This window comes from Pseudomonas sp. S1_E05 (assembly GCF_056337105.1).
This window is the reverse complement of sequence record NZ_JBFRHM010000001.1, coordinates 5761454-5992139: the sequence shown is the minus strand read 5'-3', so window position 1 is coordinate 5992139 and position 230686 is coordinate 5761454. Positions and strand designations below refer to the sequence as shown.

Here is a 230686-nt window from a genome sequence, read left to right as displayed (position 1 = left end):
ACCAGCGCGACCGAAGCCACCTCCAGGCGGGTGATCGAGGGGCTGTCGATAAAGTCGATGTTGGTGATGACCCTGGCGTCCTTGCTGGCGTAAGTGGCCACCAGGATCGCGTCGCTGATGGGCGCCATACTGGTGACGAGGGTGCTGGCAATGCCGTTTTCATCGGTTGTCGTGCTGGGCGGTTTGGCGGTGAGCCCATCGCCGGTGAAGATCACGGTGCGTCCGATACCAGGGTTCTCGTAGTGGTCCATCAGAATCACATGGACCGGGAAGCTATCCTTGCCGCCGGCGAGGAATTGTTCGTCAGGGCGAGGGTTCGGCGTGCCTCCGGGGGTGAAGCCCACGGTCAGTTCATCGCTTGCGACAAAGATCGTCGGACCAACAGCTTTCATATCCAGACCATAGCGGGCCGTGACCAGCACCTCGCCCTGCCATTTGGAAACCTCGGGCTGGAAATGCACCACGGCACGCCCGTCGTTGTCGGTGGTGGACCGTTGTTGCAGCAAGCCGGGACGGTTCGCTTCCCAAGTGATGGTGATGTTCGACATGGGGTTGCCCGCCAGGTCGCGTATCCACACCTCGATCAGGGCCACCTGGCCTTTAACGTTGGCGATCAGGGTGTCGTTGATGCACCTGATTTCGTGGGTCACGCTCTGGCCGACCTCGCCGACCTCCTGGATTTGCCCCTCGAACGCGGCGCCGGACAGCACTTCCATGACACGCTCCGCGGCGGTGCGGTAAGCATCCTTGTCACTGTTGTGGGTAAGCAGGCCCAGTTGAATCAGGGCCTTGGCATCCAGCTTGGTCCGGGTGGCCAACTCGCGGATGCGCAGCAGCGTGTCGATATCGTCGGTATCGCGGATCACCAACTTGCCCAGGTAGAGAATGCACTCGATGACCTCCCGCACACCCCAGTTCAGCACTTGCGCCAGTTGCGTCGCGGCGGCGTCGCGAATCAGTCGCTCGTCCTCTGGCGTGAGGATCGGCGGCAGACTGTTGGCCATTCTCAGGTAGTTGAAGAGTTTTTCCGCCGGCTGCCCGGTGTGCTTCACTGCCCGCTGAACCTGGGTCAGTTTGTACAGCGTCGCCAGATTGAGGTTCTGCGCGTCCTGCAGGCCGAACCATTCGAAGTTCCTCGCGGTGGTCAGGGTCGCCAGCATGGCCGACGTCAACGCCAGTTTGCTCGCCACCTCGGCGCGCCGGGTCAGGTGCCCGAGCAGGTTGAGCACTCGGTCTCCGAGGTTGATCCTGTCGGTGGGCAGCTTCACTTCCTCGAGGGCGCGCACGGTTTCCTTGAGCAGCACATAGACGCCGCCGGTGTCGACCCATTTGAGCAGCGGCAGCACCTGGTCCTGGGCGCACTTCAACATCGTCGCCAGGCTTTCCACGACCACGGCGATTTGCGCATCACGCGCCTGCAACACCGCCGCGACCAGGACTGTACGTACCCGCTCCTCATCGCTGGGGGAAATACCGGCCTGCTCCATCGCCGCTTCAACTTCGGCGACCACCCGTGTGTAATCGCTCTCGTCGTTGGTCAGGCTCGAGATCAGGCCCTTTTCATCGACCAATTGACCGAGCAAGGCCATCCATTCGGTCATTTCGGCGTCATCGCTCAGCCCGATGCCCGCTGCGCGGAAAACGCTTTCCGACAACAGGGTCGGCTGCACTCGGGTGTACATCTCCTGGATCAGGGTGATTTCTTCGTCCGTCGCGATGGGCGGCGTCACCACCTCCTTCACCTGCGCGACCAGCCAGGGCACGCTCAGGTTATTGTCCTTGAGCCACTGGGCACAGGACTGCGCCGCGTGCATCACGCTCAACACATCGCCCACCCCGCTGGTACCGCTGACCAACAGGCGCGACTCGCCAAGAATACGTTGCAGCACCTCGCTGGCCCCTCGCTCACTCAAGAGTTCGAGCAAGGCTGCCAGTTCGATCGGATTGAGCCGGAAAAAGGAAGCGAGCAGGGCCAGGCGGTAAAACGACGACAGCACTGGCAGACTGCACGGCAGTTCGTCGGTGAAGTTGTAGCTCTTGGCGACGAAACGCGAGAGGTAGCGCCAGACCTCCAGGTTGAAGCCCAGAGGCCGGCAAATCTGATCGACTATGCGTATATCGTCGCGGGTTTTCGGTTCGATGAAGAAAAAACGCCCATCGGCCTTCAGCGGGGTATCGAACAGGCCTTCCTGGTTGAAGATCAGGTCGAACTGCGGTGGTGCGTCACCTATGCCGAAGGGAAGAATTTCGTCGATCAGCACGACGAACTGATCAATCGTGCAACGGAACAGCAACTGAAACTCGCGGAACAGGCCGAGCGCACGAAGGGCGTTGTTGGTAATTTTGATCGGCTTTTCCGCCATTGCCTTGGCCCGGGCTGCGGGGTCGACCGTTTCGCCGCGGATCTCGGCATGGTGACAGGCCCAAAGAAAGCGATCGACTTCGTAGGGCGGCAAGTCCAGCCAACGGCTCAAGCGCAGCATCCGGTTGATCCGGTCCATGCCAGTGAGCGTAATGTTGAGGAACTGACGGGTCGAACCCTCGACAGGCGCGGACAAGTCGATCGACTTGGTGTTGCCGGAGTTGATGTAGGTCGAGCCAAACTCACTGGGGGTCGGTGCTGCGACCGGAACGTTGGGGGATCGGGTCGGCGCGAAAGTTTCAATCGACAGCAACTGGGTCAACCTCAGCGCGTCGATATCGGCCTTGGCGCAGAAATACACCGAGTCGAGCAGTTTGGCCGCCGTGGAATTGAAGTTATCCAGGTAGAATTTCGCTTCGTTACCGGCGACCACGAAGCGCTCGGTCAACAATTGCTGCTGTTGCGGCCCGAGTTTGCACGACAACTGCAGCGCATTATCCGACAGCGCCCCGCGCACGCCAGGCTGCTTGAAGTACGGTGCGGGAGGGTCGATGGCGCGAACGACATGGCCCAGCAATATCCGGTTCTGGTCCAGCACCCTGGTATATTGCTCCTTGTACCACTCGAACGGCATCGACCGGGGGGGAAAGCGCGTCACCCGGAGCACGTCATCGACCACCTGATTGTTGTCTTCAAGCGCGGGCGCCAGGTAGGCCTCGATGATGTTTTCCAGTATTTCGTTGAACAGCTTGACCGTCGGTTTTACCTGGAAAGTGGCCTTGGCGTCGATGACCATGTTGGCCAGATCGGGGCGTCGCGTGTCCAGCGTGACCAGTCCGGCGCCACCCGCCGCCCGCGCCTCCAGGTCCCGTGCCAGCGTGATCAGATGCACGAAATAGGCAACCGCGAAGTTGTTCGCACTCATGGTGTTCGGCGGGCTGGCCCCCTCCCACTTCGGTCCGAACAGATCATTGAAATTGGGCATTTCCATCACCGCCCTGGCGCCGGAGCGGTGCAGCGGGTTTTCCGGCCCCTGCCTCACCAGCCGCTGTTCACGAAACTGCCGGGCGGCGTACAGCGCCAGGCTCGCGGCTTTGTCGCGCAGGGCCTGCACGTCATCACCGGCCACCCCGAAGGTCTCTTCCAGGCTCTGGTGATCCATCCTCAGGATGCCGAACACCGAGCCGCCCTTCTCGATGTATTCGCTGCATTTCGCGCGAGTCCTGGCGCCTCGTTTCGTGGGCACGGAGTCGAGCAGTTGCTGCAGCGATGGGTTGGTGATCGCCTTTCTCACTGTCGTTCTCCTGCCAGGGGCGGCGCCGGTAAAGGCGAAGGGTTTTGGTACGCACGACCTTTGTACGCCGGGCATTGAAAACGCCACACCTGTGAGAACTGACAGTGCCGACGGGCGGTAGGTGTTACCGGGGACAGAAAACAGGCATGAGAACGAGGGGGAAGCCCCGTGGCGCAGGGCCGGGGAACGCGTTCGATACGCGGGGGACGGAGGGCAAGAAAAAACTGTTCAGCCAGGAATTCGTCGCGTCGAACGATGAACGCGACGTCAGTCACTGCGAGAACGTCTGGGGCGGAATCAGGTCACGCAGAAGCCGACAGCGGCTGAAAACTGAAATAGCGCCTCAACGCCTGCACCAGATCCGCGAACTCCGGCGCGGCCCACTGCAAGCGGAACCCGGCGTCGTAATGCAGGGGGGTGGCGTCTTCATGGCACCATAGGCAACAGGCGCCAAGGTCAACCACCTGCAAACGACCATCGGGCAAGGGGATCTTCAAGCGCAACTCAAAATCGGCGCCAATCATCATCGGCAACTGGCTGATGAGCATCAGCCCGTCTTCAGAGACGTTGCCCAGAAATCCGATCGGCTTGTCGGTAACGCTGTTGAACACTCTGAGAAAATACGGCAGTTGATGCCGCTCGATCCGGCGGTCAGACGACATGTTGGGTTCGCCATGCAAGGCCCCCGAGAGAGGCCGCACTATCACTTCGGAACGGGCCTGCCTTTGAGGGCATTGGCGCGCTCTCCCCGGTCACGGTGCGACAGTCGATACGGCGCTGTCGCTTATTCCTGCCGATCACAGGTGTTGCCTCGGTCCGCAAGCCACGCTTGAGAGCCGGATAATTGGACTATAGCTCACCCTTGCCGGTGAGCCAGCTTTGAATGACAAGCCCAATCAGAACCGCGTCGGACGCACCACGGCGGCACTTCGCAACGGGAAATGTCCCAGCGATTGCAAGGTATCCAGCCGCGCCTGGGCACGGTAGGCGTATTCGCTCTGAGGGTACGAAGCGATGATGAACTGGTAAGTCTGCCCCGCGTCCACGAACAGTTTTTGTCGCTCCAGACACAAACCGCGCAGCATCGACACTTCCGGCCACACGTATGACCGCGCGCGGCTGGCACGATCAACTTTGGACAATTCGAGTGTCACCTGTTCGCAATTGCCACGCTCGTAGGCGCTGTAGGCGTTATTCAAATGATGGTTCATCGACCAACGGGTGCAGCCCGTAACGCTGACTACGGCGAGGGCAAGGGCGGCTATGGGCATGAATCGCATGGGGGTTCTCCTGTCTTGAGCTCTGTATCGACCCGTCGACGGAAATCTTCAGGCTGCCGGTCATCTAATGTACCCGGTTCAATCAACAAACGAATAAGTAGTGCACATGAACAATGACTACACCCCAAGAGCATAGTAGCCTCACTCAGCGCTTGAACTCAGGAGTCTTTGCATGTCCGTCCGTCGTACCAAAATCGTCGCTACCCTTGGCCCGGCCAGTAACTCGCCGGAAGTACTGGAACAGCTGATCCTGGCTGGCCTGGACGTCGCCCGCCTGAACTTTTCCCACGGCACGCCCGACGAGCACAAGGCTCGCGCGAAGCTGGTGCGGGACCTGGCGGCCAAACACGGTCGTTTCGTCGCCCTGCTGGGTGACCTGCAAGGTCCGAAAATCCGTATCGCCAAATTCGCCAACAAGAAGATCGAGCTGAAGATCGGTGACAAGTTCACCTTCTCCACCAGCCATCCTCTGACTGAAGGCAACCAGCAGGTCGTCGGCATCGACTATCCGGACCTCGTCAAGGATTGCGGCGTGGGCGACGAGCTGCTGCTCGACGACGGCCGCGTAGTGATGCGCGTCGAAACCGCCACCGCCACCGAACTCCATTGCGTCGTGACCATTGGCGGTCCGCTGTCGGACCACAAGGGCATCAACCGTCGTGGTGGCGGCCTGACTGCCCCTGCCCTGACCGAGAAGGACAAGGCGGACATCAAGCTCGCCGCCGAGATGGAAGTCGACTACCTCGCCGTGTCCTTCCCGCGTGACGCAGCCGACATGGAATACGCCCGCCAACTGCGCGACGAAGCCGGTGGCACTGCCTGGCTGGTCGCGAAGATCGAACGCGCCGAAGCCGTGGCCGACGACGAAACCCTCGACGGCCTGATCAAGGCTTCCGACGCCGTGATGGTGGCCCGTGGTGACCTGGGCGTGGAAATCGGCGACGCCGAGCTGGTGGGCATCCAGAAAAAGATCATCCTGCACGCCCGTCGTCACAACAAGGCCGTGATCGTGGCGACCCAGATGATGGAGTCGATGATCCAGAACCCGATGCCGACGCGCGCCGAAGTGTCCGACGTAGCCAACGCCGTGCTCGACTACACCGACGCCGTGATGCTCTCGGCCGAGAGTGCCGCTGGCCAGTACCCGCTGGAAGCCGTGCAGGCCATGGCGCGCATCTGCGTCGGTGCCGAAAAGCACCCAACCGGCAAGACCTCCAGCCACCGCATCGGCAAGGAGTTCCAGCGCTGCGACGAGAGCATCGCACTGGCGACCATGTACACCGCCAACCACTTCCCTGGCGTGAAAGCGATCATCGCCTTGACCGAAAGCGGCTACACCCCGCTGATCATGTCGCGCATCCGTTCGTCGGTGCCGATCTATGCGTTCACACCGCACCGCGAAGCCCAGGCCCGCGCGGCGATGTTCCGGGGCGTATATACCATTCCGTTCGATCCGGCTTCGCTGCCGCCGAGCCAGGTCAGCCAGGCGGCCATTGATGAGCTGCTCAAACGCGGCATCGTGCAACAGGGCGACTGGGTCATCCTGACCAAGGGCGACAGCTACCACACCACCGGCGGCACCAACGGCATGAAAATCCTGCACGTTGGCGACCCGATGGTCTGAGTGACCGGTTGCTGAAAAAACAAAGCCCCGCCATGTGAATGGCGGGGCTTTTTGTTTTATGGTTCTGATGATGTGTTGGCCTCATCGCGAGCAGGCTCCCACATGAGATTTGTGAACGACGCGACTCCTGTAGGAGCGAATATGTCGAGGCGTCGAACCGTCGCGATGGAGGCACAGGCACCGAGTGGTGTCAGGCGGCCAGCGTTATCGTTGACGACCATCGCGAGTGAACTCGCTCCTACAGGAACAGGGGCCCCAGCCGACGAGGATTCAGCGCTTGTTAATAAACCCCGACAACGCCGCCACCGCCTCCGGCGAGCGCAACCGTTGAATAAAGAGCGCGCCCTCCTCTTCTATTGCCTTGCGCAGAGGCTCGCGGTCCGGCGCCTTCATCAGTTGTTTGCTGATGCGCACCGCGTCCGGCGGCAAGGACTCGAATCGCAGGGCCATCTCCCGCGCCCGGGCCAATGCTTCTTCGCCACTGCCCAGGGCTTCGGACGCAATGCCCCAAGCCGCCGCCTGCTCACCATTAAAACCTTCACCGAGCAACAACAGCTCAGCGGCCTTGGCGTGACCGAGCAACCTTGGGAGGATCAGGCTGGAAGCGAATTCCGGGCACAGGCCCAGGTTGACGAACGGCATGCGCAGCCGCGCATCGCGGCTGACATACACCAGGTCGCAATGCAGCAACAGCGTCGTGCCGATGCCCACGGCGGCACCGGCCACCGCCGCGACCACCGGTTTGCGGCATTCGAGCAGCGCCAGCATGAAGCGGAACACCGGGCTGTCGAGGCTGCTTGGCGGTTCCTGGAGGAAGTCGGCGATGTCGTTGCCGGCGGTGAAGCATTCGCTGGAGCCGGTGAGCAGGATCGCGTTGACCTCGGGGTCGGCGTCGGCCTGGCGCAATGCGTCGCCCAGTTGGCTGTACATGGCGCGGGTCAGGGCGTTCTTTTTATCGGGCCGGTTCAGGCGCAGGGTCAGCAGGCCGCGTTCGCGTTCGATCTGGATGGCATCGGTCATGGAAGGTCTCGCGTCTGGAAAGTCAGCACTCAACCGCGAGGCAGGAAGACGTCGGCCAGCAGTTGGTTGCGCGGCAGTCCCGCCAGATACAGGCGCCGGGCGAAGGCGTCGACGCTGTCGGGGGACCCGCAGAGTAAGGCCAGGGTTTGCCGGGAAACAAGCCGCAGTTGCGCCAAAGCCGCCGGCAACTCGGTCGACGTCCACAGCTCGACACTGAGGTTCGGGCGACTGGCGGCCATGGCCTGCAAGGGTTTGGCCAGATAATGCCCTTGCGCATCATGGGCCAGGTGAATCACGCGGATGTCGCCCTGGTGATCCTGGCGCAAGGCTTCGCGCAACACGCCGAACAACGGCCCAAGGCCGGTGCCGGCCGCCAACAACCAAAGCGGCCGAGTGTCCCAGTCGGGGTCGTAATGCAAGGCGCCACCGCGCAGCTCGCCCAGGCGCAGGCTGTCGCCGACACTGAACTGACGTGCGGCGTCACTGAATTGGCCGCTCTGGCGGCAATCGAGGTGGAACTCCAGAAAGCGATCTTCTTGCGGCAGGCTGGCCAGCGAATAAGGGCGCGCCACCTGTCCCGCCCACAGCACCAGATGCTGGCCGGCGCTATAGCGCAAGGGCTGTTGTGGGTTCAGACGCAGGCGCAATACGTCGCGGCTCAGCCAATCGACGGCAGCGACTTCGGCCGGACGTCCGTCCTGCAGCGGATCGAAGGCGTGCACCTGCAAATCCTCGATCACCTGACATTGACACGCCAGGCGCCAGCCTTGCTGGCGTTGCTCGACGCTCAATGCATCGGGCCGGTTGTCGCTGGGCAACCCTTGGCTGCATTGCACCAGGCACGCATGGCAACTGCCGGCGCGGCAGCTGTAGGGCACGGCCACGCCGTTTTGATTCAAGGCATCGAGCAGGTTGCTGCCCGGTGCCACCGACCAACTGCGATCGCCGACCCGCAACTCAGGCATCGACATTCTCCCAGGCCGCGGCACAACGATTGCGCCCGTCGCGTTTGGCCCGATAGAGCGCCTGGTCGGCGCGCTGCAAGGCGTCATCGAGGTCGTCCCCCGGCTCCAGCAGGGTCATGCCGCCCGACAGGCTGAGGTTACCCACCTTCAAGCCGATCAACTGGACATCGGTAAACGCGATACGCAGTCGCTCGCAACAGGCCGTCAGGCGTTCCGGGCTGCAATCGGGCAGCAGCACCACGAACTCCTCGCCACCATAACGGGCCAGCACATCGCCATCGCGCAAGCAGGCACTGGCCACACCGGCAAAGGCTTGCAGCACCTGATCGCCCGCAGCGTGACCGTGCACGTCGTTGATGCGCTTGAAATGGTCAAGGTCAATCAGCGCCAGGCCATGGGCGACACCCGGCTCCATGGTGTCGAGCTCCCGCGAAGCCAGGCGCAGGAAGTGCCGGCGGTTGAACAATCCGGTCAGTTCGTCGGTGGCGACCAGGTCTTCGAGCTGACGCATCATCCCCCGCAGGGTGTCCTGATGCGCTTGCAAGGCGAACCGGCGCTGGCGCATCCGTTGCCGCGACGCCTGGACGTACCGCGCATAGAGTTCCAGCCAGACCAGCACGATCAACAGCACGCATGCCTGCAAGGCCGCCAATGCCGGATCCGCCAGCTGGAAGTTGTAGCCTTCCCACAAGGTGATCGCGCTGAAACTGAAAAACACCAGCAGCGCACACCGGGCAAAGGCCCGGCGAGACAGGTGGAACAGGCCGAACAGCAGAATCAGCACGTAGAACACCAGGAACGCGCCACGGGCTTCATCCAGATTGGCGATCAGCCAGGATTGCCAGCCCAGCCCCAGCAATACCTGGGCTTCGGTCAGGCTGGGATCGCTGAAGCGCAGGTTCCAGCCGCTGTAGAACACCGCGAACAAGGCCGCCTGGCTGATGAACGCCAGCGCACTGCCGACAGCGACGTTCGTCAGGGACTGATGGTAATGCCCGGTAAAAAACGCCAGCCACAGCAACATCAGGGCCAGGGCATAGGTGCCGGCTGCGAGGGCAAATCGTTTGAGCAACAGGCGCTGGATGGCGTTATGGGTCAATCGTTGACTCACCGTGCTAAAGGAGGCTGATCGAGTGTCCTGCTCTACAGACCGATCGCCACTTTAGTGGCGAGGCGGATAAATGACCATTCAATTTTTGGTCCACCGGCCGTCCAGCCCCACGCGCCCGTTATGCGACCAACGAATAACCCTTGGCACGTGTGCCGGCTACCTGGGCGCGGTATACTGCCGCGCCGTTTTAGCCAGAAGAGCGGCTGCAAGCTTTCAGCTTCAAGCAGCAAGCTCAGAGCAGTATGCCGACAGCTTCATCGTGCCGCTTGATGCTGAAAGCTCATAGCTGCCTTAAGAATCGAGGAACGCGACTCATGACCGTGATCAAGCAAGACGACCTGATTCAGAGCGTTGCCGACGCCCTGCAGTTCATTTCTTATTACCATCCCGTGGACTTCATCCAGGCGATGCACGAGGCCTACCTGCGCGAAGAGTCGCCGGCAGCCCGTGATTCGATGGCACAAATCCTGATCAACTCGCGCATGTGTGCCACTGGCCACCGCCCGATCTGCCAGGACACCGGCATCGTCACCGTATTCGTGCGCGTGGGCATGGATGTGCGCTGGGATGGCGCCACCATGGGCCTGGACGACATGATCAACGAAGGCGTGCGTCGCGCCTACAACCTGCCGGAAAACGTCCTGCGTGCTTCGATCCTCGCCGACCCGGCGGGCGCTCGCAAGAACACCAAGGACAACACCCCGGCGGTGATCCACTACTCCATCGTTCCGGGTAATACCGTGGAAGTGGACGTGGCGGCCAAGGGCGGCGGTTCCGAGAACAAGTCGAAGATGGCCATGCTCAACCCGTCCGACTCGATCGTCGACTGGGTACTCAAGACCGTTCCGACCATGGGCGCCGGCTGGTGCCCACCGGGCATGCTCGGCATCGGCATCGGCGGCACCGCCGAAAAAGCCGCGGTCATGGCCAAGGAAGTGTTGATGGAGTCCATCGACATTCATGAGCTCAAGGCCCGTGGCCCGCAGAACCGTATCGAAGAAATGCGCCTGGAGCTGTTCGAGAAGGTCAACCAACTGGGCATCGGCGCCCAGGGCCTGGGCGGCCTGACCACCGTGCTCGACGTGAAGATCATGGATTACCCGACCCATGCCGCGTCCCTGCCGGTGTGCATGATCCCCAACTGCGCCGCCACCCGTCACGCGCACTTCGTACTCGACGGTTCCGGCCCGGCTTCGCTGGAAGCGCCACCGCTGGACGCCTACCCGGAAATCGTCTGGGAAGCCGGCCCGTCAGCTCGTCGTGTCAATCTCGACACCCTGACCCCGGAAGAAGTGCAGAGCTGGAAGCCGGGCGAAACCGTCCTGCTCAACGGCAAGATGCTCACCGGTCGCGACGCCGCGCACAAGCGCATGGTCGAGATGCTGAACCGAGGCGAAAGCCTGCCGGTGGACCTCAAGGGTCGTTTCATTTATTACGTCGGCCCGGTCGATCCGGTGCGCGAAGAAGTGGTTGGCCCGGCGGGCCCGACCACCGCAACGCGGATGGACAAGTTCACTCGCCAGATCCTCGAGCAGACGGGTCTGTTGGGCATGATCGGCAAATCCGAGCGCGGCCCGACCGCCATCGAGGCGATCAAGGACCACAAGGCCGTTTACCTGATGGCAGTGGGCGGTGCGGCTTACCTGGTGGCGCAAGCCATCAAGAAATCCCACGTGGTGGCCTTCGCCGAGCTGGGCATGGAAGCGATCTACGAGTTTGAGGTCAAGGACATGCCGGTCACCGTTGCTGTGGACAGCAAGGGTGAGTCGGTGCATATCACCGGTCCTGCCATCTGGCAGAAAAAGATCAGTGAGAGCCTGGCGGTGGAAGTGCAGTAAGTTGCACTGAAACGCTCGAAAACCGGCCCGCCAGCGATGACGGGCCGGTTTTTTTTCGCCTGCGCAACGGCGATTTTCCTCCTTTATGGGGCCGACCTGTCAGATGTGACAGGTCACAGCCCGCGAATCCGCTGATAAGTTGAGTGCACAAGTGCGTCCTTGTCAGGTGGAAATGCAAATGGCCACAGAAGACCCTAAAGGCACGATCAACATTGCCGTCCCCGCACAGCCGAAAATGGGCGGCGCCATTGCCAGTTTTGGCAGCTGGTCGCCGGCGGGGCCCAACGGTTCTGCCGAGATGTCCTTGCCGCTGCCGATTTCCGCCGCCCCCAATCGAAGCCTGGTGCCGCGAATCGGCTTGAGCTATAGCAGCCAGGTGGGCAGTGGTCATTTCGGTACGGGCTGGCACGCAGACGTCAATGCCCTCACTGTGCGCACCAGCAAAGGCGTGCCGGTGTACGAAAAAAACAAGGACGTGATCGTCGGCCCCGGCGGTGAAGTGCTGATGCCGGAGCTGGGGGCGGACGGCGAGATCGTCGTCAGCACCGACAAGATCGGTACCACCGCTTACCAGGTGCTGCGCTATCAAGCGCGCGATGAAGGTGCCTTCGCCAAGGTCGAGCGCTGGTTCAATGACGCGGATGTTGGCGGGTTCTTCAAGATCCAGAGTGCCGATGGCAGCACACGTATCTATGGCAAGTCACTGAACGCGCGCCGGGCCGAGCCCCGGGACGATGGCCAGCCAACGGCAGTCGATCGCACCGGAGTGTGGATGTTCGAGGAGCAGAGCGACGTATACGGTCAGCACATCGTCTGCGAGTACAAAGCGGACACCGGTGACCCCGAAGACAACCAGGGACGTGACTACCGCTCCCAGCGCTACCTGCATCGGGTGCTGTACGGCAACGCCAAAGCCGAAACGGAACTGTATTCGTTGAAGGCCGAGGGCTGGGCCGATGTGCATTTCCTGTTTCACCTGCTGTTCGACTACGGCGAACGCGAACACGACCTGACGAAAAAACCGGTTTATGGCCCTCCCTACTCGCAGCCGGGGGATCAATATGGCGAGTGGACAGTTCGCTCCGATCCGTTCACAAACTATGACTATGGTTTTGAGTTGCACACCCGCCGTCTTTGCCGTCAGGTATTGATGTTCCACCATTTTCCCGAGGTACAGGCTCATCCGTTTCTGGTGAGACGGCTATTCCTGTCGCACAAGGAGACCGACCTCGACTACAGCCAACTTGTGGCCGCCCATTTCCAGGCGTACGACAGCTTCGGCAACGTGGAAAGCCGGCCGCCCATGGAATTTCGTTACGCCCCCTTCGAGGCCAACCCGGATCGCCAGCCCGGTTGGCAGGCTTTTCCGGAGATGCCGGGGCTCAACGACGGTCAGCGCTATCAGTTGGTCGATTTGTACAACAAGGGCATACCGGGTGTTCTGTACCGCGACGACAAGGCCTGGTATTTCAGCGAGCCATTACGCGCGCAAAGTGGTGGAGACGATGTGTGCTACAGCGGCTTCAAGGAACTGCCTTCGATCCCGGTGAGCGACAGCCGTAAACCGATCAGTCAGACACTGAGCGACTTGAACGGTGACGGCAAACTGGAATTCGGCTATCACTCGCGAAGCCTTAACGGTTTTATCTCCATGACCCCGGAGCGGGAATGGTCCCAGTTCGTGCCCTATAAATCCTTCCCTGCCGAGTTCTTCGATCCCAAGGCACAGATGGTCGATCTGGTCGGTGATGGCCGCACGCACGTGGCAATGATCGGCAACAACAGCGTGCGCCTGTACACCAACCTGGGCCAGGACAAAGGGTTTACCAGCGCCCGGGATGTGCCGCACCAGGGCGACCTTGCACTGCCGCAACCTGGCGATAACTGGGAAACGGAGGTGGTGGGGTTTGGTGATCTATTGGGCAGCGGCAAACAGCACCTGTTTCGCCTGCGGTGCAACTCGCTGCAATGCTGGCCCAACCTCGGGCATGGGCGCTTCGGCCAACCTGTCGTGCTCCAATCACCCACATTTGATTACAACGCGTTCAATGCCTCGCGTGTGCTGATGGCCGACGTGGATGGCTCAGGGGCCGGTGACCTGATCTACCTGGACTCCGACTGCATGCGCGTGTTCATGAACCACGCCGGCAAGGGCTTTGCCACCGAGTCCGTTGATATCCCCTGGCCGGAAGGCGTCCGTTATGACCGCTTCTGCCAGGTGACTACCGCTGATTTGCTGGGATTGGGGTGCACCAGCATTGTCCTGACCGTCCCGCACATGTCGCCACGCCACTGGCGTTATGACTTTGTCCGCGCCAAGCCGTACCTGATCAATCGCAGCAATAACAACATGGGGGCTGCCAGCACGATCCGCTATCGCAGTTCAGCGCAGGAACAACTGGACGATGAATTCGAGCAGCATCAGGTCGACCCGAAAAAAATCGTCGTCTCCAAATTGCCCTTCGCCCTGCACCTGGTCAAACAACAGACCCAACTCGATGAAATCACCGGCACTCAATTGTCGCAGGTCTTGAGCTATCGCCACGGTTACTACGACCCCATCGAGCGCGAATTCCGTGGCTTTGGCCTGGTGCTACAGACCGACACCGAAGGGACCCCGGCGCAACGGGCAGCCGAAGGCTTCACCGCGCCGGTCCTGAGCAAGACCTGGTATCACACGGGCGAGTTCATCGACCCACCACGGGACGGCTATTACTGCGGCGACGGCAAAGCCGTGGACCTCAAACCCACTCGGTTGGAGCGCTACCACACCCGCGACCGGGCGGCGGAACCCTTCGAGCCGGACGAGGAAACGGCTCGCGAAATTGCCCGCACGCTCAGCGGCTCGGTCCGGCGCACGGAAGTGTTCGCGGCTGACGATCCACGGGTGCCCTATGGGGTCACGGAAAACCGTATGCAAGTGCGCCTGCTGCGCGCAAAAGGTGAACACAATCCTTATTCAGTGCTGCAAGCGATGGGACTGGAGTCGATCAGCTACCAGTACGAACCCCAACTGCCGAATGACCCCCGCTGTGAGCATCAACTGAACCTGGGATGGGACCCGTACGGCAACGTACTGCACGCTTGCGTGGTGTATTACGCGCGCCGCACAACCCCGGAAAATCCGCCTTTCGCCGACGAGCATGAAAACCGCTATTGGCGCGACGCTCACGATGAAGCTCAGCAGTGCCACTACCTCACCGAAACCAAAGCCGAACTCATCCACGTGTATGACGAGGCGAACTGGAAATCGGGCATGCCTTATCGACTGGCGATCCCTTTTCTGGACCGTGCCAACGCTTTGGTACTGGAAAAGGCTGAGCTGATCCCCGAAAACATCAATCATGAGTACTTCGTCGAACACACCAACGAAGACGGTGACTGGGCACAGCGATCAGAACTTGCCGGCATGTCCAGGCAGTTCTACGTCGACCCGGCGACCAATGAGACGCTGCCCAAGGGCGTGGCGACTGTCGAGGCGCTGCCCGGGTACGTGGAGATTGCCGAGCTGGACAGAAAAGCCCTCGGCGCCTACGACAAACTCAAGGATGAAAACGGCAACATGCCGTTCAACCTCAAGGAGAAGCTCGAATCCCGCGAAGTGGGCTACCACATCATGGACCCGTTCCTGCCCGAGGTTGACCAACCGCCGCCGGAGGACCCGAGCGACGCGAAGAACTACCTGTGGTCAATCCACCGGGGGTTCATGCATTACCTCGACAAGGGGCGTTTCCACAACGTCGACTATTTCCAGCAGACCCGGAGCCACGGCATTACCAAGGTCACGCAAGACGCTTACGACTGCGTGCACGAGTCGGTCGAGTTGCCCGACGGTTGCATCACCCGGATCAAAGACGTCGACTACTACACCTTTCTGCCCAAAACCATCATCGATCCCAATCAGAACGCCCAGCAAGCAAGCTACAACGCCTTTGGTGATGTAAAGGTCACCAGTTTTTTCGGCACCGAACTGGGTCAACCCGTGGGCTTCGATCCACTGGAAGACTATGTACCGCCAGAAGATCAAAGCCCGGCGCACGCCATCGAAAACCCCGACGAGGCCATCGGCAACTATGCCTCGGCGCTGTTCACCGATCTGTTCGCCTGGATGGGCCGTGTTCCGGAGACCCAGCCGCTGCAAGGACCATGGTTCGACTGGGCGTTGGCCGCCGGCTTCATTCTGCCCAGCGGGCACCTGTGTGATCGGGCCCGTCAGCATGTGTTGGAGCTGGAAACGCCGAGCGCCCACGAACAGTTGCTCAAGCAGTATGTCGACACTGCCCCGCGCCAACCCAGGCACGGGGCGGTGTTCCTGGCCGATCGTTACCCAAAGGATCCTGACAAGCAGGTGCGCATAACGATCACCCATCACGACGGTTTTGATCGCGAACTGCAGACCAAGCAGGAAGTAGAACCCGGCAAAGCCTGGGTGGTGCTCCCCGACGGCACCTTGAAACTCAAGGCCGACGGTACGCCAGAAGAGGCCGAAGCGGCCCGGCGCTTTCGGGTCAGCGCGCGCCAGGAGTTCAACAACAAGGGTTTGCCGGTGCGGATCTACCGCCCCTATTTCGCCGACAGTTCCCGCTGGGTCAAGGACGTATCGTTACGCGAGGTCCAGTATCACGACAGACAGTTCTACGACCCCCTCGGACGGCCAACGGAGACCATCCTGGCAAAAAAAATGCCCCAGGGGCCCAATGCCGAACTCAAAAACCTGCGGGAAGAAATCAGGTATTACGTCTGGTATGAAGCCAGGTTTGATGCGAACGACAACTATGACCCACCCCCCGCAAAAAAAAGAAAAAACCCCTGGACGTTGCATTGATCCAGACGGGAGCGGTCTGAACCCTCGAACCGGACGATGATCAATGGCGCCCGATAGCCCGCATGCTATCTTGCGCCTCCCATCAACCGGCTCGACTCGCGTCCCATGATCCCGATTAACCGTGCCCTGCGTTTGACGCTCTATACCCTGCTGATCATCGCCGGCACCGTCCTCGCCGCCACCCTCGCCATGCGTCACGCCGAACGTGTGGCGCTGGTCGAGGACGCCGCGCGCGCCAATCAGCAGCTGGGCCTGTACGCCAACTCCCTGCACACCCTGATCGAGCGCTATCGCACCCTGCCCGCAGTTTTGGCGCTGGACCCGGAACTGCGCTCGGCGCTCAAGGGGCCGGTGACGCCTCAATTGCAGGACGCGCTGAACCGTAAACTGGAGCAGATCAACGGCGCGGCGCAATCCTCGACCCTGGAACTGCTCGACCACACCGGGCTGGCCGTGGCGGCGAGCAACTGGCGCCTGCCGAGCAGTTACGTCGGCCACAACTACGGCTTTCGCCCCTATTTCATGCAGACCCGCACCCAGGGCACCGGGCGGTTTTATGCAGTGGGGGTGACCAGTGGCATTCCCGGTTATTTCCTGTCCAGTGCCGTCACCGATGACGATGGCCGTTTTCTCGGGGCGATGGTGGTCAAGCTGGAGTTTCCCGAACTGGAGCGTGAATGGCGCCAGGGCACCGACACGCTGCTGGTCAGCGACGCGCGCGGGATCGTATTCATCGCCAACCAGCCGGGCTGGCGCTATCGTCTGTTGAAGCCGCTGAGCGACAGCGACCAGGCCGAACTCAAGAGCACTCGCCAATACGACAAGCAGCCGCTGACCCAGTTGGACTATCACACCCTGCGCCACTTCGACGACAACAGTGTGCTGGCGCAGGTGCAGGGTCCGAACGGCAAGGCCGACTACTTGTGGGAGTCCCTGCCGTTGAGCGCGGAGGGCTGGACCCTGCACCTGCTGCGGCGCCCGCAGGTGGCCTTCGAAGACACGCGCAACGCCGCGCTGGCCGCTGCCGGCCTGTGGCTGACGCTGGTATTTCTGCTGTTGTTCCTCTATCAACGCTGGCGCCTGGCCAAAATGCGCCAGCGCAGTCGCGAGGAACTCGAGCGCCTGGTGGAAGAACGCACTCGCGACCTGCGTACCGCTCAGGACGGCCTGGTGCAATCGGCCAAGCTGGCGGCGCTGGGGCAGATGTCGGCGGCGCTGGCCCATGAAATCAATCAGCCGCTGACCGCGCAACGCATGCAATTGGCGACCTTGCGCCTGCTGCTCGACCATGGCCGCGTCGATGATGCCTACAAGGCGTTAAAACCCGTGGATGACATGCTCACGCGCATGGCCGCCCTCACGGGTCATTTGAAAACCTTCGCCCGCAAAAGCCCCAGCGGCTTGCGCGAACGTCTGGACCTCGCGGCAGTGGTCGACCAGTCCCTGCACCTGCTCGACACCCGCCTGCGCGATGAACAGGTCAGCACCGTGCTGCACCTGACCCGGCCGGCATGGGTGCGCGGCGATGCGATCCGCCTGGAACAGGTGTTGATCAACCTGCTGCGCAATGCCCTGGACGCGATGCACGATACCCCCTGCAAACGCCTGGAAATCCGCCTCGAAGCCGACGAGCAGTTATGGTGCCTGAGCGTCATCGACAACGGCAGCGGCATCGCCGGGGAAAACCTGGTCAAGGTCTTCGACCCCTTCTTCACCACCAAGCCGGTGGGCGATGGCCTGGGCATCGGTCTGGCCGTATCCTTCGCTATCGTTCATGAATCGGGCGGACGCCTGAGTGCGGCCAATCACGCCAACGGCGCGGTTTTCACCGTCACCCTGCCCATCGATCCGGAGGCCCCAGGCGCATGTTGAACTCAGTGATGGTGGTCGACGACGAAGGCAGCATTCGCAGCGCCGTCGAACAATGGCTGAGCCTGTCCGGCTTCGAGGTGCAACTGTTCAGCCGCGCCGAAGATTGCCTGGCACAACTGCCGCGGCATTTTCCCGGAGTGATCCTCAGCGACGTGCGCATGCCCGGCATGAGCGGTCTTGCACTGCTGGCCGAACTCCAGCGTCGCGATGCCGACCTGCCGGTGATCCTGCTGACTGGCCACGGCGACGTGCCGATGGCGGTCGATGCCATGCGCGATGGCGCCTACGACTTCCTGGAAAAACCCTTCAGCCCCGAAACCCTGCTCGGCAGCCTGCGCCGCGCCCTGGACAAGCGCAGGCTGGTCCTGGAAAACCGTGCCTTGCACGAGCAGGCGGACAACCGGGCCAAACTCGATGCAACGTTGCTGGGCGTGTCCCGTGGTTTGCAGACCCTGCGCCAGCAAGTGCTGGACCTGGCGACGCTGCCGGTGAACGTGTTGATCCGGGGTGAGACCGGTAGCGGCAAGGAACTGGTCGCCCGTTGCCTGCATGACTTCGGGCCTCGCGCCGAGCGGCCATTCGTGGCGCTCAATTGTGCGGCGATCCCCGAGCAATTGTTCGAGGCCGAGTTGTTCGGCCATGAAAGCGGCGCCTTTACCGGCGCCCAGGGCAAGCGCATCGGCAAGCTCGAATATGCCGATGGAGGCACCTTGTTCCTCGACGAAATCGAAAGCATGCCGCTGGCCCAGCAGGTGAAATTGTTGCGGGTGTTGCAGGAGCAGAAGCTCGAACGCCTGGGCTCGAACCAGAGCATTCGCGTGGACCTGCGCATCATCGCCGCCACCAAACCCGATCTGCTGGAGGAGGCGCGAGCCGGGCGATTCCGCGAAGACCTGGCCTATCGACTGAACGTTGCCGAGTTGCGCCTGCCCCCCTTGCGTGATCGCCGCGAGGACATTCCCCTGCTGTACGAGTCCTTCGCGCGCCATGCCGCCGAGCGGCTCGGGCGCAGCGTTGCGCCCTTGAGCGGGCCGCAACTGAGCCGCCTGCTGAGCCACGACTGGCCAGGTAACGTACGCGAACTGGCGAATGTCGCCGAGCGTCAGGTGCTGGGGTTGGGCGAACCGGAGCCGGTGGGTATCGAGGCCGGCCAATCGCTGGCGGCGCAGCAGGAGGCGTTCGAGGCGCAATGCCTGCGTGCCGCGCTGACCCGGCACAAGGGCGATGTGAAAGCAGTACTGGAAGAACTGCAACTGCCGCGTCGGACCTTCAATGAAAAGATGCAGCGGCATGGATTGAGCCGGGAGATGTTTTTGTAGCGACTATAACGGCCTCATCGCGGGCAAGCCCGCGAAGAGGCCAGTACAAACAACGGCAAACCTCCAGGCATAAGCAATATTCCGCTCACCTCATCTCTCCCATAAGCGGATTTCCGCTCACTCCATTCCCGCGCCCCTTCTAAACCGGGCCTCCACCCCTTGGCACACCTCCTGCTATAGCCCTCCCAGGCTGCGTTTAAACACGCCTCTCTAAAAACAATTAAACGAAGGATCCTTCAATGGATAACTCCAACACCCTGCCCCTTGGGTCGGCTGCCGTGGCCGCTCCCAAAACGACTGCCAGCCGGATCAAATCGATCTTCAGCGGCTCGGTCGGCAACATGGTCGAGTGGTACGACTGGTACGTCTATGCCGCCTTCTCGCTGTACTTCGCCAAGACCTTCTTCCCCAAGGGCGACACCACCGCACAACTGCTCAACACCGCCGCGATCTTCGCCGTGGGCTTTTTGATGCGTCCAATCGGTGGCTGGCTGATGGGCCTCTACGCCGACCGCGCCGGACGTAAACGCGCACTGATGGCCTCGGTTTACCTGATGTGCTTCGGTTCTCTGCTGATCGCCCTGAGCCCGGGTTATGAAACCATCGGCATCGGCGCGCCGATCCTGCTGGTCTTCGCCCGTCTGTTGCAGGGCCTGTCGGTCGGTGGCGAGTACGGCACCTCTGCAACGTACCTGAGCGAAATGGCGACCAAGGAGCGTCGCGGATTCTTCTCCAGCTTCCAGTACGTGACGCTGATCTCCGGCCAGCTCATCGCTTTGGCCGTACTGATCGTGCTGCAGAATTTCCTGACCACCGAAGAGCTGTACGCCTGGGGCTGGCGTATCCCGTTCGCCATCGGCGCGCTGTGTGCCGTGGTTGCGCTGTACCTGCGTCGTGGCATGGAAGAGACCGAGTCCTTCGTCAAGAAAGACAAGGCCAAGGAAAGCGCGATGCGCACCTTGATGCGTCACCCCAAGGAACTGCTGACCGTGGTCGGCCTGACCATGGGCGGTACGCTGGCGTTCTACACCTACACCACCTACATGCAGAAATACCTGGTGAACACCGTCGGCATGAGCATCTCCGACTCCACCACCATTTCTGCCGCGACCCTGTTTCTGTTCATGTGCCTGCAACCGATCATCGGCGGCCTGTCGGACAAGATCGGTCGTCGCCCGATCCTGATCGCCTTCGGCGTACTGGGCACGATCTTCACCGTACCGATCCTGATGACCCTGCACACCATCCAGACCTGGTGGGGCGCATTCTTCCTGATCATGGCGGCGCTGATCATCGTCAGCGGCTACACCTCGATCAACGCCGTGGTGAAGGCCGAACTGTTCCCGACCGAAATCCGCGCCCTGGGCGTCGGCCTGCCGTACGCACTGACCGTATCGATCTTCGGCGGCACCGCTGAATACGTCGCGCTGTGGTTCAAGAGCATCGGCATGGAAACCGGCTACTACTGGTACGTGACCGCGTGTATTGCCGTGTCGTTGTTGGTGTACATCACCATGAAAGACACCCGCAAGCATTCGCGGATTGTGACGGACTGATAGACCCTCCTCGCGAGCAAGCTCGCTCCTACAGTTTGATCGGCGTACCTGTAGGAGCGAGCTTGCTCGCGATAAATGGTCAGGACAACTCGGCAACCTGCTGCCGGCCATAGCGCTTTTGCGCCATCGAAGCACCCGCAATCATCACCACCAAAATCCCCGCCAGTACCAGCGACGAACCGATGGTGCCAAAATCCAGGCCACCCTTTTCATGGGGTTTGGTCAGGAAATCGCCCAAGGTCGCACCAAACGGTCGGGTCAGCACGAACGCCACCCAGAACAACAGCACCGACGAAATCTTCGTGAAGTATTTGAGCAGCACCACCAGCGCAATGGTGGAGCCGATCAACAGTGCGCCACCGGCAAAACCCAGGCCCGAATCGTCAGCCAGGTAATCACCGAGCGCCGTGCCCAAGGTGTTGGAAAACAGAATCGCCATCCAGTAGAACATTTCCCCGCGAAAGGTCTGGACCTTGCTGACGTTCAGCGAATCGCCGCTCAAACGCCACGCCGCAAAAATCCCGATCAGGATCGCGATGAGAATCATCGACCCCGTGGCATAGCCCAGGCCGAGGGTGCGGTCCATGAAGTCGGACATCGTGGTGCCCGCCGTGCTGGTCGACAGAATCACCATCCAGTACAGCACTGGCTTGTAGGTCTTCGACAGCAGTTGCGTGACCAGCGTGAGCACGAACACGCTGATGAGGATGAGCGAACTCATGGCATAGCCGACGTCGAGGGTCATCGACAGCAAGTCACCTGCCGTTTCACCCAGGGTAGTCGCGCAGATCTTCATCACCCAGAACGCCAGGGTGATTTGCGGAAGTTTATTCATCGGGACGGGAGGCTCCATGGGTCAGATCAGCCGCTGCTTGGGCTTGGTGGTGCGCAGAGTGGAGGCCACAGGGTGAAAAACCGGTGAGGAGTTTATGAAAAAACTGTCACACAGGCCGATATGGCGAATAAGTCGCCACACTGGAAATTGCCGCCCGGCCCTTGCACTATGGCCCTCCCCACCCGCAACAGCATTCAGGAACCCTCGCCATGGCTGACGACGTCCACTTCTATGAACCCGCCAACGGCCACGGCCTGCCCCACGATCCGTTCAACGCCATCGTCGGTCCACGCCCCATTGGCTGGATCTCCTCGCAAGATGCCCAAGGTCGCCTGAACCTGGCGCCCTATAGTTTTTTCAACGCCTTCAACTACATCCCGCCGATCATTGGATTCTCCAGTGTCGGACGCAAAGACAGCCTGAACAACATCGAGCAGACCGGCGAGTTTGCCTGGAACCTGGCCACGCGGCCGCTGGCCGAGCAGATGAACCAGAGCTGCGCCATGGTCGGACCCGAGGTCGATGAGTTCACGTTGTCCGGGCTGACACCCGTGGCATCGAAAGTCATCCAGGTGCCACGGGTAGCCGAAAGCCCGGTGTCGTTTGAGTGCAAGGTCACGCAGATCATCCAGCTGCAACGGGCTGACGGCAACGTCGTGCCGAGCTGGCTGATCCTGGGCGAAGTGGTGGCCGTGCACATTGCCAAGTGGCTGTTGAAGGAGGGGGTGTACGATACCGCCGCCGCAGAGCCGATTCTGCGCGGGGGTGGGCCGGCGGATTACTTCCAGTTGGGGCCTGAGGCTTTGTTCAAGATGTATCGCCCAGGCGCGGCCAGGTAACTACCAGATCAATTCGCCTTCTTCACCTACGCCTTTAAGGCGCATCAACTCCAGGGCCGCTGCTTCGTCGGCTTCCATGGCGGTCTTGAAGCTCTGATCTTCCAGCAGTTTGTTGAAGCGCGGTGCTCCGGCGCCACCGATCTGTTTGGTGGCGATCGCCGCGTAGTAACCACCGCCTTCACGGGGGACTACGGCAGATACCGCTTCAAAGGTTTCAAAGGCTTTACGTGCCATGTCGGGGTCCTGACGGGTGGGAAGTTGCGCCATTAAACCTTCAACCCGCCATTTTGTGTACCCAGGACCGAGTTTGCCCCGATGCCTGAATGGCGGTCACGTCCTTGAAGGTATGAAAGTCCAGATTATCGACCACCAACTCCTGGACCAGTTCGGCAAAAATTTGCATGCCCGGCGTATTGAAGTAGGTCGTCATGGCTGACTGATGCGTCCAGAAACCGCAGACCAGCCACAAATCCGGATCGCACTGCGAATGCTGCAATGAAAAACTCAGGCAACCCGGCGCGCTGCGGGTCGGATCGATCAGGGCGCTGAGCCGCGCACCCAGCTCTGCCGAGCGTCCGGCGCGAGCGCGCGCCAGAACCATATGACTGACGGGATTCTGTGTGGACATGTTCAACCCTCCCAGGTACTCGGGTGGCAGCCGTGGGACGGGCTGCGACAGGATCAAAGGTTAATCGCGCACGGGCCGTCGCGTTAGTCGATTCCTGCCGGCTTTTTGCACATTCCTGCGAAGGTGTATCCGGCACCTGTAACACTGTGTAAAAGCGTGTAGCCGGAGTGCCGCACTGTTTTCTGTAGGAGCGAGCATGCTCGCGAGGGTGGTCAACGACGACGCTGGACACCTGACACCCCGCGATGTCCGGGCCTCCATCGCGAGCATGCTCGCTCCTACAGGGGCTTCGTGTATGCCGTGACGTTGCAGGATCAGGCAAGCATTTCGCAGAATGTATCTACCGCTTCGCCTTGCACGAATCTATTCTCAGCTGACTTTCAACGCGCTGCGAGGATGCCCGGCATGACATCGTTCGATCACCTTCAAGCCCCGCTGGACGCCGACATGGAAAAACAGCGCGCGGAATTGGCCGATATCATCCGTCGCATCACCACCGATGATGGCAACTACGCGACTGCGGTCGATTCGCTGTTCATGTCCCGGTACAGCAAGTCCCACGACTTCGCCTCGGTGCTGGCGCAACCGGCGCTGTGCATCATGGCCCAAGGGCGCAAGGAGGTGCGGCTGTCGGATGAGATTTTCAACTACGACCCGCTGAATTACCTGGTGGTGTCGGTTTCGATGCCGTTGAGCGGACGGGTGGTAAACGTCACCTCGGAGGAACCGATCCTGGCCATTCGCCTGGACATCGACCCCGCCGAGATCACCGCGCTGATCGCCGACGCCGGCCCCATGGGTGTACCCACCCGGCCTACCGGGCGTGGCCTGTATGTCGAGCGGATCGACACAGCGATGCTCGACGCCGTGCTGCGCCTGGCGCGGTTGCTGGAAACGCCCAAGGACATCGCCATGCTCGCGCCGCTCATCCGCCGGGAGATCCTCTATCGTCTGCTGCGCAGCCCACAGGGCCATCGGCTGTACGAAATCGCCATCGCGAACAGTCAGAGCCACCGCATCAGCCAGGCGATCAAATGGCTCAACGGCAACTACGAACAGCCTCTGCGCATCGATGACCTGGCCAGGGAAGTGAACCTGAGCGTGTCGACGCTGCATCACCGCTTCAAGGCGATGACGGCAATGAGTCCGCTGCAATACCAGAAGCAACTGCGCTTGCAGGAAGCGCGACGGTTGATGCTGGCCGAAGGGCTGGAGGCTTCGGCGGCAGGGTATCGCGTGGGATATGAAAGCCCCTCGCAGTTCAGCCGCGAGTACAGCCGGTTGTTCGGGGCGCCGCCATTACGGGATTTGGCGCGGTTGCGGTTGTCGGTTTGATCCGGCTTTTGCATTAGGGCTGATGGCCTCATCGCGGGCAAGCCCGCTCCCACATTGGGTCGGTGTAAACCTTACCCCTGTGGGAGCGGGCTTGCCCGCGATGAGGCCAGCAAGACCTACATCAAATCCAGTTCAAGCCCCAAGCACCCGACACGCCTCAACCGGCAACGTCACCGACACCGGATGCCCGACGCTCAAGCCAATGCCCTGGCATGGAGTGCTCAACGCCGTGAACGACACCCCGGAGCACTCCACCGTGGTCTCGATGGTCGCACCGATATCCCGCACGAACGTCACCTTGCCGAGCAAGCGGTTACCTGCCGTTGCCTGGGGCGCGGACAGTTGCAAGTCTTCAGGGCGAATCAGCATCTTGACCTTCTGCCCCACCACGATGCTGCTGCAGATCGGCACGTGCAGTGCATCGCCTCCCGGCAGGCTCACTTTGCCGTCACCCAGCGCCGTGGCCGCAAAAATGTTGCCCGAGCCAATGAAGTCTGCGACGAACTCGTTGGCCGGATGGCGATAGATCTCGATGGGCGTCCCCACCTGCTGCACCCGATGCTCGCCCAGCACGACGACAATATCGGCCATGGTCATGGCCTCGCGCTGGTCGTGGGTCACCATGATGGTGGTGATGTTCAGGCGTTGTTGCAGTTGGCGGATTTCCACCTGCATGGATTCGCGCAGCTTGGCGTCCAGTGCCGACAATGGCTCATCGAGCAGGAGGATTTTGGGATGTGAGGCAATTGCCCGGGCAATCGCCACGCGCTGGCGTTGTCCGCCGGACAGTTTGGCCACCGGACGGTTGATCATCGGTTGCAGCTGGATCAGTTCCAGCAACTCCACCACCCGTGCCTGCTGTTCAGCCTTGGCGACGCCGCGCAGCTTGAGCGGGTAAGCGATGTTCTCGCCCACGGTCATGTGCGGGAACAGCGCCAGGGACTGAAAGACCATGCCGAAGTTGCGCAAGTGGGCCGGGGTATGGCCGATGTCTTCGCCATCCAGGCGAATCTCGCCACCAGTCAGGGTTTCCAACCCGGCGATCATGCGCAGCAAGGTGGTCTTGCCGCAGCCAGAAGGGCCCAGGAAGCACACCAACTTGCCCTCGGGCAGATGCAGGTTCACATCGGTGACCGCACAGGCCGAACCGTAGTGTTTCTCGACGTTTTGCAGAATCAGACCAGACATAAGCACTCCCTCAGCAATCAAAACGAAACGCCACCTTCACCGACCAGTTTTTCGAGCGCCCAAATCAGGACGAAGTCGATCAACACGATCAGCACGGCAAACGAGAACACGGTGGGGTCCAGCGAAGACACGGTGCGGCTGTACATCCAGATGGGCACGGTCATCACGTCGATGGTGTAGAGGAAATAGGTGACGGTGAACTCGTTGAACGAGACGATGAACGCCAGCAGCATGCCCGCCAGGATCCCCGACTTCATCAGCGGCACCACCACGTCGATAATTGCCCGCAGCGGTGAGGCACCGAGCATTTGCGCCGCCTCCTCGACTTCGCTGCCGATGGACAACATGGCGGCGGTGCAGTTTTTCACCACGAATGGCAGCGCGAGGATCACGTGGGCAATCACCAGCCGCGAGGTGGTCATGTGAAACGGCAGACTGTCGAATACCAGCAGCAACGCCAGCCCCAGCACCACCATGGGAAACACCAGCGGCAATGACATCAATTGCAGCGCCACGGCCTTGCCGCGAAATTCACAACGGGTTAGCGCGTACGCCGCCGGCACCGCGATCAGCGTGGCGAAGATCATGGTCAGGCACGAAACCAACAGGCTGGTGACCATGGCCTGACCAAGGCTCAGCACATCGCTGGCGTCCGGCGAGACGAAGGTGTGCCAGGCTGCCTTGTACCATTGCAGGCTGTAGCTGCTGGGCGGAAAGTCGAGGTTCGACGCACCGCTGAAAGACATGACGATCATGGTCAGGATCGGCAGCACTGCCAGCAGCAGGATGAAGCCCGAGAGGATCCCGGCGAACTTGCCGGTATCGCCCGGCAACAACGATTGACGCTTTTTGATCAGGGCACTCATTGCGATGCCTCCAGCAGGCGGCGGCGACGGCCAGTGATGAACTCGGACAGGGTCATGATCGCCAGGGTCGTGACGATCAGCACCACGCCAGCGGCGGACGCGGCAGGCCAGTTCATCAGCGGGGCGATCTGGTCATGCACCATCACTGCCAGCATCGGAACGCGCCGGCCACCGAGCAGCAACGGCACCACGAAGCTGCTCGCGTTGTAAGCGAACACCAGGGTCGCACCCGTAATGATCCCCGGCAGACTCATCGGCAACACCACCTGGCGGAACACTTGCCAGCGACTGGCGCCGAGGGTGGCGGCGGCTTCTTCGTAACTGCGGGCGACACCCCGCATGGCACTGGCAATCGGCAACACCGCCAGCGGGAACGCGGTCTGCACCAGGCCCATCAACACGCCATTCTGGTTGTACAGCAGCATGATCGGCCGCTTGATCAGGCCCAGGCCCATCAGCGTCTGGTTGAGCATCCCGCCCGGCCCCAGGATCACCAGCCAGCCATAGCTTTGCAGCAGCAGATTGACCAATAACGGCAACAGCACCGCCGCGAGGAAGATGCGCCGCACAAACGGCGAAGTCAGGCGCGACATGGTGTAGGCCACCGGGATCGCCAGCACCACGGCGATCACTGCACTGATCATCGCCAGGCGCAGGGTCAGCAGCAGGGACTTGAGGTAATACGGCTCCAGCAATTGCGCGTAACTGGCCAGGCTGAACCCGGACCATTCGGCGCCCTTGGTGCCGACGCTCATGCGCAGCACCAAAAGGCTCGCGGCAATCAGCACACCCAGAAACAGCATCGACGGCGACAGGAAAAACCAGGCACGGGCCGTCGGCGAAACTCCACGCCGGGCACGTTCAGGGACGGCGCTCACCGGGTGGGTCAGAGGTTGATGTTCCATAGCTAGGGTCTCGTCAATGGAAAGCAGCGACGAACACAGGACTTGAAACCACAACGGCCTCCTGTGGGAGCGGGCTTGCTCGCGAGTGCGGTATGACATTCAACATGGATGTCGACTGACACGGCCTCTTCGCGAGCAAGCCCGCTCCCACAGGGGTTCATCCGTGGTTGAAAAACCTGCGTTCACCACCCGATCAGGAAGAAAAGATTTCCGTGTAACGACGAATCCATTGGTCATGCACGGAGGCCAGGAAGGCGTTGTCATGCATGATCGCCTTCTCGGCGATCTGCTCCGGCGTGAGGATGTACGGGCTCTTGCGCGCCTCGGCGGAGATGATCGCCTTGGCATTGACCGGGCCGTTGTAGATGTCTTCGGCCATCTTGCCCTGCACCAAAGGGTCGAGGGAGTGGTTGATGAAGGCGTAGGCCACGTCGGTATCGCCCGGACGATTTTTCGGCATGACCGAAAGCATCAGGTCGGTGTAGAAACCTTCCTTCATGCCGAAGGTGGCGCCCAGCCCATAGTTCGGGTCGCGGATCTGTTTGGGGAAGAACGCCGGAGCGTAGAGCCCCCCCATGTCCAGGGAGCCGGTACGGAACAGTTCGGCGATCTGGTTGGGGTTTTCGCCCAGGGTCACCACGCGGTCCTTGAGCTCGGCGAGTTTCTTGAAGCCCGGCTCAATGTTGTGCTCGTCACCACCGGCCAATTTGGCGGCGATGATGATCAGGTCCATGGCTTCGGTCCAGTTCGGCGGCGGCAGGAAAATGTTGGGCGACAACTCGGCGTCCCACAGGGCAGCGTAACTGTCCGGCGCGTCCTTGATGGTGCGAGTGCTGTAGACCAGGCTGTTGCACCACAACAGGTAGCCGATGCCGTGGCCGTTGGCGCCGGTGCGGTATTTCTCCGGCACGTCGACCAGGTTGGGAATGCGGTTGAGGTCGGGTTTTTCCAGGAGGTCGGCAGCGGCCAGTCCCTCGGCGCCGACGCCGGCCAGGGTGATGATGTCGTATTGCGGACGATCACCGCCGGCCTTGAGTTTGGCGACCATTTCCGAGGTGCTGCCGGTGCGGTCGGCGATCACTTTGCAGCCGTACTTGTCTTCGAAGGTCGCGGCGATGTTGCGCAGCGCGGCCAGGCCAGTGTCATCGGACCAGGTCAGCAGACGCAGGGTCTTGCCCTGGAAACGGGTGTCGCTGGCGCTGGCCTTGATGAAGGGCATACTCATGGCCGCCGCCGCGACGGAGGCCACACCCACGGTTTTGATGAATTGACGTCTGTTCAGATCGTGCTCGCCCATTACGGACTCCCATTTATTGTTGTTGGAATGAGATTGGTAGCAACCGTTGCATCTGCGCGCCTGGCCCGCCTGAGTCCCTGTATTGGGGGCGATGACTGAGCCGACGGGTTCATCCTGAGGTTGTGCAAAACACCTGACTATCGATAAAAACTCATTGAAGCCATGACGCCATTGCATGCCTGAGTTCCTGTGGGAGCGGGCTTGCCCGCGATGGTCGCAAGGTCGACGCGGACTGCCTGATGCCCCGCGTGATCGTTGACGTCCATCGCTGTAGGAGCGGGCTTGCCCGCGAAGGGGCCAGGGAGCCCACCACGAAACCATGCCACTTACACAGCGCGAATCACGTGCTTGATCTCCTGGAACGCCTGCAACCCCCACGGCCCCAGTTCGCGGCCGATACTGCTCTGCTTGTAGCCACCCCAGGCGGTCTGCGGGAAGATCACCTGAGGCGCGTTGATCCACACCAGGCCGGCCTGCAAGGCATTGGCGACACGATCCGCCGCCTCGGCATCACGGGTGACGACACTGGCGACCAAGCCGAATTGGCTGTCATTGGCAAGGGCAATCGCCTCGGCCTCGGCACTGAAGCGACGCACGCAGATCACCGGGCCAAAAATCTCCTCAGACCACAACGCACTGTCCAGCGGCACGTCAGTGAACACCGTCGGTTGCAGGAAATAACCCCGCGACAGGTGCGCCGGTCGATTACCGCCGCAGACCAACCGCGCTCCGGCGTTCAAGCCGCGATCAATGTGCCCGAGCACCCGCTGGTACTGCGCCTGATTGACCAACGCGCCCATTTCCACGTTGGGGTCGAACGGGTCAGCCACGCGAATGGCTTCGGCACGAGCCCTCAGGCGCGCGAGGAACTCATCGAATAATGGGTCTGCGACCAGCACGCGACTGGTGGCGGAACACATTTGCCCAGCATTGAAGAAACCGCCGCCGCAGGCCACTTCCACAGCCAGTTCAAGATCGGCATCGGCCAGCACCAGCAACGAAGATTTACCACCCAGTTCCAGGCTCACGCCTTTGACGGTTTCGGCGGCGCGCTGCATGACCTGCACGCCCACCGCATTGCTGCCCGTGAAAGAGACCTTGGCGATGCGCGGGTCCGCTGTCAGCGGCGCGCCCACGGCCAGGCCGGTGCCGCAGACCACGTTGAGCACGCCCTTGGGCAGCCCGGCCTCGGCGATGATCGCAGCCAGTTCCAGTTCCGGCAGCGGCGTGACTTCGGAGGGCTTGAGTACCACACAGCAGCCGGCCGCCAAGGCGGGGGCAAGCTTCCAGGCGGTGGTGACCATCGGGAAATTCCACGGCACGATCAGCCCCACCACACCGCAGGGCTCGCGACGCAGGCGTGCGCTGAACTCGTCGCTCGGCAGTTCAACAGCGGTGTCCTGCCGGGCGTCCAGCCCTTCGGCCAAACCTGCGTAGTACTCGAAGGTGGCGATCACGTCATCGACGTCGATGGCCGCTTCGAACTGCGGCTTGCCGTTGTTGCTCGACTGCAAGTGCATCAATTGCTCACGACCGCCCGCCACGCCAGCCGCGATCCGGCGCAGGATGGTGCCGCGCTCGGCACCGGTGGTCTGCGACCAGGTTTTGAAGGCTTCGGTGGCGGCTCTCACCGCGTGGTCGACCGACTGGGCATCACCGCCATTGACCGTGGTCAGCAGCGCCTCGGTGGCCGGGTTGATCACCCGCAGGTGTTCGTTGCCGGCGAACCATTGGCCATCGATGTACAGGCCATCGAGTGTGGTCGGGAAGCTCATTTCGACACCGCCTTCATCCACTGCGCCTGATCGATTTCAATCAGGGTCGGCCCCTGGCGATCGGCGGCGGCACGCAGCGCGCTGCGCAGTTTCTCGACATCGTTGACGGCCTCGGCTGAGCACCCCAGCGCCCTGGCCACGCCGATGAAATCCGGGGTGTAGATGTCCACGCCTACCGGTTCAATGGCACGGTTGACCATGTATTTCTTGATCTCTTCGTAGCCCTGGTTATTCCACAGCAGCACGATCACCGGGGTGCGTGCTTCCACGGCGCTGGCCAGTTCAGGCAGGGTGAATTGCAGGCCGCCGTCGCCAATCAGGCACACCACCGGTGGCCGTACACCGCCCTCAATACGGCCACCGAGCCAGGCGCCAATCGCTGCCGGCAACGCATAACCAAGGGTGCCGTAACCGGTGGACGAGTTAAACCAGCGGCGCGGTCGCTCGGGGTTGAAGGTCAGGTTGCCGGTGTACACCGGCTGCGTGGAATCGCCGACGAACACGGCCTGCGGCAACTCATGCATCACGGTTTCCAGGAAGCGCGTCTGGGCCAGGGTCGGCGCGTCCCAGTTGGCCGCCAGCTCTTCGCGCAAACGGGCGGCGCGCACTTGACCCCAATCGTTGCGGCGCTCGGCCAGGGATTTGTGCGACAGCGCACTGAGCAAGGCCCGCGCTGCGTTCCGCGAATCGGCAACCAGGGCCAGGTGCGGCGGGTAATTGCGCACGGTCTGGTCGGGGTCAATATCGACACGCAGCAGCTTGCCGGGAATTTCGAAGCCACCGGCGAACGTCACGTCGTAATCGGTCTCGGCCAGCTCGGTGCCGATGGCCAGCACCACATCGGCTTCGGCCACCAGGGCGCGGGTCGCCACCAGACTCTGGGTCGAACCGATCAGCAACGGATGCGCGGATTCGAGCATGCCCTTGGCGTTGATCGTCAGCGCAACCGGCGCGTCCAGCAGCTCAGCCAGTTCGGTCAACTCGGCAGCGGCCTCGATGGCCCCACCACCGGCCAGGATCAACGGGCGTTTGGCACCGGCCAGCAGGTCGGTCATGCGGCTGATCGCGCAGGGCGACGCGCCGGCACGGTCGATGTGCACCGGCAAACTGGCGAGCAGTTCATCGGCGTCCTCGACCAGCACGTCCAGCGGGATTTCAATGTGCACCGGACGTGGCCGGCCGGCCTGGAACAGGGCGAAGGCACGGGCCAGCACCCCGGGCAATTCCGACGCCGACATCAGGGTTTGGGAGAACGCGGCGACACCGCCACACAACGCGCTTTGGTTCGGCAACTCGTGAAGCTTGCCGCGACCGCCGCCCAACTGGTTGCGCGTCTGCACGCTGGAGATCACCAGCATCGGGATCGAATCGGCGTACGCCTGGCCCATCGCAGTGGTGATGTTGGTCATGCCGGGGCCGGTGATGATGAAGCACACACCCGGCTTGCCACTGGTGCGGGCGTAGCCGTCGGCCATGAACCCGGCGCCCTGCTCATGACGCGGCGTGACATGATGGATGCTCGAACGGGCCAGCCCGCGATACAACTCGACGGTGTGCACACCAGGGATGCCGAATACCTGCTCGACCCCGTAGCCCTCGAGTAACTTGACCAATACTTCGCCGCACGTCGCCATGTCTTTGCCCTTGTTGTTCGTTTGAGACGCCGGGCCTGCGCTGTGTTTATGATGAGTGGGCAGGTCCAGGGATGGCCTCATTGGAACGGTCGACACGTTGCCGCAACAATGGATAAAAAATCATGCCAGCCATGTCCTTACGTCATACCTTGGATCCCGATGAAACGATTGCCTCCCCTGCCGGCGCTGTACACTTTTCTGATTACCGCGCAGTGCTGCAACTTCACCCGCGCCGCCGAACAGCTGTTCATCACCCAGGGCGCGGTGAGTCGGCAAATTGCCGGGCTGGAAGCGCATTTGGGTTATGAGTTGTTTATCCGCCAGGCGAGGGGCCTGGAGCTGACGAGCGAAGGCCGGGAGTGGCTGCCACGGGTACAACAGATTTTCGGCCTGATCGATGAGGCCGTGGAGCAGATCGGCGAGAAGCGTGAAACCCTGCAACTCAAGGCGCCGACCTGTGTCATGCGCTGGCTGTTGCCGCGATTGTTGCAGTGGCAAAAGGAGCGTCCGGATGTGCCCGTGGCGCTGACCACGACGGTCAAGCACGGCGTGGACTTCCAGCGCGAGCAGTTCGATGCCGCGGTGATGTATGGGGCCCGACCGGACAGCATGCTGAACGCCTGCCTGCTGTTCGACGAGCAACTGACGCCGGTCTGTTCGCCACAGACGGCACTGCAGGCGCCAGCGGATTTGCATCAGCACCTGCTGCTGCACCCGACCCGCGATGAACGCGACTGGAATGCCTGGTTACAGGCCGCCAACCTCAAGTTGAGCCATGCTCGTGGCCAGCATTTCGAAACCTTGGATCTGGCAATGTCGACGGCGTCCCAGGGCATGGGCGTGGCGATCGGCGACTGGTCGCTGATCGGGGATGACCTGAGCGCAGGGCGGCTGGTCATGCCGTTTGACTTGAAGGTGAAGACCGGATTGGCGTACTACCTGGTGTTCCCGGAGAAGACCGCGCCGTCGGCGCCTTTGCGCGAGTTGATGGCGTGGTTGGTGGAGCAGGCGCGCAGCCGCTGAAAATGCGGCCCCTGTGGGAGCGGGCTTGCCCGCGATGGTGGTCCAGACGACAAAGGGCAACCTGATTCCCCGCGTCATCGTTAACGACCATCGCGGGCAAGCCCGCTCCCACAGGGGGGAGTGTGATCACCTGCTCGCGAGCCTCTCAGCTTCTATCAATACCCGACGGTGAAACGCTGACGAGCGTGTTTCGGCGCCTCCACCTCATCGATCATCGCAATCGCATAATCGGCAAAGGTAATCCAGCTTCGACCGGCACTGCTGACCAGCAAATCATCCTTGCCGATGCGAAACGCGCCAGTGCGCTCACCCTCGACGAACTCCGCCGAAGGCGACACGAACGTCCAGTCCAGTTGCTGCTCACGGCGCAGGTCATCGAGGAACGCCGCACCGGCACTCGCCTCGGCCTTGTACTCTGCAGGAAAGCCTTCGCTGTCGATCACCCGGGTGCCACCGGGCAGCAACAGCGAACCGGCACCACCCACCACCAGCAGGCGTTTAACTCCGGCTTTTTTCACCGGTTCGATCACGGCGGCGCTGGGAACCGTGGCGAAATGTGCAGCGCTGATCACCACGTCATGCCCTGCCACTGCCGCTTGCAGTGCCTGGGTATCCAGTACGTCGACATTCTTGCTGACCACCCCGTCTCGCTCGCCGATCTTGGCGGTATTACGGGCGATGGCCGTCACGTGATGACCACGACGCAGGGCTTCTTCCAAAAGTTGGCTGCCGGCACGGCCGGTGGCACCGATGATTGCGATTTTGCTCATGACGTACTCCAGTTGGCTTGAATAGGCTCTTTGTGATCAAGGGTGGCGGGTTACCACTGCATCTCGCCCATGGCGACTTTGGCGCTCAGTTCCAGCGAGCTGTCTTCGCCCAGGTTCGGAAAGCGTTTTTTCATGGCGGCGACCAGTGCAGGGCTGTCCTTGGCCTTCACGGTCTCTTCGTCGAAAGCCCGAATGTAATCGGCCGTGAAGTGCACCGCCGCCAGGGAGCGGGCACTTTTGCCCAGGTAATGGCCCGGCACGACGGTGTTCGGCTTGAGGCTTTCGATAGCGTGCAGCGTAGCCAACCAATCAGCATGGGACTGTGCGGTTTGGGTATCGGCCATCCACACGTGGATGTTTTCGGCGACTACCACGCCACCAACCACTGCCTTGATCGAAGGGATCCAGACGAAGCTACGATCCGGCTGCGGGCCTTCAAGGCCCACCACCTGCAACTTCTGCCCTTCGAGCATCAGACTGTCGCCCTTCAGTACGCCCGGCACCAGGGTTTTGGCAGGGGCATCGGCGCCCATCTTCGGCCCCCAATAGGCCATCTTGCCCCTGACGGTCTGCTTGATGTGATCCACGGTTGGCTGCGAGGCGAGCACCCGGGCTTCGGGGAATGCGGCCGTCAGGGTGTCCAGGCCGAAGTAGTAATCAGGGTCACCGTGGCTGATGTAGATGGTGGTCAGGCGCTTGCCGCTGGCGCGGATTTTCTCCACTACCTGGGCGGCCTGCTCGCGACCGAATTGTGCGTCCACCAGGATCGCATCCTTCTCGCCGCTGACCAGCACCGAGGTCACGGGGAAGATCGCCTTCTCGCCGGGGTTGTAGACGTCCAGGGTCAAGCTGGCAGCGCTGGCGTGGGCGGCGAAGGCGAAAGCGGCGGTTGCCAGGAGGATGCGTTTGAACAACATGTGAAGCTCCGTCTGTGTGAAGGCCCACGCCCCCCTGTAGGAGCGAGCTTGCTCGCGATGGCGGTGTATCAGCCCCCATCATTGTCGACTGACACAGCGCTATCGCGAGCAAGCTCGCTCCTACAGGGGGCAGTGTCGCCAGGAATGGAACAGAGCATAGTTGTCAAACTCAGTACAAAAAATGCGATGCTGGAACATAGTTTGTTTCTAAAATCGGGCAAATCATGGATCGTCTACAAGCAATACGGGTGTTCGTCACAGTGGTCGACCTCGGCAGCCAGTCAGCCGCCGCCGATCATCTGGAGCTGTCACGGCCAGTGGTCTCGCGCTATCTGGCAGAGTTGGAAGATTGGGTGGGCGCCCGTTTGATGCACCGCACCACGCGCAAACTGAGCCTGACCGCCGCCGGTAGCGAAATCCTGCCCCGGTGCCGGCAGATGCTTGAACTGTCCACAGACATGCAGACCATCCTCAGCGAACCCGACGAGACACCTCGAGGTCTTTTGCGCATCAGCGTCAGTACATCATTTGGCCAGGCACAACTGGCCGATGCGATGGCGGCTTACGTCAAGCGTTACCCCGGTGTGCGCATCGAATTGCAGATGCTCGACCGAACGGTGAACCTGGTGGACGAGCGTATCGACCTGGCGATTCGCACCAGCAATGACCTGGATCCGAACCTTATCGCCCGGCGACTGACGGTCTGTCGCTCGGTGATCTGCGCGGCACCTGCTTACCTGCAAACACATCCCGCGCCACGGCGGGTCGAAGACCTCAGCCAGCACAACTGCCTGACCCATTCCTATTTCGGCAAGAACCTGTGGCATTTTGAGCAGGACGGCGAACCAGTGTCGATGCCGGTGCAGGGCAATATCAGCGCCAACGAGGCCAGCACCCTGTTGCGCGCGACCATTGCGGGTGCGGGGGTGGCGATGCTCCCTACTTATCAGGCCTACGTACATATCCACAGCGGCGAACTGGTGCGCCTGCTGCCCCACGCCGAACCCCGGCAGATGAACATCTACGCGGTGTACGCCTCGCGCAAGCACATGCCGGCGGCGCTGCGCAGCCTGCTGGATTTTCTGGTGGAGAGGTTTCCACAAGAGCCTGAGTGGGACAAAGGCCTGTAGTCACCACAAATCTACTGTGGGAGCGGCGGTGCCCTGAATACCGCATCACATACAAACCCGCATCACTGGCAACCCACCACCACTGACCTATGCTCAAGTTAGTACCCATGGGTATTCGTTCAGAGGTCAACGCCATGAACATCAAAACAAGAAGATACCTCGCGATTTTCCTGACCTGCGCCGCCACACTGGCGCTGTATGGCACGGCGGCCTGGCGCGTCGAGCAATTGCGGCAACTGCCCCGCGATTACGCCAGCTGCAATTTCGAGCGCTGCATACCTCACAATGCAACGCTCAACGCCCTGCGGTAAAGACGGCTCAGGACCCGTTACCCCGTTCGGCCTTCAAACGGTCGCGGAACGCCTTGGGTGAGATCCCCACCCGGCGGCGGAACAGGCGCGTGAAGTTGGTGGGATCGGAAAATCCCAACACCTCGGACATCTCATAGATGGTCATGCTGGTGTAGGTCAGCAAGCGCTTGGCCTCCAGCAACTGCCGCTCGTGCATGATCTGCAGGGCGGGTTGCCCCGCCAGTTCCCGACAGGTGCCGTTGAGGTGGGACACGGATATACCCAGGCGATGCGCCAGGTCCTCCACCTTGACGTGCTGGCGATAGGTCTCTTCCACCAGTTGGATGAACCCGTTCAGGTACTCCCGCGCACGTTGCGGACGCTGGCTGGCGTTGCGACGCTGCAACGCCTGGCGGCCGACCCACACCAGGATCACGCTGACCAGCGAATGCATGAGCATTTCCCGGGCGGGTTGATGACCGGTGTATTCGGTTTGCAAGGCAAGGAACAGGCTATTGAGGTAGTCGCTGTCCACGCCCGACGGGTAACTGTCCGCCTGGCCCAGGGCATTGACCGAGTGCCCCAGCTGCGCCTGCAAGTGGGCGACCAACGGCGCCGCCAGGGTCACGACAAACCCTTCGACATCCTCGGAAAAACGATAACCATGAACGGACAGGGGCGGCAGGACCAGCACGGCCGGCTCACTCAACTGTGTTCGATTGCCTTCGATTTCGAGCTCGGCCTGACCTTTGAACACGAAGAGCAACTGGCATAAATCAGCGTGACGATGGGGTTTGATCTCCCATTGGTGTTCGCGACTGCGTTTGGAAATGGTTTCGCAATGCAGCAAGTCCGGCGTCGGCCAATCCAGGCTTTCACCGTAAAGCTTGAACACCGGTATCGAAGGCAGGTCAGGCTTGTTCATCACTTCAATCCAGGCCTCGGAGGTGGCGGGTAGTTTTACACCCATGGACGGAATGTACAGATGGCGGCCCAGTTTTCACCCTCAATCGGCAGACCCGCAAGTGAAAATTGCGTCGGCCATTCGTACGCGGCTATCGAATAGCTTGCTACCGACTTACACTGAAGGGCATTACCGACTGCCTTGCGTCTACCCCAAGCCCACTCCCCCCGCAGGTTACCCGTGACCCACCTGAATCACCCCGACACGCCCAGGCCAGCCATTCGCAATGTGCTGATTGCGTTGATGCTGGCGATCTTTCTCGGTGCGCTGGACCAGACCATCGTTGCCGTGTCGATGCCGGCCATTTCCGCACAGTTCAAGGACGTCAGCCTGCTGGCCTGGGTGATTTCCGGCTACATGGTGGCGATGACCGTGGCCGTCCCGATCTACGGCAAATTGGGCGACTTGTACGGGCGGCGTCGGTTGATGCTGTTCGGCATGGGCTTATTCACCCTCGCTTCGCTGTTCTGTGGCATGGCCCAGAGCATGGAGCAACTGGTGCTTGCACGGATCTTCCAGGGCATCGGCGCCGGCGGGATGATTTCGGTCAGCCAGGCGATCATCGGCGACATCGTGCCGCCCCGTGAACGCGGCCGCTACCAAGGCTATTTCAGCAGCATGTACGCCGTGGCCAGCGTCGCCGGCCCGGTACTCGGCGGCTACATGACCGAATACCTGTCGTGGCGCTGGGTGTTCCTGATCAATCTGCCGCTGGGGCTCGGGGCATACTGGGTCGCCCACCGCAACCTGATGGGCCTGCCAATTCCCCAGCGCAAACCGGTCATCGACTACCTCGGCACACTGTTGATGATCATCGGCCTGACCGCCCTGCTCCTTGGCATCACCCAGATCGGGCAAGGCCACTCCTGGCGCAGCAACGAAGTGCTCGGGCTGTTCACGGCGGCGGTATTGATACTGGCCGTGTTCGTCTGGCATGAGGGCCGTGCGCGGGAGCCGCTTCTGCCCATGCACCTGTTCGCCAACCGCAATGCCCTGCTGTGCTGGTGCACGATTTTCTTCACCAGTTTCCAGGCGATTTCGTTGATCGTGCTAATGCCTTTGCGCTTCCAGAGCGTCACAGGTGCCGGGGCCGACAGCGCCGCCTTGCATTTGCTGCCACTGGCAATGGGGTTGCCGATTGGCGCCTATTTCGCAGGTCGTCGAACCTCGGTCACCGGTCGCTACAAACCGCAGATCCTGGCCGGAGCGATCCTGATGCCGATCTCGATCCTGGGCATGGCGCTCAGTGCGCCCCAGGCCTTTGTGCTCAGTAGCCTGTTCATGTTGCTCAGCGGGATCGCCGGCGGCATGCAATTTCCCACTTCGCTGGTGGGCACGCAAAACGCCGTCGACCAGCGCGACATCGGCGTCGCCACGAGCACCACCAACCTGTTCCGCTCACTGGGCGGCGCGGTGGGCGTAGCGCTGATGTCGGCCTTGCTCCTGGCGTTGTTGCAGGATTCGAGCTTTTCGCAACTGGCGGGTTCGACACTGCTGGCAGAGGGGCATTCCGGTAACGTCCTGCTGGACGGACTGAATGCCGCACCGGGCGATACGCAGGATGCCTTGCGTGCAGAATTGCTGTTGACGTTCAGGCACTTGTTGATGGTCAGCGCCGCGGTGTCGCTGCTGGGTCTGGCAGCAGCGGTTGCCATGCCAAACCGGTTGTTGCGCGGGCGTGAGGATAAGGTCAGGTAGACCGCGGTTGCTGTTGTGGGAGCGGGCTTGCTCGCGAAGAGGTCAGCAACATCATCGGCGACTGACACTCCGCCTTCGCGAGCAAGCCCGCAGGCCTCGGTTTCAAGGGCTGTAATACCCCACCGCCACCAGAAAATGCCCGACCTTCTTCAGGTAGGCATGCTTGTCTTCGACCTTGCCGGTGACCGGGTTTTTCCACTTATAGGCGTATTCACCGTGGTCCTGCTGGGCGATCAACGCCAGGATCGGCTCACCCACGGGCTTGCCGTCCGGGTCCTTGATCTTGCTGAAGTCGGTATTGAGCAGGCGCAGGTTGGTGCCATGGGCGACGTACCGCTGGGTGTCCAGGTCGACGACAAACACGTACAGGTCATCCTGCAAATAACCTCCCTTGAGGGAGTTGATGGCCTTGAGCGTGCCCTTTTCGTCCTTGGCCAGATCGACCGCCGCCTTGTTCAGCAGCGCCATGGCCTGTTCCGCCGACGCCCTGGGCAGGTAGTAACCCACCGCGAGGATGCGCTGGCCAATTCGCTGGTAGTACACGTGTTTACGTTCGATCTTGCCGTCGGCCCAGTTCTGCCAGCGATATTCGGCCTCCTGAATGCCATTGCCCTCCGGCACATTCAGAGCGTTCTTGAACGCTTTCTGCAAATCAGGCCCGAGCACCTCGGACACGTCACGCCCAATCAACGCCGAAGAGGGCCCACCGCTGGCCAGCATCACGCCCTTGGTGTCGACCACGAACACGTAGCGGTCCTTGTCGACGAACTCACCCTGGCGACTGAACGCCGCAAACGCCTTGTCACCATGATCGTGGTAATAGGCCAGGGCCTTTTCCAGCAGGGCAATGGCCGCCTTGCTGTCATCCTTTTGCGTCGCAGCCGCCTGCGCCTGCCCCAACAACAGCAGCAATATGCCGCCCACCAACGCCAACCTGTGCAAAAACCCCATTGCCCATCCCTCGCTCTGTCAGTCTTTCAAGAGCGTAGACGGCAATGGGGCATGTATGGATATTCAGCAAACCGCAGTAACAGCTTGATGCTTAGGGCTTGGCGCGCAACTGCTGTTGCAGGTTCTGGATCTGCGCCTGAAGGGTGTTGATGTTGCGGGTGACCTGGCCACGGAACGCGTCGAACTCGGCAGTGCTGGATGCGCCGGGCGCGGCGGCCGGGCGATTGTCCTGCTCGCTTTTGAGCACGATCATGTCCTGTTCCAGGCGCTCGATGGCGGCGCTTGGGTTGCCCTGTTTTTTCAGCGCGGCGATATCGGCGCCGAGGCTCTTGAGTTGGGCATCGATCTTGTCGGTGTCCGCTGGCGTGCTTTTCAGCGTGGCCAGCTCGCTGCCGAGGGCTTTGACCTGGGCCTGCAATTGCGAATTGGCAGCCTGTTGCTCGGTGTTCTGGGCAGTGGCTTGAGCCAGGCGCTTGTCCAGCTCGGCGGTTTGCGCGGTCATTTGCGCCAGCCGCTTGTCCAGGTCGGAGGCCTGGCCGGCAACGCCCTGTTGTTGCTTGCCCTGATCCTGAAGGCGGCTTTCCAACTGCTTGATCTGCAGCTTCAGCGCTTCGCTGTCCGAGGTCACGTTGGTCTGGCTGGCGACCACCTTGCCGGAAATGTCCTGCAAGCGCCCCGCCGCATCCTCACTGATGCGTGCGAAACTTTCCTGGGTCGCCACCAGTTGCTGCTCCATCAGCGAGATCTGCTGGAAACTCCACCAGGCCAGGCCCGCGAAAGCGAAGAACAGCGCGCCGACCAGGGCCCACAACGGGCCGGTGCTCGCCGCCCTGACCTTGACCACCGGCGGCGTGCGCGAGTGCACCGTGGTGCGCGCAGGCGTTGGAAAATCATCGTCGTCGAGGACATCGGCCCGCAGGCTCGGCACATCGTCGAAGTCGTCGTTGGCATCGTTACGCATGGACATTGAGTCAACCTTTGTGAAACGCGGTGATGGCATTATGGGCGTGAGTATAAACCCGTGAGCCGCATGGATTGACCCTCAATGCCCCGGCTCGGTTCACTATCGGCAACGTCTGTGTTTCAGCGAATGTCCTGGGCTTTCCACCAGTTGCAGAATTCATCCAGGGCAGTCCAGAGACTGACCTTCGGATCGTAATCCAGATAATGACGCGCGCGACTGATGTCCAGGGTGAAACTTTTGTTCATCACCTGCATGCCCAGCCGCGACAGGGTCGGCTCGGGGCGCCCTGGCCAGAGCTTGCACGCGCCTTCGTTGAGCGCCGCCACCGCGTAGGCAAGGCCGTAGGAACGGTAGCGAGTCACCTGTGGGACATCCATCTGGCGCATCACGTAATTGACCACGTCCCACAAGGGAATTGGCGCTCCGTTACTGATGTTGTAGGCCTTGCCCAGCGCCGAACCGGCGGCCAGCAAGCTGCTGAGCATTGCTTCGTTGAGGTTTTGCACGCTGGTGAAGTCGACCTTGTTCAAGCCGTTGCCGACGGTGGCCAGGCGACCTTTGCGCTGCATCTTCAACAAACGCGGAAAAATGCTCATGTCTCCGGCACCGGTGACGAAACGCGGGCGAAGCGCCAGGGTTTCGAGACCGAATTCCTGTGCCCCGAACACCTTTTGCTCGGCCAGGTATTTGGTCGCGGCATAGGGATGTTTGAAGCGTTTTGGCACCTGTTCTTCGGTCAGTCCAAGGTGATCACGACCATCGAAATAGATCGAGGGCGACGACAGATGCACCAGGCGCCGCACGCGCTGCTTGAGGCAGGCTTCGACCACGTTTTCGGTAACCTGCACGTTGCCTTGATGGAAATCCTGATAACGCCCCCACACGCCGACTGCGCCCGCGCAATGCACCACGGCCTCGACATCACGACACAGCGCTCGCGCCAGTTCCGGGTCGCTCAAGTCTCCCGGGACGAACTCGGCACCACGGCGCACCAGGTGTTCGACGCTTTCGGCCCGGCGACCGTTGACCCGTACATCCAGGCCCTGCTCCAGGGCGAAACGCGCAAAGCGTCCGCCAATGAAGCCGCTTGCGCCGGTGACCAGAATCTTCATGAGGTTTCCTTCGGAAACAGCTCCAAGCTGCAAGCTTCAAGCTGATAGTTAAAACAGTTCGCAAGCGCTTCACTTGCCGCTTGCAGCTTGACGCTCATGGCTGGCCCAGAGGCACCAACCAATGCTTCGACGCACGCACCAATTGCTCCGTCAGCAACCCGAGCAACTGCCCACCATTGCGCCAATGATGCCAGTACAACGGCACATCGATGGGCTTATCTGGCAGCAGTTCGCGTAAAACTCCGCGCGCCAGCTGGTCACGAACCTGTAGTTCGGGCACCAGTCCCCAGCCGAGACCGGCCTCGGCCAGGCGCAGGAACCCCTCGGATGACGGGCATAGATGATGTTCGAATCCGCCATCGACACCCAGGGACGCGAGGTAGCGATGCTGGAGGAAATCGTCCGGGCCGAACACCAGCGCCGGCGTTTTCGCCAACCGCTCGGCACGCACGCCGTCCGGAAAATGCCGGACAATGAACTCAGGGCTGGCCATCGCCCGGTAACGCATGGCCCCCAGCAGCACGCTACGCCCGCCGGCTACCGGACGTTCACTGGCGCACAGACATGCGGCCACTTCGCCGGCCTTCATGCGTTTGAGGCCGACGGTCTGGTCTTCCACTACCAGGTCGAGCAGCAGATGCTGCTCCGCGCAAAAATCACCGACCGCTCCCGCCCACCAGGTGGCGAGGCTGTCGGCATTGAGGGCGATGCGCAGGCGCTCCGGCAGGCCTTCTTCATCCAGCGCCGGGACCAGGCTTTGCAGGTCGCGCTCGAGCAGGCGCACCTGCTGCACATGGTTGAGCAGGCGCCGGCCGATGTCAGTGGGCGCCGGTGGCGTGGCGCGCACCAGCACCGGCTGGCCGACCCGCGCCTCGAGCAACTTGATGCGCTGCGAAATGGCCGATTGCGACAGGCCGAGCACCTGGGCGGCGCGTTCGAAACCGGCCTGTTCGATCACCGCCGCCAGGGCCGAAAGCAGTTTGTAGTCGAACATCAGTTTTCCTAATGAGCGATCAGTAAGATTGGTTTTTCTTATACAGCCTTGGGAAGGACAATAGCCAGCAAGAACTCTTGGAGAAGGATCACCCCGATGGCTGGCGAAACCTCCCTGGCAACCCTGCTGCGCAGCATGAGCCCGCAGTTCAATGACGGCGAATACGTGTTCTGCACGTTGCCCGATGGTCAGTTGCCCCACGGCCTGGACATCGTCGGCAGCTTTCGCGAACAGGAAGGCCTGACCGTGATCCTGCCACGCGCCCACGCGCAGCAGGCCGGCTTGAGCTTCGACTATGTCGCCGCCTGGATCACCCTCAACGTGCACTCGGCATTGCAAGCCGTTGGCCTGACCGCCGCCTTCGCCACGGCACTGGGCCAGGCCGGCATCAGCTGCAATGTGATCGCCGGCTACTACCACGACCATTTGTTCGTCGGCCAGGCCGACGCCGAACGCGCCATGCAAGTGCTGCGCGACCTGGCAGCGAACGCGGAGTAACGATCCATGTGGCAAAGTTATGTGAACGGCCTGTTGGTGGCCGCGGGGCTGATCATGGCGATCGGCACCCAGAACGCTTTCGTCCTGGCCCAGAGCCTGCGGCGCGAACATCACCTGCCGGTAGCGGCACTGTGTGTGACCTGCGATGCGTTACTGGTGGCCGCCGGCGTCTTCGGCCTGGCGACTGTGCTGGCGCAAAACCCGACCTTGCTGGCCATCGCCCGCTGGGGTGGTGCGGCGTTCCTGCTGTGGTACGGCAGCCTCGCGCTGCGTCGTGCCTGCTCCCGGCAGAGCCTGCAACAAGGGGAAAACCAGACGGTACGATCACTGCGTGCGGTCATGCTCAGTGCCCTGGCGGTGACGTTGCTCAACCCGCACGTCTACCTGGACACGGTGCTGCTGATCGGCTCGCTGGGCGCCCAACAGACCGAGCCCGGTGCCTATGTCGTCGGCGCGGCCAGTGCGTCGCTGCTGTGGTTCTTTACCCTGGCGTTGGGCGCCGCCTGGCTGGCCCCCTGGCTGGCACGCCCCAGCACCTGGCGAATCCTCGACTTGCTGGTGGCGGTGATGATGTTCACCGTGGCAGCGCAGTTGATCACCAGCGCCTGATTTATTCCAAAAGGCTCTGGAACCTCTATTCCACACAGTTGTTGCGTGGTTATGCCGCCACCCCGGTGCTATGATCCGGTTCGATGCGCCGCAAAGAGTACAAACTCCCCGGCGCTTTGTCTGGCCGCCCGTGATCGGCCTTGCGCCCACCGCAAACTGACCTGATTAGGAGAATGATCATGGCTTTCGAATTGCCGCCGCTGCCTTACGCCCACGATGCCCTGCAGCCGCACATTTCCAAGGAAACCCTGGAATACCACCACGACAAGCACCACAACACCTACGTCGTGAACCTGAACAATCTGGTGCCTGGCACCGAGTTCGAAGGCAAGACCCTGGAAGAAATCGTCAAGTCTTCCTCGGGCGGCATCTTCAACAACGCCGCTCAAGTCTGGAACCACACTTTCTACTGGAACTGCCTGGCGCCAAACGCCGGTGGTCAACCAACCGGCGCACTGGCTGAAGCCATCAACGCGGCCTTCGGTTCGTTCGACAAGTTCAAGGAAGAGTTCAGCAAAACCTCCATCGGCACCTTCGGTTCCGGCTGGGGCTGGCTGGTGAAAAAAGCTGACGGTTCCCTGGCCCTGGCCAGCACCATCGGCGCCGGCAACCCGCTGACCAACGGCGACACCCCGCTGCTGACCTGCGACGTCTGGGAACACGCCTACTACATCGACTACCGCAACGTTCGTCCGAAATACGTCGAAGCGTTCTGGAACTTGGTCAACTGGAAATTCGTGGCTGAGCAATTCGAAGGCAAGACCTTCAAAGCTTAAGCTCGATGCCAGACAAAAAACCCGGCCTTGGCCGGGTTTTTTTATGCCCTGGCCATCCCCCATCCCTGTAGGAGCGAGCTTGTCGAGGCGTCGAACCGTCGCGATGGTAGCCCAGGCACCTCGGGCATCCAGACACCCCGCGTCATCGTTGACGACCATCGCGAGCAAGCTCGCTCTTACAGGGATGATGTACACCGGTAGGAATGGGTTGGCTGCATGAACACCATCGCGGGCAAGCCCGCTCCCACACGGGCAAGCATCCAGCCGCAAAAATGAAACCCACCTCACTCCCCTTGTCCCCGCGCCAGACCCGTCTACCATCAACCTGAAGGTATTTTCTCCCCGCCCCCTCAAGTTGAAGGACTCGACTACCGAAACAGTACAAATAAGCGCGAATACTCCAGATAGCAGCATTTCGGCCAACCCACAGGTAAATCTTCCTGTGTTCGATTGTCCCTTTGACTGCCATCACGGGATTGCCAATACTCATGGCTACTTGATGCTACCCGCACGGAACAAGGAATGACTCTTTGAAGCTGGAACTCAAGAACAGCTTGTCGGTAAAGTTGCTCCGGGTCGTGCTGTTGTCGGCATTGATCGTTGGCGTGGTCTTGAGCTGCGCGCAGATCGTTTTCGATGCCTATAAGACGAACCAGGCCGTGGCCAGCGATGCGCAGCGCATCCTCGACATGTTTCGCGACCCCTCGACCCAGGCCGTTTACAGCCTGGACCGGGAAATGGGCATGCAGGTCATCGAAGGCCTGTTCCAGGACGATGCCGTGCGCCAGGCGTCCATCGGTCACCCCAATGAAGCGATGCTCGCGCAGAAGTCCCGCGATCTGCAGGCGTCCAACAGCCGCTGGCTGACCGACCTTATTCTCGGCAAGGAACGCACATTCACCACACAATTGGTCGGCCGTGGCCCTTACAGCGAGTATTACGGCGACCTCAGCATCACCCTCGACACGGCCACTTATGGCCAGGGTTTTATCGTCAGTTCGGTGATCATCTTCATTTCGGGGGTCCTGCGTGCCCTGGCCATGGGGCTGGTCTTGTATCTGGTCTATCACTGGCTGCTGACCAAACCACTGTCCCGCATTATCGAGCACCTGACCGAAATCAACCCGGACCGACCCAGCGAACACAAGATCCCGCAGCTCAAGGGGCACGAAAAAAACGAATTGGGGATCTGGATCAGCACCGCCAATCAGTTGCTCGAATCCATCGAGCGCAACACCCATCTACGCCATGAAGCGGAAAACAGCCTGCTGCGCATGGCCCAGTACGACTTTCTCACCGGCCTGCCGAACCGCCAGCAACTGCAGACGCAACTGGACAAAATCCTGGTTGACGCCGGCAAGTTGCAGCGTCGGGTCGCGGTGTTGTGTGTCGGCCTCGACGACTTCAAAGGCATCAACGAACAGTTCAGCTACCAGACCGGCGACCAGTTGCTGCTGGCCCTGGCCGACCGCCTGCGTGCCCACAGTGGTCGCCTGGGGGCTCTGGCCCGCCTGGGCGGCGACCAATTCGCCCTGGTGCAGGCCGACATCGAACAACCCTACGAGGCGGCGGAACTGGCACAGAACATTCTCGATGACCTGGAGGCGCCCTTCGCCCTCGATCACCAGGAAATTCGCCTGCGCGCCACGATCGGTATCACCCTGTTTCCCGAAGATGGCGACAGCACCGAGAAGCTGCTGCAAAAGGCCGAGCAGACCATGACGCTGGCCAAGACCCGTTCACGCAACCGTTATCAGTTCTACATCGCCAGCGTCGATACCGAGATGCGCCGTCGTCGCGAGCTGGAAAAAGACCTGCGCGATGCCCTGACCCGAGATCAGTTCTACCTGGTTTATCAACCCCAGATCAGCTACCGCGATCAGCGCGTGGTGGGCGTTGAGGCGTTGATTCGCTGGCAGCACCCCGAGCACGGGCTGGTGCCGCCGGATCTGTTCATCCCTCTGGCGGAGCAGAACGGCACCATCATCGCCATCGGCGAGTGGGTGCTGGACCATGCGTGCAAGCAACTGCGCGATTGGCATGACCAGGGTTTCACCGAACTGCGCATGGCGGTGAACCTGTCGACCGTGCAACTGCACCACGCCGAACTGCCGCGAGTGGTCAACAACCTGCTGCAGATGTACCGCCTGCCGCCGCGCAGCCTGGAGCTGGAAGTCACCGAAACCGGCCTGATGGAAGACATCAGCACCGCAGCCCAGCACTTGCTTAGCCTGCGCCGCTCCGGCGCGCTGATCGCCATCGACGACTTCGGCACCGGATATTCATCGCTGAGCTACTTGAAGAGCTTGCCGCTGGACAAGATCAAGATCGACAAGAGCTTCGTGCAGGACCTGCTCGATGACGATGACGACGCCACCATCGTTCGCGCCATCATCCAACTGGGCAAGAGCCTGGGCATGCAGGTCATCGCCGAAGGTGTGGAAACTGCCGAGCAAGAGGCCTACATCATTTCCGAAGGCTGCCATGAAGGTCAGGGCTACTTCTACAGCAAACCCCTGCCGGCGCGAGAGCTGGGCGCCTACATGAAGCAGGCTCAGCGCACCAACGCGGCAATCCTCTGATGTTGAAATCCTGTAGGAGCGAGCATGCTCGCGATGGAGGTCAACGATAACGCGGGAAGTCTGACACCCCGCGGCGTTCATCAGTCCATCGCGAGCATGCTCGCTCCTACAGGGGGGTAGCGCCCCTCCCGAATAAGAAATATTTCCAACAACAACCCTTTACACATAATGCGAAAGATTTGCATTATGTGGCAGTTTTGCGCGCCGGGCGCGTCTCCACCCCCTCTCGAAGCAGGATGTTCGCCATGATTCGTATGCCTCTGGCTACCGCCAGTCTGTTGGCCATCGCTATTTCCCTCGCCGGTTGCGGCGAAGGCAAAGACAAAGAAAAAGCCGCCGCACCTGCGCCGGCCGCCAGCACCGCTGCGGCCCCGGCTGCTCCAGCCGCCGCGCCTGCCGCTGCCGGTAAAGTCGATGAAGCCGCCGCCAAGGCCGTTGTCGCTCACTACGCCGACATCGTTTACGCCGTTTACAGCGATGCCGAATCCACTGCAAAAACCCTGCAGACTGCCGTCGACGCCTTCCTCGCCAAGCCGAACGCCGAGACCCTCAAAGCTGCCAAGGCCGCCTGGGTTGCGTCCCGCGTACCTTACCTGCAGAGCGAAGCGTTCCGCTTCGGCAACACCATCATCGACGACTGGGAAGGTCAGGTGAACGCCTGGCCATTGGACGAAGGCCTGATCGACTACGTCGACAAATCCTACGAGCACGCTTTGGGTAACCCGGGCGCTACGGCCAACATCATCGCCAACACCGAGATCCAGGTTGGCGAAGACAAGATCGACGTCAAGGAAATCACTCCGGAAAAACTCGCCAGCCTCAACGAGCTGGGCGGTTCCGAAGCCAACGTCGCGACCGGCTACCACGCCATCGAATTCCTGCTCTGGGGCCAGGACCTGAACGGCACCGGCCCTGGTGCCGGCAACCGTCCGGCTTCGGACTACCTGGAAGGCGCCGGCGCCACCGGCGGCCACAACGACCGTCGTCGTGCTTACCTGAAAGCGGTGACCGAGTTGCTGGTCAGCGACCTGGAAGAAATGGTCGGCAACTGGAAACCAAACGTAGCCGACAACTATCGCGCCACCCTGGAAGCGGAACCGGGCGACGTCGGCCTGCGCAAAATGCTGTTCGGCATGGGCAGCCTGTCCCTGGGCGAACTGGCTGGCGAGCGCATGAAGGTTTCGCTGGAAGCCAACTCCCCTGAAGACGAACACGATTGCTTCAGCGACAACACCCACTACTCGCAGTTCTACGATGCCAAGGGCATTCGTAACGTGTATCTGGGCGAATACACTCGCGTCGACGGCACCAAGATGACCGGGGCCAGCCTGTCGTCCCTGGTGGCCAAGGCCGACGCCGCCGCGGATACCGCGCTTAAAGCTGACCTTGCCGCCACCGAAGCGAAAATGCAGGTCATCGTCGATCACGCCCTCAAGGGTGAGCACTACGACCAACTGATCGCGGCGGGCAACACCGCCGGCAACCAGATCGTGCGCGACGCCATCGCCGCGCTGGTCAAGCAGACCGGTTCGATCGAAGCCGCCGCTGGCAAGCTGGGCATCACCGACCTCAACCCGGACAACGCTGATCACGAGTTCTGATCGACGCTCGTTGCCTGAAGAAAGCCCCGACTCGTCGGGGCTTTTTTATGCTTCCGCACTCCTGTAGGAGCGAGCTTGCTCGCGATGGACGCAAGAACACCGCGGGGTATCAGGTAACCAGCGTCATCGTTAACGACCATCGCGAGCATGCTCGCTCCTACAGGTGAAGGGGTAGACGGGCAATCAAACGATAATTCCTCTTATTCAAACTCCCCTGCCCTGTTAGACTTTGCGCCCTTGTTTTGCTCGTCTCGCAGGATGTCTGATGCCCTCGCTGCTTCTTCGCTTGTCCGCACTGGTTCTGGCCCTGGGCCTGAGTGCCTGCGATGACGCCCCGCGTTTTACCAAAGCCGAGCCCGGCGAAGCCCGTTCCGGTGGCCAGGCAACCGTGCGCAAGACCGACCAGAACGCCTTTTCCCTGCCGTCTGCCAACCTGCCGCCGTCCAGGCGCGTGGATTTCAGCGTTGGCAACAGCTTCTTCCGCAACCCCTGGGTGATCGCCCCCTCGACCACAACCGCCCGCGATGGCCTCGGCCCGTTGTTCAACACCAACGCTTGCCAGAACTGCCACATCAAGGACGGGCGCGGCCATCCGCCGGCGCCCGATGCCTCGAACGCCGTGTCGATGCTGGTGCGCCTGTCGATTCCCGATACGCCAGCCTATGCCAAACTCATCGAGCAGAACGGCGTGGTTCCGGAACCCGTCTACGGCGGACAATTCCAGGACATGTCCATTCCAGGCGTAGTCCCGGAAGGCAAGGTGCGGGTCGACTACACGCCCGTGTCGGTGCGTTTCAAGGACGGCACCGAGGTCGAGCTGCGTAAGCCGAGCCTGAAAATCACCCAGTTGGGCTATGGCCCGATGCACCCCGACACGCGGTTTTCTGCGCGGGTGGCGCCGCCGATGATTGGGCTGGGTTTGCTCGAAGCCATTCCCGACGAGGCGATCCTGGCCAACGCCAAGGCTCAAGAAAAAGAAAACAACGGCATCGCCGGGCGTCCGAACCAGGTGTGGGATGACGCCCAGCAGAAAACAGTCCTCGGCCGCTTTGGCTGGAAGGCCGGGCAACCGAACCTCAATCAACAAAATGTTCATGCGTTTTCGGGTGACATGGGCCTCACCACCCGCCTGAGACCGTTTGATGACTGCACCGACACGCAAACCGCGTGCAAACAGGCACCCAACGGTAATGGCGCGGATGGCGAGCCGGAAGTCAGCGACAACATCCTGCGCCTGGTGCTGTTTTACAGTCGCAACCTCGCCGTACCGGCGCGCCGCGATGTGGGCTCGCCGCAAGTGCTCGCGGGCAAGAACCTGTTTTTCCAGGCCGGTTGCCAGTCCTGCCACACGCCGAAATACACCACTGGCGCCAACGCCGCTGAACCTGAACTGGCCAATCAAGTGATTCGCCCTTATAGCGACCTGCTGTTGCACGACATGGGCGACGGCCTGGCCGACAATCGCACTGAATTCAAGGCCGGTGGCCGCGACTGGCGCACTCCGCCGTTGTGGGGCATCGGCCTGACCGAGGCCGTCAGCGGCCACACCCAATTCCTGCATGACGGCCGCGCCCGCAACCTGCTCGAAGCCGTGCTCTGGCATGGCGGCGAAGCGAAAGCGGCGCAGCAACAGGTGTTGTCTTTTAATGCCGAGCAGCGCGCCGCGTTGCTGGCCTTTTTGAACTCTCTATAAATCCAGAATCGGGAGCCCGACATGTTCCGCCCCAAACTGTTGTTCACCAGCCTAGCGGCTATCGCCCTCGGCGCCTGCTCGCCGCAGGACCCACAGGCTGTGACCTCGGCCGCCATCGCCAAGTCGGTGATCCTGCCGACCTACACCCGTTGGGTCGAGGCTGACCGCCAGTTGGCCGTGAGCGCGCTCGCCTACTGCGAAGGCAAGGAAACCCTGGACACCGCCCGGGCCGACTTCCTGCACGCGCAGAAGGCGTGGGCCGAGCTGCAACCGTTGCTGATCGGCCCGTTGGCTGAGGGCAACCGCGCCTGGCAGGTGCAATTCTGGCCGGACAAAAAGAACCTCGTCGGCCGTCAGGTCGAGCAACTGATCGTTGCCCAGCCGCAGATCGATGCCGCTGCGTTGGCCAAGTCCAGCGTAGTGGTCCAGGGCCTCTCCGCCTACGAGTACATCCTGTTCGACAGCAAGCCCGATGTGGCCAACGCCGAGCAGAAAGCCAAGTACTGCCCGCTGTTGATCGCCATCGGCGAGCGCCAGAAGCAATTGGCCGAGGACATCCTCAAAGGCTGGAACAATACCGACGGTATGCTCGCGCAGATGAGCAAGTTTCCGAACCAGCGCTATGCCGATTCCCACGAAGCCATCGCTGATCTCTTGCGTGTGCAGGTCACTGCGCTCGACAGCCTGAAGAAAAAACTCGGCACCCCGATGGGCCGTCAGACCAAGGGCGTTCCGCAACCGTTCCAAGCCGATGCCTGGCGCAGCCAATCGTCGCTGACGGGGCTGGAAGCCAGCCTCGCGGCCGCCAAAACCGTGTGGGAAGGCGTTGATAACAAAGGTCTGCGCGGCCTGCTGCCGAGCGAGCAGAAACCCTTGGCCGACAAGATCGATGCCGCCTATGCAGCGTCCTTGAAGCTGTTCGCCAGCAATCAGCGCTCGCTGACCGAAATGCTCGGCGACGATGCCGGTCGCCAACAGCTCAACGATCTTTACGACAGCCTCAACGTTGTCCATCGCCTGCACGAAGGCGAGCTGGCCAAGGCGCTGGGCATCCAACTGGGCTTCAACGCCAACGACGGTGACTGATGAGGGCAAGTGCCATGCTGCGACGACAGGCTCTGACGTTAGGTAGTTTGCTGCTGGGAGCAGTGACGCTGGGCGGCTGGAAGCTGTTCAAGCAAAAGGACCAGAGCCCGTTGCTGCTGTCGGCGCGGGACGATGGCGACGGCAAGCATTATGCCGTCGGTTATCGACTGGACGGCACCCAGGTGTTCGCCACCCAGGTCGGCCAGCGCTGCCACGACATCATCAATCACCCGACGCTGCCGATCGCCCTGTTCGTCGCACGGCGCCCGGGGACAGAAAGCTATCTGGTCGACCTGCGCGACGGCACGTTATTGCAGACCGTGGTATCGCAGCCGAACCGGCATTTTTATGGGCACGCGGTGATCCACAAGGGTGGCGACTGGCTCTACGCCACCGAGAATGACACGTCCGACCCGGGCCGCGGCCTGCTGGGTGTGTACCGGTTCGAAGGTGAACGCCTGGTGCACAGCGGCGAGATCTCGACCCACGGCATCGGCCCGCATCAGGTGTCGTGGCTGCCCGATGGCGAAACCCTGGTCGTGGCCAACGGCGGCATTCGCACCGAGGCCGAAAGCCGGGTCGAGATGAACCTCGACGCCATGGAGCCGAGCCTGGTGCTGATGCAGCGCGACGGCACCCTGCTGAGCAAGGAAACCCTCGCGCAGCAGATGAACAGCGTGCGCCACCTTGGCATTGCCAGCGACGGCACCATCGTCGCAGGCCAGCAATTCATGGGGCCGTCCCACGAGTCCTCGGAGTTGCTGGCGATCAAGCGTCCCGGCCAGCCGTTCGTGGCGTTCCCGGTGCCCGAGCACCAATTGCAGGCCATGGGGCACTACACCGCCAGCGTCGCCGTGCACAGCGACTTGCGCCTGGTGGCGTTGACTGCACCGAGGGGCAATCGCTTTTTCATCTGGGACCTGGACAGCGGTGAAGTGCGCCTGGATGCGCCGCTGCCCGATTGCGCCGGGGTCGGTGCCGTGGCCGACGGTTTTGTCGTGACGTCGGGACAAGGTCGCTGCCGTTATTACGATTGCCGCCAGACAAACCTTGTAGCAAAACCGCTGGAGCTGCCGGCGGGGCTCTGGGACAACCATCTGCACTTGATGGCGTAACACACCTGTAGCCACCGGCGTGCCTGTGCCGGTGGCTACGGTGACCCCTGTGATTTCTATCAGTTGGAATCCCCTTCCCAGTCGCGGTAATGTGCCGGTCTGTCTCGCCTGATTTCTCCAAGGAACTGGAAATATGCTGCGTCGCCGCATGCTGATCATGTTGGGTGTTGTTCTGTTGATCGTGCTGATCCTGGCCGGTTACAAGGCCTGGTCCATCTACACGATGATTCAGACCTTCTCCGCGCCAAAACCACCGATCAGTGTCGCCGTGGCCACGGCCAGCGAGCAGCCATGGCAGGCGCGTCTGCCCAGTGTTGGCACGCTGAAGGCCTTGCAGGGTGTGGACCTGAGCCTGGAGACCGACGGCACCGTGATCGACCTGCAGTTCGAATCCGGGCAGAAGGTCAAGGTCGGCCAGCCGCTGCTGCGCCTCGACAGCAAGGTCGAATCAGCCTTGCTCGAAACCGCCGAGGCCGACCTTGGGCTGGCCCAGCTCGATTATGGTCGCGGTAGCCAACTGGTTGGCAGCCAGGCCATTTCCAAAGGTGAATTCGACCGACTGTCGGCCGTGCTGAAAAAGAGCAAAGCCACGGTCAATCAGCTCAAGGCGGCCCTTGGCAAGAAGAGCATCGCCGCACCGTTCACCGGCACCATCGGTATTCGCCAGGTGGACGTTGGCGATTACCTGGCGAGCGGCGCCGTGATCGCTACGCTTCAAGACCTCAGCAGTCTCTATGTCGACTTCTTCGTGCCCGAGCAGTCGGTGCCGAAGATTGCCCTCGGCCAGCCCGTCGATATCCTGGTCGCGGCGTACCCCTCCCAGACCTTCCCCGGCAGGATCAGCGCGATCAATCCGAAACTCGAGAACAGCACGCGCAACATGCAGGTGCGTGCGACCCTGGCTAACCCGGACGGCAAGTTGTTGCCGGGCATGTTTGCCAACCTGCAGGTGATGCTGCCCGATCCGAAACCAAGCATCGTCGTGCCGGAAAGCGCCATCACCTACACGCTGTACGGCAACTCGCTGTATATCGTCGCGCAGAAAAAGACCGAGAGCGGCGAGGTGGAAAAAAACGACAAGGGTGAGCCGATCCTGATCGCCGAACGTCGTTTCATTGAAACCGGCGAACGCCGCGAAGGTGTGGTGGTGATTACCAAAGGCGTGCAAAACGGCGAGAAAGTGGTCACGGCCGGCCAGATCAAACTGGACAATGGTGCACGCATTGCCATCAGCGACGACAAAACCCTAGGCGAGAAGAACAGCCCGCCGCGTGCGGACTGATCAAGGAATTCCCATGGCTTTTACCGACCCGTTCATCCGCCGCCCGGTGCTCGCCTGCGTGGTCAGCCTGTTGATTGTGCTGCTGGGTTTCCAGGCCTGGAGCAAGCTGCCGCTGCGCCAGTATCCGCAAATGGAAAACGCCCTGATCACGGTCACCACCGCGTACCCCGGTGCCAATGCCGAAACCATCCAGGGCTACATCACCCAGCCGATGCAACAGAGCCTGGCGAGCGCCGAGGGGATTGATTACATGACCTCGGTCAGTCGTCAGAACTTCTCGATCATTTCCATCTACGCACGCATCGGCTCCAACAGCGACCGTTTGTTCACGGAGTTGCTGGCCAAGGCCAACGAGGTGAAAAACCAACTGCCCCAGGACGCCGAAGACCCGGTGCTGAGCAAGGAAGCGGCGGACGCCTCGGCGCTGATGTACATCAGTTTCTTCAGCAAGGAACTGAGCAACCCGCAGATCACCGATTACCTGTCGCGAGTCATCCAGCCCAAACTGGCGACGCTGCCGGGCATGGCCGAAGCCGAGATTCTCGGTAACCAGGTGTTCGCCATGCGCCTGTGGCTGGACCCGGTCAAGCTCGCAGGTTTTGGCCTGAGCGCCAGCGACGTGACCAACGCGGTGCGCCAGTACAACTTCCTCTCCGCCGCTGGCGAAGTGAAAGGCGAGTACGTGGTCACCAGCATCAATGCCAACACCGAACTGAAATCCGCCGAGGCCTTCGCGGCGATCCCGCTCAAGGTCGAAGGCGACAGCCGAGTGCTGCTGCGCGATGTCGCACGGGTGGAAATGGGCGCGGAAAACTACGACAGCATCAGTTCCTTCGGTGGCACGCCGTCGGTGTACATCGGCATCAAGGCCACGCCCGGCGCCAACCCACTGGACGTGATCAAGGAAGTGCGCAAGATCATGCCGGACCTTGAGGCCCAGTTGCCGCCCAACCTCAAGGGCGAGATTGCCTACGACGCCACGCTGTTTATCCAGGCCTCCATCGATGAGGTGGTGAAGACCCTGTTCGAAGCCGTGCTGATCGTGATTGTCGTGGTGTTTCTGTTCCTCGGCGCCCTGCGTTCGGTCGTGATCCCGGTGGTCACCATTCCGCTGTCGATGATCGGCGTGATGTTCTTCATGCAAATGATGGGCTATTCGATCAACTTGCTGACCTTGCTGGCCATGGTGCTGGCTATCGGCCTGGTGGTGGACGACGCCATCGTGGTAGTGGAAAACATCCACCGGCATATCGAGGAAGGCAAGACGCCGTTGGACGCCGCCATCGAAGGTGCCCGGGAAATCGCCATGCCGGTGGTCTCGATGACCATCACCCTGGCGGCGGTGTATGCGCCCATCGGCTTCCTCACCGGCCTCACCGGCGCGTTGTTCAAGGAGTTCGCCCTGACGCTGGCCGGCGCCGTGGTTATCTCCGGCATCGTCGCCCTGACCCTGTCACCGATGATGTGCGCCGTATTGTTGCGCCACGACGAAAACCCGACGGGCCTGGAACATCGTCTGGACTTGATCTTCGAAAGTCTCAAGCGCCGCTACCAGCGCCTGCTCCACGGCACGCTGAATACACGTCCGGTGGTATTGGTGTTTGCCGTCATCGTGCTGTGCCTGATCCCGGCCCTGCTGATGTTCACCAAATCGGAACTGGCACCTGACGAGGACCAGGGCATCGTCTTCATGATCTCGAATGCGCCGCAGCCAACCAACCTCGACTACCTGAACACCTACACCAACGAATTCATCGATATCTTCAAGGCGTTTCCGGAGTACTACTCGTCATTCCAGATCAACGGCTTCAACGGTGTGCAGTCGGGTGTCGGCGGCTTTCTGCTCAAGCCGTGGAACGAACGTGACCGCACACAGATGCAAATTCTGCCCGAGGTCCAGAGCAAGCTCGACAGCATCGCCGGCTTGCAGGTATTCGGTTTCAACCTGCCTTCCCTCCCGGGCACCGGCGAGGGTCTGCCGTTTCAGTTCGTGATCAACACCGCCAGCGATTACGACTCGTTGCTGCAGGTGATGGACCGAGTGAAAAAGCGCGCGATGGAGTCCGGCAAGTTCGCTTTCGTCGACGTCGACCTGGCGTTCGACAAGCCCGAAGTCGTGGTCGATATCGATCGCGCCAAGGCTGCGCAGATGGGAGTGTCCATGCAGGACCTGGGTGGCACGCTGGCGACATTGCTGGGCGAAGCGGAAATCAACCGCTTCACCATTGAAGGCCGCAGCTACAAGGTCATCGCTCAGGTCGAACGACCGTTCCGCGACAACCCCGACTGGCTGAACAACTATTACGTGAAGAACACCAAGGGCGAACTGCTGGCCCTTTCGACCCTGATCACCGTCACCGACCGCGCACGACCACGCCAGTTGAACCAGTTCCAACAGCTCAATTCGGCCATCCTCTCTGGCGTGCCGCTGGTGAGCATGGGCGAGGCCCTCGACGTGGTGCGCCAGATCGCTCGGGAAGAAGCACCAGCCGGCTTTGCCATCGACTATGCCGGGGCCTCGCGACAATACATTCAGGAAGGCACTGCGCTGTGGGTGACGTTTGCCCTGGCGCTGGCAATCATTTTCCTGGTGCTGGCGGCTCAGTTCGAGAGCTTCCGCGACCCGCTGGTGATTCTGGTGACGGTGCCGCTGTCGATCTGCGGGGCGTTGCTGCCTTTGTTCCTGGGCTGGTCCAGCATGAACATCTACACCCAGGTCGGATTGGTGACGCTGATCGGATTGATCAGCAAACACGGGATCCTGATCGTCGAATTCGCCAACCAGTTACGCAAGGACAAGGGGCTGACACCCCGGGAAGCCGTCGAGGAAGCCGCCTCCATCCGCCTGCGTCCGGTGTTGATGACCACTGCAGCCATGGTCTTCGGCATGGTCCCGCTGATCATCGCCACGGGAGCAGGTGCCGTCAGCCGCTTCGACATCGGGACGGTCATTGCCACGGGGATGTCGATCGGCACGCTGTTCACCCTGTTCGTCTTGCCGTGCGTGTACACCGTGCTGGCGAAGCCCGACCGCTCCCTGTAGGAGCGAGCTTGCTCCGGGCGGCGATCCGACGATGACGGTGCATCCGTCAGCGAACATGGCGCCTGACACACTGCCATCGCAAGCAAGCTCGCTCCTACAGGGACAGGGGCAAAAAAAAGGCCTCGCATCTGGCGAGGCCTTTTCCGGGGGGCTTGAATGGGTCAACTTTGCGGCCTCAGTCCTTGAGAAAGACCGAACATGAACAGTAACAAGTCATGATCGGGTTGTGTTGTGGCCGACACCTTGGCAACCCGCGGCATGGGGCAACGAGCGTCTCCGTTCGCTGAACCGAGAACCTGTGTGCGCGGCTGCTCCCAAGCCGCTACCGCCAATGAAGCAACTGCCAAGGCTCCTACCAGGAACAAACCTCGTGCAATTTCTAGTTTCATCGCTATAAACCCTTGATAGCGCTGCCAAACGCTGTCTCATAAAAATAGACGAGTTTTTTCCACTCCGTGTCGCTGAACGACGAATGGCGGCGCAGTTGTTTCAGGTCATGGGAAGCGGCGCGATAGGCGGTCAAGCGCTGCCGGCATTTCTCCAGATCGATCACGGCGGATTCCACCTTGGCGGACTCGCCTTCGCCGGTGACCCGGACAAAGACGTGCTTCATGTAGAGGCAACTGTGCTGCCAACGCCCCAAGTGCATCAACGCCAGGTTCTCGGCGACACTCTTCAATACACGGTCCTGCACGACCTCGCTGTAGTGCTCGCGCCCACCGCCGGCGTACCAATGGGCGATTTCCTCAAACCCATCCAGTGACTTGGTCACCAGCAAGGCGCGCCATTGGTGGGCGGGGTCGCGTTGCGCGCCGCAGAAGACGATCTCAGGCGCTCGCACACCTAAACGCTGTACACCGATCAGCGCATCACGTTCACGCAACACCGTCGGGCGACCGAACGGGTGCAGCCAACTGCGGTAAATGTGCCCGGTCTGACGCTTGGCGTAGAGCAACTGACCATCGTCACCCTTGACGCGCTGGACGCCACTTTCGCCCCCGCGACGAACGTTTGGTTCTTCGACCCATTCGCCGCGTTGATTCCAGTAGAAGTCGAAACGATCTTCCAGAGTATTGTTCGTTCCCGCCGCACACTGCGCTGCCATTGAGTTACCTCTTGCGTAATACATAAACTCGCCACATGGCGAAGAACGGTAGAAAGTCCAGTCGTTCCTGAATTCGAAAACCCGCTTGTTCAAATTCCTTTTCGACCGTAGCTACCGGTAACACAAATCGGTTTTGGTAACCTTCCTGCCCACGTTTAAGCTCTGAACGCTGACGCTTCCACGCCTTGAAATTGCCGTCGACCCAAAGAGAAAGGACGACGCTGTCGCGGGTGACGCGTTCGAATTCACGTAGAATCGCCAGTCGATGCTCGGCTTCACCAATGTGGTGCAGCAGGCGCATGCAAAAAATGCTGTCGACGGCGTTATCAGGCAAGGCGATGTCGAACGCAGAAGTGTGCAAAGGTTGTACCCGTTTCACGACTTCGGCAGGTTGCGCAGCCATTGCGACCTTGATCATTGACTCGGAGTTGTCCGCGCCAATGATCACGCGATTGTGTTTTTCCGCCAGCAATGGCCAAAAACGCCCGGCACCACAAGGCAAATCAAGTACCAGTCCGGGTTCACCGGCCAGGGTCAATGCTTTGCGCGCCAACTGCTCGTCACGCCAGTGAGACAATCGGCGCGAAAAACCGTTCTTGTGTTTGCGCAAATATTTTTCGGCGTGTGTGTCGTCGTACTTTTCGGAAAAATCGAGTTTAATCGGGCCGGCCATCACCAAGCACTCCTGATCGTCTGATGACAATCACGTTAAGGAGCGACGTGTCAGCGGCAGGTCATGCGTTTGTGAAAAAAATGTCATGTAAAACCTCAAAGCATTACAAGGTTTTACATGATTCGACTGGACGGGCGATGGCGAACACGGATTCAACCGGCGGGACGAGCGCCCAGTTCAACTTCAAAACGGCAGCCATTGGGCTCCATGTGCGTCAGGTTCACGCTCCATCCCTGGTTTTCGCAGATGCGTTGCACCAGCGAGAGCCCCAGACCCAACCCGTCTCCACGCTTTTCGTCACCTCGCACGAAAGGTTCGAACATCGCCTGGCGTTTCTCCTCGGGAATTCCCACGCCACTGTCCTCAACCCGGAACCCGGTCGCCGTCAAGGTCAAGCGGATGAAACCTCGTTCGGTGTAATGCAACGCATTGCGCAACAAGTTGCCCATTACCGCGTGCAGCAACGTGGAGTTGTAGCGGGTGCTGGTGGGATTCCCAGGCTCGACGATCAACGATAATCCCTTGTTCTCGATCGGCTCGCGCCAGAGGCCGAGCAGGTCGTCGGCAACCTGGTCAACCGTCTGTTGCGGCGACATGCTGGCATCTTCACGCTGGGCCCTGGCCAGCATCAGGAAGGTTTGCACCAGTTCGCGCATCTCCTCACTGGCACGGGCGATACGCTCGACCTGCGCCCGACCACGCTGGTCGATGCCGGGGTTTTCCAACAGCAATTCACAGGACGTGGCCAGCACCATCAGTGGCGTGCGCAATTCATGGCTGACATCACTGGTAAACAAGCGCTCGCGGGTCAATGCCTGGCGCAAGCGACCCAGCGTGACGTCGAACGCCACGGCAAGCTCCCCCACTTCGTCGGCGGCGTAGTCCGGCGCCAGCGGAGGCGCCAGGCCCAACAACTGATCACGGTGGCGTACCTGGCGCGCCAGGCGTACCACGGGGGCCATCACCTTGCGCGCCAGTATCCAGCCAAGGAACACGGCCAGCGCCAGACTCAATACAAAACCGACCAACACGACCGCGAACAGCACGCGCTCGCGTTCCTCGAAATCACTCTGATCCTGGAGCAAAACGTAACGCCGGCCATCGACCACCTCGACCATGGCGTGATACGACAATTGCTCGCGAAACACCTCATGAAACCCTGGATCGAGATGGCGCAGGTCCTTGGGCAGCTCGAAGTCTCCCGGTCCGCCGCTGAAATAGAACAACTGGTCCGGTTCCGGGCGATGGCTCCAGTCCGAAACGCTGTCCATCAACAACAGACGTTGCAAGTCACCGCCCAGTCCTGCCGAAATCAGTTTTTCTTCCACCAGGTGCACGGTCGCGACAATGCCCATGGCGAAGGCCCCGGCGACCAGCGCGCTCATCAGCGCAAAGGCAATGATGATCCGCTGGGCAAGGCTTTGCTTAAACTCCATCACGGCCCTCGGCCAAGCGATATCCCACACCATGCACGGTGTGCAGAAGCGGTTTGGCAAATGGCTTGTCAATCACCTGACGCAATTGGTGGACGTGACTGCGCAGGCTGTCACTGTCCGGGCAATCATCCCCCCACAGGGCCTCTTCGAGAATTTCCCGACGCAGCACATGGGGGCTTTTCTGCATCAACACGGCCAGCAACTTGAGGCCAACCGGGTTCAGCTTCAGCAAGCGACCTTCGCGGGTGACCTCCAGCGTGTCGAGGTCATAGCTGAGGTCACCAACCTCCAGGGCGCGACGGCCGCCGCCCTGCGTGCGACGCATGACGGCTTCGATCCGCGCGGCCAGCTCAGACAGGGCGAAAGGCTTGATCAGATAGTCATCGGCGCCGGACTTGAAGCCCTGCAGACGGTCGTCCAACTGATCACGGGCGGTGAGCATGATCACTGGCGTATCGCGGCGGGCATCCTCCCGCAGGCGTTTGCACAGGGTGTAGCCGTCGATCCCGGGCAGCATGATGTCGAGCACGATCAGGTCGTAATGCTCGGTGGCTGCCAGGTGAAGGCCCGACAAACCGTCCTGAGCGCAATCGACGGTATAGCCTTTGAGCCCCAGGTAATCGGCCAGATTGGCCAGGATATCGCGGTTGTCTTCAACCAATAGAATTCGCATGGGCACCTCCTGCGTACACGGTAACGGCCGTCTTGGCTCGCGCAGCTTAAGGCCAAGTGTGGCTCAGGACCAGAATCTCTTGCAGTTGTATTTGCGGCTTTTCAAGCCTGCAAGTGCTTAACGACTTTTTCACCCTCGATTCACAAACAGACGACACCCCTCTGCCCACACTCCGCGCGGCTGCACTTTCAAGTATTTTTAACCGATCAAGGAACTGCCATGGTTTCCACCACCGTCCGCCCGGCATCGCGCGCGCTCAATTGGCGTTTGTACCTGGGTGTTCCCGCCATTGCGGCAATTGTTTTGATGCTGCTCGAACTGACGTCGCTGGACATGGACTTGGCCACGCTGTTCTATGACCCGGTGGCGCAAGATTTCATCGGGCGCCACAGCTACTTCCTTGAAGACATCCTGCATGACCGCGCCAAGCAAATGGTTATCGCGTTTTCAGTGTTCGCCATACTCGGCTTCATCGGGGCGTTTTTCATCCACCGGCTTAAACCGTTCAAACGCGAACTCGGTTGCCTGGTGCTGTCCCTGGGGCTGGCAACCTCCTTCGTCACGCCGGTCAAGGCGGTGACGGCAGTGCAGTGTCCATGGAGCCTGGAGCAATTCGGCGGCCACGAGACCTACAGCAAACTGCTCAGCCCTCGCCCGCCCACCAACAAACCCGGCCGCTGCTGGCCCGGGGGACACGCCGCGACCGGTTTCACCCTGTTCGCACTGTTTTTTGTGCTGCGTGATCGGCGGCCACGACTGGCGCGCGCCGCGTTTGTCTTTGCCTTCGCCCTGGGCACGGTGTTTTCCGTGGGACGGATGATGCAGGGGGCGCACTTTTTCTCGCACAACGTATGGACGGCCATTTTCTGCTGGCTGATTTGTTTGGGATCGTATTACTGGATCCTGTATCGGCCGGCCGGAAAAGATGAGCGCGTGAGCAAGGCACAACCGGCCAGCGCCTGACACTACCCCTGCCCCCTGTAGGAGCGAGCATGTCGAGGCGTCGAACCGTCGCGATGGAAGTCCGGACACCGCGGGCTGTCAGATTGCCCGCGTTATCGTTGACGTCCATCGCGAGCATGCTCGCTCCTACAGGGTTTGGTGTAGGTCGAAAATGACAGGCAATAAAAAACCCCGCCGGCTTTCGCCGGCGGGGTTTTTCGTTACAGGGGTAAGGCTGGCTTACATCATGCCGCCCATGCCGCCCATACCGCCCATGTCTGGCATGCCGCCGCCAGCTGGAGCGTCTTTCTTCGGTGCATCAGCGATCGCCACTTCGGTGGTCAGCAGCAGACCGGCAATGGAGCTGGCCGATTGCAGAGCCGAACGGGTCACCTTGGTTGGGTCCAGGATGCCCATTTCGATCATGTCGCCGTATTCGCCACTCGCAGCGTTGTAACCGTAGTTACCTTTGCCGTTCTTGACTTCGTTGACCACAACGCTTGGCTCGTCACCGCTGTTGGCGGCGATCTGACGCAGCGGAGCTTCGATGGCACGCTTGAGAACCGAGATACCCACGTCCTGATCAGCGTTGTCGCCTTTCAGTTCGGAAATGGCTTGCAGCGAACGGATCAGCGCTACACCACCGCCAGGTACCACGCCTTCTTCAACGGCTGCACGGGTAGCGTGCAGGGCGTCTTCAACGCGGGCTTTCTTCTCTTTCATTTCAACTTCGGAACCAGCGCCAACCTTGATCACTGCAACGCCGCCGGACAGCTTGGCCAGACGCTCTTGCAGTTTTTCACGGTCGTAGTCCGAGGAAGTTTCGGCAACCTGGGCACGGATCTGAGCGATACGGCCTTCGATGTCGCCCTGAACGCCAGCACCGTCAACGATGATGGTGTTTTCCTTGGACAGGGTTACGCGCTTGGCGTTGCCCAGATGCTCCAGGGTGGTGCTTTCCAGGCTCAGGCCGATCTCTTCGGAGATCACGGTGCCGCCGGTCAGGACGGCGATGTCCTGCAGCATGGCCTTGCGACGGTCGCCGAAGCCTGGTGCCTTGACGGCAGCAACTTTGACGATGCCACGCATGTTGTTCACAACCAGAGTCGCCAAGGCTTCGCCTTCAACGTCTTCGGCAATGATCAGCAGTGGACGACCGGCTTTGGCAACGGCTTCCAGCACTGGCAGCATTTCGCGGATGTTCGAGATCTTTTTGTCGACCAGCAGGATCAGCGGGCCGTCGAGCTCGGCAACCATGGTGTCCGGCTTGTTGACGAAGTACGGGGACAGGTAGCCACGGTCGAACTGCATGCCTTCTACAACCGACAGTTCGTTTTCCAGGCCCGAGCCTTCTTCAACGGTGATCACGCCTTCTTTACCGACTTTTTCCATGGCTTCGGCAATGATGTCGCCGATGGAGTTGTCGGAGTTGGCGGAGATGGTGCCCACCTGAGCGATAGCCTTGGTGTCAGCGCATGGCTTGGACAGAGCCTTGAGCTCTTTGACGACCGCGATGGCCGCTTTGTCGATACCGCGCTTGAGGTCCATCGGGTTCATGCCGGCAGCGACGGCTTTCAGGCCTTCGTTGACGATGGCTTGAGCCAGAACGGTAGCGGTGGTGGTGCCGTCGCCGGCGTCATCGTTGGCACGGGAGGCAACGTCTTTGACCAGCTGCGCGCCCATGTTTTCAAAACGGTCGTCCAGCTCGATTTCCTTGGCTACGGAAACGCCGTCCTTGGTGATGGTCGGAGCGCCGAAGCTCTTCTCGATGATTACGTTACGGCCTTTCGGGCCCAGGGTCGCTTTTACCGCGTCAGCCAGGACGTTGACACCGGTAAGCATTTTCTTGCGGGCGGAATCGCCGAATTTAACGTCTTTAGCAGCCATGATCGATATTCCTTAAATACTTTGTAGTAACGGGAAAATGAGCGGGGAATCAGCCTTCGATAACAGCGAGAATCTCGTTCTCAGCCATTACCAGCAGGTCTTCGCCGTCGACTTTCACAGTGTTGCTGCCGGAGTAAGGACCGAACACAACCTTGTCGCCCACTTTTACGGACAGTGCACGCACTTCACCGTTGTCCAGTACGCGGCCGGTGCCTACAGCGAGGATTTCGCCGTTGTTGGCTTTTTCGGAAGCCGAACCTGGCAGGACGATACCGCCAGCGGTGGTTTTCAGCTCTTCGCTGCGACGAATAACGACGCGGTCATGCAGAGGACGAAGCTTCATTGTCGATCTCTCCTAATTGTGGTTTTCATCGGCCGGTGTAATCCCGGCGGGTTTAACAAAGTCCGGCGGTGCCGGGTGCGGCTCGACAAGCGAACCGCTGAAGTCTGTCTGGCGTGATCGCCAGAAACCTTGCGGTGACCGTTACATAGGGGCGCATAAGCTTATTACAAGGGCGGAGCACGAAATTTTTTAATCGATCTGCCGAAAACGAACACGGCACCCGAGGGTGCCGTGCAGGTGAAACGACTTTACTTGTTGTCGCGGTGTTCGAACTCGCCTTCGATCACGTCGGGCTCACGGCCCAATGGTTCGCGCGGCGCGGGACCGCCACGTGGCTGAAGGTCGTCGGCGAAAGCTCGCTGACGCATCGCGGCCTCTTCGGCACGCTGGCGCATTTTATTGGCCAGCAGTCGACGGGAGAACGGCAGCAGCAGTATCAGGCCAAGCACATCCGTGACGAAGCCCGGCAGGATCAACAGACCACCCGCCAGAGCCAGCATCAGGCCTTCGAGCATGGTCTGCGCTGGCATTTCGCCACGATTCAGGCTTTCACGCGCACGCAGCGCAGTGGCCAGCCCGGCGATGCGCAACACGAACACGCCGAACATCGAGCCGAGAATGACCAGCAGCAGGGCGGGGAAGAAGCCTATCGCTCCGCTGACCTTGACGAATACGAACAGCTCCAACACCGGAAACAGTACAAAGAGCAGCAAAAAAGGGCGCATCAAATGGTTCCTCAACGCAAGAATGCCTTGCCAGTGTTCCTTAGATGACGTCGCGGGTTCGTGAATTCAAGCACTGGCCTCTGTATTTTTCGGCCATCGCTCGGCGTGAGCCAGGAAAACCAAGGCCTCGCGCACTTGTGTCGGCGTGTTACATGGCGATTGAAACGGCAACCAGAAGAGCCCCTGCCCGATGCGCAAGTGCATGCCTTCGGTGTCGATCCCGGCCAGTTGTGCCGGCTCGCTCTTCGGCAAGCCGGCGAGTTCGACGTAATGGGCGATGGCCTTGGCGTGATCGGCGTTCATGTGCTCGACCATGCTGATTTCCGCCTTGCCGGCGAAGGGGTTGGCCAGGGTCAACTGGTCGACCCAGTGAATCGCGCCGAAACCGCCGATGTAGCGATGGCGTACAGGCTTGAGCACCCAGAAATCGAAGTCATGGGCCTTGTGGTAGTTCTGTGAATCCGGGAAATAGCGGTAGTAACGCTCGGCAGCGGCGTCGATCTGCGCGACCTCGTGCAACTGCTGCGCCTCGGCGAGATAGGTAAGGCGCCCGACCGCCTGCACATCTTCGGCACCGCGCTCGCCGACGAATAGCGAGCATTTCGGGTCTTTCTGCAGGTTATGCGTGTGCTGGGCGATGCGGCTGATCAGAATCAGCGGACGGCCCTGCTCGTCCAGGCAATAAGGCACCACGGAGCCAAACGGGAACCCAGGCATGGCCTTGGAGTGGGTGGAAAGCACCCCACGGTATTCCTTGAGAAGTAATTCTCGGGCATTCTTGGCCGCTTCAACGCTCAATTTATGACTCCTAACTAAGAATCCGTCGAAAAAACGGACAGGCGACTGAAGAAAGTTTCAGCCCGCCATCGGGGCAATTCTCATGTGCAGCCAGGCGATGTCGGGCGCAGAGAGAGGAGGCTCACGAACAGTAAGACCACTCCATCTGCTACCGGGGCATACTCATGCAACTTAAAGACAAAGTAATCATTATCACTGGCGGTTGCCAGGGTTTGGGCCGCTCCATGGCCGAGTATTTCGCCGACAAGGGCGCCCGGCTGGCGCTGGTCGACCTGAACCAGGAAAAGCTCGACGATGCGGTGGCTGTGTGCAAGGCCAAGGGCGTCGAGGCCCGCGCCTACCTGTGCAATGTCGCCAACGAAGAGCAGGTGACGCACATGGTCGCCCAGGTGGCCGAGGACTTCGGCGCGATCCACGGCCTGATCAACAACGCCGGGATCCTGCGCGACGGCCTCCTGCTCAAGGTCAAGGATGGCGAGATGACCAAAATGAGCCTTGCCCAATGGCAGGCCGTCATCGACGTCAACCTGACCGGCGTGTTCCTTTGCACCCGTGAAGTCGCGGCGAAAATGGTCGAGCTGAACAACAGCGGCGCGATCATCAACATTTCGTCGATTTCCCGCGCGGGCAACATCGGCCAGACCAACTACTCCGCCGCCAAGGCAGGTGTCGCCGCGGCGACCGTGACCTGGGCCAAGGAACTGGCGCGCTACGACATTCGTGTGGCCGGCATTGCACCGGGCTTCATCGAAACCGAGATGACCTTGGGCATGCGCCCCGAAGCGCTGGAGAAGATGACCGCCGGGATTCCCCTCAAGCGCATGGGCAAGCCGGAAGAAATCGCCCATTCGGCGGCGTACATCTTCGAGAACGACTACTACACCGGGCGGATTCTGGAGATGGATGGCGGGTTGCGTATTTAAGCCCACCACAAACAAGTGTGGGAGCGAGCTTGCTCGCGAAGGCGGTGTGTCAGTCAAAATTTCTGCTTATGACACACCGCTTTCGCGAGCAAGTCGAATCGTCGCACCGCCGCTCCCACTTTTGGACCGCGTTCGAATCAATCGTCGCTGATGCTGATGTTCGGCATCGCCGGCGTCGCCGCCTCCTGCAACACAATCCGCGCGCCAACGTGACGGGCCAGTTCCTGATAGACCATGGCAATCTGGCTGTCCGGCTCGGCGATCACGGTCGGCTTGCCGCCGTCGGCCTGCTCGCGGATGACCATCGACAGCGGCAACGACGCCAGCAGTTCGACCCCGTATTGTTCGGCCAGCTTCACCCCGCCGCCTTCACCGAACAGGTGCTCGGCATGCCCGCAGTTGGAGCAGATGTGCACGGCCATGTTTTCCACCACGCCCAGCACCGGAATGTTGACCTTGCGGAACATCTCCACGCCCTTGCGGGCGTCCAGCAACGCCAGGTCCTGCGGGGTGGTGACAATCACAGCACCAGCCACCGGGACTTTTTGCGCCAGGGTCAACTGAATGTCACCGGTGCCTGGCGGCATGTCGATGACCAGATAATCCAGATCGCCCCAGGCGGTCTGCGTCACCAATTGCAACAGCGCGCCGGAGACCATGGGACCGCGCCAGACCATGGGCGTGTTGTCATCGGTCAGGAAGGCCATGGACATCACTTCAACGCCATGGGACTCGATGGGCACGAACCATTTCTGGTCCTTGACCTTGGGGCGCGTGCCTTCGGCAATGCCGAACATGATGCCCTGGCTTGGACCGTAGATGTCCGCATCCAGAATCCCCACCTTGGCCCCTTCACGGGCCAGGGCCAGCGCGAGGTTGGCGGCCGTGGTGGACTTGCCGACGCCGCCCTTGCCGGACGCCACGGCGACCACATTCTTGACGTTGGCCAGGCCAGGAATCTGCGCCTGGGCCTTGTGCGCGGCGATCTGGCTGGTGATCTCTACACGGGCACTGGCCACGCCGTCCAGGCCTTCGATTGCCATTTGCAGCATCTGCGACCAGCCGCTCTTGAACAGGCCAGCGGCGTAGCCCAACACCAGTTGCACGCTGACGCGGTCGCCCTGAATGTCGATGTTTCGCACGCACCCGGCGCTGACCGGGTCCTGGTTCAGATAAGGGTCGGTGTATTGACGAAGGACGGCTTCCACCGCTGCGCGATTGACGGCGCTCATGGGCAACTCCAATAGCAAGACTGGAAAATCAGGCGGCTATCCTACCTGTTCTGACGGCCTGGCGGCACGCTTTCAGAATGTGACAACCACCGGCTACCAGTCCCCGGAGTCCGGCGCCGGGGGTGAAAAATATGCGCCGGCGCTTTATAGTGGCCGACCTCCGTTTCATCAAGTAGCCGAGCCCCATGTCCGAGCCACGCCAGATCCTCGTCACCAGCGCCCTGCCCTACGCCAATGGTTCGATCCATCTTGGCCATATGCTGGAATACATCCAGACAGATATGTGGGTGCGCTTCCAGAAGCACCGCGGCAATCAATGCATTTATGTCTGCGCCGACGACGCCCACGGTTCGGCGATCATGCTGCGCGCAGAGAAGGAAGGCATCACCCCCGAACAACTGATCGCCAACGTCCAGGCCGAACACAGCGCCGACTTTGCCGACTTCCTGGTGGACTTCGATAATTTCCACTCCACTCACGCCGAAGAAAACCGTGAGCTGTCGAGCCAGATCTACCTGAAACTGCGTGACGCCGGGCACATTGCCACGCGCTCGATCACCCAGTATTTCGACCCGGAAAAGAAAATGTTCCTGGCCGACCGCTTCATCAAGGGCACCTGTCCGAAGTGTGGCACCGAAGACCAGTACGGCGACAATTGTGAAAAATGCGGAGCGACCTATGCGCCGACCGACCTGAAGGATCCGAAGTCGGCCATCTCCGGTGCCACTCCGGTGCTCAAGGATTCCCAGCACTTCTTCTTCAAGTTGCCGGACTTCCAGGCCATGCTCCAAACCTGGACCCGCAGCGGCACCCTGCAGGACGCCGTGGCCAACAAGATCGCCGAGTGGCTGGATGCCGGCCTGCAACAGTGGGACATTTCCCGGGATGCGCCGTACTTCGGTTTCGAGATCCCGGACGAGCCAGGCAAGTACTTCTATGTCTGGCTGGACGCGCCGATCGGCTACATGGCCAGCTTCAAGAACCTGTGCAACCGCACACCGGAGCTGGACTTCGACGCGTTCTGGGGCAAGGACTCCACCGCCGAGCTTTACCACTTCATCGGCAAGGACATCGTCAACTTCCACGCCCTGTTCTGGCCGGCGATGCTCGAAGGCGCGGGCTACCGCAAGCCGACCGGCATCAACGTGCACGGCTACCTGACCGTCAACGGCCAGAAAATGTCCAAGTCCCGTGGCACCTTCATCAAGGCCCGGACCTATCTCGACCATCTGTCGCCGGAGTACCTGCGTTACTACTACGCCGCCAAGCTCAGCCGTGGCGTCGATGACCTGGACCTGAACCTCGAAGACTTCGTGCAGAAGGTCAACTCCGACCTGGTCGGCAAAGTCGTCAACATCGCCAGCCGTTGCGCCGGTTTCATCCACAAAGGCAATGCCGGCCTGATGGTCGACAACAACGCCGCACCGGAGCTGACCGAAGCGTTCCTGGCCGCCGCGCCGAGCATCGCCGACGCCTACGAGGCGCGTGACTTTGCCCGTGCCATGCGCGAAATCATGGCCCTGGCCGACCGCGCCAACGCCTGGATCGCCGACAAGGCTCCGTGGTCGTTGAACAAACAGGAAGGCAAGCAGGATGAAGTCCAGGCCATCTGCGCCACTGGCGTCAACCTGTTCCGCCAACTGGTGATCTTCCTCAAGCCAGTGCTGCCTTTGCTGGCCGCCGATGCCGAGGCATTCCTGAATGTCGCGCCGCTGACCTGGAACGACCACGCGACCCTGCTCGGCAACCATCAGTTGAACGAGTTCAAGCCGTTGATGACCCGAATCGATCCAGTGAAAGTGCAAGCCATGACCGACGCCTCGAAAGAAGACCTGACAGCCAGCCAGACCGACACGGGCGAAGCGGCACCGGCCGGCAATGGCGAACTGGCCAAGGACCCGCTGTCGCCGGAAATCGACTTCGACACCTTTGCCGCGGTTGACCTGCGCGTTGCCCTGATCGTCAAGGCCGAAGCCGTGGAAGGTGCCGACAAACTGTTGCGCCTGACTCTCGACATCGGCGATGAGCAGCGCAACGTATTCTCGGGCATCAAGAGCGCTTACCCGGACCCGTCCAAGCTCGACGGCCGCCTGACCATGATGATCGCCAACCTCAAGCCTCGTAAAATGAAGTTCGGCGTGTCTGAAGGCATGGTGATGGCGGCGGGCCCTGGCGGTGAAGAAATTTATCTGCTCAGCCCCGACAGCGGCGCCAAGCCTGGCCAGCGCATCAAGTAAATCATTGCGCTGGACCGATCCCACAGTCGTGCCGGGCGCGCCTGTGGGATTTTCATATCTGGTGTCCCTTGCCGGATAATGCCTAAGCTCAATAAGAGCCAGCGTTGAAAGCCCTATTTTTCCGGCACGACCATGACCGAGCTTGTTCTTGTTCTCATCAGCACCGCCCTGATCAACAACTTCGTGTTGCATTGGCCGTTGGGCGTCGATCCGCTGTTGGCGACCGCGCGTCATCAGGTTCACGCGCTGGGTATCGCGACAACGTGCCTGATGCTGATCGTCGGCGTGCTCGGTCATGTGCTCTATTACTGGCTGCTGGTGCCACTGGGATTGAGTTCGCTGCGACTGTTCGTGTTTCTCCCTCTGAGCGTGTTGTTGATCGCCCCCCTGCTTAAGCGGCTGGCGAAAGTGTTTTCAACCCTGGCGTTCGAGGGCTTGTGGCCACTGTTGCTCGGCAATGCCGGCGTGTTGGGAATGCTCCTGGCCGATACCGCACACGACCACGGTCTTTTATACGCCACGGCATTGAGCATCGGCGCCGGGCTCGGTTTCTGGCTGGTACTGAGCCTTTTCTGCGACTTGCGCCAGCGCACCCTCGATAATGATGTTCCCCTGCCCTTTCGAGGCCTGCCGATCGACCTGATCGGCGCCGGATTGATCGCAGTGGCCTTTCTCGGATTCACCGGACTGATCAAAACATGAGTCTGATTCAACGCATCGACGCCCTGCTGCCGCAGACCCAGTGCGGCAAGTGTGGCCACGCAGGATGCAAACCCTACGCCGAGGGCATTGCCGCAGGCGAGCCGATCAACCAGTGCCCGCCCGGTGGCAACGAAACCATCTCGGCACTGGCACACCTGCTGAACGTCCCGGTGCTGGAACTGGATATGAGTCGCGGCGCCGCTCCGGCGCAGATCGCCTATATCCGCGAAGCCGAATGCATCGGCTGCACCAAATGCATCCAGGCGTGCCCGGTCGACGCTATCGTCGGCGCGGCAAAATGGATGCACACGGTCATCGTCGACGAATGCACCGGTTGCGACCTGTGCGTGGCGCCCTGCCCGGTGGATTGCATTGAAATGCGCCCCCTGCCGGCGACCACGACACCGATCATCGGTGGTCTGGCTTCCAGCCTGCTGGCCCAACAGGCACGTGCCGTTAAACGCAATCACGCGCGCCAGCGCTTCGAACGGCGCAACGCCCGGTTGCACCGCGAGGAAGAGCAAAAGCTGGCCGAGCGTCAGGCCCGGGCCAATCGTGCTGCCCTGCAACAGAGCGACGCGCCGGCGCTCGATCCGATTCAGGCCGCGCTGGAAAGGGTTCGCGCGCAGAAAGCGGCGAGCGCCGATGCGGCGTTGAAGAAAGCCAAAGTCGACCTGGCCATGAGCCGTGCGCAGCTCAACAAATCGCTCAAGGCGTTCGGCCATCCACCGACATTCGAGCAGCAGTCGCAACTGATCATCCTGCAACAGCAATTCGAGGCGGCTGAGCACATCTTGCTGCAGTTGGAAGACACCCTGCCAACCGCGCCAGCATCCGTATCCACACCCAAGGACGCCGATCTTAAACGGGCGAAAATCCAACTGGCCACTCGCCGCGCCGAACTGAAGAAAGCGCAAGCCAGTGAGGCACCGTCCGAACAGATCAAAGCCCTCGAGCGCGCGCTTGCCGATGCCGAAAAAAACCTGCATGCGACGGAAGACGCCAGCGAGCAACCCTTGCCTGACCTGGTGCGCGTCGAAAAGCGCCCCATCGACAGCCAGCTTCGGCAACTGAAAACCGAATTGGCCTACGCCCGCGCGGACGTCAGCAAACTTGAGCGACGCAGCGACACTTCCACCGAGCAGCTGGACAAGGCACGAGCTCGCCTGCAGGAAGCCGAACGCCAGGTACAAGCCCATGCAGCCCCTTGAGCCGGTCGACGATCGCCTTCAGCAGGCAATGAAGCTGGTATTGGTGGCCACCGTGCCGGGAATACTGGCGTCGTTCTGGTGGTATGGCTGGGGTGTCTTGATCAATCTGGTACTGGCAGGCTCGACTGCACTGGCCGTTGAAGCGGCGATAGTGAAACTGCGCGACTGGGAACTACGGCCTGTCTTGAGCGATGGCAGTGCCCTCGTCACCGCGACGCTGCTGGGCCTGGCCTTGCCGCCGTATTGTCCGTGGTGGCTGAACGTCTGCGCCGTTTCATTCGCGCTGCTCGGCAAGCAATTGTATGGCGGCGTCGGCAAAAACCCTTTCAATCCGGCCATGCTCGGTTTGGCTCTGGTGCTGGTGACATTTCCACTGCAAATGAGCCATTGGCCGGCGTTCCATGGCATCAACCTGCTCGATGGCTTACAGCGAGTCTTTGGCGTCAGCCTTGGCCCAACGCCGGATGCCTGGGTTCAGGCCACGGCGCTGGACGCTCTGCGCATCAACAAAAGCCTGACCATCGACGAGCTTTACGCCAGCAGCCCGGCATTCGGTCACTGGGGTGCACGCGGCGTGGGGTGGATCAACCTGGCGTTTCTGGCCGGTGGCCTGTTTCTTCTACAACGACGGGTGTTCAGTTGGCAGGCACCGGTCGGCATGCTGGCTAGTCTGTTTGTGATCAGCCTGTTGTGCTGGAACGGTTCGGGCTCCGACTCCCATGGCTCGCCACTGTTTCACCTGCTCAGCGGTGCAAGCATGCTGGGCGCATTCTTTATCGTCACGGAGCCGGTGTCCGGCGCTAAAAGTCCGGGCGCCCGCCTGTTGTTCGGCGCCGGTGTGGGGTTACTGACGTATCTGATCAGAACCTGGGGTGGATACCCGGACGGCGTGGCATTCGCGGTGCTGTTGATGAACCTCTGCGTGCCCGCGCTGGAACGGTTTGCTGTGTCACGGCGGGTTGCGCCATGAATCGAGTGTCGAGCGTGGTGATTGTCACACTGCTGGCAGGCCTGGGTGTTGGTGCGACCTACCTCGTCCAACAGGGCAGCGCATCACGCATTGCCGAGCAACAACGCGAGAACGACAGCCGCCACTTCCTGGACCTGCTGCCCGCCAACAGCTACGACAATCACCCGCTTGAACACACTCTGCCCCTGGCCGTTGCCACCCTTGGCGACAGCACATTGCAGGGTGGTTTCCTGGCGACCAGGAGTGGCCAACCCAGCGCAGTGTTGCTGCGCAGCCAGGCAGTCGGCTACGTGGGCAGTATCGATTTGTTGATCGCCATCGACGTAAACGGCAAGTTGCTCGGGGTCAAGACACTGAGGCAATCAGAGACCCCAGGACTGGGCGCCCGGATTGCCGATTGGCCCAATGCGTGGCTCAAGATCTTTGTCGGCAAATCGATGAACGACCCCGACGATAAGGGTTGGGCGCTGAAAAAGGACCAAGGCCAGTTCGATCAGGTCGCAGGCGCGACCATCACTTCCAGAGCTGTGCTCAACGCCATCCACGATGCCTTGCGTTACTTCGATGAACACCGGCAACAGCTGCTCGGGGAGAACCTGCATGAGTAAATCGTCGGCACTCCAGAACTCGCTGGTGCTCGCGCCGTTGATCGGGGCGACCCAGTCATGGATGACCGCGCTGGGCGTATGGCTGATGGTTATCGTGGTGGCGAGTGCTTATGGTTTCGCCATGGCGCTCTTGCGACCGCGGCTCATACCGAGGGCCCACTTGATCGCCAGCCTGGTGCTGGCCGTCCCCCTGACCAGTTGTGCAGAAACGATGGCGCAGGCCTGGTCACTTCAGTGGCATCAACACGCCGGCATCTACGCCGGGTTGATCGCCCTGCAATGCGTCGTTCTGGACCATACAGGTTTCTTCCAACAAGCATGGCGTGATCGCCTGTTCCTGGGCGGCCTGTTCGGTGCGTTGATGCTGGGCCTGAGCGTGTTGCGCGAGATGCTCGACTACAGCGGCCTGCACCTGGCAGCGCTAGTGCCCGGTGGCTTCATTCTGCTGGGATTGCTGATCGCTGCCTGGCAGGCGTGGTCCCGTCCCGCCCCCAAACACTAAGCATTTTCGAGGAAACTCACTGCCCATGAATGCTGCAAAACGTCTGGAAATTTTCCGCAGGCTGCATGAAGACAACCCCGAACCCAAGACCGAACTGGCCTACTCCACGCCGTTCGAATTGCTGATCTCGGTCATTCTCTCGGCGCAATCGACGGATGTCGGTGTGAACAAGGCAACGGCCAAGCTGTATCCGGTGGCCAATACCCCGGCGGCCATTCATGCGCTGGGGGTGGAGGGACTGTCGGAATACATCAAGACTATCGGCCTGTTCAACAGCAAGGCAAAAAATGTCATCGAGACCTGCCGACTGCTGATGGAACGCCATGGCGGCGAAGTCCCGCAGACTCGCGAAGAACTGGAAGCACTGCCCGGCGTCGGCCGAAAGACCGCCAACGTTGTACTCAATACGGCGTTCCGCCAACTGACCATGGCCGTGGATACACACATTTTTCGCGTCAGCAACCGTACCGGCATTGCGCCCGGCAAGAATGTCGTCGAGGTGGAAAACAAGCTGATGAAGTTTGTGCCAAAAGAATATCTGCTCGATTCCCATCACTGGCTGATCCTTCACGGGCGTTACGTCTGCCTGGCCCGCAAACCCCGCTGTGGCAGCTGCCGCATCGAGGACCTGTGCGAATACAAGCACAAGACGTCGGACGATTGAGTTGCTATTAGGTTTGCTTATTGATCGATTGAAAAAATCTTTTTTACCCGGAATGAGTTTGTCGATATAAGGAGCGCCAAAGGCAGTCTTAGCCTGGAGCTAACCTAATGAGCACTGGTAAAGAGCAATTGGACGTAGAAGAGGACTTCACAGCCGTTGAAGCCGATGACGCAGAGCCGGTGGTGGAAGTGGCGAAGACCAACCTGAGCAAACGCCGCACGATCGACAACTTGCTGGAGGAGCGCCGACTGCAAAAGCAATTGGCAGATTATGATTTTGATCTATAACACCTGAAAGCCTCCCTGAACGGAGGCTTTTCTTTGTGTGTGACACAGTGGAGTCGCTCGCCCCGCCACGAGCGCAATCACACCAGTCCATTGCGTTGCGCCAGCTCAATCAAGTCCACCAGGGACCGCGCGTTGAGTTTCAATAACAGGCGAGTTTTATAAGTGCTGACGGTTTTATTGCTGAGAAACATTCCGTCAGCAATTTCCTTATTGGTCTTGCCGCGAGCCAATTGTTGCAACACCATCATTTCTCGACCAGACAAACGATCGACCATATCGGCTTCACTGGCGTTCCCCAGACTGGAGCGCACAGTGTGCAACGCCTGGTTGGGAAAATAACTGTAGCCCGACAGTACCGCTTTTATTGCACTGAGCAACTCAGTAAGGTCCTGTTGTTTGCAAACATATCCGGCTGCCCCAGACTGCATGCAACGCATCGAAAAATGCCCCGGGGCCTGGGAAGTCAATATCAACACTTTCATTGGCATGGCCGCCGAAACCAGGCGCGCGATGACTTCCAGTCCATCGAGTTTCGGTATTCCTATATCCAGAATAACAATGTCCGGCATATGTTCACGCGCCAGTTGCAATGCATCCACGCCATTGTCTGTTTCGGCAACGACTTCATAGCCATGACGCTCCATTAGCATACGTACCGCAAGCCGAATGACGGGGTGATCATCCACGATCAGCACTTTATTCATGGGCAGGTCCAATTTTCGCTGTTCGAATTTTTAGAGCCCGCACAATAGCCTAGTCGTTTCGCCCATGGCATGCCGCCCCCCCAGCCACGGGCAGCGAGAGACATTCCCTACAAACAACACGGATTTTTCTTACAGGAAATCTGCAAAAACTGAGTGATGCAAACTTTACTTGCCTTACGCCGATCCACCTTAAGAAAAATATGTATCAATCTAATAAAAAACATAATTCCGTCACAATCCCCTTCGTGCTGCAACACCCGCTGACGGTGAGCTAAGCTGGATGATCACCGGGCGAGCGAAAATTGAAGTGAACCGCATCGCTTTTCATCCACACGAATGCTTACCAAATGATTTTCAATAACACGGACGAATTAAAATAGGGTTATAGGACAATCTAAACTTCACCGCTAATATGAAGACCGGCAAAACATAATTAACCAACCCAACGAGCAAAGATAAACTTCCATGAGTACAATACATGATGAATCTAAAACAAAAAATCACCAACCCCATGACAGTAATCGCCATATTCGCAACACTGTCTGAAACATCGGCAGCCTCTCTCTCCCTTTCCTCGACCATAAGGAACGAGAAGTCTATATCTGGTTTCTGATCAGCTTTCCGTTTTACTTGTTAATGCTGTTTTTCGCCACCTTGAACTTCAACTATCGATCGTTATATGCGCCGTCCGATTACGAGAAGGGAGAACACTTCATCGATGCCCTGGACACGACCGAACGTCCGGATACAGCAAAGGGGGCCGCCAGACCTTACGCTGACAAAATCTTCAACGTCGCATCACATCGAGTTGCCTGCCCGGGTGAAGGGTTTGCACATCGTCGATGCTCGGTGCATAAACGGGAGGACACAGTGGCGCGAGCTTCTGGGCAGGATCGCCAAATCAGATTCGGCACACATCGTCGTGTTCCTCATCACGGCCGAATCGCAGAGCCTGTTTAAAGAAAGCGCTGTCGATTTTTTCAGGCAGGTGAAGAAACGCAGCAGCTCGCCATTTTGCGTCGTTTACAACTTGAGTTCCCACACCGTAACGCTCATTGATCAAACTGGCACATCGGGCGCACAACGGCCAGTCGCTTTCTAGCGACAGGGAGGAGGAAGAAGGAGGGAGTTGTTCTTAAAAACGATACGTCGCAATGTCCGAAAGAAAAATCCTATTCTCAAATTTGTGGCCTTGTCGAACACAAGGCCACAAATTCCAGGTCACGCGCCTCAGAACAACTTGCGACCCTTATTGGCTGCGATCCGCATGCGCAAGGCGTTGAGCTTGATGAAGCCCGCCGCGTCAGCCTGGTTGTAGGCGCCGCCATCTTCCTCGAAGGTCGCGATATTGGCGTCGAACAACGAGTCGTCGGACTTGCGGCCAGTGACGATCACATTGCCCTTGTAGAGCTTCAGGCGCACGACGCCGTTCACGTTGACCTGGGACGCGTCGATCATCTGTTGCAGCATCAGACGCTCAGGGCTCCACCAGTAGCCGGTGTAGATCAGGCTGGCGTATTTAGGCATCAGCTCATCCTTGAGGTGAGCCACTTCGCGGTCCAGGGTGATCGATTCGATCGCACGGTGGGCGCGCAGCATGATGGTGCCGCCAGGGGTTTCGTAGCAGCCACGGGACTTCATGCCCACGTAACGGTTTTCGACGATGTCGAGACGACCGATGCCGTGTTCACCACCGATACGGTTCAGGGTCGCCAGCACGGTGGCCGGGGTCATTTCGACGCCGTCCAATGCCACGATGTCGCCATTGCGGTAGGTCAGTTCCAGGTATTGCGCCTTGTCGGGGGCCTTCTCTGGCGACACGGTCCAACGCCACATGTCTTCTTCGTGCTCGGTCCAGGTGTCTTCCAGCACGCCGCCTTCATAGGAGATGTGCAGCAGGTTGGCATCCATCGAGTACGGGGATTTTTTCTTGCCGTGGCGCTCGATCGGGATCGCGTGCTTTTCCGCGTAATCCATCAGCTTTTCACGGGACAGCAGGTCCCATTCACGCCAAGGTGCAATCACTTTCACACCGGGCTTCAGGGCGTAGGCGCCGAGCTCGAAACGAACCTGGTCGTTACCCTTGCCGGTGGCGCCGTGGGAAATGGCGTCAGCGCCGGTTTCGTTGGCGATTTCGATCAGGCGTTTGGCGATCAACGGACGAGCGATGGAAGTACCCAGCAGGTACTCGCCTTCGTAAACAGTGTTGGCGCGGAACATCGGGAACACGAAATCTCGCACGAACTCTTCGCGCAGATCGTCGATGTAGATTTCTTTTACGCCCATGGCCTGCGCCTTGGCGCGAGCAGGTTCGACCTCTTCACCCTGACCCAGGTCAGCGGTAAAGGTCACCACTTCACAGTTATAAGTATCCTGCAGCCACTTGAGGATCACCGAAGTGTCCAGGCCGCCGGAATACGCCAGAACGACCTTGTTTACGTCCGCCATGCCATCACTCCACGGGGTTTACGGAAAGCCGTCAAGTCTACCGGTCATGCAGAATAATTTACAGTGGCGCGACAGCTTATGACGACGAAGCGACAGATTATGTCGAGCGCGCGACGAACAGTCGCGGCTCAGGAAGTCTTCGCTGCGCTCGCCGATGCCGTGGTCTGGGGCGTCGGCGTCTCGACGGGGGCGACGCGAGCGAGGTGGACATTCACCCGGCGGTTCTTCGCCCGGTTGGCGGACGAGGTGTTGGGGACCAGCGGATAACGCTCGCCATGGAAACGCACGGTTATCTGCGATTCCTGCACCCCGTTGGCCTTGAAATACTCCATGACCGCCAGCGCCCGGCGACGCGACAGCTCACGATTGGCCAGGCGATTGCCGCTGTTGTCCGAGTGACCGTCGAGCTCGATGTGGTTAACCGTAGGATCGGCCTTCATGAAGTCCAGCATCACCTGCAACTGCGCCTTGGCCTGCGTATCGAGTTCCATACCCTCGCCCGGGAAGCCGATTTGCGATTGTTTGACCTGTTCGAAGTTTTTGGGCAGCAGCTTCGCCACGCAACCCTGATAATCGTTGAACGCCTTGCTGAACTTGACGGGCAGCAGGCGAACTTCCGAGACGCGGCCATCGCCGGAGAAATGCCGGACGACCGGGCTGCGTCCGTCCATCAAACCACTGATCAGACGGCCGGCCTGAACTTGGGAGCTGTTGAACAGAACGTTGCCACTGCCAATCCTGACCGAGCCGAGATTGATGTCGCCCCGCCCCGGCTGCCACGGTGCGGCCGCCGCCAACAAGGTCGCCGAACCGCCACCGACCATCGAGTTGTAGGCTTTCAGACGAAACGTCGCCTGCTCCCCAGCGCGGCGCACGAACTCACCCGAACCGAAATCGGTAATCGGTTGAGTCAGGCGACACTCGAATTTGTCCCCTTCGACCGTCCACTCGATGCTCTCCAGACGGGTCTGGAAAGTGAGCGCCATCGCGGGAAGGCTGGCAAACACACTGAGCAAGGCTAAATAACGCTGGCGCACGGGAGGCTCCATTGGCTTCTACAACAAAAGACCGATACATATTTACGGCATACCTGTTGGATATCGGTAGCTTGTCGCAAAACTTGATAGCGGGTGCCTGAGAGAGTCTTTTCCGGTAGCATTCCCCAGAGTTTGCCCCGCCTGGAATCCCCTCATGTCCGACCGCCTGACCCTGCTGCGTCCCGACGACTGGCATATACATCTTCGCGATGGTGCCGTGTTGACCAATACTGTTGCGGATGTCGCGCGCACCTTTGGTCGCGCCATCATCATGCCCAACCTGGTACCGCCGGTGCGCAACGCCGCTGAAGCCGATGGTTATCGCCAGCGCATTCTCGCTGCACGTCCGGCCGGTAGCCGTTTTGAACCGCTGATGGTGCTGTACCTCACCGACCGCACCCAGCCCGAAGAAATTCGTCAGGCCAAGGCCAGCGGTTTCGTGCATGCCGCCAAATTGTACCCGGCCGGTGCGACCACCAACTCGGACTCTGGCGTCACCAGCATCGACAAAATCTTCCCTGCGCTCGAGGCCATGGCCGAAGTCGGTATGCCTTTGCTGATTCACGGTGAAGTCACCCGTGGCGATGTCGACGTGTTCGACCGCGAGAAAATCTTCATCGACGAGCACATGCGTCGTGTGGTGGAGCGTTTCCCGACACTCAAGGTGGTGTTCGAGCACATCACGACTGGCGATGCCGTGCAGTTCGTCAACGAGGCCTCGGCCAACGTCGGCGCGACCATTACCGCTCATCACTTGTTGTACAACCGCAACCACATGCTGGTTGGCGGGATTCGGCCGCACTTTTATTGCCTGCCGATCCTCAAGCGCAATACCCACCAGGAAGCCCTGCTCGACGCCGCCACCAGCGGCAGCGAAAAGTTCTTCCTCGGCACTGACTCGGCACCGCATGCCCAGCATGCCAAGGAAGCCGCCTGCGGTTGCGCCGGTTGCTACACCGCTTATGCCGCGATCGAGTTGTATGCCGAAGCGTTCGAACAGCGCAACGCGCTGGCCAGGCTCGAAGCTTTCGCCAGCCTCAATGGCCCGCGCTTCTATGGCCTGCCCGTGAATACTGATCGCATCACCCTGGTTCGCGACGAGTGGACCGCACCAACCAGCCTGCCATTTGGCGAGCTGACCGTTATCCCGCTGCGCGCCGGTGAAAAACTGCGCTGGCGCCTGCTGGAGGAACACGCGTGAGTGAAGACCATTTCGACGACGAACAGGACGGTTCGAGCGCAGGTGGTTCACGCCATCCGATGGCTGCCAGGTTCCGTGGTTACCTGCCCGTGGTCGTCGACGTAGAAACCGGTGGTTTCAACTCGGCCACCGACGCCCTGCTGGAAATCGCGGCGACCACCATCGCCATGGATGAAAAGGGCTTCGTTTACCCTGATCACACGTACTTCTTCCGCGTCGAGCCTTTCGAAGGCGCGAACATCGAAGCAGCGGCCCTGGAGTTCACCGGGATCAAGCTCGATCACCCGTTGCGCATGGCTGTGAGTGAAGAGACAGCCCTGAACGACATCTTCCGTGGGATACGCAAGGCGCTGAAGGCCAACGGCTGCAAGCGGGCGATTCTGGTCGGCCACAACAGCAGCTTCGACCTGGGCTTCCTGAATGCCGCCGTCGCACGCCTGGACATGAAGCGCAACCCGTTTCACCCCTTCTCCAGCTTCGACACTGCTACCCTGGCTGGCTTGGCCTACGGGCAAACGGTACTGGCGAAGGCCTGTCAGGCAGCCGATATCGACTTCGATGGTCGCGAGGCCCACTCGGCTCGCTACGACACCGAGAAGACGGCCGAACTGTTCTGCGGCATCGTCAATCGCTGGAAACAGATGGGCGGGTGGGAAGATTTCGACGACTGATGAGTCGCGACCCTGCCCATAAAAAAACCGGCCATGATGGCCGGTTTTTTTGTGCCTCGAACGCGCCTTACAGGGCAGCTGCGTGCTCGGTCAGGTAAGCCGCAACGCCTTCTGGCGAAGCGTTCATGCCTTTGTCGCCTTTCTTCCAGTTCGCAGGGCAGACTTCACCGTGCTCTTCGTGGAATTGCAGAGCGTCGACCAGACGAATCAGCTCTTCCATGTTACGGCCCAGCGGCAGGTCGTTGATGATCTGCGAACGAACGACACCCTTGTCGTCGATCAGGAACGCGCCACGGAAAGCCACGCCGCCTTCGGACTCAACGTCGTAGGCCTTGGCGATTTCGTGCTTCATGTCGGCAGCCATGGTGTAACGGACTTCGCCGATACCGCCGTTGTTGACCGGGGTGTTGCGCCAGGCGTTATGGGTGAAGTGCGAGTCGATCGAAACGGCGATCACTTCAACGTTGCGCGCCTTGAAATCAGCCATGCGATTGTCCAGAGCGATCAGCTCGGACGGGCATACGAAGGTGAAGTCCAGCGGATAGAAGAACACCAGGCCGTATTTGCCTTTGATGGCCGACGACAGGGTGAAGCTGTCGACGATTTCGCCATTGCCCAGAACGGCCGGTACGGTGAAGTCAGGGGCTTGCTTGCCTACGAGTACGCTCATTGAATATCTCCTGGTGTAAAAACGTGAAGTTCCCGGGTTTGCGCCAGCCTGTCACCCTCAGGCGACAGCCCTGTGACACCCACCCCTTCATAAGGACCGGTCATCATACACTGCGTTTTTATGCTGTCCTCAACGGATTTTCACCAGAGCGCCGAATGGCCGCCCAAAAGGGCTAATGGCAGATGGCTGCAAAAAACCGTTCGTCAGTCTTGTTGCTATATCGGGCAAAGCTGTCAGAAACCACTTTGACAATCATTCTCGTTAACATTAAGATCCATCGCAATTGAGCCACAACCAGCGACGGTTTTTACTTATGTATGTCTGCCTCTGCACTGGCGTTACCGACGGTCAAATCCGCGATGCAATCTATGAAGGATGCTGCAGCTATAAGGAAGTCCGTCAGGCTACCGGCGTAGCCAGCCAATGCGGTAAGTGCGCCTGCCTCGCCAAGGAAGTGGTGCGCGATACCCTGACCCAAGTACAAACTGCCCAGGCCGCGATTCCTTTCCCGGTAGAATTTAATGCTGCGTGAATACCCCTTTTAAAGAACCGGACTTAATGTCCGGTTTTTTTATGCCTGAAAATCAACTGGTTACGCGCTAGACGCGGAACACAAACATTCTTATTCCGATTAATTTTCATTTATTATTCAATAACTTAGGTTTGACACCCCTAAGTATGCGGCTCAAACTCTGCCTCATAGACAGCTAACATAGGGCAGGACCCCATCATGAAAGGCGACATTACAGTCATCCAGCATCTCAACAAGATCCTTGCCAATGAGCTGGTCGCGATCAATCAATATTTCCTGCATGCCCGCATGTATGAAGATTGGGGCCTGAACAAGCTGGGCAAGCATGAATACCACGAGTCCATCGATGAGATGAAACACGCGGACAAGCTGATCAAGCGCATCCTGTTTCTGGAAGGCCTGCCAAACGTGCAGGATCTGGGCAAGCTGCACATCGGCGAGCACACCAAGGAAATGCTTGAGTGCGACCTGCGCATCGAGAAGACCGGTCATGCGGACCTGAAAGTCGCGATCGCCCATTGCGAAACCGTTGGCGATTTCGGCAGCCGTGAACTGCTCGAGGACATTCTTGAGTCCGAAGAAGAACACATCGATTGGCTGGAAACCCAACTGGGCCTGATCGACAAGATCGGTCTTGAGAACTACCTGCAATCGCAGATGGGCGACGACGAGTAATATTTCCGACGCCAAAAAAGCCCCGCGCTCTCTCAGACGCGGGGCATTTTTGTATGTGCGATACCCCACCCTGTAGGAGCGAGCATGCTCGCGATGGTGGACCAGACAACGCGGATAGTCTGATGACCCGTGTTTTAGTTGATCTCCATCGCGAGCAAGCTCGCTCCTACAGGGGATCTGCGCATAAAAAAGCCCCGCTCTCTCAAGAGGCAGGGCTTTTTGTGCCTGCGCTAGCGGCAATCACGCCTTCGCAGCAGCCGCTTCAACAGCCGACTTGATGGTGGTTTGCAGCGAACCGTCTGCAGCCATCTCGGTCATGATATCGCTACCGCCGACCAGCTCACCCGCCACCCACAGTTGCGGGAAAGTCGGCCAGTTGGCGTATTTTGGCAGGTTGGCACGGATCTCCGGGTTCTGCAGGATATCCACGTACGCAAACTTCTCACCACACGCCATTACGGCCTGCGCAGCTTTTGCGGAGAAGCCGCACTGCGGGGCATTCGGCGAGCCTTTCATGTAAAGCAGAACGGTGTTGTTCGCAATCTGCTCTTTAATCGTTTCGATGATATCCATGAAGCACCTCGACTGAACTTTCCGACTCAGGGGTCGGCACGGTGGCGCATTGTAACGGAAACCCCGTCGTGATGCTCGGTCTCCCCGACAGACCCGCTCAAGCCGCTGCCACCGTGACCGGCACGCCATTCAACGCCGCATTACCCGACAGTTCGTCGAGCTGACATTCATCCGTCAGGTCATTGGCACTGGAACCTGGCTGGCTGCTGGCAATGGTCATCTGCACGCCGGGCCGCGCATGCCCCCAACCATGAGGCAGGCTGACCACGCCTTTCATCATTTCCAGGCTGCCCAGTACTTCCACTTCAATCACACCCACACGGGAGCTGACTCGCACCCGCTGCCCATCACTGAGCCCGCGGCTGGCCAGATCATCCGGATGCATGAGCAACTGATGACGGGGTTTGCCTTTCACCAGCCGGTGGTAATTGTGCATCCAGGAATTATTGCTGCGCACATGACGACGCCCGATCATCAACAACTGATCGACTGCCGGCGCCTGCAACGTGGCGAAGCGAGCCAGGTCGGCAAGCATCACTTCGGGAGCCGCCTGGATGCGTTGTCCGGCCGTTTTCAACCGCTTCGCCAGGTTGGACTTCAGGGCGCCCAGGTCGATGCCGTGCGGATGATCCAAAAGCGTAGCCAGTGACAACTTGTGCTCCGAGGCATCGCCGTAGGCGCCCATCCGCAACCCCATGTCGATCATTTTCGCCGGCGGCATTGTCGGTTTGAGTTCCTTGCCGGTCTTCTCGGCGAAGGCCTTGGCCAGCCCGACGAAAATCTCCCAGTCGTGCAACGCACCTTCCGGCTTGGCCAGGATGGCGCGGTTGAAGCGCGTAACGTTACGCACCGCAAACAGGTTGAACGTAGTGTCGTAGTGATCGTTTTCCAGGGCCGATGTCGACGGCAGGATCAGGTCGGCGTAACGCGTGGTTTCGTTAATGTACAAGTCAACACTGACCATGAACTCCAGCCCGTCCAGCGCCTGCTCTAGTTTCCGGCCATTGGGCGTCGACAATACCGGGTTGCCGGCCACGGTGATTAATGCCCGCACCTGCCCCTCCCCACCCGTGAGCATCTCTTCGGCCATGGCCGACACCGGCAACTCGCCCGCGTATTCCGGGCGCCCGGAAACGCGACTCTGCCACAGGTTGAAATGTCCGCCCGAGGTGGTGGCCACCAGATCCACAGCGGGCTCGGTGCACAACGCGCCGCCCACGCGATCGAGGTTGCCCGTCACCAGGTTGATCAGTTGGACCAGCCAATGGCAGAGGGTGCCGAACGCCTGGGTCGAAACGCCCATACGGCCATAACAGACCGCGGTCGGTGCCGCGGCGAAGTCTCGTGCCAGTTGCCGGATCTGCTCGGCAGGGACCGCACACAGCGGGCTCATGGCCTCGGCATTGAAACCTGCGATGGCTTCACGAACTTGATCCAGGCCGTCCACCGGCAAATGGCTTTCACGGGTCAGACCTTCGGTAAAAAGGGTATTGAGCAAGCCGAACAACAGTGCCGCATCGCCCCCCGGACGTACAAACAAATGCTGATCGGCAATCGCCGCCGTTTCACTGCGACGCGGATCGACAACCACCACTTTGCCACCCCGGGCCTGGATCGCCTTCAGACGCTTTTCCACATCCGGTACAGTCATGATGCTGCCGTTGGAGGCCAGCGGATTGCCGCCCAGGATCAACATGAAATCGGTGTGGTCGATGTCCGGGATCGGCAACAGCAAGCCATGGCCGTACATCAGGTGGCTGGTCAGGTGGTGTGGCAACTGGTCAACGGAGGTGGCGGAAAACCGGTTGCGGGTTTTCAGCAAGCCCAGGAAGTAATTACTGTGGGTCATCAGCCCGTAGTTGTGAACGCTCGGGTTGCCCTGATACACCGCCACCGCATTCTGCCCGTGGCGTGCCTGGATCCCGACCAGACGTTCGGCAACCAGCTTGAAGGCGTCCTCCCACTCGATGGGTTGCCAATCGTTGCCAACCCGCAGCATCGGCTGATGCAGGCGATCCGGATCGTTCTGGATGTCCTGGAGCGCCACAGCCTTGGGGCAAATGTGCCCACGACTGAAGGTATCCTGGGCATCGCCCTTGATCGAGGTGATTTGCACGTTGCCGTCGGCTTCGGTGGTCTCGATGGTCAGGCCGCAGATGGCTTCACACAGGTGGCAGGCACGGTGATGGAGAGTCTTGGTCATGGCCAGTCTCTTTTTTGTACGGGGGCCGGCACTTTCGGCCGCGGGATCAAAACTATGCCCCCCGCACAAGCGCGGCGCCAGCGACGTCTGTCTTGTGAATCGCCCCCCATCAGCCCAGCCGATTGCCACCAGCCATCAGTTGGAAGGCAACCTCGACGGCGCCTGCATCTGGATTTCCTGAATGGTTTCGATCTGCTCGTGGGCGAGGTGGACGCCGGTAAGCTCGCCAATGATGCGCCAGTGCTCATCGAGCCCTGTGCTGATGGTAGCCATGCGATCGATCATGCGTCGACCGGCAGCCTTGGTCACCTCGTCCTGGCTGCGCATCAGCTCGAAGGACATCGATGTCACCGAGGCTGTGAGGTGTGTCAATGCGCGGGCGGTCAAGCCAAGCAATTCCATGAGTTGCTGTTCTTTCGAATCCATTCAAGAAGCTTCCTGCATCAATTGTGACTTAGTTATAACCCAGCCCATTCCATTAGCAAGTGTTTCAGACGCAGCACATTGCCATTAACGACGACTGGCACCGGCTCGGAAACCGACCGCCATCGCTCCATCCCCGCCCCGCTTGATTGCCAAGCCCCGCGAGCCCGGTGTACAAATGACGGGCTGCTGTCAGGAATAAAACTTCAAACGCGCTATCGCGGTCTCCCCGTAGCCCCTCTGAAATCCGCCAACACCGTAGCCTATTGGAAAAACGCGACATTTAATGTCAAGATCGCGCCTTCCCTATTTCGTCGCCCCGTGCGGCTTACGCCGCAGGTCTCGCCCGTTGTTCCGAAAAACAAGGCTTTGAGTATCTGCGGTCTGTTGCAAAAAGGTAGTTAATGATGAGCGCTAGGCACTTTCTCTCCCTGATGGACTGCACGCCCGACGAACTGGTCAGCGTGATCCGTCGAGGCGTGGAGCTCAAAGACCTGCGTAACCGCGGCGTACTGTTCGAGCCACTGAAAAACCGCGTGCTCGGGATGATTTTCGAGAAGTCCTCGACCCGCACCCGTATTTCGTTCGAAGCCGGCATGATCCAGCTCGGCGGCCAGGCGATCTTCCTGTCGCCGCGCGATACCCAACTGGGTCGTGGCGAGCCGATCGGCGACGCCGCCATCGTCATGTCGAGCATGCTCGACGCGGTGATGATCCGTACTTTCGCTCACAGCACCCTGACCGAGTTTGCCGCCAACTCGCGCGTACCGGTCATCAACGGCCTGTCCGACGATCTGCACCCCTGCCAATTGCTGGCCGACATGCAAACCTTCCTGGAGCATCGCGGCCCGATCCAGGGCAAGACCGTCGCCTGGATCGGTGACGGCAACAATATGTGCAACAGCTATATAGAAGCGGCGATCCAGTTCGACTTCCAGTTGCGCGTTGCCTGCCCGGAAGGCTACGAACCCAACCCTGTATTCGTTGCCAAGGCCGGCAATCGCGTGACCATCGTCCGCGACCCGCAGGAGGCCGTGCGCGGTGCCCACCTGGTGAGCACCGACGTCTGGACCTCCATGGGTCAGGAAGAAGAAACCGCCAAACGCCTGAAGCTGTTCGCGCCATTCCAGGTCAATCGTGCGTTGCTGGACCTGGCCGCCGAGGACGTGCTGTTCATGCATTGCCTGCCCGCCCACCGTGGCGAGGAAATCAGCCTCGACCTGCTCGATGACCCGCGCTCCGTGGCCTGGGATCAGGCAGAAAACCGTCTCCACGCACAAAAGGCCCTGCTCGAGTTTCTCGTCGAGCCGGCGTACCACCACGCATGAGCCAGCCACTACTGCTAAACCTGCGCAACCTCGCCTGCGGCTATCAAGACCAGCGTGTGGTGCAGAACCTCAACCTGCATTTGAATGCCGGTGACATCGGTTGCCTGCTCGGCTCCTCGGGCTGCGGCAAAACCACGACGCTTCGGGCAATTGCCGGCTTCGAACCGGTTCACGAGGGTGAAATCAGCCTGGCCGGCGAGACGATCTCCAGCGCTGGGTTCACCCTGGCTCCGGAGAAACGCCGGATCGGCATGGTGTTCCAGGACTACGCCCTGTTTCCGCATTTGAGCGTGGCCGAGAACATCGCCTTCGGTATTCGCAAGCATCCGCATAAAGACCGGGTCACTGAAGAGCTGCTGGAACTGGTCAACCTGAAGAACCTCGGCAAACGCTTCCCCCACGAACTGTCCGGAGGCCAGCAACAACGTGTGGCCCTGGCCCGTGCCCTAGCGCCGGAACCGCAGTTGCTGTTGCTCGACGAGCCCTTTTCCAACCTCGACGGCGAATTGCGACGCAAGCTCAGTCACGAAGTGCGCGACATCCTGAAGGCCCGTGGCACCAGTGCAATCCTGGTGACCCACGACCAGGAGGAAGCCTTCGCGGTCAGCGATCACATCGGCGTGTTCAAGGAGGGCCGTCTGGAACAGTGGGATACGCCCTACAACCTCTATCACGAACCGCAGACGCCTTACGTCGCGAGCTTCATCGGCCAGGGTTATTTCATTCGTGGCCAGCTCAGCAGCCCGGACTCGGTGCAGACCGAGCTTGGAGAACTGCGCGGCAACCGCGCCTACACCTGGCCCACCGGTGGTGCCGTGGACGTGTTGCTGCGTCCGGACGACATCATTTATGCACCGGACAGCGCATTGAAGGGGCGGATTGTCGGCAAGTCGTTCCAGGGTGCCTCCACCCTGTACCGCCTGCAATTGCCGACCGGCGCCCAGCTGGAATCGATTTTCCCTAGCCATGTCGATCATCAGGTCGGCGCGGATGTCGGGATCCGGGTCGCCGCTGATCATCTGGTGCTGTTCCAGGCGTCCGGCAGCACGGCCGCGCAGATTCCGATGGTTGAATCAGGTGTGCGGCGGTACAGCACTGCGGGCTGAAACACACCCCCGACTGTACAAAATCCATAGTGGGAGCGAGCCTTCTCGCGATAGCGGTGTGTCAGCCAAGAGGTAATGACTGACACACCGCTATCGCGAGCAAGCTCGCTCCCACAGGTTCTTTGAGGGGCTAACCCAGCATCAGGGTGCCGCTGGCCACCAGCGCCGCATTCCCGCCGATCTTCACCCGGTCCCCTTCCAGCCGGCAGAACAATTCACCGCCGCGTTTCGAGCATTGATAGGCGCTCAGGCTCGATTTGCCCAGGCGCTTGGACCAGTAGGGGATCAGGCTGCAATGAGTCGAGCCGGTCACCGGGTCTTCATTGATGCCAATGGCCGGGGCAAAGTAGCGCGAGACGAAATCGTGCTTGCCACCCCTGGCAGTGACAATGGCGCCCAGCCACGGCAACTTGGCCAATGCGACCATGTCAGGCTGGCAATCGAGCACGGCCTGTTCGGACTCCAGCACCACGAACAGCTCATTGGAACCTCGCACATCAACCGCCTCGACACCCAGTGCGCGCTCGACATCCACGGTCACGCCCACTTCCGACGTCTCGATGGCCGGGAAGTCCAGCCACAGGCGTTCACCTTCGCGACTCACGCTCAGCGGGCCGGACTTGCAGATGAAATCCAGGCGTTCTGCGGTTTCCTTGTAGATGTCAAACAAGACAAAGGCGCTGGCCAGCGTGGCATGTCCGCATAACGGCACCTCGGTGGTCGGGGTGAACCAGCGAATGCGCCAGCTTTGCCCTTCACGCACCACAAAAGCGGTTTCGGCGAGGTTGTGCTCGCCCGCGATCTTCTGCATCAGCTCGTCGGCGAGCCAGGCATCGAGCCGGTAGACCATCGCCGGGTTGCCACCGAAGGGACGGTCACTGAACGCATCGACCTGGTAAAACTCAAGCTGCATATATCTTCTCCCTGATTCAGGCGCGGCCGATATCGGCGAACGTGGCCTGAGTATGTTCGGCCAGCACCGTTGGTGCCAATTCAACTTCCAGACCACGCCGCCCCGCACTGACAAAAATGCTGGCGAAAGGCAGGGCCGAATTATCGATGAATGTGCGCAATCGTTTTTTCTGCCCCAGAGGGCTGATGCCACCCAGCAAATATCCGGTGGAGCGTTGCGCAGCCGCCGGGTCAGCCATTTCCACCTTCTTGACCTTGGCCGCGTGTGCCAGGCCCTTCAAGTCCAGACTGCCGGCCACCGGCACCACGGCCACCAGTAACTCCCCTTTCTCGCTCGCCGCCAGCAAGGTTTTGAACACCTGAGCCGGGGCCAGACCGAGCTTTTCCGCCGCCTCGAGTCCGTAGGACGCTGCCTTCGGATCATGTTCGTAACTGTGTATCTGATGTTCGGCACGAACCTTTTTCAACAAATCCAATGCGGGGGTCATGACAGCTCCAGACTGGGCAGCGGAGAAAAATAGTGCGTCCGATTCTAGGTCATTGTTTGGCAAAAGGCTCTATCACGGCAGCGCTTACAGGACCCAACACATAAACCCACCGTTCGTCAGTGCATATCAAGGATGACAAACAAAATGATCATTCACCTGACTAATAGTTCGGATGTGACCAATGGTTCACTTTCGATCTTTGACAGACATGATCCTTGTCTATATTTTTTCGTTTACGAATACCGTATAACGCGACAGCGCAGGACCCAGCAGTAAACCGGGGCTCAGGGTGGGGACCCTCCCGGTGAAAATCGCGCTTTGATCAAGATCAAAAAAGAGCGCCAGAGAAAAAAAACAAAGAGGTTTTCAATGACAACTGCTTTACGACAACCGTCACTCTACAGCCAATGCCTGGCGGAATTTCTGGGCACTGCACTGCTGATCTTTTTTGGTACCGGTTGCGTTGCCGCGCTCAAGGTCGCGGGTGCCAGCTTCGGCTTGTGGGAAATCAGCATCATCTGGGGCGTGGGCGTCAGCATGGCGATCTATTTGACGGCCGGTGTGTCAGGGGCTCACCTCAACCCCGCCGTCAGCATCGCGCTGTGTATTTTTACCGACTTCGAAAAGCGCAAACTGCCGCCCTATATTCTGGCCCAATTGGCCGGCGCCTTCTGCGGCGCCTTGTTGGTTTACACGCTGTACAGCAATCTATTCTTCGATTACGAACAAACCCACCATATGGTTCGCGGCACCCAGGCCAGCCTCGAACTGGCGTCGGTGTTCTCCACTTTCCCCAACCCGGCGCTCTCCACCGCACAGGCGTTCCTGGTCGAAGTGGTCATCACCGCGATCCTCATGGGTGTGATCATGTCCCTGACCGACGACAACAACGGTTTACCGAACGGCCCCATGGCACCGCTGCTGATCGGCCTGCTGATTGCGGTGATCGGCAGCTCGATGGGCCCGCTGACCGGCTTCGCGATGAACCCGGCGCGGGATTTCGGCCCCAAGCTGATGACTTTTTTCGCAGGCTGGGGTGAAATTTCCCTTACCGGCGCACGTGAGATCCCGTACTTCCTGATCCCGATTTTTGCACCGATTGTCGGTGCCTGCCTCGGTGCCGCGGCTTATCGCGGGCTGATCGCCCGCCATCTGCCAGCCACCGAACCTGCTCCTGCAACACCGGCCATTGACGGCAAACCAAGAACTTCCTGATACCGTTGGCGCGATGCGCCTGACCTCACCCCTTTATCTCGTCCAAGGCAATCGACATGACCGACATTCAGAATAAGAACTACATCATTGCCCTCGATCAGGGTACGACCAGTTCTCGCGCCATCATTTTCGACCGTGACGCGAACGTGGTCTGCACCGCCCAGCGTGAATTCGCCCAGCATTACCCGCAAGCGGGCTGGGTCGAGCACGACCCGATGGAAATCTTCGCCACCCAAAGCGCCGTGATGGTCGAAGCCCTGGCTCAAGCCGGCCTGCATCACGACCAGGTCGCCGCCATCGGCATCACCAATCAGCGTGAAACCACGGTGGTCTGGGACAAGACCACCGGCCGCCCGATCTACAACGCGATCGTCTGGCAATGCCGTCGCAGCACCGAGATCTGCCAGCAGCTCAAGCGTGACGGTCACGAGCAGTACATCAGCGAAACGACTGGCCTGGTGACCGACCCGTATTTCTCCGGCACCAAACTGAAGTGGATCCTCGACAACGTCGAAGGCAGCCGTGAACGCGCGCGCAACGGCGAGCTGCTGTTCGGCACCGTCGACAGCTGGCTGATCTGGAAATTTACTGGTGGCAAGGTGCACGTCACCGATTACACCAATGCCTCGCGCACCCTGCTGTTCAACATCCACACCCTTGAGTGGGATGCGAAGATGCTCGAGCTGCTGGACATCCCGCGTGAGATGCTGCCGCCGGTGAAGTCCTCCTCGGAAATCTACGGCCACACCAAAAGCGGTATCGCCATCGGCGGCATCGCCGGCGACCAGCAGGCCGCTCTGTTCGGCCAGATGTGCGTCGAGCCTGGCCAGGCGAAAAACACCTACGGCACCGGCTGTTTCCTGTTGATGAACACGGGTAATAAGGCCGTGAAATCCCAACACGGCATGCTGACGACCATCGCCTGCGGCCCGCGGGGCGAAGTCGCCTATGCACTGGAAGGTGCGGTGTTCAACGGCGGCTCGACCGTGCAGTGGCTGCGCGATGAGCTGAAGATCATCAACGATGCCCACGACACCGAATACTTCGCCAGCAAGGTCAAGGACAGCAACGGTGTGTACCTGGTCCCGGCCTTCACCGGACTTGGTGCCCCCTACTGGGACCCATACGCCCGTGGCGCTCTGTTCGGCCTGACACGCGGTGTACGCGTAGACCACATCATCCGTGCCGCCCTGGAGTCGATTGCCTACCAGACCCGCGACGTACTCGACGCCATGCAACAGGATTCCGGCGAGCGCCTCAAAGCGCTGCGCGTGGACGGCGGCGCGGTGGCGAACAATTTCCTCATGCAGTTCCAGGCCGACATCCTCGGCACTCAGGTTGAGCGTCCGAAAATGCGCGAGACCACAGCATTGGGCGCGGCTTACCTGGCCGGGTTGGCGTGCGGTTTCTGGGGCAGCCTTGAGGAATTGCGCGACAAGGCGGTGATCGAGCGCGAATTCGAACCGACGCTGGACGAAGTCGCCAAGGAAAAACTCTACGCCGGCTGGAAAAAAGCGGTCAGTCGCACGCGCGACTGGGAGCCACAGGAAGGCGCTGAATAAGCCAAGCTGTCTCCTGCTTCAGCATGTAACTGGCAGGGAGCAGATTCCTGCGGCATCATGGGCAAATTTTGCACGGCAGCCCAAAGGACGCCCCATGAATCTGCCTCCCCGCCAGCAGCAAATCCTCGAACTGGTTCGCGAACGCGGCTACGTCAGCATCGAGGAAATGGCCTCGCTGTTCGTCGTGACGCCCCAGACCATCCGCCGCGATATCAACCAGCTCGCGGAAGCCAATCTGCTGCGTCGCTACCACGGCGGCGCTGCCTATGACTCCAGCGTCGAAAACACCGCCTACGCCATGCGCGCCGATCAGATGCGCGATGAAAAGCAGCGCATCGGCGAAGCCGTTGCCGCGCAGATCCCCGACCACGCTTCGTTGTTCATCAATATTGGCACCACCACCGAATCGATTGCACGGGCGTTGCTCAACCACAACCACCTGAAGATCATCACCAACAATCTGCACGTAGCTTCCATGCTCAGCGCCAAGGACGATTTTGACGTTCTGCTGACCGGCGGCAATGTGCGGCGCGATGGTGGGGTGGTCGGTCAGGCCAGCGTCGATTTCATCAACCAGTTCAAGGTCGATTTCGCGCTGGTGGGCATCAGTGGTATCGATGAAGACGGCAGCCTGCTGGACTTCGACTACCAGGAAGTGCGCGTTTCACAGGCGATCATTGCCAATGCCCGTCAGGTGATCCTGGCCGCAGACTCCAGCAAATTCGGGCGCAACGCCATGATTCGCCTGGGGCCGATCAGTCTGGTCGATTGCCTGGTGACCGACCAGCAGCCGGTGCCAGCGCTGGCGCAGTTGCTGAGTCAGCACAAGGTTCGGTTGGAAGTGGTTTAGGTATTTTGTAGCCTGTTCCGGCCCCATCGCGAGCCAGCTCGCTCCTACAGGGGATTGGAGGTGTACACAAAATCTGTGTACGAATCGTTCCCTGTAGGAGCGAGCTTGCTCGCGATGATGCCGGCACCGGCAACACATCTTTCGCGCTAAAACGCGCGCCAACATGTTCGAAAATTTTCCTTTCCCCGCCTTTCGATCAGTTTTTTCAATCGAAGTTAACTGGCTGCGCGCTTCTTTATGGGCTACCATTTTCGCAAATGAACATTTATGTTCGAATATCGAAAATCAAAAAATGCCCGAGGCCATGCGATGCCCACTTCTACCTTGCCCACGCCCCCTATCGCTGAGGTCTACGACATTGCCGTCATCGGTGGCGGGATCAATGGCGTGGGGATCGCAGCAGATGCTGCCGGTCGCGGCCTTTCGGTGTTCCTTTGCGAAAAGGATGACCTGGCCAGCCACACCTCGTCGGCCAGCAGCAAGCTGATCCACGGCGGCCTGCGCTACCTCGAACATTATGAATTCCGCCTGGTGCGAGAAGCCCTCGCCGAACGCGAAGTGTTGCTGGCCAAGGCGCCGCACATCGTCAAACAGATGCGTTTCGTGCTGCCGCACCGTCCGCACCTGCGTCCGGCGTGGATGATCCGCGCCGGCCTTTTCCTTTATGACAACCTCGGCAAACGGGAAAAACTGCAAGGCTCGAACAGCCTCAAGTTTGGCCCCGACAGTCCGTTGAAAAGCGAAATCACAAAGGGTTTCGAGTACTCCGATTGCTGGGTGGACGACGCCCGCCTCGTGGTACTGAACGCCATGGCAGCTCGCGAAAAAGGCGCACATATTCACACGCAAACACGCTGCGTCAGCGCCCGTCGCACCAAGGGCCTGTGGCATCTGCATCTGGAGCGTGCCGACGGCAGCCTGTTCTCGATTCGTAGCAAGGCTTTGGTAAACGCTGCCGGCCCATGGGTCGCCAAATTCATTCGTGATGACCTGAAGATGGAATCGCCCTACGGCATCCGCCTGATTCAGGGCAGCCACCTGATCGTGCCAAAGCTGTACGAGGGCGATCATGCACACATTCTGCAGAACGAAGATCAGCGCATCGTCTTTACCATTCCCTACTTGAATGAGTTCACCCTGATCGGCACGACTGACCGCGAGTACACCGGTGACCCGGCCAAGGTGGCGATCACCGACGGTGAGACCGATTATCTGCTGCAAGTGGTCAACGCTCACTTCAAGAAGCAGATCAGCCGCGACGACATCCTGCACAGCTATTCCGGGGTGCGCCCGCTGTGCAACGACGAATCCGACAACCCGTCAGCCGTTACCCGCGACTACACCCTGGCGCTGTCGGGCTCGGGCGAAGAGGCACCGTTGCTGTCAGTGTTCGGCGGCAAGCTGACCACCTACCGCAAACTGGCCGAATCGGCCCTGGCCCAACTGGCGCCGTATTTCTCGCACATCAAGCCCAGCTGGACGGCCGCCGAAACCCTGCCGGGCGGCGAAGACATGACCACCCCGCAAGCCCTCGCCTCACGGATTCGCGACCAGTACGACTGGGTGCCGACCGAAATCGCCCGTCGCTGGTCCACTGCCTACGGCAGTCGTACCTGGCGCATGCTGGAAGGCGTGCAGGATCTCGCGGACCTCGGCGAGCACATCGGTGGCGGTCTTTACACACGCGAAGTCGATTACCTGTGCAGCGAAGAGTGGGTGACCACCGCGCAGGACATCCTGTGGCGGCGCAGCAAGCTGGGCTTGTTCACCACGGCGGCTGAACAGCAGACGCTGGTGGATTACCTGAGCAAGGTGGAGCAGAGCCGTCGCAAGATCGAAGCGGCCTGATTGGCGGCCGGCTGGCCCAGAAGCCCTGGATCGATGATTCAGGGGCTTTTTGCATTTTGTCGCACAATTCCTCCCCCGCTCCCACAGGGGCGCCCAAAGGCCTGAAATCGCATTCGGTTTTCCGAACGCAACCTGCCCGCCCATTCGGATTCCCGGATAATCTGATATCAAAAAAACATCAGAAATATTTAATAATCCTTATAAATCAACAAACTACTACATGAGACCTGGCCTGGCACGACTCATGCTCTACACTTTTCGACGAATGCTTTGCTGCGCGCAACCGTGGAAGCCAGCAAACGCTCGAAGCTCAAAAGGGCCGACTGATCGGCTCCATAAAAAAAACAATGTCGAGGACAATTTGATGCGTATCGTTCCCCATATCCTGGGCGCAGCCATCGCTGCCGCTCTGATCAGCACTCCAGTTTTCGCCGCCGAGCTCACCGGCACCCTGAAGAAGATCAAAGAATCCGGCACGATTACCCTCGGCCACCGTGACGCTTCCATTCCTTTTTCCTACATCGTGGATGCTTCCGGCAAACCGGTCGGCTATTCCCACGACCTGCAGCTGAAAGTCGTTGATGCACTGAAAAAAGAGCTGGACCTGCCCAACCTGCAAGTCAAATACAACCTGGTGACCTCGCAAACCCGTATCCCGCTGGTGCAGAACGGCACCGTGGACCTGGAATGCGGCTCCACCACCAACAACGTCGAACGTCAGCAACAGGTTGATTTCTCCGTAGGCATCTTCGAAGTCGGCACCCGCCTGCTGTCCAAGAAAGATTCGGCCTACAAGGATTTCGACGACCTCAAAGGCAAGAACGTCGTCACCACCGCTGGCACCACGTCCGAGCGCATCCTCAAGGCCATGAACGCCGACAAGCAGATGGGTATGAACGTCATCTCCGCCAAAGACCACGGCGAGTCCTTCCAGATGCTGGAAAGCGGCCGCGCCGTCGCCTTCATGATGGACGACGTGCTGCTGGCCGGCGAAATGGCCAAGGCCAAAAAGCCTGCTGACTGGGCTGTAACCGGCACGCCGCAATCCTACGAAATCTACGGTTGCATGGTGCGCAAGGGCGACGAGCCATTCAAGAAGGTCGTGGATGACGCCATCAAGGCTACCTACGCATCGGGCGAGATCAACAAGATCTACGACAAGTGGTTCCTACAGCCGGTCCCGCCAAAAGGCGTGAACCTGCAATTCCCGATGAGCAACGAGCTCAAGGCTTTGATCGCCACCCCAACCGATAAAGCGGCTGACGACAAGAAATCCTGATTTCTGTCTAACCTTAACTCCTGAGAGGGCCATTGTCCTTTCAGGAGCTACTCCCTGCTGGCGTCAATCTGGAAACACTCGAACCGGTGGTTTGTCGAGCCGCTCGTGTGTGCCCGACCTTCAAGGTCGGGGTGGGAACGGAGCGTCCCCAAGCGGGCATTAGTACATCGATAAAATCCGAGGGGAGACCCTGATGAATTACAACTGGGACTGGGGCGTGTTCTTCAAGTCCACCGGCGTGGGCAGCGAGACGTATCTCGACTGGTTCATTTCCGGTCTGGGCTGGACCATCGCCATTGCCGTCGTGGCCTGGATCATCGCCCTGATACTGGGTTCGATCCTGGGCGTCATGCGCACCGTACCGAATCGCATCGTATCGGGCATCGCCACCTGCTACGTCGAAGTTTTCCGTAACGTGCCTTTGCTGGTACAGCTGTTCATCTGGTACTTCCTGGTGCCTGATTTGCTGCCGGCTGACCTGCAGGAATGGTACAAACAGGACCTGAACCCGACGACCTCGGCGTTCCTCAGCGTCATCGTGTGCCTGGGTCTGTTCACCGCCGCGCGGGTTTGCGAACAGGTGCGCACCGGTATCCAGGCGCTGCCCAAGGGCCAGGAAGCTGCCGCTCGCGCCATGGGTTTCAAGCTGCCGCAGATCTACTGGAACGTGCTGCTGCCCCAGGCCTACCGGATCATCATTCCGCCGCTCACGTCGGAATTTCTCAACGTCTTCAAGAACTCGTCCGTGGCATCCTTGATCGGCCTGATGGAGCTGCTCGCGCAGACCAAGCAGACCGCCGAGTTCTCGGCCAACCTGTTCGAAGCGTTCACCCTGGCCACGCTGATCTACTTCACCCTGAACATGAGCCTGATGCTGCTGATGCGCATGGTCGAGAAGAAAGTCGCCGTACCAGGCCTGATTTCCGCAGGGGGTAAATGATGGAATTCGACTTCTCGGGCATCGTCCCGGCAATTCCAGGCCTGTGGAACGGCATGGTCATGACCCTCAAACTGATGATCATGGGTGTCATCGGCGGGCTCATCCTGGGCACCGTTCTCGCGCTGATGCGCCTGTCCCACAGCAAACTGCTGTCCAACCTGGCTGGCGCCTACGTTAACTACTTCCGTTCGATCCCGCTGCTGCTGGTCATCACCTGGTTCTACCTGGCGGTGCCATTCGTACTGCGCTGGATCACCGGCGAAGACACCCCGATCGGCGCATTCGCCTCGTGCATCGTGGCTTTCATGATGTTCGAAGCCGCCTACTTCTGTGAAATCGTGCGCGCCGGCGTGCAGTCGATTCCCAAGGGGCAGATGGGTGCCGCGCAGGCGCTGGGCATGACTTACGGCCAGATGATGCGGTTGATCATCCTGCCGCAGGCGTTCCGCAAGATGACCCCGCTGTTGCTGCAGCAAAGCATCATCCTGTTCCAGGACACCTCGTTGGTCTACGCCGTCGGCCTGGTGGATTTCCTCAATGCTTCGCGCGCCAGTGGCGACATCATCGGTCGCTCCAATGAGTTCCTGATCTTCGCAGGTCTCGTTTACTTCATCATCAGCTTTGCCGCCTCGCAGCTGGTCAAGCGTCTGCAAAAAAGGTTCGCCGTATGATCTCTATCAAGAACATCAACAAGTGGTATGGGGACTTCCAGGTGCTGACCGATTGCAGCACCGAGGTCAAGAAAGGCGAAGTGATCGTGGTGTGCGGGCCGTCAGGTTCCGGCAAGTCGACCCTGATCAAGTGCGTCAACGCCCTGGAGCCGTTCCAGAAAGGTGACATCGTGGTCGATGGGACCTCCATCGCCAACCCGAAAACCGACCTGCCAAAGTTGCGTTCGCGCGTCGGCATGGTGTTCCAGCATTTCGAGCTTTTCCCGCACCTGACCATCACCGAAAACCTGACCATCGCGCAGATCAAGGTGCTGGGCCGCAGCAAGGAAGAGGCCACCAAGAAAGGCCTGCAACTGCTGGAGCGCGTCGGTCTCTCGGCGCACGCCCACAAGCATCCTGGGCAACTGTCCGGTGGCCAGCAACAGCGTGTGGCGATTGCCCGTGCGCTGGCGATGGACCCTATCGTCATGCTCTTCGACGAACCGACCTCGGCACTCGACCCGGAGATGGTCAACGAAGTGCTCGACGTGATGGTGCAATTGGCCCACGAAGGCATGACCATGATGTGTGTGACCCACGAAATGGGCTTCGCCCGCAAAGTGGCCGACCGCGTGATCTTCATGGACGCCGGCAAGATCATCGAGGACTGCCCGAAAGAGGAGTTCTTCGGTGACATCAGCCACCGTGCCGAACGCACCCAGCACTTCCTCAACAAGATCTTGCAGCACTAAAAGCACGCTCCCTCCCTCTCTGTAGGAGCGAGCACGCTCGCGATGGTCGTCAACGATAACGTTGGCTGCCTGATACCCCGTGGTGTCTGGTCCACCATCGCGAGCATGCTCGCTCCTACAGAGAGGAAGGGCGTGCAAGCGCTGGTTGACCCAAGGCATCTGTGATGAAATGCGACCCCACTCTTTATCGCGCCGCGCCGCCATCACTCGCCGTGAAACCCCGTCAGATCCGCCATTTGCTCCTGCCGCCGCTGATCATCGCGCTGATGATCGGACTGGGCTACCTCGGCTTCTGGCTCAGCGAACATTACGGCATCCGCAGCCTCAGCGAGAACGGCCAGCGCCAGCTTGAACTGCACGCCCGCGCCGTCGAGAGCGAGATCAGCAAATACACCTACCTGCCCAGTCTGCTGGAGCTCGAATCGAGCGTTTCCCGACTGCTGGCCGAGCCAACGCCGGAACACCGGCAAGTCGTCAACGATTACCTCGAAGGCCTGAACCGCCGCAGCCGCAGTCGGGCCATCTATGTGATGGACACCACCGGTCGCGTCATGGCCACCAGCAACTGGCGTGACGTCGACAGTTACCTGGGTGAAGACCTCTCCTTCCGCGCCTACTTCCAGAATGCCGTTCGTGGCCAGCCTGGCCGGTTCTATGGCATCGGCAGCACCAACGGCGAGCCGGGTTACTACCTGGCCCACGGCCTGGAAGAACACGGCAAGATCATCGGCGTAGCGGTGGTCAAGGTTCGTCTCGAAGCCATGGAAGAACGCTGGCAACGGGCGCGACTGGAGGCCTTTGTCAGCGACGAGAACGGCATCATCATTCTCTCGAGCGACCCCTCGCGGCGCCTGAAATCAGTGGTGCCACTGAGCGAAGACACCAAGGAAAAACTCGCCCGAAGCCTTCAGTACTACTGGTTCCCGCTGAACGAGCTGCAACCGCTGGCCCGGGAAAAACTGGCCGAGGGCGAGGAAAAGCTGACCTTCCCCGCCAACAGCGAAGTGGAGTCCGACGACGAGGACATCAGCTACCTTTCGCAAACCCGCCAATTGAGCGACACGCCGTGGAATTTCACCTTGCTCACGCCGTTGCAGGATCTGCGTCGCCAGGCCATTAACCAGGGTATTCTGGTGGCCGTGGCGTTTGCCCTCGTGGCGTTTCTGCTAATCGCCTGGAACGAGCGGCGCAAGGTCATTGCCACCCGTCTCGCCGCCCGCGAAGCCCTGCAGGAAGCCAACAATCAGCTCGAGCGTCGGATTACCGAACGCACCTCCGATCTACGCGCCAGCAACGAACGGCTCAAGGGCCAGATCCGCGAACGCCGCCATGCCGAAGAAACGCTGCGCCGCGCCCAGGATGAACTGGTGCAGGCCGGTAAACTCGCAGCCATCGGCCAGATGTCCACCAGCATCGCCCACGAACTGAACCAGCCACTGGCGGCGCTGCGGACCTTGTCCGGCAATACCGTGCGCTTCATGGAGCGTGGCCAACTGGACGTCGCCAGCACCAACCTCAAGACCATCAACGACCTTATCGACCGCATGGGGCGCATCACCGCCAGCCTGCGCTCGTTCGCCCGGCGCGGTGACGACCAAGGCCAGGCCTGCCTCGGCAAAGGCGTGGATGCGGCGTTGCAGTTGCTGGGTACCCGCGTCGAAAGCGCTCACCTGCAAGTGCATCGGCACTTTGAAGACGTACAGGTGCAGATCGACCAGACCCGCCTGGAGCAGATCCTGGTCAACCTGATCGGCAACGCCCTCGACGCCATGCTGGCCCAGCCGCTGCCGGAGCTGTGGCTGGAAGGTGAAGCGCTGGAAGGCAAATATCGCCTGCGTGTGCGCGACAACGGTCACGGCATCGACATCGATGCACGCAAGCACCTGTTCGAACCTTTTTTCACCACCAAACCCGGCGAACAGGGCCTCGGGCTTGGCCTGACCCTGTCCGCCAGCCTGGCAGCTGCCACCGGCGGGCACCTGGATGTCGAGCATCCGGCCAGTGGTGGCACCAGTTTCGTCCTCAGTTTACCGTTGGTAAGCCCTACTCCTGCCGAGCCAATATGAACAACGACCTTAGTGTGCTGATCGTCGAAGACGACCCCCATGTGCTGCTCGGCTGCCAGCAGGCGCTGAGCCTGGAGGACATTCCCTGCATCGGCGTGACCTGCGCCGAGGACGCCCTGGAGCGGGTCGGCGAAAACTTTGCCGGCATCGTCATCAGTGACATTCGCCTGCCGGGCATCGATGGCCTCGAACTGCTGACCCGCCTCAAGGCGCGTGACCGAAGCTTGCCCGTGGTACTGATTACCGGCCACGGCGACATCTCCATGGCCGTCGGCGCGATGCAAAAAGGCGCCTACGATTTCATGGAGAAGCCCTTTTCCCCGGAACGCCTGGTGGACGTGGCCCGCCGCGCCCTGGAGCAACGCAGCCTGGCACGGGAGGTGTCGTCACTGCGTCGGCAATTGGCGGAGCGCGACTCGCTCGAAGGTCGGATCATCGGTCGCTCGCCCGCCATGCAGAACCTGCGGGAGCTGATCGCCAACGTCGCCGACACCTCGGCCAACGTGCTCATCGAAGGCGAGACCGGCACCGGCAAGGAACTGGTCGCCCGTTGCCTGCATGACTTCAGTCGCCGACACACCCGGCAATTCGTCGCCTTGAACTGTGGCGGGCTGCCGGAGAACCTGTTCGAAAGCGAAATTTTCGGCCACGAAGCCAATGCCTTCACCGGCGCCGGCAAACGACGCATCGGCAAGATCGAACACGCCGATGGCGGCACGCTGTTCCTCGACGAAGTGGAAAGCATGCCGCTGCCCTTGCAGATCAAACTGCTGCGAGTATTGCAGGAGCGCACACTGGAACGCCTCGGCTCGAACCAGAGCGTAGCGGTGGATTGCCGGGTGATTGCGGCCACCAAGTGCGATCTCGACGACTTGAGCCGCGCTGGCGATTTTCGTAGCGACCTGTATTACCGCCTCAACGTGGTCACACTGGAACTGCCACCGCTGCGCGAGCGCCGCGAAGACATCCTGCAACTGTTCGAGCATTTCCTGCAGCAGTCCTCCCTGCGCTTCGATCGCGCCGCACCGGAACTGGACAACCAGACCCTGTCGCACCTGATGAGCCACGACTGGCCAGGCAACGTGCGTGAGCTGCGCAACGTCGCCGAACGGTTCGCCCTCGGCCTGCCCGCCTTCAAGAAGGCCGGCCCCAGCGGCAGCACCCAGGGCCTGGCCTTCGCCGAGGCGGTGGAAGCCTTCGAGCGCAATCTGTTGGGCGAGGCCCTGCAACGCAGTGGCGGCAACCTGACCCAGGCCAGCCTGGAACTGGGCATGGCCAAGACCACTTTGTTCGACAAAGTGAAAAAGTACGGACTGAGCCACTGATGGACCTGATTCTCAAAGCGACCCTGGGCGCAGCGGTGGTGGTGATCCTCGCCACCCTGGCCAAGACCCGAAACTACTACATCGCGGGCCTGGTACCGCTGTTCCCGACCTTCGCGCTGATCGCCCACTACATCGTCGGCAAGGGCCGTTCGGTGGACGACCTGAAGACCACCATCGTGTTTGGCATGTGGTCGATCATTCCGTACTTCATCTACCTGGCGACGTTGTACGTGATGGTCGACCGCATGCGCCTGGAAGCGTCGCTGGCGGTGGCAGCTGTGGCGTGGTTGATGGCGGCGACGGTGCTGGTCAGCGTGTGGGTTCGGGTGCACGCCTGACACAAACGCTGGCCCGCCCCTTGCATTTACCCCGAAAAACCCGCCCGGCCGGCCCTCATGATGGATGAGGCCGGTGTCTGGATGGGTCTGCCAGGGTAATCACAACCTTGAACATTCTAGATCTCGACCATAGCCTGACCACCCAGGCGCCGATCGCGCGACTGCTCGAAAGCGGTCGCGCCAGGCGTCTGGACCTGCTCGACCTCGGCCCGAAACTGCGGCTCTGGTCCAGCGAACGCACTTGGCGCCGCTTCGCCGAACGCTTGCAACAACGGCCCCGGCACATCGGCCCGGCCCCGGAAATTTTCTTCATCGGCTCCGGTGACTATCACCACTTGACCCCGGCGTTCCTGAGCGACCTGCCCGAGCCAATCAGCCTTATTCATTTCGACAATCACCCCGACTGGGTGAGGTTTGCGCCGCGCCGCCATTGCGGCTCGTGGGTCAATCAGGCCCTCAAGCTGCCGAACGTCCGCCGGATCGTCACCCTGGGCCCATGCAGCGATGACCTGCAAAACCCGCAATGCAAGGGAGGCAACCTCGGCGCGCTCAAGCGCGGTACCCTGCAATTGTTCCCCTGGCAGCATCCGCCTTCGAAGGTCTGGGGACGGATCGGCGACGGTGCCGGGCACCGGCAGCAGGAAAACATGCTGCACTGGCGCAACCTGTCGACACTGGATTGGTCACGATTCCTCGACGCCCTGATCGCCGACCTGCCGACCGCAGCGGTGTGGATCACCATCGACAAGGACGTGCTCGCCAGCGAAGACGCCGCCACCAACTGGGATCAGGGCAGCATGCGCCTGTACCATATGCTGCAGGCCCTGCGCGCGCTGGCGGCGAGCAAACGCATCCTGGGCATCGACATCTGCGGGGAATATGCCCGCCCCGCTTTCAGCAACATGTTCAAACGCTGGGAAGCCAAGACCGATCAACCTCCGGCCGAGCGCTGGAGCGAGTCCGATATCCTGCGCAACTCGAGCACCAACCAGGCTTTGATCGAACTGTTCGAGGAGCTGTTTTCATGACCTTGACGGTGATTGCACTGGTGGCCCTGTCCATTGTTCTGGACGTCATTGGCCAGCTCTTTTTCAAACTCGGCCTGGACCGGATGCCGCAGCTGGAAGGCGGTTTTCGCCTGCGGCTGTTCTGGGGCCAGGTACTCAGCGCACCGATGCTATGGGGCGGGATCGGCGCCTACTTCATCGAATTTTTCGTCTGGCTGGCCGCCCTGTCGCGAGCGCCCCTGAGCCTGCTGTTCCCCGCTGCGGCATTGGCCTATTGCGGCGTGGTGCTGGCGGGCAAGCTGGTATTGGGCGAAACCGTCAGCCGCCGGCGTTGGCTGGGGACGCTGGTGATAACGGCGGGCGTCATGCTCGTGTGTGCCGGCCATGTCTGAGGCGCGCATGATGCAACAACCCTCCAATGCCCTGCACTGGCTGCATGGGCGCCTGGGCACCCTGGTGTTGTGGGCATTGCTGATCTTGCTCGAAAGCGGCGGGCAGATCGCCTCCAAGGTCGGCGGCGACCAACTGGGACAAATGGATTTCACCCTGCAATGGCTGCAGGACATCCTCCTGACCCCCGGCGTATGGGTCGCGGTCGGCTGCTACGTCGGCGCGTTTTTCGTCTGGATGCTGATATTGCGCCGAAGCAGCCTGTCGCTGGCCTTTCCCTTGAGTTCGCTGGTATTCATCGGCGTCTTGCTGGGGTCGTGGCTGGGATTGGGTGAACAGATCAGCGCGCTGCACTGGATGGGCGTGGCGGTGATCATGGGAGGCATCGCCCTGCTGGCCGAGGGGGAGGATAACTGAGACCTGACCGCCCCCCTGCGTAGGACGAGCTTGCTCGCGATGCAGCCCCCGATACCGCGGGCGTCCATCGCGAGCAAGCTCGCTCGTACAATTGCAATCAGGCGTCGTGATGGTTGATGAGGAAACCCAGCCCATGGGCCAGCGGGATGTCTTTAACGCCCGCCTCGCGTTGTTCCCGGGCAATTTGCCGGTGGAAGGCCTTGACCTTCGTCCAGTGCATTTTCGGCCGGTAATGGTGTTCTGCGTGATAACCGTTGTTCATCCACAATAGGTTGTAGAGCGGGCTATAGGCGCTGACACCCCAGGCGATGGGCAAATCGGGGTTGCCGCCAAAATGCTCGTAGTACCCATTGAGCGATGACAGCGCCTGCCCCAGATACCAGAACGGCAGCAACACCAGCACCGCCTGCCAGTCGTACGCCGCCAGCAGCAGGTAGAACAACACCGTCACGTAGATTTCCACCTTCACCCAACGGGCATTCTGCGGGTGTTTGCGGCGCATCTCGGTGAAAATGGGTTTGGGGTCGTCACGGAAAAAACTGAGGAAGGTGTACGCCCAGGGATTCTCGGGTTGCCCGTGCTTGCCGCGCTGGTAAATCGACAGCGGGTCCACGGTTTTACCCGAGGCATCAGGCCGGTCGGAGTTGCCTCGGTGATGCCGGTTGTGGATATCGCGATAAAGCGTCTGGGAAAAGCCGATGGTCACCGACAACAGCAGGTCAAAGGCACGGTTCATCCAGGCGCGAGTGAAGTAGGCATTGTGGATCTGGTTGTGCGAAATGCTGTTGATGCTCCACGACAGGCTGACGGCATAACCCAGTGCCAGCGGCACCAAGGCCCACCACGCCAGTGCAGGAAAGGCGGCAACCAGCCACAGGACGAAGGCGAAATGGGCAAGGCCCAAGGCTATGGGAATCAGATCCCACAGCGAATGGGCCAGCAGGCGATAAGCGGGACGAGCCATGAAGAACATCCTGGAGAAGTAAGGTCGACAGGGATGTTTGCAAACGCCAGACCAATTCACCGCCCCACACAATCAGTCGAATTTGTAGGCAATCGCAGCCTGTACCTGACCCTGGTTGGCATCGCCCACAGTCTTGACGATGGTGCTGTCTGCCGCCGAGCGGGTCAGGTGTATCCAGCTGGCACTGGTCAATAGCGACCAATGGGCGGCCAGCGGGAATTCGAAGCTCTGGGTCAGGGCCACATTCTGCAAGCCGCCCGAGGCGTTGTAAGCGCGAATGCCCGAGGCCTGTGCCTCGCCGTCACTGACTCCGAAGAACGTCTGGGTGCCCTGAGCGTCGGCAAAATGCGCAGTCAGGTTGGTGCTGCCAATCACGCCAGCGCCCAGCGGGTAACCGATCTCGCCGCCCACCCGGCCGAACACTCCGCCCTGGCCGCTGCCACCGCCGACGGCCTGGCCGAGCGATGCGAACACCCGCCAGAAGTCGGCCGGGGCGTATTGCACGAACCCGCCTGCTTCGGCCATGTCCGGCACATCGCGCAGACCGCGCAACTCATGGTTCGCGGTACGCCCCGGCAGGTAATTGAGGTATGGCCCGGCGCTGAGTCCGCTGCTGTTCACGGCGTTCCAGGTCAGGCCATCGTCGGTGCTCAGGCTGACATCGCCGAAGCCCAGATCGAGGTAAGGCACAGGCCGCGTTTCGTAGCGGCTACCGGTCGGGTCATGGGGCTGATACCCCAGGCCCAGGCCCGCCTCACCGGTGATGCCGCCTGCGCGGGCGCCCCCGGCCAGGCAACTGAGCGCGATCAACAATGCTCGCATTTTGTTCGACATCACGTCATTCCTCTTCCGAACCTGCGCGCATCAATCCCCCGACAGCCCCGTTCGCGCAAGCACTCATGTTGTTTGTAGCAAGCTACAAAATTTGTAGCTGCGCCTCACCCAAACACAGCTCAGCCTCCGCCATTACTGGGTCTGGTGCACTTGGCACAGTCCCTGCTCCCTCCCCTGCCAAGCGCAGACAGCGCATCCCACAACTGCCATGACCAACAGGTAAATGCAGATGATTGACTGGCATATCGTGTGTGACTTCGACGGCACCATCACCCCCACCGACGTGATCGACAGCATCCTGGGGCGCTTCGCCGACCCCAGCTGGGAAACGATCGAAAACGAATGGCTGCAAGGCACTATCGGTTCACGGGAATGCCTCAGCCGCCAGCTTGCGCTGATCAAGGCCACGCCGGCGCAATTGCTCGAGTTCTTTGACAGCGTCGAGATCGACCCGGATTTTCCCGACTTCGTCGACCACGTGATCGGCCTGGGCGCCACCGTGGAAGTGGTAAGCGACGGCATCGAGCAGGGCATCGCGCGGATCCTGTCGCGCAACTACGTCACGCTCCTGCCGATACTCGCCAACCGCCTGCGCCAGGTAGAGCACAACCAGTGGCGCATCGATTTCCCTTATGCCAGCGATGCCTGCCGCGCCGCCTCCGGCAACTGCAAATGCAAATCCACGCCCCGGAGCAAACGCGTGTTGGTGATCGGCGATGGCCAGTCCGACATGTGCGTAGCAGCCACCGCCGACTTCGTCTTCGCCAAGGGCCGCTTGGTCGAGTACTGCGAGCGCAACGGCATCGCCCACGCACGTTTCGACCGCTTTGCCGAGCTGCCGCAATTGCTTGCCCGGTTGCCAGTGGCGCGCTCGGCCAACGCCCTTTCGTTCAACACCGACACCCTTTCTGAAACACAGGAAACCCTACACCATGTCTGATACCCGCATCGCCACCGCCGAAGACCAGATCCTCCTGGAAAAGGAAGCCAGGTACTGCTCCTATGGCGACACCGTCCACTATATCGAGCCGCCGCGCATTTTCAGTCGCTGCGAAGGCTCCTATGTCTGGGACACCGAAGACCAGGCCTACCTGGACCTGCAAATGTGGTATTCGGCGGTCAACTTCGGTTACGCCAACCCACGCCTGAACAACGCGTTGAAACAGCAGATCGACACCCTTCCGCAAATCGCCAGCCAGTACCTGCACAAGGGCAAGATCGAGCTGTCGGAAATGATCGCGGTGGACGCCAAAAAGAAATTCGGCCTGGACGGTCGCGTGCACTTCAACGTCGGAGGTTCGCAGTCAATCGAGGATTCGCTCAAGGTGGTACGCAACGCCAGCAATGGCAAAAGCCTGATGTTCGCCTTCGAAGGCGGCTACCACGGGCGTACGCTCGGTGCCTCGTCGATCACCTCCAGCTACCGCTACCGTCGCCGCTACGGCCATTTTGGCGAGCGCGCACAATTCATCCCGTTTCCCTATCACTTCCGTGGACCCAAGGGCATGACCAAGGAAGAGTACGGCAGCCACTGCGTGCAGCAATTCGCTCGCCTGTTCGAGACCGAATACAACGGTGTCTGGGACCCGAAGGTCGGCGCCAGCGAATACGCGGCGTTCTATGTCGAACCGATCCAGGGCACCGGTGGCTACGTGATCCCGCCGATGAACTTCTACAGCGAACTCAAGCACGTGCTCGACCAGCACGGCATCCTGCTGGTGGTCGATGAAATCCAGATGGGCTTCTACCGCACCGGCAAGCTGTGGTCGATCGAGCACTTCGACGTCAAGCCCGACGTGATCGTCTTCGGCAAGGCGCTGACCAACGGCCTCAACCCCCTGGGCGGCATCTGGGCCAAGGAAGAGTTGATCAACCCGAAAGTCTTCCCGCCTGGCTCGACCCACTCGACCTTCGCCTCCAACCCCCTGGGCACCGCCGTGGGCCTGGAAATGTTCAAGATGACCAGCGAAGTGGACTACGGTGCGATGGTCATGAACAAGGGCCGGTATTTCCTCGAAGGCCTGCAGGACCTGAAGAAGCGCTACCCGATCATCGGTGATGTCGATGGCCTGGGCCTCGCGCTGCGTTGCGAGATCTGCGCGCCGGATGGCTTTACACCGGACAAGGCCACCCTGGACTTCATGGTCGAGGAAGGCATGAAGGGCGACATCGAGATCGACGGCCGGCGCCTGGGTCTGATTCTCGACGTGGGTGGCTACTACAAGAACGTCATCACCCTGGCCCCATCCCTGGAAATCAGCTACCCGGAAATCGACCTGGGCATCGCCCTGCTCGACCGCCTGCTGGCACGAGCGATGAAACGATGAACGAACACGGGATCGACATGGGCGAAGGCAACGCCGGTTTCGTTCTCGGCTCGGGTGAGGTCGCGGTGCTGTTGATCCACGGCCTCACCGGCACCCCGACGGAGTTGCGTCGGGTGGCCGCGGGCCTGGCCAAGGCCGGGTGCACAGTCTACGTGCCGACCCTGGCCGGGCACTGTGGGAACAATGCCGATTTGCAGGCCACCGGCTGGCGCGACTGGTATGAGGGCGTGCGCCGCACCTTCGTCGGCATCCGCGCGCGGCACCGCAAAGTGTTCGTCGGCGGCCTGTCAATGGGGGCGGTGATGTCCATGTACGTGGCCGCCGAGCATCCCGGACAAGTCGCCGGGCTGCTGATGTATTCCACGACACTCAAGTACGACGGCTGGAGCATTCACAAGCTGGCGTTCCTGACGCCCCTGCTGATGAAAATTCCGTTCGGTGTGCACATCTGCCGCTTCGAGGAGAAACCGCCTTACGGCATCAAGAATGAACGCTTGCGCGCCATCGTCGAACGGCAGATGAAAGAGGGTGAAAGCAGCCAGGCCGGCCTGTTGACCATGGAGGGTGTGACCGTGCGCGAATTGCACCGCATGAACGCCGTAGTGAAAAAACGCATGCCGTCCATCAACACCCCGGCGCTGGTCCTGCATTCAATCGAAGACGACATCACCAGCCGCTGGAATGCCGACTACGTGGAACGCAAGCTGGGTGGCGAAGTGGTAAAGATCCTCCTGGACGATTGCTACCACATGATCACCGTTGACCTGCAATACCGCCGCGTCGTAGAGCTGAGTGTCGACTTCATCGACCACCATCGCGCCCTTCAGCCCTCCCTACCCCAATGCATGCCAGCCCAGCCATTGCGGCAACTGGCGTGATCCAACGGCAAAACGGCAAGCCTGGCCTACTAAGGAAGCGACGTGACCACCGCGCAAATTCTGTCATCCATCGAGGCGATTGATCGCGCCGCCTGGAATGCCTGCTTTCCCGATGAGCTCGAAGACTGGGCTTATTATCGAGCCGTGGAGCAAGCCGGCATTGAAGGCTTTCAATGGCGTTACCTGGCACTGTTCGAAGAGGGTCGGCTGATTGCGGCGGCGGTGGCGTTCACGACGGCCTACTCCCTGGACACCACGGTGCAGGGCCCGGCCAAGCGTTTGACTGAACGGCTGCAGCGATGGTGGCCCGGATTGTTCGACGTGCATCTGTATGCGCTGGGCTCCCCGGTGGCCGAGCGATGCCATGTCGGTATCGCCCCAGACATTGTTGCGGGGCGATGGCCTTCCCTGTTCGCTCGCCTGCTGGACCTCGCTCGTGAAGATGCCAACCGCGCCGGGATCGGCCTGCTCGCGGTCAAGGATGCCTCCCAGCTCCACCCACAGTGGCTCGCGGCATGCCGTGCGGCCGGCCTGCAAGGCATGTCCGGTTTACCCGGTGCCGAGCTGCCGATCACATTTGGCTCGGTAGACGCGTACCTGGGCAGCCTCGGCAAATCCACCCGCAAGGACCTGCGCCGCATCTTGCGCAAACAGGGCCCGCGCATCGAATGGCGCCGCTCTGTACATGACCTGCTTCCGCGCATGATGCCGCTGTACGAAGCGACCCTGGCCCGCAGCGACCTGAGCTTCGAGCGCCTGCCCGACGGCTATTTCCAGCAGGTGCTGGAACACTTGGGTGAGCGGGCTGCGTGCGCGCTTTACTGGGTCGACGATGAGCTGGTGGCGTTCAACCTTGTCCTGCTGGATCAACAGCGCATGATCGACAAGTTCTTCGCCCATGACCTGGATCGCACCCGCGATCACCAGCTTTACATGCGTAGCTGGTTGACCAATGTCAGCTACTGTATTGAGCACGGTATGACGCTCTACGCGTGCGGTCAGGCAGGCTATGCCAGTAAGCTGCGTCTGGGTTGTTCGTTCGTCGGCAACACCCTGTTCTTCCGTCATCGCAACCCGGTGCTCGATCACTTTCTGCGCCTGGTCAAACCCTTCATCCGCCCGGACCGTACCGACCCGGCCATGGCGGCTGCGATAAGTGAGCTGCAATAAGTCAACATGACCATTAAAGACCGCCGCGCCACCACCCGACCCTTCGCCCTTTCCGGTTGGAGCCTGCAACGCAAACTGGTGTTGGCATTCTGGCTGGTCAGCGTCATTCCGACCATGATCGCTGCCGAACTCGCGGCGACGACGCTGTCGCAAATATTCGAGAGCAACGTGCGCATATGGTTGCAGGAGTCGACCAAGATCGTCGAGGACGAGATCAGCGAAATCCTGCGGGACAACGCCAGGGTCGCGCAGTTGTTCCTGCGCTACACCCGCCCGTCCACGGATCGGGTGTCGGTGCGCCACGACAAGCTCAGTACCGACATTGCCGGGGCAATGGGCATCGACGTGGTGGCACTGATACGCAACAGCGATCGCAAAGTGATGTTCAGCAACGCCGCGGACGACATCGTGCGGCAGATCAGCACGGCACCCAAGGCCGTGCTGCAGACACTGCAAGTGGGGGGCGTGGCCACCGGCACCGTGATCTCGACCTTCGAAACGGAACAGGACAACGTCGACTACAAGCTGATCATCGGCACCTACCTGGACGACAGTTTCCTGACCAGCGTTGCCGATGTGCATTCCCTGGACCTGCGCCTGTACCTGGCCAGGGGTGATGAGCTGTCGGAAATTTTTTCCACCCAGCGCTTCGAGGATCACCCGGCCAGCGTGCCCAAGGGTATCGAACAATTGCTGCGTAGCAGCAAGCAACCCATTGAACAATCCACCAGCCGCTACAGCGGCATCTACCGGCCGATTCTCAATGAAAACGGTGAGCTGCAGGGCGTGGTCTTCAGCGGCCTGCTGCGCCACTCCACCCTGGTCGGGCTGGTGAACCAAAGCAACCTGTTCATCCTGATTTTCCTGCTCAGCACAGCGGCCTCGCTGGCGGTGGGCTGGCTGGTCTCGCAGCGCCTGACCAAGCCGTTGCGTGGGCTATCCAAGGGCGTACAGGCGGTCATTGCCGGGGACTATCGCCAGCGCCTGCCCGTCAGCGGTGGCGATGAACTGGCGGAATTGAGCAGTACCTTCAACCACATGAGCGAACGCCTCGGCGAGTTGCAGCACCTGGAATCGCAGTTACGGCGACGCGACCGCCTGCACGCGCTGGGCGAAGTCGCGATGGGCCTGGCCCATGAAATCCGTAACCCGCTGGGCATCATCAAGACCGCGACGCAACTGCTGCACCGGCGGGCCGACCTGCCGCAGACCGACAAACGACACCTGGAATACGTGGTCAGCGAAGTCAGTCGTATCAACGACCTGATCACCGACTTTCTCGACTTCGCCAAACCCAGCGCACCCATGCGCTCCACGCAACTGGCACGGCCACTGATGGATGAGCTGGCCGGGTTCTGCGCCCCGGAACTGGCCAGCCACAACATCGCCGTGCAGATCGACGACAGGGCCCCTGGCGCGACCCTGTATGCCGACCTTCGGCAAATCAAGCAGGCCGGCCTGAACCTGATCGTCAACGCCATCGACGCCATGCCCGAGGGCGGCCGCCTGACCCTGGGTATCAGTAGCGACCAGCACTACACTGTCATCAGCATCAGCGACACCGGCCAGGGCATCGAGGCCGACATGCTCGAACGGATGTTCACCCCGTTCGTTACGACCAAGGCCTCCGGCACCGGACTCGGACTGGCCAAGGTGTATTCGATCATGGAAAACCATGACGGGCACATCGAATGCGTCAGCGAAAAAGATGCCGGCGCCACCTTCAGCCTGTACATTCCGGCCAATAGTGAAGCATTCGACGAGGGTCGTGATGACGCATAACGTACTGGTGGTCGACGACGAGCCCAAGCTGTGCGACCTGCTGGCCTCGGCCCTGGGCCAGGGTGAGATCACAGTATTCACCGCGGGCAACGGTCTGCACGCCCTCAAGGTACTGGAGAGCGAGGACATCGACCTCGTAATCAGCGACTGGCGCATGCCCGGCATGGATGGCCCGCAACTGCTGGCGGAAATCAAGACTCGCTACCCGCAATTACCGGTGATCGTCATGACCGCCTACAGCACGGTGAAGAATGCTGTGCAGTCAATGCGCAACGGCGCCTTCGACTACATCGCCAAACCGTTCGACATCGATGAACTGGACATCACGGTCAGCAAGGCCCTGCAATTCCGAGACATACTCAAAGACAACCAGCGCATGCGCGCCGAACTCGACGAACATCAGCAGATCGACAGCCTGGTGGGCGACAGCCCGAGTTTTCGCCGGGTGCGCCAAGCGATCGACTCGGTGCGCGAAAGCAGCGCGACCATCCTGCTGACCGGCGAAAGCGGGACCGGCAAGGAAATGGTCGCCCGGGCCATCCACAAACACGGGAGTCGCGCCGACAAACCCTTCGTCGCAGTAAACTGTGCGGCGATCCCCGATGGGCTACTGGAAAGCGAAATGTTCGGCCACCGCAAAGGCGCCTTCACCGGCGCCGTGGCGGACCGCGTCGGGCGCTTCCAGCAAGCCGACAAGGGGACCCTGTTTCTCGATGAAATCGGCGAAATGCCACTAGCTCTGCAAGCGAAAATCCTGCGTGCCTTGCAAGAGCGGATCATCGAACCGGTGGGCGACCCCCGCGAACGCAAGGTGGATGTGCGGGTTATTGCTGCCACCAACAAAAACCTGCTGGACGCCGTGGCCAACAAGGAGTTTCGCGAGGACCTGTATTACCGTCTCAACGTCTTCCCCATCCCGTTGCCAGCCCTGCGTGAAAGGGTCGAGGACATTGCCTCGCTGGCCCGGCACTTTGCCAATACCCTGGGCGCCGCCGCGGGCAAACGTTTCACTGGCTTCAGCGCAGAGGCGTTGCAGGCCATGGCCAATTATTCGTGGCCGGGCAATATCCGCGAGCTGCAAAACTGCGTGGAGCGCGCCACCATCGTTGCGTCCGGTGCGGTAATCGAAGAACACGACCTGCCGGCCTATCTGTTCGGCACACAAACGCTGGGCAACAGCGCGCCGCTTGCCGACGCCAACGGCGTGCCAGCCGACCTCGACACGGCCCTGGCGGAAGTGGAAAAGGCCTATATTCTTGCGGCGTTGCAACAGAGCAACGGCGTGCAGGCTGCCGCTGCGCAATTGATCGGGATCACCGAGCGCAGTTTCTGGTATCGCTTGAAAAAACTTGGCATTCATGTGGACAAGATCGTGCGCTGACAGCGAGGGCCGTTTCCAGGCTCGACCCGGAAACGGCCCGGATTACCGCCCGTACACCTTCTGCAACTGCGCCTGGGTCAGTGCATCTTCAAAGGGCACCGGCACCGACTTCACCGCGCCATACAGGTTGCGGTAGCGCCAATAACTGCCCTGGTTGGCCAATTGATAACCGCGCTCGACCACCCGCTGACCATCCAGCACATAGCGCAGGGTTTCCTGGGCGGCCTCCGGCGGCGCCGGCAGCATCAGGTCGGCGGCCAGCACGCGCATGGACTCGTCGATGCACTCATCGAGCACCGCCGTGACCTTGGCCAGTTCCAGGCTGCCGTCGTCGATGCATTGCTTGCCGCAACGACGGATCGGCTGGCTGGCCACTTCGATGCGCATGCGGTACAGCGCGGAACCTGCGATGTCCTGGACCTGCACCTGATTGACCAATATGAAACTGCCACGGTCCGGGGTCAGCATCAGCTTGGGCTCGATCAGCAGCCGCGCGGTGACGGCGCCCTCGCCCTGCTTCAACCCGGCCACTTGCGACGCCTGTTGATAACGCTGTTGCAAGCGTTCCTGCAATGGCACGCCGGCCAGCAGATCGGCCATCGGCCGCGCTTCCTTCAACGCCACATTTTCTGCATCGCGCTGCAAGCTGCCGCTGCCCATCTGGGTGTTGATCAGGCTCGCCACAAGCAGCCCGGCCAACCCGGCAGTGTTGCCGGAGTTGGCGATCAGGTTGTGGCTCGAAGACGCGGCATCCTGTGCCACCTTGGCATCGATCACCGTGCTGGCCCCGACAAATGCCTGTGGCAGTTGCAGGTCCACTTTCAGCCCGTGGGCCTGGACATAGGGTGCTGCACCCTGGGAGCGGAAACCGGCTTCAGGGGCCGGTTTCTGCGCACACCGGCCAGCATCAACAGCAGCGATGCCGCCACTACGCGCAACGAACCGTTCATTGTTCGAACGGCGTGATCATTTGCTGACGGCTGGTATCCAAGGCCTGGTAGAAGGCGTTGGACAGGTTGGTATAGGTCGGCTCGTCCCACTCGCCCTGGGCGGCTTGCACCACGGCAAAAGGTTTGAACCACAGCAGCTTGTTGTCCGCCAGATCGACCACCATGCCCTGCCCGGTCACTTGGGCCATCGGTACGCTGGTCGGCACAAAGCCGTAATAGCTGCGGGTGGCGCCAGTGGCAAAGACGTTTACCAGCAACAACCGATCAACGCCGTAGGTGGCCTTGAGCGGGGTCAGGTCGCGCACGGTATAACCTTCACGGAAACTGATTTTCTTGTAGGACTCCAGGTTGACCGGCTCGTTGATGCGTTTGACCTTGTAGCCCTTGGCCTCGAGCTTGGCGACGATGACATCGGGCAACGTGTTGAGGTCGCGCACCTGCCATTTTTCGACGTTGTCACTGAGCTTGCTGTTCACGCCCTTGTTGATGGCGTAATCGAGAATCCCCTGGTTGCCGGTCAGGGCCAGCACTGGCGGTGGCACTACCGTGATGGCCACACCGACGGTCGGCTCCTTGGCATCCCAGAATTGTTGATCCAGCGGCACTGGGGGTTGAATGTTGGCGCAGCCGGTGAGGGTCAGGCAGGCGAGCAAAGTGAGCGCCGCCCACGTACGAAAAGCTTGAAAGGTCATGAATCAAATCCCTATGAATTGAAAACGTCGCTGTCTGTATCGGCAGCGACGGCATCCCTCAATAGTGGCACATTGACATATTTCCTTTCAACCTCTCGGGATCAGCGGTCAGCGTTCGTCTGCGCTTCACTGATGATCTGACGAATCGCCCCGACGAACGTCTCCACTGGCTGCCCACCCGTAACCGCGTATTGGCCGTTGAACACCACCGTCGGCACCGAACTCACCCCTCGGGACAACCACAGTTGTTCTTCTTCGCGGACCTCGCCCGCGTACTCATCCGAAGCCAGGATAGCTTCGGCCCGTTGCGCGTCGAGGCCGACACTTTGCGCGATCAGAGCCAACTGGCCGTGGTCGGACGGATTGCCGCCGTCGCTGAAATACGCCTTGAACAACGCTTCCTTCAAATTGAACTGCAACCCTTCCAGCCCGGCCCAGTAGAGCAAGCGGTGCGCGTCAAAGGTGTTGTAGATGCGGCTGTTGCCATCCGTGCGAAAGGCAAACCCGACCTCGGCGCCACGGGCACGGATCATTTCGCGATTCTTCTGCGATTGTTCGGGCGTGGAGCCATATTTTTCACTGATGTGTTCGGTAATGTTCTGCCCTTCGGCGCCCATCTTCGGATTGAGTTCGAACGGCTGGAAGCGGATCTCGGCCTGCACTTCATCACCCAGCTCTTCCAGGGCCCGGGTCAGGCCGTACAGGCCGACGACGCACCAGGGGCAGGACACGTCGCTGACGAAATCGATTTTCAGGGGAGTGCTCATCACGGACCTCGCAGGGGGCAAAGTCCAAACATACACCCGGCTCCCCTGTAGGAGCGAGCTTGCTCGCTCCTACAGGGGCAGTGGCTGCGTTGCGGTAATCTGCGCCCAATGCGAGGTGTCCTCGCGATGCGCCTGCAAGTACGGCAACACTGCCGCCAGCAGCGGCGCCTTGAAGGCTTCCTGGAAGCGATGGGCCAGACCGGGGATCAGGCGCAACTGGCTGCCCTGGATATGCGCGGCCAGATGCACGCCGTGCATGACCGGCAGCAACGGATCGGCCGTGCCATGCACCACCAGCGTCGGCACGCGCAACTGATTGAGCAGCGCCACCCGACTCGGTTCGGCGAGAATCGCCATGATCTGGCGTTTCACGCCTTCGGGGTTGAAGGCACGGTCATAGGCCACGGCCGCCTGCTGCAACAAGGCCTGGCGATCATCGCTCACCGTCGGGCTGCCCAGTGCCGCAAGCAAATCGGCCTGTTGCTCCAGCGCGACCTGGCGATTCGGTGCGCCACGACGCGACAGCAATTGCACCAGCGCTGCACTCGGTGCCGGCAGGCCTTCGGCGCCGGAGGTGGTCATGATCAAGGTCAGGCTTTCCACCCGCTGCGGCGCCATGGCCGCCATGTGCTGGGCGATCATCCCACCCATGCTCGCACCCAACACGTGGAACTGTTCGATGTGCAGGGCATCCATAAGGCCCAGCGCATCGTCGGCCATGTTCGTCAGCGAATACGGTGCCGCCACCGGCAGGCCCAGTTTGTAGCGAAGCACTTCAAAGGTCAGGTTGGCGTCGATGGGCGCCTGACGCCAGGGTCGAGAGCCCGACATCGCGATTGTCGTATCGAATCACCCGAAACCCCTGCTGGCACAGCGCAACCACCACCTCATCCGGCCAGTGAATCAACTGTCCACCCAGGCCCATCACCAGCAGCAACGCGGGGTCCGAGGCACGACCGATGCTCTGGTACGCCAGGCTCACCTGCGCCAGATCGACCCGTTCGGTCGCAACGTTGACATCGCATCGAGACGCCGCCAGAGATGGCAGGCCGAACAACAACGCGGCCACAAAAACCGCGGTGGAAAAAAATCGTGCACACATGAAAAAACACCGAAACGCAGAACCCCAGTAGAGCGCGAGTCTGATGAAGTTCGTTCAAGCGCGCTACCACAGTTGCGTGACAGTTTGATGAAGATTGCCCAGCGGTCGTCTGCGCGTCTGCGCCTGCCGTCATAACTATGTAGTGCCAACGCCCGCCAGAGGTTTTCTTAAATGGCTCGCTCACGGCGGATATCCCGCCCCCACCGAGCCAAGCCCCATGATTGATAGACGCCCGCCCAATCTACCCACTCCCGAACTGCTCGCCCTCCCGACGCCCTCACCCCTGCCCCGGCATCATGACGAACGCTTGATGTTCAGCGCTCTAAGGCGCTGGCGTGACAGCGCCGAGGGCCTGGGAGAACTGGCCGCCAGCGTACCGACCAGCCACGACATAAACGCCCGCGTGCTCACACAACCAAAGACCGACCCACAGCAGGTGCTCAACGAATGCTGGCGCGACTTCTGGAGTGCTCGCGCTGCGGGCACAGCGGTCTCGCGGCAATCACGGGCGATCGAGCTCTACCGTCAGCATGTCGAGGCGGCTGCCGATTGGTCCTTCGCCCACAGAACCATCAGCGCGCAGCAGCACCAGACGCTGCTGTCGATCATCGATTCCGGCGAATCCACACCCAACCCCCAACCCATTCGGGCTGAACAACTGGCACTGGTGCTCAGCAATCAAAGCCGCATCAAACTCACCGGCGCCTGGGTCATCAGCCTCGAGCAATCGACGGATGGCGGCCTGTTGCTGTATCTGCCCAGCCGGCCCATTGCGATTGCGAGCTTCGAACAGCGCAGCGCCCTGGAGCAATGGCTGGCTCGCCAGGCACTGGTGCCGCAGGGCCTGCCCAGCGGTAACCTGCGCATCGAATACACCGCACACCTCGACCCGATGAGCGTTGGCGCCAGCGACCTGTTCGCCCACTATCAACAGGCGCAGGTCAACGCATTGCGCAACGGCACCCTGGCCCTGTCTGACGAGGCAAACCCCAAGCGCCGCAACAGCCTCGTCATCGCCTCACCGCCCCGGCTCGAAACCTCGCAATCGCAGGGCGACGAACAGCCGCTATTCGGCAGCCTGTACGCTGACATCCCGTGGTCCGTGCGCGAGACCGCATTAAACCGGCAACGCAATGCGCTCGACGCCTTGATCCAGGCGATGGGCGATGGTGCGGACCTGCAACCGTTGCACGATGCGCAGCAAACCCTGGAGAAGGCCGAGCTGGATGCGGACGCGGCTGCGGCAACCTTGCTTCAGCATCCGCGCCCCGCCACCTTCGACCGCACGTTCACGGCGCTGCTCGATGCGCACAGGGCCGGGCTGAAGGCCGAAGCCTCCCTGCAACGGGCGCTCAAACAACTCGATGAAGATGAATACAGGCAACTGCTGGCCGTGCTCGACGCTGCCGACACCGGTTGGGTATCCGCCAGCCTGAGCGTGGCAAAAGTGACGGACGAGCAAACGACTCACGCCCTGCACGGTGCATTCATCGTCACCGTGGCTGCCGCGCTCGCCGATGCCGATTCGCCCCACAGCGTGTTGCTTTACTGGCCCGGAGCCGGCGGCGGTCTGCAACGTTTCGCCAATCGTCGCGAGCTGGAGCGCGTGATGTTCAAGATCGCGCCACAGGACAAGGTTGCCGCCTTGCACGTACACCCCCTCAGCGGCGACGCGCTGGAACACGGCCTGAAACAACTGACCAGCGACTTCGAAACAGGGGCCAGGGCCATCGCCGACGATGCACCGCAGCGTGCCGAACAACTGCAATCACTGCGCGCCAACGCCCTGGCAGCCTTGCAGGTGCCCGTGGACGCGGCCCGAAACCTGGTGTGGGCGCATCGGCTTGAACAGGATCGCAGCGTCGCCCTCGCCGCCCATTTGCCCGACTGGCTCGACAAGCTGTCGATGGCTGATCGCGGTGAACTCAAAGCCCTGATCGAGGCCTACCTGCCGGCGATGGCCCGCAGCCACGAGCTGCTGACGATCGCTCTGGAACCGCGCAACCAGTTCACCCGTAAACACCTGCAAGCCCGTTTGCGCAAAGACTTCTCGCTCAAGGGCGCTTTTGATGTGCAACTGGATATCCCCGATGCCGTCACCTGGGAGACACGCTACAGCGCAGGCCCCACCGGACCGGTGCCGACCTCCGTCATGGTCGCCAGCCCCCAGCGCAGCAGGATGTCGCTCGAAGCGTTGGCGCAACTCAATATCGACAGCAAGCAGTCGGTGCAACAGGATCCCTTGTCACAGCGCATGGTGCTGATGCACCGGCAAATCACCGCCGACGATGACAAGGAACGCGTGCGCCTGCTCAACGGTTTAACGCCCACTTACCTGCGCAAAGTCATCCCCGAGCTGGACCTGCCCAACGCCTACGAACGACGGATCATCGAAGCTTTCAGGGGCTCGGCCAGTGAAACCTCGTTCGTACGCGAGCACCGCCGTGAATGCCTGATTGAACCCTGGCGATTGATGCTCAAGTTGCAGGGCGAATGCGCGCGGCTGCAGAAACAGATCAATCGTGACGATCTCACCATTCTGGGCATTGCCATCGACGCCAGCACCCCGGCGGACTGGCGCGTCGATGACCGACGTATTGTCCTGCTGCCAGCGCGCCTGACGGTGGGCGGCAAGGACACACCCGATGAAGGTCCGGTGACCTTGTCTGGCGTAACGTTTATTCAGGAACAGGTCAGCGGCACAACGTTACTGTACTTGCCTGACAGTCCCGATGGTCAATTCCTGCGCCGCTACGACAACCTGGAAATCGCGCGCAAGGCGTTGTTCAACCTGTGCCTGCAAGACAGGATGCTTGAGTACCTCGCCGGCCGCGCATTGCAGGGCGATGTTCGGGCGCATGAAAGCCGCATCAATGAAGCGTCGCTCAGGCACTTCGATGCAATGATCGGCATCGGTACGCCCTGGCCGGCATCCACCTCGTTAGCTGCACATTTGCTCGATGCCCATATGGGACGGCTGATCATCGCCCATCGCGACACGTCTCGCTCCAACGCCACCCTGCAACTGGAGCGTTATGCGCTGGAAGGCCCGCGCGCCTTCAACTACATCAAAATGGCCTTGGGCATGTTGCCTTTCGTCGGCACCGCCATTGCCCTCTACGACGCCTGGACGGCGGCAAACCAGGCAACAGTCGCGTTTCTGCGCGGTGAGGTCGGTGACGGTGTCGCGCAGTTGCGCACGGTGCTGCTTTGCCTGATCGACGCCGCCATGGACCTGCTTCCGGGCGAGGCAGCCGTGTCTTCGCTCGCGCCGGCGGCCCGGCAACTGACCCGTGCTCGCCAGTTGCGGGCACTGACTGCTGGAAGAGCCGCATGGTCCGCACCATCAACGCGCCACGCGCGCCATCTGGCGGCCCGCTTCGCCGGCTACGAATACGAACGCCCGATCTCGTTATGGCCAGCGCAACCGTCGACCCACGGCCTCTACCGCCATGTCTATCGGCATGCTGACGGGGACTTCATCGTGCGTCAGGGCCGCATTTACCAGGTGCAACTGAGCAACCACTCGCGTCAGTGGCGTCTGCTCGGCAACAGTCGAAAAACCTACCAACAGCCGATTGCCCTGGATGAATCGGGGCGCTGGGACACCTGGTTCGGGGTCTACGGCACGACCTTCGAGGGGGGCGGCCGGGGCGGCGGAAACCTGTCCGGCCACCTGGCCAACGCGCTGGACCCGTTATGGCCCGAAGCGATTCGCCAACGGCTGCCGCGCTGGTGGGTCGACCGGACGTTCCGTCGCCACCATGAGTTGACCGAGACCGCCGACTCCATCGCCCTGAAAATCGATGCCCAGGTCAAACACACGGATGCCAGGCTGGCGGCATACGACGCCAGCCCGGAGCGTGTTCCAGCCTTGATGGACGCTGCCGAAGCGGCCTGCATCGCCGATATTGAACTGGGCAACAGGTACTATCAGACACTCCTCGAACTGCTGCCTCTCACTCACGGCAACAAGCGCCGGGTGCTGGTGGAGTTTCAAAGCAACGGCGCACTGCTGCTGACCGACCGCCACAGGCGCCGTCTGATTTTCGACAATCATCGGGTGCAACCGCTGCTGGACCGCGCCGACGACCTGACGGAAACGCTGGACGCGACACCGGTGGAAGCGCTCACGAAGCGGCTGGTGCTGCTGGAGGACATCAGGAAACTGCGCCTGGATATCCTCAAGTCGTTCGATACGATCGAGGCACGCCGGGGCGATCTTAATCATTGGTATCAACGCATCACCCTGGGCAGCGACAGGGCGCAGATGACCGCGCAAGTCAACGAACTGAACACGCGTTTGAGCGAGTCGAACATTTTGTACCTGCGAACCGGACATCTGCTGGAAAGCGTGACCCGTTATGACAGCACCAGCGATCTGTCGTGGTTCCTCCTGCAAAACCAGACCCAACTCAAACGCGCCCGGGTCGACCGGGCCTTGTTCACGCAGTTCAGCCTGCCGGAGGTGACCGCCACTCGGGCGCAGCGCAACCAAATCCTGCTGGACTGCATCGAACAGTACCGTCAGTTCCGCCGCGACATGAAAGCCTGGACTGCCAGTTATCCGCAGCACTTCCATCTGGAAGCCGTCTCCCCCCTGCTGGATGCCCTGGAAAAAATGACCGAGCGCGCACGAAAGGGCCTCGACCTATCACCGCCCGCCGCGCCATCCGGCCAGCGCACGAAAAAGGTGTTTTTGACCGAAAACGATCAATGGTTGATCGGTACCGAGCGCACGGAACCGGCAACGGGTCAGCGCCAGTACACCCTCACCGGGCAGGACGGCCACGTGGAAATCTGGGAGCCGGCCTCCGACGGTAAATCCCGCCTTTTGAACCCGCAACCACAACTGGCTTCACCCGCCCCCAGGAGCCTGGAATCGTTAGTGACCGAGGCACGCAAACGCCTCAACGCACAACCCGCCTACGAAACACGTGTGCAGTCCTACGCGTCCCAGGACATGCTGCCGGTCGACCTGGAACACATGATGCTCAGCGAAGCCAACGAACTGACCCTGCGCGCCCGCAGCATCGAAGAGCTGGCGCCGCAAAACGCTCTCATCGCCCAGCTCAGGGATAAGGCCGCTGAATTGACCGCCACCGGGCGCGCACTGCGAACCCGCCAGTCGTTGAAGACCCGAGCCCCTACTGACGGCATGCTTGAAGACCTGATCGGCCAGGGCGTGGTCGAAGTGCGCAAGGTGAGCCCAATGAAAAACCTCGGCAAACGTCGCGATGGTCGCACCGATCATATGCAGGAGTACGAAATCTGGGACCTGTCGCAAACGCCTGAAAAAGTGGTGTGGTATGCACATTTTCACTACGCCAAGGCCTCGGCGGCCTTCAGTGCCTTCGAGAAGGCCCATTTGAAACTGCCGGAACACCGCTTCCTGACCCACGCCCACAATGCCGACTTGCCATACGCCGACATCGGCAAGAAGTCGGCAGTGCTGCCGTATTTTGAAACGCTGTGACTCTGACCGTGTAGGAGCGACGTCGCTCCTACACGGTGAAGTGAATCGGCGGAGAAATTCGACAGACCCACCCAACATGAGACAAACTCAACATATCCGCACTGACATCAAGTTTTGTTCATGGAGCCTCCGGTGCTTGAAATCCGTCACCTGAAAACCCTGCACGCCCTGCGCGAAGCCGACAGCCTGGTCGATGCGGCTGACCGCCTGCACCTGACGCAATCGGCGCTGTCCCATCAGTTCAAGGAACTGGAAGAACGCCTGGGCATGCCCCTGTTCGTGCGCAAGACCAAACCCGTGCGGTTCACCAGCGCCGGGTTGCGCCTGCTGCAACTGGCTGACGCGACCCTGCCGTTGCTGCGCGGCGCCGAGCGCGACATCGCGCGGCTGGCCGGTGGCACCGCAGGACGTCTGCACATGGCGATCGAATGCCACAGCTGCTTTCAGTGGCTGATGCCAACCATCGACCAGTTCCGCGACGCCTGGCCAGAAGTCGAACTGGACCTGGCATCGGGCTTCTCTTTGCCCCCCTGCCCGCCCTCGCCCGTGGCGACCTGGACCTGGTGGTGACGTCCGATCCGCTGGAGATCGCCGGCATTACCTATGTGCCGCTGTTCACTTATGAAGCCATGCTGGCGGTCGCCAACCAGCATCGCCTGGCGAGCAAGGGGTACATCGTCCCTGAAGACCTGCTCACGGAGACCCTGATCACCTACCCGGTGGAGCGTGATCGGCTGGACATCTTCACCCGCTTCCTGGAACCGGCCGACATCGAGCCGGCGCAGGTGCGCACCTCCGAACTGACGGTGATGATGATGCAATTGGTCGCCAGCGGCCGTGGCGTGTGCGGCATGCCGCACTGGGCGCTGCATGAATACAGTGCGCGAGGCTACGTCAAGGCCAAGCGCCTGGGCGAGAAGGGATTGTTTGCCACGTTGTACGCGGCGGTGCGCACTGACATGCTGGATGCGCCGTACATGCGCGATTTCCTGCTGACAGCCAAGGACACTTCGTTCTCGACCCTGGACGGTGTCAGTGCCGTCAAATGACCGCGTGAACGCTTTTGATCACGCGGCCTTGCGCTGCTCCAGCATCAACCGCACCGCCAGCCCGGACAGCACGAACCCCATGAAGTAACGCTGCACCGATAGCCAGGTCGGGTTATTGACGAACCAGGACGCGATGCCCGCGGCGAACAACGCGATCAACAGGTTGACGCTGAAACTGACGCCGATCTGGGTCAGGCCCAGCAGGATGCTCTGGGTGAACACCGAGCCATGCTCTGGCGAGATGAACTGCGGGAACACCGACAGGTAGAACACCGCGATCTTCGGGTTCAGCGCACTGGTCAGAAACCCCATGGTGATCAGCTTGCGCGCAGAGTCGGGCGGCAACTGCTGCGCCTCGAACGGCGAGCGCGCGCCCGGCTTGACGGCCTGCCATGCCAGCCACAACAGGTAGAGCGCACCGGCCCACTTCAACACTTCATAGGCCATCGGCACGGCGAGAAAGACCGCCGTCAAACCCGCTGCGGCAGCGAACAGGTGCACGAAAAACCCGGCCACCACACCGAGCAGGGACGTGACCCCAGCCTTGCGACCCTGGCAGATCGACCGTGAGATCAGGTAGATCATGTTCGGCCCCGGCGTCAGCACCATCAGCAGGGCGGCAGCGGCGAAGATCAGCAAGTCGTGAAGCGGGATCATGGGAACGGTCCTTGGTCCGTGAGTGATCAGGCGATCAGTGAGGCTCGATAAAACGGCAGGATCAGGTCGCGTGTCAATGGCGCCAATGTCAGGCCTCTCTCGGTGGCCGGGTCGATCCAGCACACCTCTTCGATTTCCGCCGCGGGTGTCACGTCGGCGTCAATCGAAAGTTGAAAGAGCTCAGCCTGCACGACAAATCCCGGCTCGTTGGCCGCAGGCGCCGAGAACTGTCCCAGGAAAGCGGCCTGCGCCGGATCGACGATCAAGCCCAGTTCTTCTTCCAGCTCACGGGCCAGGGCCTGCACCGGTTGTTCATGGGCCTCGATCTTACCGCCCGGTTGCATGAACGCCAGAGTACCGCGCTTGCGCACAAGGAGGGTGCGACCGTCGGGACCGATCAACAGGGCGGCGGCAATGCGGATAGTGCGCGCGGAGAGAGTCATGGGGAGTGCGACCTTGGAAAAGCCGCAAGCATCGCATGAGTCCACCGCATCGTCATCCTGCCCACGCCCCTGTAGGAGCGAGCATGTCGAGGCGTCGAACCGTCGCGATGGACTCAGGGACGCCGCGGGCACTCAGACAGCCAGCGTGATCGTTGACGACCATCGCGACGGTTTGACGCCTCGACATGCTCGCTCCTACAGGGAACAGGGTTGAATCGGGGGAGCGGTTACGCCGCTTCCTGAAAATCCATCTCCGGTGGCTGGCGACGGAAACCGCCGGTCAACACGGCCAGGTAGACCACGCCAACCGCCAGCCAGCTCAACCCCAGGTAGATCGCCAGGTGATCGAGGCTGACCATCAGCCACAGGTCCGCCGCCAGGCCGATGAAGGGGAAGAGCACAAACAGGACGAACTCGCGCAGGCCTTTTGTCTCGCCGCCGATCCAGAAATGAAAGATCACCGACAAGTTGACCAGGCTGAAGGCCAGGAACGCGCCGAAGTTGATGAACGAGGTCGAGGTGGTGACGTCAAGCTTCAGCGCCAGCAACGCGACCACGGCGCACAGCAGGATGCTGTTGATCGGCGTGCCGAATCGTTCGTGAAGGGTGCCGAAGAAGGATTTGGGCAGCACGCCGTCGCGGCCCATGGCGAACAACAGGCGCGAGCCGCTGGCCTGGGCCGACAGCCCCGAGGCGAACTGGCCGACGATCAGGCCGATCAGGAAGATCGAGACGAACAGGTCGCCGCCGATGTTGCGGGCAATTTCATAGGCCGCCGAGTCGACGCTGTCGAACTGGAACGAGGGGTGCGCGATCTGCACGAAGTACGACACGCCGACGAAGATCAGGCCGCCGATCAGGGTGATCAACATGATCGCCCGTGGGATGGTGCGGCGCGGGTCGCGGGTTTCTTCCGTCAGGGTGCTGACCGCGTCGAACCCCAGGAACGAGTAACAGGCGATGGCCGCACCGCTCATGATCAGCGGCATCTGCATGTCGCCATTGAAGAACGGTTTCACCGACCACAGCGGCGTGCTTGCATCGCCCGCCACGTAATGCACGCACAGCGCGACGAAGGCAATCAGCACCAGGAACTGCACCAGCATCAGCAGGGCGTTGACGCCGTTGGCCAGTTTCAGGCCGACGATGTTGATCGCACTGGTGATGCCGATGAATGCCAGCACCCAGATCCATTGCGGCACCGCCGGGAACGCGGAGTACAGGTACGCCGCACCGATCAGCCAGATGGCCATCGGCAAAAACAGGTAATCGAGCAACACCGCCCAACCGGCAATGAAGCCGAGCTTGGGGCTGATGGCCTTGCGCACGTAGCTGTAGGCCGAGCCGGCCACGGGAAATGCCGAGGCCATGCGCCCATAACTCATGGCGGTGAAGAACATCGCCACCAGTGCCGCCAGGTACGCCGCCGGCACCATGCCTTGGGTGGATTGAGCGAGGATGCCGAACGTGCCGAGCACGATGATCGGCGTCATGTAGGCGATGCCAAACAGCACCACCGACCCCAGAGAAAGGGTGCGTTGCAAACGAGCCATGAGCGACTACTCCGCGATTATTAGATTTATGGCAGAACCGAGTTCGGCGTAGGTATTTTTGGTGTTGCGTTGTTGTTATTGGATGAAGGGTCAAACAGTCTTGTTGGCTGTGCGGGCCTCATCGCGGGCAAGCCCATTCCCACAGGGATCTTTGGCGTTCACAGAATCTGTGGGAGCGGGCTTGCCCGCGATAGGGCCGACCCGAACACCCCAAAATCCGGATCAGCCCTTGGGAATCATCAACTCCCGCAATCCATCAGCATGTTCTACCAACTCCCCCGGCAACTTCAGCCGCTGATCATCGAGGTAGCGATAGTCCTGGCGCGCCGTCGTCAGCTGATTCAGGTCCAGTTCCACCGCGAACTGCCCCTCATCCCGACCGGCCTCGAACAACAGCGTGCCCAGTGGATCGACCAGTGCACTGCCGCCGGCAAACAGCAAGCCGCCATCGCCCTCTTCCACCCGGTTGACCATGACGGCGAACGCCTGGTTTTCCTGAGCTCGGGCCATGATCGCGGTGCGATGCGTCGGGCCGTAAGGGTCCATGTTGCCGTTGGTGACGATCAGCAGTTCGGCCCCCAGTTGTGCCAGGGCGCGGGCGCTTTCCGGGAACTCGATGTCGTAGCAGATCAGCAGCCCGACTCGCACACCGTTCCACAGGCAGGTGGCGTAGCGGTCGCCCGCCTCGTACACACCACGATCCGAGGCCCACAGGTGGGTCTTGCGGTATTTGAGCGCGATGCCTTCAGGCGTGATCAGCAAGGTGGTGTTGAAGAAACGACCGTTGTCGTGCTCGGCCGTACCGATCACCACGGCGATGTGGCGCTCACGGGCGGCGGCGACAATGGCGCTGACGGTCGGGCCGTCCAGCGGCTCGGCGACGCTGGCCACGGTGTCGGCCGACGGGAAGCCCATCAGGTGGCTTTCCGGGAACATGATCAATTGCGTATCGGCGGCGCAGGCGGCAATCGCGGCCAATGCACGTTCGAGGTTGTAAGCCGTGTCGTTGTCACGGCCAGCCAATTGGGCGAGTTCGACCTTCATCGGTATTCCTTGTTCTGGTGGCCGGGCAGCAGAAAGATTGCCCGGCCTGTGTCTGTGCGCCAGTATGCGCAGCAAGTAATCGGTCAGGGAATCACGCGGCCGGGGTAACACCATAGGGGTACAGCCATGACACTCTCGCTGGACGACATCGCCTGGCACCGCTCGGTGGGACAACTGATCGACGCCCTGGACAAGCCCAACTTCTGGACGCAACTGGTGCGTCTGCTCGATCAGTACGTGCCTTGCGACAGCTGGGTGGTGCTGCTGTTCAGCGCCGACCAGCACCCGCAGGTGTTCGCCGAATGCCCGGGCGTTGATGGTGGCCCGGATCAATTGTTCCAGGACTACTTGCGCGGGCTGTACCTGCTGGACCCGTTCTACATCGCCTGTCGCGAGCAATCCCGTACCGGTCTTTACCGTCTGTCGGAGGTGGCGCCGGAGCACTTCGAACTCACCGAGTACTACCAACGATACTTTCGCGTGAACGTCGTGGCCGACGAAATCCAGTTTAATTGCCAGCTCGAAGGCGAGCGCACGCTGTGCCTTTCACTGGGCAGCAAACAGCCCTTCAACGCCCAACAGATCGCCCTGCTATCGTTGATCCAGCCGTGGGTGCTCGGCCTGTTGCGCCAGCGACTGCCCTATGAAATCAACGAGGTGGTGGCCCTTGCACCCGCGCCGATGCGAGGTGACTGGCGCGTGCAGCTCGAAGCCTCCGTGCAGCAAATCAAGGGCGCGCAACTGACCGCCAGGGAGCTCGACGTCGGGCGCCTGATGCTCAGCGGCTGCTCGAGCAAAGAGATTGCCCGCAAGCTGGAAATCTCCATCGAAACTGTAAAGGTCCACAAGAAACACATGTACAGCAAACTGGGGATCAAATCGCAGTCCGAGCTGTTCTCGATTTTCCTGCAGGCCCAAAGCGCCTGACGCTCCCCGTGCCTGGCGACCGTTGATCGAAAACCACAAAAACCTGTTATTTATGACAGTAGCACCCGCCCGCCCACTCATGAACACTCACCTCAGGTGATTGAATCGGCTCATGGGCCGAGGGCGCAGCAGCAATGCCGACTGTCAATCCAGCGCGGTTAAATCCATGGCCAATCAAGGCTCGCCGACTCATGGTTGGCACCGCAGTGGCGACGGTCTTCGGGTTGGCGGCAGAGGCCCTTCCAGCCGCCAGTGAAACTGTCAGCAATGATCGGGTCGACAACCTGCTCATGCGCATGACCCTTGAAGAGAAACTGGGCCAACTCTCCCAACTCGTCCGCTACAACCGGGCCGACTCCCGGGAGAACATAGAGGGTGAAGAAGGCTATGTGCCCCCGGAAACGGGATCGGTCATCGGGTTCTACGGCGCTGATGCCACGCGACGACTGCAAGAAAAGGTCATGAAGGAATCGCGCCTGCATATTCCGCTGCTGTTTTCCTACGATGTAATGCATGGCTTTCGCACTGTTTTCCCCACGCCACTCGCCGAAGCCGCGAGCTGGGACGTCCAACTGGCGCAACGCACAACCCGAGCCACCGCCGTGGAAGCCACCGCCAGTGGCGTACGCTGGACCCTGGCCCCCATGGTCGATATTGCGCGGGACCCGCGCTGGGGACGGGTAACCGAAGGTGCGGGCGAAGACCCCTTTCTCGCTTCGGCGCTGGCAGCGGCCCGCATCCGTGGCTTGCACGGAGCCGTTGGCAATGGCCCCGTTCCAACACGCCCCCATGAACAGCGTTCGCAGATGATGCTCGCCACGGCCAAGCATTTTGTCGCCTATGGCGCTGCCGAGGGAGGGCGCGATTACAACACCGCCGATCTCTCGCAACGCACTCTGCACGAAACCTACCTGCCGCCCTTTCGGGCCGCCGTGGCATCCGGCGTCGATGCGATCATGCCGGGGCTCAACGAGATTGCCGGTACACCGATGCACGCCAGTCAATCGCTGCTCAAGGAGACGCTTCGGTGCCAATGGGGTTTCACCGGAATAGTCATCAGCGACTACGACGGCGTGGAGGAACTGATGGACCATGGCACTGCGGATCTGCCCGCGACGGCGGTCCAACAGGCCATGAACGCGACGGTGGACGTGGACCTGGCCAGTGGCATCTACTCCAGGAGCCTGCCGACGCTGGTCAAGAGCGGCCAGGTGTCCCAGCGCGCGTTGGACGATGCAGTGCGCCGGGTGCTTCTGGCCAAAGACAAACTGGGACTGTTCGATGACCCTTATCGCTACATCGACCCAGCCCGCGAACGAGCGCCTGCCAGCGTTGAGCATCGCGCACTGGCGCGCGAAGCCGCGCAGAAATCCATTGTGTTGCTGAAAAACGAAAATCAGCTATTACCCCTGAACAAAAATATTCGCCGGCTGGTGGTCGTGGGGGCGCTGGCTGATGATTCGACTGGCGCGTTGGGCCCCTACCCAGGTATTGCCCGCCTCGATGAGACGGTCAGCGTGCTTGAAGGAATCAAACGCGCAATTTCCCCCGCCAGCCAGCTGGTTTACGTCGCCGGGGCCTCCCCTCACAGCGATGAACGTTCGGGCATCGACAAGGCGATGATCGCCGCCCTAGGCGCGGACGTCGTGATCGCCGTGCTTGGCGAAAGTTCGTCCATGAGCGGCGAAGCGAACAGTCGCGCATTCCTTGGGCTGAACGCCGCTCAAGAAGCCCTCCTGGAACGTCTGGTTGAAACGCGCAAACCCCTGGTCGTCATTCTCATGAATGGCCGTCCTCTGACAGTCTCCCGCCTGGACGCGCAAGTCCCGGCCATCCTCGAGGCCTGGTTCCTGGGCTCGGAAATGGGCAACGGCGTGGCCGACATCCTGTTTGGCGACGTCAATCCAAGCGGCAAGCTGCCTATCACGTTTCCCCGGTCGGTGGGTCAGGTGCCCATTTACTACGGACACAAAAGTACCGGGCGAGCCCCTCGGCAGCATTTGATTTATACCTCCAAGTACATCGATCATCCCTGGACGCCGCTTTATCCATTCGGCCATGGTTTGAGCTACACAACCTTCGCCTACGATCCACCGCAGCTGGATAAAACCGTGCTCTCGCCCGATGAGGCCCTGACGGTGGAAGTCACAGTGCATAACACCGGCGAACGTGAGGGTGAGGAAGTTGTGCAGTTGTACTTGCGCGACGACGTGGCCAGCGTGACTCGCCCCGTGCGCAGCCTGCGCGGTTTCACGCGGGTCAGGCTCCTGCCTGGCGAAGCGGGCAAGGTTCGGTTCAGGTTGGATCAGGACGACTTTGCCCTGCTCAATCAGGACTTTGTACGAGTCGTGGAGCCCGGAACGTTCACGGTTTTTGTCGGAGGCAGTTCCACCACCCTTAACCAGGCAAGCTTCCAGGTCATCAGGGGCTCGCAGTTACAGGGTCTGGGTTCAGCGATACCGCGCCTGCCCCTGCCGTTTCTGCCGATGAACAAAAGGCTCGCGTCTGGCGAGAACTGAGATCTTGCCTTGTTCACGGTTTACCGACGGGCGCAAAATGCAGGCTGCCCGTCCGAACCCAGGGAAACCGTATGAGCCTGTCACTCCTGAGCCGTTATGCCTTCTTCGCCGCGTGCGTGATCTTCACCCTCGCCAGCCTGCCCTTCCTCGAGCATGACTGGCTCTGGCCGTTCACCGCCGTGACGTTGGTGCTGAGCTTGATCGGCCTGTTCGACCTGCTGCAAAGCCCGCACGCGGTGCGGCGCAATTACCCGGTCCTGGGTAACATCCGTTATCTGGTAGAGGGCATTCGCCCGGAAATCCGCCAGTACCTGCTGGAGTCCGATAGCGATGCCCTGCCCTTCTCCCGAGCGCAACGCTCACTGGTGTACTCGCGCGCGAAAAATGAAACCGCCGACAAACCCTTCGGCACCCTGATCGATGTGTATCAATCCGGCTTCGAATTCATCGGCCACTCGATGCGCCCGGCGCCATTGAGCGACCCGAGCAGTTTTCGCGTCACGGTCGGTGGCCCGCAATGCACGCAGCCGTATTCCGCGTCGGTGTTCAACATCTCGGCCATGAGCTTCGGCTCGCTCAGCGCCAACGCCATTCGTGCGCTGAACCAGGGCGCCAAGCTGGGTAACTTCGCCCACGATACTGGCGAAGGCAGCATCAGCGCCTATCACCGGGAAAACGGCGGCGACCTGACCTGGGAGCTGGGCAGTGGTTATTTTGGTTGCCGAACGCCTGAGGGGCGCTTCGATCCGGAACGCTTCGCCGCCCAGGCGCAAACACCGCAAGTGCGGATGATCGAAATCAAGATGTCCCAAGGCGCCAAACCCGGCCACGGCGGGATTCTGCCCAAACACAAGGTCACCCGGGAAATCGCCGAGACCCGCGGCATCCTGATGGGCGAGGATTGCATCTCGCCCTCACGGCACAGCGCGTTTTCCACACCGATCGAACTGATGCAGTTCATCCAGCAACTGCGTGAACTGTCGGGCGGCAAACCGGTGGGCTTCAAGCTTTGCCTGGGCCACCCCTGGGAATTCATGGGCATCGCCAAGGCGATGCTGGAAACCGGCATCCTGCCGGACTTCATTGTCATTGACGGCAAGGAAGGCGGCACCGGCGCCGCGCCGGTGGAGTTCACCGATCACATCGGCGTGCCGATGCGCGAGGGCCTGCTGTTCGTGCACAACACCCTGGTGGGCCTGAACCTGCGGGACAAGATCAAGCTGGGCGCCAGCGGCAAGATCGTCAGCGCGTTCGACATCGCCAGCGTCCTGGCCATCGGTGCCGACTGGGCCAACTCGGCGCGTGGCTTCATGTTTGCCATCGGTTGCATCCAGTCGCAAAGCTGCCACACCAACAAATGCCCGACCGGTGTCGCCACCCAGGACACCCTGCGCCAGCGCGCCCTGGTCGTGCCGGACAAGGCTCAGCGCGTCTACAACTTCCACCGCAACACCCTCAAGGGTCTGGCGGAAATGCTCGCCGCCGCCGGCCTCGAACATCCATCGCAGTTGTCAGCCAAACACCTGGTGCGTCGCATGTCGGCCACCGAAATCAAGCTGTTCTCTCAGTTGCATGTGTTTTTGAAGCCGGGTGAATTGCTCACCGGGGAAGTCAACGGCGAGTTCTATTCGCGCATGTGGCAGATGGCACGGGCAGACAGTTTTGAGCCCAACGATGTCGTCGCGGCGTAAACATCGGACGAAGAGCTTGGCCGGTCAAACACAAGGGGAGGTTTGAGACATCCAGTAATACCGGGGATTTTGCAATTGTCAGCAAATAAGTCCACCCTGCGCGCCGCCGATGTGCGGCGCGCAACCTTTGATGCCGCCGGCCACTCCTTATCTCAATACCCGTTCCCGAGACCGCTGTCATGACGTCCGAACGCGATCACCGAATCGACTTTTTCCGAGGCCTGGCCCTGATCTTCATCTTCTGGGATCACGTGCCGCATAACCCGCTCGGTCAAATTACCCCACGCAACTTCGGTTTCAGCGATGCCGCCGAGATATTCGTGTTTCTCGCCGGCTATGCCGCCGTCCTGGCCTACGGGAAAATCCTCAAGCGCGATGGCTACCTGTTCGCCTGCCTGAAGATCCTGCGCCGCGCCTGGGTGCTCTATGTGGTGCATATTTTCTTGCTGGCGATGCTGATGGGCATCGTGTTTTTTGCCAACAGCCATGTGGAAACCCGCGACCTGGTGGAAGAAATGGGCATGCACCATTTCATCACCGACCCGCAACAGGCACTGACGGACGAACTGCTGCTGCGTTTCAAACCCAACCTCATGGACCCATTGCCGCTGTACATCGTGCTGCTGGCCGGTTTGCCGCTGGCGCTGCCACTGCTGGTACACAGGGCGTGGATGGCGGTGGCGATTTCGCTGACGGTGTACCTGCTGGCGCCGTGGTTCGGCTGGAATCTGGCGGCCATCAAGGACGGTGTCTGGTACTTCAACCCGGTGGTCTGGCAACTGTTGTTTGTCCTGGGCGGCGCCGCCGCGAGCCTTGGTCAGCGAGCACGCGTAGCCGATCACCGACCCTTGGTTCACCAGCCTTTGTTTGTCAGTGCCGCGTTGTATGTGGTCATCACCGGCGTGATCACCCTCTCCTGGCGCTGGCCGGACATTCACGACGCCGTGATGCCCGCGTGGTTGAGTGATGTGCTCTACCCGATCAGCAAGACCGACCTGTCGCCCGTGCGCCTGCTGCATTTCCTGGCGATGGCGTATGTCACGGCGAAGCTGCTGCCGGACACCGGCTGGACACAAAACTGGTGGGCGCAACAGTCCTGTCGCATGGGGCGTTACTCCCTGGAAATTTTCTGCCTCGGCGTACTGCTGGCACCACTGGCCGACATGATCAACGCCATGACCAACGATGCCTTCGCCATGCAGATCTTCACCGCACTGGTGGGCGCCGGGTTGATGGCGCTGCTGGCAGCGTGGCTGGAGTTCAACAAACAACTGAATCGAGCTCACGCCGTACCTGCCTGAACATCCCCCTGTAGGAGCGAGCAAGCCCGCTCCCACATGGGTAACCGCATACCTATTGAATCAATCGCGCAAATCCGACTCATGAATCGGCTGATCACGGTGGGTCGCGCGCTGGTACTGCGCTGGCCAAGTGGCCTTGCGCCCACCCAGATCGTCGTCGGCGTGCAACGGCCAGTACGGATCACGCAGCAGCTCCCGGGCGAGGAAGATGATGTCGGCCTGGCAGGTACGCAGGATGTGCTCGGCCTGCGCCGGTTCAGTGATCATGCCCACTGTGCCGGTGGCCATGCCGGACTCCTTGCGCACGCGCTCGGCAAAACGGGTCTGGTAACCGGGGCCGGTGGGAATCTCGGCGTTGGCCGCCGTCCCCCCGGACGACACGTCGATCAGGTCCACACCCAGGTCCTTCAGGCGTCGCGCCAACTCGACAGTTTCATCCGGGTTCCAACCGTCCTCCACCCAATCGGTGGCCGATACCCGTACAAACACCGGCAACTCTTCAGGCCACACGGCGCGCACCGCTTCGGTGACCTGCAATACCAGGCGGATGCGATTTTCGAACGAACCGCCATATTGGTCGCGCCGCTGATTGCTCAGCGGTGACAGAAACTGATGCAGCAGATAGCCGTGGGCGGCGTGAACTTCCACCACTTTGAACCCGGCGGTCAGCGCGCGCTTGGCCGAAGCCACGAATGCCTGGATCACCTCGGCGATCTCGCCTTCATCCAGCTGCTTGGGTTGGGTGTGTTGCGGGTCGAAGGCGATCGGCGAAGGGCCGACAGGTGTCCAGCCACCGTCTTCGGGTTTGACGCTTCCGTGTTTACCAATCCATGGCCGGTGGGTGCTGGCCTTGCGCCCGGCGTGGGCCAGTTGAATGCCCGCCACAGCCCCCTGGGCGGCAATGAAACGCGTGATGCGTTGCAAGGGTTCGATCTGTTGGTCATCCCACAAACCGAGGTCCTGCGCGGTGATACGTCCATCGGCCGTGATGGCCGTGGCTTCGGTAAAAATCAGCCCGGCGCCTCCGATGGCGCGACTGCCAAGGTGCACCAGGTGCCAGTCATTGGCCAGGCCATCGACGCTGGAATACTGGCACATGGGCGACACCGCAATGCGGTTGGGCAGGGTCAGTTGGCGAAGGGTATAGGGTTCAAGCAGCAGACTCATGGGGCACCTCTCAATCAGTGGTCAGGCTCCAGGGTTCTGTTTGACAAGTCGACGAGTGACATGAACAAGGTGCAACACCCGCCCCCGCGGGCAAAAAATTCGACAAGACGTCACAAGGCCAATCAAGCAGTGCTTAGAGCCTAGTCGACATCAGAGAGGAATGCGGGGTTCCTGCCGGTTTGGCCTCTCCCTTTCCCTGTAGGAGCGAGCATGCTCGCGATGGTAGTCCAGACACTGCGGGCTGTCTGGATGCCAGCGGTGTCTGGGCTAACATCGCGAGCGTGCTCGCTCCTACAGAAGAAAGGTTGTGGGCTAACGCGGTTCGATGTGCGCAATCATCAACTGCACGGTTTCCACGCCACGAAACTCGTTGAGGTCCAGCTTGTAGGCCAGTTCAACCCATTTGATCGTCGGGTTCGGCCAGATGTCGCGGTCGATGCCGAAGGCGATGCCGTCCAGTTTCACCGAGCCGCATTCGCTTTTCAGCACCACCTTGAGGTGCCGCTCGCCGACGACGCGCTGCTCCACCAACTGAAACACCCCGTGAAACACCGGCTCCGGGAAGTGCTGGCCCCATGGACCGGCGTGGCGAAGGGCCCGGGCCAATTCGAGGTGAAACTCCTCGACCGCGAGGGTGCCGTCTGACAACAGGCGCCCGGTCAGGTCTTCTTCACGCAGTTGCCGACGCACTTCGGCATCGAAGGCCTGTGCGAACAAGGGGTAATTCGCTTCCGGCAGCGTCAGGCCCGCCGCCATGGCATGACCGCCGTACTTGCTGATCAGGTTGGGATGCTGCGCCGCGACCACACTCAAGGCATCACGGATGTGAAAGCCCTGGACCGAACGCCCCGAGCCCTTGAGCAGGCCATCGCCTGCATCGGCAAAGGCGATGGTCGGGCGGAAATAACGCTCTTTCATCCGCGATGCCAGAATGCCGATAACCCCCTGGTGCCACTCGGGGTCGAACAGGCAGAGGCCGAAGGGCATCGATTCCATCGGCAGGTCCTTGAGCTGGGCCATCGCCTCGCGCTGCATGCCCTGTTCGATGGATTTGCGGTCCTGGTTCATGCCGTCGAGCTGGAGGGCCATTTCCCGGGCCAGGTCGGTGCTGTCGGTGAGCAGGCACTCGATGCCCAGGCTCATGTCGTCCAGGCGCCCCGCCGCATTCAGGCGCGGGCCCACGATAAAGCCCAGGTCCGTGGACGTGATGCGTGTGTGATCACGCTTGGCCACCTCAAGGATCGCCTTGATGCCTGGCCGCGCACGCCCGGCGCGAATCCGCTCGAGGCCCTGGTGCACCAGAATCCGGTTGTTGGCGTCCAGCGGCACCACGTCGGCAACGCTTCCCAGCGCCACAAGATCAAGCAACTCACCGATGTTCGGCTGTGGTTTGTTGTCGTACCAACCGAGGCTGCGCAAGCGCGCACGCAGGGCCATCAGCACATAGAAAATCACCCCGACGCCGGCCAGTGCCTTGCTCGCAAAGCTGCACCCTGGCTGGTTCGGGTTGACGATCGCATCGGCGAGTGGCAACTCATCGCCCGGCAAGTGGTGATCGGTGACCAGTACCTTGAGACCCGCCTTCTTCGCCGCCGCCACGCCTTCGACGCTGGAGATGCCATTGTCCACCGTGATCAGCAGCTGTGGCGAGCGGGTCAGTGCCACGTCGACGATTTCCGGGGTCAGGCCGTAGCCGTACTCGAAGCGATTCGGCACCAAGTAGTCGACATGTGCCGCACCCAGCAGGCGCAAGCCCAGCGTGCCCACGGTGCTGGCGGTGGCGCCGTCCGCGTCGAAGTCACCGACGATCAGAATCCGCTGGCGCTGCTCAAGCGCCGTCACCAACAAATCCACGGCCGCGTCGATCCCCTTGAGCTGCGCAAACGGAATCAACCGCGCCAGGCTCTTGTCCAGTTCAGCCTCGCTCTGCACGCCCCTCGCCGCGTACAGGCGCGTCAGCAATGGCGGCAGATCGCCGAGGAATGGCAGGGTTTCAGGCAACAGGCGAGGTTCGATGCGCATGGGGTAACGGGTGCTTCTCTTGAATACGGAGGATAAAACCGGTCGATACGCTGAAAAATCAGCCGCGTTCGCCACTCAGCCACTGCAATTGGACTTCGTGCTGGCCGCGATCGTCGGTCACGAAAACCGTGCCGTCACTGATCATCACGTCCCACTTGATGACGCGCGGCATGTCCTGGGCCAGGGTTTCCAGCACGTCCTGGGGTACCGCAGCGATGTGCACGTTTTTCAGGTTCTTGATCGCCGGAATCACCTTGCCCTCCCAGACCCGTAGGCTACCGTAGGCCAGCAGGCTGGTACGTTCGGTACGGCGCGAGCACCAGGTCAGGCGATCGACGTCCGGCTGGCCGACTTCGATCCAGTGCAGGACGCGGTCGTCCAGGCTCTTTTCCCACAGGGCGGGCTCATCAACGTCAGACAGACCACGGCCAAACGACAGTTGCTCGTTGTACCAAAGGGCGTAGGCCAGCAGGCGAACAGCCATGCGCTCTTCGGTTTCCGACGGGTGACGGGCGATGGTCTGCTTTACCGACTCGTAGATGTTGCGGTCGAGGTCGGTAAGGTTCAGTTCAAACTTGTAGGTCGTGGACGGCTGGGCCATGAACGGGCTTCTTGATACGTGGAAAGGCGGCAAGTTTAACCGATGCGACGAGCAATCAACCAATTGCTGATCATCAACCTTGCGCGCCGGACGGCTGGCTGTGCTAAAACGCTCTTTCAGCCAGCCTTGCCCTACAGGATCTTGCATGTCGTTCTCCACCCAACCGCTCTCGGGCTTGAAAGTCATCGAACTGGGGACATTGATCGCCGGGCCGTTTGCCTCGCGCATCTGCGGCGAGTTTGGTGCTGAAGTGATCAAGATCGAATCCCCCGATGGCGGCGATCCGTTGCGCAAATGGCGCAAGCTGTATGAAGGCACTTCGCTCTGGTGGTTCGTCCAGGCACGTAACAAGAAGTCCGTGACCCTGAACCTCAAACACCCGGACGGCCTGGCGATCCTGAAAAAACTGCTGGGTGAAGCGGACATCCTGATCGAAAACTTTCGGCCCGGGGTCCTGGAAAAACTCGGCCTGGGTTGGGAGGTTTTGCACGCGCTGAACCCGAAACTGGTCATGGTGCGCCTGTCGGGTTTCGGCCAGACCGGCCCGATGAAGGATCAACCGGGTTTCGGCGCCGTCGGTGAATCCATGGGTGGACTGCGCTACATCACCGGTTTCGACGACCGACCACCGGTGCGCACCGGGATCTCCATCGGCGACTCGATTGCCGCGCTGTGGGGCGTGATCGGCGCGTTGATGGCCCTGCGTCATCGCGAGGTCAACGGCGGCCAGGGCCAGGTCGTGGACGTGGCCCTGTACGAAGCCATCTTTGCCATGATGGAAAGCATGGTCCCGGAATTCGACGTGTTTGGCTTTATCCGCGAGCGTACCGGCAACATCATGCCCGGCATCACGCCTTCGTCGATCCACACGAGCGCCGACGGCAAACACGTGCAGATCGGTGCCAACGGCGATGCGATCTTCAAGCGTTTCATGCTGATCATCGGCCGCGAGGATCTGGCCAATGATCCGACACTGGCCAGCAACGACGGACGCGACAGCCGCAGGGACGAGCTGTACGGGGTGATCGACCGCTGGGTCAACTCGCTGCCGCTCCAGACGGTCATGGAGCGGTTGAATCAGGCCGAAGTTCCTGCCAGCCGGATCTTCAGCGCCGAGGACATGTTCAAGGATCCGCAGTACCTGGCGCGGGAGATGTTCCTCCAGGCGAAACTGCCTGATGGCAAAGATTTCAAGATGCCGGGAATCGTGCCGAAACTCTCTGATACACCTGGCACTTCGCAATGGGTCGGGCCGCAGTTGGGCGAACACAACGTGCAGGTACTCAACGATCTTGGCTACGACAAGGAACAGATCGAACAACTGCGTAAAGACGGGGCTATCTAGGCTGAGGCGTCCGCTTGCCCTTTTCACCCCGCACGCCGTTACGCGCGGGGTAAAAGTCGTATGCGCCTGGACAGTGGTGTTCCTGCTCGCGAGCCCGGTTGCTTCGACCATGGCCCAACCCAGGGAAACCATGATCTGGCTGTTGCGCGACCTGCCGCCGCTGATGATTTTCGAAGGCCCCAAAAAGGGCCAGGGCGTCATCGATCAACTGTTGCCCCTTTTGACCACTGACATGCCGCAGTACCGGCATGTATTGATGCGGGTCAATCGCGCCCGTGCCTTGCAAATGCTCCACGAACCGTCCCTGACGTGCGATGCGGCCCTTAACTGGAGCAAGGAGCGCGAGCGCTGGATTGCGTTTTCCCTCCCGGTGTTTCGCGCCATGAGCAACGGCCTGGCGGTACGCCGGGTTGACCATGAAATCATTGCGCCGTACATCCAGAACGGCGAGGTCGATCTGGCGGCGTTGTTGAGCAGTAGCGGCGAACAACTGGGCGTCATTGGCGAACGCAACTACGGCGTGTTTCTCGATGCCCTGCTCAAACAGGCACCCGCCCGGTCACTCACCGCACACTATGGCAACGACGCCTTGGGCAGCCTTCTGCAAATGCAGCGCCTGGGCCGCTTGCGCTTCCTGTTGGGCTACCGCCCGGAAATCCGCTATCAGGCCGAGCAACAGGGAATCAGCGAGGACGAATTGCAGTTCTACCCGATTCTCGGCGCCGAGAAGTACCTGTCGGGCTACATTGGCTGCACCGACACGCCGAAAGGTCGGCAGGCCATCGTCGAGATCAACCAGTTATTGCGCAAACTGCCTCACAAGACGGTCACCGACGCCTACGCTGCCTGGCTGGACCCGGAAAGTCGCGGCACTTACCTGGAGGAGTCCAGGCGATACTTCGAAGAACAAGGCCGGCCGTGAAAAATCGCAGGCAAAAGAAACCCCGAGAAGTGGGGAGACGACTCGGGATTAAACGTGGTCTGTATCAAGACCAGTAGCAGCAAGCGCCAAGCACCGGAGCACAATGCTTGATCCTGCTGCTACATGCTCTGACTGACCCTGGGCCGGGAAGGTTCCCGTGAAATAAAATTCACTTACAGGTGGGCCGCCAGCTTGCCCTGCGCGGCATTGCGCAAGGCCGCAATCACGCAGGGTTCCAGGCGCCCTTCGGCAATCATCAGGTCACGGTGCAAGCCGTCGACCACATCGGTGAGAAGACGCTTGTCGGTCAATTGGGCCTGATTGAATTCCCGTTCAACCACGATGGCGCCGCTCGTGCCCTTCAATGTCACCAGGCATTCGCCATGGGCACCGGACGGGGTCAACGTCACTTGATACGGGCTCAGCGCCTCACCGAGCAATAGGCAGATACTTTCCATCTCGATCACCACTCAATAGTCCGAAAACGAAGTGCCAGGGGCGTGTCTAAAGTTAATGACCGCCGGCACGAGAAGAAAGTTCGGGATGCAGAGCGCGGGGGCGTCTCTGGTCTATGGAGGATGCATGGCGAAGATGACAGGGAAAAAACAGCGGGGGGGCGTTGGTCGGGTCGAGTGGAGTGCCCCGCCCTGCGGGTCGACCTATAAACATGTGGGAGCGGGCTTGCCCGCGATAGCGTAGGGTCAGTCGGCATCAGTGCTGTCTGACCCTACGCTATCGCGGGCAAGCCCGCTCCCACAGGAACGGCAATACCCGGGAAGAAGGGGTTTACAACGGCTTGCCGCGATTACCGTGTTGGCTGACGAAGTTCTGTACAGCCTTCAGGTCGTTCGGCAGCACCGTGCAACGCTCATCGCGCTCGAACAGGTCGGTCAGGTGCGCCGGCAGTGCCAAAGCCTTGCCAACGCCGGCCTTCTCCACTGCATCGGGGAATTTGACCGGGTGGGCGGTGCCCAGGATCACCATCGGGATGTCCAGGCTGCGGCGGCATTCGCGGGCTGCCCTGACACCGATGGCGGTGTGCGGGTCCAGCACTTCGCCGGTCTGCTCGAACACCTGCGCAATGGTTTCGCAGGTTTGTGCGTCATCCACGGCCAGCGAGTCGAACAGCTTGCGGGCTTCGGTCCAGCGCTCTTGCTCGACGGAGAAACCACCGCCCTGCTTGAAACTGTCCATCAAACCGGCAATGGCCGCGCCATTGCGACCGTGCAGGTCGAACAGCAGGCGTTCGAAGTTCGACGACACCATGATGTCCATCGACGGCGACAGCGTGGCGTGCAGGGTTTCCTTGACGTACTGGTTGCCGCTCATGAAGCGGTGCAGGATGTCGTTGCGGTTGGTGGCGACGATCAACTGGTTGATCGGCAGGCCCATGTTGCGGGCCAGGTAACCGGCGAAGATGTCACCGAAGTTGCCGGTCGGCACCGAGAACGACACTGAACGCGCCGGGCCACCCAACTGCAGGGAGGCGTGGAAGTAGTAGACGATCTGGGCCATGATCCGCGCCCAGTTGATCGAGTTTACAGCCACCAGGCGAGTGCCCTTGAGGAAACTCTGGTCTGCGAAGCTGGCCTTGACCATTTCCTGGCAGTCGTCGAAGTTGCCTTCGATGGCGATGTTGTGGATGTTCTCGCCGAAAATCGTGGTCATCTGCCGACGTTGCACTTCCGATACGCGGTTGTGCGGATGCAGGATGAAGATGTCCACGTTTTCGCAGTGCTTGCAGCCTTCGATGGCGGCCGAACCGGTGTCGCCGGATGTCGCACCCACGATTACCACGCGCTCACCGCGCTTTTCCAGCACGTAGTCAAGCAGGCGGCCAAGCAGTTGCAGGGCGAAGTCCTTGAACGCAAGGGTCGGGCCGTGGAACAGCTCAAGCACCCACTCGTTGCCGTTCAACTGACGAAGCGGCGCAACGGCGTTGTGGGCGAAGACGCCGTAGGTTTCTTCGAGGATTTTCTTGAAATCGGCGTCCGGGATGCTGCCGGTGACAAACGGGCGCATGATCCGGAAGGCCAGCTCGTGATAAGGCAGGCCGGCCCAGGAAGCGATTTCCTCCTGGGTGAAACGTGGCAGGTTTTCCGGGACGTACAGACCGCCGTCGGTGGCCAGGCCAGCCAGCAGGACGTCTTCGAAATTCAGGGCCGGTGCCTGGCCGCGGGTACTGATGTAGCGCATGGGGGCAAACCTTTGGTTTGAGCTGTGAGCTGCAAGTTACAAGCTGCAAGTAAAAAGCGATCCTGCTCTTACTTGTAGCTTGCCGCTTGCAGCTCGCCGCTGCTGTATTAATTCAAATGTTCGACACGAATCCGGACCACCGGCCCAACCACGCCCTGAAGCGCTTCCAGTGCCTGGATGGCATCGTTGATGTGCTGCTCCAACACGCGGTGGGTCAGCAGGATCATCGGCACCAGGCCGTCATGCTCTTCGACTTCCTTCTGCATGATCGATTCGATGTTGATACCACGCTCCGACAGGATGCTCGCCACCTGGGCCAATACGCCCGGGTGATCCTTGGCCTGAATGCGCAGGTAGTAGGCGCTTTCGCAGGCTTCGATCGGCAGGATCGGGTGGGCCGACAGCGAATCCGGCTGGAAAGCCAGGTGCGGCACACGGTTTTCCGGATCGGAGGTCATGGCGCGAACCACGTCCACCAGGTCCGCAATCACCGACGAAGCGGTCGGCTCCATACCGGCGCCAGCGCCGTAGAACAGGGTCGACCCGGCAGCGTCACCGTTGACCATCACCGCGTTCATCACGCCGTTGACGTTGGCGATCAAACGATCAGCCGGGATCAACGTCGGGTGCACACGCAGCTCGATACCGGCCGCGGTGCTGCGCGCCACACCCAGGTGCTTGATGCGATAGCCCAGCGCTTCGGCGTAGTTCACGTCGGCGGTGGTCAGCTTGGTGATGCCTTCGGTGTAGGCCTTGTCGAATTGCAGCGGGATACCGAACGCGATGGATGCCAGGATCGTCAGTTTGTGCGCCGCATCGATACCTTCCACGTCGAAGGTCGGATCCGCTTCGGCGTAACCCAATGCCTGGGCCTCGACCAGCACGTCTTCGAAGGTACGACCCTTCTCGCGCATTTCCGTCAGGATGAAGTTACCGGTGCCGTTGATGATGCCCGCCACCCAGTTGATGCGGTTGGCGGACAGGCCCTCACGGATCGCCTTGATCACCGGAATACCACCGGCCACGGCGGCTTCGAACGCAACGATCACGCCCTTTTCACGCGCCTTGGCAAAAATCTCATTACCGTGAACAGCGATAAGCGCCTTGTTCGCGGTGACCACATGCTTGCCATTCTCGATGGCCTTGAGTACCAGCTCGCGGGCAACGGTATAGCCGCCCATCAGCTCTATGACGATGTCGATCTCTGGGTTCGTGGCCACATCGAAGACATCGGTGGTAATCGCAATACCGGTCGTTTGGAACTGAGGCTTTGGCGTGCGAATGGCAATTTGTGCCACTTCGATCCCACGCCCGGCACGGCGAGCAATTTCCTCGGCGTTGCGCTGAAGTACGTTGAAGGTTCCGCCACCGACGGTCCCTAACCCACAGATGCCTACTTTGACCGGTTTCACTGTGAACTCCCCATAAAACGGCCGACACGAGGCCGGCCGTGAAAACAGCCGCAGGTTCGCGGCTCTCTATTGATGGCCCGGCAATGCTGCCGCCGGGCCATGATCGCCAGGGCTTGCCCTGACGATGCGAAATTACTTCGCGCCCAGCGCCAGTTTGGCAACTTGGGGCGCAGGCTGGTAGCCCGGAATGACCTGACCGTCGGCCAAAACGATGGCCGGCGTGCCGTTCACACCAATCGACTGGCCGAGGGCGAACTGCTTGGAAACCGGGTTATCGCACTTGGCGGCCTTGATTTCCTTGCCATCGACCATTTTGTCCATGGCCGCTTTTTTGTCTTTCGAACACCAGACCGCTTGCAACTGCTCGTCACCTGGCGAACCCAGGCCCTGGCGCGGGAACGCGACGTAGCGCACTTCGATGCCGCGCTTGTTCAGCTCAGGCACTTCGGCATGCAGTTTATGGCAGTACGGACAGGTGGTGTCGGTGAACACGGTGATGTGCGATTTGGTTTCGCCAATGGCCGGGTAGACCACGGTTTCAGCCACCGGAATGTCGTTGATCAGCTTGGAGATGCCCACGCGCTCGGCCTTCTCGGTCAGGTTGACCGGCTTGCCGCCCTTGAGATCGAACATGTAGCCCTGCACCACGTATTGGCCGTCGGCGCTGGCGTAGAGCACGCGACTGCCCTTGAGCTTGACTTCGTACAGGCCGGGCAACGGGCTGGCGGAGATGCTTTCTACCGGCACCTCAAGTTGAAGATTTTCGAGGCTTTTACGGATGGCTTTGTCAGCCGCGTCATCGGCGACGGCAAAGGTGCTGACCAACGCAATGGCTGCGGCGGCGATAATCTGGGTCAGACGCATGAGAACTCCTGAGGGCGGACAAATGGGACGATCAGAACGCCCGTGCCGAAACACCGGGTCATAATCGCCCATCGTGCAAACCGGCAAAGCCTACCACAGTAAGGCTCGTGGGGCCGAATGCCGGTGATGCAAGGTGTTGGTGCGCGAGGGTACGGGTGGGACTGCCAACTGTGGGAGCGGGCTTGCTCGCGAATGTGGTGGGTCAGTCAACGCAGGTGTTGAATGATAAACCGTATTCGCGAGCAAGCTCGCTCCCACAGGGGATCAGCGCTCACCCGCGCGGATGGTGCTTGGCATGCAAATCCTGCAACCGCGCCCGGGCGACGTGAGTGTAGATCTGCGTGGTCGACAGGTCGCTGTGACCCAATAGCATCTGCACCACCCGCAGGTCCGCGCCGTGGTTGAGCAAATGCGTGGCGAAGGCATGACGCAAGGTGTGCGGTGACAGCGATTTGCCGATCCCGGCGACCTTGGCCTGATGCTTGATGCGGTGCCAGAACGTCTGCCGGGTCATCTGCTCGCCGCGCTGGCTGGGAAACAGCACGTCGCTGGGACGCCCGCCGAGCAACTCGCCACGGCCATCGCGCATGTAACGCTCGACCCAGACAATCGCTTCCTCGCCCATGGGCACCAGTCGTTCCTTGCTACCTTTGCCCATGACTCGCAGCACGCCCTGGCGCAGGTTGACCTGCTCCAGCGTCAGGCTGATCAGCTCTGTCACCCGCAAACCACAGGCGTAAAGCACTTCGAGCATGGCGCGATCACGCTGGCCGATGGCTTCGCTCAGGTCCGGCGCCTTTAATAGCGCTTCAACGTCCGCTTCCGAGAGGGACTTGGGCAACGGTCTGCCCAACTGTGGCATATCCACGCGCAGGGTTGGATCGACGGCGATCAACTTTTCCCGCAGCAAATAGCGATAGAAACCCCGCACACCGGAGAGAAAGCGGGCGGTAGAGCGCGGCTTATAGTTTTGTTCAAGGCGCCAGGCCAGGTGATCGAGGATCAACTCACGACCGGCATTGATCAACTCAAGGTCCCTGTCCTGCAACCAGCCATTGAACAGCGCCAGATCGCTGCGATAGGCGTCACGGGTGTTGTCGGAAAGACCTTTCTCCAGCCACAACGCATCGAGAAACTGGTCTATCAGTGGATGATCGATGGCAGGCATAAAAACTCGGCGGCAGGGCGGCCTGAAAAGATAAATCGCGGGCAACAAAAAAGCAGCCCGTAGGCTGCTTTTTTCTGCATCGGAAGCTGGACTTAAGCCAGTTTTTCCTTGATGCGAGCTGCTTTACCCGACAGGTCGCGCAGGTAGTACAGCTTGGCTTTACGTACGTCACCGCGACGCTTGACAGCCATGCTGTCGATCTGCGGGCTGTAGGTCTGGAAAGTACGCTCTACGCCAACACCGTTGGAGATTTTACGAACGGTGAATGCACTGTTGACGCCGCGGTTACGCTTGGCGATAACAACACCTTCGAACGCTTGCAGACGCGAACGGTCGCCTTCCTTTACTTTTACCTGAACGACAATGGTGTCGCCCGGGGCAAAGGTAGGGATCTCTTTGGTCATCTGCTCTGCTTCGAGTGCAAGGATGATTTTGTTAGTCATGCTGTGCTCCTAAGGTAAATCGTCGGATTTACCATCGATACGTTGTTAACTATCGTCCCGCTCGCGGAGATATTCCTCGAGCAGCTTCTTCTCTTCTCCAGAAAGCGAGCGGCTTTCCAGAAGATCGGCGCGTCGTTCATAGGTCCGACCAAGGGACTGCTGTAAACGCCAACGCCGGATGTGCGCGTGATTGCCACTTAGCAACACGTCGGGAACACGCTGATCCGCATACACCTCAGGTCGGGTGTAGTGCGGGCAATCCAGCAAACCATCCGTAAAGGAATCTTCCTCGGCGGAGTCCGCATGCCCTAAAGCTCCAGGCAGCAGTCGTGTAACCGCATCGATCAGGACCATCGCCGGCAGCTCGCCGCCAGACAGTACATAGTCGCCAATCGACCACTCTTCATCGACATGAGCCTCAATAAAACGCTCGTCGATGCCTTCATAGCGACCGGCAATCAGGATCAATCCATCCAGATTCGCCAACTCGCGTACCGCCGACTGAGTCAGTTGACGGCCTTGGGGGGACAGGTAAATCACCTTCGCCGCCTCCCCGGCCGCTGCCTTGGCCTGAACCAGAGCATCTTCCAGGGGCTTGATCTTCATCACCATGCCCGGACCACCGCCAAATGGGCGATCATCCACAGTGTGATGTCGATCCGTCGTGTAGTCCCGCGGATTCCAACAGGTGAGCTGCAAGAGCCCCTGTTTCACCGCCCGACTGGTGATGCCGTACTCGCTGATGGCGGAAAACATCTCGGGAAACAAACTGATCACTTCTACGCGCAAGTTAGCCACGCTTAGAAATCCGCATCCCATTCCACCTTCATCTCGCCTGCACCCAGGTCGATGGCCAACACGCATTGCTCGGTATACGGCAACAGGCGTTCGCGATCATCCAGGCTGCCAGCGCAAGGCTTGACCACCATTACATCATTGGCGCCGGTTTCCAGAAGATGATCGACCTTACCGAGCAATTGCCCCAGTTGATCGATGACCTTCAGACCTTCCAGCTGGTACCAGTAGTACTCGCCGTCGGTCAATTCAGGGAACAGGTTACGCGGCACGCAGATCTCATAACCGGCCAGAAGACGTGCTTCTTCTCGATCATCAAGGCCCTTGAGCTTCGCGACCAGGAACTTGTCGTTCCCGCGTCCACTGACCAGCTCTACCTGTTTCACACTGCCTTCGCGCTTGAGCGTCCAGGTTTTGTACTGCAACAGGTTTTCTGTTGGATCAGTAAAGGAATACACCTTCACTTCGCCGCGAACGCCGTGAACAGAATAAATCTTGCCAATAACGATCAAATCATCAGCAATGGCTGGCGTCGCGTTCATATTGCTCAGGCCGCAGCCTTAGCAGCGTCCTTCAGCAACTGAGCAACACGCTCAGAAGGTTGTGCACCAACGCTCAGCCAGTAGGCAACGCGCTCTTGGTTCACGGACAGACGGACTTCCTGACCACGAGCAACAGGGTTGAAGAAACCAACCTGTTCCTTGTGCGAACCGTCGCGCGGGTTGCGGCTGTCGGTTACGGTCAGGTGGTAAAACGGGCGCTTTTTGGAGCCGCCAAGGGCAAGACGGATTGTTAGCATGTGAACATCGTTCCTGTAGTCGGTGCTGCAAATCTAAAGGCACAGCGGGCATGGCTGCCCGAAAGGCCGCATATTCTAAGGAATATCCGGACTTTTGCAAATGACTTTTTCCGGCGGCCTATCGGACGCCATGCAGATTTGCTATAGAGCCGTCGTTGAAAACGGCCTGTCGGCTCCCGCCAAGTGCGGGTTTACCGTTTGTCCCACATTTCTGTGGATCAGCGCCGACATGACTGCCGGCGCGAATTCTTTACATTTTTGGCATGCCGCCGCCGGGCAACATGCCGCCCATGCCGCGCATCATCTTGGCCATCCCACCTTTTGCAGAAAACTTCTTCATCATCTTCTGCATCTGCTTGTGCTGCTTGATCAAGCGACCGATGTCCTGCACCTGAGTGCCGGAACCCATGGCGATGCGGCGCTTGCGCGAACCGCTGATCAGCTCGGGGTCGCGGCGCTCGGCCGGGGTCATGGAGTTGATGATGGCTTCCATCTGCTTGAATTGCTTCTCGGCCGCCGTCTGGGCGTTGCCCATCTGCGCCAGGTTGACGCCACCGATGCTGGGCAGTTTGTCCATGAGGCCGCCGAGGCCGCCCATGTTCTTCATCTGTTGCAGCTGATCGCGGAAGTCTTCGAGGTCGAAGCCCTTGCCCTTCTTCAGTTTCTTGGCCAGTTTGTCGGCCTTGTCCTTGTCGAGAGTGGCTTCCGCCTGCTCGATCAGACTGAGCACGTCCCCCATGCCGAGGATGCGCGACGCGATACGCTCAGGGTGGAACGGCTCGAGCGCTTCGCTCTTCTCGCCCATACCGATGAACTTGATCGGCTTGCCGGTGATGGAGCGCACCGACAGCGCCGCACCTCCACGGGCATCGCCGTCGACCTTGGTCAGGATCACACCGGTCAGCGGCAATGCATCGCCGAAGGCCTTGGCCGTGTTGGCGGCATCCTGGCCAGTCATCGCGTCGACCACGAACAGGGTCTCGACCGGATTGACCGCCGCATGCAGGGCCTTGATCTCGCCCATCATCTCTTCGTCGATGTGCAGGCGACCGGCGGTATCGACGATGACCACGTCGATGAATTTCAGCTTGGCTTCTTTAATAGCAGCCTGGGCGATTTCGACTGGCTTCTGGCTCAGGTCTGACGGGAAGAACGTCACGCCGATGTCGTTGGCCAGGGTTTCCAGTTGCTTGATTGCCGCCGGACGGTAAACGTCCGCGGATACCACCATCACCGACTTTTTCTTGCGCTCTTTGAGGAAGCGCGCGAGTTTGCCGGCCGTTGTGGTTTTACCGGCACCCTGCAAACCAGCCATTAATACGATGGCAGGCGGGACGGCACTCAGGTTGAGGTCTTCGTTGGCCGCGCCCATCAGGCTTTCGAGTTCGGCCTGGACGATCTTCACGAAGGCCTGGCCCGGCGTCAGGCTGCGCGACACCTCGGTGCCGACAGCACGCTCCTTGACCGAATTGACGAAGTCCTTCACCACCGGCAAGGCAACGTCGGCTTCGAGCAACGCCATGCGCACTTCGCGCAGGGTGTCTTTAATGTTGTCCTCGGTCAGCTTGGCCTTGCCGGTGACATGGCGCAGCGTCTGCGAGAGACGGTCAGTTAGGTTTTCAAACATTGCGCGATCCTTTCAGGCCCTGTACAGACCGGGATAATGGCGGCCCAGAGCGGGAAAAACAGGTGCTCGATGAGCCTGCGGCGTGGGCAGGTCGCGGATTATAGCGAAGACTGCGTCTGGCGCACACCTCGCACTTTCGTGCCGTAGGGGTTCTATGCCAAACTCAGCGCCTTTCGGGCTTGCCTAACAGGACTTATGCTCCCCTTGTCACCCAGTTTGCTCACTACACTCGCCGCCGCCTGCTTGTATGCCGCTGCGACTATCTATCAGGGCACTCGCCTGGCCTCCGGCGCCAAGGCGAACAAGCGGCTGCTGGTCACGCTCGGCGTGCTGGCGGTCCTGGCTCACAGCGCCAGCCTGTTCACTCACCTGTTGACGCCAATCGGCCTGGGCCTGGACTTTTTCAGCGCCGCGAGCCTGATCGCAGCCGCCGTCATTGCCTTGACCCTGCTGGCATGCTCACGCATTCCGGTGGAAAACCTGCTGATATTGCTGTTCCCCCTGGGCGCAGCGACGGTGCTGCTCGCGCAGTTCGCTCCCGCCGGCACGGTACAAATCATCGACGAAGAGCCAGGCATTCTCGCGCACATCCTGTTGTCGATCCTGGCCTACGGCATGTTCACCATCGCGGTGTTCCAAGCCTTGCTGCTGCTGGTTCAGGACCATCAGCTCAAGCACAAGCATCCGTCCGGGTTGATCAAGAATTTCCCACCGCTGCAAACCATGGAAAGCCTGCTGTTCGGCTTCCTGTGGGCCGGCTGGACCTTGTTATCGCTGTCGCTGATTTCGGGGTGGCTGTTCGTCGAGAACCTGTTCGCCCAACACCTGGTGCACAAAACCCTGCTGGCGTGCCTGGCCTGGGTCGTGTTCAGCGTGCTGCTCTGGGGTCGCAATCGCCTCGGCTGGCGCGGACACAAGGCGATTCGCTGGACCCTGGCCGGCTTCTGCCTGCTGATGCTGGCGTATTTCGGCAGCAAGCTGGTCCGTGAATACATCCTGCACATCTGACAGGCGGCATTAATGGACGACTTGCCCATAGGACCGATGCTCGCCGTAGTGGCCCTGCTGATTTTATGGTCGGGCCTCTTTACCGCCATCGAAGCCGCGCAACAGCATCTGCTGGCCCAGCGAACCGCATCGCGCTCCAGCGACAAGCCGGTGGCGAAACTGAGTTTCCCGCTGCCCAGCCTGATCCTCTGCAACACCCTGTGCCGGGCGCTGGTGGTGGTCATCAGCACCCTGCTGGCGATTTTCACCTGGGCCGAAAACGGCCCATGGGCCGCCTGCCTCGCCGCGACCGCGGTCCTGCTGGTATTCGCCGACTACCTGCCTCGCACCCTTGCGGCGCGCTATCCGGACGCGATCCTTTCCGTGGGCAATACCCTGCTGGGCGTGCCTCTGAAAATCATCTACCCTGCTGCCTGGCTGCTCAATGGCCTCAGTCAGTTGCTGACGCGACCGTTCGCGCGCAAAGCCAAGGTGGTGCAGCAGAGCGACGACGAAACACCGCAAGATCGCCACGATGACCAGGAAAGCCCGGTATGTCGCCCGCACCCGCTGCCGGGTATCCATGCACTGGACAATATTACGGTCAACGACATTCTGGTGCCACGCAGTGATGTCGACGGCATCAACCTGGACGACTCCATCGAAGAAATCATCGAGCAGCTGCGCGCCAACCGGCGCACGCGCCTGCCTGTGTTCCACAGTGACATCAATCAGGTCGAGGCAGTCCTTAACACCCGGCAGATCCGCCACCTGCTGCCCGAAGGCAATCTGACCCGCGAAGCACTGCTGGCGGCCTGTCACGAGCCCTACTTCGTCCCCGAGAGCACGCCACTGCAGCTGCAATTGCTGAATTTCCACAAGCAGCAACGGCGCCTGGGCATGGTGGTGGACGAGTACGGCGAAGTGCTCGGCATCGTCACCCTGGAAGACATTCTCGAAGAAATCGTCGGCGAGTTCGAAAGCCAGCACAGCCTGGATAACCCGCACATCCACCCCCAAGCCGACGGGCGCCTGGTGGTTGATGGCGCCGCGTCGATCCGTGAGCTGAACAAGAGCCTCGGCTGGCACCTGCCCAGCGACGGCCCAAAGACACTCAACGGTCTGGTCACCGAAGCGCTGGAGACCATCCCGGACAGCCCAGTGTGTCTGAAAATCGGGCGTTATCGCCTTGAGATCCTTGAAACAGAAGACAACCGCGTGACCCGCGTCCTGATCTGGCACACCAGCGCCGCTCCCGTCACTCTGTAACCCTCGCAGAATCCGACCTTTCCCACCCCGGTTTGTCCTTGTTCAATCGTTAGCCGACTTCCTATAATCAAGCCACGCTTACCCAAGCCCCGCCTTACCCGTGCTACCCGCACCCTGTTGCAAACCCACATCCCTGGGTGTTCGAACATAATAATTCGCTCCACTGGAGCACATGACTGTCAGGGACTTCTGCATGACGACCAGCACGACTTTTAGCGAAACCACGCCTGAACAACCGGCAAACTCCGCCACCCGCGTGGCCACTGCCAGCTTCATTGGCACCGCCATCGAGTTCTATGATTTCTATGTGTATGCCACGGCCGCCGCGCTTGTGATCGGCCCGGTGTTCTTCCCGCAGACCTCCGGCACCGCACAGATGCTCTCGGCGTTCCTGACCTTTGGCATCGCGTTCCTGGCGCGTCCGTTGGGTTCGGCGCTGTTTGGGCACTTTGGTGACCGCATCGGGCGCAAGTCGACGCTCGTCGCCTCGCTGCTGCTGATGGGCGTCTGTACCACGCTGATCGGCGTGCTGCCCGGTTACGACAGCATTGGTGCGTGGGCGCCGATCCTGCTGTGTGTGCTGCGTTTTGGCCAGGGGCTGGGACTGGGCGGCGAATGGGGCGGTGCAGCGCTGCTGGCGACAGAAAATGCTCCCAAGGGCAAACGCGCCTGGTTCGGCATGTTTCCGCAACTGGGGCCTTCGATTGGCTTCCTGGCTGCCAACGGCCTGTTCCTGACGTTGGCGATGGTTCTGAATGACGAGCAATTCCGCTCGTGGGGCTGGCGTATTCCATTCCTCCTCAGCGCCGCGCTCGTGATGGTCGGCCTGTACGTACGCCTGAAACTGCACGAAACCCCGGTGTTCGCCAATGCCATGGCGCGCCAGGAGCGAGTGAAGATGCCAGTGATCGAGCTGTTCAGCCAGTACTGGGTGCCCGTATTGCTCGGGGCCGGCGCGATGGTGGTGTGCTACGCGCTGTTCTACATCTCAACCGTGTTTTCCCTGAGTTACGGCGTATCGACGCTGGGCTACACCCGCGAAACCTTCCTCGGCCTGCTGTGCTTTGCCGTGCTGTTCATGGCCGCCGCTACCCCGCTGTCGGCCTGGGCCAGCGATCGTTATGGGCGCAAGCCGATCCTGATCATCGGCGCAGTGCTGGCCATCCTGTCCGGTTTCCTGATGGAGCCGCTGCTGACCCAGGGCTCGACCTGGGGCGTGGCACTGTTCCTGTGCATCGAGCTGTTTCTGATGGGCGTCACGTTCGCCCCGATGGGTGCGTTGCTGCCGGAACTGTTTCCAACCCACGTGCGCTACACCGGCGCATCAGCGGCCTACAACCTGGGCGGCATCGTTGGCGCCTCGGCAGCACCATTCTTCGCGCAGAAGCTGGTGGCGATGGGCGGTTTGAGTTATGTCGGCGGGTATGTGTCGGGGGCAGCGGTGCTGAGCCTGCTGGCGGTGCTGTGCCTGAAGGAGACACGGCATAACGATTTGAATCGGGTGGGCTGATAGATGGCTGTCGCGGGCAAGCCCGCTCCCACAAGGGCTTTGTGGTGCACACAAAACCCTGTAGGAGCGAGCTTGCTCGCGATGCGGTGTATCAGAAAAGTTGATGTGACTGACACACCGCTTCGCGAGCAAGCTCGCTCCTACAGGTTTAGCGGTTAGAGCTCTACTTTGACTGCCTGGGATGCACGGGTCGCCTTGGCGCGTGCCGCTTCGATCGACTCATCCCGCGCCAGGGTCACGCCCATGCGGCGCTGGCCATTCACTTCAGGCTTGCCGAACAGACGCAGCGCCGTGTCCGGCTCGCTCAAGGCTGCGCCGAGGTTGGCGAAAGCGGTTTGGGTCGACTGGCCTTCCACCAGGATCACCGCCGAAGCCGACGGGCCGAACTGACGGATCAACGGAATCGGCAGGCCCAGAATGGCGCGCGCGTGCAGGGCGAACTGCGACAGGTCCTGGGAAATCAGGGTCACCAGACCGGTGTCGTGTGGACGCGGCGACACTTCGCTGAACCACACCTGATCGCCTTTGATGAACAGCTCGACGCCAAACATGCCGCGACCGCCCAGAGCTTCTGTAACGGCTTTGGCAACGCGCTCGGATTCGGCCAGGGCCACCGGGCTCATGGCCTGTGGCTGCCAGGACTCCTGATAATCGCCCTTCTCCTGACGGTGACCGACTGGCGCGCAGAACGTGGTGCCACCGACGTGTCGCACGGTCAGCAGCGTGATTTCGTAGTCGAAATCGATGAAGCCTTCGATGATCACCCGGCCTTTACCGGCGCGACCGCCTTCCTGCGCATAGTCCCACGCAGCCTTGACGTCATCGATGCTGCGCAACAGGCTTTGACCCTTGCCCGAGGAGCTCATGACCGGCTTGACCACGCAGGGGAAACCCAGGTCTTCGACGGCCTTGCTGTAGTCCTCGAAGGTGTCGGCAAAGTGATACGGCGAGGTCGGCAGGTCCAATTCCTCGGCGGCCAGGCGACGGATACCTTCGCGGTTCATGGTCAGTTGCGCGGCGCGCGCGGTCGGGACCACGGTGAAGCCTTCGGCCTCCAGCTCGACCAGGGTGGCAGTGGCAATGGCTTCGATTTCCGGCACGATGAAGTGCGGTTTCTCGGCTTCGATCACCGCACGCAGGGCCGCACCGTCGAGCATGTTGATCACGTGGCTGCGATGGGCAACCTGCATGGCCGGGGCGTCGGCGTAGCGATCCACGGCAATCACTTCAACGCCCAGGCGTTGCAGCTCGATCACCACTTCCTTGCCCAACTCACCACAGCCACACATCAATACGCGGGTCGCGGTTGGCGACAATGGAGTTCCGATACGGGTCATCTCAGGTCCTCAAAGAAGCGGATCATCGAAGAAGGCGCCAGTTGCGCTTTCCAGGGGAAGAAAGCGCGGCATTTTACATGAACCGCAGGGTTTGGCTTCAGCCGGCGACAGCCTGTTTGCGCATGCGCCAGGCCATGATCAGCCACACCACCGTCACACCGGCGAACTTCGACCCCATGGCAGTCAGGATCACGGGGGCGGTGAAGGCGTCGATCATGCCGAAGAAGATGAACGTATCGAGGGGAATGCTCAGCGCCGAACTGATCCACAGGCGATCGTGCAACGGGCGCTTGGTAACGGTGAAGACCAGCCAGTCGATGCATTCCGAGACGGCGAACGCCGTGGCGCTGGCCAGGGCAATGGCGGGATCGGAGGTGACATACGACAGCACCAGCGCCACCAGCATGGCCAGGATCGCGCCATGGCCGAAACGGATCTGCACCATGTCACGCAGCACGAACACCAGACCGCCCCAGGCAGACCAGATAATGTCCAGGTGTGGCGCCGACGAGAAGGCGTAGTTGATCAGCACGACGCTGCTGATGTAGGCGATCAGGAAGAGCATTTGAGGTTGGGGTATCGGGAACGGGTTGTGCAGGTTACTTGAGAGCGGGGGTTGGGGCCAAGTGCTGGGGTGGCAGTGATGGCCTCATCGCGGGCTTGCCCGCGACAGGGCCGCATATCCACCATTGAAGTCGACTGGCATACCACTCCAGCAGCAGCTACTTGGCCTTGTTGCCCACCATCCACAGCACCCCACTGGCTTTGGCCCGCTCATGGCACAACCCCAGCACCCTGCGCCGCTCGTCGTTCTCCATGCGGCTCCAGCCGGTAATTTCCTGCACGGTGCGCTGGCAGCCGATGCAGATGTCATCGTCGTCCAGCGCGCAGATGCTCACACAGGGCGACAGCACCGGGCGTTCAGGGGTGGTCATTGTTCCTGCTCGGCCAGGTCACGGGCATAGCGCTGGGCGTTATGCACGTAGTGGGCAGCGCTGGCTTCGAGCATTTTTTTCTGCGCCTCTGTCAATTCGCGCACGACCTTGCCCGGCGACCCCATGACCAGCGAGCCATCGGGGATTTCCTTGCCTTCGCCAATCAGCGAGTTGGCGCCGATGATGCAGTTCTTGCCGATCTTCGCGCCGTTGAGAATCACCGCGTTGATGCCGATCAGGCTGTAATCGCCGACCGTGCAGCCGTGCAGCATGGCGTTATGGCCGACGGTGACCCCCGTGCCCAAGGTCAGCGGGTAGCCCATGTCGGTGTGCATGACCGTGCCGTCCTGGACGTTGCTGTTTTTGCCGATCAGGATCAATTCGTTGTCGCCACGCAGCACCGCGTTGAACCAGACGTTGGCCCCCTCTTCCAGCTTGACCTTGCCCACCAGCACGGCATTGGGGGCAACCCAGCTCTGTGGATGGGTTTCGACGCGGGCGTCGCCCAGGCGGTATTTCATGGTGATGTCCTCAGGGCGCTGACTGGCCATACGAGCGATGGCTTCAGGTATTGATGAAACTCTTGGGCGGATGGTGCAGGCTGATACGGGCGTCGTAGAGCAGGTTGATCAATTCGACGATCATGATCGCCGTCAAACCCCAGATCTTGTATTCGCCGTAGCGATAGCTCGGCACATACCAACTGCGCCCCTGGTAATCGATGCGATGGGTATGTTCACGCGGGTCTGCGCGAAAAAACTCCAGGGGCACGCTGAACACGGCAGCAATCTCGGCATCGTTGGCCTGGTATTCGACGAAATCCGGGATCACGCCCACATAAGGCGTGACCTTGATGCCGTGCAACGAGATCAATGGGCTCAACGGGCCGATCACCTCAACCAGCCCCGGTGGCAAGCCGATCTCTTCTTCAGCCTCGCGCAGGGCGGTGAAAACCAGATCCGGGTCTTCCGGGTCGCGTCTTCCGCCGGGAAAGGCCACTTCGCCACCATGGGTCGAGAGCCCGCTGGCACGCAGGGTCAACACCAGTTCCGGCTCATCGCTGCGAGTGATGGGCACCAGGACTGCAGCCTCGGGGAAACGCTTGTCGGTTTCCAGTGTTCGGGGCGTGTGATTGCTTACTCGATGCAGTAGCTCGTCCAGCATGAGTCTTCTCGATTCGTTCTCTGCCTTGCATGATGCACCAATCGCATCGACCGCCCAACCCCCGGACGGTCACGTGTCGCTAAACGACAACTTGCCGACAGCCACCGCCGCACGCCAAGATGCACGGCACGATCCCCACCCCAATAGCCGCGGCCCAGGAACCCAGCATGAAATTTTGCAGTCAGTGCGGCAACCCGGTCACCCAGCGCATTCCCGAAGGCGACTCACGCCTGCGGTATGTCTGCGACACCTGCCAGACCATCCACTACCAGAACCCCAATATCGTTGCCGGTTGCGTGCCGACCTGGGGTTCTAAAGTGTTGTTGTGCCGGCGTGCGATCGAGCCACGCCTGGGCTACTGGACCCTGCCCGCCGGTTTCATGGAGAACGGTGAGACCATCGAGCAGGCGGCCATTCGCGAAACCGCCGAAGAAGCCTGCGCGCGCGTGCGTAACCTGAGCATCTATACCTTGATCGATGTGCCGCACATCAGCCAGGTGCACGTATTCTTCCGCGCAGAGCTCGTCGACCTGGATTTTGCCGCCGGCCCCGAAAGCCTGGAAGTGGCACTTTTCGACGAAGCCGAGATTCCGTGGTCGGAGCTGGCTTTCCGCACGGTGGGCCGTACCTTAGAATGCTTCTTCGCTGACCGGCGGACCGAGGTGTACCCCGTACGGTCGGAATCGATCCCGCCGCTGGCTCAGCCTGCGATCACCTGAAAACAGTCATCACTAAAATATCTGCGTCACTTCTGGGGAATTGTTTCAATGCGTTGGTTGCTTGCTGTGTTCTGTCTGTCGCTCGCTGCAGTGACCCAGGCTTCCGCCGTGGGCACCTACAACGGCAAAGTCATCGAGAAAGTTCTGGTTCTCAAATCCGCCCACCAGTTGCAGTTGATCAATGACGGCAAGCCGCTCAAGACCTATCGCATTTCCCTGGGCAAGGGGGCGAAAAAAGGCCCCAAATTGATCGAAGGCGACAAACGCACGCCAGAAGGTTTCTATTGGCTGGACTGGCGCAAGACCAGCGACAAGTTTTACCTGTCGATGCACATTTCCTACCCCAACATCACCGACTCGGCCCGCGCCCGGCGTGAAGGCGTAGAACCCGGCGGGATGATCATGATCCACGGCACGCCGGATTCGGAAGATAACCCGGAACAGCTGTTCCACACCCTGGACTGGACCGACGGCTGTATCGCCTTGCGCAACGTCGACATGCGCGAAGTGTGGAGCCTGGTGCCGGACGGCACGATGATCGAGATCCGCCCGTAAATTTCCAGTTTTATGGGGGGAATGTTCTGACGCCATCGCGGGCAAGCCCGCGATGGCGGCGCAACAGACAACAAAACAACAACTATCTACCACCAACCCCCTCCCCCACCCCCGTCACACTCATTCGATAACTATCCCAATTTTTTAAAAAGGATTTTGATCATGAATGACGTGACTGGTCGCGACGGCCCCGCCGCCTCGTCGCTGCGCAAAACCAGATTGCCGGCACTGAGCCCGGGGTTTGTCACCGAAGAAGATGCCGCACGCTGGGTTCAACAGCGGATCCCGGCCGACTCGGACCGCGAGCACGGCAGTGTGATCCTGCGGCAGCCGGATGGCAGTTTTGTGGCCACCGAACCTGTACCCGGTGAAGCGAACCGCTTTGACCTACGAACCCTCATCGACGTCGACTCCCAGGGCAGTTATGTCCACCCAACGGGTTACACCTGTGTGGCAAACGTCCACTCCCACCCGCCAGCCCACGACAAAGTTCGCGAGGCCAACCCGGGGCAGGATGAACTGACCCTCAGGTTGTTTCTCGGTTTTTTCTCCGAGATTGATTTTGTGGCCGACGTCTCGGAACGTACCTTTTTTGGCAGCGCGTATCTCTGCGGGCCCGACGGGTCGCTGTTGAAATATTCGCCCAGCGGTTCGAAGGAAGAGTTCAGCTACTACCTGTCGCTCAAGGCCGGCGCGCCCCGCAATAACCCGGTGGGCGTCTACGGGGTGGCGAATGTCATCCGCAAAATCGCCTCGCTGGGTGAGCTGTCGGTCATTGTGTCAAACAAGGACTGGGGCGATTCGGTCGGCAAGGTCCCCACGGACTGGAAGCCCGCCAGAGCCTTCTCCAGAGGTGTGATTACTCAAATGCCGGCCATGACGCGCCTGTGCATCAGTGCCGAACATGCCGTCCTGGCGGCATTGAAGATCAAAAGTGCGCAGTCCTGGGGCCTGGTGCTTAAAGACGCTTCACGCCAAGCGTACGTCGCCACACAGGCGCGCCCCGCCGGTCGCGCAGCCTGGACCCCCGCCGCCTTTTTCCCCGCAGGCGAGGACGCAAGCTTGCAACTGCCGGCCGGTTACCTGCTGGAAGGCTTCTACTACGCATCCAGGCCCGATCCCGCCGAGGCCTCGCATCACGAGCCGTGGCTGTACGAGAATTTTTTCACGCCAGCGGACCTGGCCCTCGCCATCGCTTGCTACAGGAGCAACCGAGTGGATCGGGGCAGTGTCCTGTCGCTCTATATGCAAGCCGGCGATATGTCCCTGTTGAAATACAGCTTCAGTGGCTCGGCGCTGGAGGCGGCACTGAGCACGGACAATCCCGATGGCTCCGTGAGCGATGGGGGCCGGCAAGCCAGCCTGCGCGCCGGGGCGCTCAAGCCCAGCGAGTTCGTTACCGCCGTGGCACTGGCCGGGCAACTTGAAGTGGTGCGCGCCAGCGCCTTGTGGGCCAGGCCCGGGATTGTGGGCCCCGAGTGGACAGCCTTTGCCGGGTTCTCATGGCCGATTCTCAGTCCGCTGTTTTTGTCTGCAGACGACGCGGCCCGTTACCTGCACCGCCAGATCGGCCACCGCAGGGATCGTCAATTTGCGGGCTACATCTTTGAACGCAGCGACCAGAGGTTCGTCGCCACGTTGGCACTCGAGGGCGGGATCGAGTCCCTTCGCGACGGCCAGTTCTACCCTCACGACAATGCAGCCCGGTCGATTTTTCCTCAAGGGCTGGCCCTGCACAGTCGTTATGTGTCCCACAAGGCCCTGTCACAGCTCGACCCCGACAAAGTGCAAAGACTCAAATGGTCCCGGCAAGAGGCCGCCCTGAGCCTGCAAATGTTCAACGTCGAGGAAATGCGAGAGGTCTTGCTCGATCAACTGCCGCTGTATCTCTCCGGCTCCGCCAAAAGCCTGTTGCGCTTCGACCCTGTCGAGACCGGCACCACCCGGGCATTCGAAAAGCGCCTGGGCACTCACAAATACCCGGGTCCTGCCGCTGCGGAACTGGAAAGCGGCGTGACCCTGCCCAATGCATTCATCAAGGAACAGGCCGCCGCCGGACGCCTGACCGTGGTGGTGAACAGCGAGATGTGGGGCCCCCGAGGCCCGGTCACACCCACCTGGTCGGCGGCCTACGCGCCTTGGAAATGGAAACGCCCCGAGCACGTTGCATTTGGCGCAGTGTTCTATTCGGCGGATGCTGCCGCTGAAGACCAATATGCCCGCGACGTGCGCCTGCATGACCAGGAAAAAGCCTGGTTTGGTTTCATCCTCAAGCACACCGAGCGCGATGAGTACGTCGCCAGCGAGTTGATCCCGGTCAGCGACGCCAGAAATGATGTATTCCAGCCGCAAAGCCTGTTCGGTGTCACCAGCACTCCCCCCTGGTACAGCTATCCGCAAGGTTTCCAGCGCCATGCGTTTTTTTACTCGCGCCAGCGCTTGAAACATTCGCTGGAGCAGCCTGCCGCCTGGCTCTCGCAGTACTTCATTGCGCCCAACGACCTTTTTTCTGCCGTCTATTACTCACGACGCCGGCCAATCACGGAGTCAGCCGACGCCATCGCACTGTACATTTCCACCCAGGATGGCGCCCTGCTCAAATTCGACAATCGAAAGGGCAACCGACTATTCGACAATGACGTGCCGGGCCTGGGCCTCGACGACTTCAACAGTCTGCTGAGCAGTGGAAAAATGCAGCCTGAAGATTACGTGCGCGCGACCATCAAACACGGTGGGCTGCACGTCATGCGCACCAGCCCGTGCTGGGACCAACCTGGGCCGCTGGATTCGGACTGGCGCCCATTCATGAATCTGCAGAGGCGCTGGTTGAGCCCTGCGTTCAAGAACATCGATGATGCCGCACTGTACGCCCGCGCCCTGTTGCCCGATGAACCGAGACTCTTCGGCGGTCTGCTGCTGATCCGCGCGGATGGGTTGTACCTTTGCACGCAACCTGTGGAAGTGGCCAATGATGACTTCGATATCAGCGCGATCTACCCTGCGCAAAGCGTTCTGAGCGGATTGTTTCCCGGACACTGCAAAGTCGCCGGTCGCTACCGCTCCCGAGTGGCGCGCGAGCCGTCGATCGTGCTGTCGCACCTGCAAAAGCAGACTTACTTGAATATGCTGTCGGTCGACACCCTGTTCACAGCCTTTGACCGCAGGACAATCCCGGCCCCCCAGGCAACCCCGGCGCAGGACGAGTACCTGTTTGGCCCGCAGGGCGCAATCATTCGCTATCGCAGCGGTTTGTTGGCCGATCTGCAGGCGCAGTTGAAGCAGGCTGTACAAGGCGTCACGGTCGATGATTCGAACCTGAACCGCGACGGCGTCAAGCAACTGCTCTACAGCGGCGCTCTCAAGCCCGGCAGCTGGGTCAACTGCCTGGCCAGCGCCGGCGAGTTACAGGTCGTGACCGGCAGCCGCTTCTGGGGAACACGCCGCAAGGTGAGCCAATGGCAACCCTACCCCGTCGCCGCAACGGTCGAAACCAGGGCCGTGGCCGCCCCCCTGTGCGGTCCGGTGTTCGTCCAGGACAACGCGGCAGCGCGCCATATTCATGAAACCGCGGGCGAGCGAGGCAGTGCAACATTCGGCCTGATTTTATCGAGCGCTCGAGACGGTTTGTTCCACGCCAGCCTCCCGCTGGAAATCCAGCCTTCGGCGATCACGACTGACCGTATCCTGCCACGGGGCGTGCCGCCCGCTCACCACGTCGTGCACGCGCTTTACCTATGCGCCCAACGCTCGCTGGCGAGCGAGAAGGAGCAGGATTGCCGACGCTTCCTGTTCTCGCCACTCGACGTGCATCAAATGTGTTCAGCGGCGTACACCCCGCAAGGGTACAGGTCGATCTACTTCTCCTGTGCCGACGGTGCGCTGTTGCGTTTCGCGATGAGCGATTTCGAGCCAGGCAATTTCCTTGATGCCTTTGGCCAGATCGAGCTGCGCAAAAACCAATTCGCGACCTGGGAACAAGCCACGCAGGATGAAGATGACCTTGCGCGAGACCGATTTAATCTGCCCGACTACATAGGTCGCATGGCCCGGGCCGGCCATCTCGACGTCATCGTCACCAGCGATTACTGGTCACGTCATGGCCGGGTGGACGAAACCTGGCAACCGCGCATGGCGGATGTGTCGACTCAGCAACGCTGGCAGGACAACCCGGAGCCTGCGCTGGGCCCCGTCTTCGATCATTGCGACGATGCCGCCCGCTACATCCAGCAGCGGGCCGGCAACGCCCACAACGTCGACTCGACTGTCGATAGCGCCATTCTTGCCCGCATGGCATCGCAGCCCGACACCGCTGAGCGTTTCGTCCCGATGGAACCGCAGGTCAACAACGCCAGCGGGGAGAACTCGGTCAATCGTATTTTCCGCCCGCGGCATGATCCTTCCAGGTCTGTGGTTGACCACTACCCGACCTATCCCCTGGGGTACGAACCCGTGGCATCGCATCAGTTGCATTTTTCCGGTGACACCCATCACCCCGTCAAAACTGATCAGGTCTACGCCAACTTCGCTTCACCGGCCATGGTTCGTGAACGTACCCATGACCTGAAAAACAAGGGTTTCGACCTCCGCTACTATTACTGCTCCACCCCCCACGGGGTGCTGCTCAGGTACACCCCCGAGTACACCAGCGCCGAGAAAACACTGCTATCGACAATGCCAGTGGTGTTCGAAGGCGGCAGGTGGGTCACGAAGCTCACGCCGGAAGATTTCATTAGCCGCCTGATCGAGCTCGGGGATTTTCGAGTACTGATCGCTGGGCACTACTGGCGACAGTCCGGGCGAATGGGCAAGCAGTGGCGGGAGCAGCGCCAGCAGTCGCCGAATGTGGGTGTCGTTCACCCCCGTGACGAATTGTAGAGTGGTTGAGGCATTAAAAAACCCGCTGGCCATACAGGCCCAGCGGGTTTTTATCGCCAGCACAAAAGATCAGAAATCTTCCAGCTGCCAGACTTCATAAGCCGGTGTCTCGTAGGGGTGACTGAGTTTCAACGCCGCCACGGCCGCCTTGATCAACTCATCCGCCACCACCAGCTCAACCTTCCACTCTTGCACCACTTCGACCTGGCCGATCTGCCCAATGTACGGCTGGCTGCCATCCAACGCGCGAAACTGGCCCTGGCCCAGCACTTGCCAGGCACAGTGGTCATAGTCGCCGATGCGCCCGCCGCCCGCTTCGAAGACAGCGGTTTTAACCGTCTCGACGTGACTGTCGGGCACAAAGAAGGCGAGCTTGTACACCGTCTCAGTTCACCCAGACGCGGGCGTTGCGGAACATGCGCATCCACGGCGCGTCTTCGTTCCAGTCGTCGGAACGCCACGAGTTCTGCACGGCGCGGAACACACGCTCCGGGTGCGGCATCATGATGGTGACGCGACCGTCGCGGCTGGTCAGACCGGTGATCCCCCGCGGCGAACCGTTCGGGTTGGCCGGGTAGGTCTCGGTGACCTTGCCGTGGTTGTCGACGAAACGCAGGGCCACACACCCGGACAGATCGGCTTCCAGCAGCGCCTCTTCGCTCTCGAACTCGGCATGGCCTTCGCCGTGGGCGATGGCGATCGGCATGCGCGAACCGGCCATGCCCTGCAGGAAGATCGAGTTCGACTCCTGGACCTGAACCATCGCCACGCGCGCTTCGAACTGCTCGGAACGGTTGCGGACGAAGTGCGGCCAGAACTCGCTGCCTGGAATCAGCTCGTGCAGGTTGGACATCATCTGGCAACCGTTGCACACGCCGAGGGTGAAGCTGTCGTTACGTTCGAAGAAGCCCTGGAAGGCATCGCGGGCGCGGCTGTTGAACAGGGCCGATTTGGCCCAGCCTTCACCGGCACCCAGTACGTCACCGTAGGAGAAGCCACCGCAAGCGACCAGACCCTTGAACTCGTTCAGGTCAACACGGCCTGCGAGGATGTCGCTCATGTGCACGTCGATCGCGTTGAAACCGGCGCGGTCGAATGCGGCGGCCATTTCCACCTGGCCATTGACGCCCTGCTCACGCAGTACGGCGACCTGTGGGCGGATGCCTTTTTTGATGTAGGGCGCGGCAACGTTTTCGTTGACGTCGTAGCTGAGCTTGAAGTTCAGACCCGGATTGTCTTCTTCCAGCAGCACGTCGAATTCCTGCTCGGCGCAGTCGGCGTTGTCGCGCAGGCGCTGGATCTGGTAGCTGGTCTCGGCCCACTGACGTTGCAGCAGACGACGCTGGCCTTCGAAAACGGTATCGCCGTTGAAAGTAATGTTGATCTGGCCGTTGTTGATCGGCTGGCCAACTACCGATACACAGTCGCCCAGGCCCGCCGCGCTGAATTGCGCAAGGATGTCCGGGGTCGCGTCCTGGCGAACCTGGATCACCGCGCCCAGTTCTTCGTTGAACAGGATGGCGGCGATATCCGCAGCGCTGTCCGCCAGGCTGTCGAGATTCAGGCTCAGGCCGCAGTGACCGGCAAAGGCCATTTCCACGACGCTGGTCAGCAAACCACCATCGGAACGGTCGTGATACGCCAGCAGGTGACCATCGGCGTTCAAGCCCTGGATCACCGCGAAGAAAGCTTTCAGGTCTTCGGCGTCGTCAACGTCCGGTGCCTGTTTACCAAGCTTGCCGTGAACCTGGGCCAGGATCGAGGCGCCCATGCGGTTCTGGCCACGTCCCAGGTCGATCAGGATCAGGTCGGTGGTGCCCTTGTCCATGCGCAGTTGCGGCGTCAGGGTTTGACGGATGTCAGCCACAGGCGCGAAACCGGTCACGATCAGCGACATGGGCGAAGTGACGGTCTTGTCTTCGCCGTTGTCATTCCAGCGCGTGGCCATGGACATGGAGTCCTTGCCCACCGGAATGGTGATACCCAGCTCAGGGCACAGCTCCATGCCGACGGCCTTAACGGTGTCGTACAGACGTGCATCTTCACCTGGGTGGCCGGCAGCGGACATCCAGTTCGCCGACAGTTTGATGTCGGAGAGCTTGTTGATGCGCGAGGCAGCGATGTTGGTCAGGGTTTCGCCAATCGCCATGCGACCCGAGGCCGGAGCATCCAGCAGCGCCAGCGGAGTACGCTCGCCCATGGCCATGGCTTCACCGGTGTAGACGTCGAAGCTGGTGGCGGTGACGGCAACGTCGGCCACCGGCACCTGCCATGGACCAACCATCTGGTCACGTGCCACAAGGCCGGTGATGGTGCGGTCGCCAATGGTGATCAGGAAGCTCTTGCTGGCGACGGCCGGGTGATGCAGGACGCGCTCGACACTGTCGGCGATGTCCAGGGTCGACGGATCGAAATCGTCACCCAGTTCATTTTCACGGACCACCGAACGGTGCATGCGCGGGGCCTTGCCCAGCAGCACTTCCAGCGGCATGTCCACCGGGCTGTTGCCGAAGTGGCTGTCAGTGACGGTCAGTTGCGGCTCGGCAGTGGCTTCACCGACCACCGCGAACGGGCAACGCTCGCGTTCGCAGATCGCCTGGAAGCGCTCGAAGTCGGCCGGACCGACCGCCAGGACGTAACGCTCCTGGGATTCGTTGCTCCAGATTTCGTGCGGGGCCATGCCCGGCTCGTCGTTTGGAATGTTGCGCAGTTCGAAACGGCCACCACGGTCGCCATCGTTGACCAGTTCCGGGAAGGCGTTGGACAGGCCGCCCGCACCCACGTCGTGGATGAAGCTGATCGGGTTCTTGTCACCCAACTGCCAGCAACGGTCGATGACTTCCTGGCAGCGACGTTCCATTTCCGGGTTTTCGCGCTGCACCGAAGCGAAGTCCAGGTCCGCCGAGCTGGTGCCGGTGGCCATGGAGGAAGCAGCGCCTCCGCCCAGACCGATCAGCATGGCCGGGCCGCCCAGCACGATCAGCTTGGAGCCAACGACGATCTCGCCTTTCTTGACGTGTTCTTCACGAATGTTGCCCATGCCGCCGGCCAGCATGATCGGCTTGTGGTAACCGCGAACTTCGTCGCCATGGGGCGTGGAGATCGACTGCTCGAAGGTGCGGAAGTAGCCGGTCAATGCCGGACGACCGAATTCGTTGTTGAACGCAGCGCCGCCCAGCGGGCCTTCGATCATGATGTCCAGCGCGGTAACGATGCGCTCCGGCTTGCCGTACGGCACTTCCCACGGCTGTTCGAAGCCCGGGATCTGCAGGTTGGACACGGTGAAGCCGGTCAGTCCGGCCTTTGGCTTGGCGCCACGGCCGGTTGCGCCTTCGTCGCGGATCTCGCCACCGGAACCGGTGGACGCGCCCGGGAATGGGGCAATCGCGGTCGGGTGGTTGTGGGTCTCGACTTTCATCAGGATGTGCACCGGTTCCTGCACCGCGCCGTACTGGCGGGTTTCAGGGTCCGGGAAGAACCGGCCAGCGACGTTACCGACGATCACCGAAGCGTTGTCCTTGTAAGCGGACAGGACGCCTTCGCTGTGCATCTGGTAAGTGTTCTTGATCATGCCGAACAGGCTTTTTTCCTGGCTCTGGCCGTCGATGTCCCAACTGGCGTTGAAGATCTTGTGACGGCAGTGCTCGGAGTTCGCCTGGGCGAACATCATCAGTTCGATGTCATGCGGGTTGCGCTTCAAGCCGACGAAAGCATTGACCAGGTAGTCAATTTCGTCTTCCGCCAGGGCCAGGCCCAGTTCGGTGTTGGCTTTTTCCAGCGCGGCGCGACCGCCGCCCAGCACGTCGATGGCCGTCAGCGGCTTGGGTTCGGCGTGACTGAACAGACCGGCAGCCTGCTCCAGGTTACCGAGGACGATCTGGGTCATGCGGTCGTGCAGCGCATCCGAGATCAACTGGGCGTCGGCGTCGCTGAACTGGCCGGCAACGTAGAACGCGATACCGCGCTCCAGGCGCTGGATCTTGCTCAGGCCGCAGTTGCGGGCGATATCGCTGGCCTTGCTGGACCACGGCGAGATGGTGCCGAAACGCGGCAACACCAGGAACAGACGGCCGGTGGGCTCTTGTACCGGAACGCTGGGGCCGTACTTCAGAAGGCGCGCGAGCACCTGCTGTTCGTCGCCGGTCAGGACGCCGGTAACTTCGGCGAAGTGAGCGAATTCAGCATACAGGCCACTGACAGCCGGAACCTTCTGGCTCAGTTGCTCAAGAAGTTTGCTGTGGCGAAAGGCAGAAAGGGCAGGAGCGCCGCGCAGGATCAACATCTTCGGGACAGCCTCGGGAAGGGGTGTGCTTTGAGGCCGTGCATTCTAGCCTAAACCGCCCGCGACATCACCCGAAACGGTACACACGGTCGTCCCCGGCCGCCAAGCCGTTTTTTTGCACGTGAAACAACGGCTCGCCAAGGGATATTTTTACTGTCACAAATTGTCATCAGAGCCCATTCCTGCGGGCTCCAGAGGGGTTTGCCAGGTTCTAGCAGACAAGGCCCTCGCTGTCGATATATGGCGCTCGTGGTCCTTTGCGTATACTGCGCAGATGTTTTCCCCAACGGCTTTGCGTCCGCGATTCGGCAAATGGCTGATCGCAACCGGACTCTTCCTGATGCTCAGTGGCTGTGTTGATAAACCCAACACCCTCGAGCGCGTAAAGGAGGATGGTGTGCTGCGGGTGGTTACCCGAAACAGCCCCGCTACCTACTTTCAGGATCGCAACGGTGAAACCGGCTTCGAATACGAGCTGGTGAAGCGCTTCGCCGACGATCTGGGGGTCGAACTCAAGATCGAGACCGCCGACAACCTCGACGACCTGTTCAGCCAGGTGGGCAAGCCCAATGGTCCGGTGATCGCGGCGGCCGGCCTGGTCAGCAGCGAGCAGCGCAAGAAGCAAGTGCGCTTTTCCCACTCCTACCTCGAAGTCACCCCGCAGGTCATCTATCGCAACGGTCAGTCGCGACCGACCGAGGCCAAGGATCTGATCGGCAAGAAGATCATGGTGCTCAAGGGCAGCACCCACGCCGGACAACTGGCCGAGTTGAAACAGCAGTTTCCCGGTATCGAATACGAAGAGTCCGACGCGGTTGAAGTGGTCGACCTGCTGCGCATGGTGGATGAAGGCCAGATCGACCTGACACTGGTCGATTCCAACGAAGTGGCGATGAACCAGGTCTACTTCACCAATATCCGCGTTGCGTTCGACCTGGGCGATGCCAGCGAACAGAGTTGGGCAGTGGCAGCCGGCGAGGACAACAGCCTGCTCAACGAGATTAACGCCTACCTCGACAAAGTGAAGAAGAACGGCACCCTGCAACGCCTCAAGGACCGTTACTACGGGCATGTCGATGTACTCGGCTACATGGGCGCCACCACCTTTGCCCAACACTTGCAGCAGCGCCTGCCCAAGTATGAGCAGCACTTCAAGAACTTCGCAAAAAAGGAAAAGGTCGACTGGCGCCTGCTGGCGGCCATTGGCTACCAGGAATCGCTATGGCAGCCGACCGTCACCTCGAAGACCGGCGTGCGCGGCCTGATGATGCTGACCCAGAACACCGCGCAGGCCATGGGCGTGTCCAATCGCCTGGACCCCAAGCAAAGCATCATGGGTGGCGCCAAGTACCTGGCCTACATGAAGGATCAACTGGACGAATCGATCCAGGAGCCGGATCGTACCTGGTTTGCCCTGGCGGCCTACAACGTCGGCAGCGGCCACCTGGATGACGCACGCAAGCTGGCGGCCAAGGAAGGGCTGAACCCCGACAAGTGGCTGGACGTGAAAAAGATACTGCCACGCCTGTCGCAGAAGCAGTGGTACAGCAAGACCCGCTACGGCTACGCCCGCGGCGGCGAGCCTGTGCATTTCGTGGCGAACATCCGCCGCTACTACGACATCCTTACCTGGGTGACCCAGCCGCAGCTTGAAGGCAACCAGGTCGCCGAAGGCAACCTGCATGTGCCAGCGATCGACAAGAGCAAGCCGGCCCAGGAAACGCCGCCGCTCTGATCCACGATACCCACTTTGTTGTAGGAGCGAGCAAGCTCGCGATGGTCGTCAACGATCATGTTGGCGACCTGACACCCCGCGGTGCCAGGACGACCATCGCGAGCATGCTCGCTCCTACAGGATGGGGTTCGTTTTGATCGTTCCCACGATCATGCCGCTGGTCAGGCCTTGGCCGCCGCCAGGATCAGCGCTTTCATCTCGGCGACGGCGGACTTGAAGCCGACGAACAACGCATGCGCCACCAGCGCATGGCCGATGTTCAATTCGTTGATGCCCTTGATCGCCGCGACGGCTTCGACGTTGTGGTAGTGCAAACCGTGACCTGCGTTGACGATCAGCCCCTGGGCCAGGCCAAACGCCACGCCGTCGGCGACGCGCTTGAGCTCTTCAGCCACTTCGGCCGGCGTCTGGGCATCGGCGTAACGGCCGGTGTGCAACTCGATGGCCGGCGCACCGACGCGGCGCGAGGCTTCGATCTGCCGCTCGTCGGCATCGATGAACAGAGATACTTCAGAACCGAGCTTCGACAGGCGCTCCACGGCCGCCTTGATCCGCGCCTCTTGACCCGCTACGTCGAGGCCGCCTTCGGTGGTCAGTTCCTGGCGGGTTTCCGGGACCAGGCAAATGTGCGCCGGACGGATGCGCTCGGCGAACGCCATCATTTCTTCGGTGACGCCCATTTCGAAGTTCATACGGGTTTGCAGCACATCCTTGAGTAGCAACACGTCGCGCTCCTGAATGTGCCGACGGTCTTCACGAAGGTGTACGGTAATGCCGTCAGCGCCCGCCTCTTCCGCGTCCAGTGCCGCCTTGACCGGGTCCGGGTAGCGAGTGCCCCGGGCCTGACGCAGGGTGGCAACGTGGTCGATGTTCACGCCAAGAAGAATGCGGGTGCTGGTGGTCACGGAAATGCTCCAGTAGAAGAGAAAGTTCGGTGCACAGCATACACGCTGAATTTATGGCTTTCGAAACAACTCTCGAGATACGAGCGGCCGACCGCCCAAATGCACAGCCAGGGCCTGACGCATCAAGCGCTTGGCCGCCGATAACGCACCGGGGGCCGACCAGTCGGCTTCGGCCATGGCCAGAAGCTCGGTGCCGTTGAAGAGGCCGGGTTGCAACAGATAGACCTGCTCCAGACCGGCGTCGACTTGCAGGCGGTAGAGCCCCGACGGGTCGATGGGCGCGCCATGGATGTCCGCAGACAGTGCAAAACCGTATCCGAGATCGTCGAGCAGGCGCCATTCGAAGGAGCGCAGCAACGGCTCCAGCGGCCGCCCTTCGGCCAAGGCCAGCAGCGTTGCGGCGTAGTGATCGAACACAGCGGGATGAGGGTCCTCAGCGGGCAGCAGACGAATCAACAGCTCGTTGAGATAGAGGCCACTGAACAGCGCTTCGCCATGCAGCCAGGTGGAGACCCCGGCACTTTCCATGCGCCCGACGTTTTTCAACTCGCCCCGCCCGCGAAACTCCACTTCCAACGGCACGAACGGCCGCGCCAGGGTCCCCGCCTTGCCCCGCGCACTGCGCAACACCGCCCGCAACCGCCCTTGCGGCGTGATGAAATCCACCAACGCACTGTTTTCCCGGTAGGCGCGGGAGTGGAGGACGTAGGCGGATTGGCCTGAAGCTGGGGGTTGCGACATGGAAGCCTGGGTTCTGGCGATAGGAATGCAATCTTACAAACAACAGAAAGCAATGTGGGAGCGAGCAAGCCCGCTCCCACAGAGGTATCGGCGTTCAGGAGCCGGTTTACAGGTCGCCGTAACCCAGTGAACGCAATGCGCGCTCATCGTCGGACCAGCCGCCTTTGACCTTCACCCAGAGGTTGAGCATGATCTTGGAGTCGAACAGCAGCTCCATATCCTTGCGCGCCTCGGTGCCAATGCGTTTGATACGCTCACCCTTGTCGCCAATGATGATCTTCTTCTGGCCATCACGCTCGACGAGGATCAAGGCATGAATGTGCAGGGTCTTGCCCTGCTGCTTGAACTCTTCGATTTCCACGGTGATCTGGTACGGCAGCTCGGCACCCATCTGGCGCATGATCTTCTCGCGCACCAGTTCGGCGGCAAGGAAGCGGCTGCTGCGGTCGGTGATCTGGTCTTCGGGGAAGAAGTGATCGTTCTCCGGCAAGTGCTCGGCAATCACGCGCTCCAGCGCATCGAGGTTGTGCCCGTGCTGCGCCGAAATCGGGATGATCTGCGCGTTGGGCAGTTGTTCCTGCAGCCAGGACAGGTGCGGCATCAGCTCGGCCTTGTCCTCGATGCGGTCAGTCTTGTTCAGCGCCACGATCAGCGGACCGGTCACGTACTGGACGCGCTCGAGCACCATCTGGTCCTCTTCGGTCCATTTGGTGCGATCCACCACGAAGATCACCACGTCGACGTCTTTCAACGCCGCCGAAGCAGTCTTGTTCATATAGCGGTTCAACGCCTTTTCGCCACCCTTGTGCATGCCTGGGGTGTCGACGTAGATCGCCTGCACGTTGCCTTCGGTCTTGATGCCCAGCATGTTGTGGCGAGTGGTCTGGGGCTTGCGCGAAGTGATGGCGAGTTTCTGGCCGAGGATGTGATTGAGCAGCGTGGACTTGCCCACGTTGGGACGGCCGACGATGGCAACATAGCCACAGCGAGTTGCGTTTGAATCAGTCATTGCCATTCTCCACACCCAGGGCAATCAGTGCTGCGGCGGCCGCTACCTGTTCGGCAATACGACGGCTCACACCTTGACCCCGGCTTTTTTCATTCAGTAAGACAACTTCGCATTCGACGAAAAACGTTCGGCAATGCGGTTCACCCTGGATATCCACCACTTCGTAACGCGGCAGCTCACAACCACGCGACTGCAGGAATTCCTGCAGGCGGGTTTTCGGGTCCTTGTTGGTGTCGACCAGCGTCAGCCCCTCGAACTCGCCAGCCAACCAGGCCAGCACGCGTTCACGTGCCACTTCGATGCCAGCGTCCAGGTAGATCGCGCCGATCAATGCTTCCAGGGCATCGGCAAGAATCGACTCGCGACGGAAACCGCCGCTTTTCAACTCGCCGGAGCCCAGGCGCAGGTAGTCACCCAGATCAAAACCACGGGCCAGTACCGCCAGGGTCTCACCTTTGACCAAACGTGCGCGCAATCGCGACAACTGGCCTTCGCGGGCAAGCGGGAAGCGATCGAACAGCGCCTCGCCAGCGACGAAGTTGAGGATGGCATCACCGAGGAATTCCAGGCGCTCATTGTTGCGCCCGGCAAAACTGCGGTGAGTCAGGGCAAGGACCATCAGTTCCTGGTCCTTGAAGGTGTAGCCGAGCTGGCGCTCTAGACGACTTAAGGAGACGCTCACGGTTTACCCACGCTGAGTTCGTGGCTGGATGCCAGCGCGAGGGTGCGGCGCAGGCTTGGGACAATTAACGCTGTGTTCAAAAATTACGTCCTGAATATCATGGTCTGCATGCACCTGGCGCCGCTTGTGGCTACTCCAGAAATGCATTCGGCGCTGTGTTCAACAGCGCCGTGTGTGATTACTTGATCAAGCCAACCCGCGAAAAGTTCGGCAGATGACTGAGTTTGGGTTCCGGCCAGCTCATCCAGACGGCGAAGGCCTTGCCGACGATATTCTTGTCGGGAACCATGCCCAGCAGATCCTTGGGAATGGTTGGATCATCCCAGTAACGACTGTCGTTGGAGTTGTCGCGGTTGTCGCCCATCATGAAGTAGTGCCCGGCAGGCACGGTCCAGGTATGGTCGGGAGCGGCGCGATAACGGCTCATCTCCTTTCGGATCAGGTGCTCGGCGGCTCCGAGTTTTTCCTTGTACAGCTCGGCGCTGCCCAGGGTACCCGGCTCGGCACCGACCAGTTGCTCGGCAATCGACTCACCATTGACGAACAGGCGCTTGTCCGCGGTGTAGCGCACCTGATCGCCCGGCAGGCCAACCACACGCTTGATGTAGTTGACGTTCGGGTCGCTCGGGTAGCGGAACACCATCACATCACCGCGCTGCGGATCACCTACTTCGATGACCTTCTTGTCGATCACCGGCAAGCGAATCCCGTAGGAAAACTTGTTCACCAGGATGAAGTCACCCACGTCCAGAGTCGGTTTCATCGACCCGGAAGGAATCTGGAACGGTTCCACCAGGAACGAGCGCAGCACCAGCACGATGAACAGCACCGGAAAGAACGACTTGCCGTACTCGACCAGCAGCGGCTCCTTGTTCAGTTTCTCGACCACCAGCCCGTCAGGCTGGCTGACGCTGCCCTGATAGGAAGCAATGGCGGCACGCCGGCGCGGCGCCAGGAATACCAGATCGAGCAACGCCAGGAGGCCGCAGACGAAAACAGCGATGACCAGCAACAGCGGGAAATTTAGCGACATAGGACCTAACTATCCAACCTGAGCACGGCGAGGAAGGCTTCTTGTGGAATTTCCACGTTGCCGACCTGTTTCATGCGTTTCTTACCGGCCTTTTGCTTCTCAAGCAGTTTTTTCTTACGGCTGACGTCACCGCCGTAGCATTTGGCCAATACGTTCTTTCTGAGTGCCTTGACGGTTGTACGCGCCACGATCTGACCGCCAATGGCCGCCTGGATCGCCACGTCGAACATCTGCCGCGGAATCAGTTCTTTCATCTTCTCGGTCAACTGGCGCCCTTTGTAGTGCGCGTTGTCCTTGTGCACGATCAGCGCCAGGGCATCGACCTTGTCGCCGTTGATCAACACATCCAGTTTCACCAGATTAGCCGATTGATAACGATCGAAATGGTAATCCAGCGAAGCATAGCCGCGGCTGGTGGATTTCAGACGATCGAAGAAGTCCAGCACCACTTCGTTCATCGGCAGGTCGTAGGTCACCTGCACCTGATTGCCGAGGAACAGCATGTCGTGCTGCACGCCACGCTTCTCGATGCACAGGGTGATGACGTTGCCCAGGTGTTCCTGTGGCACAAGAATATTGGCCCGAACGATCGGTTCGCGCATGTCTTCGAGGGAAGACACGTCCGGCAATTTCGACGGGTTATCGACGTAGATCGTCTCGCCGGTCTTGAGCACCAGTTCGAAGATTACCGTCGGTGCAGTGGTGATCAGGTCCAGGTCGTATTCGCGCTCCAGGCGCTCCTGGATAATCTCCATGTGCAGCATGCCGAGGAAGCCGCAACGGAAACCGAAGCCCAGGGCGTCGGAGCTTTCCGGGGTGTATTGCAGCGACGAATCGTTCAGGGTGAGCTTTTGCAGGGCGTCACGGAAGTCTTCGAAATCGTCGGAGCTGACCGGGAACAGGCCGGCGTAGACCTGCGGCTGAATGCGCTTGAAGCCGGGCAGCACGTCGACATCAGGCGTGCTGCTCAGGGTCAGGGTATCGCCCACTGGCGCACCGTGAATGTCCTTGATACCGGCGATGATGAAGCCCACTTCACCGGCCTTCAGGTCAGTTGTGGCGGTATGTTTGGGGTTGAACACGCCGACGCTGTCCACCAGGTGGACCTTGCCGGTGGACTTGACCAGGATCTTGTCGCCCTTCTTCACCCGGCCATGGCGTACACGCACCAGGGACACAACCCCCAGGTAGTTGTCAAACCAGGAGTCGATGATCAACGCTTGCAGCGGATCTTCGATGTTGCCGGTGGGCGCCGGAATGGTTGCAACCAGGCGTTCAAGCACTTCATCGACACCCAGGCCGGTCTTGGCACTGCAAGTGACCGCGTCGGTGGCATCGATGCCGATGATTTTCTCGATTTCGTCCTTCACGCGATCAGGATCGGCCTGTGGCAAGTCGATCTTGTTCAGCACAGGCATCACTTCCAGGCCCTGCTCGATCGCCGTGTAGCAGTTGGCTACGGACTGCGCTTCCACGCCCTGACCGGCATCCACCACCAGCAGTGCGCCTTCACAGGCCGCCAGGGATCGGCTGACTTCGTAGGTGAAGTCAACGTGGCCGGGGGTATCAATGAAGTTCAGCTGGTAGTTGATACCATCTTTGGCTTTGTAATAAAGGGTAACGCTGTGCGCCTTGATGGTGATCCCGCGCTCGCGTTCAAGGTCCATGGAGTCCAGCACCTGGGCTTCCATTTCACGCTCGGCCAGGCCGCCACACATCTGGATGAAGCGATCGGCCAGCGTCGACTTGCCATGGTCAATGTGGGCGATGATGGAGAAATTGCGGATATGACTCAAATCACTCACGGATCAACACTCAAAAAGGCTGCAGGCATGGCCCGCCGAAAAATAGCCGGGAATTGTACCTGATCCACGGTGCTAGCGTCACGTTCGCAGGTCAGACGGCGCCTACAAAAACGCCCCGGTCTTGCGACAGGGGCGTTTTTGTAGGCGGTGAAGGCAGCAAATCGCCGGGATCAACCCGCGCGGCGTAGCAGCCAGACACCAGCCAGAGCACAGATTCCCGCCGGCACCAGCACCGCAAACAGCGGGGAGAAGCCAAACACCAGGCTTGAAGGACCGAGCAGATCCTGAACAATACGGAAGGTGAACCCCACCAGCACGCCGGTAAACACACGCTGACCGAGTGTCACCGAACGCAGCGGGCCGAAAATGAAGGAGATCGCCATCAACACCAGCGCGGCGGTGACCAGCGGCTGCAACACCTTGACCCAAAATGCCAGCCAATAACGGCCATTGCTAAGGCCCTGATCGGCCAGGTAGTGGATGTAGCCCCACAGACCCGTGATCGACAGCGACTCTGGCGCCATGACCACGGTACTCAGCAATTGCGGGCTCAGGGCCACGTTCCAACGCTCGACCGGGGTGTTCACCACTTCCGTGCTGCGCTCATGGAACAGCGTGGTGGTCACGTCACTGAGCTGCCAGTGATCCTGGTCGAACTCGGCACGTTTGGCGAAGCTTGCCGACAGCATGTGCCGCTCTTTATCGAAGTGATAACGGGTCACGCCGTAGAGAATGCCGTTGGGTTGGACCGAGTTGACATGGATGAACTCGTCGCCCTGGCGGTGCCACATGCCGTGCTTGGCGCTTTGCGCATCGCCGCTGCCCTGTGCCAGCGAACGATTGGCCTGGGCGGTGCTTTCGGTTGCCGGTGCGATGTATTCGCCAATCAGCACACCGACCAGCATCAGGACCAGCATCGGTTTCATGACCGCCCAGACGATTCGACCGATCGACACGCCGGCGGCGCGCATGATGGTCAGTTCGCTGTTGCTGGCCAGGCTGCCGAGACCGATCAGGCAACCGATCAGTGCCGCCATTGGCAGCATGTCGTACAAACGACGCGGTGCGGTCAACAGGACGTAGCTCAGGACATCCAGCAACGTATAGGTATCGCTGACATCGCTCATTTCGTCGATGAAGGCGAAGAGCGTGGCCAGGCCGAGAATAATGCCCAGTACCGCCAGGATCGCCATGAACACGCTGCTACCGATGTAGCGGTCGAGCTTAACCACGGGCCACCTCCAACGCGCTGCGACGGCTGGCCATCTTCAAGCGCAGGGGCTCCCAGTAGAGCAGGCCCAGACCAATGATCAGGAATACACCGTGGACCCACCACAACCCCAGTGCAGGCGGGATTTTACCCTTTTCGAGGGCACCGCGAGCGGCAATCAGGATGGTGAGGTAAGCCATATAAAGAAGAATCGCCGGCAGCAGCTTGAGGAAGCGGCCCTGACGCGGATTCACCCGCGACAGCGGCACCGCCATCAGAGTCACGATGAACACGAGCAATGGCAGGGATAGACGCCATTGCAGCTCGGTGCGCGAACGGATGTCGTCGCTACCGAACAGGGACGCGGTGGTCATGGCATCGCGGTCGGTCACTTCATCGCTGACATCCGGCTTGGGCAGCAATACACCATATTCGTCGTACTTGATCGCCCGATAATCGGCCTGCCCCGGGCTGCCGTCGTAACGGTAGCCATTGTCGAGGATCAGGTAGCGATTGCCGTCAGGACGGATTTCCTGGCGACCTTTCTCGGCCACCAGCACGGAAATCCCACGATCCTTGTTATCGGAACCCAGGTTCTTTTGCGAAATGAAAACACCGGCCAGGTTGACGCGATCGTCGGTCAGTTGCTCGGTGTAAGTCACTCGCGTGCCGTCACGCAGTGCCTGGAAACGGCCTGGCTCAAGGGTATCGAACTCGGTCAGTGCGTCCTGCTTGTTGAGCAGCAACTGGAATTGATTGGCACCCTGGGGCGCCAGGCTCAGGCTCAACCATGCAACGACCAGCGCCACGATGGCGGCCGGGAACAGGGTCATGCGCAGCAGGCGCTGCTGGCTCATGCCAGTGGCCGAAAGCACGGTCATTTCACTTTCGAGGTAAAGACGACCGTAGGACAGCAGGATCCCCAGAAACAGGCCCAGCGGCAGGATCAGTTGCAAGAAGCCCGGCAGTCGAAAGCCCATGATCAGGAACAACGAACTCGGGTCGAGCTGGCCAGAGGCTGCTTGTGCGAGATACTTGATGAAGCGTCCGCTCATGATGATGACCAGCAGCACCGCACTGACGGCACTCAAGGTCAACAGGACTTCGCGGGATAAATAACGGAAGACGATCAAACCAGACACTCCAGGGTTGTCAGGCTAAGGCGGCCAAACAGGCAAACGTATCGACAGCCCGCAAGACAGAGCCGTCGAAAAAAGTTGGCGCATTATCCTGTGATTGGGTGCGCCTGTCACTGCGCAATGCAACCGCAACCGTGGCTGACGCTGCCCCTGCAGGAGCGAGCATGCTCGCGATGGTCGCAAGGACGCCTCTGGATACCGGATGCCCCGCGTTATCGTTGACGTCCATCGCGAGCATGCTCGCTCCTACAGGGGTTGTCACACGTCGGTAGCGAGGTTCAAACTGCGGGCTTTGCCGCCACTTGCCGCTTGCCGCTGGCAACTCGCAGCTCACTCACTCAGGGACCCAGACATGGAACTGGTTGTAAAAAGCGTCAACCCCGAAACGTTGAAAACCGCCACCCTGGTAGTCGCCGTCGGCGAAGGCCGCAAGCTCGGTGCCGCCGCTACTCAACTCGACGCCTTGAGCGGCGGTGCGATCAGCGCCGTGCTCAAGCGCGGTGACCTGGCCGGCAAGGTTGGCCAGAGCCTGTTGCTGCACAGCCTGCCGAACCTCAAGGCCGAGCGCGTTTTGCTGGTCGGGGTGGGCAAGGAGGCGGAGCTGGGTGATCGTCCGTTCCGCAAAATCGTCGCCGGCATTCTCAATACCCTCAAAGGCCTGGGTGGCAGCGATGCCACACTGGCCCTGGACGAAGTCGTGATCAAGGGCCGGGACAGCTATGGCAAGACCCGCCTGCTGGCCGAAACCCTGATGGATGGCGAATACGCTTTCGATCAATTCAAGAGCCAGAAAGCCGAGCCACGCGCCCTGAAGAAGATCACCCTGGTGACCATCAAGGCCGCGCAGGCCGAAGTCGAGCGCGCCGTGGCCCACGCCAGCGCCATCGCCAGCGGCATGGCGTTCACCCGCAACCTGGGTAACCTGCCGCCGAACATCTGCCACCCGACATTCCTTGGCGAGCAGGCCAAGAGCCTCGGCAAGGAATTCAAGAGCCTGAAAGTCGAAGTCTTCGATGAGAAGAAGATCAAGGACCTGGGCATGGGCTCGTTCTACGCCGTCGGCCAGGGCAGCGCCCAGCCACCGCGCCTGATCGTCATGCAGTACAACGGCGGCAAGAAATCCGAGAAGCCGTACGCGCTGGTTGGCAAGGGCATCACGTTCGACACCGGCGGCATCAGCCTGAAGCCGGGTGCCGGCATGGATGAAATGAAGTACGACATGGGCGGTGCCGCCAGCGTCTTCGGCACCCTGCGCGCCGTGCTCGAACTGAAACTGCCGATCAACCTGGTGTGCATCCTGGCCTGCGCCGAGAACATGCCAAGCGGCAACGCCTCACGCCCGGGCGACATCGTCACCACCATGAGCGGCCAAACCGTGGAAATCCTCAACACCGACGCCGAAGGCCGCCTGGTGCTGTGCGACGCCCTGACCTACTCCGAGCGCTTCAAGCCGCAAGCGGTGATCGACATCGCCACCCTGACCGGCGCCTGCGTCGTGGCACTGGGGGCGCACACCTCGGGCCTTCTGGGCAACAACGACGAGTTGATCGAGCAATTGCTGAGCGCCGGCAAGGCGGCCGACGACCGCGCCTGGCAACTGCCGCTGTTCGACGAATACCAGGAGCAACTGGACAGCCCGTTCGCCGACATCGCCAACATCGGTGGCCCGAAAGCCGGCACCATCACCGCCGCCTGCTTCCTGTCGCGCTTCACCAAGAACCTGAACTGGGCGCACCTGGACATCGCGGGCACCGCCTGGACCAGCGGCGGCAAGGACAAGGGCGCCACTGGCCGTCCGGTGCCATTGCTGACCCAATACCTGCTGGACCGCGCCAAGGCCTGAAACCGATGACCCCGGGCGGCGCTACCTGCCGGTAGCGCCGTTCCGGGCTCAGGAACCGCAATGACCAAAGTCGACTTCTATATCCTGCCAAGCGCCGATCCCTCGGCACGCCTGGATTTTGCCTGCAAGCTCACCGAAAAAGCCTGGCGCATGGGACACCGCATCTACCTGCATTGCAGCGATGCTGCCCAGCGCGATGACCTGGATGCGCGCCTGTGGGCCTTCAAGGGCGAAAGCTTCGTGCCCCACGGCCCCGCTGACAGCGAGCCGGACGGTTTGATTGTGTTGGGATTGGGCAGCGACTGCGGGCAACACCAGGATCTGCTGGTCAATCTGGACCTGAAAGTCCCGACCTTTGCTCACCAATTTGCCCGTGTGGCGGAAGTGGTGGTGGAAGATCCGACGATTCGTGCCGCTGCGCGAGAGAGTTTCCGTTTCTACCGCGAACAGGGCTATCCTCTGCAAGATCACCGTTTACAGCGACTCTGAGCATGGCGATGGACACTTCAAAACCGCTGCAAAAATCCGCGCACCTGCTGGATGACCTCGAGTCGATCCGCGAGCTGCTCGGTGATGACAACCTGCAACCCCCGCTGCTGACCGACACGGTCGAGGCCGGTGAACAGGAACAGATTCCCATGTTGTTCGACACGGTCAGCGCCAGCCAGCCGACCGTCGAACCGGCCGCTCCAGCGCCCACCGAGAGCAAGGGCCCCGACGCACTACTTCACCTGGACAGCGAACTGCGCGCCGCCGCGCAATTGATCATGCAGGACGTGATCGACGATTTTGCCCCGCACATCGAGACCGAGATCAAACGCCGCCTCGATGCACGCATGGAGCGGCTGCTCGCCGCAGCTACGAGCTCCAAGCTGTAAGCTGCAAGAAAAAGCTGACCTCGTCCGCTTGTGGCTTGTAGCTTGTAGCTTGTAGCTTGTAGCTTGTAGCTTGTAGCTGCCATTGTGGCTTGTAGCTGCCCCCCTCCGCTATACTCGTCGGCTTTTCCTGAATTGATGCCAATAGGGTCCCGCCGCGCATGGATAAGACCTACCAGCCGCACGCCATTGAAACTTCCTGGTACAACACCTGGGAGTCCGAGAATTACTTCGCCCCGCAAGGCGCGGGCGAGTCCTACACCATCATGATCCCGCCGCCGAACGTCACCGGCAGCCTGCACATGGGTCACGGCTTCAACAACGCGATCATGGACGCCCTGATCCGTTTCCGCCGCATGCAAGGCCGCAACACCTTGTGGCAACCGGGCACCGACCACGCCGGTATCGCCACACAGATGCTGGTAGAGCGCCAACTCGAAGCCCAGGGCCAGAACCGCCACGACCTGGGCCGGGATAAATTCCTCGAAAAAGTCTGGGAGTGGAAGGATCAGTCCGGTGGCAACATCAGCCGCCAGATCCGCCGCCTTGGCTCGTCCGTGGACTGGAGCCGCGAGCGTTTCACCATGGACGACGGCCTGTCGGAAGCGGTCAAGGAAGCGTTCGTGCGCCTGCACGAAGACGGCCTGATCTACCGCGGCAAGCGCCTGGTCAACTGGGACACCAAGCTGCACACGGCTATTTCCGACCTCGAAGTGGAAAACCACGACGAGAAAGGCTTCCTGTGGAACCTCAAGTACCCGCTGGCCGATGGCGCCAAAACCGCTGAAGGCAAGGATTACCTGATCGTCGCGACCACGCGTCCGGAAACCATGCTCGGCGACTCCGCCGTCGCGGTGAACCCGAACGACGATCGCTACAAAGCCCTGATCGGCCAGTTCGTCGAGCTGCCACTGGTTGGCCGTCGCATCCCGATCATTGCCGACGATTACTGCGACCCTGAATTCGGCACCGGCTGCGTGAAAATCACCCCGGCCCACGATTTCAACGACTACGAAGTCGGCAAGCGCCACAACCTGCCGCTGCTGAACATCTTCGACAAGAACGCCCACGTTCTGCCGGCCGCCCAGGCATTCAACCTGGACGGCACCCTGAACGAAACCATTGATGGCAAGATCCCGGCCGAGTACGCCGGCCTTGACCGTTTCGAAGCGCGCAAGCAGATCGTGGCCGCCTTCGATGCGGCTGGCCTGCTGGTCAGCGTCGACGACCACAACCTGAAAGTGCCGAAAGGCGACCGTTCGGGCACCGTGATCGAGCCGTGGCTGACCGACCAGTGGTACGTGTCGACCAAGCCGCTGGCAGAGCCTGCGATTGCCGCCGTGGAAGACGGCCGCATCCAGTTCGTGCCCAAGCAGTACGAAAACATGTACTTCTCGTGGATGCGCGACATCCAGGACTGGTGCATCAGCCGTCAGCTGTGGTGGGGTCATCGGATTCCGGCTTGGTACGACGAGTCGGGCAAGGTCTACGTCGGTCGCGACGAAGCCGAAGTGCGCGCCAAGCACAACCTCGGTGCCGACGTTGCGCTGCAACAGGACAACGACGTACTCGACACCTGGTTCAGTTCCGGGCTGTGGACGTTCTCCACCCTGGGCTGGCCGGAGAAAACCGAGTTCCTGAAGAAATTCCACTCCACCGACGTGCTGGTGACGGGTTTCGACATCATTTTCTTCTGGGTCGCCCGGATGATCATGCTGACCATGCACCTGATCAAGAACGAGGACGGCACGCCGCAGGTTCCGTTCAAGACCGTCTACGTGCACGGCCTGGTGCGTGATGGCCAGGGCCAGAAGATGTCCAAGTCCAAGGGCAACGTCCTTGACCCGCTGGACATCATCGACGGCATCGAACTGGAGACCCTGGTGCAAAAACGCACCTCTGGCCTCATGCAGCCCAAACTGGCGAAGAAGATCGAGAAAGCCACCCGCGACGAGTTCGCCGACGGCATCGCCAGCTACGGCACCGACGCCCTGCGCTTCACCTTCTGCTCGCTGGCGTCCACCGGTCGTGACATCAAGTTCGACATGGGACGCGTGGAAGGCTACCGCAACTTCTGCAACAAGATCTGGAACGCCGCCCGCTACGTGCTGGACAAGGGCGAAGACTGCGGCCAGAACGGCGAAGCCTACGAGTTGTCGCTGGCCGATCGCTGGATCATCTCGCAGTTGCAGCGCACCGAAGCCGAAGTGACCCGCCAGCTTGACCAGTTCCGTTTTGACCTGGCGGCACAAGCGCTGTATGAGTTCATCTGGAACCAGTACTGCGACTGGTACCTGGAACTGTCCAAGCCGGTGCTGTGGGACGAGAACGCACCGGTTGAACGCCAGCGTGGCACCCGTCGCACGCTGGTTCGCGTACTGGAAGTGGCCCTGCGCCTAGCGCATCCGTTCATGCCGTTCATTACCGAGGAAATCTGGCAACGCATCGCGCCGCTGGCCGGTATCGAAGGCAAGACGATCATGCTGCAGCCCTGGCCGGTGGCCAACGAGGAACGCCTCGACCCTGCCGCCGAAGACGACATCGAATGGCTCAAGGGCCTGATGCTCGGTGTGCGCAACATCCGTGGCGAAATGAACATCGGCCCGGGCAAACCGCTGCCGCTGTTCCTGAAAAACGTCGGCGCGCAAGACCAGCGTCGCCTCACCGAGAACGAAGCACTGCTCAAGAAGCTGGCTCGCCTGGAATCGATCACCGTCCTGGCCGCTGGCGAAGAAGCACCGCTGTCCGCCACCGCACTGGTGGGCGAGATGGAAGTGCTGGTGCCGATGGCAGGCTTGATCGACAAGGGCGCGGAACTGGCACGCCTGGACAAGGAAATCCAGCGTTTGCAGGGTGAAGTCCAGCGCGTGGGTGGCAAGCTGTCCAACGCGGGTTTCGTTGACAAGGCCCCCGCCGAAGTCATCGAGAAGGAACGCGCCAAATTGGCCGAAGCCGAACAGGCTCTGGGCAAACTGGCCGAGCAACACGCGCGGATTGCCAGCCTGTAACGGCAAATCGCGATGAAAAAGGGAGGCCGGCAACGGCCTCCCTTTTTTGTACCTACTACACCGCCCCCTGTAGGAGCGACGCCTCGACATGCTCGCTCCTACAGGTTCGGTGTATCGGCCATCAATGTGGGACAATGCCCGCCACTTTCAGCCATACCCGAATTGACCACTGCCATGACCGCCCCTCGTACACCCAAACCTGCGCGCAAGAAGCCTGCCCCGGCGAACCTGGCCAAAACCGTGGAGCCCCGGGAAAAGGCCAGCCTGCATCCGCGCAATCGCCACCAGGGTCGCTACGACTTTCCGGCGCTGATCAAAAGCACCCCGGAACTGGCCAAATTCGTGATCATCAATCCGTATGGCAAGGAAAGCATCGATTTCGCCAGCCCGGACGCCGTGCGGGTGTTCAACCGGGCGCTGCTCAAGGCGTTCTATGGCATTACCCATTGGGACATTCCCGCCGACTACCTGTGCCCGCCGGTCCCTGGGCGCGCCGACTACGTGCACTTTCTCGCCGACCTCCTGGCCAAAGGCAACAACGGCGAGGTCCCCCGTGGCGCTGCGGTGAAGGTGCTGGACGTGGGCACTGGCGCCAACTGCGTGTATCCGTTGATTGGCCACAGTGACTACCGCTGGCAATTTGTCGGCTCGGACATCGATGCCATCGCCATCGCCTCGGCGAAAACCATTGTGGCGGCCAATGGACTGAACAAAGCCATCCAGATTCGCCAACAAGCCGACCGCAAGCACATTCTGCTGGGTCTACTAGAGAATGACGAACGGTTCGATCTGACCATGTGCAATCCCCCGTTCCACGCCTCCCTGGAAGAAGCCACTCGTGGTAGCAGCCGAAAATGGCGGGCGCTGGGCAAGGCTGATCCGAAACGCAAACTGCCAGTACTGAACTTCGGCGGGCAGGCAGCGGAGTTGTGGTGCGAAGGTGGCGAGGCGCGTTTTGTCACGCAGTTGATCAGCGAGAGCGCGCAGGCAGGCCAGCAGGTGTTGTGGTTCAGCACCCTGGTGTCGAAAGCCTCGAACCTGCCGGTGATCCAGACGGCGCTGAAAAAGGCCGGCGCACTGGAGAGCCAGGTGGTGGAGATGTCCCAGGGGCAGAAGCAGAGCCGCTTCGTCGCGTGGACCTTCCAGACCCCGGCGCAGCAGCAGGCCTGGCGGCAGCGGTGGGCGTCCGAGACGTAATCACCGACCCTGTAGGAGCGAGCATGCTCGCTCCTACAGGGTAAAAATCCCAGACACAAAAAAAGCCGTGCCCGGATCGCTCCGGTGCACGGCTTTTTTACTGCTTCTTACTTGTTGATCGCGTCGGTCAGGCCTTTGGCCACAACCAGCTTGATCACTTTCTTGGCAGCGATTTCGATGGCAGCGCCAGTCGAAGGGTTACGGCCGGTACGGGCAGGACGCTCGGTCACTTTCAGTTTGCCGATACCTGGCAGAGTGATTTCGCCGCCGTTTTCCAGCTGATCAGCAACGATTTGGCCCAGTTGGTCCAGAGCGTTACGCGCGGTGGTTTTTGGCGCGTCGATAGCTTCAGCGATGTCGGCGATCAGTTGGTCTTTAGTAAGAGCCATGTAGTGTTCCTTCCCTATCAAATTCATATGGATTGCAGAGTGCAGTGTCAGCCATCGAGCCCGATCTTCTGGATCTGGCACCCTCGGCCAATAACCGCGGGATCGGGGTTATAGATACCGAAATCAGGGTTTGGTTCGACCTGACATTTGCTGACTGCACGCTTAACGCAGTGACTTCGCGTAAGACCGGGCAAAACTAGCACAGAGACAAGGAAATATCCGCCTCTGCCTACCCATTTGGTCAGCTTTATTGCTCTAAATTGATAAAAAACTGCATAAGGGCCGTCGATGACCCGTGAATTGCCCTTCGCACCGCGCCAAAACCAGTGGTTGCGGTACACTTGGCAACTTTTGGGGAGCACGCCCTCCTCTCTTCAATCAGCCGAGAAGCCCATGCCGATCCGTCATTGCATCGTCCACCTGATCGAGAAAAAACCCGACGGTACGCCCGCTGTTCTCCACGCTCGCGACTCCGAATTGGCCGAGTCCGCCGCCATCGAGAACATGCTCGCCGACCTCAACGAGAGCTATAACGCCAAACAAGGCAAAGCGTGGGGGTTCTTCCATGCCGAGTCGGGGGCGCATCCATTCAGCGGCTGGCTGAAGGAGTATTTCGAGGGGGGCAAGGATTTCACTGCGTTCAGCCGAGTGGCGGTGGAGCATCTTCAAAAGCTGATGGAAGAATCGAACCTGTCCACCGGTGGCCATGTGCTGTTTGCCCACTATCAACAGGGCATGACCGATTACCTGGCCATCGCGCTGCTGCACCATAGTGAAGGCGTGGCGGTGACCGAAGAGCTGGACGTCACGCCGTCGCGCCATCTCGACCTGGGCCAATTGCACCTGGCCGCACGGATCAACGTCTCCGAGTGGCAGAACAACAAACAGTCCAAGCAGTACATTTCCTTCATCAAGGGCAAGAATGGCAAGAAGGTCTCGGAGTATTTCCGTGACTTCATCGGCTGCCAGGAAGGTGTCGATGGCCCGGGCGAAACCCGCACGCTTCTCAAGGCGTTCAGCGACTTCGTCGAGAGCGAAGACTTGCCCGAAGACTCCGCCCGGGAGAAAACCAAGGCCCTGGTGGATTACGCCAGCAGCCAGGCGAAAATGGGCGAGCCCATGGGCCTGGAAGAGCTTTCCGAACTGATCGACGAAGAGCGTCCGAAAGCGTTCTACGATCACATTCGCAACAAGGACTACGGCCTGTCGCCAGAGATCCCGGCGGACAAACGCACCCTCAACCAATTCCGCCGCTTCACCGGCCGTGCCGAAGGCCTGTCGATCAGTTTCGAGGCCCACCTGCTGGGCTCCAAGATCGAGTACGACGAAGAAGCCGGCACGCTGATCATCAAGGGGCTGCCGACCTCACTCACCGACCAGCTCAAGCGCCGTAACTGATGCTGGGCAGCGTGCTGAAAAAATGCCTGCTGATCCTGCTGGTGGTCGTGGTCTATCAGAACTGGGGCAAAATCGAGCGGGTGTTCAATCCTTCGCAGGTGGTTTCGCGACAGATTCAGGCCAGCGCCAATGTCGTGCTTTACAGCACCGAATGGTGTGGCTACTGCAAACTGAGTCGGCGTTTCCTCGATCAGAAGGGCATTCCCTACAAGGAATTCGACATCGAGAAAGACGCGCACGCCCGCAAGGCCTATGAAGCGTTGGGGGGTGGCGGCATTCCGTTCATCGAGGTGAACGGGACTCAGATTCGCGGCTATGACCCGGATGCGATCATGGCGGCGTTGAAATAGCCCTGGTGGACACTGATTACCCCTGTGGGAGCGGCGGTGCGACTTGCTCGCTCCCACAGTTGTTTGTCAGCGTTTTTCAATACGAAAACCAAAGCGCGGAAAGTGCACATGCACCACCCCGGCACGCTCGTCTTCGCGGCGCAAAATCAGCTCCTCGCGCCCGGCAAACAGCAGCTCCCCGGCCACCGGGTCAACGCCGTAGTCGGTCGCGGCGATGATCACCTGCTGACCCGCCTCAAACCCATTCGGCTCATCGAACATTTCATCCGGCAACGCCGCTGGCTTGGCATTGCGCGCCACTTCCAGCGCTTGTTCCGACGTCATCTCGCTGGACGCACCATGACCGAAACCCAAAACCCTTGCATGCCACGCGGCCACCGCCGGATATGCATCCACCAGCGGCGCGGTCACCGGCGTCGCCTTCAGGAACCACAGGCAATGAGCCAGGGCGAAGTCGGCAATCGACGGTGCACCGAACAGGAAATCACCCTGCTCGCGTCGCAACTGCTGCTCCAGCCTCGCCATGATCGTCGGCCATTGATGCCGTGCCTGCTCCGATGACAACTTGCTGGCACTGCCACCACTGAACAGCGCCGCGCGATCAGCGAGAAAGCCTTTGATCGCTTCCGGCGACAAGCTGCCAAAACGTACAGCGATTGATTCCGGCTGAAACACCAGGCTGACCGCATGCTGGAACACCACAGAATCGGCCCACGCCGCGAAGGTCGCTGCGATCATTTCTTGACCTTCGGGGAAGAATGCCGGCAAGGCTTTCTCCTGCTCCAGTCGCCGGGCAATCAACGAAGTGTCGCAGTAAACGTCCGCGCCGACTTGCAGCACCGGGGTTTTGCGATAGCCGCCGGTCAGTGCGGTCAGATCAGGTTTGGGCATCACTGGCGATATCTTGACCGAGCGCCAGGACAAGCCTTTGAAGCCCAGCAGCAGGCGGGCCTTTTCGGCGAATGGGGACGTCGGGTAATGATGAAGAATCAACTCGGACATGCTCGGCTCCGCCGCTCGAATAGGAATCCGCAGCTTAGCGCGCAATCCGTGAGCGGCCTACCGATCTGCCTGATGGGAACCCATCAGTCAGATTGATAAGCCTGCAGCAAAGGTCGCCACCAGGCATTCCTTGGCGCTTTTCCTGAGCTTCTTGATCAGCCGTTCCTGACGCAACGCTTCGCTTTTGTCACGGCAGGCTTCGGTGTACACCAGTGCCATGGCGGGGCTCGATAGAAAGAAGCGTGCACCTTTGCCGCTCTGGTGCTTGGCGAATCGGCGAATGGGATCGTCGCTGATCCCACAATACAGCGACCCATTGGCCGCCCGTACAAGGTAGACAAACCAGGGTTTGCTGGCCGGCACCTGTTCGGCGGCGACAACAGAGGATTCGCTGGGAGCGTTCACGTGACGGTCAAGGCTTCAAGGAAACAGGCCGCAATCTTATCAGCGACTGGCCTGAAATGCCCTCAGCCCCTTGAGCGCCTGGGCACGAACGGCGTTGCGCACCAGAGGCGTCCAGCCCAGCAGCAGGCCCTTGAATCCCAGGGCCTGACGCGACCAGGCCCACAGGTCAAAGTTGTCGTGGTGCTCGCAAATCCTGCCATCGCGAAATACGAAGCGTGCCTGAATGTCGTTGACCACGGTGTTGCCCGTCTGGCTGAACAGGTAGGTCGCCACCCAGTGGGCACCGCCGCTGCGTTCGTCGCTGCGCACACCGTCGAAGGTCAGGGAAAAGTCCTTGGCCCGGGTGGTGAGCATCCGCCACATGTCACCCGCATCGCGGCCGCGCAGTTCGCCGAACGCGGGGTCGCTGAACACCACGTCGTCGGTGTAACAGGCGCACATGGCGTCGGCATCCAGACGCTGGAAGGCCTGATAGAACCGGGTGATCAAGGCGTTGTGGTCATCACTCATGGTCGGCGTCCTTCGAAAATGGTCAATTGGCCAGCACGATAATCCGTGAGGGCGGGAAAAACCATGGTCATTCACCATGAAAATGGTGGCACCTGCCGCGTAGCCTAGAGGTAGACGATGTCCAGGGTTGCGCTGCCGTCCAACGAGACCTCAGCTGCCAGGTTCCTCAACTGGGCGATGGTCGTTGCGACGACCATATCGGCTTCAAAGGTCTGCATGGCGACAGGAGCATAATCCGGACCTGATGCGTTGGCGGTCCTCATCCATGTGGGCTGCCACGCCTGACCTTCGGAAACCGGGAACCAGGTGGTGCTGTCGACCGATTCAACCAGACGCGCCACCGCACCGTCAGCCAAGGCATTTTCCATTGTGAGGTTGTACATGCCCAGCTTGTGATCGTTCACACCCAGCCCCAGGCCGAAAGCCGAAGAACTGTTGTTGTGTGCAGTGCCTGACCGGTTATCGGTGCTTTTTATCGCAAAAAAAGTGGCCGCGTCACAGTTCACGGACAACTGCAGCCGTTGCACCGGCATGACCTTGTCCCACCTCAAGTCCTTGACTGAAACTTTCCCGTAATCAATCAAACCGCCACTTGAAAGCTGTGGCACGCAGGCACTTGGGGTAATGTTCCCCGTCACTCTAAGGTCGACACTGGACGCCGCATAGACATTGGACGACGCGATAAGGAAGAGCCCTATCGCCATACAACCGAAACGCTTGTTCATACTTATCAACTCCAGGAATAGACTTTATTTACTTGCACTTACAGCGCATAAAAATATAAGCGAAGGCCTGGCGTCAAAAAATACAATTAATACGATTCTTAAATGTAAAATAACTTACAGCCGCATCTGATGCACCATGCCACTGTCACGCGCATAGGCAAATAGATCCACGTCCGTGGAGATACCCAACCTTTGCATGGCCATGTTTTTTTGTTTGCTGATGGTCGACACGCTGCGTTTGAAATGCTCGGCAATTTCACTGACGGTCATGCCGCTGGCGAGCATCCTGACCACCTCGTGCTCTTTGGCTGACAGAGAGGGACTACTCGACTGGGCTTCCGCATCGGCTTGCAGCAGTACCGCATGAAGGGCCTGACTGATGAATCGCCGGCCTTCGCTCACTGCACGGATTGCCATCGGCAGCTCCTTGGCCGAAGCATCCTTGGCGACGATCGCCACGACGCCTTGACCCAGCGCAGCTCTCAGAGTCGTAACGTTGGCGAACATGGTCACCAGGATGATCGAGGTCGTCGGATGGCGACGACGCACCATGCTAAGCATCCGCAAGCCATCGGCCTGCACATTGCCAGGCATGCAGAAATCGGTGATCAACAGCTCGCAGGAAGTGGTTGAAAGCAGATTGAACAGGCTGTCCGGCCCCTCGGCTTCTCCCACAATCACACAAGTGCCGCTCAGGTCGGTGAGCATTCGCATGCCGATCCGAACGACAGGATGGTCGTCAGCAATGATTACGCGCATTGTCAGATTTATCCTGTTAGATGACTGGAATATCTGAAAAATAGCGCCGTCCCGTTCTCATCACAACGATCAAAATTCAACCAAATCTCGCCTGACCCAGCATAGGCGGGCGACAGGACTTTGTCCTATGGAAGATAAGGAACCGCCCTACAATTCCTGGCTATTTGGACCACACACAAAGCCTACAGACAGCTCCCCGAGACAATACAAATTGTAAATTGCAGATCATTTTGCGCCTCCACTGCTCTGAACTTTCACTAAACATTCTCAATTCCTCTCTCGCATTAGTTTCAATTCACCCGCCAAACCAGGCCGATAAATTACTCCCGTGCACAGGGAAACCCCGTCACTTCCAAGAAAACAACAATCGTTTAGTGCTCATGGTCGCCCATTAAGGCAACCAATATCTTCCAATCACTGAGGCACCGCCAAGGAACCTTTCAGTCCGCGAACCGTAACTTTTCGTATTAGTTGCATTTCACCTTGTTTCCGCGACCGTTAGATTGCGCGCTGTCCACACTGGGCACTCACAACGTCGAACTTCAAGGAGAACTGAACACATGTACAAGCGTTTATCCCGGCTGACAGCTGCGTTGCGAAACAGACCTCTGTAAATCCGTCTCCTCCAACCGGTCATGCCCATAAACGGCATGCCCCTTACACACAAGGAAGACCCATCATGGACAGATGTTCTTTTGCAATCTCCACGACCCTGTTGCTGGCGTTCGCCCCCGCCGTACTGGCGGCCGGCACCACGGACCTGAGTGTCAGCGGCACCATCACACCCAGTTCCTGCACACCCTCGCTGTCGGGCGGCGGCATCATCGATCACGGCAAACTGACCTCGAAAAACCTCGATCAGCAGCTTCCGACCCGTTTGCCCCCGGGGATCTACAACTCCAGGTCGACTGTGAAGGCCCCACGCTCTTCACCCTGACAACGATCGACAACCGCGCCGGTACTTCGGCCGTCATTGCGGCTTACCACGGTCTGGGAACGGTCAACGATGATCAAAACCTCGGCAGCGTCGGCTTCGGCATATTCGAACCGCAGGCCGACAGCAACCCGGTGGTGACCATCATGTCGCGTAACAACGGCGCCAGTTGGGGGCCCTCCTCCTATCTGGGCCACGCCGCCCTGACCGCGTTTGCCACCCCGGGCGATCCGCACACGCCCATTGCCTTGCAGCACCTGAGTGCTCGCCTGCGGGCCAACACCATTATCGCGCCTGCGACTGACCTGACCCTGCTCGATGAACTGCCCATCGACGGTCACGTCACGATGCAAATCACTTACTGATATTCCTGGAGGCTCACAATGAAAAAGACACTCAATACCCTGCTCGTCGCCATGTTGCTCACCGCCAGCGCCAGCACTTTCGCCGCCTCGAGCGTCGACCTGACCGTAACCGGCATCATTACCCCGAGTGCCTGCGAGCCGACCTTGTCCCAAGGGGGGCTGGTGGATTACGGCAAGATTTCGGCGAAGGATTTGAATGCGGATAAGGCGACATACCTCGATACCAAAACGTTACAGCTGGCTCTGACTTGCGACGCCGCTACCCTGGCAGCAGTTGAAGCCAAGGACAACCGCGCCGGCTCGTCCTACATCCCTAATGATTCGTTGGAGTTCGGCCTGGGACTCATCAACGGCAACGAAAAGCTGGGAGCCATGAGCATGAGATTGGTGGCGCCGATTGCCGATGGTGCAACAGTGAGAACGATCGAGTCCTACGATAGCGGCTCGACCTGGGGTCTTGCTCGTGATCTTGCCACTGACAACATCCTGACGGTGACCGACACCGCTACCGTGGCGCCGATTCCTTTCCAGACGTGGACTTCCGACCTCTACATCTCGCCGCGAATCGCCCCCACCAACTCACTCACCCTGACCAACGAAGTCGCCATCGATGGCTCCGTCACCCTGACCGTGCGCTACCTGTAACCCACCGACGGATCGAGAGCGGCTCAGTCCCCTGGCCGCTCTTCTCTGCATCGAGCTGACAAGGATTTCAGACCGTTATGAAACATGCGATTTCACACCTGTTCGCCGTCTTCTGCCTGCTGGGTTTCAGGCCAGAGGCGATTGCCGCGTCCGAGGTTGAACTGAACGTCGTGGGCCACATCACGCCCAATGCCTGCGACGTCCTGTTGTCGGACGGCGGTATTGTCGACCACGGCATGGTGCCGGCGCGCAGCCTGAATCAATACGAGCTGAGCCCCTTGCCCAGCCGCCAGCTGGAGCTTCACGTGAGTTGCAACGAAGCCCTGCTGTTTGTGCTGGTGGGCCGCGATAACCGCGAAGACTCATCACTGGGACCGGGGTTTTATTACGGCCTGGGATGGAACGTCCATGCCCCCGACGAACGTCTGGGCGCGGTGAGTCTGGCGCTGCGCAATGCGGTGGCTGACGGAGGTCCGGCACTGGTGCTCGCGTCGAGCAATCAGGGCTTGACCTGGTTCCCGGAAAACAATGTCTACCCAAACAACTACATGGGCTTCGCCAGGCCCGGCACGCTGGTACCGGAACCCCATCGCCTACTGACGGCCACGCTGCACATCAACACTTCCATCAACGCCGCGAGCTTCCTGACCCTGAATCAGGAGGTGCCGCTGGACGGCGCCATCGTGCTCGACCTCAGGTACCTCTAGCCATGCCAACTCTTGTTTTGCGTCCCTCTCTCATACAGGGTTTGACCATGAAATTATCCAAGGGCATTTCGAGTCTTAAACGGTGTATCAGCACCCTCGCCTTCCTGTTCTGCGGCCATGTTCTGGCGGATGGCATGGTGCCCGACACGTCTGTGGTCATCGTGAACGAAGCCGATGGCGAAGCCTCCGTCTCGGTGACCAATACCGACGCAACGCTGGCCTTGTTGCATGTCACACTCGAAGACATCCCCGAGGATAAGGAGTCGCTGCTGTTCGTCACGCCGCCATTGGCCCGGGTCGAGCCAGCCAAGAGTCAACTGGTGCGATTCATCCTGCAATCGTCGGCGCCATTGACGACCCAACGCCTCAAGCGGGTGATTTTCGAAGGCATGCCCCAGGATCGTCCCCCTGCCGAGGCGGGACACGCGCGGGTGGGTGTGACCGTGCGACAGAACCTGCCAGTGATCTTGCACCCAAAGGGCCTGGCCCCCAATCGCACACCTTGGACGGGGCTGGCCTGGCGCCTGAAAAACGATCAGCTCAGCGTGCATAACCCAACACCCTACGTCGTGCGCCTGGCTCAGGAGCTGACGCTGCTGCCCGGCAATGGATCAGCGCTGCTCCCGCGCACTTATGTGCTGCCGGGTGAAACGCTGAGTGTGGCCATCGATGGTGCCGGTGGAAACCGCGTGCGGATACAGCCGGCCACGGTCTACGGTTTTGCCGTACCGCACTTCGAGGCCCCACTCGAATCCTGAAACCCACTGACTGCGCGAAGAAGGAACGAAGAGCGCCGAAGTGTCCTGGCGACGGCCCTGAGCCGTTGCCACTCGCGTGCCTGACCTCAGCGTAAGAGGCTGGCCGGCATAACCCAAGTGAATCCCATGAACACAGTATCTGTATGCCGTGATGGCGAAGCCGTGCCCGTCGTTCGCCACACTCGCCCTATTTTGTCCGCGCTCAGGGCTGCCGCGGCCGTGCTGGTGGTCAATGCGCTGATGATGCTCGACGCCCGCGGTGATGACCTGTTGCTGGCATCGTTCGACACCAACACCTTGCGCCAACGCGGCATCGATCCAGCCTTGGCGACCTTGCTGATGCAGGCGCCCCGTTTCGCCGCAGGTCGGCATTCGGTGACCCTCAGCGTCAATGGGCAGCGCCAGGGGCGGGTTGACATTACGTTCGACCGCCAGGGCGCACTGTGCTTCGATCGCCCCCTGCTCGACAAGGCCAACCTGAATGTGCCCGAGCGCACCCTCGACGACGGCCGCTGCTATGACTTTCTAGGCACCTCACCGCAGACTGCCATCGAACAGGACCCGGCTAATCTGGCGTTGGCCCTGATCGTTCCCACCGACGCCATTCGCCCTGTCGTCCTTGACGTATCCGGCTACCAGACCGGTGGCTTCGCGGCCTTGCTCAACTATGACGTGACCGGCCAACACAGCCGCTATGGCGACGACTCCAGTCGCTACGCCTCGGCCAATACCGAAGTGGGTTTCAATGCCGGCGACTGGATCGTACGCAGCCGTCAGGTACAAACCTGGCAGGACGATGTGTCGCGCACCACCCACATCGCCGCCTACGCACAACGAACTTTCGCCAGCCATCAGGCGGTGTTTCAGGCAGGCCAGATCAATCTCTACAACCCGATCCTGACAGGCGCGCAGATCACCGGCCTGCAAGTGCTTAACGAGCAAGCCTTGCAAGTCGAGGGGCAAGGCGGGGTAATCCAGGGGATAGCCAATAGTCAGGCCCAGGTCGAAGTGCGGCAGAACGGTGCGCTGATCTACTCCACCGTGGTGCCCGCCGGCCCGTTTGCACTGGACAACGTCCGGCGGCTCAACAGCCGCTCCGACGTGGAAGTCACCGTCAAGGAGATCGACGGCAGCGAACGAAGTTTTATCGTGCCAGCGGCGATGCTCGGTGTTGGATTACCTGCGCCCGGATTTTCGCTGGCGGCGGGACAGGTGCGCCGAGTGGGGAACGAAAAAGGCGAGGAACCCTGGGTCATCAGCGGTGGCTGGAGCGGTGCGTTGCATTCGCAGGTGCAGATCAGCGGTGGCCTGACCGGTGCAGCCGACTACAGCGCGGCGGGTGCCGGCCTGGGACTGCTGGTCTCCCCGCAAACCCACGTCCAAGCCACGCTGGTCAGTACCGACGCAACCGGCAAGGATTCCGGCCAAGGCGTCCAGGCCGACTTGATGGCCTCGCACCGTCTAAGTGATCGCTGGTCGCTCAACGCGGGCAGTTCTTATCGAACGTTGGGTTATCGGGAACTGGAAGAGGCGGTGTTCGATACCACCCCCGACGACCGCAACTCGCGCTATCGCGACCGGCAGAACATTTCTCTTTCGTGGGCGCACCCCTGGCTAGGCGCATTCAGTGGCGGCTTCAGCCAGTCGAACTCGTTCGATGGCCAGGGCACCAGTCGCGCCCTCGCGTCCTGGGGCACCACCCTCGCTGGCGTCTCGGTCTCTGCGACCGCCGAATGGCAAGTCAGCGGCGCTGACCGCAACGACGACAGCGTCTACGTGAACCTCAGCATCCCCCTGGGTGAAAACCGGCGAGCACGGACCTGGGTGCGAAGTTCGGGGGGTGAATACCGCAGCGGCGTCGGTTTGAGTGAACAAGTCAACGATCAACTGGCCTATCGCGTCGGCGTCGAACACGACTCCCGTGACAGGCAAGTCCAGTCCACTGCCGGAGTCTCGCTCCTGCCGCGCTATACCCAACTGGACGTCAACTACACGCGCAGCGATGCCGAGCGTACCAGCTATCAGGCCAGTGCTCGCGGCGGCGCCGTGGTCCATGGCGGCGGCGTGACACTGTCGCCCTATTCGATCAGCGACACCTTTGCGCTGCTCTCGGTTGCCGACATGGGCGCCATCAAAGTGTCGACCCCCAGCGGGCCGGTGTGGACCGACTGGCAGGGCCAGGCCGTGATCCCGCAAGTCTCGGCCTATGGCAAGAGCCCGGTAGAAGTCGACACCAAGACGCTGCCGCGCAACGCCGACATCAACAACGGTTTGGCGGTGATTTCCGCCGGGCGCGGCGCTGTCGACAGGGTCGAGTTCGGCGTAACCCTCACCCGCCGTGCCCTGCTCAAGGTCACCACCGTCAACGGTGCCCCCTTGCCTCGCGGCGCCTCCGTGAACAACCAGGAGGGAGAATTCGTGACGCTGGTGCAGGAGGGTGGCCTGGTGTTCCTGCCCAACGTCCTCGACACCCGCACGCTGTTTATCAAGGCGCCGGGGCTGGAACCGTGCGAGTTGCAGTTCGAGCTTCCAGAGCACGCCGACACCAATGCGTACTACGAAACCGCCCCTGCCAAGTGCCGAGCACTTTGAGGATGACTGCATGAACCTGTCCCGCTCCCTACTCGTCCTGCTTGCCCCCTTGGCATTGAGTGGGTTCACGCCTCTGGCCTCGGCGTCGGCCGAGAACTGTCAACTCACCCTCAGCCAGCCGGTGCTCGATTACGGCCTGATGAACCGAGCGATTCGCCCTGGCATCGCACAGGAGCGCCACCTGGGCGACCGTCGATTGAGCCTGACCCTCAATTGTCCAGCGCCCGTCGACATGAGCCTGTTTTACCGGGCCATGGCGGCCACCAACCAGCGTTTCCATTTCGCCGACCGGGGCAGTTATCAGATCCGGATTCGCGATGGGGTGTTGGACGGTCAGTCAGTTGAACTCGGATTGATTGCCGGTGCCGGCCAACCACCCGAGCAAACCGCCTCGCAACTGATCTGGCGACCCGATCATGGGGTTGTTCCGCTGCTGTCTGGCGTACCGGCGCGGGGGAGCACCTTCTCGGCCCAACTCGAGCTGTCCGCCTGGGTGCAGGAACACGGTATGCAGGTCCGTGATGCACTGGCCTGGGAGATGACCGGCGTGTTTGACGCGATCGCCGCCGGGACCAGCCGCGAGGCGACATTGCGTGCGCGCTTCGCGCCGGCCGCGTGCGAGCCGGCGCTGTCCAATGGTGGCGTGGTCGACTTCGGCAACCTGACCATCAATGACCTGAATGCCACCCAGCCCACGCCCCTGGCACCTCGCTCGTTACTGTTGCGCGTGGGTTGCGATGCGCCCACGGCCTTTGCCTTGATCATGCACGACAACCGTGCCGGTTCGGCAACCGTCGACGGCGACGCGTCCTACGGCCTCGGCCTTGATACGCGCAACAACAGGATCGGCCATTACTCAGTCAACATCGACCCGGCCAACGCCGCCGCCGACAGCTTCGCTCGTCTGTATCGCACCGACTCCAACAGTGCCGGTGTGGCATGGAGCAGCGCCAGTGCAAACCCGATTGCCCTGGCCAAAAACACTTACCTGAGCTTCTCCGACACCGCCGGTCGCAGCACGGGGCCGGCGATGATCCAGAACCTGAGCACCCGCGTGACCGTCAACGCCGTGATCGCGCCTACCGACAGCCTGGACCTGAGCCACGTCATCGATCTGGATGGCGCGGGAACGATCGAGATCATTTACCTGTAGCACCAGCCCCCAACCTGCCAAACCCAGGGTAAAAGGCCTTGGGCACGTCGGGAAAACAACCTGAAAAGAGAGAGATAAAGATGAAGAAATACCTTGCAGCCCTGTCCGCTTTCGCCTTTGCCAGTATCGTGCCCCTTGCCCTGGCAGTCTCAAGCACCGACCTGGCGGTCACTGGCACCATCACACCCAATGCCTGCTCGCCGAGCCTGTCCGGGAGCGGCAATGTCGACTACGGCAAGATTTCGGCCAAAGACCTGAACCCGACCACCAGCACGAACCTTGAGCCACGCACTGTAAACCTGAGTGTCAATTGCGACGCCGCTACCCGTTTCGCTCTCCAAGGCATCGACAACCGCGCAGGCTCCAGCGATCTGAGCACGGCATTCGGCCTCGGGAAAATCAACGACACCCAGAACATTGGACGGTACTTGCTGGGCATGTCCAGCGCGGTCGCTGACGGCCAGTCGGTACAGGCGATCAAATCAGAGGATGGCCAGGCGGGCTGGGTCGGTCATTTGTTCTGGACCCCAGGTTATTACGTATCGGTCGCCGACAAAGCAGATTTAAGCCAACCGATCCTCGTTAAAGACCTGGACATGGAATTGGTCATCGGTGCGTCCATCTCGCCTGCAAACAACCTCGACCTGAGCAATGAAGTCAGCATCGACGGGGCGGCCACGCTGGAAATGAAATACCTCTGACCCAACCGAGTTGGCCCAGGGCGCCATGCCCTGGGCACTGACACACGGCCAACGAAAAGGACAACATGAACATGACACGCCATCTCGCCGCACTCTGGGCCACATTGCTCCTGATTAACATCCCTGAGGCCCTCGCCGCCTCCACCGTAGACCTGAGCGTCAAGGGCCGGATAACGCCCATCGCCTGCACGCCAGGCCTTTCAAACAACGGCCTCGTTGATTACGGAAAGATTTCATACAAGGACCTGAGCGTCGACAAGCGAACGCAGCTGCGCGACAAGACCCTCGAATTCACCCTCCAGTGCAATGGTCCGGCACGCTTTGCCCTGGTGATGCGCGACAATCGCGACGGCTCCGCCATCGTCAACAGCGAGATTTACTATGGACTGAGTCACGACATCAGCGGCAACAAGATTGGCCTGTACTCGCTGAACTTCGATCCAACCCAGACCGTAGCAGATGAACTGGCGCAGGTCTTTCGCACCGACTCCACCACCGGCGGCATGGCCTGGAGCACGTCGAGCAGCCGACCAATACCGGTGGGCGCCAGAAGTTACCTCGGGTTCACAGACGTGGCCGGTAGCAGCGCCGGACCGATTGCGATTCAGAACCTGAGCAGCCGGGTGACCGTCGAAACCGTCATTTCCCCGACGTCCGAACTGGACGTGAGCGCCGACATCCAGCTCGACGGTTCGGCGACGCTGGATGTGGTCTACCTGTGAGTCAGACTTTTTCGCTGGTCACCTGGACGTACAGCGAACGCCCGGCCCCGAGGCCCGCGACGATTGCACCAAGGCCGATCACGCCAAAGATCCAACCGACGGCGCTCCAGCCGCCGGTCCAGTCGTGGACGATGCCGACCGCGAACGGGCCCAGGGACGCCAGGGTATAACCGAAGCCCTGGGCCATGCTCGACAGGTTCGCCGCCACATGGGAATCACGCGAGCGCAGCACGATCAGCGTCAGCGCCAGGCTGAAGGTCGCGCCCTGCCCCAGACCCAGCAGAATCGCCCAACCCCACAGGCCTTCGATCGGCGCGTAAAGGCAACCGAACAAACCGCCGAGCGTCATCAGCATGACGATCACGATAGCCGGGCGTTGATCCCTGCCACGAGTGGCCAACCAAGGGGCCGTCAGGGAGCTGATCAGCTGAATGATGACCGAGCCCGACAGCACCAGGCCCGCCTGGGTCGGGGTCAGGCCGCGACCCATCAGGATCGACGGCAGCCACCCGAACACTATGTACGCCAGGGACGATTGCAGCCCCATGTAGGCCGTGACCTGCCAGGCCAGTCGATCGCGCAACAAACCGCGCACTCGATAAGCAGCGATGTGGGCGCCCTGTCTCTGACCGACTTGCGGCAACCAGAACAAACCGGCCACCAGCGCCGGGACCACCCAGAAGCCCAGGCCAAGGGCCCAGCTTTTATCGAAGTGCTCGCTCAACGGGACGGTCGCGCCCGCCGCCATGGCCGCGCCCAGGCACAGGGCCATGGTGTAGACGCCGGTCATGGTCCCGGCCTGCTTCGGGAAGTCGCGCTTGACGATGCCCGGCAGCAGCACACCAATGATGCCGATACTGGCACCGGCCAGCACGCTGCCGCTGAACAGGCCGATGGCCCCGAAGGAACTGCGCAGCACGATCCCGCCCGCCAGCATCAGTAGAATGCCCGGCACGACACGCTCCGCACCAAAGCGGCGCGCCAGCACCGGTGCCAGCGGCGCGAACAAACCCAGGCAGAGAACCGGCAACGTGGTCAGCAGACCGGCCTGCGCCGCGGACAACCCCAGGGACTTCGACACGTCGCTGAGCATCGGCGCCATGCTCGACAGCGCCGGACGCAAGTTCAACGCCACCAGAATCAGGCCCAGCAGCAACAGCCACGGACGACGCAGCAGCGGATGGCTCTGTTGGACCTGCTCATCATCGGCCTCGGCGTCGATCAGTAATTCATCGAGCTCGGCCGAGCGTTTGGCTTCGGTGCCTGGGGTGTTGCGGCTGGACATGGTTTTCTCGGTTTCAAGGTTCATTGATCAACTGTCTCGACAGCGCTTTTGCCCGTTCCGGGTCACGTTGTTCCACGGCATCGAGCAGTTCGATGTGCAGGTCGAACACTTCCTGGCGGCGCGGGGAGATGTTCAGGCAGTGGCGCAATTGCGCGCCGACGACACTGGAAAAATAACGGTACAACTCGCTAAGGGTCGGATTATGCGCGGCGTCCACCAGGAGGCGATGGAACACCAGGTCACAGGCGATGTAGGTGTCGAGATCGCCGTGGTAGTGACTGCCGCTCACGCCCAGCGCCTCGCGCAACGCCAACAGGTCTGCGTCGGTGCGACGCAAGGCCGCCAGGCCGATCGCTTCCACTTCAAGGATGTGCCGGGTCTCGCGTGCCTGCTCTTGGGAGCAGCGCGACAAGGCTTTCACGGTGTCCAATGGATCGACCACTGCCCGCAGGTAACTGCCGTCACCCTGGCGAATCTCGATCAATCCAGAAAACGCCAGTACCCGCATGGCTTCGCGCACGGTGTTACGGCTGACGCCCAGCTCGGCGGACAGCTCAGGCTCGGTGGGCAGGCGTTGGCCCACGGCCCACACGCCCTCGGTTATGCGCAGCCGCAGTTGCTCCAGGGCTTGGTCGACGAGGGAGCGTTTGATTATCGGAAGAATTTCAGACATGGAAAGTTTTCTTTCGTCCAATCATAGGATGAATTTTTTGACATGCTAGTCAGCTTCTGACATCGCGGCAACTCCTTTTCGCCTCGCTCAGAGGCCGTTTCCCACCCACCCGAGGAGCGACGACCTACATCCCCCCCGGTAGAGCGGCGGCAGACTTCGGACTTCGGAACGGGTGACATGGCTCGCTCCCCCGACAACGGATGGAAGAAACCGATGGAAGAAGTCAATTTCGGCACAAAGAACAGCCGTTCGTTTTTTCTCGAAAAAGACCGGAAATTGCTGGCTGTGCGCGCTGAGGCTGGGGTTACTCTGGCTTCAACACTGTGCCGTGAAGCCGCCCACCATGCGTTGGCTGGCAGTGAGCTGCTGTTCGACGTGGAAGATGCGCAGGTGCAGGTTTACAAATTACCGGATCAGGCCGATGCCACCCTGCGCAAAGCCATGCTGCGCGAGTTGCCCGACGTACGTTTCGCCGGCAGCGTACTGGTGGACCCTCTCACCCGGGAACCGATTCTCTACACCGAAAACATGTTCCTGAAGTTCATCGATGAGCTGGCGCCCGCGCGATGCCTGGAAATCCTCGCGGCACTGAATCTGCAGATCAAACACGTGGCGCCCTACGCGACAAACGCTTTCTTCGTTCATCATCAGGACAATCATGGCACGCAAGTGTGCTCGTTCTCTCGACAATTGCTCGAGCGCCGGGACGTCGAGTATTGCCACCCGGAAATGCTGCGTCAGGGCCAACGACGGGCGATCCATCACAACCAGTGGCATTTGAAAAAAACCGTCGTCAGTTACCAATTCGAGATCGATGCCAGCGCCAATGTCGAGGCTGCCCATGTATTGGCTCAAGGTGAAGGCGTCGTCATCGCGATCATTGACGATGCCTTCGACATCGACCATCCCGAGTTCGCCGGCACAGCCAAGATCGTCGGCGCACGAAACTTCGACCGACGTAATGCCGCGTCAGGCCCGAGGCCGAAAAATGCCCTCGAACGCCACGGCACTGCGGCAGCGGGTGTTGCCTGTGCCAATGGCGATGGCGGTGCCAGCGGCGTGGCTCCCCGCGCCAGCCTCATGCCGTTGAAGCTGACCAGGCCCTTGGGCGCTCGGGCCGAAGCGGACGCGTTTTATTGGGCTGCGCAACAAGGGGCTGACATCATTTCCTGCAGCTGGGGACCGCTTGAAGGGCATTGGGCTGACCCGACCGATCCCCGGCACACACAGGTATTTCCATTGGCCGCCAGCACGCGCCTGGCCATCGAATACGCGGCCACCAAGGGTCGCGCCGGCAAAGGCTGCGTGATTTTTTTCGGTGCGGGCAACGGCAACGAGAGCCTGGACAATGATGGTTATTCCAGCCATCCCATGGTGATCGCCGTGGGCGCATGCAACGACCAGAGTCGCCGCAGCGCATACAGTGACTTCGGCAAGGCATTGTGGTGCTGCTTTCCCAGCGGTGATCAGGCGCACCCGGACCCCAAGTACAAACCCGCGACTTCGGCCCCGCAGACCCGAGGCATTCGCACCACGGATCTGTCCGGCAAATTCGCCGATACCACCCACCCAGCCTTCATCGAAACGTTCAGTGGCACCTCCAGTGCCTGCCCAGGCGCGGCCGGTGTGGCGGCCCTGATACTGAGCGCCAACCCCGCGCTGGATCGCGAGTCGGTTCGCCGGATTCTCGCCGAATGCTGCGACAAAATCGGCCACGCCGACGATGGCCCCTTGGGTCAATACGATCAGGACGGTCACAGCCACTACTACGGCCATGGCCGTCTTAATGCCTTGCGCGCCGTGCAGATCGCGATGAAGCGCAAGCAGGAACAGGTTGGCTGAACATTTCCGACAGGGGTCTGGGCGTCGCGCCCTATAAGTCGAGGAATCGCCTGACGGGGTAATCAGCTTCGCGTAGGAAGGCAAACACCTAGGGTCACAAGGAGGCAAAACGAGCGGTATTTTCGATTAGTCAAAATTACCCTTTGAGGGTAGTTTCAAGGACAGGGTTTACGTTTCTTATGGAAAAGAACACACCCCATTACGACTTGGATGTGATCAAGGCGGATGTCAGGCGGCTTGGAAGGAACGGGTTTACCAGGGCAGCGCATGAGAGCGCTGAGGACCTGGGCTTTACGCTCAGCGAGATGCAGCAAACCGTTTTCGATCTGGACCGCAGCATGTTGTACAAGTCGATGACTACCTATGCAGATCACCGAACCTGGCAGGACGTCTATCACACCCATTCTGGTGAAATGGAGATCTACGTAAAGGTTACCTATCGTTCAAACGGTAAGGCTCCGGTGATCTCCTTCAAGGAGAAAAACACATGAAAACAGAGCAATGCTATTCCTGCGGAGCGCCTGAGGGGATGACACGCTTCGAGGGCCGCACAATCATCAAGAGCGTCAAAGGCATGGAGCGTCGGCTCGACAACCTTTGTGGTTGGGAATGCCAGAAATGCGGGGATGCCATCTTCGATAGCGACTCCGCTGAGCGCTATTCGATTGCAGGTGATGAACTGATCATCGCCGGCCGCCAGATGATCGGCGAGGAGATGAAGCGTATCCGCCGCAAACTCAACCTGACGCAAAAGCAAGCGGTGGAACTGCTTTCCGGGGGCGGGCACAACGCGTTTTCCCGCTATGAGCGCGGCGAGATCACCGCCCCCAGGACGTTGATACTGCTGATGCGGCTGCTCGATCGCTACCCGCATTTGCTCAGCGATGCGAAAGTGTTGGCCGAGGGTGCGGACTTTCGCGGTTTCAAACGTGTTACGCATGAAGCGCACGAAATCCTGGCGGATTCCTGAAACCCCGTATCTGTACTGTAGGAGCGAGCATGCTCGCGATGGTAGCCCGGCCACCGCTGGAATACAGACAGCCCACGTTATCGTTGACGAACATCGCGACGGTTCGACGCCTCGACATGCTCGCTCCTACAGGGGGAACAAAAAAACCCGGAACAAGTCCGGGTTTATTTCAGTGCCGAAGACCGATCAATGCAGGATCTGGCTCAGGAACAGTTTGGTGCGGTCGTTCTGCGGGTTGTCGAAGAAGTCGTTCGGCGCGGCCTGTTCGACGATTTCGCCCTTGTCCATGAAGATCACGCGGTTGGCCACGGTGCGGGCAAAGCCCATTTCGTGGGTCACGCAGAGCATGGTCATGCCGTCTTCAGCCAGGCCGATCATGGTGTCCAGTACTTCTTTCACCATTTCCGGGTCGAGGGCCGAGGTCGGTTCGTCGAACAGCATGATTTTCGGCTTCATGCACAGCGCACGAGCGATCGCCACACGCTGCTGCTGACCACCGGACAGTTGCCCCGGATACTTGTGCGCCTGCTCCGGAATGCGTACGCGCTCCAGGTAGTGCATGGCGATTTCCTCGGCCTTGCGCTTGGGCATCTTGCGGACCCACATCGGCGCCAGGGTGCAGTTCTGCAAAATGGTCAGGTGCGGGAACAGGTTGAAGTGCTGGAACACCATGCCGACTTCACGGCGGATCGCTTCGATCTGCTTGAGGTCATTGGTCAATTCCACGCCATCAACGACGATGCGGCCCTGCTGGTGCTCTTCCAGACGGTTGAGGCAGCGGATGGTGGTGGACTTGCCCGAACCCGAAGGGCCACACAGGACGATACGCTCGCCCTGCTTGACGTTCAGGTTGATGTCTTTCAACACGTGGAACTGACCGTACCACTTGTTGACGCCCTGCATCTGAATAATGCCTTCAGGGCTCACAGGCTGTTTGATTGCTTCGCTCATCAGAAAACTTCCTAAATAGGTAGCGACTTAGCGCTTGTGGCCTGTGTCGAGCTTGCGTTCCAGATGCATGGAATAGCGCGACATACCAAAACAGAAAATCCAGAACACCAGAGCGGCGAACACGTAGCCTTCAGTGGCCATGCCCAGCCATTTCGGATCGGCGGCGGCTTGCTTGACACTGTTGAGCAGGTCGAACAGGCCGATGATGATCACCAGGCTTGTGTCCTTGAACAGTGCAATGAAGGTGTTGACGATGCCGGGGATCACCAGCTTCAGGGCTTGCGGCAGAATCACCAGGCCCATGCTGCGCCAGTAACCCAGGCCCATCGCCGCAGCCGCTTCGTACTGCCCCTTGGGAATCGCTTGCAGGCCCCCGCGCACCACTTCGGCCACATAGGCCGACTGGAACAGGATCACGCCGATCAATGCCCGCAGCAGTTTGTCGAAGTTCATGCCTTCGGGCAGAAACAACGGCAGCATCACCGAGGACATGAACAGCACCGTGATCAACGGCACGCCACGCCAGAACTCGATGAAGGTCACGCAGACCACACGAATGGCCGGCATGTTGGAACGTCGCCCCAGCGCCAGGACAATCCCCAGCGGCAACGCACCGGCGATACCCACCGTGGCGATGACCAGGGTCAGCATCAGGCCGCCCCACTGGCTCGTTGCCACTTGTTGCAGGCCAAACACGCCACCATGCAGCAGGCACCAGGCGATGATCGGGTACAGCACCAGGAAGCACAGGCCGTACACCGCTTTGCGCGGGAAGCGCGAGATGAACAGCGGTGCTGCGCCGAGGACCGCCAACCATACGGTCAGGTCCACGCGCCAGCGCAGTTCCGGCGGGTAGTAGCCGTACATGAACTGGCCAATACGCTGCTGGATGAACACCCAGCAGGCGCCCTCTTTGGTGCAGTCCGCACGAGTGGTGCCGACCCAGTTGGCGTCGATGATCGCCCACTGCAGGATCGGTGGAACCACAAGGTATATGAGGTAGAACGCGAACAGGGTCAGCAGGGTATTGAGCCAACTGGAGAACATGTTCGCGCGCATCCACGCCACGATACCGATGCTACTGCTCGGTGGTGGCATGTCAGGTTTGAAAGTATGAGTACTCATGCGCTTTTCCTTACCGCTCGATCAGCGCAATGCGCTTGTTGTACCAGTTCATCAGCAGGGAAATGCTGATGCTGATCGCCAGGTAGACGCTCATGGTGATGGCAATCACTTCGATCGCCTGACCGGTCTGGTTCAGCACGGTGCCGGCGAACAGCGACACCATTTCCGGATAACCGATACCGGCGGCCAACGACGAGTTCTTCACCAGGTTCAAGTACTGGCTGGTCAGCGGTGGAATGATCACGCGCAGAGCTTGCGGGATGATCACCTTGCGCAGGGTCGGGCCGTTGCGCAGGCCGAGCGAGTGAGCCGCTTCGGTCTGGCCATGGCTGACCGACTTGATGCCCGAGCGCACGATTTCGGCGATGAACGCCGCGGTGTACACGGTCAGTGCAAGGGTCAGTGCCAGCAGTTCCGGGATCAACACCCACCCGCCGACGAAGTTGAAGCCCTTGAGTACGGGCATCTCCCAATGCACAGGTGCGCCAAAAACCAGGGTGCACAAGGCCGGGATCACCAGGAACAACGCCAGGCCGACCCAGAACTTGTGGAATGGCTCACCGGTTTCATTGAACCGTTTGTTGGCCCAGCGGCTCATCAGCACGATGGCGACGATCGCGACCACGATGCTTGCCAGGAACGGCCATAAACCGTCAGCGACCACAGCGCCCGGCATGTTCAGGCCACGGCTGCTGACAAAGAAGGTGTCGCCGAAATTGTGGCTGTTACGCGGGCCTGGCATGGTCAGGAAAACCGCGAAATACCAAAACAGGATTTGCAACAGCGGCGGGATGTTACGGAAGATCTCGACGTAGACGGTCGCCAGCTTGGCGATGATCCAGTTCTTGGAAAGGCGCGCCACGCCGATGATGAAGCCGAGAATAGTGGCCAGCACCACGCCGATGAAGCTCACCAGCAAGGTATTGAGCAGGCCGATGACAAACACCCGGGCATAGCTGTCCGCTTCGGTGTAGTCGATCAGGTGCTGGGCGATGCCGAAACCGGCACTGCGCTCCAGAAAGTCAAAACCGGAGGTGATGCCCCGGTGCTGAAGGTTGGTCTGGGTGTTGTCGAACAGGTACCAGCCCATCGAGACCACCGCGACAATGGTGATGATCTGGAAGAGCCACGCACGCACTTTTGGATCGCTGAGGCTGAGCCTCTGCTTTGGTGCGCCGATTGAATTTTGCATGAAGTGCCCCGCAAAGAATGGAACAGAACATCACCCGGCAGTTGGCCTGCCGGGTGATAGAACCATTAGCGCACTGGTGGTGCGTACTGAATGCCGCCAGCGTTCCACAAGGCGTTCAGCCCGCGGTCGATTTCCAGCGGAGTGCTCTTGCCGAGGTTTTTCTCGAACACTTCACCGTAGTTACCGACTTGCTTGACGATCTGCACGACCCAGTCTTTCTTCACTTTCAGGTCTTTGCCGTATTCACCGTCAGCACCCAGCAGACGAGCGACGTCCGGGTTCTTGGTGGACTTGGCTTCAGCTTCAACGTTTTTCGAGGTGACGCCTGCCTCTTCAGCGTTGAGCATGGCGTAGCCAACCCAGCGCACGATGGCCAGCCACTCGTCGTCGCCATTACGCACGACCGGGCCCAGCGGCTCCTTGGAAATGGTTTCCGGCAGAACCACGTAGTCCTTCGGCGCAGCCAGCTTGCTGCGTTGAGCGAACAGCTGGGACTTGTCGGAGGTCAGCACGTCGCAACGACCGGATTCCAGCGACTTGGCGCTTTCATCGGAGGTGTCGAAAGTGATCGGGGTGTACTTCAGGCCGTTGGCGCGGAAGTAGTCGGAAACGTTCAGCTCGGTCGTGGTACCGGCCTGGATGCAGACGGTCGCGCCGTCCAGTTCCTTGGCACTTTTCACGCCCAGTTTCTGGTTGGCCAGGAAGCCGATGCCATCGTAGTAGGTAATGAAGCCCGGGAATTTCAGGCCCATGCCCGCGTCGCGGGAGCTGGTCATGGTGGTGTTGCGCGACAGGATGTCGATTTCGCCCGATTGCAGCGCGGTGAAGCGCTCCTTGGCGTTCAACTGGCTGAACTTGACCTTGGTCGCATCGCCAAACACAGCTGCGGCCACGGCGCGGCAGACGTCAGCGTCGATACCAACGATCTTGCCGGTGGAATCAGGAACCGAGAAGCCTGGCAGACCATCGCTGACGCCACACTGCACGAAACCTTTCTTCTGCACTGCATCCAGGGTTGCACCCGCCTGAGCGAACCCGCTGACGCCAAGCACTGCGGCTGCAGTCACGACGGCCAGGGTGGATTTCAACATCTTCATTCAAACCTCCAGTTTTGCTCTTGTTGTGTCGGAGCGTGATTCCTGTCGCACCCTTTTGAGGCGTTGTTGACCCGTGTTGGCTTCTTTTGGGATCAACCGACGTAGAGACCGCGCTATGAGTCTAGTAGGAGAAAATCCACCGAATGGATCACTCGCTTCTCACCAGTCGGCCGAACGGGCTGTAGCCCTTTCACGTTCGCTAAGCCCGAGTCGGCCACTGGCGAACATCCATCACCGGATTTATTGCTATCCCACCAGGAACAATGGCCTGATAGTGTTACCGACAGGCGTGGGATTAATCTTACGAACAACCTCTTAGCAAACGCCGTACCAGACCGCTCGTCGGGGCACTTCACCGACAGGTCAATAGCGAAACTTTCAGCCTTGCGACATCTTCGTAACTGATCAACCCGGTACGCACTCAGATCACGCACTCATTAAGAGCGCACGCACACAATTGGAGCAGCCATGAGCGAGCCGTTGATACTTGAACCCGTCAGGACCCCGGACGCCTGCGTCATCTGGCTGCACGGCCTGGGGGCCGACCGTTTCGACTTCCTGCCGGTGGCCGAAGCCTTGCAGGAAAGCCTGCTGAGCACACGTTTCGTTCTGCCACAGGCCCCCACCCGCGCTGTCACCATCAACGGTGGCTACGAGATGCCGAGCTGGTACGACATCCTGGCCATGAGCCCGGCGCGAGCCATCAGCCGTGAGCAACTGGAAGCCTCGGCGGATCGGGTTATCGAGCTGATCGAGACACAGCGTGCCAGCGGAATAGACGCCTCTCGGATCTTCCTGGCAGGTTTTTCCCAGGGTGGCGCCGTGGTGTTACACACCGCGTTTCTGAAATGGCAGGGCCCCTTGGGGGGCGTACTTGCCCTCTCCACCTATGCACCCACGTTCAGTGACGAACTGCAGCTCTGCGCGAGCCAACAGCGTATCCCGGTGATCTGCCTGCACGGCCAGTACGATGACGTGGTGCAAAACGCCATGGGGCGCAGCGCCTACGAATATTTGAAGCAGCATGGTGTCACCGTGACATGGCAGGAATACCCAATGGGGCACGAAGTGTTACCCGAGGAGATTCGCGACGTCGGTGTCTGGCTGGCCGAGCGCCTGCGTTAACGGCGGCCTCACACGGCCCATTGATCCCTCCCACTACGCCGCGCCCGTTTCTTGCATTACACTGGCCGGCACTTAACCTATTGATGAGATGACCGTGCTCAAAGCACTCAAGAAAATGTTCGGTAAAAGCGAGGCTGAGCAGCTCGCCCCCACCTCCAGCGCCGCGCCCCACGCAACTGCACAGCGCAGCGAAGGTCAGCAGCCTGAACGGGACGTCGCCGAAGCGACCGCAAAACGCGCACCAAAGTCCGCGCCGGCCATCGCCACCGCCGAAGCCACTCACGCCAAGGCACCGCACAGCGAACCCGCGAAGCCTGCAAAACTACGCCGCGAGCCCAAGCCCAAGGCGCCGGTCATTCCCTGGAAGCTCGAGGACTTCGTCGTCGAGCCTCAGGAAGGCAAAACCCGCTTCCACGATTTCAAGCTCGCGCCGGAGCTGATGCACGCCATCCAGGATCTCGGTTTCCCCTACTGCACGCCTATCCAGGCGCAGGTCCTGGGTTTCACCCTGGCAGGTAAAGACGCCATCGGCCGCGCCCAGACGGGTACAGGTAAAACGGCAGCGTTCCTGATTTCGATCATCACCCAGTTGCTGCAAACCCCGCCGCCGAAAGAGCGCTACATGGGCGAGCCGCGGGCACTGATCATCGCGCCCACCCGCGAACTGGTGGTGCAGATTGCCAAGGACGCCGCGGACCTGACCAAGTACACCGGCCTCAACGTCATGACGTTCGTGGGCGGCATGGATTTCGACAAGCAACTCAAGCACCTCGAAGCCCGCCACTGCGACATCCTCGTGGCCACCCCGGGCCGCCTGCTGGACTTCAACCAGCGCGGTGATGTGCACCTGGACATGGTCGAAGTCATGGTACTGGACGAAGCCGACCGCATGCTCGACATGGGTTTCATTCCGCAAGTGCGCCAGATCATTCGCCAGACGCCTCCGAAATCCGAACGCCAGACCCTGCTGTTCTCGGCGACCTTCACCGATGACGTGATGAACCTGGCCAAGCAATGGACCACCGACCCGGCGATCGTCGAAATCGAAGTCACCAACGTGGCCAATGAAAACGTCGAACAGCACATCTATGCGGTGGCGGGTGCCGATAAATACAAACTGCTTTACAACCTGGTCAACGACAACGGTTGGGAACGGGTCATCGTGTTTGCCAACCGCAAGGACGAAGTCCGTCGCATTGAAGAACGCCTGGTACGCGATGGCATCAACGCGGCGCAACTGTCCGGCGATGTGCCACAGCACAAGCGCATCAAAACCCTGGAAGGCTTTCGCGAAGGCAAGATTCGCGTATTGGTCGCAACCGATGTTGCCGGTCGCGGCATTCACATCGATGGCATCAGCCACGTGATCAACTTCACCCTGCCGGAAGTCCCGGACGATTACGTGCACCGCATCGGCCGTACGGGTCGCGCCGGCGCTGACGGCGTGTCGATCAGCTTTGCCGGCGAAGACGATTCGTACCAGCTACCGTCCATCGAAGCGCTGCTGGGTAAAAAGATCAGCTGTGAAACACCGCCGACCCATCTGTTACGTGCGGTCGAGCGCAAACGTCCTTAACGGATGATGTGCAAGAGAAGGCGCAGCCGGAGACGGACTGCGCTTTTTTTTCGCCCGGACATTGCGAGACATATTTAAAAGTCCATAATAGACAAATTAGTTTATTCGCATCCGGAGCCGCCCATGTCCAGCACCCCCTACGTGATCAACCAACCTCAGGCTCGCGAACTGTTGGCGCAAATCGTTGTGCCACAGATCCTGCGCAAACTGTTCCGTGACCTGGCTGCCGGGCAGGCTGTGCAACCAGCGCAGCAACTGGTGGAGTTTCCAAAGGGTGCCGGCGACTTCATCAACTATTTAGGCGTGCTGGCCGAGGATGGCGTCTATGGGGTGAAAACCTCGCCCTACATCGTGCGTGAGCAGGGCGCACTGGTAACGGCCTGGACGTTGCTGATGTCGATGCGGACCGGCCAACCGCTGTTGCTGTGCGATGCTGGCGAACTGACCACAGCGCGCACCGCCGCGACCACGGCCGTGGCCGTCGATGCGCTTGCCGCGTCGAATGCGCAACGCCTGGCGATCATCGGCAGCGGCAAGGTGGCCCAGGCTCACGTGCACTATGTCAAAGGCCTGCGCGACTGGAGGGACATCCGCATCTATTCGCCGGGCTTGAACGACTGCACCAGAGAGGAGTTGGCGCTTATAAAGGGTCTTGACCCACGCCTGACCCTGGCCGACAGCCGCGAAGCGGCCATCGACGACGCCGACGTGATCCTGTTGTGCACCTCATCAGCGGGTCCTGTCATCGACCCGTCAACCTTGAGCAAGCCGGCGCTGATCACCTCCATCAGCACCAACGCACCGCGCGCCCATGAAGTACCGCCGCAAAGCCTGAATGACATGCAGGTGTTCTGTGACTATCGCCTGACCACGCCGGGTTCAGCCGGGGAGATGTTGATTGCGGGCGAACGACATGGCTGGGATTCGGCGCGGATCGTGGGTGATCTGCCGGACTTGCTCAGCGGCAAGGTCCCGCGCCCCGATTACCAGCGCCCTGTGTTTTTCCGCTCGATCGGGTTGGGCCTGGAAGACATTGCGCTGGCCAATGCCCTGTACCAACTCCAGCAACAACACTGATCCCCAACTGTGGGAGCGGGCTTGCTCGCGATGGCGGTGTTTCAGCCACCAATGGGGGTATCTGACACACCGCCATCGCGAGCAAGCTCGCTCCTACAGAGGTTCGGTTCACAGACATTCATGGCATTGCGGCCCATTCAGGAGACCCACATGAGCCACGCAGACTTCATCATCATCGGCGGCGGGATTGCCGGTGCTTCCACCGGTTTCTGGCTGTCGCAGCACGGACGCGTGATTGTGCTCGAACGCGAATCCCATCCGGCCTATCACTCCACCGGACGTTCCGCCGCGTTGTTCACCGCAGCCTATGGCACCCCGCAGGTGCGGGCGTTGACCCTGGCCAGTCGTGATTTCTTCGACGCCCCACCTGCCGGCTTCTGCGAGCACCCGCTATTGACCCCGCGCGGCGAGATGACCGTGGACTTCACCGGCGATCCGGCCGAGCTGAACAATCAGTACCTGAGCGCCAGGGCCACCGTGCCTGAGATGCAGTTGCTCAGCGCCGAAGAAGCCTGCGCCCGCCTGCCCATCCTGCGCCGGGAGAAAGTCCACGGCGCAATCTACGACCCAACCGCCAGCGACATCGACACCGATGCCCTGCATCAGGGCTATCTGCGCGGTATTCGGCGCAACCAGGGCCAAGTGCATACCGACATGGAAGTCCTGGACCTGGCCCGCGATGCCGAAGGCATGTGGCAGGTACACACCGGCAACCAGACCTTCAGCGCGCCCATCATCATCAATGCCGCCGGTGCCTGGGCCGACAAGATCGGTAAACTGGCGGGCGCCCACCCCCTGGGCCTCCAACCCAAGCGCCGCGCGGCCTTCATCTTTGCCGGCCCCGAAGGCGTGGACAGCCACCATTGGCCGATGCTGGTCAGCCTCGACGAATCGTTCTACATGAAGCCCGATGCCGGGATGTTCCTCGGCTCCCCAGCCAACGCCGACCCGGTGGAGCCGCACGACGTGCAGCCCGAAGAGCTGGACATCGCCATGGGCATCTACCAGATCGAAGAAGCCACCACCCTGACCATTCGCCGCCCGACCCGCACCTGGGCCGGCCTGCGCAGCTTCGTCGCCGACGGCGATCTGGTCTCGGGTTTCGACCCCGAGGTGCCAGGGCTGTTCTGGGTCGCAGCGCAAGGTGGTTACGGCATCCAGACTTCACCCGCCATGGGCCAGGCCAGCGCGGCCCTGGTGCGCGGCGAGGCGTTACCGCAGACGCTCACGCGGTTCGGCCTGGAGGCCGGGATGCTCTCGCCCGCTCGCCTGGGCTGATCGGCGTTCGCCGTGACGTGCCGACCTGATTGCGGCAAACTTCCAGCGTCCTGTGTTGCAGGGCGCTGACCGTTGCCTGGAGTTCCCTCGTATGAATGCACCTGTTAAAGACCCGGCCCTGGATAACTTTCGCGCGATTGCCGATGCCATCGCCACGTTGTTCTTTCCCCATGCCGAGGTGGTGCTGCACGACCTGCGCACGCAAAAGATCGATTACATCGCCAACAACCTGTCCAAGCGTGAAGTCGGCGACGATGCGGCACTGGAAGACATGCTCGGCGATGACATCAGCGAGCGAAACATCGGGCCGTACGAAAAATTGAACTGGGACGGTCAGAAGATCCGCAGCTTGAGCAGCGTTCTGCGCGACAGCAACGGTCATCCGCTGGCCGTGCTGTGCATCAACCTGAATATTTCGTTGTTTGAAAACGCCAAGGCGGCGCTGGACCTGTTCCTGTCGCCAAGCAAGCTGATTCCGCAACCGGACTCCCTGTTCCGTGATGACTGGCAGGAGCGAATCAACACCTTCCTGCACGGCTGGCTGCGCGAACGCCAGCTCAGCCTGAACCTGCTGACACGCGACCACAAACGCGAATTGGTGCTGGCGCTGCATGCCGAAGGCGCCTTCAAGGGCAAAAGCGCCTCCAACTACGTCGCCAACGTCCTGAACATGGGGCGGGCGACGGTGTACAAGCACCTCAAGGAACTCAAGGGCTGATTAAAAAATGTGGGAGCGGGCAAGCCCGCTCCGACCGTGGATCTTTGTCTAACCCGTAAGGGTTATTCCAACGCCGAAGCCGGGCCAAAGAACTCGTAGCGGCTCTGTTCCTCCGGCACGCCCAATGCCTTCAGGTGACGCTTGACCACCGCCATGAAGCTTTTGGGCCCAAGGAAGTAGGCATCCACATCACGATGCTCCGGCATCCACTCAGCCAGTTGTTCCTGGCTCAACAAACCCACCTTGTGCGCTGCCGGGCTGACGCCGTCATCTTCGGCGTAGCAGTAGAATCGCTGCAACTGCGGATGACGCTCCGCCAGGTCATCGATCCAGTCGCGGAAGGCGTGAACCGTGCCATTGCGCGCGCAGTGGATGAAGTGCACCGGCCGCTCGGTTTGCAGGGCCGCTTCAAGCATGGCCAGGGTCGGGGTAATGCCGACGCCGCCACTGATCAGCACCAGCGGTTTGTCGCTGTCGGTGAGGGTAAATTCGCCCGATGGCGGAAACAGTTGAATGCTGTCGCCCACATGCAGCTCATCGTGCAGGTGATTGGACGCGCGACCACCGGCCTCGCGCTTGACGCTGATGCGGTAATGCTTGTCGTTGCTCAGGGACGACAGCGAGTAGTTACGACGGATTTCTTCGCCATCGAGGAACAGTTGCATGCCGATGTACTGGCCAGGTTCGGAAGCGAGGATCGGCCCCTTGTCTGCCGGCTCGAAGTAGAACGAGATGATCTCCGAGCTTTCCTCGACCTTGGCCGCGACGATGAACTCACGCGCGCCGCGCCAGCCGCCCCTTGCCTGTTCTTTCTGGTCGTAGATGCTGGTTTCGGCGCCGATCAGGATGTCGGCCAACTGGCCATAAGCCGCCGCCCAGGCGCCCATGACCTGCGCGGTGGCAATCTCCTCACCCAGCACTTCGGAAATCGCACGCAGCAGGCAAGTGCCAACGATCGGGTAGTGTTCCGGCAGGATTTGCAGGGCCACGTGCTTGTTGATGATCTTGGCCACCAGATCACCCAGTTGATCGAGCTGATCAATGTGACGGGCGTACATCAGCACGCCGTTCGCCAGGGCGCGGGGTTGGTCGCCGCTGGCCTGGTGAGCCTGGTTGAACAGAGGGCGCACCTCGGGGTACTCGGAAAGCATCATGCGGTAGAAATGAGTGATCAACGCCTCGCCGCCACTTTCCAGCAACGGCACGGTGGATTTGACGATTGCACGGTCTTGAACGCTAAGCATAAGGTGACTCCTGCGCCACTTGGGTTTCTAATGTGTTTGCCCTAGCTTTATCAGTTTCCGTGCCAGTTATTTATTCCTTATAAATCAATACGTTGATAACTTTATAGTCATATCGACAGCGCCTGGCTTATAGTCATCCGGACTACATGGAGTCACTATGACTGCAAAATCTCTGCTCACCACCCTGCTCCCGCTGGTCGCCGACCTGTCCCGCGAACTGCCCGAGGGCGAGCGTTATCGGCGCCTGCTCGAAGCCATGCGCGCGCTGCTTCCGTGCGATGCTGCCGCGTTGCTGCGCCTGGATGGCGAATGGCTGGTGCCGCTGGCGGTCGATGGTTTGAGCACCGACACCCTGGGACGACGCTTCAAGGTCAGCGAACACCCACGCTTCGAAGCGCTGCTCAGCAGCCACGGGCCGACCCGCTTCGCCGCCAACAGTGAATTGCCCGACCCCTACGACGGGTTGGTCGACGGCCTGGACGACCATCTGGAGGTCCACGACTGCATGGGCTGCCCGCTGTTTATCGATGAACGTCCATGGGGGCTGCTGACCCTCGATGCCCTGGACCCGCAAAGTCGCGAACCGGTCGAACTGGACGCCCTGGAGGCCTTCGCCAGCCTGGCTGCTGCCACGGTCAACGCCGCCGAACGTATCGAGCGCCTGGCTAATCGCGCCGAAGACGAGCATCAGCGCGCCGAGTTGTACCGCCAGGCCAGCGGTCAGCAGAATCGCGAACTGATCGGCCAGAGCAAGGCGCACAAACGGCTGGTGGAAGAAATCAATCTGGTCGGCGGCAGCGACCTGACCGTGTTGATCACCGGCGAGACCGGGGTCGGCAAGGAACTGGTGGCCCAGGCGATTCACGCCGCCTCGCCCCGCGCCGACAAGCCGATCATCAGCCTCAACTGCGCGGCGCTGCCGGACACCCTGGTGGAAAGCGAACTGTTCGGCCACGTGCGCGGCGCCTTCACCGGCGCCACCAGCGACCGACGCGGAAAGTTCGAACTGGCCAACGGCGGTACGCTGTTTCTCGACGAAGTCGGTGAGCTGTCGCTGACCGTCCAGGCCAAATTGCTGCGTGTGCTGCAAAGCGGCCAGTTGCAGCGCCTGGGCTCCGACAAGGAGCATCAGGTCGATGTACGCCTCATCGCCGCCACCAACCGTGACCTTGCCGAAGAAGTGCGCAGCGGCCGCTATCGCGCCGACTTCTACCATCGCCTGAGCGTCTACCCGCTGCTGGTGCCGGCGCTGCGCGATCGCGGTCGTGACGTGTTGCTGCTCAGCGGTTTCTTCCTCGAACAGAACCGTTCGCGCATGGGCCTCAACAGCCTGCGCCTGACCAGCGAAGCACAGACCGCATTGCTGGCCTACGATTGGCCAGGCAACGTGCGGGAACTCGAGCACTTGATTGGTCGCAGTGCGCTCAAGGCCCTGGGCAACTGCCGGGAGCGACCGAAGATCCTCAGCCTGGGGGTGGAGAATCTGGACTTGCCCAACGCCAGCGTCGAAGTGGCGGACGAGCCGGCCGCCGTCATTCCGGCCGCGGTGGTGACCGGTGATTTGCGCGAGGCGACTGAACGCTATCAGCGCCAGTTGATCAACGCCTGCCTGGAGCGCCACCACAACAACTGGGCGAGCGCGGCGCGAGAGTTGGGGCTGGACCGGGCAAACCTGGGCCGGATGGCGAAGCGGTTGGGGATCAAGTGAAACCGCTATCGTCGGAGCGCCGCCCGGAGCAAGCTCGCTCCTACAGGGTTCTGTGTTGCTCACAAATCCCCTGTAGGAGCGAGCTTGCTCCGGGCGGCGTTTCGACGATTGGGCCAGGCCATTCAGCCAATTTCCTAAAGCCTGCCCCCTTCAAGTCGATAACCCGGCATTGATAGCTGTCGGCGAACCTTGAATCGCCCATCACCTTTTTCCACAGAAGGTTTTTATGTCTTCCATCAAAGCTCGCGCAGACTCACTTTCGCTTCTGCTGTTCACCTTGCGCAGCGGCAAGTTGATGGCGATCAACCTGCTCAAGGTCAGTGAGATCATTCCCTGCCCACCGCTGACCAAATTGCCGGAGTCGCACCCACATGTTCAGGGCATTGCCACCCTGCGCGGCGCGTCGCTGTCGGTGATCGACCTCAGTCGGGCGATTGGCGAGCGGCCGCTGGAAGACCCGAACGGCGGCTGCCTGATCGTCACCGACATCAGCCGCTCCAAACAGGGCCTGCACGTCCAGGCCGTGAGCAAGATCGTCCATTGCCTGACCACCGACATCCGTCCCCCGCCCTTCGGTTCCGGCGGTGTGCGTTCGTACATCACCGGCGTAACCTCGGTCGACGGCACGCTGGTGCAAGTCCTGGACATCGAAAAGGTCATCCATGGCATCGCCCCCGCGCAGATCGAAGTGGCGCCGACCGAGCTGAGCATGGAAGACGCCGAACTGCTGGGCAATGCGCGCATTCTGGTGGTCGACGACAGCCAGGTGGCGCTGCAGCAATCGGTGCACACCCTGCGTAACCTCGGCCTGCAATGCCACACCGCGCGCAGCGCCAAGGAGGCCATCGACTGCCTGCTGGACTTGCAAGGCACGGCGCAGCAGATCAACCTGATCGTCTCTGACATTGAAATGTCGGAAATGGATGGTTACGCCCTCACCCGCACCCTGCGCGAGACCCCGGATTTTGCCCACCTTTACGTGCTGTTGCACACCTCGCTGGACAGCGCGATGAACAGCGAAAAAGCACGGCTGGCGGGCGCCAATGCGGTGCTGACCAAGTTCTCCTCGCCAGACCTGACCAAATGCCTGATCGAAGCGGCCAGGACGATCGCCGAACAAGGCCATTGATGTGACCGAGGCCTTTTGCTTGCTGATGCGGCGCAACCTTGCCGAGGTTGTGCCGGCGAGCAACTGGCCCTCTGGCATTGAAGTCCAGGTCTACCGCCCCGAACTCGCGCCCGCCGTGCATCGACTGATGCAACTGGGCTACCAGCACGGCGGCGGCCGCGTGCCGGCACTGGAGATCTGGCAGCAGCGGTTCGAGACCGATGCCGAATACGATCGCGATCTGTGCTTCGTTGCCCTTGAGGCCGATGCGATCGTTGGCGTCTGTCAGTGCTGGACCAGTGCCTACATCAAGAATCTGGTGGTGCACCCCGATGCCCAGGGCCGGGGATTGGGCCGTGCCCTGCTGTTGCATGCCTTCCAGGCGTTCGCGCAACGCCGCGAAGGCTTTGTGGATTTGAAGGTGCTGGAAGACAACCGGCGGGCGCAGCGGTTGTATCAAGGTGTCGGGATGGTCGTGGTTCGGCGGGAATGGGTGCCGGACTGATTGCCCGCGATGCGGTGTGCCCGTCACCACCGCAGTGTCTGGCCGGTCGCTATCGCGAGCAAGCTCGCTCCTACAGGTCCGGAGTTAACGCAAAATCGTTGTAGGAGCGGGCTTGCCCGCGATGGCGGTCGACTCCACAACATCAGGCATACTCAGTCCAAATTCCCAAAAGGATGCCTGCCCATGAAAGCCACCACCCTGACCCTCCTTTGCCTCACCGCCCTGGCCAGCCAGGCCCACGCCTCCAGCGATGAAGCCTGGGCCGCTTATGACAAAACAGTGCTCGCCAGTTGCACCAAGGCCAGCGGCCTGAAAAATGTGGCGCCGGTGGGCAATATCGCCCAGTTTGACGACCGAGTCGGTTACACCGCCGTACTGCTGCAAGGTCGCTACCCGCAAAAACACATGAAGAACCAGCAGGGTACCGAGTTGTGCCTGTACAGCAAGAAAGACAAAACCGCCTACGTCACCGAATGGGACTCCATCCGCGCGCCCGCCAAGTCAAAGTGAATGGCGCATAACTTGCTTCAGCACAGTTTTTGCGGCGGCATTCTGTCGCTGCTTCAAGCCGATGACAGCGACTGATCTTTCGATGAACACGACGTTTTCCTGCGTAGGCTGCGGCAAATGCTGCACTGACCATCACGTGCCTCTCACCCTGTCCGAAGCCCGCATGTGGGCGGACGATGGCGGTCAGGTCATCGTGCTGGTGGAGGCTTTCCTGGCCAATGGCCTTGGCCTGCCGACGCAGCAACGCGAACATGCCCAGCGGCGTTCGGTGTTAGTCAGCAGCGGCTCGGCGCAGGCCCACGTGGCAATCACCTTCGCCGCTTACAATGCCGGCCGTTGCCGGAATCTTGACGACGATAACCTCTGCCGCATCTACGAACGCCGTCCGTTGGTGTGCCGTATCTATCCGATGGAAATCAATCCGCACATTTCCCTCAACCCAGCCATCAAGGAATGCCCGCCCGAATCGTGGGAAAAAGGCCCGGACCTGATCCTCGGCGGTGAGTTGGTCGACCGTGAACTGGCGGCGCTGATCCAGCGTTCGCGTCAGGCCGATCGCGAAGAAATTCGCACCAAGGATGCGATTTGCGCCTCGCTGGGAATTCGCACGACGGCACTCAAGGGTGACGGGTTCACGGCTTACCTGCCGGACATGACGGCGTTTGCCACAGTCGTCGACCGGATGACTGATCAATCGCCGGCGGGCTCGGGCAGTGCGTGGCAGTTCCACGTATCAGGCTACGATATCGCCAGCCAGCTCCGGGCGAGCGGTGCGCAGGTGACCACTGAAACCCCGCTCAATTACGCGTTCATTTCACTGCGCGCGGCTTAACGGCGCACTCGCCAGAATTCCTGTGCCAATCGCCGCAAGTCGCCCGCCAGCCCGGCAACATCCGCAGAATTCGCCTGGCTGCGCTGCCCTTCGCTGACCGTGACTTCGCAGGCGCGGCGGATGCTGCTGATGTTGCGGTTGATGTCTTCGCTGACGGTACTCTGCTCCTCCACCGCCGAGGCGATCTGCAGGTTCATCTCGCTGATCTGGTTGACCCGCCGACTGATACCGTCCAGCGCCTCGGCAGCACGTCGAGCCTGCTCGACGCTGCATTGCACTTGCTCACCACTGTGTTGCATCGCCAGCACCGCATCGCGCGTGCCGTTTTGCAACGTGTTGATCATGCGCTCGATCTCGTTGGTCGACTGCTGGGTGCGCTGGGCCAGGCCGCGGACTTCATCGGCAACCACCGCAAACCCGCGTCCGGCGTCTCCGGCGCGCGCCGCCTCGATGGCAGCATTGAGTGCCAGCAGATTGGTCTGCTCGGCGATGCTGCGAATCACCTCCAGCACCCCGGTGATCTCGCTGCTGTGCCCTTCCAGTTGATGAATGACCGCAGTGGCGTGCGTCAGCTCATCGGCCAGGCGCAACACAACCTGACGGCTTTCACTGACCAACTGATGGCCCTCGAACGTCTCGCTGCCCGCCATATCGGCGGCCACGGCGGCCTGCTGCGCATGACTGGCGACCTGGGCGACGCTGGAGGACATCTGGTTGATCGCCGCAGCCACGTGATCGGTTTCCGCCTGCTGGTCCAGTGTGCTGCTGTGACTGCCCTGCAAATGGTCCACCAGCTCCGCCGCATGCCCCGCCAAGCGCTGCGAGGCATCGCCGATGCGCCCCACCACCGCACCGATCTGAGCTTCGAGCATCTGCAAGGCGAACTCGATCTGCCCAAACTCATCCCGGCGACCGGTGTAAATGCCTTGGCTCAACGGGTTATCGACAATCTGCCGGGCGCGCTCGCTCAGGGCCATCAGCGGACGCAACATCCGCCAGGTGCCGGCGGCCACCAGCGTGCCGCCGCCGATCAGGGCCACTAAACCGTACATCAACGACGAAGGATTGAGCCAAACCTGCAACCCAATGACACTGGCCAGGATCGCGCTGAACAGCAATGTCAGCTTCAGGCCTGGCCCGAGCACAGGCAGGCGTTGCATCAATGGCGTGCGCTCATTGCGAAGTTGCGTATAGGCCTTTTCTGCAGCCTCGATCTGCTGTTCCGTCGGGCGGGTGCGCACCGATTGGTACTCCACCGCCTGCCCGTTTTGCGTCATCGGCGTGGCGAAGGCACTCACCCAATAGTGGTCGCCATTCTGGCAGCGATTTTTCACCATCCCCATCCACGAGCGGCCACTCTTGAGGGTCTGCCACATGTGGGCGAACGCGGCCTGGGGCATGTCCGGATGACGCAGCAGGTTGTGCTTGGCGCCGAGCAATTGCTCGCGACTGTAACCGCAGATCTTGATGAAATCGTCGTTGGCGTAGGTGATTGCGCTCGTCAGATCGGTGGTCGAAAGGATGTTCGCATCAGCCGCAACATCGACTTGACGGCCCGTCACCGGGAGGTTGATCTTCATGGAAAGCGCGCTCGCTGGTGGGTAAGAGTCGGCGAAGTTGCTGACTCTAAGCGCACTGATTACACAAACCTTGATCTGGCTCAGGATATGAGCACATAGCCACTAGCGCGACAAAAGAACTCAGCGCTTGCCCATCGAACGACGCGTGCCGGGAGGCGCGGCACCTGGAACCTTGGTGTGACCGTTCTTGGCGCCGTTCTTGTACCACGGCTGATTGGAGGTTTTCGCAGCGGCCAGTTCGCCCGGCTTGAACGGGAACTTGAATGGCGCAATCGCAGGCGTGGTTTCGCTGTCTGCCAGTTCGTCGCCAGGGGCGTCGGCAACCGGTGGTTGAGTCGGGGAAGTCATGAGTGCTCCGGGTGGTGCAATAAAGTCGGCAGTATACCCAAACTGACAGCGCCGTCAGTTAGCAGTCACCTTCCTGACCGGCGAACGGGTTTATAAAGGTATTGATCCTGCGAACGATATCTTTATCTGAACCCGTCCCCCCACCCGGCGCCCCACTCGCATGCAAATTTCGAAAAAAACCGCCTTGATTGCAGGCCTGTTGATTGTGCTGGCTGCGCTGGGCACCTGGTATCTGACCAAACCGGCCAAGACCCGACTCGCCGCCTCCAGCGCGATCCCGGTGCGAGTGGTAAATGTTGCCGAAAAGGATGTGCCGCGCTACGTCAGCGGCATCGGCTCGGTCCTGTCTCTGCACAGCGTGGTGGTTCGTCCGCAAATCGACGGCATTCTGACCAAAATCCTGGTCAAGGAAGGCCAACTGGTCAGCAAGGGCGATTTACTCGCCAGCATCGATGACCGCTCGATCCGCGCCAACCTCGACCAGGCCCGCGCGCAACTCGGCGAAAGCCAGGCGCAACTGCAAGTGGCGCTGGTCAATCTCAAACGCTACAAACTGCTGAGCGTCGACGACGGCGTGTCCAAGCAGACTTACGACCAGCAACAAGCGCTGGTCAACCAACTCAAGGCCACCGCCCAGGGCAACCAGGCTTCGATTGATGCGGCTCAGGTACAACTTTCCTACACGCAGATTCGCTCGCCAGTCAGCGGCCGCGTTGGGATTCGCACGGTGGACGAAGGCAACTTCCTGCGTATGAGCGACACCCAAGGTCTGTTCACCGTGACCCAGATCGACCCGATCGCCGTGGAGTTCTCCCTGCCGCAACAGATGCTGCCCACCTTGCAAGGCCTGATCAACGATCCGCAACACGCCCGGGTCAAGGCCTACATCGGCGCCGACACCGACGGCGAGACCGGAAACCTGCTGGGTGAAGGCCACTTGACCCTGATCGACAATCAAATCAACGCCAACACCGGGACCATCCGCGCCAAGGCCGAATTCGACAACGCCGCACAGAAGCTCTGGCCGGGCCTGCTGGTGACCGTAAAAATTCAGACAGCGCTCGACAAGGATGCGCTCGTTGTGCCGCCCACTGTCGTACAACGCGGCCTGGATCAGCCCTTCGTCTACCGCGTCCAGGGCGACAAGGTCGAAACCGTGCCGGTGCAGATCGTGTATCAGGGCAGCGGCCAGAACATCATCAAGGGCGTAAAGCCGGGTGACGTGCTGGTCAGCGACGGGCAATCACGGCTCAAACCCGGATCGACCGTGCAGGTGCTCACCGAACCTGCACAAGTGGTGCAATCGCAGGCCGCCCAATGAAGGGCCAGGGCGGAGTGTCCGCCTGGTGCATCGATCACCCGGTGGCGACGGTCCTGCTGACCTTCGCCCTGGTGCTGCTGGGCGCCATCGCCTTCCCGCGCCTGCCGGTAGCCCCGTTGCCCGAAGCAGAATTCCCGACCATCCAGGTGGCCGCACAATTGCCCGGCGCCAGCCCTGAGACCATGGCGTCGTCGGTCGCCACGCCGCTTGAGGTGCAGTTCAGCGCCATCCCCGGCGTGACGCAGATGACGTCGAGCAGCGCCCTGGGCTCGACCAACCTGACGTTGCAATTCACCCTCGACAAGAGCATCGACACCGCCGCCCAGGAAGTGCAGGCGGCGATCAACACCGCCGCCGGCAAACTGCCAAAGGACATGCCCAACCTGCCGACATGGCGCAAGGTCAACCCGGCCGACAGCCCGGTGTTGATCCTCAGCGTCAACTCATCGCTGATGCCCGGCCCCGAACTCAGCGACCTGACGGAAACGCTGTTGTCCCGCCAGATCAGCCAGATCGACGGTGTAGGCCAGGTTGCCATCACCGGTCAGCAACGTCCGGCGATTCGTGTACAGGTCTCGGCGGACAAACTGGCGGCCATTGGACTGACCCTGGCGGACATTCGCCTGGCGATCCAGCAGACCAGCCTCAACCTGGCCAAGGGTGCGCTGTACGGAGAGTCGAGCATTTCCACCCTGTCCACCAACGATCAACTGTTCCACCCCGAGGACTACAGCCAGTTGATCGTTTCCTACAAGGACGGTGCACCGGTTCACCTTCGGGACGTGGCCAAAGTCGTTAACGGTTCGGAAGATGCCTACGTCCAGGCCTGGGCGGGCACGCAACCGGGGGTCAACCTGGTGATCTTCCGCCAGCCGGGGGCCAACATCGTCGAGACGGTGGACCGCATCCAGGCCGCCCTGCCGGAACTGGAAGCGATGCTGCCGGCCTCGGTACAGGTCAAGACACTGATCGACCGCACACAAACCATCCGCGCCTCGCTGCATGAAGTGGAAATCACCCTGCTGATCGCGATCCTGCTGGTGGTGGCGGTGATGGCCCTGTTCCTGCGTCAGCTGTCGGCAACGCTGATTGTCTCGGCCGTGCTCGGCGTGTCGTTGATCGCCAGTTTCGCCCTGATGTACGTCATGGGCTTCAGCCTCAACAACCTGACGCTGGTGGCCATCGTGGTCGCCGTGGGGTTCGTGGTGGACGATGCGATCGTGGTGGTGGAGAACATTCACCGGCATCTGGAGGCCGGGGACGGCATGCGCGAGGCCGCCATCAAGGGTGCAGGGGAGATCGGCTTCACCGTGGTCTCGATCAGTTTCTCGCTGGTGGCGGCGTTCATTCCGCTGCTGTTCATGGGCGGCGTGGTCGGGCGCCTGTTCAAGGAATTCGCCCTGACCGCCACCTCCACCATTCTCATTTCGGTCGTCGTGTCACTGACCCTGGCGCCGACCCTCGCGGCGCTGTTCATGCGCGCCCCGGTGCATCATGCCGATGGTAAAAAGGGCTTCGGCGAGCGCCTGCTCGACCTGTACGAAAAAGGCCTGCGTCGCGCCCTCGCCCATCAGAAACTGATGATTGGCATCTTCGGACTCTCGGTTGCACTGGCCGTCGGTGGCTATGTGTTCATTCCCAAGGGCTTTTTCCCAGTGCAGGACACCGGATTCGTGCTCGGCACCACCGAAGCGGCTGCGGATATTTCCTACGGCGACATGGTGAAAAAACATCTGGCCATGGCCGAGATCGTCGCGGCTGACCCAGCGGTCGAAACCTTCTCCCATTCGGTCGGCGTCTCGGGCAGCAACCAGACTATCGCCAATGGCCGTTTCTGGATCACCCTGAAAAAACGCAGCGACCGCGATGTGTCCGCCAGTGAGTTCATCGACCGCATTCGCCCGCAGTTGATGAAAGTCCCGGGCATCGTCCTGTACCTGCGCGCCGGCCAGGACATCAACCTCAGTTCCGGCCCGAGTCGCGCCCAGTATCAATACGTACTCAAGAGCAACGACGGCGCGGTGCTAAGCACCTGGACCCAGCGCCTCACGGATAAACTGCGCAGCATCCCCGCCTTTCGCGATGTGTCCAACGACTTGCAATTGGGCGGCAGCATCACCCACATCAGCATCGATCGCAGCGCGGCTGCGCGCTTCGGCCTGACCGCCAGCGATGTGGACGAAGCGCTGTACGACGCCTTCGGTCAACGCCAGATCAATGAGTTCCAGACCCAGGTCAACCAGTACAACGTGATCCTGGAACTGGACACCCGACAACGCGGCAAGGCCGAAAGCCTGAATTACTTCTACCTGCGCTCTCCCTTGAGCGGTGAGATGGTGCCGCTGTCGGCCCTCGCCCGCTTCGATCCACCCACGGTGGGCCCGCTGTCGATTGCCCATGACGGGATGTTCCCGGCCGCCAACCTGTCATTCAACCTCGCCCCTGGCGTGGCACTGGGCGATGCGGTGATCCTGCTAAACCAGGCCAAGGCCGACATCGGCATGCCGGTGGCGATCAGCGGCAATTTCCAGGGCGCCGCCCAGGCGTTCCAGAGTTCGCTGGCCAGCCAACCCTGGCTGATCCTTGCGGCACTGGTGGCGGTGTACATCATTCTCGGCGTGCTCTATGAAAGTTTCGTGCACCCGCTGACCATCATCTCGACCTTGCCGGCGGCGGGCCTGGGGGCGGTGATCATGTTGTGGCTCTGCGGCCAGGACTTCTCGATCATGGCCCTGATCGGCCTGGTGCTGCTGATCGGTATCGTCAAGAAAAACGGCATCCTGATGATCGATTTCGCCCTCGAAGCCCAGCGCAAGGGTGGCCTGCCCCCTGAAGAGGCGATCTTCCAGGCCTGCATCACACGGTTCCGGCCGATCATCATGACCACCCTCGCCGCCCTGCTCGGTGCCCTGCCGCTGATGCTCGGCTACGGCACCGGTGCCGAGTTGCGCCAACCGTTGGGGATTGCCGTGGTGGGTGGTTTGCTGGTCAGCCAGGTGCTGACGCTGTTTACCACGCCGGTCATATACTTGTGGCTTGAGCGGATCTTTCATAGACCCAAACCCGTGCCGACGCCGGCACTGGTCACCACAGACTGAGGCGGGGTCATGCGTGTCCTGATTATCGAAGACGAAGAAAAAACCGCGGACTATCTACACCGCGGCTTGACGGAACAGGGCTACACCGTGGACCTGGCGCGCGATGGTGTGGAAGGCCTGCACCTGGCACTGGAAAGCGACTACGCCGTGATCGTCCTCGACGTGATGTTGCCGGGCCTCGATGGCTTTGGCGTGCTGCGCGCGTTGCGTGCGCGCAAGCAAACCCCGGTGATCATGCTCACCGCCCGCGAACGGGTGGAAGATCGCATCAAGGGCCTGCGCGACGGCGCCGACGACTACCTGGGCAAACCGTTTTCCTTCCTCGAACTGGTGGCGCGCCTGCAAGCACTGACCCGGCGCAGCGGTGGCCATGAACCGGTCCAGGTGAGCATTGCCGACCTGTGGATCGACCTCATCAGCCGCAAGGCGACCCGCGCCGGCACGCGCCTGGACCTGACTGCCAAGGAGTTCTCGCTGCTCAGTGTGCTGGCCCGTCGCCAGGGTGAAATCCTCTCCAAAACGGCGATTGCCGAAATGGTCTGGGACATCAATTTCGACAGCGACGCCAACGTCGTCGAAGTGGCGATCAAACGCCTGCGCGCCAAGATCGACGGGCCGTTCGACGAAAAACTGCTACACACCATTCGGGGCATGGGTTATGTACTGGAGAGCCGTGATGATCGCCCCTCGTAACTCCATCGCCCTGCGCCTGAGCGGCATGTTCACGCTGGTCGCGCTATTGGTGTTCCTGCTGATCGGCGGCGCGTTGTATCAGCAGGTCGACAAAGGCCTGGGCCTGCTGCCCGAAGCCGAGCTCGATGCGCGTTACAGCGTGCTCGAGTCAGCCATCGGTCGCTACGGCACGCCGGAACATTGGGTGAAGATCAACAACAAGCTCAAGTTGCTGAGCGAAGAAGACAAGCGCATCAGTTTTTGGGTCGTCAGTGGCGATCCGCACTACGAATATGGCAACCCGACGTCACAAATCCGGACCTTGGCCGAAGGGCCGTTGGGCATGCGCGACCTGCAATTGCCCGACCAGCCCTACCCGCTGAAAGTGCTGGTCAGCCAGTTCCCGGCCAAGGACCAGCGTCCGCCGCTTCGTTTCATGATCGCGGTCGATACCGAGACGTTTTCCCAGACCCAGCACCATCTGCTGGTAGCCCTGATCAGCCTGGCCATTATCGGTGTGCTGCTGGCGTCCGTGCTGGGTTACTGGGTCGCGCGTATCGGCCTCAAGCCTTTGATCGAATTGTCCCATGAAGCCCGACGCCTGGCACCGCCGCTACGCTCCGGGCGCTTGCGCCTGTCGTCGCTGCCGCCAGAGCTTGATCAGTTCGTCAGCTCCTTCAACGCCACCCTGGAGCGGGTCGAGCAGGCGTACTCGCGGCTTGAGTCGTTCAACGCCGATGTCGCCCACGAACTGCGCTCACCGTTGACCAACCTGATTGGCCAAACCCAGGTGGCGCTGACCCGTGGCCGCTCGGCGGAACATTATTTCGAGGTACTGCAATCCAACCTCGAAGAGCTGGAGCGCCTGCGCTCGATCATCAACGACATGTTGTTCCTCGCCAGCGCCGATCAGGGCAGCAAGGCGACCAAATTGACCAGCACGTCGCTGGCGGACGAAGTGGCGACCACCCTGGAGTATCTGGATTTCATCCTTGAAGATGCACAGGTCCAGGTACAGGTTCGGGGGGATGCGCAGGTTCGGATCGAAATTGCGCACCTTCGTCGGGCGCTGATCAACCTGCTGAGCAACGCGGTGCAACACACCGATCCCGGCCAGGTGATCGAGGTGCGCATCGACGTCGAAGAGCATCAAGTCAGCATTGGTGTGGCAAACCCTGGCTCGCCGATTGCCAGCGAACACTTGCCACGGCTGTTCGAGCGTTTTTACCGGGTCGATGCGTCCCGCAGTAACAGCGGCAACAACCACGGCCTGGGCCTGGCGATCGTCAAGGCGATTGCGCTGATGCACGGTGGTGATGTGTTTGTACGCAGCGATCACGGCATGAACACGTTCGGTATTCACCTCCCCGTCTGACCCCTTGTCATTGCGCGACTGTTGCTTATGGAGCAACAGTCCTTTCATGAATCCGCTCTTTTTCCCCGCCTCGATGCCCCTTATCTTTGCCCGCACCAAACAGCACTTGCCAAGCAAGAAGGTTTTAAAGATGTCCAACAGTATGGGTATTGCCAGCGCGTTCGTTTTGTCTTCCCTGTTCGTCTCTCCGTTCGCCATGGCTGAAGAGTCGCAGACCTTCGCCGCGCACAATGCCGCACGCACAGCGGCGTTCGAACAACACCAGAGCGAAATGACAGCCAAAGCAGCGGGCGCTACGCAAACCCCTCAAGCATCGAGTGTCCAGGCCCAGCCACAGGTTGAGAAAGACAGCTGATCGCGACGTTTCCCTCGACACTTTTCCTCGGCTCTTCCCTTGGAAAAGTTGTCTTCAAAGCCGCTGCCTGTCAGCGGCTTTTTTTGTATTTGTTACACAAGGCGTAACGGTAACCCAAGTCACTGTAGGAGCGAGCACGTCGAGGCGTCGAACCGTCGCGATGGTCGTCAACGAAAACGCTGGCAGCTTGACACTCCGCGGTGGCCTTGTGTCCATCGCGAGCATGCTCGCTCCTACAGGTCATGCGGTTAGGGCTACGCTTAATCTGTCACTCCAGCAGACAAGCCAGCCCAATGACCACCAGTCGTACTCACATTCCATCACGCAGTAGCGGACGCCCCGAGATCCTGGCAATACTAGGCAGTTCACTGACCGTCATCGCCATCATCGCCATCGTCACTTTTCTGCTGATCCGCGAACGCGCCGGTGCCCAGCAAGCAGCCACACGCAGCGCAACCACCATTGCCCAACTGATCGATGCCGACGTACTGCGCACCGTCGAACTCTATGACCTGAGCCTGCAAGGCCTGATTGCCGCCTCGCAAAGGGATGACCTGAAACAGGTGTCTGCGCAGATCCGTCATCTGGCGCTGTTCGACCGGTCCACCAGCGCTCGCTTCAAGGGTGTCATCCTGTTGCTGGCCCCCAACGGCGAGGTGCTGGCAGATTCGTCACGGATCGATCCCAAACCGGGTAACTTTTCCGATCGCGATTACTTCCTGGCGCATGCCGCCAGCCCTGACAGGGAAATGTTCATCAGCCGGCCGAGCGAGGACGATGACAGCTGGCGGATCCATTTCAGCCGGCGTATTTCCTCGACCACAGGGGAATTTCTCGGCGTCGCCGTCGCGTCGATGCGGCTGAGCTATTTCGATCAACTGTTCAAAAGTCTGGACATCGGCGAAGGCGGCATCCTGTCGATCATCAGCGACGACGGTATCCTGCTCGCACAAAAGCCCCATCTCGAGAATGATCCGATCGGCAGAAGTTTCGCCGACCGCCCCAACGTCCAGCGCATCCTGCGCGAGCGCAACGGCAGCTTCGATAGCGTGTCGAGCATCGACGGCCGGCAACGTCTGTACACCTTTTCCAGGGTCGGCAACCTGCCGTTGACCGTGATCGTTGCGCTCTCCGGCAACGATGTGTTCGCCGCCTGGCGACGCACCGCCCTAGTGATCAGCGGCGCCACGGGGGTGTTGTGCATTGGCCTGCTGTGGCTGACCGTCCTACTGTGCCGAGAGCTGCGCCTGCGCCACATGGCGGAGCAGGAACTGGCGCAGTTGGCTGCCACCGACGCGCTGACCGGCGTTGCCAACCGTCGGATGTTGGACCAGACGCTACGCCATGAGTGGTTTCGTGCACAGCGCTCAGGCAAGCCTCTGTCCTTATTGATGATTGATGCCGATCATTTCAAGGCGTTCAATGATCAACATGGTCATCAGGCCGGTGATGAAGCGTTGCGCGCGCTGGCCAAGGTGATCGGTGACAATGTGCGACGACCGGCCGATTTGGTGGCGCGCTATGGTGGAGAAGAGTTTTCCGTGGTGCTGGCGGAAACGGACGGTGCGGGCGCGAAATTGATTGCCGAACACATTCGGCTGGCCGTGGAACAGCTGCCATTCGTGGCGGGGGTCGAGTCGCCGATTACGGTCAGTATCGGCATCAGCACCTGGACCACCGCCACCCATTACAGCCTGGAGCAACTGCTCATCGCGGCGGACAGGGCGTTGTATCAGGCCAAGGATGGAGGGCGGAATCGGGTGGTCAGTGCAACCTGAATACACGCCACCTCCCTGTAGGAGCGAGCATGTCGAGGCGTCGAACCGTCGCGATGGTCGTTAACGATAACACTGGTGGCCTGACACCCCTCGGAGCCTGACCCTCCATCGCGAGCATGCTCGCTCCTACAGAGGATCGGGCCCATCCACAAAATCGCAGGCATAAAAAAAGGCCACCCGAAGGCAGCCTTTAAAAAACTAGAGAGGTTTTTTACTTACACAGCCGCAACAGGACGCATGTAAGAGATTGGTGCGGTGCTGGCGTCTTCAAAGGTCACGACTTCCCAGGCATCTGTCTGCTCAATCAACTTGCGCAGCAGCTGGTTGTTCAGTGCGTGGCCGGACTTGAAGCCCTTGAACTCACCAATCAGGCTATTGCCCAGCAGGTAGAGGTCACCAATTGCATCGAGAATCTTGTGCTTCACGAATTCGTCTTCATAACGAAGGCCGTCTTCGTTCAGTACACCATCGGAATCGACCACGATCGCGTTTTCAACGCTGCCGCCGAGTGCGAGGTTGTGCTTGCGCAGGTACTCGATGTCACTCATGAA

At 60.6% G+C, this 230686-nt stretch carries 201 protein-coding genes and 4 pseudogenes (2 of these 205 cut by a window edge); 109 read left to right on the top strand and 96 right to left on the bottom strand.

Annotation, left to right across the window (positions count from 1 at the left end):
- The 3 genes from AB4N33_RS27725 to AB4N33_RS27715 all read right to left on the bottom strand — a co-directional run.
- Positions 1-3656 carry the 5' portion of a Tc toxin subunit A gene (locus tag AB4N33_RS27725; protein ID WP_476458660.1) on the bottom strand. 1453 nt of this gene lie to the left of the window's left edge, so only the first 3656 of its 5109 coding nucleotides appear in the window; it begins with the start codon at positions 3654-3656; the stop codon falls past the left edge of the window.
- 302 nt (positions 3657-3958) lie between these two features.
- Positions 3959-4318: a PilZ domain-containing protein gene (locus AB4N33_RS27720; RefSeq protein ID WP_460121466.1), complete on the bottom strand. Its 360-nt coding sequence runs from the start codon at positions 4316-4318 to the stop codon at positions 3959-3961.
- 234 nt (positions 4319-4552) lie between these two features.
- Positions 4553-4936, bottom strand: coding sequence for a tetratricopeptide repeat protein (locus AB4N33_RS27715; protein WP_460121464.1), 384 nt, complete (start codon positions 4934-4936; stop codon positions 4553-4555).
- Positions 4937-5108: 172 nt separating this feature from the next.
- On the opposite strand from AB4N33_RS27715, the gene pyk reads away from it, so the two are divergent.
- Complete coding sequence (pyk, locus tag AB4N33_RS27710) at positions 5109-6560, top strand: pyruvate kinase (RefSeq protein ID WP_476458659.1); 1452 nt, start codon at positions 5109-5111, stop codon at positions 6558-6560.
- A gap of 270 nt (positions 6561-6830) precedes the next feature.
- Here pyk and AB4N33_RS27705 read toward each other — a convergent pair whose 3' ends face one another.
- Genes AB4N33_RS27705 through AB4N33_RS27695 form a run of 3 tightly spaced genes read right to left on the bottom strand, consistent with a single transcriptional unit; the run spans position 6831 to position 9644 of the window.
- A complete protein-coding gene (locus AB4N33_RS27705; protein ID WP_476458658.1) occupies positions 6831-7580 on the bottom strand; it encodes an enoyl-CoA hydratase-related protein in 750 nt (249 codons plus the stop codon).
- Between the two features lie 29 nt (positions 7581-7609).
- On the bottom strand, positions 7610-8545 hold the full coding sequence (locus AB4N33_RS27700) for an iron-sulfur-binding ferredoxin reductase (protein WP_476458657.1): 936 nt from the start codon (positions 8543-8545) through the stop codon (positions 7610-7612).
- Positions 8538-9644 (bottom strand): GGDEF domain-containing protein, encoded by a 1107-nt coding sequence (locus tag AB4N33_RS27695; RefSeq protein ID WP_460121457.1) that lies wholly within the window; start codon positions 9642-9644, stop codon positions 8538-8540. The genes AB4N33_RS27700 and AB4N33_RS27695 overlap by 8 nt, the downstream gene beginning before the upstream one ends.
- Before the next feature lie 326 nt (positions 9645-9970).
- On the opposite strand from AB4N33_RS27695, the gene AB4N33_RS27690 reads away from it, so the two are divergent.
- The 5 genes from AB4N33_RS27690 (at position 9971) to AB4N33_RS27670 (ending at position 21066) form a co-directional block, all read left to right on the top strand.
- A complete protein-coding gene (locus AB4N33_RS27690; protein ID WP_460121456.1) occupies positions 9971-11494 on the top strand; it encodes a fumarate hydratase in 1524 nt (507 codons plus the stop codon).
- Positions 11495-11672: 178 nt separating this feature from the next.
- Positions 11673-16319 carry a SpvB/TcaC N-terminal domain-containing protein gene (locus AB4N33_RS27685; protein WP_476458656.1) on the top strand — a complete coding sequence of 1549 codons (4647 nt, stop codon included), beginning with the start codon at positions 11673-11675 and terminating at the stop codon, positions 16317-16319.
- A gap of 105 nt (positions 16320-16424) precedes the next feature.
- Positions 16425-18191, top strand: a complete 1767-nt coding sequence (locus AB4N33_RS27680) for a sensor histidine kinase (protein WP_476458655.1) — start codon at positions 16425-16427, stop codon at positions 18189-18191.
- Entirely contained in the window at positions 18185-19510 is a 1326-nt protein-coding gene (locus AB4N33_RS27675; protein WP_476458654.1) for a sigma-54-dependent transcriptional regulator, read from the top strand. The genes AB4N33_RS27680 and AB4N33_RS27675 overlap by 7 nt, the downstream gene beginning before the upstream one ends.
- A 239-nt stretch (positions 19511-19749) precedes the next feature.
- Positions 19750-21066 carry an MFS transporter gene (locus tag AB4N33_RS27670; RefSeq protein ID WP_460121448.1) on the top strand — a complete coding sequence of 439 codons (1317 nt, stop codon included), beginning with the start codon at positions 19750-19752 and terminating at the stop codon, positions 21064-21066.
- Between the two features lie 79 nt (positions 21067-21145).
- Here AB4N33_RS27670 and AB4N33_RS27665 read toward each other — a convergent pair whose 3' ends face one another.
- The gene (locus AB4N33_RS27665) at positions 21146-21901 is read right to left on the bottom strand and encodes a COG4705 family protein (RefSeq protein ID WP_460141004.1); all 756 of its coding nucleotides are present in this window, start codon (positions 21899-21901) and stop codon (positions 21146-21148) included.
- Between the two features lie 209 nt (positions 21902-22110).
- Here AB4N33_RS27665 and AB4N33_RS27660 point away from each other — a divergent pair, with 209 nt between their 5' ends.
- Positions 22111-22740 carry a flavin reductase family protein gene (locus tag AB4N33_RS27660; protein WP_476458653.1) on the top strand — a complete coding sequence of 210 codons (630 nt, stop codon included), beginning with the start codon at positions 22111-22113 and terminating at the stop codon, positions 22738-22740.
- On the opposite strand, the gene AB4N33_RS27655 is transcribed toward AB4N33_RS27660, so the two are convergent.
- Positions 22741-22974 carry a hypothetical protein gene (locus tag AB4N33_RS27655; RefSeq protein ID WP_460121442.1) on the bottom strand — a complete coding sequence of 78 codons (234 nt, stop codon included), beginning with the start codon at positions 22972-22974 and terminating at the stop codon, positions 22741-22743.
- Positions 22975-23014: 40 nt separating this feature from the next.
- Complete coding sequence (locus AB4N33_RS27650) at positions 23015-23368, bottom strand: putative quinol monooxygenase (RefSeq protein WP_476458652.1); 354 nt, start codon at positions 23366-23368, stop codon at positions 23015-23017.
- A 405-nt stretch (positions 23369-23773) separates the two neighbouring features.
- On the opposite strand from AB4N33_RS27650, the gene AB4N33_RS27645 reads away from it, so the two are divergent.
- Positions 23774-24703, top strand: coding sequence for an AraC family transcriptional regulator (locus AB4N33_RS27645; RefSeq protein WP_460121439.1), 930 nt, complete (start codon positions 23774-23776; stop codon positions 24701-24703).
- Positions 24704-24835: 132 nt separating this feature from the next.
- Here AB4N33_RS27645 and AB4N33_RS27640 read toward each other — a convergent pair whose 3' ends face one another.
- From AB4N33_RS27640 to AB4N33_RS27615, 6 genes are all read right to left on the bottom strand, one after another.
- A complete protein-coding gene (locus AB4N33_RS27640; protein WP_460121437.1) occupies positions 24836-25891 on the bottom strand; it encodes an ABC transporter ATP-binding protein in 1056 nt (351 codons plus the stop codon).
- Between the two features lie 17 nt (positions 25892-25908).
- Positions 25909-26757, bottom strand: coding sequence for an ABC transporter permease (locus AB4N33_RS27635; RefSeq protein WP_460141001.1), 849 nt, complete (start codon positions 26755-26757; stop codon positions 25909-25911).
- Positions 26754-27662 (bottom strand): ABC transporter permease, encoded by a 909-nt coding sequence (locus AB4N33_RS27630; protein ID WP_476458651.1) that lies wholly within the window; start codon positions 27660-27662, stop codon positions 26754-26756. Before AB4N33_RS27630 ends, AB4N33_RS27635 begins: the two co-directional genes overlap by 4 nt.
- A 193-nt stretch (positions 27663-27855) precedes the next feature.
- Positions 27856-28959 carry an extracellular solute-binding protein gene (locus tag AB4N33_RS27625; protein ID WP_460121432.1) on the bottom strand — a complete coding sequence of 368 codons (1104 nt, stop codon included), beginning with the start codon at positions 28957-28959 and terminating at the stop codon, positions 27856-27858.
- A gap of 326 nt (positions 28960-29285) precedes the next feature.
- Positions 29286-30734, bottom strand: coding sequence for an aldehyde dehydrogenase family protein (locus AB4N33_RS27620; RefSeq protein ID WP_476458650.1), 1449 nt, complete (start codon positions 30732-30734; stop codon positions 29286-29288).
- Positions 30731-32368, bottom strand: a complete 1638-nt coding sequence (locus AB4N33_RS27615) for a 5-guanidino-2-oxopentanoate decarboxylase (RefSeq protein ID WP_476458649.1) — start codon at positions 32366-32368, stop codon at positions 30731-30733. The genes AB4N33_RS27620 and AB4N33_RS27615 overlap by 4 nt, the downstream gene beginning before the upstream one ends.
- Before the next feature lie 159 nt (positions 32369-32527).
- Between AB4N33_RS27615 and AB4N33_RS27610 the strand changes: the two genes are divergently transcribed.
- Positions 32528-33391 carry a LysR substrate-binding domain-containing protein gene (locus tag AB4N33_RS27610; protein ID WP_460121426.1) on the top strand — a complete coding sequence of 288 codons (864 nt, stop codon included), beginning with the start codon at positions 32528-32530 and terminating at the stop codon, positions 33389-33391.
- Between the two features lie 155 nt (positions 33392-33546).
- On the opposite strand, the gene AB4N33_RS27605 is transcribed toward AB4N33_RS27610, so the two are convergent.
- Together AB4N33_RS27605 and AB4N33_RS27600 are read right to left on the bottom strand one after the other, a co-directional pair.
- Positions 33547-34161, bottom strand: coding sequence for an NAD(P)-dependent oxidoreductase (locus AB4N33_RS27605; protein WP_460121424.1), 615 nt, complete (start codon positions 34159-34161; stop codon positions 33547-33549).
- Positions 34162-34211: 50 nt separating this feature from the next.
- Complete coding sequence (locus AB4N33_RS27600) at positions 34212-35078, bottom strand: MBL fold metallo-hydrolase (protein WP_476458648.1); 867 nt, start codon at positions 35076-35078, stop codon at positions 34212-34214.
- Positions 35079-35302: 224 nt separating this feature from the next.
- On the opposite strand from AB4N33_RS27600, the gene AB4N33_RS27595 reads away from it, so the two are divergent.
- The gene (locus AB4N33_RS27595) at positions 35303-36208 is read left to right on the top strand and encodes a LysR family transcriptional regulator (protein WP_460121420.1); all 906 of its coding nucleotides are present in this window, start codon (positions 35303-35305) and stop codon (positions 36206-36208) included.
- Positions 36209-36342: 134 nt separating this feature from the next.
- A complete protein-coding gene (locus tag AB4N33_RS27590; RefSeq protein ID WP_165557521.1) occupies positions 36343-36519 on the top strand; it encodes a hypothetical protein in 177 nt (58 codons plus the stop codon).
- 7 nt (positions 36520-36526) lie between these two features.
- On the opposite strand, the gene AB4N33_RS27585 is transcribed toward AB4N33_RS27590, so the two are convergent.
- The gene (locus tag AB4N33_RS27585; protein ID WP_460121418.1) at positions 36527-37423 is read right to left on the bottom strand and encodes a helix-turn-helix domain-containing protein; all 897 of its coding nucleotides are present in this window, start codon (positions 37421-37423) and stop codon (positions 36527-36529) included.
- Between the two features lie 219 nt (positions 37424-37642).
- Here AB4N33_RS27585 and AB4N33_RS27580 point away from each other — a divergent pair, with 219 nt between their 5' ends.
- Complete coding sequence (locus tag AB4N33_RS27580) at positions 37643-39160, top strand: MDR family MFS transporter (protein ID WP_476458647.1); 1518 nt, start codon at positions 37643-37645, stop codon at positions 39158-39160.
- Between the two features lie 102 nt (positions 39161-39262).
- On the opposite strand, the gene AB4N33_RS27575 is transcribed toward AB4N33_RS27580, so the two are convergent.
- From AB4N33_RS27575 to AB4N33_RS27560, 4 genes are all read right to left on the bottom strand, one after another.
- Positions 39263-40111, bottom strand: coding sequence for a cache domain-containing protein (locus AB4N33_RS27575; protein ID WP_476458646.1), 849 nt, complete (start codon positions 40109-40111; stop codon positions 39263-39265).
- Positions 40112-40202: 91 nt separating this feature from the next.
- Complete coding sequence (locus AB4N33_RS27570; RefSeq protein WP_460121412.1) at positions 40203-41078, bottom strand: ATPase; 876 nt, start codon at positions 41076-41078, stop codon at positions 40203-40205.
- Positions 41079-41194: 116 nt separating this feature from the next.
- Positions 41195-42187 (bottom strand): NAD-dependent epimerase/dehydratase family protein, encoded by a 993-nt coding sequence (locus AB4N33_RS27565; RefSeq protein ID WP_476458645.1) that lies wholly within the window; start codon positions 42185-42187, stop codon positions 41195-41197.
- Between the two features lie 94 nt (positions 42188-42281).
- Positions 42282-43181, bottom strand: coding sequence for a LysR family transcriptional regulator ArgP (locus tag AB4N33_RS27560; protein ID WP_460121408.1), 900 nt, complete (start codon positions 43179-43181; stop codon positions 42282-42284).
- 96 nt (positions 43182-43277) lie between these two features.
- On the opposite strand from AB4N33_RS27560, the gene AB4N33_RS27555 reads away from it, so the two are divergent.
- The 10 genes from AB4N33_RS27555 (at position 43278) to AB4N33_RS27510 (ending at position 57466) form a co-directional block, all read left to right on the top strand.
- Positions 43278-43679: an ACT domain-containing protein gene (locus AB4N33_RS27555; RefSeq protein WP_476458644.1), complete on the top strand. Its 402-nt coding sequence runs from the start codon at positions 43278-43280 to the stop codon at positions 43677-43679.
- 6 nt (positions 43680-43685) lie between these two features.
- Positions 43686-44288: a LysE/ArgO family amino acid transporter gene (locus AB4N33_RS27550; protein WP_460121404.1), complete on the top strand. Its 603-nt coding sequence runs from the start codon at positions 43686-43688 to the stop codon at positions 44286-44288.
- 179 nt (positions 44289-44467) lie between these two features.
- Positions 44468-45064: a superoxide dismutase gene (locus AB4N33_RS27545; RefSeq protein WP_460121402.1), complete on the top strand. Its 597-nt coding sequence runs from the start codon at positions 44468-44470 to the stop codon at positions 45062-45064.
- 530 nt (positions 45065-45594) lie between these two features.
- A complete protein-coding gene (locus AB4N33_RS27540) occupies positions 45595-47646 on the top strand; it encodes a putative bifunctional diguanylate cyclase/phosphodiesterase (RefSeq protein WP_460121400.1) in 2052 nt (683 codons plus the stop codon).
- Between the two features lie 245 nt (positions 47647-47891).
- Positions 47892-49247, top strand: a complete 1356-nt coding sequence (locus tag AB4N33_RS27535; RefSeq protein WP_476458643.1) for an imelysin family protein — start codon at positions 47892-47894, stop codon at positions 49245-49247.
- A 265-nt stretch (positions 49248-49512) separates the two neighbouring features.
- Positions 49513-50940 carry a di-heme oxidoreductase family protein gene (locus AB4N33_RS27530; protein ID WP_476458642.1) on the top strand — a complete coding sequence of 476 codons (1428 nt, stop codon included), beginning with the start codon at positions 49513-49515 and terminating at the stop codon, positions 50938-50940.
- Between the two features lie 21 nt (positions 50941-50961).
- Positions 50962-52026, top strand: coding sequence for an imelysin family protein (locus tag AB4N33_RS27525; RefSeq protein ID WP_460121392.1), 1065 nt, complete (start codon positions 50962-50964; stop codon positions 52024-52026).
- Between the two features lie 14 nt (positions 52027-52040).
- On the top strand, positions 52041-53141 hold the full coding sequence (locus AB4N33_RS27520; RefSeq protein WP_476458641.1) for a DUF1513 domain-containing protein: 1101 nt from the start codon (positions 52041-52043) through the stop codon (positions 53139-53141).
- A 133-nt stretch (positions 53142-53274) separates the two neighbouring features.
- Positions 53275-54423, top strand: a complete 1149-nt coding sequence (locus AB4N33_RS27515; RefSeq protein ID WP_460121389.1) for an efflux RND transporter periplasmic adaptor subunit — start codon at positions 53275-53277, stop codon at positions 54421-54423.
- Positions 54424-54436: 13 nt separating this feature from the next.
- Positions 54437-57466: a multidrug efflux RND transporter permease subunit gene (locus tag AB4N33_RS27510; RefSeq protein WP_476458640.1), complete on the top strand. Its 3030-nt coding sequence runs from the start codon at positions 54437-54439 to the stop codon at positions 57464-57466.
- A gap of 161 nt (positions 57467-57627) precedes the next feature.
- On the opposite strand, the gene AB4N33_RS27505 is transcribed toward AB4N33_RS27510, so the two are convergent.
- From AB4N33_RS27505 to colR, 5 genes are all read right to left on the bottom strand, one after another.
- Positions 57628-57855 carry a hypothetical protein gene (locus AB4N33_RS27505; protein ID WP_460121386.1) on the bottom strand — a complete coding sequence of 76 codons (228 nt, stop codon included), beginning with the start codon at positions 57853-57855 and terminating at the stop codon, positions 57628-57630.
- Positions 57856-57857: 2 nt separating this feature from the next.
- A complete protein-coding gene (locus tag AB4N33_RS27500) occupies positions 57858-58571 on the bottom strand; it encodes a lipopolysaccharide kinase InaA family protein (protein ID WP_476458639.1) in 714 nt (237 codons plus the stop codon).
- Between the two features lie 4 nt (positions 58572-58575).
- On the bottom strand, positions 58576-59244 hold the full coding sequence (locus AB4N33_RS27495; RefSeq protein WP_460121383.1) for a class I SAM-dependent methyltransferase: 669 nt from the start codon (positions 59242-59244) through the stop codon (positions 58576-58578).
- 152 nt (positions 59245-59396) lie between these two features.
- A complete protein-coding gene (locus tag AB4N33_RS27490; RefSeq protein ID WP_460121380.1) occupies positions 59397-60680 on the bottom strand; it encodes a sensor histidine kinase in 1284 nt (427 codons plus the stop codon).
- Positions 60670-61353, bottom strand: a complete 684-nt coding sequence (colR, locus tag AB4N33_RS27485) for a two-component system response regulator ColR (RefSeq protein ID WP_460121378.1) — start codon at positions 61351-61353, stop codon at positions 60670-60672. Before colR ends, AB4N33_RS27490 begins: the two co-directional genes overlap by 11 nt.
- Positions 61354-61572: 219 nt before the next feature.
- On the opposite strand from colR, the gene AB4N33_RS27480 reads away from it, so the two are divergent.
- Positions 61573-62316 carry a phosphatase PAP2 family protein gene (locus AB4N33_RS27480; RefSeq protein WP_476458638.1) on the top strand — a complete coding sequence of 248 codons (744 nt, stop codon included), beginning with the start codon at positions 61573-61575 and terminating at the stop codon, positions 62314-62316.
- Between the two features lie 219 nt (positions 62317-62535).
- Here the strand turns inward: AB4N33_RS27480 and groL are convergent, their stop codons facing one another.
- The 4 genes from groL to AB4N33_RS27460 form a co-directional block, all read right to left on the bottom strand.
- Positions 62536-64182 (bottom strand): chaperonin GroEL, encoded by a 1647-nt coding sequence (groL, locus tag AB4N33_RS27475; RefSeq protein WP_460140983.1) that lies wholly within the window; start codon positions 64180-64182, stop codon positions 62536-62538.
- 49 nt (positions 64183-64231) lie between these two features.
- Positions 64232-64525 (bottom strand): co-chaperone GroES, encoded by a 294-nt coding sequence (locus tag AB4N33_RS27470; RefSeq protein WP_460121372.1) that lies wholly within the window; start codon positions 64523-64525, stop codon positions 64232-64234.
- 248 nt (positions 64526-64773) lie between these two features.
- Entirely contained in the window at positions 64774-65250 is a 477-nt protein-coding gene (locus AB4N33_RS27465; protein WP_460121369.1) for an FxsA family protein, read from the bottom strand.
- Between the two features lie 66 nt (positions 65251-65316).
- The gene (locus tag AB4N33_RS27460; protein ID WP_460121367.1) at positions 65317-66048 is read right to left on the bottom strand and encodes a HugZ family pyridoxamine 5'-phosphate oxidase; all 732 of its coding nucleotides are present in this window, start codon (positions 66046-66048) and stop codon (positions 65317-65319) included.
- A 164-nt stretch (positions 66049-66212) separates the two neighbouring features.
- Between AB4N33_RS27460 and AB4N33_RS27455 the strand changes: the two genes are divergently transcribed.
- On the top strand, positions 66213-66971 hold the full coding sequence (locus tag AB4N33_RS27455) for an SDR family oxidoreductase (protein WP_476458637.1): 759 nt from the start codon (positions 66213-66215) through the stop codon (positions 66969-66971).
- Between the two features lie 137 nt (positions 66972-67108).
- Here the strand turns inward: AB4N33_RS27455 and apbC are convergent, their stop codons facing one another.
- Positions 67109-68203: an iron-sulfur cluster carrier protein ApbC gene (gene apbC / locus AB4N33_RS27450; RefSeq protein WP_460121363.1), complete on the bottom strand. Its 1095-nt coding sequence runs from the start codon at positions 68201-68203 to the stop codon at positions 67109-67111.
- Positions 68204-68388: 185 nt separating this feature from the next.
- On the opposite strand from apbC, the gene metG reads away from it, so the two are divergent.
- From metG to AB4N33_RS27410, 8 genes are all read left to right on the top strand, one after another.
- Positions 68389-70440, top strand: coding sequence for a methionine--tRNA ligase (gene metG, locus AB4N33_RS27445; protein WP_460121361.1), 2052 nt, complete (start codon positions 68389-68391; stop codon positions 70438-70440).
- A gap of 132 nt (positions 70441-70572) precedes the next feature.
- Positions 70573-71142, top strand: a complete 570-nt coding sequence (locus tag AB4N33_RS27440) for an Rnf-Nqr domain containing protein (protein ID WP_476458636.1) — start codon at positions 70573-70575, stop codon at positions 71140-71142.
- The gene (rsxB, locus tag AB4N33_RS27435) at positions 71139-72353 is read left to right on the top strand and encodes an electron transport complex subunit RsxB (RefSeq protein ID WP_476458635.1); all 1215 of its coding nucleotides are present in this window, start codon (positions 71139-71141) and stop codon (positions 72351-72353) included. The genes AB4N33_RS27440 and rsxB overlap by 4 nt, the downstream gene beginning before the upstream one ends.
- Complete coding sequence (locus AB4N33_RS27430; RefSeq protein ID WP_476458634.1) at positions 72340-73323, top strand: RnfABCDGE type electron transport complex subunit D; 984 nt, start codon at positions 72340-72342, stop codon at positions 73321-73323. The genes rsxB and AB4N33_RS27430 overlap by 14 nt, the downstream gene beginning before the upstream one ends.
- A complete protein-coding gene (locus AB4N33_RS27425; RefSeq protein ID WP_476458633.1) occupies positions 73320-73931 on the top strand; it encodes an RnfABCDGE type electron transport complex subunit G in 612 nt (203 codons plus the stop codon). The genes AB4N33_RS27430 and AB4N33_RS27425 overlap by 4 nt, the downstream gene beginning before the upstream one ends.
- On the top strand, positions 73924-74433 hold the full coding sequence (locus tag AB4N33_RS27420) for an Rnf-Nqr domain containing protein (protein ID WP_476458632.1): 510 nt from the start codon (positions 73924-73926) through the stop codon (positions 74431-74433). The genes AB4N33_RS27425 and AB4N33_RS27420 overlap by 8 nt, the downstream gene beginning before the upstream one ends.
- Before the next feature lie 25 nt (positions 74434-74458).
- Entirely contained in the window at positions 74459-75097 is a 639-nt protein-coding gene (gene nth, locus AB4N33_RS27415; RefSeq protein ID WP_476458631.1) for an endonuclease III, read from the top strand.
- Positions 75098-75204: 107 nt separating this feature from the next.
- Entirely contained in the window at positions 75205-75384 is a 180-nt protein-coding gene (locus AB4N33_RS27410; RefSeq protein WP_460121347.1) for a PA3496 family putative envelope integrity protein, read from the top strand.
- Between the two features lie 77 nt (positions 75385-75461).
- Here AB4N33_RS27410 and AB4N33_RS27405 read toward each other — a convergent pair whose 3' ends face one another.
- Entirely contained in the window at positions 75462-76088 is a 627-nt protein-coding gene (locus AB4N33_RS27405; RefSeq protein WP_150709826.1) for a response regulator transcription factor, read from the bottom strand.
- Between the two features lie 478 nt (positions 76089-76566).
- Here AB4N33_RS27405 and AB4N33_RS27400 point away from each other — a divergent pair.
- Positions 76567-77190, top strand: a pseudogene (locus tag AB4N33_RS27400) (hypothetical protein).
- Positions 77191-77318: 128 nt separating this feature from the next.
- On the opposite strand, the gene AB4N33_RS27395 reads toward AB4N33_RS27400, so the two are convergent.
- Positions 77319-78536: an argininosuccinate synthase gene (locus AB4N33_RS27395; protein WP_460121342.1), complete on the bottom strand. Its 1218-nt coding sequence runs from the start codon at positions 78534-78536 to the stop codon at positions 77319-77321.
- A 128-nt stretch (positions 78537-78664) separates the two neighbouring features.
- Complete coding sequence (locus tag AB4N33_RS27390; protein ID WP_476458630.1) at positions 78665-79573, bottom strand: flagellar protein MotY; 909 nt, start codon at positions 79571-79573, stop codon at positions 78665-78667.
- 154 nt (positions 79574-79727) lie between these two features.
- Between AB4N33_RS27390 and pyrC the strand changes: the two genes are divergently transcribed.
- Positions 79728-80774 carry a dihydroorotase gene (gene pyrC / locus AB4N33_RS27385; RefSeq protein WP_460121338.1) on the top strand — a complete coding sequence of 349 codons (1047 nt, stop codon included), beginning with the start codon at positions 79728-79730 and terminating at the stop codon, positions 80772-80774.
- Positions 80771-81445, top strand: a complete 675-nt coding sequence (rnt, locus tag AB4N33_RS27380; protein WP_460121336.1) for a ribonuclease T — start codon at positions 80771-80773, stop codon at positions 81443-81445. Before pyrC ends, rnt begins: the two co-directional genes overlap by 4 nt.
- A gap of 67 nt (positions 81446-81512) precedes the next feature.
- On the opposite strand, the gene AB4N33_RS27375 is transcribed toward rnt, so the two are convergent.
- The gene (locus tag AB4N33_RS27375; protein WP_460121334.1) at positions 81513-82115 is read right to left on the bottom strand and encodes a peroxiredoxin; all 603 of its coding nucleotides are present in this window, start codon (positions 82113-82115) and stop codon (positions 81513-81515) included.
- Positions 82116-82428: 313 nt separating this feature from the next.
- Here AB4N33_RS27375 and AB4N33_RS27370 point away from each other — a divergent pair, with 313 nt between their 5' ends.
- Positions 82429-82647 carry a bacterioferritin-associated ferredoxin gene (locus AB4N33_RS27370; RefSeq protein ID WP_460121333.1) on the top strand — a complete coding sequence of 73 codons (219 nt, stop codon included), beginning with the start codon at positions 82429-82431 and terminating at the stop codon, positions 82645-82647.
- A 198-nt stretch (positions 82648-82845) separates the two neighbouring features.
- A complete protein-coding gene (gene bfr, locus AB4N33_RS27365; RefSeq protein WP_460121331.1) occupies positions 82846-83322 on the top strand; it encodes a bacterioferritin in 477 nt (158 codons plus the stop codon).
- Positions 83323-83562: 240 nt separating this feature from the next.
- Here the strand turns inward: bfr and grxD are convergent, their stop codons facing one another.
- The 3 genes from grxD to AB4N33_RS27350 all read right to left on the bottom strand — a co-directional run bounded on the left by grxD (position 83563) and on the right by AB4N33_RS27350 (position 86524).
- The gene (gene grxD, locus AB4N33_RS27360; RefSeq protein ID WP_192305341.1) at positions 83563-83895 is read right to left on the bottom strand and encodes a Grx4 family monothiol glutaredoxin; all 333 of its coding nucleotides are present in this window, start codon (positions 83893-83895) and stop codon (positions 83563-83565) included.
- A 97-nt stretch (positions 83896-83992) separates the two neighbouring features.
- Complete coding sequence (locus AB4N33_RS27355) at positions 83993-86098, bottom strand: molybdopterin oxidoreductase family protein (protein WP_476458629.1); 2106 nt, start codon at positions 86096-86098, stop codon at positions 83993-83995.
- Between the two features lie 135 nt (positions 86099-86233).
- A complete protein-coding gene (locus AB4N33_RS27350) occupies positions 86234-86524 on the bottom strand; it encodes a hypothetical protein (RefSeq protein ID WP_460121327.1) in 291 nt (96 codons plus the stop codon).
- A 404-nt stretch (positions 86525-86928) separates the two neighbouring features.
- On the opposite strand from AB4N33_RS27350, the gene argF reads away from it, so the two are divergent.
- Together argF and AB4N33_RS27340 are read left to right on the top strand one after the other, a co-directional pair.
- Positions 86929-87849, top strand: coding sequence for an ornithine carbamoyltransferase (argF, locus tag AB4N33_RS27345; RefSeq protein WP_460121325.1), 921 nt, complete (start codon positions 86929-86931; stop codon positions 87847-87849).
- Entirely contained in the window at positions 87846-88955 is a 1110-nt protein-coding gene (locus AB4N33_RS27340; RefSeq protein WP_460121323.1) for an ABC transporter ATP-binding protein, read from the top strand. The genes argF and AB4N33_RS27340 overlap by 4 nt, the downstream gene beginning before the upstream one ends.
- Positions 88956-89085: 130 nt before the next feature.
- Here the strand turns inward: AB4N33_RS27340 and AB4N33_RS27335 are convergent, their stop codons facing one another.
- Both AB4N33_RS27335 and ybaK read right to left on the bottom strand, forming a co-directional pair.
- Positions 89086-89868, bottom strand: a complete 783-nt coding sequence (locus tag AB4N33_RS27335) for a PhzF family phenazine biosynthesis protein (RefSeq protein ID WP_460121321.1) — start codon at positions 89866-89868, stop codon at positions 89086-89088.
- A 16-nt stretch (positions 89869-89884) separates the two neighbouring features.
- Positions 89885-90355 carry a Cys-tRNA(Pro) deacylase gene (gene ybaK, locus AB4N33_RS27330; protein WP_460121319.1) on the bottom strand — a complete coding sequence of 157 codons (471 nt, stop codon included), beginning with the start codon at positions 90353-90355 and terminating at the stop codon, positions 89885-89887.
- A 369-nt stretch (positions 90356-90724) separates the two neighbouring features.
- Between ybaK and AB4N33_RS27325 the strand changes: the two genes are divergently transcribed.
- The 14 genes from AB4N33_RS27325 (at position 90725) to AB4N33_RS27260 (ending at position 104994) form a co-directional block, all read left to right on the top strand.
- Positions 90725-91570 (top strand): MIP/aquaporin family protein, encoded by an 846-nt coding sequence (locus AB4N33_RS27325; protein ID WP_460140970.1) that lies wholly within the window; start codon positions 90725-90727, stop codon positions 91568-91570.
- A 56-nt stretch (positions 91571-91626) separates the two neighbouring features.
- Positions 91627-93132, top strand: a complete 1506-nt coding sequence (glpK, locus tag AB4N33_RS27320) for a glycerol kinase GlpK (RefSeq protein WP_460140969.1) — start codon at positions 91627-91629, stop codon at positions 93130-93132.
- Positions 93133-93226: 94 nt separating this feature from the next.
- The gene (locus AB4N33_RS27315; RefSeq protein ID WP_460121313.1) at positions 93227-93982 is read left to right on the top strand and encodes a DeoR/GlpR family transcriptional regulator; all 756 of its coding nucleotides are present in this window, start codon (positions 93227-93229) and stop codon (positions 93980-93982) included.
- Positions 93983-94291: 309 nt separating this feature from the next.
- The gene (gene glpD / locus AB4N33_RS27310; RefSeq protein ID WP_460121311.1) at positions 94292-95830 is read left to right on the top strand and encodes a glycerol-3-phosphate dehydrogenase; all 1539 of its coding nucleotides are present in this window, start codon (positions 94292-94294) and stop codon (positions 95828-95830) included.
- A 364-nt stretch (positions 95831-96194) separates the two neighbouring features.
- Complete coding sequence (locus AB4N33_RS27305) at positions 96195-97109, top strand: glutamate/aspartate ABC transporter substrate-binding protein (protein WP_460121309.1); 915 nt, start codon at positions 96195-96197, stop codon at positions 97107-97109.
- 193 nt (positions 97110-97302) lie between these two features.
- Positions 97303-98049, top strand: coding sequence for an amino acid ABC transporter permease (locus tag AB4N33_RS27300; RefSeq protein WP_460121307.1), 747 nt, complete (start codon positions 97303-97305; stop codon positions 98047-98049).
- A complete protein-coding gene (locus AB4N33_RS27295) occupies positions 98049-98720 on the top strand; it encodes an amino acid ABC transporter permease (RefSeq protein WP_460121305.1) in 672 nt (223 codons plus the stop codon). The genes AB4N33_RS27300 and AB4N33_RS27295 overlap by 1 nt, the downstream gene beginning before the upstream one ends.
- Positions 98717-99451, top strand: a complete 735-nt coding sequence (locus AB4N33_RS27290; RefSeq protein ID WP_460121303.1) for an amino acid ABC transporter ATP-binding protein — start codon at positions 98717-98719, stop codon at positions 99449-99451. The genes AB4N33_RS27295 and AB4N33_RS27290 overlap by 4 nt, the downstream gene beginning before the upstream one ends.
- Before the next feature lie 164 nt (positions 99452-99615).
- Complete coding sequence (gene aauS, locus AB4N33_RS27285) at positions 99616-101517, top strand: two-component sensor histidine kinase AauS (protein ID WP_460121302.1); 1902 nt, start codon at positions 99616-99618, stop codon at positions 101515-101517.
- Complete coding sequence (gene aauR / locus AB4N33_RS27280; RefSeq protein ID WP_460121300.1) at positions 101514-102842, top strand: two-component response regulator AauR; 1329 nt, start codon at positions 101514-101516, stop codon at positions 102840-102842. Before aauS ends, aauR begins: the two co-directional genes overlap by 4 nt.
- An 8-nt stretch (positions 102843-102850) precedes the next feature.
- Positions 102851-103180, top strand: a complete 330-nt coding sequence (locus AB4N33_RS27275) for a GlpM family protein (protein WP_476458854.1) — start codon at positions 102851-102853, stop codon at positions 103178-103180.
- A gap of 107 nt (positions 103181-103287) precedes the next feature.
- Positions 103288-104208, top strand: coding sequence for an arginase family protein (locus AB4N33_RS27270; protein ID WP_460121298.1), 921 nt, complete (start codon positions 103288-103290; stop codon positions 104206-104208).
- Complete coding sequence (locus tag AB4N33_RS27265) at positions 104205-104579, top strand: DMT family transporter (RefSeq protein ID WP_460121296.1); 375 nt, start codon at positions 104205-104207, stop codon at positions 104577-104579. Before AB4N33_RS27270 ends, AB4N33_RS27265 begins: the two co-directional genes overlap by 4 nt.
- Before the next feature lie 10 nt (positions 104580-104589).
- Positions 104590-104994, top strand: a complete 405-nt coding sequence (locus AB4N33_RS27260; RefSeq protein WP_460126562.1) for a DMT family transporter — start codon at positions 104590-104592, stop codon at positions 104992-104994.
- Positions 104995-105091: 97 nt separating this feature from the next.
- Here AB4N33_RS27260 and AB4N33_RS27255 read toward each other — a convergent pair whose 3' ends face one another.
- Together AB4N33_RS27255 and AB4N33_RS27250 are read right to left on the bottom strand one after the other, a co-directional pair.
- Positions 105092-105958 (bottom strand): fatty acid desaturase family protein, encoded by an 867-nt coding sequence (locus AB4N33_RS27255; protein WP_460121294.1) that lies wholly within the window; start codon positions 105956-105958, stop codon positions 105092-105094.
- 72 nt (positions 105959-106030) lie between these two features.
- Entirely contained in the window at positions 106031-106792 is a 762-nt protein-coding gene (locus tag AB4N33_RS27250) for a MipA/OmpV family protein (protein ID WP_460121293.1), read from the bottom strand.
- Between the two features lie 229 nt (positions 106793-107021).
- Here AB4N33_RS27250 and AB4N33_RS27245 point away from each other — a divergent pair, with 229 nt between their 5' ends.
- The 6 genes from AB4N33_RS27245 to AB4N33_RS27220 are packed head-to-tail and all read left to right on the top strand — an operon-like array spanning position 107022 to position 114330.
- A complete protein-coding gene (locus AB4N33_RS27245) occupies positions 107022-107732 on the top strand; it encodes an HAD-IB family phosphatase (RefSeq protein WP_460121291.1) in 711 nt (236 codons plus the stop codon).
- Positions 107725-109119: an aspartate aminotransferase family protein gene (locus tag AB4N33_RS27240; protein ID WP_460121290.1), complete on the top strand. Its 1395-nt coding sequence runs from the start codon at positions 107725-107727 to the stop codon at positions 109117-109119. The genes AB4N33_RS27245 and AB4N33_RS27240 overlap by 8 nt, the downstream gene beginning before the upstream one ends.
- Complete coding sequence (locus tag AB4N33_RS27235; RefSeq protein WP_476458628.1) at positions 109116-109997, top strand: alpha/beta hydrolase; 882 nt, start codon at positions 109116-109118, stop codon at positions 109995-109997. The genes AB4N33_RS27240 and AB4N33_RS27235 overlap by 4 nt, the downstream gene beginning before the upstream one ends.
- 42 nt (positions 109998-110039) lie before the next feature.
- A complete protein-coding gene (locus tag AB4N33_RS27230; protein WP_476458627.1) occupies positions 110040-111167 on the top strand; it encodes a GNAT family N-acetyltransferase in 1128 nt (375 codons plus the stop codon).
- A 6-nt stretch (positions 111168-111173) separates the two neighbouring features.
- Positions 111174-112949: a sensor histidine kinase gene (locus AB4N33_RS27225; RefSeq protein WP_460121284.1), complete on the top strand. Its 1776-nt coding sequence runs from the start codon at positions 111174-111176 to the stop codon at positions 112947-112949.
- On the top strand, positions 112939-114330 hold the full coding sequence (locus AB4N33_RS27220) for a sigma-54-dependent transcriptional regulator (RefSeq protein WP_476458626.1): 1392 nt from the start codon (positions 112939-112941) through the stop codon (positions 114328-114330). Before AB4N33_RS27225 ends, AB4N33_RS27220 begins: the two co-directional genes overlap by 11 nt.
- A gap of 42 nt (positions 114331-114372) precedes the next feature.
- Here AB4N33_RS27220 and AB4N33_RS27215 read toward each other — a convergent pair whose 3' ends face one another.
- The 4 genes and pseudogenes from AB4N33_RS27215 to AB4N33_RS27200 form a co-directional block, all read right to left on the bottom strand.
- Entirely contained in the window at positions 114373-115149 is a 777-nt protein-coding gene (locus tag AB4N33_RS27215) for a hypothetical protein (protein WP_476458625.1), read from the bottom strand.
- Between the two features lie 127 nt (positions 115150-115276).
- Positions 115277-115972 carry a hypothetical protein gene (locus tag AB4N33_RS27210; RefSeq protein WP_476458624.1) on the bottom strand — a complete coding sequence of 232 codons (696 nt, stop codon included), beginning with the start codon at positions 115970-115972 and terminating at the stop codon, positions 115277-115279.
- 101 nt (positions 115973-116073) lie between these two features.
- Entirely contained in the window at positions 116074-116739 is a 666-nt protein-coding gene (locus tag AB4N33_RS27205; protein ID WP_460121277.1) for a DsbA family oxidoreductase, read from the bottom strand.
- Positions 116740-116808: 69 nt separating this feature from the next.
- Positions 116809-117841, bottom strand: a pseudogene (locus AB4N33_RS27200) (alpha/beta fold hydrolase).
- A gap of 217 nt (positions 117842-118058) precedes the next feature.
- Here AB4N33_RS27200 and AB4N33_RS27195 point away from each other — a divergent pair.
- Entirely contained in the window at positions 118059-123317 is a 5259-nt protein-coding gene (locus tag AB4N33_RS27195; protein ID WP_476458623.1) for a dermonecrotic toxin domain-containing protein, read from the top strand.
- A gap of 132 nt (positions 123318-123449) precedes the next feature.
- Positions 123450-124366 (top strand): annotated as a pseudogene (gene metR, locus AB4N33_RS27190) (transcriptional regulator MetR).
- Positions 124367-124384: 18 nt separating this feature from the next.
- Here the strand turns inward: metR and AB4N33_RS27185 are convergent.
- From AB4N33_RS27185 to AB4N33_RS27170, 4 genes are all read right to left on the bottom strand, one after another.
- Positions 124385-125023, bottom strand: a complete 639-nt coding sequence (locus AB4N33_RS27185; protein WP_476458622.1) for a LysE family translocator — start codon at positions 125021-125023, stop codon at positions 124385-124387.
- A gap of 26 nt (positions 125024-125049) precedes the next feature.
- The gene (locus AB4N33_RS27180; RefSeq protein WP_476458621.1) at positions 125050-125466 is read right to left on the bottom strand and encodes an NUDIX hydrolase; all 417 of its coding nucleotides are present in this window, start codon (positions 125464-125466) and stop codon (positions 125050-125052) included.
- Positions 125467-125693: 227 nt separating this feature from the next.
- Positions 125694-127019 (bottom strand): APC family permease, encoded by a 1326-nt coding sequence (locus AB4N33_RS27175; RefSeq protein ID WP_476458620.1) that lies wholly within the window; start codon positions 127017-127019, stop codon positions 125694-125696.
- A gap of 222 nt (positions 127020-127241) precedes the next feature.
- Positions 127242-128063 (bottom strand): carbon-nitrogen hydrolase family protein, encoded by an 822-nt coding sequence (locus tag AB4N33_RS27170; protein WP_460140960.1) that lies wholly within the window; start codon positions 128061-128063, stop codon positions 127242-127244.
- Between the two features lie 126 nt (positions 128064-128189).
- Here AB4N33_RS27170 and AB4N33_RS27165 point away from each other — a divergent pair, with 126 nt between their 5' ends.
- The 4 genes from AB4N33_RS27165 to AB4N33_RS27150 all read left to right on the top strand — a co-directional run bounded on the left by AB4N33_RS27165 (position 128190) and on the right by AB4N33_RS27150 (position 134501).
- Positions 128190-128990 carry a helix-turn-helix transcriptional regulator gene (locus tag AB4N33_RS27165; protein ID WP_476458619.1) on the top strand — a complete coding sequence of 267 codons (801 nt, stop codon included), beginning with the start codon at positions 128190-128192 and terminating at the stop codon, positions 128988-128990.
- A 191-nt stretch (positions 128991-129181) separates the two neighbouring features.
- Entirely contained in the window at positions 129182-131509 is a 2328-nt protein-coding gene (gene bglX, locus AB4N33_RS27160; protein WP_476458618.1) for a beta-glucosidase BglX, read from the top strand.
- A gap of 71 nt (positions 131510-131580) precedes the next feature.
- Positions 131581-133200, top strand: a complete 1620-nt coding sequence (locus AB4N33_RS27155) for an FMN-binding glutamate synthase family protein (RefSeq protein WP_460121259.1) — start codon at positions 131581-131583, stop codon at positions 133198-133200.
- Positions 133201-133379: 179 nt separating this feature from the next.
- A complete protein-coding gene (locus AB4N33_RS27150) occupies positions 133380-134501 on the top strand; it encodes an OpgC family protein (protein WP_460121257.1) in 1122 nt (373 codons plus the stop codon).
- Positions 134502-134561: 60 nt separating this feature from the next.
- Here the strand turns inward: AB4N33_RS27150 and AB4N33_RS27145 are convergent, their stop codons facing one another.
- The 3 genes from AB4N33_RS27145 to AB4N33_RS27135 form a co-directional block, all read right to left on the bottom strand.
- The gene (locus tag AB4N33_RS27145; RefSeq protein WP_460121255.1) at positions 134562-135668 is read right to left on the bottom strand and encodes an NADH:flavin oxidoreductase/NADH oxidase; all 1107 of its coding nucleotides are present in this window, start codon (positions 135666-135668) and stop codon (positions 134562-134564) included.
- A gap of 312 nt (positions 135669-135980) precedes the next feature.
- The gene (gene recJ, locus AB4N33_RS27140; RefSeq protein ID WP_460121253.1) at positions 135981-137690 is read right to left on the bottom strand and encodes a single-stranded-DNA-specific exonuclease RecJ; all 1710 of its coding nucleotides are present in this window, start codon (positions 137688-137690) and stop codon (positions 135981-135983) included.
- 58 nt (positions 137691-137748) lie between these two features.
- The gene (locus AB4N33_RS27135) at positions 137749-138291 is read right to left on the bottom strand and encodes a YaeQ family protein (RefSeq protein WP_460121251.1); all 543 of its coding nucleotides are present in this window, start codon (positions 138289-138291) and stop codon (positions 137749-137751) included.
- A gap of 145 nt (positions 138292-138436) precedes the next feature.
- Here AB4N33_RS27135 and AB4N33_RS27130 point away from each other — a divergent pair, with 145 nt between their 5' ends.
- Positions 138437-139636 carry a CaiB/BaiF CoA transferase family protein gene (locus AB4N33_RS27130; protein ID WP_460121249.1) on the top strand — a complete coding sequence of 400 codons (1200 nt, stop codon included), beginning with the start codon at positions 138437-138439 and terminating at the stop codon, positions 139634-139636.
- Between the two features lie 73 nt (positions 139637-139709).
- Positions 139710-140558 (top strand): TIGR02285 family protein, encoded by an 849-nt coding sequence (locus tag AB4N33_RS27125; protein ID WP_460121247.1) that lies wholly within the window; start codon positions 139710-139712, stop codon positions 140556-140558.
- A gap of 173 nt (positions 140559-140731) precedes the next feature.
- Here AB4N33_RS27125 and AB4N33_RS27120 read toward each other — a convergent pair whose 3' ends face one another.
- From AB4N33_RS27120 to ffh, 10 genes are all read right to left on the bottom strand, one after another.
- Entirely contained in the window at positions 140732-141016 is a 285-nt protein-coding gene (locus AB4N33_RS27120; protein WP_460121246.1) for a DUF3509 domain-containing protein, read from the bottom strand.
- A gap of 328 nt (positions 141017-141344) precedes the next feature.
- Complete coding sequence (gene thrC, locus AB4N33_RS27115) at positions 141345-142754, bottom strand: threonine synthase (RefSeq protein ID WP_460121244.1); 1410 nt, start codon at positions 142752-142754, stop codon at positions 141345-141347.
- A gap of 107 nt (positions 142755-142861) precedes the next feature.
- On the bottom strand, positions 142862-144166 hold the full coding sequence (locus tag AB4N33_RS27110) for a homoserine dehydrogenase (protein WP_460121242.1): 1305 nt from the start codon (positions 144164-144166) through the stop codon (positions 142862-142864).
- A gap of 132 nt (positions 144167-144298) precedes the next feature.
- The gene (dsbC, locus tag AB4N33_RS27105; RefSeq protein WP_460121240.1) at positions 144299-145030 is read right to left on the bottom strand and encodes a bifunctional protein-disulfide isomerase/oxidoreductase DsbC; all 732 of its coding nucleotides are present in this window, start codon (positions 145028-145030) and stop codon (positions 144299-144301) included.
- Between the two features lie 271 nt (positions 145031-145301).
- Positions 145302-146198: a site-specific tyrosine recombinase XerD gene (gene xerD / locus AB4N33_RS27100; RefSeq protein ID WP_476458617.1), complete on the bottom strand. Its 897-nt coding sequence runs from the start codon at positions 146196-146198 to the stop codon at positions 145302-145304.
- 92 nt (positions 146199-146290) lie between these two features.
- A complete protein-coding gene (gene rplS / locus AB4N33_RS27095; protein ID WP_003175895.1) occupies positions 146291-146641 on the bottom strand; it encodes a 50S ribosomal protein L19 in 351 nt (116 codons plus the stop codon).
- Between the two features lie 45 nt (positions 146642-146686).
- The gene (gene trmD, locus AB4N33_RS27090) at positions 146687-147460 is read right to left on the bottom strand and encodes a tRNA (guanosine(37)-N1)-methyltransferase TrmD (RefSeq protein ID WP_460121236.1); all 774 of its coding nucleotides are present in this window, start codon (positions 147458-147460) and stop codon (positions 146687-146689) included.
- Positions 147442-147978: a ribosome maturation factor RimM gene (gene rimM, locus AB4N33_RS27085; RefSeq protein ID WP_460121234.1), complete on the bottom strand. Its 537-nt coding sequence runs from the start codon at positions 147976-147978 to the stop codon at positions 147442-147444. Before rimM ends, trmD begins: the two co-directional genes overlap by 19 nt.
- A 5-nt stretch (positions 147979-147983) precedes the next feature.
- Entirely contained in the window at positions 147984-148235 is a 252-nt protein-coding gene (gene rpsP, locus AB4N33_RS27080) for a 30S ribosomal protein S16 (RefSeq protein WP_007944872.1), read from the bottom strand.
- A 250-nt stretch (positions 148236-148485) separates the two neighbouring features.
- The gene (ffh, locus tag AB4N33_RS27075) at positions 148486-149862 is read right to left on the bottom strand and encodes a signal recognition particle protein (RefSeq protein WP_460121232.1); all 1377 of its coding nucleotides are present in this window, start codon (positions 149860-149862) and stop codon (positions 148486-148488) included.
- A 195-nt stretch (positions 149863-150057) separates the two neighbouring features.
- On the opposite strand from ffh, the gene AB4N33_RS27070 reads away from it, so the two are divergent.
- The 3 genes from AB4N33_RS27070 (at position 150058) to AB4N33_RS27060 (ending at position 153628) form a co-directional block, all read left to right on the top strand.
- Positions 150058-150870 carry a cytochrome C assembly family protein gene (locus AB4N33_RS27070; protein WP_460121230.1) on the top strand — a complete coding sequence of 271 codons (813 nt, stop codon included), beginning with the start codon at positions 150058-150060 and terminating at the stop codon, positions 150868-150870.
- A 12-nt stretch (positions 150871-150882) separates the two neighbouring features.
- A complete protein-coding gene (locus AB4N33_RS27065; protein WP_476458616.1) occupies positions 150883-152118 on the top strand; it encodes an HlyC/CorC family transporter in 1236 nt (411 codons plus the stop codon).
- Between the two features lie 193 nt (positions 152119-152311).
- On the top strand, positions 152312-153628 hold the full coding sequence (locus tag AB4N33_RS27060) for an MFS transporter (RefSeq protein WP_476458615.1): 1317 nt from the start codon (positions 152312-152314) through the stop codon (positions 153626-153628).
- 155 nt (positions 153629-153783) lie between these two features.
- On the opposite strand, the gene purT is transcribed toward AB4N33_RS27060, so the two are convergent.
- The 5 genes from purT to AB4N33_RS27035 form a co-directional block, all read right to left on the bottom strand.
- Complete coding sequence (purT, locus tag AB4N33_RS27055; RefSeq protein WP_476458614.1) at positions 153784-154965, bottom strand: formate-dependent phosphoribosylglycinamide formyltransferase; 1182 nt, start codon at positions 154963-154965, stop codon at positions 153784-153786.
- A 97-nt stretch (positions 154966-155062) separates the two neighbouring features.
- Positions 155063-155530: a preQ0 transporter gene (locus tag AB4N33_RS27050; protein ID WP_476458613.1), complete on the bottom strand. Its 468-nt coding sequence runs from the start codon at positions 155528-155530 to the stop codon at positions 155063-155065.
- A 157-nt stretch (positions 155531-155687) separates the two neighbouring features.
- Positions 155688-155900 (bottom strand): DUF1289 domain-containing protein, encoded by a 213-nt coding sequence (locus AB4N33_RS27045; RefSeq protein WP_460121221.1) that lies wholly within the window; start codon positions 155898-155900, stop codon positions 155688-155690.
- Positions 155897-156421, bottom strand: a complete 525-nt coding sequence (locus AB4N33_RS27040; protein WP_368555154.1) for a gamma carbonic anhydrase family protein — start codon at positions 156419-156421, stop codon at positions 155897-155899. Before AB4N33_RS27040 ends, AB4N33_RS27045 begins: the two co-directional genes overlap by 4 nt.
- A gap of 43 nt (positions 156422-156464) precedes the next feature.
- Positions 156465-157064: a CoA pyrophosphatase gene (locus AB4N33_RS27035; RefSeq protein ID WP_476458612.1), complete on the bottom strand. Its 600-nt coding sequence runs from the start codon at positions 157062-157064 to the stop codon at positions 156465-156467.
- 167 nt (positions 157065-157231) lie between these two features.
- Here AB4N33_RS27035 and AB4N33_RS27030 point away from each other — a divergent pair, with 167 nt between their 5' ends.
- The 3 genes from AB4N33_RS27030 (at position 157232) to AB4N33_RS27020 (ending at position 163213) form a co-directional block, all read left to right on the top strand.
- Positions 157232-157783, top strand: coding sequence for an NUDIX hydrolase (locus tag AB4N33_RS27030; RefSeq protein ID WP_476458611.1), 552 nt, complete (start codon positions 157232-157234; stop codon positions 157781-157783).
- 48 nt (positions 157784-157831) lie between these two features.
- Positions 157832-158338 carry a L,D-transpeptidase family protein gene (locus AB4N33_RS27025; RefSeq protein WP_460140958.1) on the top strand — a complete coding sequence of 169 codons (507 nt, stop codon included), beginning with the start codon at positions 157832-157834 and terminating at the stop codon, positions 158336-158338.
- Between the two features lie 162 nt (positions 158339-158500).
- The gene (locus AB4N33_RS27020; RefSeq protein WP_476458610.1) at positions 158501-163213 is read left to right on the top strand and encodes a DUF4329 domain-containing protein; all 4713 of its coding nucleotides are present in this window, start codon (positions 158501-158503) and stop codon (positions 163211-163213) included.
- Between the two features lie 69 nt (positions 163214-163282).
- Here the strand turns inward: AB4N33_RS27020 and AB4N33_RS27015 are convergent, their stop codons facing one another.
- A complete protein-coding gene (locus AB4N33_RS27015; RefSeq protein ID WP_476458609.1) occupies positions 163283-163594 on the bottom strand; it encodes an NGG1p interacting factor NIF3 in 312 nt (103 codons plus the stop codon).
- A gap of 4 nt (positions 163595-163598) precedes the next feature.
- Positions 163599-167495 carry a phosphoribosylformylglycinamidine synthase gene (gene purL / locus AB4N33_RS27010; protein WP_476458608.1) on the bottom strand — a complete coding sequence of 1299 codons (3897 nt, stop codon included), beginning with the start codon at positions 167493-167495 and terminating at the stop codon, positions 163599-163601.
- Positions 167496-167769: 274 nt separating this feature from the next.
- Here purL and mltF point away from each other — a divergent pair, with 274 nt between their 5' ends.
- Positions 167770-169230 carry a membrane-bound lytic murein transglycosylase MltF gene (gene mltF, locus AB4N33_RS27005; protein ID WP_460121205.1) on the top strand — a complete coding sequence of 487 codons (1461 nt, stop codon included), beginning with the start codon at positions 167770-167772 and terminating at the stop codon, positions 169228-169230.
- A gap of 161 nt (positions 169231-169391) precedes the next feature.
- Here the strand turns inward: mltF and pdxJ are convergent, their stop codons facing one another.
- From pdxJ to lptF, 8 genes are all read right to left on the bottom strand, one after another.
- Positions 169392-170135 carry a pyridoxine 5'-phosphate synthase gene (gene pdxJ / locus AB4N33_RS27000; RefSeq protein ID WP_460121203.1) on the bottom strand — a complete coding sequence of 248 codons (744 nt, stop codon included), beginning with the start codon at positions 170133-170135 and terminating at the stop codon, positions 169392-169394.
- A 51-nt stretch (positions 170136-170186) separates the two neighbouring features.
- Positions 170187-170876: a DNA repair protein RecO gene (recO, locus tag AB4N33_RS26995; protein ID WP_476458607.1), complete on the bottom strand. Its 690-nt coding sequence runs from the start codon at positions 170874-170876 to the stop codon at positions 170187-170189.
- A 106-nt stretch (positions 170877-170982) separates the two neighbouring features.
- Positions 170983-171885, bottom strand: coding sequence for a GTPase Era (era, locus tag AB4N33_RS26990; RefSeq protein WP_460121199.1), 903 nt, complete (start codon positions 171883-171885; stop codon positions 170983-170985).
- The gene (gene rnc, locus AB4N33_RS26985) at positions 171878-172567 is read right to left on the bottom strand and encodes a ribonuclease III (protein ID WP_460121197.1); all 690 of its coding nucleotides are present in this window, start codon (positions 172565-172567) and stop codon (positions 171878-171880) included. The genes era and rnc overlap by 8 nt, the downstream gene beginning before the upstream one ends.
- A 178-nt stretch (positions 172568-172745) precedes the next feature.
- Positions 172746-173600, bottom strand: a complete 855-nt coding sequence (lepB, locus tag AB4N33_RS26980) for a signal peptidase I (RefSeq protein ID WP_476458606.1) — start codon at positions 173598-173600, stop codon at positions 172746-172748.
- 5 nt (positions 173601-173605) lie between these two features.
- The gene (gene lepA, locus AB4N33_RS26975; protein WP_460121193.1) at positions 173606-175405 is read right to left on the bottom strand and encodes a translation elongation factor 4; all 1800 of its coding nucleotides are present in this window, start codon (positions 175403-175405) and stop codon (positions 173606-173608) included.
- A gap of 170 nt (positions 175406-175575) precedes the next feature.
- The gene (gene lptG, locus AB4N33_RS26970; RefSeq protein ID WP_460121191.1) at positions 175576-176637 is read right to left on the bottom strand and encodes an LPS export ABC transporter permease LptG; all 1062 of its coding nucleotides are present in this window, start codon (positions 176635-176637) and stop codon (positions 175576-175578) included.
- Positions 176630-177748, bottom strand: coding sequence for an LPS export ABC transporter permease LptF (gene lptF, locus AB4N33_RS26965; protein WP_460121189.1), 1119 nt, complete (start codon positions 177746-177748; stop codon positions 176630-176632). The genes lptG and lptF overlap by 8 nt, the downstream gene beginning before the upstream one ends.
- A gap of 358 nt (positions 177749-178106) precedes the next feature.
- Between lptF and AB4N33_RS26960 the strand changes: the two genes are divergently transcribed.
- The 5 genes from AB4N33_RS26960 (at position 178107) to rlmF (ending at position 184677) form a co-directional block, all read left to right on the top strand.
- Positions 178107-179597: a leucyl aminopeptidase gene (locus AB4N33_RS26960; RefSeq protein ID WP_476458605.1), complete on the top strand. Its 1491-nt coding sequence runs from the start codon at positions 178107-178109 to the stop codon at positions 179595-179597.
- A gap of 60 nt (positions 179598-179657) precedes the next feature.
- Complete coding sequence (locus AB4N33_RS26955) at positions 179658-180086, top strand: DNA polymerase III subunit chi (protein WP_460121185.1); 429 nt, start codon at positions 179658-179660, stop codon at positions 180084-180086.
- 8 nt (positions 180087-180094) lie between these two features.
- The gene (locus AB4N33_RS26950) at positions 180095-180475 is read left to right on the top strand and encodes a DNA polymerase III subunit chi (protein WP_460121183.1); all 381 of its coding nucleotides are present in this window, start codon (positions 180095-180097) and stop codon (positions 180473-180475) included.
- A 158-nt stretch (positions 180476-180633) separates the two neighbouring features.
- Positions 180634-183480 (top strand): valine--tRNA ligase, encoded by a 2847-nt coding sequence (locus tag AB4N33_RS26945; RefSeq protein ID WP_476458604.1) that lies wholly within the window; start codon positions 180634-180636, stop codon positions 183478-183480.
- Between the two features lie 174 nt (positions 183481-183654).
- Positions 183655-184677 (top strand): 23S rRNA (adenine(1618)-N(6))-methyltransferase RlmF, encoded by a 1023-nt coding sequence (rlmF, locus tag AB4N33_RS26940; protein ID WP_460121179.1) that lies wholly within the window; start codon positions 183655-183657, stop codon positions 184675-184677.
- Positions 184678-184784: 107 nt separating this feature from the next.
- On the opposite strand, the gene AB4N33_RS26935 is transcribed toward rlmF, so the two are convergent.
- Positions 184785-185066 (bottom strand): HU family DNA-binding protein, encoded by a 282-nt coding sequence (locus AB4N33_RS26935; protein ID WP_192305202.1) that lies wholly within the window; start codon positions 185064-185066, stop codon positions 184785-184787.
- A 393-nt stretch (positions 185067-185459) separates the two neighbouring features.
- On the opposite strand from AB4N33_RS26935, the gene yejK reads away from it, so the two are divergent.
- Together yejK and AB4N33_RS26925 are read left to right on the top strand one after the other, a co-directional pair.
- Positions 185460-186464: a nucleoid-associated protein YejK gene (gene yejK, locus AB4N33_RS26930; protein ID WP_460121176.1), complete on the top strand. Its 1005-nt coding sequence runs from the start codon at positions 185460-185462 to the stop codon at positions 186462-186464.
- Positions 186464-186814, top strand: coding sequence for a glutaredoxin family protein (locus AB4N33_RS26925; RefSeq protein WP_476458603.1), 351 nt, complete (start codon positions 186464-186466; stop codon positions 186812-186814). Before yejK ends, AB4N33_RS26925 begins: the two co-directional genes overlap by 1 nt.
- Before the next feature lie 66 nt (positions 186815-186880).
- Here AB4N33_RS26925 and AB4N33_RS26920 read toward each other — a convergent pair whose 3' ends face one another.
- The 5 genes from AB4N33_RS26920 to AB4N33_RS26900 form a co-directional block, all read right to left on the bottom strand.
- A complete protein-coding gene (locus AB4N33_RS26920; RefSeq protein WP_476458602.1) occupies positions 186881-187816 on the bottom strand; it encodes a glutathione S-transferase family protein in 936 nt (311 codons plus the stop codon).
- Positions 187817-187903: 87 nt separating this feature from the next.
- On the bottom strand, positions 187904-188221 hold the full coding sequence (locus AB4N33_RS26915; RefSeq protein ID WP_476458601.1) for a GIY-YIG nuclease family protein: 318 nt from the start codon (positions 188219-188221) through the stop codon (positions 187904-187906).
- Positions 188222-188260: 39 nt separating this feature from the next.
- Positions 188261-188731: a nuclear transport factor 2 family protein gene (locus AB4N33_RS26910; RefSeq protein ID WP_460121169.1), complete on the bottom strand. Its 471-nt coding sequence runs from the start codon at positions 188729-188731 to the stop codon at positions 188261-188263.
- Positions 188732-188835: 104 nt separating this feature from the next.
- Positions 188836-189456, bottom strand: a complete 621-nt coding sequence (locus tag AB4N33_RS26905; protein ID WP_476458600.1) for a DUF1120 domain-containing protein — start codon at positions 189454-189456, stop codon at positions 188836-188838.
- Between the two features lie 114 nt (positions 189457-189570).
- The gene (locus AB4N33_RS26900) at positions 189571-190215 is read right to left on the bottom strand and encodes a response regulator (protein WP_476458599.1); all 645 of its coding nucleotides are present in this window, start codon (positions 190213-190215) and stop codon (positions 189571-189573) included.
- 679 nt (positions 190216-190894) lie between these two features.
- On the opposite strand from AB4N33_RS26900, the gene AB4N33_RS26895 reads away from it, so the two are divergent.
- The 9 genes from AB4N33_RS26895 (at position 190895) to AB4N33_RS26855 (ending at position 198792) form a co-directional block, all read left to right on the top strand.
- Entirely contained in the window at positions 190895-191152 is a 258-nt protein-coding gene (locus tag AB4N33_RS26895; RefSeq protein ID WP_476458598.1) for a DUF1120 domain-containing protein, read from the top strand.
- 143 nt (positions 191153-191295) lie between these two features.
- Positions 191296-191514, top strand: coding sequence for a hypothetical protein (locus AB4N33_RS26890; protein ID WP_476458597.1), 219 nt, complete (start codon positions 191296-191298; stop codon positions 191512-191514).
- A gap of 18 nt (positions 191515-191532) precedes the next feature.
- Positions 191533-192159, top strand: coding sequence for a DUF1120 domain-containing protein (locus AB4N33_RS26885; RefSeq protein ID WP_460121161.1), 627 nt, complete (start codon positions 191533-191535; stop codon positions 192157-192159).
- Between the two features lie 77 nt (positions 192160-192236).
- On the top strand, positions 192237-192866 hold the full coding sequence (locus AB4N33_RS26880) for a DUF1120 domain-containing protein (RefSeq protein WP_476458596.1): 630 nt from the start codon (positions 192237-192239) through the stop codon (positions 192864-192866).
- Between the two features lie 47 nt (positions 192867-192913).
- Positions 192914-193624: a fimbria/pilus chaperone family protein gene (locus AB4N33_RS26875; protein ID WP_460121157.1), complete on the top strand. Its 711-nt coding sequence runs from the start codon at positions 192914-192916 to the stop codon at positions 193622-193624.
- A gap of 126 nt (positions 193625-193750) precedes the next feature.
- Positions 193751-196216: a fimbria/pilus outer membrane usher protein gene (locus AB4N33_RS26870; RefSeq protein ID WP_476458595.1), complete on the top strand. Its 2466-nt coding sequence runs from the start codon at positions 193751-193753 to the stop codon at positions 196214-196216.
- A 10-nt stretch (positions 196217-196226) separates the two neighbouring features.
- The gene (locus tag AB4N33_RS26865; protein ID WP_476458594.1) at positions 196227-197369 is read left to right on the top strand and encodes a DUF1120 domain-containing protein; all 1143 of its coding nucleotides are present in this window, start codon (positions 196227-196229) and stop codon (positions 197367-197369) included.
- A gap of 80 nt (positions 197370-197449) precedes the next feature.
- Entirely contained in the window at positions 197450-198070 is a 621-nt protein-coding gene (locus tag AB4N33_RS26860; RefSeq protein ID WP_460121154.1) for a DUF1120 domain-containing protein, read from the top strand.
- A 71-nt stretch (positions 198071-198141) separates the two neighbouring features.
- A complete protein-coding gene (locus tag AB4N33_RS26855; protein WP_460121152.1) occupies positions 198142-198792 on the top strand; it encodes a DUF1120 domain-containing protein in 651 nt (216 codons plus the stop codon).
- A gap of 1 nt (position 198793) precedes the next feature.
- Here the strand turns inward: AB4N33_RS26855 and AB4N33_RS26850 are convergent, their stop codons facing one another.
- Positions 198794-200101 (bottom strand): CynX/NimT family MFS transporter, encoded by a 1308-nt coding sequence (locus tag AB4N33_RS26850; RefSeq protein WP_476458593.1) that lies wholly within the window; start codon positions 200099-200101, stop codon positions 198794-198796.
- Positions 200091-200750, bottom strand: a complete 660-nt coding sequence (locus AB4N33_RS26845) for a FadR/GntR family transcriptional regulator (RefSeq protein ID WP_476458592.1) — start codon at positions 200748-200750, stop codon at positions 200091-200093. Before AB4N33_RS26845 ends, AB4N33_RS26850 begins: the two co-directional genes overlap by 11 nt.
- A 213-nt stretch (positions 200751-200963) precedes the next feature.
- Between AB4N33_RS26845 and AB4N33_RS26840 the strand changes: the two genes are divergently transcribed.
- The 3 genes from AB4N33_RS26840 to AB4N33_RS26830 all read left to right on the top strand — a co-directional run bounded on the left by AB4N33_RS26840 (position 200964) and on the right by AB4N33_RS26830 (position 203562).
- Complete coding sequence (locus AB4N33_RS26840) at positions 200964-202592, top strand: S8 family peptidase (protein WP_476458591.1); 1629 nt, start codon at positions 200964-200966, stop codon at positions 202590-202592.
- A 179-nt stretch (positions 202593-202771) separates the two neighbouring features.
- The gene (locus AB4N33_RS26835; RefSeq protein ID WP_476458590.1) at positions 202772-203083 is read left to right on the top strand and encodes a type II toxin-antitoxin system MqsR family toxin; all 312 of its coding nucleotides are present in this window, start codon (positions 202772-202774) and stop codon (positions 203081-203083) included.
- Complete coding sequence (locus AB4N33_RS26830) at positions 203080-203562, top strand: type II toxin-antitoxin system MqsA family antitoxin (RefSeq protein ID WP_460121141.1); 483 nt, start codon at positions 203080-203082, stop codon at positions 203560-203562. Before AB4N33_RS26835 ends, AB4N33_RS26830 begins: the two co-directional genes overlap by 4 nt.
- A 186-nt stretch (positions 203563-203748) precedes the next feature.
- On the opposite strand, the gene AB4N33_RS26825 is transcribed toward AB4N33_RS26830, so the two are convergent.
- The 4 genes from AB4N33_RS26825 to AB4N33_RS26810 all read right to left on the bottom strand — a co-directional run bounded on the left by AB4N33_RS26825 (position 203749) and on the right by AB4N33_RS26810 (position 207927).
- Positions 203749-204513 (bottom strand): amino acid ABC transporter ATP-binding protein, encoded by a 765-nt coding sequence (locus tag AB4N33_RS26825; protein WP_003178331.1) that lies wholly within the window; start codon positions 204511-204513, stop codon positions 203749-203751.
- Between the two features lie 27 nt (positions 204514-204540).
- Complete coding sequence (locus tag AB4N33_RS26820; protein ID WP_460121138.1) at positions 204541-205638, bottom strand: amino acid ABC transporter permease; 1098 nt, start codon at positions 205636-205638, stop codon at positions 204541-204543.
- A 10-nt stretch (positions 205639-205648) separates the two neighbouring features.
- Entirely contained in the window at positions 205649-206830 is a 1182-nt protein-coding gene (locus AB4N33_RS26815) for an amino acid ABC transporter permease (RefSeq protein WP_460121136.1), read from the bottom strand.
- Between the two features lie 65 nt (positions 206831-206895).
- A complete protein-coding gene (locus AB4N33_RS26810; protein WP_460121133.1) occupies positions 206896-207927 on the bottom strand; it encodes an amino acid ABC transporter substrate-binding protein in 1032 nt (343 codons plus the stop codon).
- 468 nt (positions 207928-208395) lie between these two features.
- Between AB4N33_RS26810 and AB4N33_RS26805 the strand changes: the two genes are divergently transcribed.
- The 5 genes from AB4N33_RS26805 (at position 208396) to AB4N33_RS26785 (ending at position 213701) form a co-directional block, all read left to right on the top strand.
- Positions 208396-209052 carry an alpha/beta hydrolase gene (locus AB4N33_RS26805; protein WP_460121131.1) on the top strand — a complete coding sequence of 219 codons (657 nt, stop codon included), beginning with the start codon at positions 208396-208398 and terminating at the stop codon, positions 209050-209052.
- Positions 209053-209140: 88 nt separating this feature from the next.
- A complete protein-coding gene (gene rhlB / locus AB4N33_RS26800) occupies positions 209141-210628 on the top strand; it encodes an ATP-dependent RNA helicase RhlB (RefSeq protein WP_476458589.1) in 1488 nt (495 codons plus the stop codon).
- Positions 210629-210751: 123 nt separating this feature from the next.
- Complete coding sequence (locus AB4N33_RS26795; RefSeq protein WP_476458588.1) at positions 210752-211705, top strand: ornithine cyclodeaminase family protein; 954 nt, start codon at positions 210752-210754, stop codon at positions 211703-211705.
- A 150-nt stretch (positions 211706-211855) separates the two neighbouring features.
- Positions 211856-212983, top strand: a complete 1128-nt coding sequence (locus AB4N33_RS26790; RefSeq protein ID WP_476458587.1) for an NAD(P)/FAD-dependent oxidoreductase — start codon at positions 211856-211858, stop codon at positions 212981-212983.
- Between the two features lie 91 nt (positions 212984-213074).
- The gene (locus tag AB4N33_RS26785; protein WP_460121122.1) at positions 213075-213701 is read left to right on the top strand and encodes a helix-turn-helix transcriptional regulator; all 627 of its coding nucleotides are present in this window, start codon (positions 213075-213077) and stop codon (positions 213699-213701) included.
- Positions 213702-213763: 62 nt separating this feature from the next.
- Here the strand turns inward: AB4N33_RS26785 and hmpA are convergent, their stop codons facing one another.
- Positions 213764-214945, bottom strand: coding sequence for an NO-inducible flavohemoprotein (gene hmpA, locus AB4N33_RS26780; protein WP_476458586.1), 1182 nt, complete (start codon positions 214943-214945; stop codon positions 213764-213766).
- 157 nt (positions 214946-215102) lie between these two features.
- On the opposite strand from hmpA, the gene norR reads away from it, so the two are divergent.
- The 5 genes from norR to AB4N33_RS26755 all read left to right on the top strand — a co-directional run bounded on the left by norR (position 215103) and on the right by AB4N33_RS26755 (position 219608).
- On the top strand, positions 215103-216653 hold the full coding sequence (gene norR, locus AB4N33_RS26775; protein WP_476458585.1) for a nitric oxide reductase transcriptional regulator NorR: 1551 nt from the start codon (positions 215103-215105) through the stop codon (positions 216651-216653).
- Between the two features lie 226 nt (positions 216654-216879).
- Positions 216880-217782 carry a chemotaxis protein CheV gene (locus AB4N33_RS26770; protein WP_460121115.1) on the top strand — a complete coding sequence of 301 codons (903 nt, stop codon included), beginning with the start codon at positions 216880-216882 and terminating at the stop codon, positions 217780-217782.
- 25 nt (positions 217783-217807) lie between these two features.
- Positions 217808-218266 (top strand): GNAT family N-acetyltransferase, encoded by a 459-nt coding sequence (locus AB4N33_RS26765; protein WP_460142101.1) that lies wholly within the window; start codon positions 217808-217810, stop codon positions 218264-218266.
- Positions 218267-218449: 183 nt separating this feature from the next.
- Positions 218450-218776: a hypothetical protein gene (locus AB4N33_RS26760; protein ID WP_460121109.1), complete on the top strand. Its 327-nt coding sequence runs from the start codon at positions 218450-218452 to the stop codon at positions 218774-218776.
- 82 nt (positions 218777-218858) lie between these two features.
- Positions 218859-219608, top strand: a complete 750-nt coding sequence (locus tag AB4N33_RS26755) for a YkgJ family cysteine cluster protein (RefSeq protein WP_476458584.1) — start codon at positions 218859-218861, stop codon at positions 219606-219608.
- On the opposite strand, the gene AB4N33_RS26750 is transcribed toward AB4N33_RS26755, so the two are convergent.
- The 3 genes and pseudogenes from AB4N33_RS26750 to AB4N33_RS26740 all read right to left on the bottom strand — a co-directional run bounded on the left by AB4N33_RS26750 (position 219605) and on the right by AB4N33_RS26740 (position 221536).
- Positions 219605-220660, bottom strand: a complete 1056-nt coding sequence (locus tag AB4N33_RS26750; protein WP_476458853.1) for a methyl-accepting chemotaxis protein — start codon at positions 220658-220660, stop codon at positions 219605-219607. The two genes, AB4N33_RS26755 and AB4N33_RS26750, sit on opposite strands and share 4 nt — an antisense overlap.
- Before the next feature lie 246 nt (positions 220661-220906).
- A pseudogene (locus tag AB4N33_RS26745) lies at positions 220907-221188 on the bottom strand (PAS domain-containing protein); the annotation flags it as partial.
- Between the two features lie 120 nt (positions 221189-221308).
- Positions 221309-221536 carry a hypothetical protein gene (locus tag AB4N33_RS26740; protein WP_460121104.1) on the bottom strand — a complete coding sequence of 76 codons (228 nt, stop codon included), beginning with the start codon at positions 221534-221536 and terminating at the stop codon, positions 221309-221311.
- 160 nt (positions 221537-221696) lie between these two features.
- Here AB4N33_RS26740 and AB4N33_RS26735 point away from each other — a divergent pair, with 160 nt between their 5' ends.
- The 6 genes from AB4N33_RS26735 to AB4N33_RS26710 all read left to right on the top strand — a co-directional run bounded on the left by AB4N33_RS26735 (position 221697) and on the right by AB4N33_RS26710 (position 230135).
- Complete coding sequence (locus AB4N33_RS26735) at positions 221697-222857, top strand: efflux RND transporter periplasmic adaptor subunit (RefSeq protein ID WP_476458583.1); 1161 nt, start codon at positions 221697-221699, stop codon at positions 222855-222857.
- A complete protein-coding gene (locus tag AB4N33_RS26730; RefSeq protein ID WP_476458582.1) occupies positions 222854-225955 on the top strand; it encodes a multidrug efflux RND transporter permease subunit in 3102 nt (1033 codons plus the stop codon). The genes AB4N33_RS26735 and AB4N33_RS26730 overlap by 4 nt, the downstream gene beginning before the upstream one ends.
- Positions 225956-225964: 9 nt before the next feature.
- A complete protein-coding gene (locus tag AB4N33_RS26725) occupies positions 225965-226648 on the top strand; it encodes a heavy metal response regulator transcription factor (RefSeq protein ID WP_460121096.1) in 684 nt (227 codons plus the stop codon).
- Positions 226632-228002, top strand: coding sequence for a heavy metal sensor histidine kinase (locus AB4N33_RS26720; RefSeq protein ID WP_460121093.1), 1371 nt, complete (start codon positions 226632-226634; stop codon positions 228000-228002). Before AB4N33_RS26725 ends, AB4N33_RS26720 begins: the two co-directional genes overlap by 17 nt.
- Before the next feature lie 130 nt (positions 228003-228132).
- Entirely contained in the window at positions 228133-228357 is a 225-nt protein-coding gene (locus tag AB4N33_RS26715; protein ID WP_460126559.1) for a hypothetical protein, read from the top strand.
- Positions 228358-228650: 293 nt separating this feature from the next.
- Complete coding sequence (locus AB4N33_RS26710; RefSeq protein ID WP_476458581.1) at positions 228651-230135, top strand: GGDEF domain-containing protein; 1485 nt, start codon at positions 228651-228653, stop codon at positions 230133-230135.
- A 215-nt stretch (positions 230136-230350) separates the two neighbouring features.
- On the opposite strand, the gene lpxC is transcribed toward AB4N33_RS26710, so the two are convergent.
- Positions 230351-230686, bottom strand: partial view of a UDP-3-O-acyl-N-acetylglucosamine deacetylase gene (lpxC, locus tag AB4N33_RS26705; protein WP_460121089.1) — the end only. 576 nt of this gene lie beyond the right edge of the window; 336 of the gene's 912 nt are visible here — the last part of the coding sequence; the start codon falls outside the window, past its right edge; it ends in the stop codon at positions 230351-230353.

Bases quoted from the DNA above. Each gene is read 5' to 3' on its own strand.
- AB4N33_RS27720 (WP_460121466.1), bottom strand. From the start codon at position 4,318: ATGTCGTCTGACCGCCGGATCGAGCGGCATCAACTGCCGTATTTTCTC.
- AB4N33_RS27715 (WP_460121464.1), bottom strand. From the start codon at position 4,936: ATGCGATTCATGCCCATAGCCGCCCTTGCCCTCGCCGTAGTCAGCGTT.
- pyk (WP_476458659.1), top strand. From the start codon at position 5,109: ATGTCCGTCCGTCGTACCAAAATCGTCGCTACCCTTGGCCCGGCCAGT.
- AB4N33_RS27705 (WP_476458658.1), bottom strand. From the start codon at position 7,580: ATGACCGATGCCATCCAGATCGAACGCGAACGCGGCCTGCTGACCCTG.
- AB4N33_RS27700 (WP_476458657.1), bottom strand. From the start codon at position 8,545: ATGCCTGAGTTGCGGGTCGGCGATCGCAGTTGGTCGGTGGCACCGGGC.
- AB4N33_RS27690 (WP_460121456.1), top strand. From the start codon at position 9,971: ATGACCGTGATCAAGCAAGACGACCTGATTCAGAGCGTTGCCGACGCC.
- AB4N33_RS27685 (WP_476458656.1), top strand. From the start codon at position 11,673: ATGGCCACAGAAGACCCTAAAGGCACGATCAACATTGCCGTCCCCGCA.
- AB4N33_RS27680 (WP_476458655.1), top strand. From the start codon at position 16,425: ATGATCCCGATTAACCGTGCCCTGCGTTTGACGCTCTATACCCTGCTG.
- AB4N33_RS27675 (WP_476458654.1), top strand. From the start codon at position 18,185: ATGTTGAACTCAGTGATGGTGGTCGACGACGAAGGCAGCATTCGCAGC.
- AB4N33_RS27670 (WP_460121448.1), top strand. From the start codon at position 19,750: ATGGATAACTCCAACACCCTGCCCCTTGGGTCGGCTGCCGTGGCCGCT.
- AB4N33_RS27665 (WP_460141004.1), bottom strand. From the start codon at position 21,901: ATGAATAAACTTCCGCAAATCACCCTGGCGTTCTGGGTGATGAAGATC.
- AB4N33_RS27660 (WP_476458653.1), top strand. From the start codon at position 22,111: ATGGCTGACGACGTCCACTTCTATGAACCCGCCAACGGCCACGGCCTG.
- AB4N33_RS27655 (WP_460121442.1), bottom strand. From the start codon at position 22,974: ATGGCACGTAAAGCCTTTGAAACCTTTGAAGCGGTATCTGCCGTAGTC.
- AB4N33_RS27650 (WP_476458652.1), bottom strand. From the start codon at position 23,368: ATGTCCACACAGAATCCCGTCAGTCATATGGTTCTGGCGCGCGCTCGC.
- AB4N33_RS27645 (WP_460121439.1), top strand. From the start codon at position 23,774: ATGACATCGTTCGATCACCTTCAAGCCCCGCTGGACGCCGACATGGAA.
- AB4N33_RS27640 (WP_460121437.1), bottom strand. From the start codon at position 25,891: ATGTCTGGTCTGATTCTGCAAAACGTCGAGAAACACTACGGTTCGGCC.
- AB4N33_RS27635 (WP_460141001.1), bottom strand. From the start codon at position 26,757: ATGAGTGCCCTGATCAAAAAGCGTCAATCGTTGTTGCCGGGCGATACC.
- AB4N33_RS27630 (WP_476458651.1), bottom strand. From the start codon at position 27,662: ATGGAACATCAACCTCTGACCCACCCGGTGAGCGCCGTCCCTGAACGT.
- AB4N33_RS27625 (WP_460121432.1), bottom strand. From the start codon at position 28,959: ATGGGCGAGCACGATCTGAACAGACGTCAATTCATCAAAACCGTGGGT.
- AB4N33_RS27620 (WP_476458650.1), bottom strand. From the start codon at position 30,734: ATGAGCTTCCCGACCACACTCGATGGCCTGTACATCGATGGCCAATGG.
- AB4N33_RS27615 (WP_476458649.1), bottom strand. From the start codon at position 32,368: ATGGCGACGTGCGGCGAAGTATTGGTCAAGTTACTCGAGGGCTACGGG.
- AB4N33_RS27610 (WP_460121426.1), top strand. From the start codon at position 32,528: ATGAAACGATTGCCTCCCCTGCCGGCGCTGTACACTTTTCTGATTACC.
- AB4N33_RS27605 (WP_460121424.1), bottom strand. From the start codon at position 34,161: ATGAGCAAAATCGCAATCATCGGTGCCACCGGCCGTGCCGGCAGCCAA.
- AB4N33_RS27600 (WP_476458648.1), bottom strand. From the start codon at position 35,078: ATGTTGTTCAAACGCATCCTCCTGGCAACCGCCGCTTTCGCCTTCGCC.
- AB4N33_RS27595 (WP_460121420.1), top strand. From the start codon at position 35,303: ATGGATCGTCTACAAGCAATACGGGTGTTCGTCACAGTGGTCGACCTC.
- AB4N33_RS27590 (WP_165557521.1), top strand. From the start codon at position 36,343: ATGAACATCAAAACAAGAAGATACCTCGCGATTTTCCTGACCTGCGCC.
- AB4N33_RS27585 (WP_460121418.1), bottom strand. From the start codon at position 37,423: ATGAACAAGCCTGACCTGCCTTCGATACCGGTGTTCAAGCTTTACGGT.
- AB4N33_RS27575 (WP_476458646.1), bottom strand. From the start codon at position 40,111: ATGGGGTTTTTGCACAGGTTGGCGTTGGTGGGCGGCATATTGCTGCTG.
- AB4N33_RS27570 (WP_460121412.1), bottom strand. From the start codon at position 41,078: ATGTCCATGCGTAACGATGCCAACGACGACTTCGACGATGTGCCGAGC.
- AB4N33_RS27565 (WP_476458645.1), bottom strand. From the start codon at position 42,187: ATGAAGATTCTGGTCACCGGCGCAAGCGGCTTCATTGGCGGACGCTTT.
- AB4N33_RS27560 (WP_460121408.1), bottom strand. From the start codon at position 43,181: ATGTTCGACTACAAACTGCTTTCGGCCCTGGCGGCGGTGATCGAACAG.
- AB4N33_RS27555 (WP_476458644.1), top strand. From the start codon at position 43,278: ATGGCTGGCGAAACCTCCCTGGCAACCCTGCTGCGCAGCATGAGCCCG.
- AB4N33_RS27550 (WP_460121404.1), top strand. From the start codon at position 43,686: ATGTGGCAAAGTTATGTGAACGGCCTGTTGGTGGCCGCGGGGCTGATC.
- AB4N33_RS27545 (WP_460121402.1), top strand. From the start codon at position 44,468: ATGGCTTTCGAATTGCCGCCGCTGCCTTACGCCCACGATGCCCTGCAG.
- AB4N33_RS27535 (WP_476458643.1), top strand. From the start codon at position 47,892: ATGATTCGTATGCCTCTGGCTACCGCCAGTCTGTTGGCCATCGCTATT.
- AB4N33_RS27530 (WP_476458642.1), top strand. From the start codon at position 49,513: ATGCCCTCGCTGCTTCTTCGCTTGTCCGCACTGGTTCTGGCCCTGGGC.
- AB4N33_RS27525 (WP_460121392.1), top strand. From the start codon at position 50,962: ATGTTCCGCCCCAAACTGTTGTTCACCAGCCTAGCGGCTATCGCCCTC.
- AB4N33_RS27520 (WP_476458641.1), top strand. From the start codon at position 52,041: ATGCTGCGACGACAGGCTCTGACGTTAGGTAGTTTGCTGCTGGGAGCA.
- AB4N33_RS27515 (WP_460121389.1), top strand. From the start codon at position 53,275: ATGCTGCGTCGCCGCATGCTGATCATGTTGGGTGTTGTTCTGTTGATC.
- AB4N33_RS27510 (WP_476458640.1), top strand. From the start codon at position 54,437: ATGGCTTTTACCGACCCGTTCATCCGCCGCCCGGTGCTCGCCTGCGTG.
- AB4N33_RS27505 (WP_460121386.1), bottom strand. From the start codon at position 57,855: ATGAAACTAGAAATTGCACGAGGTTTGTTCCTGGTAGGAGCCTTGGCA.
- AB4N33_RS27500 (WP_476458639.1), bottom strand. From the start codon at position 58,571: ATGGCAGCGCAGTGTGCGGCGGGAACGAACAATACTCTGGAAGATCGT.
- AB4N33_RS27495 (WP_460121383.1), bottom strand. From the start codon at position 59,244: ATGGCCGGCCCGATTAAACTCGATTTTTCCGAAAAGTACGACGACACA.
- AB4N33_RS27490 (WP_460121380.1), bottom strand. From the start codon at position 60,680: ATGGAGTTTAAGCAAAGCCTTGCCCAGCGGATCATCATTGCCTTTGCG.
- colR (WP_460121378.1), bottom strand. From the start codon at position 61,353: ATGCGAATTCTATTGGTTGAAGACAACCGCGATATCCTGGCCAATCTG.
- AB4N33_RS27480 (WP_476458638.1), top strand. From the start codon at position 61,573: ATGGTTTCCACCACCGTCCGCCCGGCATCGCGCGCGCTCAATTGGCGT.
- groL (WP_460140983.1), bottom strand. From the start codon at position 64,182: ATGGCTGCTAAAGACGTTAAATTCGGCGATTCCGCCCGCAAGAAAATG.
- AB4N33_RS27470 (WP_460121372.1), bottom strand. From the start codon at position 64,525: ATGAAGCTTCGTCCTCTGCATGACCGCGTCGTTATTCGTCGCAGCGAA.
- AB4N33_RS27465 (WP_460121369.1), bottom strand. From the start codon at position 65,250: ATGCGCCCTTTTTTGCTGCTCTTTGTACTGTTTCCGGTGTTGGAGCTG.
- AB4N33_RS27455 (WP_476458637.1), top strand. From the start codon at position 66,213: ATGCAACTTAAAGACAAAGTAATCATTATCACTGGCGGTTGCCAGGGT.
- apbC (WP_460121363.1), bottom strand. From the start codon at position 68,203: ATGAGCGCCGTCAATCGCGCAGCGGTGGAAGCCGTCCTTCGTCAATAC.
- metG (WP_460121361.1), top strand. From the start codon at position 68,389: ATGTCCGAGCCACGCCAGATCCTCGTCACCAGCGCCCTGCCCTACGCC.
- AB4N33_RS27440 (WP_476458636.1), top strand. From the start codon at position 70,573: ATGACCGAGCTTGTTCTTGTTCTCATCAGCACCGCCCTGATCAACAAC.
- rsxB (WP_476458635.1), top strand. From the start codon at position 71,139: ATGAGTCTGATTCAACGCATCGACGCCCTGCTGCCGCAGACCCAGTGC.
- AB4N33_RS27430 (WP_476458634.1), top strand. From the start codon at position 72,340: ATGCAGCCCCTTGAGCCGGTCGACGATCGCCTTCAGCAGGCAATGAAG.
- AB4N33_RS27425 (WP_476458633.1), top strand. From the start codon at position 73,320: ATGAATCGAGTGTCGAGCGTGGTGATTGTCACACTGCTGGCAGGCCTG.
- AB4N33_RS27420 (WP_476458632.1), top strand. From the start codon at position 73,924: ATGAGTAAATCGTCGGCACTCCAGAACTCGCTGGTGCTCGCGCCGTTG.
- nth (WP_476458631.1), top strand. From the start codon at position 74,459: ATGAATGCTGCAAAACGTCTGGAAATTTTCCGCAGGCTGCATGAAGAC.
- AB4N33_RS27410 (WP_460121347.1), top strand. From the start codon at position 75,205: ATGAGCACTGGTAAAGAGCAATTGGACGTAGAAGAGGACTTCACAGCC.
- AB4N33_RS27405 (WP_150709826.1), bottom strand. From the start codon at position 76,088: ATGAATAAAGTGCTGATCGTGGATGATCACCCCGTCATTCGGCTTGCG.
- AB4N33_RS27395 (WP_460121342.1), bottom strand. From the start codon at position 78,536: ATGGCGGACGTAAACAAGGTCGTTCTGGCGTATTCCGGCGGCCTGGAC.
- pyrC (WP_460121338.1), top strand. From the start codon at position 79,728: ATGTCCGACCGCCTGACCCTGCTGCGTCCCGACGACTGGCATATACAT.
- AB4N33_RS27375 (WP_460121334.1), bottom strand. From the start codon at position 82,115: ATGAGCGTACTCGTAGGCAAGCAAGCCCCTGACTTCACCGTACCGGCC.
- AB4N33_RS27370 (WP_460121333.1), top strand. From the start codon at position 82,429: ATGTATGTCTGCCTCTGCACTGGCGTTACCGACGGTCAAATCCGCGAT.
- bfr (WP_460121331.1), top strand. From the start codon at position 82,846: ATGAAAGGCGACATTACAGTCATCCAGCATCTCAACAAGATCCTTGCC.
- grxD (WP_192305341.1), bottom strand. From the start codon at position 83,895: ATGGATATCATCGAAACGATTAAAGAGCAGATTGCGAACAACACCGTT.
- AB4N33_RS27355 (WP_476458629.1), bottom strand. From the start codon at position 86,098: ATGACCAAGACTCTCCATCACCGTGCCTGCCACCTGTGTGAAGCCATC.
- AB4N33_RS27350 (WP_460121327.1), bottom strand. From the start codon at position 86,524: ATGGATTCGAAAGAACAGCAACTCATGGAATTGCTTGGCTTGACCGCC.
- argF (WP_460121325.1), top strand. From the start codon at position 86,929: ATGAGCGCTAGGCACTTTCTCTCCCTGATGGACTGCACGCCCGACGAA.
- AB4N33_RS27340 (WP_460121323.1), top strand. From the start codon at position 87,846: ATGAGCCAGCCACTACTGCTAAACCTGCGCAACCTCGCCTGCGGCTAT.
- AB4N33_RS27335 (WP_460121321.1), bottom strand. From the start codon at position 89,868: ATGCAGCTTGAGTTTTACCAGGTCGATGCGTTCAGTGACCGTCCCTTC.
- ybaK (WP_460121319.1), bottom strand. From the start codon at position 90,355: ATGACCCCCGCATTGGATTTGTTGAAAAAGGTTCGTGCCGAACATCAG.
- AB4N33_RS27325 (WP_460140970.1), top strand. From the start codon at position 90,725: ATGACAACTGCTTTACGACAACCGTCACTCTACAGCCAATGCCTGGCG.
- glpK (WP_460140969.1), top strand. From the start codon at position 91,627: ATGACCGACATTCAGAATAAGAACTACATCATTGCCCTCGATCAGGGT.
- AB4N33_RS27315 (WP_460121313.1), top strand. From the start codon at position 93,227: ATGAATCTGCCTCCCCGCCAGCAGCAAATCCTCGAACTGGTTCGCGAA.
- glpD (WP_460121311.1), top strand. From the start codon at position 94,292: ATGCCCACTTCTACCTTGCCCACGCCCCCTATCGCTGAGGTCTACGAC.
- AB4N33_RS27305 (WP_460121309.1), top strand. From the start codon at position 96,195: ATGCGTATCGTTCCCCATATCCTGGGCGCAGCCATCGCTGCCGCTCTG.
- AB4N33_RS27300 (WP_460121307.1), top strand. From the start codon at position 97,303: ATGAATTACAACTGGGACTGGGGCGTGTTCTTCAAGTCCACCGGCGTG.
- AB4N33_RS27295 (WP_460121305.1), top strand. From the start codon at position 98,049: ATGGAATTCGACTTCTCGGGCATCGTCCCGGCAATTCCAGGCCTGTGG.
- AB4N33_RS27290 (WP_460121303.1), top strand. From the start codon at position 98,717: ATGATCTCTATCAAGAACATCAACAAGTGGTATGGGGACTTCCAGGTG.
- aauS (WP_460121302.1), top strand. From the start codon at position 99,616: ATGAAATGCGACCCCACTCTTTATCGCGCCGCGCCGCCATCACTCGCC.
- aauR (WP_460121300.1), top strand. From the start codon at position 101,514: ATGAACAACGACCTTAGTGTGCTGATCGTCGAAGACGACCCCCATGTG.
- AB4N33_RS27265 (WP_460121296.1), top strand. From the start codon at position 104,205: ATGACCTTGACGGTGATTGCACTGGTGGCCCTGTCCATTGTTCTGGAC.
- AB4N33_RS27260 (WP_460126562.1), top strand. From the start codon at position 104,590: ATGCAACAACCCTCCAATGCCCTGCACTGGCTGCATGGGCGCCTGGGC.
- AB4N33_RS27255 (WP_460121294.1), bottom strand. From the start codon at position 105,958: ATGGCTCGTCCCGCTTATCGCCTGCTGGCCCATTCGCTGTGGGATCTG.
- AB4N33_RS27250 (WP_460121293.1), bottom strand. From the start codon at position 106,792: ATGTCGAACAAAATGCGAGCATTGTTGATCGCGCTCAGTTGCCTGGCC.
- AB4N33_RS27245 (WP_460121291.1), top strand. From the start codon at position 107,022: ATGATTGACTGGCATATCGTGTGTGACTTCGACGGCACCATCACCCCC.
- AB4N33_RS27240 (WP_460121290.1), top strand. From the start codon at position 107,725: ATGTCTGATACCCGCATCGCCACCGCCGAAGACCAGATCCTCCTGGAA.
- AB4N33_RS27235 (WP_476458628.1), top strand. From the start codon at position 109,116: ATGAACGAACACGGGATCGACATGGGCGAAGGCAACGCCGGTTTCGTT.
- AB4N33_RS27225 (WP_460121284.1), top strand. From the start codon at position 111,174: ATGACCATTAAAGACCGCCGCGCCACCACCCGACCCTTCGCCCTTTCC.
- AB4N33_RS27220 (WP_476458626.1), top strand. From the start codon at position 112,939: ATGACGCATAACGTACTGGTGGTCGACGACGAGCCCAAGCTGTGCGAC.
- AB4N33_RS27210 (WP_476458624.1), bottom strand. From the start codon at position 115,972: ATGACCTTTCAAGCTTTTCGTACGTGGGCGGCGCTCACTTTGCTCGCC.
- AB4N33_RS27205 (WP_460121277.1), bottom strand. From the start codon at position 116,739: ATGAGCACTCCCCTGAAAATCGATTTCGTCAGCGACGTGTCCTGCCCC.
- AB4N33_RS27195 (WP_476458623.1), top strand. From the start codon at position 118,059: ATGATTGATAGACGCCCGCCCAATCTACCCACTCCCGAACTGCTCGCC.
- AB4N33_RS27185 (WP_476458622.1), bottom strand. From the start codon at position 125,023: ATGATCCCGCTTCACGACTTGCTGATCTTCGCCGCTGCCGCCCTGCTG.
- AB4N33_RS27180 (WP_476458621.1), bottom strand. From the start codon at position 125,466: ATGACTCTCTCCGCGCGCACTATCCGCATTGCCGCCGCCCTGTTGATC.
- AB4N33_RS27175 (WP_476458620.1), bottom strand. From the start codon at position 127,019: ATGGCTCGTTTGCAACGCACCCTTTCTCTGGGGTCGGTGGTGCTGTTT.
- AB4N33_RS27170 (WP_460140960.1), bottom strand. From the start codon at position 128,063: ATGAAGGTCGAACTCGCCCAATTGGCTGGCCGTGACAACGACACGGCT.
- AB4N33_RS27165 (WP_476458619.1), top strand. From the start codon at position 128,190: ATGACACTCTCGCTGGACGACATCGCCTGGCACCGCTCGGTGGGACAA.
- bglX (WP_476458618.1), top strand. From the start codon at position 129,182: ATGGTTGGCACCGCAGTGGCGACGGTCTTCGGGTTGGCGGCAGAGGCC.
- AB4N33_RS27155 (WP_460121259.1), top strand. From the start codon at position 131,581: ATGAGCCTGTCACTCCTGAGCCGTTATGCCTTCTTCGCCGCGTGCGTG.
- AB4N33_RS27150 (WP_460121257.1), top strand. From the start codon at position 133,380: ATGACGTCCGAACGCGATCACCGAATCGACTTTTTCCGAGGCCTGGCC.
- AB4N33_RS27145 (WP_460121255.1), bottom strand. From the start codon at position 135,668: ATGAGTCTGCTGCTTGAACCCTATACCCTTCGCCAACTGACCCTGCCC.
- recJ (WP_460121253.1), bottom strand. From the start codon at position 137,690: ATGCGCATCGAACCTCGCCTGTTGCCTGAAACCCTGCCATTCCTCGGC.
- AB4N33_RS27135 (WP_460121251.1), bottom strand. From the start codon at position 138,291: ATGGCCCAGCCGTCCACGACCTACAAGTTTGAACTGAACCTTACCGAC.
- AB4N33_RS27130 (WP_460121249.1), top strand. From the start codon at position 138,437: ATGTCGTTCTCCACCCAACCGCTCTCGGGCTTGAAAGTCATCGAACTG.
- AB4N33_RS27120 (WP_460121246.1), bottom strand. From the start codon at position 141,016: ATGGAAAGTATCTGCCTATTGCTCGGTGAGGCGCTGAGCCCGTATCAA.
- thrC (WP_460121244.1), bottom strand. From the start codon at position 142,754: ATGCGCTACATCAGTACCCGCGGCCAGGCACCGGCCCTGAATTTCGAA.
- dsbC (WP_460121240.1), bottom strand. From the start codon at position 145,030: ATGCGTCTGACCCAGATTATCGCCGCCGCAGCCATTGCGTTGGTCAGC.
- xerD (WP_476458617.1), bottom strand. From the start codon at position 146,198: ATGCCTGCCATCGATCATCCACTGATAGACCAGTTTCTCGATGCGTTG.
- rplS (WP_003175895.1), bottom strand. From the start codon at position 146,641: ATGACTAACAAAATCATCCTTGCACTCGAAGCAGAGCAGATGACCAAA.
- trmD (WP_460121236.1), bottom strand. From the start codon at position 147,460: ATGGGATGCGGATTTCTAAGCGTGGCTAACTTGCGCGTAGAAGTGATC.
- rimM (WP_460121234.1), bottom strand. From the start codon at position 147,978: ATGAACGCGACGCCAGCCATTGCTGATGATTTGATCGTTATTGGCAAG.
- rpsP (WP_007944872.1), bottom strand. From the start codon at position 148,235: ATGCTAACAATCCGTCTTGCCCTTGGCGGCTCCAAAAAGCGCCCGTTT.
- ffh (WP_460121232.1), bottom strand. From the start codon at position 149,862: ATGTTTGAAAACCTAACTGACCGTCTCTCGCAGACGCTGCGCCATGTC.
- AB4N33_RS27070 (WP_460121230.1), top strand. From the start codon at position 150,058: ATGCTCCCCTTGTCACCCAGTTTGCTCACTACACTCGCCGCCGCCTGC.
- AB4N33_RS27065 (WP_476458616.1), top strand. From the start codon at position 150,883: ATGGACGACTTGCCCATAGGACCGATGCTCGCCGTAGTGGCCCTGCTG.
- AB4N33_RS27060 (WP_476458615.1), top strand. From the start codon at position 152,312: ATGACGACCAGCACGACTTTTAGCGAAACCACGCCTGAACAACCGGCA.
- purT (WP_476458614.1), bottom strand. From the start codon at position 154,965: ATGACCCGTATCGGAACTCCATTGTCGCCAACCGCGACCCGCGTATTG.
- AB4N33_RS27050 (WP_476458613.1), bottom strand. From the start codon at position 155,530: ATGCTCTTCCTGATCGCCTACATCAGCAGCGTCGTGCTGATCAACTAC.
- AB4N33_RS27045 (WP_460121221.1), bottom strand. From the start codon at position 155,900: ATGACCACCCCTGAACGCCCGGTGCTGTCGCCCTGTGTGAGCATCTGC.
- AB4N33_RS27040 (WP_368555154.1), bottom strand. From the start codon at position 156,421: ATGAAATACCGCCTGGGCGACGCCCGCGTCGAAACCCATCCACAGAGC.
- AB4N33_RS27035 (WP_476458612.1), bottom strand. From the start codon at position 157,064: ATGCTGGACGAGCTACTGCATCGAGTAAGCAATCACACGCCCCGAACA.
- AB4N33_RS27030 (WP_476458611.1), top strand. From the start codon at position 157,232: ATGAAATTTTGCAGTCAGTGCGGCAACCCGGTCACCCAGCGCATTCCC.
- AB4N33_RS27025 (WP_460140958.1), top strand. From the start codon at position 157,832: ATGCGTTGGTTGCTTGCTGTGTTCTGTCTGTCGCTCGCTGCAGTGACC.
- AB4N33_RS27020 (WP_476458610.1), top strand. From the start codon at position 158,501: ATGAATGACGTGACTGGTCGCGACGGCCCCGCCGCCTCGTCGCTGCGC.
- purL (WP_476458608.1), bottom strand. From the start codon at position 167,495: ATGTTGATCCTGCGCGGCGCTCCTGCCCTTTCTGCCTTTCGCCACAGC.
- mltF (WP_460121205.1), top strand. From the start codon at position 167,770: ATGTTTTCCCCAACGGCTTTGCGTCCGCGATTCGGCAAATGGCTGATC.
- recO (WP_476458607.1), bottom strand. From the start codon at position 170,876: ATGTCGCAACCCCCAGCTTCAGGCCAATCCGCCTACGTCCTCCACTCC.
- era (WP_460121199.1), bottom strand. From the start codon at position 171,885: ATGACTGATTCAAACGCAACTCGCTGTGGCTATGTTGCCATCGTCGGC.
- lepB (WP_476458606.1), bottom strand. From the start codon at position 173,600: ATGTCGCTAAATTTCCCGCTGTTGCTGGTCATCGCTGTTTTCGTCTGC.
- AB4N33_RS26960 (WP_476458605.1), top strand. From the start codon at position 178,107: ATGGAACTGGTTGTAAAAAGCGTCAACCCCGAAACGTTGAAAACCGCC.
- AB4N33_RS26955 (WP_460121185.1), top strand. From the start codon at position 179,658: ATGACCAAAGTCGACTTCTATATCCTGCCAAGCGCCGATCCCTCGGCA.
- AB4N33_RS26950 (WP_460121183.1), top strand. From the start codon at position 180,095: ATGGACACTTCAAAACCGCTGCAAAAATCCGCGCACCTGCTGGATGAC.
- AB4N33_RS26945 (WP_476458604.1), top strand. From the start codon at position 180,634: ATGGATAAGACCTACCAGCCGCACGCCATTGAAACTTCCTGGTACAAC.
- rlmF (WP_460121179.1), top strand. From the start codon at position 183,655: ATGACCGCCCCTCGTACACCCAAACCTGCGCGCAAGAAGCCTGCCCCG.
- AB4N33_RS26935 (WP_192305202.1), bottom strand. From the start codon at position 185,066: ATGGCTCTTACTAAAGACCAACTGATCGCCGACATCGCTGAAGCTATC.
- yejK (WP_460121176.1), top strand. From the start codon at position 185,460: ATGCCGATCCGTCATTGCATCGTCCACCTGATCGAGAAAAAACCCGAC.
- AB4N33_RS26925 (WP_476458603.1), top strand. From the start codon at position 186,464: ATGCTGGGCAGCGTGCTGAAAAAATGCCTGCTGATCCTGCTGGTGGTC.
- AB4N33_RS26920 (WP_476458602.1), bottom strand. From the start codon at position 187,816: ATGTCCGAGTTGATTCTTCATCATTACCCGACGTCCCCATTCGCCGAA.
- AB4N33_RS26910 (WP_460121169.1), bottom strand. From the start codon at position 188,731: ATGAGTGATGACCACAACGCCTTGATCACCCGGTTCTATCAGGCCTTC.
- AB4N33_RS26905 (WP_476458600.1), bottom strand. From the start codon at position 189,456: ATGAACAAGCGTTTCGGTTGTATGGCGATAGGGCTCTTCCTTATCGCG.
- AB4N33_RS26900 (WP_476458599.1), bottom strand. From the start codon at position 190,215: ATGCGCGTAATCATTGCTGACGACCATCCTGTCGTTCGGATCGGCATG.
- AB4N33_RS26895 (WP_476458598.1), top strand. From the start codon at position 190,895: ATGGACAGATGTTCTTTTGCAATCTCCACGACCCTGTTGCTGGCGTTC.
- AB4N33_RS26890 (WP_476458597.1), top strand. From the start codon at position 191,296: ATGTCGCGTAACAACGGCGCCAGTTGGGGGCCCTCCTCCTATCTGGGC.
- AB4N33_RS26885 (WP_460121161.1), top strand. From the start codon at position 191,533: ATGAAAAAGACACTCAATACCCTGCTCGTCGCCATGTTGCTCACCGCC.
- AB4N33_RS26880 (WP_476458596.1), top strand. From the start codon at position 192,237: ATGAAACATGCGATTTCACACCTGTTCGCCGTCTTCTGCCTGCTGGGT.
- AB4N33_RS26875 (WP_460121157.1), top strand. From the start codon at position 192,914: ATGAAATTATCCAAGGGCATTTCGAGTCTTAAACGGTGTATCAGCACC.
- AB4N33_RS26870 (WP_476458595.1), top strand. From the start codon at position 193,751: ATGAACACAGTATCTGTATGCCGTGATGGCGAAGCCGTGCCCGTCGTT.
- AB4N33_RS26865 (WP_476458594.1), top strand. From the start codon at position 196,227: ATGAACCTGTCCCGCTCCCTACTCGTCCTGCTTGCCCCCTTGGCATTG.
- AB4N33_RS26860 (WP_460121154.1), top strand. From the start codon at position 197,450: ATGAAGAAATACCTTGCAGCCCTGTCCGCTTTCGCCTTTGCCAGTATC.
- AB4N33_RS26855 (WP_460121152.1), top strand. From the start codon at position 198,142: ATGACACGCCATCTCGCCGCACTCTGGGCCACATTGCTCCTGATTAAC.
- AB4N33_RS26850 (WP_476458593.1), bottom strand. From the start codon at position 200,101: ATGAACCTTGAAACCGAGAAAACCATGTCCAGCCGCAACACCCCAGGC.
- AB4N33_RS26845 (WP_476458592.1), bottom strand. From the start codon at position 200,750: ATGTCTGAAATTCTTCCGATAATCAAACGCTCCCTCGTCGACCAAGCC.
- AB4N33_RS26840 (WP_476458591.1), top strand. From the start codon at position 200,964: ATGGAAGAAGTCAATTTCGGCACAAAGAACAGCCGTTCGTTTTTTCTC.
- AB4N33_RS26835 (WP_476458590.1), top strand. From the start codon at position 202,772: ATGGAAAAGAACACACCCCATTACGACTTGGATGTGATCAAGGCGGAT.
- AB4N33_RS26830 (WP_460121141.1), top strand. From the start codon at position 203,080: ATGAAAACAGAGCAATGCTATTCCTGCGGAGCGCCTGAGGGGATGACA.
- AB4N33_RS26825 (WP_003178331.1), bottom strand. From the start codon at position 204,513: ATGAGCGAAGCAATCAAACAGCCTGTGAGCCCTGAAGGCATTATTCAG.
- AB4N33_RS26820 (WP_460121138.1), bottom strand. From the start codon at position 205,638: ATGAGTACTCATACTTTCAAACCTGACATGCCACCACCGAGCAGTAGC.
- AB4N33_RS26815 (WP_460121136.1), bottom strand. From the start codon at position 206,830: ATGCAAAATTCAATCGGCGCACCAAAGCAGAGGCTCAGCCTCAGCGAT.
- AB4N33_RS26810 (WP_460121133.1), bottom strand. From the start codon at position 207,927: ATGAAGATGTTGAAATCCACCCTGGCCGTCGTGACTGCAGCCGCAGTG.
- AB4N33_RS26805 (WP_460121131.1), top strand. From the start codon at position 208,396: ATGAGCGAGCCGTTGATACTTGAACCCGTCAGGACCCCGGACGCCTGC.
- rhlB (WP_476458589.1), top strand. From the start codon at position 209,141: ATGACCGTGCTCAAAGCACTCAAGAAAATGTTCGGTAAAAGCGAGGCT.
- AB4N33_RS26795 (WP_476458588.1), top strand. From the start codon at position 210,752: ATGTCCAGCACCCCCTACGTGATCAACCAACCTCAGGCTCGCGAACTG.
- AB4N33_RS26790 (WP_476458587.1), top strand. From the start codon at position 211,856: ATGAGCCACGCAGACTTCATCATCATCGGCGGCGGGATTGCCGGTGCT.
- AB4N33_RS26785 (WP_460121122.1), top strand. From the start codon at position 213,075: ATGAATGCACCTGTTAAAGACCCGGCCCTGGATAACTTTCGCGCGATT.
- hmpA (WP_476458586.1), bottom strand. From the start codon at position 214,945: ATGCTTAGCGTTCAAGACCGTGCAATCGTCAAATCCACCGTGCCGTTG.
- norR (WP_476458585.1), top strand. From the start codon at position 215,103: ATGACTGCAAAATCTCTGCTCACCACCCTGCTCCCGCTGGTCGCCGAC.
- AB4N33_RS26770 (WP_460121115.1), top strand. From the start codon at position 216,880: ATGTCTTCCATCAAAGCTCGCGCAGACTCACTTTCGCTTCTGCTGTTC.
- AB4N33_RS26765 (WP_460142101.1), top strand. From the start codon at position 217,808: ATGCGGCGCAACCTTGCCGAGGTTGTGCCGGCGAGCAACTGGCCCTCT.
- AB4N33_RS26760 (WP_460121109.1), top strand. From the start codon at position 218,450: ATGAAAGCCACCACCCTGACCCTCCTTTGCCTCACCGCCCTGGCCAGC.
- AB4N33_RS26755 (WP_476458584.1), top strand. From the start codon at position 218,859: ATGAACACGACGTTTTCCTGCGTAGGCTGCGGCAAATGCTGCACTGAC.
- AB4N33_RS26750 (WP_476458853.1), bottom strand. From the start codon at position 220,660: ATGTACGGTTTAGTGGCCCTGATCGGCGGCGGCACGCTGGTGGCCGCC.
- AB4N33_RS26740 (WP_460121104.1), bottom strand. From the start codon at position 221,536: ATGACTTCCCCGACTCAACCACCGGTTGCCGACGCCCCTGGCGACGAA.
- AB4N33_RS26735 (WP_476458583.1), top strand. From the start codon at position 221,697: ATGCAAATTTCGAAAAAAACCGCCTTGATTGCAGGCCTGTTGATTGTG.
- AB4N33_RS26730 (WP_476458582.1), top strand. From the start codon at position 222,854: ATGAAGGGCCAGGGCGGAGTGTCCGCCTGGTGCATCGATCACCCGGTG.
- AB4N33_RS26725 (WP_460121096.1), top strand. From the start codon at position 225,965: ATGCGTGTCCTGATTATCGAAGACGAAGAAAAAACCGCGGACTATCTA.
- AB4N33_RS26720 (WP_460121093.1), top strand. From the start codon at position 226,632: ATGATCGCCCCTCGTAACTCCATCGCCCTGCGCCTGAGCGGCATGTTC.
- AB4N33_RS26715 (WP_460126559.1), top strand. From the start codon at position 228,133: ATGTCCAACAGTATGGGTATTGCCAGCGCGTTCGTTTTGTCTTCCCTG.
- AB4N33_RS26710 (WP_476458581.1), top strand. From the start codon at position 228,651: ATGACCACCAGTCGTACTCACATTCCATCACGCAGTAGCGGACGCCCC.